Below are 174,893 nucleotides of genomic sequence, written 5' to 3'. Positions count from 1 at the left end.
GTTCGATGTATGGGCCCGGCTGCAAGTCGTGAGCCCGCACCTTCATCTATCGGGGAACAGCCACCTCCTGCGCTATCGCTGATCGAGGTAACTCGCTCCCGCCATTACCCCATGTTCCTTCATTTCAATCCGGCCGTCGACGTTGCTCATCCAATCGTCGTCGCGTGGATCGGCAGCAGCGCGGCGCCGACCGTCGCGGCGGTGCCTTCGAGTGTGGAAACCGAGATGCGCGGCGTCCGGCCCACATGGTCGCCGATCTTCATCGCGCCGAAGTCGATCCGCTCGACCAAGGCGGCCAGGATGCGGTTGGGGAGCGGGCTGGAAATGACGAACTCGCCCGGATCGATCCAGGCGAGGCCCCAGTTGACGATCGGCGCGATTTGGCCTGCGGCGCGAACGACCCACTGCGCGACGACATCCTCGAAGCCGAGCGTTACGGCATCGAAATCTAGCAGCGACCGGATCCCGCATCCCTCTGCGCGCAATGTCGCAAGCAGGTCCAACGTCGACGGCCGCGGTTCCTCGACCGGATACAGCATGCCGATCTCGCCTGCGCTGGCGGTGGCGCCGCGCAGGATGCGTCCGTCGACGATGACCCCTGCGCCGATCCCGTGGCCGAGCAGGATCACCACCGCGGTCGTGCAGCGCCGCATCAGCCCGCCGACATAATATTCCGCGAGCGCCGCCGCATTGGCGTCGTTCTCGATCCACACCTCGTGGCCGATCTGCTCTTCGAACAGGGCCTTCAGGTCGACGCCGCGCCATGCCGCCAGGCTGTCGACGGTCCAGCGCCGCGCGCCGTCCGGCGACAGCGCCGCGCCCGGTACGCCGACCCCCACCCCCAGCAGCCGCCGGCCGAGCAATCGGTTCGCGATCGCCAGCTCGTGCATTTCCGCCGTCACCCGCGCGGCGAACGCATAAGGATCGGGATCGTCGAACGGCCGTGACCGGTGCGCGATCACGCCCCCCGCATAATCCACCAGCGCGACCTCGATCAGCCCGCGATGCACCATCGCGCCCACCGCATAGCCCGCCGCCGGCGAGATTCGCAGCGGCACCGCCGGCCGGCCGGGCGTCGCAGCATCCGTGCCCGGCATTTCCTCGATCAGGCCATGCGCGAGCAGGTTTCCCGACAGGCGCGTCAGCTTCGACGCGCTCATCCCGAGTCCTATCGCCAGATCCTTCCGAGACCGCGCGCCGGAAGACCGCAGGACGCTCATGATCCGGCGTTCGTCGTCATCCAGCCGTATCCGCCATATCGCCATCGCCACCCCCTGCCGGCACGATCTAATCGATTTAATTTATTTCGTGAAATTAATTAAAATCGTAATATTCCGGGTCCAGCGGCGGCGCAACAAACAGGGTGGAACGATCAATGACCAAATACGGCTTGCGCACGGGTTGCGCGCTCGCAGCATTGTGCATCGCTTACGCGCCGGCCTTCGCGCAAACCGCGCCGGCGCCAACGGAACCCGCGCCGTCCGCACCCGCGACGCCGACGACCTCGACGGCAGACACCCCGGATGGGGCCGCCGCAGCCGCTCCTACCGAGACCGGTGCCGACATCATCGTCACCGGCTCCGCGCGCCAGCAGCGCCGGTTCGACGTCTCCTACGCGGTCAATTCGCTGAGCAACGCCGAGATCCAGCGGCTCGCCCCGCTCAACTTCGCTGACCTGCTCGGCAAGCTGCCCGGATTCGCGGTCGAGAACACCGGTGGCGAGGTCCAGAACATCGTCCGCCTGCGCGGGCTGCCCAGCGACGGCGGTCTCGTCACCTTCCAGCAGGACGGCCTGCCGCTGTTCCACGAGAATGACGGCAACTTCTTCCGCGGCGACAGCCTCAACCGCTTCGACCTGATGACGCAGCGCGTCGAGGTCGTGCGCGGCGGCCCCGCCCCGGTCTATGCCAGCTACGCTGCGGCGATCGTCAACAATATCACCGTGTCGGGCACCGACACCACGCGCGGCAAGGCGCAGGTCACGCTCGGCGATACCGGGCTGTACCGGCTCGACGGCTATCAGGCCGGCCCGATCGACGAATCGACCTACTACGCGATCGGCGGGTTCATCCGCCGCCACGACGGCTACCGCGACAACGGCTTCCCCAACGATCGCGGCGGCCAGATCCGCGCCAACATCAAGCACGACTTCGAGACCGGGTCGCTGCGCGTGTCGGCCAATTACCTGAACGACCACAACGTCTTCTATCTGCCGATCCCGACCGCCGACCCGCGCGATCCGTCCAAGTCGCTCAACCAGTATATCGACTTCTTCAGCGGCACGATGAACTCGCCTGCGCTGCGCAACGCGACCATCCGCTACCGCGAGGCCGACGGCACGACGCGCAACGTCGCCGCCGATCTCGGCAACGGCCGCCACACCGAGTTCGGCAATCTCGGGGTCCAGTACGACACCGACATCGACGGCTGGAAGATCGCGGCCAAGGGCGGCGTCAGCGTCGGTAAGCTGCATTTCAACGCGCTGTATTCGACCACCAACCCGTTCGACGCCAACACCTACGCCAATGCGACCAGCAACGGGATCGGCACCCCGACCAACCTCGACAACGCGCGCAAGGCGTTCGGCGCCGGCGTGGCCCGGCTCGGCTACGCGATCGCCGGCACCAACGGCGCCGAGGTCTACGACCCGAGCACAGCGTCCGGCCTGGTCGTCCCCGCGCAGTTCCGCGACGTCGTGTCGAAATTCTACTCGACGCAGGGCGACCTCAGCGTCACGCGCTCGATCGCGACCGGCTTCGGCACGCACGACCTGCGCGTCGGCGTCTATGGCAGCCTGTACGGCGAGACCAACGACGTCGCGTATCAGGACTATCTGCTCGAGGTTCGCGGCAAGCCGCGCACGCTCGACCTGATCGCCTATAACGCCGCCGGCCAGATGGTCGGTTCGGTCACCGACAACGGCGTGCTGAAATATGCGTCGACGCTCAACCGCGGCAACACCGACGCGTCGATGTACGCGCTCTACGCCAACGACACATGGGAAGTGCTGAAGGGCCTGACGATCGACGGCGGCATCCGCCACGAACGCTACAGCTTCAGTGGCTATGCGTTCGAGACGACCTCGGCCAATCTCGGCAACGCCGCGACGCTGTCCGACGACGGCGTGCGCGCATTCACCGGCAAGATCATCAATGCGAAGCTGAGCCCGGACATCACCAACTGGACCGCCGGGATCAACTACGACGTCACGCGTCACCTCGGCGCCTATGCTCGCGCCTCGCATCTCGAAACGCCGCCCTCGACCCAGGTCACCTATCAGATCAACCCGACGATCCTGACGCCCAAGGCGAACCAGTATGAGGTCGGGCTGAAGGCCGCATTCGGCCGGTCGTATCTGTACCTGATCGGCTTCTACACCCGTTACGATCCGCTCAACGCCTCGTTCGTCGCGCTTGATCCGGTCACCGGCCGCAACGACCAGTCGGTGCCGTTCATCGGCAAGGCCGCCATCAAGGGCGTCGAGATCGACGGCAATCTCGCGCTCCCCTATGGCTTTGCGATCACCGGCGCGCTGACCGTCAGCGAGCCGAAGTACAAGAGCCTGACCAACGCCAACGGCGCCAGCCCCGGCGATGTCGAGGGCAACCAGCTCGTCCGCGAACCGAAGATCTACGGCAATATCCGCCCCTCGGTCGACTTCGACGTCGCCGGCAACGCCGTGCAGATCTACGGACGCTATGAATATGTCGGCAAGCGCTATGTCGACTTCCTCAACAACACCGCGCTGCCGGCCTATGGGACGATCGGCGCGGGCATCACACTGACGCGCGATACGTGGCAGATGCAGGTCGTCGGCGACAATATCTTCAACGCGAAGGGCCTGACCGAGGGCAACACCCGCACCGACACCCTGGCCGGACAGGGCACGGCGGACGCGATCTACGGCCGTCCGATCTTCGGTCGCAACGTCCGGCTCGTGGTCAGCAAGTCCTGGTGACCGCCGCGCGCAGGGTTCGGATAGTGATGGCGGGGATGGCGCTGACGCTCGCGGCCGCCCCGCCGGTGTCGGCCGAGCGGCCGGCGGCCGCGGCGGTTAAGGATGCGGTCGTCGACGGTCTGTCGCTACAGCTGTTTCCGATGCTCGGCGGCGTCACGCGGTCGAGCGCCTGGACTCGCGCGCTCGACGCCGACCACGGGATGAAGACGCTGCAGCAGGCGCGCGCGGCGCGGATCGCCGCGTGCGGTACACCCGCCTGCACGATCGAGGCGACGATCTGGACCGACGAGGATCGCGCGACCTTCGCCTTCGTCCTGAGCCGCCTGGCCAAGACCAACGCCCTGCCCGTCCCGAAGGCCAATGCCGATCTGACAGCCGCGGCGGCGATCGACCAGGAACTGGAGGGGCTTAACGCCATTCTCCGTGTCTATGGTCTCGGGCTGCCGGGACGCTATTCCAAGATCGACGGGCCGATCTTCGCCGCCGGCACGCCGTTGTTCGCGGACAGCGTGAAGATCGCGATCGAGACCGCACGCGCCGCGTCCGATGCCACCCCCGAAACGCTCGCGGCAAGCATCGCGGTGGCGGTCGCGCTGCTCGATGCGAACGACGCGACCGCGGCGATCCGCTTCGATCCGCTCGACCAGCACGAGAATGCCGGCGCCCGCGCGGCCGCCGCGCGCACCGACTGGACCGCGTTCCGCTACGCCGCGCTCATCGTCCCGGGCGTCGGTCCCGAAGACGCCGCAACGATGCTCAGCCCGCGCGGCAAGCTCCACGTGCGGCTCGCCGCGGAGCGCTATCGCCAGGGTCTGGCGCCGTTCATCCTGGTGTCGGGCAGCGCGGTGCATCCGCGCGGCACGCGCTTCGTCGAGGCGGTCGAGATGCGCCGCGCGCTGATCGACCGGTACGGCATCCCGGCGGATCGCGTGATCCTCGAACCCTATGCCCGGCACACCACGACCAATCTGCGCAACGCGACCCGGCGGTTTGCCGCGCTCGGCATCCCGCTCGACCGGCCCGCACTGATCGTCACCGACGCCGAGCAGAGCGCCTATATCGAAGGCAAGGTCTTCGCTGACCGGAACGCGCACGAGCTCGGCTATCAGCCGGGAACCGTCGGACGTCGCCTGTCGGTCTATGACCTGGAGTTCCGCCCCTCGGCTCTGTCGCTGCGCCAGGACCCGCGGGACCCGCTCGACCCATGACCAGAGATCAGCACGCGGCGGTAGCCAGAAATACCACCCCGGCGGAGGCCGGGGCCCAATTGGGGGACGGCTGTGATCGAGTACGGCGCTCCGTTACGCGGACCATCCCAATTGGGCCCCGGCCTTCGCCGGGGTGGTGGCATGGGGGAAGCTACCCGCTCGCAGCGCTGCTTCTGACCGCAGCCACCCCCGCCACCGCGCAGGAAACACCCGCCGATCTGGTCGACCCGTTCGTCGGCACGCTTGCCGATTTCGGCCAGCTATCCCCCGCCGCGGTCGCGCCGTTCGGGATGGTTCAGCTCGGCCCCGATACCAGCCCCGCCAACCATGCGGGCTATGATCACGCCGCGACCACGCTGCTCGGCTTCTCGCACACCCGCGGCGTCGGCGTCGGCTGTGGCGGCGCGGGCGGCGACCTGATGATCTCGCTGCGCTACGCGGACCAGACCGGTCCCGCCCGGATCGATAAGTCCAGCGAGACCGCGCATCCCGGCACCTACCGCGTCCGCTATGACGGCGGCATTCTCGCCGAGATGGCGGCGACGCGCGGTGCGGGCGTGCTGCGCTTCACGCTGCCCCGCGCCGGCGCGGTCGATCTTCGGTTCGACCCCCGCCACAGCTATTCGAAGCGCCTTTCGGCCAGGTGGGCGAGCCTTTTCGGCGACGACCTGCGCGCCGATCTTGCCGCCGGCACGGTGTGCGACGCCGGCGCCTATCATCTCCACAGCGCCAGCCAGATCCGCGTCAACGGCCGCCCGGTCCACCAGCGCCTCGTTACCGGCGAAGGCGACCTCGCCACGCTGCGCCTCGTCGCGAAGGCGGGCGACGCGATCGAGATCCGCACCGGCCTGTCCACCGTCGACGGCGATGGCGCCGCCGCCACCCGCGATACCGAGATCGGCGATCGCCCCCTCGCCAAGATCGCAGCGGGCACGCGCGCGGCATGGAACGCCATCCTCGGCCGCGTCGTGCCGAGCGGCCCGCGCGACGACCGCGCGCTGTTCTACACCTCGCTCTACCGCGTGATGGAAACCCCGGTCGCGATCGACGATCCCGACCGTCGCCACCGCGACAAGAGCGGCGCGATCGAGACGTCCCCTGCCGGCGCGACGCGATACACCAACTGGTCGCTCTGGGACAATTACCGCACGCAGATGCCGCTGCTCGCGCTGCTGCAGCCCGAGCGCAGCAAGGCGATCGCGCAGTCGCTGGTCGCGCTCTACGCAGACGGCAAGCCGCAATGGTCGACGCCCGCCGAACCGTTCCTGACGGTCCGGACCGAACATGCCGGCATCGCCCTGCTCGACATGCATCGCAAGGGCATCGCCTTCGACGCGAACGCCGCGCTCGCGGGAATGGTCGCCGACAGCCCTACGCTCAAGCGCGGCACGCCCGACGAGCAGATCGAGGCCGCATACGACGACTGGGCGATTGCCGAACTCGCTCGCGATCTAGGCCGGACAGACATCGCGCGGACCTTCGCGGCAAAGGCGCGATCCTATCGCCCGATGTGGCGGTCGGTGTTCGAGACACCGGGCACGGACGGCGACGTCGTCAAGGCACGCGGGCTGTATCAGGGCACCTTGTGGCAATATCGCTGGGCGCCGATCTTCGACTTGGCCTGGATGGCCGAATCGGTGGGGCGCGACCGCTTCGTCGCGCAGCTCCGCCACTTCTTCGACGCCGGCCTGTTCAACATGACTAACGAGCCCGACATCCAGGTACCGTGGATGTTCGCCGCCTTGGGCGAGCCGCAGGCGACCGCCGATTTGGTCCGCACGATCCTGACCAAGCCGATCGCGCACCCCTATACCAACAGCGGCAAGCTGCCGGTGCCGTTCGTCGGGCGGAGCTTCGCGCTGTCGCCGCAGGGCTTTGCCGACGGGATGGACGACGATGCCGGCGGGATGACCGCATGGTACGTGTTCGCGACGCTGGGCCTGTATCCGCTGGTCCCCGGCGAGCCCTGGTACATGCTGACGACCCCGGCATTCGCGCGTGCGACGCTCGACCTCGGCAACGGCCGGCACCTGACGATTCGGCGCGACGGGCCCGCAGGCGGTGCGATCACCCAGGCGCGCCTGAACGGGAAACCCGTTGCGCAATTCCGACTAACCCATGCCGACCTGTTGCGCGGCGGCATACTGACGATCACGACGGTGCCGCGAACCGCGCGAAATGTCCCGCAATTGCAAGACATCGGGTCTAAGGCGCAGGCCGATGGAGCCCCCAGCCCCCGATAACCACGTCGCCCCCGTCCATCGGGGCCGGATGCTGGGCTATGCCAGCGGCAATTTCGGCAAGAACGTCCTCGCCTCGACGATGGACTTCTTCCTGCTGTTCATCCTGACCGAACGCTGGGGCGTAGCGCCCGCGGTCGCGGGGCTGGTCGTGATGATCGGGCTGGTCTGGGACGGGGTGTGCGATCCGCTGCTGGGCGCGCTGCTCGACCGCGCCGCGGACCGGAGCGCGGTCTATCGCCGCATGCTGTTCGCCGGCGCACCGATCGTGGGCGTGTTCTTCGCGATCTTCTTCATCGATCCCGGGTGGCGCGGCGGCGCTATCCTGACCTGGGCGATCGGCACCGTGCTGCTGTTCCGCACCGCCTATTCGGCCTGCGACGTCGCGCACAACGCGCTGATGATGCGCCTGACGCGGACGCCGGGCAGCGCCACGACGGTGTCCGGGCTGCGCTACATCTTCAGCTGCCTGGGCGCGCTGGCGGTGGCGCAGTTTGCCGGCGTTTTCGTCGCTCCATCACGCGGGGGCAGCACGGATCTCGTCGCCATCACCGGTCTTGCCGCGCTGGCCTATGTCGCCACGCTGTGGATTGCCGCCGCCTGCGCCCCGCGGTCGGCGCGCAGGCTGACCAACGAGTCGTCGCGCGCGTCGTGGGGCGGGATCGTCGCGAACCGCCCGCTGCTCTTTGTGCTGGCACTCGCCTTCGTCGAGGCGCTGACGCTCCCCGTTTTCGCGCGGTCCTTCGCCTATATCGGCAAGGGCGTGGTCGCGGACCCGGGCTGGACCGGCACCGCGCTGACGACGCTCGCGGTCGCGCAGCTCGTCGCGCTACCGGCCTGGATGGCGATCGCCCGACGTATCGAGCGGGGCCCTGTACTGACGCTGGCGTTGGTCATCCTTGCTCTCGGGCTTTCGATATTCGCGATCCAGCCCGTGCTCATGATACCGGGTATCGCTCTGTTCGGCATCGGCAATGCGGGCCTGCAGATGATGATCTGGGTACTGCTCGCCGACGCAGTCGACCACGGAGAAGCGCAAACCGGGTTCCGATGCGAAGGACTTCCCGTTGCGCTGCTGCTGCTGACCCTGAAGATCGGAGGCGGTTTGAGCGGCGCGCTGCTGGGTCGTGGTCTCGCCGCGATCGGCTGGACCGCCGGGCCTTCGATTGGATTGCATACGCAGCAAAATCTATTGGCAATGGCTTGGACCTCACCATTGATCGGCGTCTTTGCGTGCCTAGCGATCATGCTGGTCCTGGGACGTGGCAGTCCCTCACGGGACCGAACTGACCAGCCTGGCGATCCTATGTAGGGCGCAGGACCAGCAGATGGCATCGCACTCCATCGCTCCCGGCAAGCCGCAGCAGAACGGTAAGTCCAGAGCTTCAATGGCTATATGCTCAACCTTGCGCATTAGCCTCACCGCCTGCCGCCGGACGGACAGCCCCAACCAACGGGCATCTCCACGCTCGCCGCAACGGCGGAGTTTAGCGTCGCGACTGCGAGCACGCCGCCGAAGGCGAACTTGCGACGGAAGTGATAGCGACCGTTCTGCGCAGTAGATTACGTCTGACGTCCCACGGCTCACCTCCGATCGAGAGTGAAGCGGGCGCGACCTGTGTGTGAGATTCTATGTGCGCCGCTAAGTGAGAGCTAGTCCGCATTTCCGCCTCAAATTGGCGGTTTTCTGCGGTTTCAGGCGGTCAGTGGAGCGGGTGAAGGGAATCGAACCCTCGTCACTTGCTTGGGAAGCAAAAGCTCTACCATTGAGCTACACCCGCAGACCGGCGCCGCAGCACCGATCCGCGAGCCGATGCCACAGCTATCGCACCGCCGTCAACGGCCACGTCGCATCCGCGGCCACGGAACGTCCGGCCGCGTGCCGCGCTGTAGCGCACAGACCCTTCGAAGGAACCACCGATGACCGAAGCCCGGACCGCGACGCTGTACCGCATGGTGCTGCCCGACCACACCTGCCCGTTCGGCGTGCGCGCCAAACAGCTGCTGCAGGCGGAGGGCTTTACCGTCGACGATCAGATCCTGCGATCGCGCGACGAAGTCGACGCGTTCAAGGCCGAGCATGGCGTGGCGACGACGCCGCTGATCTTCATCGGCGACGAACAGATCGGCGGCAGCGACGATCTCGAACGGTATCTGGCGGCATCGTCACCCCGGGCCTGAGCCGGGGTCCCGCTTTCAGCGGTTAATAGATCCGACAGGGCGCAGGTCGACCCGGCACGACAGACCTACGAATTCCCCGCCAGCATCGCGAATCCCTCGTCGAGCATCTGCGCGACGCGTGCGTCGCGCGCGCGCACCGTGCGTTCGCCGAGCACTACCGCGATCAGCCGTCGCCCGCCGCGCCGCGCCGACGCCGCGAGGTTGAAACCCGCCTCGGCGGTGTAACCCGTCTTGATCCCGTCGGCGCCGGCGAAATTGCCGAGCAGATGGTTGTGGTTCTGCAGCCGCCGCGTCTTCCACTGGAAGCTGCGCGTGCCGAAATAGGCGTAGCGCAGCGGATGTTTGTCGAGCAGTGCCATCGCGAGAACCGCCATGTCCTTGGCAGTGGTGGTATTCGATCCGGGCAGCCCGGTGACGTTCTGGAACGCGGTCTCGCGCATCCCGAGCGTGCGCCCCTTGCGCGTCATCGTCCCGGCAAACTTGGCCTCGGTACCGCCGAGCTTCTCGGCCAGCGCCACCGCGACGTCGTTCGATGAATTCACCGCGATCGCGCGGATCGCATCGTCGACGCTGATGCTCGTCCCCGGCACCAACCCGAGCCGCGACGGCTGCTGGCTGGCGGCGTGGCGCGACACCGGCACGCGGTCGGTCAGCTTGAGCGTCCCGTCCTCGAGCGCGTCGAACGCCAGGAACAGGGTCATCATCTTGGTCAGCGATGCCGGCCGGCGGACCAGATTGGCGTCGCGCGCATACAGCACGCGCCCATCCTCCGCGTCGATCAGGATCGCCGAGACCGGCCGCGCTGCCTGCGGCGCGGACGCCGAAGCGGACACCGCTCCGGGCGCGGCAACGACGATCGCAATACACACGGCGACCCGACCCAGGACGCCACCGGTCACACGCATCACTTGTCTTCGGTCTCGTTCGCTGGGGGTTCGGTCGCCAGTTCGTCGCGGTTGGCGCGCGCGGTCATGCCCGTCGCGTCGGCGTCGTCGAGCATCTGTTCGTCGGGCGCGATCGCCGCGGCGGGCGGCGGCATGACGGCGTTGGCGGTCGCGACCGGTGCGGGTTCGACGGGCGCCGGTTCAGGCACGGGCGCGGGCGCTTCCTCGGCGACCGGCGCCGCCGGTTCCTCGGTCAGCGCGTTGTCAATCGGCGGCGCGGCGGGCTCCGACGAACAGCCGGCGAGTGCGCTGAGGGCGAGCAGCCCGGCGGCGACATGCGATATCGTCTTCATGGCTGGTCCTTACCGTGCAGCGAGCGTCTGGGCGGCCTGACGCGCGGTGCGCGCCTCGACCTTCGCGGCAAGCCTGCCGTCCCAATCATACGGATCGTCGCGGAAGTTCATCTGGCCGTTGCCGCTGGCGAACGCGGTCCAGTAGAGCAGGTACACCGACACCGGTTTGGCCAGCTTCGCGCGGACGGTCTGCCCCTTGGCGATCGTCGCCGCGACGGTCTCGGGCGTCCAGGTCGGATCGCCGGTGAACAGGATGTTGGCGAGCTCGCCCGGCTTTTCGAGCCGTACGCAACCATGGCTGGCAAGGCGATCGAAGCTCGCGAACTTCGCGCGGGAGGGCGTGTCGTGCAGATACACCGAATAGGGATTGGGGAAATCGAACTTGAAGCGGCCGAGCGCGCTCTGGTCCCCCGCCTGCTGCTGCAGCCGCGTGCCGTCGATCACCTTGAAACCCGAGCGCTTCAGATAGCCCGGGTTGCGCTTTTCCTTGGGCCATAGTTCGTTGGTCGCGATCGAGGTCGGCACGTTCCACGGCGGGTTGAGCACGATGCTGTGGATCGTCGATGACAGCATCGGGGTCTCGTGACCAGGCCGCCCGGTCACCGCGCGCATCGACTGGATCGGCCGATCGCCGTCGAACAGAGTCAGCACCGCCGCGGCGATGTTCACCTGGATGCGATTGGCCGGCATCTGCTGCGGCAGCCACCGCCACCGCTCCATGTTCGCCATGATCTGGCGCACGCGCGCCTCGGCCGGCACGTTGAGCGCGGCGAGCGTCTGCGTCGAGACGATCCCGCTGGGGTTGAGGCCATAGCGACGCTGCGCGCGACGCACCGCATCGACCAGCCCGACGTCATAGCTGTCGCCCTTCAGGCTGGTGTCGCGGTCCTCGATCGCCAGCCGCTTGCGGAGTGCGACGACACGCGCGCCGGTCGTGCCGATGTTCATGTCCGGACCGGCGGCGATCGTCGCCCACCCACCCGACGCGGCGATCGCGCGGTACCGCGACAACCCGGCCTTCAGACCGTCATAGCCCGCATAGGGGGGCGGCAGCGACGCGAACCACGCGGCGATCCGATCCGCGCGGACGGCCGCAACGAACGCTGGCAGGGGATCATAGGCTGCCGGGCGCAGGCCCCAATCCTCCTGGAAGTCCGCGGTTTCCAGCCGTCCGGCGTGTACCGCGCGCGCATGGTCGAGCGCCTGACGGATCAGTCGCGCGCCATCCGCGCTCGTGACCGGGGTCGGCGGCAGCGCGGCGAGCCCCTGCCCCGTGACGTCCGCCTCGAGCAACGTCGCGAGCTGCGTCGCCTGCGCGTCGGTCAGCCGTGGTAGAGCAAGCACGGGCGTCAGGATCGGTGTGCCCTGCGATGGCGTCAGGATCGGCGGATCGAGCGTCGGGCGCGCGAGCGGCGGCCGTACGCCCGGTGCCGGCGAAATCTGGGCCGCGTGCGCGCCGAAGGGAAGGGTCAGCGCTGCGACCCCGCTGGCCAGGATCCGCGTCGAAAAGATGATGTGCATGTCGCTCCTGTAGCGCGAATGATCGGTCGTTCGCACGATACACCTCGCTCTAGGCTGAACCGAACGCTTTCGCGACAGGGAATTGATCCGCCCGGTACGTGGTGGAAATCGCTGCGAATCCGCCCATATTGCAGGACTATCCGAGAGATCGCATGTCCATTCCGACGTCCCTGCAACCCGATCTATTCGCCGCCACCGATAGCCCGCCGGTGCCGGTGCGCGCGGCGATCGTCGACGCGGCCGAAGAAGCCGCGTTGATCGCGGCGATCGATGCGACCGACCCGGCGCCGTTCCGCTTCCAGCGCTGGATCGGCAAGCGACGGACGACCAGCTTCGGGTGGAGCTATGATTTCGAGCGTGGAACGATGGCGCGTGGCGCCCCGGTCCCCGATTTCCTGCTGCCGGTGCGGGCGCGTGCCGCGATGTTCGCCGGCCTGGCCGCGGACGCGCTCGAACAGGCGTTGCTGATCCGCTATGATCCAGGCGCGGGCATCGGCTGGCACCGCGATCGCCCGCAGTTCGATCACGTCGTCGGCATCTCGCTAGGCGCGCCCGCGACGCTCCGGATGCGTCGCCGCCGCGAGCGCGGGTTCGATCGCGCGACGCTGCCGCTGGAACCGCGCGCCGCCTACCACCTGACCGGCGAGGCGCGCCACGAGTGGGAACACAGCGTCGCGCCGATGGACGAGCCGCGCTGGTCAATCACCTTCCGAAGCCTCTCGGAACGGGGCCGGGCAGCGGCGACTGCTACTGCGTAACCCCCTCCCCCGTCATGCCGGACTTGTTCCGGCATCCATGGCGCGGCAAAATCGAGGAGTCTTGGTTTGCGGAACCATGGACCCCGGAACAAGTCCGGGGTGACGGCGCATATTTGAAACCCTTTAAATCCCCTCCGCGGCGACCGGATACCCCGCCGCCTCCAGCGCCCGCGTCAGATCCGCCAGACACGTATCGACCAGCGCCGCATCCGCGCTGCGCACGACGAAATTCGCCCCCGTCCGCCCCTCGCGGAAGAACGGGTAGCTGCCGATCGCCACGCCCGCGTGCGTCTTTTCGGCGTCGCGCAGCAGGTCCGCGACCTCGCTCTCCGCGACCCAACAGCCGATCGTCCTGGACACCACAGGGCGCCCGCCCTCCAGCGTGCCGGTCAGCGCGTCGAGCATCCCCGCGGTGATGTGCGGGACGCCCGCCATGATGAAGATGTTCTCGACATGGATCCCCGGCGCGCCCGACACCTTGTTGACGATCAGCCCCGCCCCCGCCGGCACCCGCGCCATCCGCGCCCGCGCCTCGGTCAGCCCGCCGCGCGTCGCATAATATTGCTCCAGAACCGCCATCGCCTGCGGATGGAACTCGACCGCGACGCCCAGCGCCGCGGCGATCGCATCGACGGTGATGTCGTCATGCGTCGGCCCGATTCCGCCGGTGGTGAACAGATAGTCGTTGCGCGCGCGCAAGCTGTTGACCGCCTCGACGATCGCCTCGGTCCGGTCCGACACCACGCGCACCTCGGCCAGGCGGATGCCCTGCACGTTCAGCCACAGCGCGATCTGCGCGACGTTCTTGTCCTGCGTGCGCCCCGACAGGATCTCGTCGCCGATCACGACGAGGGCGGCGGTCCAGATGCGTTCCCCGATGACGTCCTTGCTCATGCCGCGGGCATAGTCTCGCAAAACCCGCCGCGCCACGCTATATCCGCGATCATGACCGAATATGTGACCGTCACTTCAGACGCCCCCGACGCGCGCACCGGCGCGATCAAGCTCCACGGCCGCGCGGCGTTTGAGGGCATGCACAAGGCGGGGCGGCTCGCCGCCGAGACGCTCGACATGATCGTGCCGCACATGGTGCCCGGCGTGACGACCGCCGAGATCGACCGGCTGATCTACGACTTCATCGTCAGCCGCGGCGCCGTCCCCGCCACGCTCGGCTATCGCGGCTACACGCACAGCGTCTGCCTTTCGATCAACCATGTCGTCTGCCACGGTATCCCGTCGGAGAAGACGCTGAAGTCGGGCGACATCGTCAACGTCGACGTGACGCCTTTGCTCGACGGCTGGCACGGGGATTCGAGCCGGATGTACCTGGTCGGCGACGTCCCAATCAAGGCGCGCCGCCTGGTCGAGGTGACCTACGAATGCCTGATGCTCGGCATCGAACAGGCCAAGCCCGGCAACACGATGGGCGACGTCGCTAACGCGATCCAGCGCCATGCCGAAAAGCATCGTTACGGCGTGGTCCGCGATTTCTGCGGACACGGCGTCGGCCGCCTGTTCCACGACGCACCCGAGGTCGTCCATGTCGGCAAGCCCGGCACCGGCCCCGAGCTGAAGCCGGGCATGATCTTCACGATCGAACCGATGATCAACATCGGCCGTCCCGACGTGAAGCTGCTCGACGACGGCTGGACCGCGGTGACGCGCGACCGCTCGCTGTCGGCGCAGTTCGAACATTCGATCGGCATCACCGAAACCGGCTGCGAGATCTTCACGCTGTCCCCCGCCGGCTACACCCAACCGCCCTATATTTGAGCGCAAGCGGCGGGATGGCATCGAACGCCGCCGGGCGTAGAACGGCGACATGACGCATCCTCTCGACCGTGCGGTGTGGACCGCGCTCACCACCGATCGCGCCGACATGACGATCGGCACCGCGCGCGCCCGCCGGATCGATCCGTCGGTCGGCTTGTTCGTCGCCGCCGCGGATCGCAGCGCGCAGAGCATGGCAGACCTCGCCGCGCTGGTCGGTCCCGGCGAGACCGTCGGGATGATCGAAACCGACGCCTGGCCGCTGCCCGCTGGTCTCAAATCGACCGGCGTGCATCGCCTGGCGCAAATGACCGCGACCATGCCGGTCGCGCCGCCCGATTGTGCAGAGATCCTGCCGCTCGGCGATGCCGATGCCGCGGAAATGCTGGCGCTGGCGACGCTGACCAAGCCCGGCCCGTTCTTCGCGAACACCCACCGCCTCGGCGGGTATGTCGGAGTGCGTCGCGGCGGCGCGCTTGTCGCGATGGCGGGCACCCGGCTGGCCCTGCCCGGGTTCGTCGAGGTCAGCGCGGTCTGCACGCATCCCGACTTTCGCGGGCAGGGCTTTGGCGCGACTCTCATGCGGCATATCGTCGCCCGCATCCAGACGGGAGGCGATACCGCGTTCCTGACCAGCTATGTCAGCAACACCCGCGCGATCGCGCTATATGAAACCCTCGGCTTCCGGGTGCGCCGCGAGGTAACGTTCGCCACGCTGGAGCGTGTCTGAACCCACGAATTGGCAAACCGCGCCAATGATTAGCGCGTCAATTGCCCGACTGATTTTCGAAACCTTGCCGTTACAGTGACTTAGTACACTGGCACACCTCCTGCATTGCATCGTAGGCAGGCAGCAAGCCTGCTGAAATTGCAGGAGAAAATGCCATGTTGATGATCGCAGCACTGCTCGCCGCCGCCGCTGGAACGCCCGCCGTCGCTGGCGACTCCCCCGCCGCCAGTGTCACGGCACTCGCCCCCGCCTCCGCAGGTTCCAGTCCGCGCTACGTCGTCCGCTACGACGCCAAGCACGACCGCTATTGCGTCCGCGAACGCGGCGCGGGGCCGATCACCGGCAGTCGGCTGGTCCCCGAGCGATGCCAGAGCCGCGCCGACTGGGCTGCAGACGGCCTCACGATCGCGCGCAAGTAACACGACTGCCACGCCGGCGCCCGGGCAGAACCCCCGGGCGCTGACTCGCGATCCTTGCCCAGAGATACTGGCCTAGCCGCGCATGCCCCGCTAAAGCGCGCGCATGACCGCAATCACGCCCCAGATCGTCGCCGAACACGGCCTGTCCCCCGACGAATATGAGCGCGTCCTCGCCGCGCTGGGCCGCGAGCCCAATCTCGTCGAGCTCGGCATCTTCTCGGTGATGTGGTCCGAGCATTGCAGCTACAAATCGAGCCGCCTCCATCTGAAGAAGCTGCCCACCACCGGCCCGCAGGTCATCTGCGGCCCCGGTGAGAATGCCGGCGTCGTCGACATCGGTGACGGCCAGGCGGCGATCTTCAAGATGGAGAGCCACAACCACCCATCGTATATCGAGCCCTATCAGGGTGCAGCCACCGGCGTGGGCGGCATCCTGCGCGACGTCTTCACGATGGGCGCGCGGCCGATCGCGAACATGAACGCGTTGCGTTTCGGCTCCCCCGATCATCCCAAAATGCGCCACCTGATCGCGGGCGTCGTCCACGGCATCGGCGGCTACGGCAATTGCGTCGGCGTGCCGACCGTCGGCGGCGAGGTGAACTTCCACTCGGCCTATGACGGCAACATCCTGGTCAACGCGATGACCGTCGGGATCGCCGATCAGGACAAGATCTTCTATTCCGCCGCGAGCGGGCTCGGCAATTCGATCGTCTATGTCGGCTCGAAGACCGGCCGCGACGGCATCCACGGCGCGACGATGGCGAGCGCGGACTTCGGTGAGGATTCGGACGCCAAGCGTCCGACCGTGCAGGTCGGCGACCCGTTCACCGAGAAGCTGCTGATCGAGGCGTGCCTGGAACTGATGGCGACAGACATGATCGTCGCGATCCAGGACATGGGCGCCGCCGGCCTTACCTCCTCCGCGGTCGAGATGGCGTCGAAGGGCGGCGTCGGCATCGAGCTGATCATGGACGACGTGCCGCAGCGCGAGACCGGCATGACCCCCTACGAGATGATGCTGTCGGAAAGCCAGGAGCGCATGCTCATGGTGCTCAAGCCCGGCCGCGAGGCCGACGCCGAGGCGATCTTCCGCAAATGGGAGCTCGATTTCGCGGTGATCGGCCAGGTCACCGACACCGGCCGGATGATACTGAAGTTTAAGGGTGAGACCGTCTGCAACATCCCCCTCGGCCCGCTCGCCGACGAAGCGCCGCTGTACGATCGCCCGCACGTCCCCACTCCCGCCGCGGCGCCGCTGGACAACCTGCCCGAAACCACCGACATCGCCGCGGACCTGCTCACGCTGATGGGCTCGCCCGACATCGCAAGCCGCCGCTGGATCTGGGAGCAATACGACCACATGGTCGGCGCCGACACCGTCCAGCGCCCCGGCGGCGACGCCGCGGTGGTCCGTGTCCACGACACGCAAAAGGCGCTGGCGATCACCACCGACTGCACCCCGCGCTATTGCTTCGTCGACCCGGTTGAGGGCGGGAAACAGGCGGTGGCCGAGGCGTGGCGCAACCTGACCGCGGTCGGCGCGAGCCCGCTGGCGGTCACCAACTGCCTCAACTTCGCCAACCCGCAGCGCCCCGAGATCATGGGCCAGATCGTCGGCTGCCTCGACGGCATGAGCCAGGCGTGCATCGCGCTCGACTTCCCGATCGTGTCGGGCAATGTCAGCCTGTACAACGAGTCCAAGGCAACCGGCGGCGGCAGCGCGATCCTGCCGACCCCGGCGATCGGCGGCATCGGTCTGCTCGCGGACTGGCAGAAGAACATGACAATCGCGTTCAAGGATCCCGGCGACGTGATCATGGTCGTCGGCACGCGCGGCGGGCATCTCGGCCAGTCGCTCTGGCTGCGAGAATGCCTCGGGCGCGAAGGCGCCGACGCCGGCCCACCGCCACCGGTCGATCTCGCCGCCGAGCGCCGCACCGGCGACTTCATCCGCGCCGCGATCACCGACGGCAAGCTGAACGCGGTGCACGACGTGTCCGATGGCGGCGTCGCGGTGACTCTTGCCGAGATGGCGCTGGCCGGCAACATTGGCGCGATGATCAACCGCGCGCTGCCGTTCGACGCGCCGCGCTCGTTCTTCGCGGAGGATCAGGGCGTCTATGTTGTCACCGTCCATGACCATGCGCTGCTCGACTTCCTGACCGAAGCGCACGGCGCCGGCGTGCTCGCCGAACCGCTGGGCCGCACCGGTGGCACGCGGCTGATCTTCGAGCTGCCCGACGCGGATTTCGCGGTGACGCTCGATGACCTGCGCGCCGCGCATGAAGGCTTCTTCCCGAAGTTGATGGGTGCCGACGCCGCGCTCGCCTGATCCTGTCATGCGCGGCCGACGGACGGGCGATCGCAGACCATATTGCGAACCATCCGCAAAAGTGCTTGCGACTGGTTCGCATTAGCCCTACGTCTCTGATCAGAGCGAGGGAGCTTCCATGGTCGTCTGCGTTTGCAATGCCATACGAGAATCCGATGTCCGCAGCTGCGCGCGCGGTGGCTGCACCACCCCCTGCCAAGCGTTCCGGTCGCTCGGTCGCCAGCCCAAATGCGGCCAGTGCGCCTCGGTCGCGCGCGCGATCATCGCCGAGGAACGCGCGGCTGCGTAGCATTCGCAGCGACCGAAACCCCCAGAAATCCGCCATTTTCCAGTTGCCGCCGACCCGCCCGCGTCGTTAGGATGCGGGCAAAGGTACGGAGACAATGGCAATGCAGGGCGACCCCCAGGTTATCGAATATCTGAACGAGGCGCTCAAGAACGAGCTGACGGCGGTCAACCAATATTGGCTTCACTACCGGATGCTCGACCATTGGGGCGTCTACAAGCTCGCCCAATTCGAGCGTCACGAGTCGATCGACGAGATGAAGCACGCCGACATGCTGTCGGAGCGAATCCTGTTCCTCGACGGCCTGCCCAACTTCCAGCTGCTCGGCCGCCTGCGGATCGGCGAGACCGTCGAGGAAGTGCTGAAGTCCGACCTCGCGCTCGAGATCGAGGCGGTGACGCAGTTGAAGGACGCGGTCTCTTATTGCGAGGAGGTCAAGGATTACGTCAGCCGCGATCTGTTCGCGCACATCCTCGCCGGCGAGGAAGAGCATGTCGACACGCTGGAACGCCAGTTCGAGATGATCGCCCGCATGGGGATCCACAACTACATCCAGCTGAACTCGATCTCCGAGCACGACGCGCCGCCGTCGGGCGCGGCGCCCTACCGGAAGTAACGTATCTGGTTCCAGCGCCACGAAAACCCTCGTGGCGCTGGCCCCCGCACTGAAGTTCAGGTGACCGGATCAGACCATCCGCCGTCCGAACCCGCCCACGATCGGCCGCCGTTCGATCACCGGGTTTGATTCGCGTTCCAGCAGCGTCAGCGTTTCCCCGAACATCCCGCGCAGCCTGGCGACATGTTCCAGCGCCAGTTCGGGTGTGTCCTGCAGCTCGACACAATCGCGCGCGATATTCTCGATGGTCTCGGCTAGGTCGGCCAGCGGCTCGGCGCCGAACTGCCGCGCCTCGCCCTTCAGCGTATGCGCCGGAATCACCATCGCCGCGGCGTTGGCGTTGCGAAGCGCGGTCTCGATCGCCGAGACCGACTTGACTCCGTCCTCGCGGAAATAGCCGAGGATGCGGATGAAGCCGGCCCCCAACTCGTTTCGAGAGCGCGAGAACGTCGCCCAATCTACCAGCGTGCTTCCCTCGAACGACACTACAACCCTACTCCCGATCGGCGCGATGCCGTGAAGAACTCCGAGCCGTCCTATGCCGATTGCGTAAACACAGTGTTGCGATGTCCCTGTGCGGTCACGACAAAAGTTGATCCAAACTGATCTGCAATCGTCGCGATTGTCGCGTTTGCATGATCGGCGACGCGCGCGAGCTCGGCGGGCGCCTGCGGATCGTCGGCGCGAACCTCGACGATGGCGGCGCCCTCGCGCAGCGCCCGCGCCAGCTTCAGCGCCGGCCACGGGCATCGCATCCCGCGCGCGTCGATCCGGATCACCCGACGTACGTCACTTGTCGTGGTCGTACGGGTTCTTGGGCGCGCGGAACATCAGGCGGACGGGAACCGCGCCAAAGCCAAGGTCCTTGCGCATCGAATTGACCAGATAGCGTTCGTAGCTCGCCGGCAGCTGATCGACGCGCGTGCCGAAGATCACGAAGCTCGGCGGACGCGACTTGACCTGCGTGACGTAGCGCATCTTGATCCGCTTGCCGCCCGGCGCGGGTGGCGGAGTCGCCTCGATCGCGCGCTCGAACCAGCGGTTGAGCTCGCCGGTGCCGACCCGCTTCGACCACGCGTCACGGGTGTCGAAACACGCCTGCAGCAGCTGGTCGATGCCCTTGCCGGTCGCCCCCGACACGGTCATCACGGTGACGCCCTTCACCTGTGACAACCCGTCCTCAAGCGCCTTCTTGACACCGTTGAACAGCGACGAGGCGTTCTCGGCTACATCCCATTTGTTGAGCGCGATGACGAGCGCGCGGCCCTCCTGCAGCACCTTGTCGGCGATCCGCAGATCCTGCGATTCGAGTCCCAACGTCGCGTCGAGCAGCAGCACGACGACCTCGGCGAAGTCGACCGCGTGAAGCGCGTCTTCGACCGACATCTTCTCCAGCTTGTCCTGCACCTTGGCGCGCTTGCGCATGCCCGCGGTGTCGATCAGCCGCACCTTACGCGGCTCGCCGCCGGCCGGCTCCCAATCGTAGTCGACCGAGATCGAATCGCGCGTGATACCTGCCTCGGGGCCGGTGATCATCCGGTCCTCGCCGAGGATGCGGTTGACCAGCGTCGACTTGCCGGCGTTCGGGCGGCCGACGATCGCGAGCTTCAGCGGCCCTTCATATTCATTGTCGGGCTGTTCCTCGGGAACCTCGTCCTTGCCTTCGAGCAACGGCAGCAGCGCCTCGAACAGGTCGCCCAGCCCCTCGCCATGCTCGGCCGACACCTGCACCGGATCGCCGAAGCCGAGCGCGAGCGATTCCAGGATGCCCTGCTCGCCGGCGCGCCCCTCGGCCTTGTTCGCGACCAGCACCACCGGTACGTCGGCACCGCGCAGCCACCGCGCGATCTCTTCGTCGAGCGGCATCAGGCCCGAGCGCGAATCGAACAGGAACAGCGCGACGTCGGCCGACGCTACAGCGGCCTCGGTCTGCTGGCGCATCCGGCCCGGCAGCGTCTGCGCGTCATGGTCTTCGTAGCCGGCGGTATCGATGATGCGGAATTCCAGCCCGATCAGCGACGCATCGCCCTCGCGGCGATCACGCGTGACGCCGGGCCGGTCGTCGACCAGCGCGAGCTTCTTGCCGACGAGGCGGTTGAACAGGGTCGACTTGCCGACATTGGGGCGGCCGACGATCGCGACCACAGGAAGTTTGGACATCGCCCCCCTTAGCGCGGACGCGGCGCCACGTCACCCGCCCCTCTCCGTCCCCTCAGCCGGTTGTCCCGTCCTGCACGGCAGGCTAGTCGGGAGCATGCCCAGCCTCACCGACATCCACGAAGAATATGACTTCCTCGAAGCCGACGACCGCTACCGGCTATTGATCGATCTCGGCCGCGGGCTAGAGCCGATGCCCGACGCGCTGAAAACCGATGCGACCCTGGTTCGTGGCTGCTCGGCCTCGGTCTGGGTCTACCCGACCGCGACGCCCGACGGCACGCTGCACTTCCTCGCGGACTCCAATGCCGCGATCACCAAGGGGATCATCGCGCTGGTCCTCCTGACCGTGCAGGATCAGCCACCAGCGGATATCGCCGCAACCGATATCGCCACCGAGCTCGCGCCGTTCGACCTGGCCAAACAGCTGAGCTCGAACCGGACTCAGGGCATCCCCAACATGATCGCGCTGATCCGCGAGACCGCGCTTCGCTACGCCTGAACGCAAAACGGGGCGCCGGCTGATGCCGACGCCCCGTTTTACGAAAATCGGATAAGCCGAAGCCCGTCCGAAATCAGCCCTCGCCACCGAGCGACTGCTTGGCCGCGTCGAGCGCAGCCTTGCCGCCCTTGCGTGCGCCCTTTGGTGCGGTGTCCGCGGCCTTCTCGACCTTGGTGCCCGCCTTGCGGCCGAGGCCGATCGACTTGGCCATCGCGCGGCGCGCTTCCGAATAGGTCGCAGCGACCATCGGATAATCGGCCTTCAGGTTGAAGCGCTCACGATACTGTTCCGGCGTCAGGCCGTTGGTCGACAGATGACGACGCAGCGTCTTGTACGGCTTACCGTCGAGCATCGAAATGATGACGTCCGGCGACGCCAACGACTTGCGCGCCGAAACAGCAGGTTCGTAGCTCTGCGCCGGGGCCTGCTCGACGTCGTCTTCGCCACCGTTCGACAGTTTGGACACAGCGGCGTGCATCGACAGCAGGAACGCGGGGACATCGTCGGCCGAGGTGCGCGTATTAGGATTGGCGAGCCAAGCGGCAGTCAGTTCGGCAGCGAGTTCTACGGTATTGATTGTTTCGTTCACGTGATTTCCTTGAACGGTGGCACCCTGTCGAGGGGGCGACTACACCTAAGTATCCCAAAAGAACAGACGATAACGTCATGAAATTGCGCCGTTCGACTGTTACCGTATTGCCGTCACGCCGCGGCGACGCCGTCAACGCTGATCTGACCGTCGGGCAACACCGTCCCGACGACTCGAACCCGCTTCTCGACATGGTCGACGGGAACGCGCTGCAACTGCAAAAGATATAGCCCGCCGAGATCGCGTCGCAGCGCGAACGCGCCGCCGTGGCGTATCAGAGTCCCGCATTCCTCGATGCGCGCGCCGGTCACCGTCAGGCGACGTCCTCGACCTGGTCCAGATAGTCGCCATAGCCTTGCGCGATCATGTCCTCGCGCGCGACGAACCGCAGCGACGCGGAGTTGATGCAGTAGCGCAGGCCGCCACGGTCGCGCGGGCCATCGTCGAAGACATGGCCGAGATGACTGTCGCCGTGCGCCGAGCGCACTTCGATGCGGACCATCCCCAGGCTCGCGTCGCGCAGCTCGGCGACGTTGGCGGGCTCCAGCGGCTTGGTGAAGCTCGGCCAGCCACAGCCCGACTCGTACTTGTCCGACGACGCGAACAGCGGCTCGCCCGAGACGATGTCGACATAAATCCCCGCCGCCTTATTCTTCAACAGCGCGCCGGTACCCGGACGTTCGGTTCCACTCTTCTGCGTGACATAGAATTCTTCGGGCGACAGCTTGGCGATGGCTTCGTCGGTCTTCTGATAGATCGGCATGGGGTTCTCCTGATCCTGCGCTATTTGGGGTCGCGACGCAGTGCTCGCAACGGTACGACCGACAGGACCAACACCAGCATCACCGCGGCAATCGCACTGCCACCCAGAAAACGGACCCAACGCTCGCCCGAAACCGGCGCGCCGCAGCGGCACAGCGCCAGCATCAGAAGAACCACCGCAGCGACTCGCAGGCCGGCGATCGTCGCCGGCGCGGCGATGCCCAACTCGCGCCGGATCTTGTACGACGACGTCGCCAGCATCATCCAGCCGAAGAAGCTAATCGCGACGATCTCACCCATAGGCCACCGCCCGCATCCGCCGCGCGACCCGCGCTTCACGCCGTCGTCCTGCCAACCACGCACCGACCGCCAGCACCGCGGCGATCGCCAGCATCGCGATATCGAACGCCGCGAACAGCGTATCGCCGTCGACCAGCGAATGCGGCAGTCCGCGCGTCTTGGTGACGGCGTTGACCACCGGGATCGCGACGAACGCCGCCGCACCGATCGCGAACCCTTCAGGCCACGCCCGCCGCGCCGGCCGCGCGAGCTGCACCAGCGCCAACGCACCCCAAGTCCAGAACATCGCCGCTACTTCCATGTCCGCGCGCCCGACCATGTCGGCGGGGATCAGCCGGTTCGCCAGCAGATACGCGGCCATCGCCGTCGGCAACCCCGCAACGACGGCGATGTTCAGCCGCTCGACCAGCCGCAGCCCGAAGAACGGCACGGCATCGGGCTTGCGGCGCTTGGCGGTCCACAGCAGCAGCCCGGTGCCGACCATCACCGCTCCGGTCAGGCCCAGCACGAAATAGGTCCAGCGCAGCGCAGTCCCCGCGAACTGCGCGATGTGCAGACCCAGCATCACGCCGGCGGTCGCCAACGCCGGACCGCTGTCGCTCGATGCCTCGAGCACGCGCCCGGTGCTGCCCGAATAGGTCACCGACGGGCCGCGCGCGTTGAGCGATGCGCTGGGATGGCGATAAACGGTGACGGCTGCCGCCGAATCATTGGGGTTGCGCACGACAAGCCGAGTCGCCGGCGCTCCGAACCGCGCTTCGGCATTGGCGACTAACGGTCCGATATCGACCAGCGGTGCAGGTCGGCCCGTCGCGGCGCGATCCGCAGGGATCCCGAACGCAACCGCACCGAAATCTAGCGGCTTGGCGTAGTTCGCCATCACCGGCCACGGCATGTACATCGCCACCAGCGTGATCAGCCCGGTATAGGTGATCATCGCATGATAGGGCAGCGCCAGCACCGCCGAGACGTTGTGCGCGTCGAGCCAGCTGCGCTGCCCCTTGTTCCAGCGCAGCGTGAAGAAGTCCGCGAAGATCCGCTTGTGCGTGATTACGCCGGAGATGATGGCTGCCATCATAAACATTGCGCACAACCCGGCGAGCCAGCGGCCCCAGGGATAGGGCAGCTGCAACTGGAAATGGAACCGGTAGAAATGCTCGCCGCCTTGCGTCGCGCGGGCGCGCAATGGCTGCCCGGTCGCGGGATCGAGCACGATTTCGGCGGCGACCGCGGGAGTCTTCGACGCCGGGTTGCGCTGTTCATAGATCCGCGTCGCGCTGGTTCGGGCGTCGGGCAGGTAGACGAACCACTGCACGTCGTCCGCGCCGACCCGCTGCATATAGGACGCCGCGGTCTGCGCGGCGCGCGCGGTGGATACCGGCGCGGCGCGAAACTCGGGCTGCATCCACTGCGTAATCTCGGGGCGGAAGTAACTCGCCGTCCCGGTCAGGAACATCGCGAACAGGATCCAGCCCGCCAGCAGCCCGAGCCAGCCATGGATCCACGCCATGCTCTGCCGCAACGTGACCCTCACGGTCGCACCCCGAGCATATACGCGACGCTGCCCGCGACCAGCGCCGACCCCCACACCAACAACGCCACGCGTGCCAGCCGCCGCTCATGAAACGCCCATAGCGCCAGCCCGGCATAGACCGGGAACGACAGGATCATCGCCCAGCTCGTCGCTTCGGCGCGGTCGATCGGCAGCAGACGCGCGGCCAACGTCGCCAGCGCGGCCGCCGCTGCATACCCCCCGACCAGCGCGGTCGTGATCCGCGCACCCATGATGATGGCCACGCGACGGACACGAGGGCGATAGGATCTCCGGCGGACGGACTGCAGCGAAGGATGGTCGGCGTGCACGCGACCGCCCTAGCGGAACTTGCAAGTCAGTCGCAATAGCGAACTTGCCGCACCGCGTCGATGTGCCGAACATCGCCGTCCTACATGCCGGGTATCTGCGAGGCTCTGCCCGTTACCCGATTCGCTCTTTCCAATGGCTGGCACCCCGCATCGGATTCGACCCCCGCGTGCATGACCTTTGTGACCTTTCGCGATCGGTCCGCACCGCCCCTCGGCTCGTTTCATGGAACATCGTCGGTCCGCTACGGTCGATTATGATTGCGATACTTTGTATCATCCTGTCTTAGGACCGGATTGGCGCAGATGACGGAAGTGACAGGGACTTGATGCGATATCGTCATGCGCGGCAGCGTTCGTGAACGGGCCGCTTCTTATCCCGTTGGCGTTCGGCGTCGCGGCGAGTCTTGCGACCCTGTTCGGCGGCTTCCTAGCGCTGAAGCTCGCCGCGCGGATCACGCTGATCGCGGCGTTCACCGCGGGCATCGTGCTCGGCGTGTCGTTCTTCGACCTGATTCCCGAGGCGCTCGGGCTTGGCGCGGGGCTGTACGATGCGCGCACCGTGATCGGCTGCACCGCGCTCGGCTTCGGCGGCTATATGGTGCTCGACCGCGTGCTCGGCGCGAAGGGCGGCTATGAGGGCGAATGGCGCGCGCATCTGGCACCCGCCAGCCTGACGTTGCACAGCCTGCTGGATGGCATGGGCATCGGCCTCGCCTTCCAGATCTCGCCGCAGATCGGCTGGGTGATCGCGATCGCGGTTCTGACCCACGACATCGCCGACGGGGTCAACACCGTCAGCCTGTCGATGATGACCAGCCGCCGATCGACCGCGATCCGCTGGCTGATCGCGAATGGCTGCGCGCCGTTGATCGGCGTGATCCTGGGGTTGCTGGTGAGGGTGCCCGGCGCGATGCTGGCGCCGCTGCTCGCCGCGTTCGCCGGCGTCTTCCTGTATATCGGCGCATGCGAACTGGTGCCGCGCAGCCACCTCCGTGACCCGCGGCTCAGGACCACCCTCGCCAGCCTGGCGGGAATGGCCCTGATGCTCGCGGTCACGACCTGGGCGAAATAGACCCTATTCGTCGGCAGTCCCGGGCTCGGCCATTTTCCGATGCTGCTCGGCCAGCACGGCATTCGGTACGACGTTGGCGACGGCCGACTGGATCTTGTTCTTCCAGCCCGACACGATCGCCGCCCGGCCCGACATCACCGCATCCCAGCCATCCTTGGCGACGTCCGCCGGATCGCTCTTCTTGGGATCGGCACCGACCGAGGTGTCGAGCATGTGCGCGCGGTCGAAGAACTCGGTCTCGACCGGACCCGGCATCAGGTTGGTCAGCGTGACGCCGTCGGCATCCTTGATCTCGTTCTGCAGCGCGGCGACGAAGCTGTCGACGTAGCTCTTGGTGCCGTTGTAGACCGCCTGGAACGCGCCGGGGATGTACCCCGCGATCGATCCGGTCACGAGCACCTTGCCGTCGTTGCGCGCGACCATGGCCGGCAGCACCTTGTGCAACAGGTACGAGGTGCCGACGACGTTGGTGTCGATCACCTTGCGCCACTCGGCGGTGTCCTGGTCGAGGAACGCCTTGCCGAGCCCGCGGCCGGCATTGGCGCAGAGCAGGTCGATCTGGCGGCCACCGGCGGCGGCGAGCAGCTGGTCGACGCCTTCGAAGGTCGACAGATCGGCTTCGAGCGCCTGGACGTCGGTGCCGAACTGCTTGAAGTCCTGCGCGGCGGCCTGGATCAGCGGTTCGTCGGCGACGACGAGGATGTCGTAGCCGTTCTTGGCCGCGAGCGTGGCGAGTTCGAAGCCGATGCCGGTCGAAGCCCCGGTAATGATCGCGAATGTGTTGGCCATGGTAGATCTCTTTCTACTCCCCTCCCGCCTAGCGGGAGGGGTTGGGGGAGGGCATGTTGGTGACCAATGGTCGGGGGAGGACAGGCCCTCCCCCAGCCCCTCCCGCAAGCGGGAGGGGAGCAGGTCAGCTCAAGCCGGGCTTGAGCACGACCTTGGTCACCTCGTTCTGGTTGTCCTTGAACATCTTATAGCCCTTGGGGGCGTCCTCGAGGTCCATGCGGTGCGAGATCAGGAAGGTGGTGTCGATCTTGCCCTCCATGATCGCGTTGAGCAGTCCGGGCATGTAATGCTGGACATGCGTCTGCCCGGTCTTGAGCGTCAGCCCCTTCTCCATGAACGCACCGAGCGGGAACTTGTCGACAAAGCCGCCATAAACCGCGGGCATCGATACGCGGCCGCCCTTGCGGCAGGCGATGATCGCCTGGCGGATTGCGTGCGTACGGTCGGTGCCTAGGAAGGTCGACGCCTTGATCTGGTCCACCACGTTATCGAAGAAGAAGCCGTGCGCTTCCAGCCCGACGCTGTCGATCACCGCATCGGGGCCGATCCCGCCGGTCATCTCCATCAGCGCCTCGTACACCGCGGACTGTTCGAAGTTGATCGTCTCGGCACCAAACTTGCGCGCGAGTTCCAGCCGGTTGGGGAAGTGATCGATCGCAATGACGCGCTCGGCACCCATCAGGAACGCCGACTGCACCGCGAACAGCCCGACCGGACCGCAGCCCCAGACGGCGACGGTATCGCCGGGTTCGATCTGCGCATATTCCGCCGCCTGCCATCCGGTCGGCAGGATGTCGGACAGGAACAGCACCTTCTCGTCCTCGACCCCGTCGGGGATAACGATCGGGCCGAAGTCGCTGAACGGCACGCGAACATATTCGGCCTGGCCGCCGGCATAACCGCCGGTCATGTGGCTATAGCCGAACAGCCCCGACATCGGCTGGCCGTAGATGGTCTGCGCGATGTCCTGATTGTCCGCCGGCAGACCATTGTCGCACGCCGAATATTGATGCTTGCCGCAGTGGAAGCAGCTGCCGCACGCGATCGTGAATGGCACCACGACACGCTGCCCCTTCTTCAGCGTCGACTTCGCGCCGACCTCGACCACCTCACCCATGAACTCGTGGCCCAGGATGTCGCCTGCCTGCATCGTCGGGATATAGCCGTCATACAGGTGCAGGTCGGACCCGCAGATCGCGGTCGCGGTCACCTTGATGATGCAATCGCGCGAGTTGACGATCTCGGGATCATCGACCGTGTCGACGCGGACGTCGTGCTTGCCGTGCCATGCCAGTGCGCGCATCAGGCGAGCTCCTCTTCGCGTTGCTTGGGGTTCATCGCGGCGGTCGCGATCTCACCGGTTTCCATCAGTTGCTTGAAGCGTCGCAGGTCTCGGCGCGCCTGAATCGCAGGTTCGCGCTGGAACATCTTGGCGATCAGCTTGCCGACGACGCCGCCGGGCGGGTCGTACAGGATCGTCGCGGTCACCACGGTGCCGCGCGCGCCGGCGTCGCGAAAGTCCACCCGGCCGCTATTGTCGACATCCGCGCCGGGCTGCGACGCCCAGGCGATGTAGCGGTCCTGGACCTCATCGGTGACCAGCGCGTCCCATTCGTAGGTCAGCTTCGCCGGCCCCTTCACGACCCAGTGCGACCGCTTGTCGTCGAGCACGTCGATCCGCGCGACATTCTCCATGAAGGCGGGAAGGTTCGCGAAGTTGCGGAAATACGCGAAGAGCTCGCCGACAGGTTTGTTGATCGTCACCGATCGTCCGACGATGCTCTTGCCCTTCACGTCGGTGAACTCGTCCAGGACGATTGCGTGCGCGTCGCTACGCTTCGACGCGCTGATCGGCGCATCGTCGCGGGGATGGTCGTCGGCCATGAGGCTCTCCTGTCTGCGAAGTCCCCTCAACCCCGCCCGTCGCGCGAATGTTCCGGACTTTCGCGGCATGGCGAACGGATCGACCTCGCGCTTGTCATGTCATTGACAGCGTGACCCGCCGCGACCGCCGCGGTTGACAGCAAGACCCGCTAGCGGACCCCCGGTCCGCGCTCCTGGGCGACGATGCGGTTACACCGCGCTCAGACGACGCAGCGAGGATTGCCATGACCTACCAGACCGATATCGCTTCCACCGTGCAGCTTATCGCGCGCCAGTCCGGGACGTGGGACGGCATCGACGCGGAGGCGGTCGCGCGCATGCGGACCCAGAACCGGTTCCGGACCGGGCTCGACATCGCCCGCTACACCGCCGCGATCATGCGCCGCGACATGGCCGCCTATGATGCGGACCCAGCCAACTACACGCAGTCGCTCGGCTGCTGGCACGGGTTCATCGCGCAGCAAAAGATGATCAGCATCAAGAAGCATTTCGGGACGACCGAGCGGCGGTATCTGTACCTCTCAGGCTGGATGATAGCGGCATTGCGCAGCGAGTTCGGCCCCCTGCCCGACCAGTCTATGCACGAGAAAACCAGCGTCCCCGCGCTGATCGAAGAGCTTTATACCTTCCTTCGCCAAGCAGACGCGCGCGAGTTGGGGATGATGTTCCGCGAGCTCGACGCCGCACGCGCGGCTGGGAATGCGATCGAGGAACAGCGGCTGCTCAACGGCATCGAGAATTACCAGACGCACGTCGTACCGATCATCGCCGACATCGACGCCGGGTTCGGCAATGCCGAGGCGACCTATCTGCTGGCGCGGAAGATGATCGAGGCCGGTGCCTGCGCGTTGCAGATCGAGAACCAGGTGTCCGACGAGAAGCAGTGCGGGCATCAGGACGGCAAGGTCACCGTGCCGCACGAGGACTTCCTCGCGAAGGTTCGCGCCTGCCGTTATGCCTTTCTCGAACTCGGCGTCGAGGATGGGATCATCGTGACCCGCACCGACTCCCTGGGGGCAGGGCTCACCAAGCAGATCGCGGTGTCGAAGGCACCCGGCGACCTCGGCGACCAGTATAATTCCTATCTGGATTGCGAGGAGATCGATCCGGCGACGGCGCAGAACGGCGACGTCATCCTCAACCGCGACGGCAAGTTGCTGCGGCCCAAGCGCCTGCCATCGAACCTGTTTCAGTTCCGTGCCGGGACCGGTGAGGATCGCTGCGTGATGGACTGTATCGCCAGTCTGCAGAACGGCGCCGATCTGCTGTGGATCGAGACGGAGAAGCCGCATATCGAGCAGATCGCCAGCATGGTGGACCGCATCCGCCAGGTCGTGCCGAACGCCAAGCTCGTCTACAACAATTCGCCGAGCTTCAACTGGACGCTCAACTTCCGCCAGCAGGTGTTCGATGCCTGGGCGGCGGAGGGCAAGGATGTCACCGCCTATGATCGCGTGCGGTTGATGAGCGTCGACTATGACGGCACGCCGCTGGGCGACGAGGCGGACGAGCGGATCCGGACGTTCCAGGCGGATTCGGCGAAGCGCGCCGGGATCTTCCATCACCTGATCACGCTGCCGACCTATCACACCGCGGCGCTCAGCACCGACGCGCTGGCGAAGGCGTATTTCGGTGACGCCGGCATGCTCGGATACGTGAAGGGCGTGCAGCGCAAGGAGATCCGCGAGGGCATCGCCTGCGTGAAGCACCAGAACATGTCCGGCTCCGACATCGGCGACGACCACAAGGAGTATTTCGCCGGCGAGGCCGCGCTGAAGGCGGGCGGCGCGCACAACACGATGAACCAGTTCGCGGCGTGACGCCCGCGGCGCGGTTACCGGTGCGCGACCAGGTCTCGCACCGTCAGCGCGTTGCCGGTAGCCGCGCCCGACGCCGTGTTATCGAAGATGCACCACGCGTTGTCGTCGGCCGTCTCCGCAAGCGCCTTCAGGCGAGGCGTTTCATAAGCGGAATAGTAGATGCGCGGGGCCCCGTGCAGGCGGTGATACTGGAAGCCGTCCCAGCCGCCGGGGTGCTCGCCGCCCGCGACCAGCACAGGATCGGCAGCAACGCGGGCGACGTGATGTTCGGCTAGGCATTTGTCCGCGTGCTCCGCGAACCAACTGGCGTGCCGCGGCTCGCAGGCGATGCGGACCGTGCTGGGTAGGCGCTCGCGCAGGATGTCGAGGAAGTCGCCGACGACGGTGTGATCGTAGGCGAAGCTGGGCGGCAGTTGCAGCAGCAGGACGTCCAGCTTTCCGCCGAGTCCGGCTGTCTCGGCAAGGAAGGCCTCGAGAAGGTCCGCGCAGTCGACGAGCCGCGCGGTGTGTGAGATCGTCTTGGGAATCTTGACCGAGAAGCGGAAGTCGGGCGGCACGCTGGCCGCCCAGCGTTCATAGGTCGTGCGGCGGTGCGGGCGGTGGAACGATGAGTTGATCTCTACGGCCGAGAAGATCTGCGCGTAGCGTTCGAGGTGGGACCCGTCCGCGGGGAAGTCGCCGGCGAACGCGGTCGGGATCGACCAGCCCGCGGTTCCGATCCTTACTCCCACTCGATCGTGCCGGGGGGCTTCGACGTATAGTCGTAGGTCACCCGGTTGATGCCCTTCACCTCGTTGATGATCCGCGTCGCGACGCGGGGAAGGAAGTCGCCGGGGAACTGGAACGCCTCGGCGGTCATGCCGTCGGTCGAGGTGACCGCGCGCAGCGCCAGGACGTTGTCGTAGGTGCGGCCGTCGCCCATCACGCCGACGCTGCGGACCGGGAGCAGCACGGCGAACGCCTGCCAGATCGTGTCGTAGAGCCCGGCGTTGCGAATTTCCTCGAGGTAGATCGCGTCGGCCTTGCGGAGGATGTCGCAGCGTTCCTTGGTGACTTCGCCCGGGATGCGGATGGCGAGGCCGGGTCCGGGGAACGGGTGGCGGCCGACGAAGATCTCGGGGAGCCCGAGCTCGCGGCCGAGTACGCGGACCTCGTCCTTGAACAGCTCGCGCAGCGGCTCGACGAGCTTCATGTGCATGCGTTCGGGGAGCCCGCCGACATTGTGGTGGCTCTTGATCGTCACCGATGGTCCGCCGGTGAAGCTGACGCTCTCGATCACGTCGGGATAGAGCGTGCCCTGTGCGAGGAAATCGGCGCCGCCCAGCTTCTTGGCTTCGGCATCGAAGACGTCGATGAAGGTCTTGCCGATGAACTTGCGCTTGGCTTCGGGGTCAGTGATCCCGGCGAGGCCGGAGAGGAACAGTTCCTCGACGTTCACGTGGATGAGCGGGATGTTATAGGCGCCGCGGAACAGGCTGACGACCTGTTCGCTCTCGCCTGCCCGCATCAGGCCGTGGTCGACATAGACGCAGGTGAGCTGGTCGCCGATCGCTTCGTGGATCAGCACGGCCGCCACGGCCGAGTCGACGCCGCCGGACAAGCCGCAGATCACGCGACCCTTGCCGACCTGCGCACGGATCTCGGCGATCTTGGTGTCGCGGAACTCGGCCATCGTCCAGTCGCCGCTGAGGCCGCAGACATGGCGGGCGAAGTTGGCGATCAGCTTGGCGCCGTCGGGGGTGTGGACGACCTCGGGGTGGAACTGCACACCGTAGAAGCGCCGTGCCTCGTCGGCGACGATCGCGTAGGGCGCACCGACCGACGTTGCGACGGGGGTGAAGCCCGGCGGGATCGCATCGACCTTGTCGCCGTGGCTCATCCAGACCTGATGGCGTTCGCCCTCGGACCAGAGGCCGTCGAACAGCGCGCATGAGCTTTTGATGTCGATGAAGGCGCTGCCGAACTCGCCGCCATCGCCCGATACGATGACGTTGCCGCCGAGTTGTGCCGACATCAGTTGCTGGCCGTAGCAGATGCCAAGGATCGGGACGCCCGCTTCGAACAGGTGCTGCGGGGCGCGGGGCGACGTTTCTAGCGTTACCGACGCGGGACCACCCGATAGGATGATGCCCTTCGGCTGCATCCGCTCGAACGCTTCAGCGGCGGACTGGAAGGGGGCGACTTCGCTGTAGACTCCGGCTTCGCGGACGCGGCGCGCGATGAGCTGGGTGACCTGGCTGCCGAAATCGACGATGAGAATGCTGTCGGGATGCTCCATGTCGGGCGCATAGCCCGGTCGCTCCAACAACGAAAGAGGCCGCGCCTCCCGGTCGGGAAACGCGGCCTCGTATCGGCTCAACGCAAGCGGCGATTATGCCGCTTCGTTGTAATCCTCGTCCGACATTACCGGACCCGAATCCTGGCCCTTGGCCGAGACGTCGCGGTCGACGAACTCGATGATCGCCATCGGCGAGGCGTCCGACAGGCGGATACCGGCCTTGATCACGCGGGTGTAGCCGCCGTTGCGGTCGGCGTAGCGCGGGGCCAGCGTGTCGAACAGCTTGATCAGCTGTGCGTCGTCGAGGAGCTTGGCGTGCGCGAGACGACGGTTGGACAGGCCACCCTTCTTCGCGAGCGTGATCAGCTTCTCGATGTACGGGCGGAGTTCCTTCGCCTTGGCGACGGTGGTGGTGATCTGCTCGTGCTTGATGAGCGCAGCGCTCATGTTGCGGAAGAGAGCAAGACGGTGGGCCGAGGTCCGCTGAAGCTTACGGCCGCCTACGCGATGGCGCATGTGTCATTCCTTACGTTCGTTATGGGGCCGTGCGAGGTACCCCGTAGCTGGTGGGGACGGCAGCCCACCCGGATATCCGTCATCCCAGCGAAGGCTGGGATCTTCGTGGGGAGAGCGTCCGGCCCGAACCGAGAGACCCCAGCCTTCGCTGGGGTGACGGTCGGGGCCGGAAGCTGCTCAGCCCATGATTTCCTGTTCGAGCTTCTTGGCCATCTCTTCGATGTTCTCGGGCGGCCAGCCCGGGATTTCCATCCCGAGGCGGAGACCCATGCTCGAAAGGACTTCCTTGATCTCGTTGAGCGACTTGCGGCCGAAGTTCGGCGTGCGCAGCATCTCGGCTTCGGTCTTGCCGACCAGATCGCCGATATAGATGATGTTGTCGTTCTTGAGGCAGTTCGCCGAACGCACCGACAGCTCCAACTCGTCGACCTTCTTGAGAAGGTAACGGTTGATCTGCTGCGTGTCGCCTGCGGGCTCGGCACCACCGGCTGCGGGTGCAGCCTGGCCGATCGGCGCGGACGAACGGGTGACGCTCGAATCGTCGAAGTGGACGAACAGCGCGAGCTGGTCCTGGAGGATGCGACCGGCATAGCCGACCGCGTCTTCCGGGGTGATCGTGCCGTCGGTCTCGATCGTCAGCGTCAGCTTGTCGTAATCCAGGTCCTGTCCGACGCGGGTCGGGTCGACCTTGTACGAAACCTGACGTACCGGCGAGTAGAGCGCATCGACCGGGATCAGACCGATCGGCGCGTCGGCCGGGCGGTTTGCGGTCGCGGGCACGTAACCCTTACCGATGTCGGCGGTCAGCTCCATGTTGAGCGTCGCACCATCATCGAGATGGCAGATCACGAGATCCTTGTTCATGATCTCGATGTCGCCCGAGACGGCGATGTCGCCGGCCTTGACTTCACCCGGACCCGTTGCCGAGAGCTGGAGGCGCTTGGGCCCCTCGCCCTGCATGCGGATCGCGATCTGCTTCACGTTGAGGACGATGTCGGTCACGTCCTCGCGGACGCCGGCCAGGCTCGAGAACTCATGCAGCACGTTCTCGATCTTGATCGAGGTGACGGCCGCGCCCTGCAGCGACGAGAGCAGCACGCGGCGCAGCGCGTTGCCGAGCGTCAGGCCGAAGCCACGCTCCAAGGGCTCGGCAACGAAGGTCGCCTTGCGCTTGCTGTCGGAGCCGGCCTTCTTTTCCAGGCCGCTGGGCTTCTTGAGTTCCTGCCAGTTCTTTGCGTTGACAGACACTTGCTTCCCCTAATTTGGGGGCCGGCGAACAGGACGTCCACCGGCCGTAGAAATGGTCCGTGCAGCGCGATCAACCGCGCACGGAAAACGTCTGATCAGACGCGACGACGCTTCGAAGGACGAACGCCGTTGTGCGGGATCGACGTCACGTCGCGGATCGACGTGATCTGGAACCCGACCGCCTGAAGCGCGCGCAGTGCCGATTCGCGACCCGAGCCGGGGCCCTTGACCTCGACTTCGATCGTGCGGACGCCGTGCTCGGCGGCCTTCTTGCCAGCATCCTCGGCTGCGACCTGGGCCGCATACGGGGTCGACTTGCGCGAGCCCTTGAAGCCCATTGCGCCGGCCGACGACCACGAGATCGCGTTGCCCTGGGCATCGGTGATCGTGATCATGGTGTTGTTGAAGCTGGCGTTCACATGCGCGACGCCAGAGGTGATGTTCTTGCGCTCGCGCCGCTTAATGCGCTGAGGTTCGCGTGCCATGGGTTCGTTCCTGACCTATATCTTGGGTAACGCCGCGCTGCGATGAGGCGGCGGAAAAGTAAGCGCTGTGCGCTTACTTCTTCTTGCCGGCGATCGGCTTGGCCTTGCCCTTACGGGTGCGCGCATTGGTGTGCGTGCGCTGGCCGCGGACCGGCAGGCCCTTGCGGTGACGAAGACCACGATAGCAGGCGAGATCCATCAGACGCTTGATGTTCATCGACACCTGACGGCGGAGGTCACCCTCGACCGTGTAGTCGGCGTCGATCGCCTCACGGATGTGCAGCACTTCCTGGTCCGTCAGGTCCTGGACGCGCGCGGTGTCGGCGATACCGAGCTTCGCTGTGATTTCCTTGGCCTTGGTGGAACCGATGCCGTGGATATAAGTCAGCGCGATAACGACGCGCTTGTTGGTCGGGATGTTTACACCCGCGATACGTGCCATGAACTTGGTTCTCCTGCTCCACGGGTTTCGGCATGGCTGCACGACCCCCATCTCTTCGCGATGATCCGAAACGCACGATAGCGGCGAACGCAAACGAGCGTCGCCGGAAACCGGGCTTTCGGGAGGAACTCACCTAAGGGCGCGCAAACGCAGTGTCAAGCGGTCGGTTCCGACGGGGTCAAGCCGCAGGTTCCCGACGCGGCGCCTTCCGCCAGCGGTGCATGGCCACGACGAACCAGATCAGCTCGACCGCGCCGAACGGCCAGGCGCCCTGCAGGAAGCCATAGGCCGATCCGAGCAGGCAGCCAAGCGCGAAGCCGAGCTGCCACCAATGCGAGCGTGACTCGAGCATATAGCAGATCAGCATGAAGGTGACGGCGAACAGGCCGAAGGCGGTGAGTGCGTCCATAGCGTCGCTCTTGGCGGGAATGGGTGAGGCGGGCCAGCCCCTCGATTCCTTCCGGGTTGAGGAAGTTCACGGCACGCAGGCCCTCGATTGCGGTTTTTCCGCGAGTTTCCGCCCGCGCGCCGAGGCCCCGAATGTTGCGAATGTTGAGACGATATGCGTGTTTTGCGGGGTCCTCGGTCTCCTGGCTAAAGGCGAATCTGCGCGGCATTTTTCGAGGCTGTCATAAGCGGGGCGTGTAGGACAGGCCCGCTTTTGCCCCCCCCTCCTCGTCATGCCAGCGCAGGCTGGCATCTTACTGGGGCGGGCGGTGCACCTCCCAACCGGGAGACCCCAGCCTTCGCTGGGGTGACGGTTTCGGGGGATTTGGCGGGCAGCTCAAACCGGCAGCACGATCCTTGCGACCAGACCGGGGGCGTTGTCGGCGAGTTCGAACCGCCCCTCATGGAGGCGTGCGACCGCTTCGATCAACGCCATGCCGAGCCCGGCCCCCGGTGTGGATCGGGCACTGTCGAGGCGGCCGAAGCGTTTGAGGGCCTGGGCGCGGTCTGCCTCGGCGATGCCGGGGCCGCGATCCTCGACCTGGACGGCGATGCCGTCGGTGCGATGGCACAGGCGCAAGGTGACTTCGCCGCCCCCTGCCCCGTGGCGCAGCGCGTTGTCGATCAGGTTGGTGATCGACTGGATCATCAATTCGCGATGCAACTTCATGGCGGGCGGTCGGTCGTCGATCGCGACGGTGAAGACGAGACCGGCGTCCTCCGCGACGGGGGCGTAGAGTTCGGCGATCTCTTCGAGCAGGTCGGCGAGCGAGACCTGGACGAAGCGATCGCGCGAGACCGAGCCCGAGCGGCTGATCTCGATCACCATCGTCAGCATGCGCATGACGAGGTCGGTTTCGACGAGCAGCCCGCTGAGCGCGGCTTCGCGGGCTTCCGGGTCGGCGATCAGGACCGCCTGTTCGGTCTTGGTGCGCAGGCGCGCGAGCGGGGAGCGGAGGTCGTGCGCGAGGCTGTCGGTGACGATGCGGAGTTCGGCCATCACGCCTTCGAGCTTGCCGAGCATGACGTTGAGACGCGCGGCGAGGCGGTCGAAGGCGTCGCTGCCGTCGGTGACGACGATGACGCGGCGGGACAGATCACCCTCCCCCGCGGTTTCGATCACGCTGGCGATCGCGTCGAGCCGGCGGCCGACATAGCGGGCGAGGACCAGTCCGCCGAGCACGCCGAGCCCCAGCGACAACAGCACGGCCAGCGCGAGCGCACGTTCGATCGCGCGCTCTTCGGAAGCGATCAGATCGAGGTTGCGACCGGTGAGCAGCCAATCGCGGCCGATCGGATGCAGCGCATAGCCCGATTCGCGCGCCGACCAAGGTTCGTCACGGCCAAGCCGGGCGATGCGGAACTGCGTAGCGCGAAGCGGGACGGCGAGACGCTCCGGGGCGACCCCAGCCACGGTCCGCCCGTTCGCGTCGATCACCGCGAGGACCAGCGAGACGTCGCCCGGTACCACCGTGTTGTCGATCGCCTGACGGAGCGCGGCAAGGCCACCGCTGCGCCACACCGCGCGCAGCGATTCGGACTGTTCGGTGGTCTCAAGATGGATCGCGTCGATCGCGTCCGCGCTGGTGGTCTTCCAGACAAAACCCACCAGCGCGAGGTTGGAAACCAGCGCCAACGCTATCGACAGCAAGGCGATACGCGCCGTGACCGAGAGACGGATCACCCCTCTACGGCGAGTCGGTATCCTGCGCCGCGCACGGTGTGGAGGATGGGGGTGGGAAAGCCGTCCTCGAGCTTGCGGCGCAGGCGGCCGATATGCACGTCGACGACGTTCGAGCCTGGATCGAAGTGATAGTTCCAGATCTTCTCCAGCATCATCGTGCGGGTGACGACCTGGCCGGCGTGACGGGCGAGGAATTCGAGCAGGTTGAATTCGCGTGCGCCGAGCGGGATCGCGCGGCCGCCCCGCGAGACGGCACGCGCGAGCAGGTCGATCTCGAGATCCCCGACCGACAGGCGGGTCTTTTGCGGTTCGCTGGCAGCGCGGTCCGAGCGCCGGACGAGCGCCTCGACACGAGCCGAGAGCTCGGCGAACGAGAAGGGCTTGCACAGATAGTCGTCGGCGCCGGCCTTGAGGCCGTCCACGCGGTCGTCGACCGCCGCAAGCGCGGACAGGATCAAAACCGGCGTGGCGATGCCGGCGGCGCGGATCGCGCTGACCATCGACAGGCCGTCGAGGCCGGGCAACATCCGATCGGCGATGATAAGGTCGAAGATCCCCTCGCTAGCGAGGAACAGGCCGTCGCGGCCGTCGGCACAGGCCTCGATCGCGTGGCCGGCCTCGGACAACCCCTTGGCCAGATAGGCGGAGGTGGAGGCGTCGTCTTCGACGATCAGGATCTTGCGGCTCACGGCGTCATCGCTTTCACATGCCACCATATAGGAAAGGCCGGCGGAGAGAAGCCTCCCCGCCGGCCTCCACGGCACCCCCGGGAGTGACGGGTACCGATCTCTGGAAACTGTCATGCCTGCGTGGCGGGCACGACCTGACCCCTAGAGATCGAGGGCAGTCGGCGCGGTGACCGTGGGGTGACATTTTCGTCATGCGCCTATTCCGTCATCCCAGCGCAGGCCGGGATCTCGCGCGGCTGGCGGCGCGCAGGAGCTGCAAGAGACCCCAGCCTGCGCTGGGGTGACGAGAGGGCATCGGTGCCCCCGAATCCCGACGCTACTTCGTGTTCAGGATTGTCGCGATCGCGGCGCCCACATGCGCGATGTCCGCCATGCCGTCGACGCGGCGGACCAATCCGCGGGCTTCGTAGATCGGCAGGATCGGCGCGGTCTTGGCGCGGTATTCTTCCATGCGGGTGTGCACGGTTTCGGCGTTGTCGTCGGGCCGGCGCTTGAAATCGGTCGACGCGCAGACATCGCACACGCCGGCGACGGCGGGCTTCTTGAACCGGTCGTGGTAACCCGCGCCGCACTTGGCACAGGTGTAGCGACCGACGACCCGGTCGATGAGCGCGGCCTCGTCGACTTCGAGCTCGATGACGTAGTCGAGCGTGCGACCGCGGGCGGTCAGCAGCCCGTCGAGCGCCTCGGCCTGCGCCGCGGTGCGCGGATAGCCGTCGAAGATGACACCGCGGTCGGTGTCGCCCTGGTCGAGCCGCTCGCCGATGATACCGGAGACGATATCGTCCGAGACCAGACCGCCCGACGCCATGACCGATTTGGCCTGCAGCCCGACCGGCGTGCCCGCCGCCACCGCGGCGCGCAGCATGTCGCCGGTCGATAGCTGCACCATGCCGCGCGTCTCGACGAGCGTCGCGGCTTGCGTGCCCTTGCCCGCGCCCGGCGGCCCCAACAGGATGATATTCACGAAACGCACTCCCTCGTCCGTGCGGAGTCCAAATCGACCGGCCTGCGCATCAGCGCAGGCGGCCGCCCTTCAGCTTCGCCTTCTTTATCAGATCGCCATACTGGTGTGCCAGCAGGTGCGACTGGATCTGCGTAACCGTGTCCATCGTTACGTTGACCACGATCAACAGGCTAGTGCCGCCGAGGTAGAACGGGATCGACAGCGCGGTGACGAGGTATTCGGGCAACAGGCAGATGATCGTCAGATAGGCGGCACCGATCACAGTGATGCGCGTCAGCACGTAATCGAAATAATTCTCGGTATTCTTACCCGGGCGGATGCCGGGGATGAACCCGCCATTGCGCTTCAGATTGTCCGCGGTTTCCTCAGGATTGAAGACAACGGCGGTGTAGAAGAACGAGAAGAAGATGATGCCTGCGCCGTAGAGCAGCATGTACACCGGCGAGCCGTGCTGGAGGTACTGGTTGAGGGTGATGATGAAATCGCCCCACTTGCTCTGACCCGCGGCGTATTTGCCGGCGAACTGCGTGATCGTCAGCGGCATCAGCAGCAGCGACGAGGCGAAGATCGGGGGGATGACGCCCGCGGTGTTGATCTTCAGCGGCAGATGGCTGCGATCGGCCTGCATACCGCGCTGCGTCTGGCGCTTGGGATACTGGATCAGGATGCGACGCTGCGCGCGCTCCATGAAGCAGATGAAGAGGATCAGCAGCACGACCGCGACGACGATGCCGATCAGCTTGATCGGATCCAGGCTGCCCGAACGACCGCCTTCGAGCAGGTTGACGAGCGTGGTCGGCAGATGCGCGACGATGCCGGCCATGATGATCAGGCTGACGCCGTTACCGATGCCGCGGCTGGTGATCTGCTCGCCGAGCCACATCAGGAACATCGTGCCGCCGATCAGGCTGACCACCGCGGTCATGCGGAACAGCATGCCGGGTTCGATCACCGCCTGGACACCGGCGTTGGCGCCGAGCGTCTCGAGGCCGACGGCGATGAAATAGCCTTGTACGGCGGTCAGGCCGACGGTGCCGTAGCGGGTGTACTGGTTGAGGCGCTTGCGGCCCGATTCGCCGTCCTTCTTGATCGCGGCGAGCGTGGGGCTCAGCGAGGTCGCGAGCTGCACCACGATCGAGGCGGTGATGTACGGCATCACGCCGAGCGCGATCAGCGACATGCGGCTGAGCGAGCCACCCGAGAAGGTGTTGAAGAAGTCGAGCACGCCGCCCTGGGTCTGCTGACCCAGCACGCCGAGCGCGGTGGGATCGATGCCGGGCAGCGGCACGTAGCTGAGCAGGCGGAAGACGATCAGCGCACCGATCGTGAACCACAGCCGCTTCTTGAGGTCGGTGGCCTTTGCGAATTTCGAAAGGCTGATGCTTTGCGCCATCTGGTCGGCTGCGGATGCCATGCGTCAAGATATCCTGGACGGGTCTCGCGAAAGCGGGCTTTCGCGAGGGGGAAACAAAAACGGCGGGATGCGTTTAACCGCCCCCGCCGCTCATATAGGCGCCCGTGCGGGCTTGTCTAATGCCTGGCGGCAGAAGGTTGGCCTGCCGAACCACATTCCGTTCGTGCCGAGTAGGGGTCGAGCGACGTCGAGAACCCGTATCGAGGTACATGACCCAAGCGAGCCTATCCCTCGATACGCCATCTCGACAAGCTCGATGGCTACTCGGGACGAACGGTGTGGATACGAGCCCGCCACCCTCTTCCGTCACCCCGGACTTGGTCCGGGGCCCACTCGTCCGCGCGCTCAACGGTTCGTTGGAGTACGCGGCGCGGTGGATGCCGGACCAGGTCCGGCATGACGGAGAAGGTGAGGCTTACGCCTTGAACGACGCCTTGTGCGCCTGGCGCTCCTTGTACTTCACGCCCTTCTTGGCAGCAGCCTTGGTGGCGGGATCGATATATTCGATCACGTCGACCTTGCCGCCGGCCTTCTCGACCGCTTCGATCGCGCCCTTGGACGCGCCGTTGACGGTGAAGGTGAGGACCGTGGTCAGCTCGCCCTTGCCGAGCAGGCGGACGCCGTCCTTGCCGCCGCGTGCGAGGCCAGCGGCCTTCAGCGCGTCGTGGTCGAGCGTCGCGTTGGCTTCGATCTTGCCCGCGTCGACCGCGAGCTGGATCGCGCCCAGGTTCACCTCGGCAAAGTCCTTGCGGAAGATGTTGTTGAAGCCGCGCTTCGGCAGACGCATGTGGAGCGGCATCTGGCCGCCTTCGAAGCCGGCGATGCTGACGCCCTCGCGGCTCTTCTGGCCCTTCTGGCCGCGGCCTGCGGTCTTGCCCTTGCCCGAGCCGATGCCGCGTCCGACGCGCATCTTGGACTTACGGGCACCCTGGTTGTCGCGGAGTTCGTTGAGTTTCATGCTTTGCACTCGCTTTCGCTTTTGTCGCGCTGATGGAAAAGAAGAAGGGGGCCGTTAGCCCCCTTCCCCGCATTTGTCACTAGGTAGGAGGCGCTACGACCTCCCAACCCGTCATCCCCGCGCAGGCGGGGATCCATATCCTATACCGTCGCGATTAAACCGAGACCGTAGAGTATATGGGTTCCCGCTTCCGCGGGAATGACGGCGGTCTCGGGCTCAGCCCTCGACCGACACCATGTGCTGAACCTTGCGGATCATGCCGCGGACTTCAGGCGAATCCTGAAGCTCGCTGGTACGATGCATCTTGTTCAGACCGAGACCGATCAGCGTCGCGCGCTGGTCCTTCTCGCGGCGGATCGGCGAACCGATCTGCGTGATCTTGACGGTTGCCATCTGATCTTACTCCGTGATCGCGGCTGCGTCAGCCTCGGCGGTCTTCGACCCACCGTGGCCGAGCAGGTCGGCGATCTTCTTGCCACGACGCTGTGCGACGGCCTTGGGCGAGGTCTGCTCGCCAAGGGCCTCGAACGTGGCGCGGATCATGTTGTAGGGGTTCGACGTGCCGACCGACTTGGTCACCACATCCGCAACGCCCAGCGACTCGAACACGGCGCGCATCGGGCCACCGGCGATGATGCCGGTACCCTGGGGAGCCGAGCGGAGCGTCACGCGACCGGCACCGAAGTGACCATTGCCGTCGTGATGCAGCGTGCGACCGTCTTTCAGGGGAACGCGGACCATCTTCTTCTTGGCAGCAGCCGTCGCCTTCGAGATGGCTTCCGGCACTTCGCGTGCCTTGCCATGACCGAAGCCTGCACGGCCCTTGCCGTCGCCCACGACCACGAGTGCCGCGAAGCCGAAGCGCTTGCCGCCCTTCACCGTCTTGGACACGCGGTTGATGTGGACCAGCTTTTCGATCAGCTCTTCGCCGCCATCGTCCGAACCCGGACGACCGCCACGGTTGCCGCCGGGGCCACCGCGACCGCCGTCACGACCGCCGCGGTTGCCACCGGGGCCACCGCCACGATTGCCACCGGGGCCGCCGCGACCACCGCCGCCGCCACCGGGACGACCACGACCACCGCCGCCGCCACCCTGATAGCCGCCACCGCCCTGGCCGCCCTGTGCACCCTGAGCGCCCGCGTCCTGTGCGGTCGTCTCGGGAGCGATCACTGCGGCCGGGGCCGGCGTGTTGTTTTCGTCAGCCATGTCTTAGAACTCCAATCCGGCTTCGCGCGCGGCGTCGGCAAGAGCCTTCACGCGACCGTGGTAGAGGAAGCCGCCGCGATCGAACACGACCTGGGTCACGCCCGCTGCCTTGGCAGCCTCGGCAACGCGCTTGCCGACCGAAGTCGCCGCGTCGATGTTGGCGCCGGACGTGCCGCGCACGTCCTTTTCGAGCGTCGAGGCCGAAGCGACCGTCGTGCCCAGGGCATCGTCGATCACCTGCGCATAGATGTGCTTGCCCGAGCGATGCACGGACAGCCGAGGACGGCTGCCGGCACGTGCGCGGAGCGCGGTACGGTTGCGGCGGCGCCGCTTGGCGAAAAGAGAAAGTCCCTTGGTCATTACTTCTTCTTCCCTTCCTTGCGGAAGATGAACTCGCCGTCGTACTTGATGCCCTTGCCCTTGTACGGCTCGGGCTTGCGCCACTGACGAATCTCCGCGGCCAGCTGGCCAACCATCTGCTTGTCCGAACCCGAGATCTCGATCGTCGTGTTGTCCGGCGTCTTCACCTCGATGCCCTCGGGCACGTCGATGTTGACGTCGTGGCTGTAGCCGAGCTGCAACTTGAGGTTGCGACCCTGCGCAGCGGCACGATAGCCGACGCCGTTGATCAGGAGCTTCTTCGTGAAGCCATCCGACACACCGGTGATCAGGTTCTGCACGAGCGTACGCTGCATGCCCCAGAACGCGCGAGCGCGCTTGGTGTCGTTGGCCGGCTGCACCGAAATGCCGCCATCCTCGAGCGTGTAGCTGATCTCTTCGCGCAGCGGCATCATGAGGGTGCCCTTGGGGCCCTTCACGGTGAGCTGACGGCCTTCGATCGTGGGCGTGACGCCCGCCGGTACGGTGACCGGCTTCTTACCAATGCGGCTCATCAGAACACCTCTGCGAGGATTTCGCCGCCGACATTCTGCTCGCGTGCTTCGGCATCCGAGAGCACGCCGCGAGGCGTCGAGACGATGGTGATGCCGAGGCCGTTGCGGACGCGGGGAAGTTCCTGCGAGCCGGAATAGACACGGCGGCCGGGCTTCGAGACGCGTGCGACATGCTTGATCGCAGGCTGGCCCTCGAAATACTTCAGCTCGATGCGGATGCCCGCTGCGGGGCCCATCTGCTCGTCGCTATAGCCACGGATATAGCCTTCGCGCTGCAGAACGTCGAGCACGCGGACGCGCAGCTTCGACGCCGGCGAAAGGACGGAGTCCTTCTTCGCGCGCTGGCCATTGCGGATGCGGGTGAGCAGGTCACCCAGGGGATCGGTCACTGCCATGTTCTATCCTTACCAGCTCGACTTCGTGACGCCGGGGATCAGGCCCTTGTTGGCCAGATCGCGCAGCATGATCCGCGAAAGCCGGAACTTGCGGTAATAGGAACGCGAACGCCCAGTCAGCTCGCACCGGTTACGGATGCGGGTGGGGTTCGCGTTGCGCGGCAGAGCCGACATCTTGAGGCGGGCCATCAGGCGCTCGCCGTCATCGAGGGTCGTGTCCTTGGCCATCGCCTTCAGCGCCGCGAACTTCGGAGCATACTGCTTGACCAACGCCTTGCGACGCTCGTTCTTGTTGACTGAACTCAGTTTCGCCATCGACTTAAGTTCTTTCTTTCCTAGTGCCCCCGCCCCGGCCGAAGCCGGTGCGGGAGGGGATTGTTCAGGCTGCCTTCTTCTCGTCGGCAGCGTCGTCTTCGATCGGGAACGGGAAGCCGAACAGACGGAGCAGCTCGCGCGCCTCGTCGTCGGTCTTCGCCGTGGTGGTCACGATCACATCCATGCCGCGGACCTTGTCGACCCGGTCATAGCTGATTTCTGGGAACACAATCTGCTCCTTCAAACCGCAGGCGTAGTTGCCGCGGCCGTCGAAGCTCTTCGGGTTGAGCCCGCGGAAATCGCGGACGCGGGGAAGAGCGATCGTGATGAAACGGTCGAGGAATTCGTACATGCGCTCACGGCGAAGGGTGACCTTCACGCCGATCGGCATGCCCTCGCGCAGCTTGAACTGCGCGATCGACTTCTTCGCCTTGGTGACGACGGGTTTCTGGCCGGCGATCAGCTCCATTTCGGAAGCGGCCTGGTCGACCTTCTTCTTGTCCTGGGTCGCCTCGCCAACACCCATGTTCAGCACGATCTTGTCGAGCCGCGGGATTTCCATAACGTTCTTGTAGCCGAACTTCTCGGTCATCGCCTTGATGATCGTCTCGTCGTACAGCTTCCGCATACGCGGCGTGTAAACTACCTCAGCCACCGATCTTCTCCCCGGTCTTGACGGCCACGCGGACCTTCTTGCCGTCCTGCTCCTCGAAGCGGACGCGGGTCGGCTTGCCGTCGGCGGTCACGTGCGCGACCTTCGAAACGTGCATCGGTGCTTCCTTGCGGACCAGACCACCCTGCGGGTCGCCCTGGGTCGGCTTGGTGTGGCGCACGGCGATGTTCACGCCGGACACGACGACCTTGTCGGCCTTCGGCATCGACACGGTGACTTCGCCGGTCTTGCCCTTGTCCTTGCCGGACAGGACGATGACCTTGTCACCCTTCTTGATACGAGCGGACGCCATTACAGCACCTCCGGCGCAAGGCTGATGATCTTCATGTGCTTCTTGCCACGCAGTTCGCGAACGACTGGTCCGAAGATACGGGTGCCGATCGGCTCCTCGTTCTTGTTGACCAGCACCGCGGCGTTGCCATCGAAGCGGATGACCGTGCCGTCTGCGCGACGGATGTCCTTGGCGGTGCGGACGATGACGGCGCGGTGAACGTCGCCCTTCTTCACGCGGCCGCGCGGCTGCGCTTCCTTGATGGAGACGACGATGATGTCGCCGACACCTGCAACACGACGCTTGGAACCCCCAAGCACCTTGATGCACTGCACCCGCTTCGCGCCGCTGTTGTCAGCGACGTCGAGATTGGACTGCATCTGGATCATGGATCCGTATCCCTTCTCTCTTTGGGGCCGATACCGACCGGACCCCGCCTAAAAAATCACCCCGGCGCAGGAAACCCTGCACCGGGGGGAGCGGCCCTGTAGCCGCTCCGTCGATGGGACGCAAGCGCCCCGATATCACCCCGAACCCGTCACCCCAGCGTAGGCTGGGGTCTTTCGGTTCGGGCCACCTGCTCCACCTCACGAGATCCCAGCCTGCGCTGGGATGACGGAAGGTGGTGCAGGACGGTTCAGCCCTCGGCCGAAGCCCGCTCCGGCGTCGCGTGGGTGTTGACCCGCTCGATCACCTTCCAGGTCTTCAGCTTGGAGATCGGTGCGGTCTCTTCGATCCGCACGGTCTCGCCCTGCTTGAACTCGTTGCTCTCGTCATGAGCATGATACTTCTTCGAGCGACGGATGATCTTCCCGTAGAGCGGGTGCTTCACCTTACGCTCGACGTTCACGACCACCGTCTTGTCGCCCTTGTCGGACACGACCAGACCGGTCAGCACGCGCTTCGGCATGATACGTTCCTTACTTCGCGGCTTCAGCGCTGGTGCGCTGAGCCTGCAGGGTCTTGATGCGAGCGATGTCGCGGCGGACCTCACGAACACGGCTCGGCTTTTCGAGCTGGTTCGTCGCGGCCTGGAAGCGCAGGTTGAACTGCTCGCGCTTCAGTTCGCCAAGCGACTCCGACAGCTGGTCGTCGCTCTTGGCCTTCATGTCGTCGATACGAGCCATGATCTTACTCGCCTCCCAGATGCGAGGTGTCACCCAGACGGGCGACAACCTTTACCTTGATCGGCAGCTTCATGGCCGCCCGCTCGAACGCCTCCGCGGCGATCTTGCCCTCGACACCGTCGAGCTCGAACAGGATCCGACCCGGCTTCACGCGGGCGGCCCAGAATTCCGGCGCGCCCTTGCCCGAGCCCATGCGGACTTCGGCAGGCTTGCCCGAGACGGGGACGTCCGGGAAGATACGGATCCACAAACGCCCCTGGCGCTTGATGTGACGCGTGATCGCGCGGCGGGCCGCCTCGATCTGACGCGCGGTGATCCGCTCCGGCTCCATCGCCTTCAGCCCGTAGGAGCCGAAGTTGAGGGAGAAGCCGCTCTTTGCGTCGCCGGAAATCTTGCCCTTGAAGGCCTTCCGGAACTTGGTCTTTTTTGGTTGCAGCATGTCTGTTCCTGACCCTTAGCGACGATCGTCGCGCTGCGGACGCACGCCGGAGGTCTGAGCCTCCATCATGATCCGGTCATACGACGTGGGATCGTTGCCGAGGATCTCGCCCTTGAAGACCCAGACCTTGACGCCGCAAACGCCGTAGGACGTGTGCGCCGTGGCTTCGGCATAATCGATGTTCGCGCGCAGCGTGTGCAGCGGAACGCGGCCCTCACGATAGGATTCCGACCGTGCGATCTCGGCGCCGCCGAGACGACCGCCGCAACCGACGCGGATGCCTTCGGCACCGAGACGCATCGCCGACTGGACCGCACGCTTCATGGCGCGGCGGAAGGCGATACGACGCTCGAGCTGGTCGGCGATGCCCTGGGCGACCAGGCGCGCATCGACTTCCGGCTTGCGGATCTCGACGATGTTCAGCGAGACCGTCGACGACGTCATCTTGCCGATCGTCGAGCGCAGCTTCTCGATGTCCGCACCCTTCTTGCCGATGATCACGCCGGGGCGTGCGGCGAAGATCGAGATGCGCGCGAGCTTGGCCGGACGCTCGATCACGACCTTCGAGATCGCGGCCTGCGGCAGCGTCTTGAAGATGAACGCGCGGATCTTGAGATCCTCGAGCAGGAGACGACCATAGTCGGCGCCTTCGGCGTACCAGCGGCTGTCCCAGGTACGGTTGATCTGCAGACGCAGACCGATGGGATTGCTCTTCTGACCCATTATGCTTCTTCCTGCTCGCGCACGACAATGCGCAGACGGCTGAACGGCTTGAGAATGCGGGTCGACTTGCCGCGGCCGCGGGTCGCGAAGCGCTTCATCGTGATCGACTTGCCGACCGACGCCTCGGCGACGACGAGCGCGTCGACGTCGAGGTTGTGGTTGTTCTCCGCATTGGCGATCGCAGACGCGAGAACCTTGCGGGCCTCGACGGCCATGCCCTTGGTCGAGAAGGCGAGGATGTTCATCGCATCGCCGACCTTCTTGCCGCGGATGAGCGCGGCGACGAGGCCGAGCTTCTGCGCGGAACCGCGGATCTGCGTGCCGACCGAGAGCGCCTCGTTATCGGCGACGCGGCGGGGTGCTGCCTGCTTAGACATCAGCGCTTGCCCTTCTTGTCGGCGGCGTGACCCGGGAAGTAGCGCGTGGGCGCGAACTCACCGAGCTTCATGCCGACCATGTCTTCGTTGACCGAGACGGGGACGAACTTGCGGCCGTTATACACGTTGAACGTGAGGCCGACGAACGAGGGCAGGATCGTCGAGCGGCGCGACCAGGTCTTGATCGGCGCACGCGCGTTGGTGTCCTGGGCGGTTTCTGCCTTCTTGAGCAGATGAAGGTCCACGAAAGGACCCTTCCATACGGAACGAGCCATCGTTTAGCCCTTCTTCTTCGCGTGACGCGACCGGATGATCATCTTGTCGGTCGACTTGTTATGACGAGTGCGAGCACCCTTCGTCGGCTTGCCCCACGGCGTAACCGGATGACGGCCACCCGAGGTGCGGCCTTCACCACCGCCGTGCGGATGGTCGACCGGGTTCTTGGCGACGCCGCGCGTCAGCGGACGGATGCCCATCCAGCGCGAACGACCGGCCTTGCCCAGGTTCTGGTTCTGGTTGTCGGGGTTCGAGACCGCACCAACCGTCGCCATGCAATCGCTACGGATGTAGCGCTGCTCGCCCGAGTTCAGGCGGACCATGACCATGCCCTTGTCGCGACCGACGACCTGCACGTACGTGCCGGCCGAACGGGCGATCTGGCCACCCTTCATCGGCTTCATCTCCACGTTGTGGACGATGGTGCCGACCGGCATCTGACCGAGTTCCATGGCATTGCCAGGCTTCACGTCGGTCTTCTTGGCCGCGAGGACCTTGTCGCCGACGCCCAGACGCTGCGGCGCCAGGATGTAGGCGAGTTCCTCGTCCGGGTACTTGACCAGGGCGATGAACGCGGTGCGGTTGGGATCATATTCGATCCGCTCGACCGTGCCCTCGACGTCCCACTTGCGACGCTTGAAGTCGATATAGCGGTACTTCTGCTTGTGACCGCCGGCGATGCCGCGCGAGGTCACATGGCCCTTGTTGTTGCGACCGCCGGTCTTGTGCTTGCCTTCGGTCAGCGCCTTGACGGGCTTGCCCTTCCAGAGCGACGACTTGTCGACCAGGATGAGACCGCGGCGTGCCGGCGATGTCGGATTATAATGCTTGAGTGCCATGGCCTCAGATCCCCGTCGTCACGTCGATGGACTGACCGTCCTTCAACGTCACGATTGCCTTTTTCATGTCCGAGCGCGAATAGTTCGTGCCCTTCCACTTCTTGGTCTTGCCCTTCTGGACCAGCGTGTTGACGCCGACGACGTTGACGTCGAACAGCGCTTCCACAGCGGCCTTGATCTCGGGCTTCGTGGCGTCGTTGGACACCTTGAACACCACCGCGTTGTGCTCCGACAGAGTCGTCGTCTTCTCGGTGATGTGCGGCGCGAGGATAACGTCGTAGTGACGGTTATCGATCGTGCCGTTCTGCTTCTTAGCCATGGAAGCGCGCCTCCAGCTTTTCGACAGCGGCGCGGGTGAGCACCAGCGTGTCATGCTTCAGGATGTCGTAGACGTTGGCGCCGGCGGCCGGCATCACGTCCACTTCGAACAGGTTGCCGGCGGCGAACGCGAAGCTCGTCTCGACCATGTCGCCGTCGATCACCAGCGCGCGCTTGCCGAAGCCGAGCTTGGCGAGATCGCCGAGCAGGGTCTTCGTCTTGCCGCCTTCGACGACCAGGCTGTCCATGACGAACAGCGTGCCCGCCTTGGCATGGCTCGACAGCGCCATCTTCAGACCGAGTGCGCGAACCTTCTTGTTCAGGCCCGGGTTGAAGTCGCGGACGCGGGCGCCGTGCGCCTTACCACCACCGATGAACACCGGTGCGCGGCGATCGCCGTGACGGGCGGTACCGCCGCCCTTCTGGCGACCGAACTTCTTGCCGGTGCGCGCGACGTCTGCACGCTCGCGGGTGCCACGAGCCGTCTCGCGACGCTTCTCGAGCTGCCAGGTGACGACGCGGTGCAGGATGTCGGCGCGCGGATCGAGGCCGAAGACCTCGTCGTTGAGCTCGATGTCCGCCGTGTCGGTGCCGGCGAAGGATGAAATCTTGACCTTCACGTTCAGCCCTCCTGGCTATCGGCTGCGGGTGCGTCGGTCGTCTCGGCCGGCGTATCTGCTGCAGTGTTGCTGTTGGTGGTCTTGAGACCGGCGGGGAACGGTGCGTCGGCGTGGCGCGCGACCTTCACCGAGTCCTTGACGAAGAGCCAGCCGCCCTTGGAACCGGGAACCGAACCCTTGACGAACAGGAGACCGCGCTCGACGTCGGTCGATACGATCTCGAGGTTCTGCTGGGTGCGATACTTGTCGCCCATGTGGCCGGCCATCTTCTTGTTCTTGAAGACCTTGCCCGGATCCTGGCGCTGACCAGTCGAACCGAGCGAACGGTGCGAAACCGACACGCCGTGGGTCGCCCGCAGACCGCCGAAGCCCCAACGCTTCATGCCGCCCTGGAAGCCCTTACCCTGGGTCTTGCCCTGGATATCGACGATCTGGCCCGCGACATAATGGTCTGCCGAAATCTCGGCACCAACGTCGAGCAGGCCGTCTGCGTTCACGCGGAACTCATGGACGACAGCCTTGGGCTCCACTTCGGCCTTGCCGAAATGGCCGCGCTGCGGCTTTGCGACATTCTTCGACTTGGCGACACCTGCACCGAGCTGGACAGCGGTGTAGCCGTCACGATCCATTTCGCGAACGGAAATGACCTGATTGCCTTCGAGTGCCAGAACCGTGACCGGCACGTGCCGACCATCGTCCTGGAACAGGCGGGTCATCCCCATCTTCTTCGCGATCACGCCAGTACGCATGATCTTGTCCCTTCCTCGACAGAGGCCCCCGCAGGACGATTCCCCGGGGGCTTGCGGTGCCCGCCGCGACCGAAGCCGTGACAAAGCGCCAAATACGAAACGCCACCGAAGCGGATGCCTCGATGGTGCCCTTCCAGCCCGGAATATGCGATGCGAGCCCCCGTCCCGGGCTGGGATCCGGCGAACCGGACGAAACGGGAGACGCAGACCCGGTAGCAAGCCACCAGCGGTATCTCTTTTTCAGTCGGACGCCCGCCGAAGCCGGTTCCGAACTGGATTTCCGCCTCCGCGGAAACACGAACCCGGCGAGATGACCCGCCGGGGAAGCTGAGGCCCTTAGGCCAGCTTGATCTCTACGTCAACGCCGGCGGCGAGGTCGAGCTTCATCAGCGCGTCGACCGTCTGCGGCGTCGGCTGGACGATGTCGAGCATGCGCTTGTAGGTGCGGACCTCGAACTGCTCGCGCGACTTCTTGTCGACGTGGGGCCCACGCAGAACCGTGAACTTCTCGATGCGCGTGGGCAACGGGATGGGACCACGGATGAGCGCGCCGGTGCGGCGCGCGGTGTCGGCGATGTCGCCAGTGGCCTGATCGAGCACGCGGTGATCGAACGCCTTCAGACGAATGCGGATATTGCTGTCCATAGTCCCTACCGATGCGAAAGAGCGGGCCCGTTGCCGGGCACTTGCTGTGTGATGTTGAAAACCGAAGGCGGGCCTTACGGGAGGCGCGGGTGGATTGCAACCGGGGGTGGGTGATTTTCGCGCCGTCAGCAGACAGCGTCATTACGGCTCCATGTCGGGTCGTGTGTGTCAACTCAGCCGCAGCGCGCGATCAAGGTCCTGCCCGGGACCGATTATGCGATGCACGAACACACGATCGGGCAAAACCGAGTACAGGATGCCGTAGCCCCTCCACGACCGACGACGGATACCGTGTGCCTCGTACCGCGGCACCATAGGGAAGCCCCGCGGCACCTCGGCAAGTCGCATGGCTGTTTCGCGCAATTCCATGACGAAGGAAGCGGCGCGCGTCGGACTGTCGAGTGCAATGAAGAGGCCAATCCTCTTTAGGTCAGCGACGGCACGCGACGACAGGACCACCCTCATCCGCGGGGCTGGCCACCCGATAATTCGATCTCTGCAAGCACCTCGCTACACGCGAGGTCGAGCTCTACACCCCTGCCCGCGTTCATCTCGACCAAGCTGTCGGATATCGAGTCGTCCAGTTCACGGAGCCAGAGCGCTTCGTCCTCGATGCCGCGCTGGTCGCGCCGTACCAGATCGCGGAAATAGTCGCTGACGCTGTCGTATTGCCCGCCGTCGATCCGCTCCTGCACATAGTCGCGCATTGGGTCGGGCAGGGAAATGTTCATGGAAGCCATGGCGCGTTCTCCAATTTCACCATGGCAAAAAATACGATCGCGAGCAAGAATGCCGGCGCCTGAGATTGGACATGGCGGCTAATATCGAACCCAATAGGTATTTGGACAGAGCCTGCGCTTCAGTGACGAGGAATGTCGTCAAAAGGGGATCTGCCGGCCTAATAAGAAACTGCTTCAGATCGCTCCCAAGGAGCACTTCACGGCCGCAATCACGCCGAGAACGCAAAAAAGCCCGGCCTCTCTCGCGAGAAGCCGGGCTCTGTCGTTCTACGCCCGAAGGCGTGGAAGATTACTTGGAGATGCCGCTGACGACGCCTGCACCAACCGTACGGCCACCTTCGCGGATCGTGAAGCGCTGGCCCACGTCCATGGCGATCGGTGCGATCAGCTTGATGCCGAGTGCAACGTTGTCGCCGGGCATGACCATCTCGGTGCCCTCAGGCAGCTCGACGGTCCCGGTGACGTCCGTGGTCCGGAAGTAGAACTGCGGGCGGTAGTTGGCGAAGAACGGCGTGTGACGGCCACCCTCTTCCTTCGACAGCACGTAGACTTCCGACGCGAAGTCGGTGTGCGGCTTGATCGTGCCCGGCTTGCAGAGCACCTGGCCACGCTCGACTTCGTCGCGAGCGACGCCGCGGATCAGCGCGCCGACGTTGTCGCCAGCCTGGCCCTGGTCGAGCAGCTTGCGGAACATCTCGACGCCCGTGACCGTGGTCTTGCGGACGGTCGGGTGGATACCGACGATCTCGACTTCCTCGCCGACCTTGACGATGCCGGTCTCGACGCGACCGGTGACGACCGTGCCACGACCCGAGATCGAGAACACGTCCTCGATCGGCATCATGAACGGCTTGTCGAGCGGACGCTCGGGCTGCGGGATGTACTCGTCGACGGCGGCCATCAGCTTGATCACGGCTTCCTTGCCGATCTCAGGCAGCTTGTCCTGCAGCGCGGCGGTGGCCGAACCCTGGATGACGGGGATGTCGTCGCCCGGGAAGTCGTACGAGCTGAGCAGTTCGCGGATTTCCATCTCGACCAGCTCGAGGATCTCGGCGTCGTCGACCAGATCGACCTTGTTCATGAACACGACCATCGCGGGCACGCCGACCTGGCGTGCGAGCAGGATGTGCTCGCGGGTCTGCGGCATCGGGCCGTCGGTTGCCGACACGACGAGGATCGCGCCGTCCATCTGGGCAGCACCGGTGATCATGTTCTTCACATAATCGGCGTGGCCCGGGCAATCGACGTGCGCATAGTGACGGTTGGTCGTCTCGTACTCGACGTGTGCGGTCGAGATCGTGATGCCGCGCTCGCGCTCCTCGGGAGCCTTGTCGATGTTGGCGAAGTCCACGGCGGTGCCGCCGGTGGTCTCTGCCAGAACCTTCGTGATCGCCGCGGTCAGCGAGGTCTTACCATGATCGACGTGACCGATGGTGCCGATGTTCAGATGCGGCTTGTTCCGCTCAAATTTTGCCTTGGCCATGATTTCCTACCTTCTGATTCGTATTCCGGTGCCTCACCGGGAACCGCGCGAACGCGGCCCCATAGCGGCTCGATTTCGGTTGCGCCAGCCCCCTGCCCTAAGGACGGGCCGACGCGGAAGTAAATTCCGTATCGTCAGTCCACGGGCGATGCCCGAGTCTGGCCGGCCTTTCGGCGTCTCGGAGCCAAGTTTCCTTGGCTCCGTGCGCCTTAGGCCAACTTGGCCTTCACCTCGTCGGCGACGTTCTGCGGCACTTCGTCATAGTGCGAGAACTGCATCGAGTACTGCGCGCGGCCCTGGGTGAACGAGCGGAGCGCGTTCACATAGCCGAACATGTTCGCGAGCGGCACCATCGCCTCGACAGTCTGCGCGTTGCCGCGGCTGTCGGTGCCCTGGATCTGCCCACGACGGCTGTTGATGTCGCCGATGACGTCGCCCAGATAATCCTCCGGGGTGACGACCTCAACCTTCATCACCGGCTCGAGCAGCGTGATGCCCGACTTCTGTGCGACTTCGCGCATCGCGCCACGGGCACAGATTTCGAACGCCAGCGCCGACGAGTCGACGTCGTGATAGGCGCCGTCATACAGGATGATCTCGAAGTCGATGATCGGGAAGCCGACCAGCGAACCCGACGCGGCAGTCTCGCGGAAGCCCTTCTCGATCGCCGGCAGATATTCCTTCGGAATGTTGCCGCCCTTGATCTCGTCCTTGAAGATGATGCCCGAACCGCGCTCGCCAGGGGCGACCTTCACCTTCACGCGGCCGAACTGGCCGGTGCCGCCCGACTGCTTCTTGTGGGTGTAGTCGACGTCGACGGGCTTCTTCAGATACTCGCGATACGCCACCTGCGGCGCACCGACGTTCGCCTCGACCTTGAACTCACGCTTCATGCGGTCGACCAGAATTTCGAGATGGAGCTCGCCCATGCCCTTGATGATGGTCTGGCCGCTCTCGTTGTCCGACGACACGCGGAACGACGGGTCCTCGCGGGCGAGACGGTTGAGCGCGACGCCCATCTTCTCCTGGTCGGCCTTGGTCTTCGGCTCCACCGACAGCTCGATCACGGGCTCGGGGAATTCCATCCGCTCAAGGATGATCGGTGCGTTCATCGCGCAAAGCGTATCACCGGTCGTGGTGTCCTTCAGGCCCGCGAGAGCGACGATGTCACCCGCATAGGCGATCTGGATGTCCTCACGCTCGTTCGCATGCATCAGCAGCATGCGACCGACCTTTTCCTTCTTGTCCTTGACCGAGTTGGTGACCTGCGATGCGGTCTCCAGCTTGCCCGAATAGATGCGTGCGAAGGTCAGCGTGCCGACGAACGGATCGTTCATGATCTTGAACGCCAGCGCCGAGAACGGCACATCGTCCGACGACGGACGCTCATCGGCGGTGACGCCGTCGAGCTTCAGACCCTGGATCGCGGGAACGTCGAGCGGGCTCGGCAGATAGTCGACCACGGCGTCGAGCAGGGGCTGAACGCCCTTGTTCTTGAACGCCGAGCCGCAAACCACCGGCACGAATGCCATGTCGAGCGTACCCTTGCGGATCAGCTTCTTGAGGTCGGCCGTGCTCGGCTCGTTGCCCTCGAGATACGCCTCCATCAGGGCGTCGTCCTGCTCGACGGCCATTTCGATCAGTTCGCTGCGATACTTCGCCGCCTTGTCGGCGAGGTCCTCAGGAATGTCCTGATATTCGAACTTCGCGCCCAGGCTCTCTTCGAGCCAGATGATCGCGCGGTTCTCGACCAGATCGACCAGGCCCTTGAAGCCGCCTTCCATGCCGATCGGCAGATACAGCACCGCCGGACGCGCGCCGAGGCGCTCGATGATCGAATTGACGCAGAAATAGAAATCGGCGCCGGTGCGGTCGAGCTTGTTGATGAAGCACATCCGCGGAACCTTGTACTTGTCCGCCTGGCGCCACACCGTCTCGGACTGCGGCTCGACGCCGGCAACGCCGTCGAAGCACGCGACCGCGCCGTCGAGCACGCGCAACGAACGCTCGACTTCGATCGTGAAGTCGACGTGGCCCGGCGTGTCGATGATGTTGATCAGGTGCTCTTCACCCTTGCCTTCTTCGGCCCGCCATTTGCAGGTCGTCGCGGCGGACGTGATCGTGATCCCGCGCTCCTGCTCCTGCTCCATCCAATCCATCGTCGCGGTGCCTTCGTGCACTTCGCCGATCTTGTAGGACTTGCCGGTGTAATAGAGGATGCGCTCGGTCGTCGTCGTCTTACCGGCGTCGATGTGCGCCATGATGCCGATGTTGCGGTAACGGTCGAGCGGATGGCTGCGGGCCATGATCGTGCTTCCTTAAAGATATGGGGAGCCAGCAGAACCGGCTCCCCATGATATAGGCGTTATATAGTACGAGCGATAGGCCACCCGCACCGGGTCACCAGCGCAATGCCGGCAACACACCGCTGTTACCAGCGGTAGTGCGAGAAGGCGCGGTTGGCTTCGGCCATCCGGTGCGTGTCTTCGCGCTTCTTGACCGCGTTGCCGCGGTTGTTGGCGGCGTCCATCAGCTCGCCCGACAGCCGTGCGGCCATCGTGTTCTCGCTGCGGGCACGTGCCGCACCGATGAGCCAGCGAATGGCCAGTGCCTGGGCACGCTCGGGACGAACCTCGACAGGGACCTGGTAGGTCGCACCACCGACGCGGCGCGAACGGACTTCGATGCCCGGCTTTACGTTGGTCAGCGCGTCGTGGAACACGCCGATCGGATCGCGCTTGGCGCGCTGCTCGACGGTTTCGAAGGCACCGTAGACGATCAGCTCTGCGACGGACTTCTTGCCGTCGAGCATGACCGAATTCATGAACTTCGAGAGGACCTCATCACCGTATTTCGGATCGGGGAGGATGATACGCTTTTCTGGACGACGGCGACGTGCCATTTCAAATTCCTTCGTTCTTCAGCTGGTCCGGAACACGTCCGGGGCTTACTTTTTTGGATTCTGGATCCCGGCGGTTGGCCGGGATGATCGGGCTAAAGCCCGATCACTTAGGCCGCTTGGCGCCGTACTTAGAACGCGACTGACGCCGGTCCTTCACACCCTGTGTATCGAGCACGCCGCGCAGGACGTGGTAGCGCACACCGGGAAGATCGCGGACACGACCGCCACGGATCAGGACCACCGAGTGCTCCTGGAGATTGTGGCCCTCGCCCGGGATGTAGCTGATGACTTCGCGCTGGTTGGTCAGGCGAACCTTGGCCACCTTGCGCAGAGCCGAGTTCGGCTTCTTCGGGGTCGTCGTGTAGACGCGGGTGCAAACGCCGCGCTTCTGCGGGTTGGCTTCCATCGCAGGGACCTTGGACTTGGCCTTCTGCGGATCGCGGCCCTTGCGGACCAGCTGGTTAATCGTCGGCATTGAAGCCTTCACCTTTCAAATGGTTACTTTGCTGGAGCCATGGGCGCCTAGGAATACAAAAAGGACCATCGGGAGCGGTGACCGCCCCTCAGGCCCTGGAATGCATCCAGCAATGTTCAAGCATGTCCGGCGGGAACGGTCCCGTCGAGCAGGGTGCGCCTATACGCACGAGCGGTGCGATGGTCAACCGCGACGCGGCTGCGATGATCCCCTTCGGCACTTGCCCTGCCGGAAAACCGCGGGTAGGGGGCTGTGGCGCGGAGGAGTGTAGCTCAGTTGGTAGAGCATCGGTCTCCAAAACCGAGGGTCATGGGTTCGAGTCCCCTCACTCCTGCCACCGCGCCCTTCCCCTTCCCCATTCAAATCCGATCCATGTTCGCTTGATTCGCGCCGGCGATACCGCATGTTCGCGTCGACATGACGTGAACGGGGGGACGGGTTCATGCGGACGATGTGCAGCGGGCTCGCGCTCGCGACCATGCTGGCGGGGGCGCCGGCGGGGGCGCAGCAAGTTGCGGTACCGGCGGTAAGCGATGCACCCGGCGAGGAGATCGTGGTCACCGGATCGCGCATCCGCCGCGATCCGCTCGACCAGCCCTCCCCGGTCATCACCGTCGACGCCGAATCGATCCAGCGCACAGGGCTCTCCTCGGTCGCCGACGTGCTCCAGCGGCTGCCAAGTGCTGCCGGCGGGCTGAATTCGAAGGTCAACAATTCGGGCAATATCGGCAACCCGCCCGATGGCGGCGGGGTCGGTGCGGGATCGGCCGAGATCGACCTGCGCTACCTGACCGCGAAGCGTACTCTGGTGCTGGTCGACGGCTTGCGCTTCGTCAACGGCGCCTCGGCGAGCGGGATCCCGTCGACGGTGGACCTCAACACCATCCAGGTCGGGTCGATCGAGCGGATCGAGATCCTGCAGTCGGGCCAGTCGCCGCTCTACGGATCGGACGCGCTGTCGGGCGTCGTCAACATCATCACGAAGTCGGAACAGAGGGGGCTGAAAGCGTCGGCGCAGTTCGGCACGTTCCGTCAGGGCGACGGCCACACGCAGGACTATAATGTCAGCTACGGCGTGCAATCACCGGGCGGCAGCCCGCGCACCAGCGTGGTGTTCGGCGCGAGCTATGTGAAGCAGGAGAAGGTCAGCACGCGCGACCGGGCGATCTCGCAATTCCCCAACCCCGGGCAGACCAGCTGCACCGATCCGGTCGGCGGCTGTTCGAGCGCTACGGTCAACGGCTTCGTCCAGCTGGCTGGGCCCGCGCTGACGATCAAGACCGCGCCGATCCTGGGGCGGCCGCGCTACGACGCCGCGAACCCGACCGGACCGAACAGCGACTTCCGCCTGCTGACCGCGGCGGACCGGTTCAATTTCTCGCCGTACAATTATTTCCTGACGCCGTCCGAGCGCTACGGCTTCTTCGTCAGTGGCAAGCAGGAGCTGACCGATCGCGTGAACCTGCGCGCCAAACTCAACTATACGCGGCGCAATTCGCAGAACCAGGCGGCGTTCCTGCCGCTGTTCGTCGGGCCCGATGCCGGCAACGGCAATCTGCTCGACACGATCTCGATCGACGCGACCAACCCGTACAACCCGTTCGGCTTCACGTTGTCGGCGGGCGGTGCGGGCAATCCGCCGGCGAATTACTCGACGGTGCGGCGGCGGTTGGTGGAGGCCGGCCAGCGGACCTACACGCAGACGGTCGACACGATGACCGCGACCGCGACCCTGGACGGGTCGTTCGACGCGATCGGGCGCAAATTCTATTGGGACGTGAACGCGGTCCTGGGCTTCAACGATGCCAAGCAGCTGTTCACCGGCAACATCAACGCCGCACGGCTCGCGCAGGCGCTGGGGCCGGTGTCGCAGTGCACCGGGGACTGCGTGCCGTTCAACATCTTCGGCGGCGCGGGATCGGTCACTCCGGCGATGCTCGCCTATGTCGCGTTCGACGAGCGCGCGCGCAGTTCGCAGCGGCTGGAGGATTATACCGCCAATATCTCGGGCGAGCTGTTCGACCTGCCCGCGGGCGCGGTCGGGATCGCGGCGGGGTATGAACACCGCGTACAATATGGCCGGTTCGCGCCCGACCCGCTGATCACCGCAGGCCTGGGTGCCGACATCCCCGCGCAGCCCGCACGCGGCCTGTTCAATTCGGACGAGGCCTATGCCGAGCTGCGCGTGCCGTTGATCCACGACACGCCTTTGATCCACTCGCTCGAAGTCGGCGGCGCGGTGCGGCATGCGAACTATTCGACCAGCGGCAGCAACACCACCTATACCGCCAACGGACTGTGGAAGCCGGTGACCGACCTGCTGTTCCGTGCGTCCTATGCGCAAGGGTTTCGCGCGCCGAGCATCGGCGAGCTGTTCGGCGCCGCATCGCGATCCGATGCGCCGATCGACGATCCGTGTACCAACGTCGCGGGATCGCCGTACCAGACCAACCCCGCGGTGCGCGCGAACTGCACCGCGAACGGCGTGCCGGCGAACGGCAGCTATCAGGAGCCCAATGGCGGGCAGCTGGGCGTGCTGACCGGGGGCAACAACGCGCTGAAGCCCGAGACGTCGCGGACCTGGCTGTTCGGCGGGGTCTATGCGCCGGGCTGGGCGCAGGCCAGCGGCTTTGCCAGCCAGCTGAGCATTGAGGGCAATTACTACGACATCAAGGTGGACGACGCGATCGCGCCAGTCGATGCGCAGCTGACGCTCAGGCGGTGTGCGTTCAGCGCCGACGCGTTGTCGTGCGCGGCGATCACGCGGACGCCGAGCGGGCTGATCTCGCGAATAAACGCGCAGCTGCAGAACATCGGCGGGATCCGCACCCGCGGCGTCGACGTGACCGCGGTGTATCGCAGCCGGCGCGGCGCGGCCGGGGTGTTCGGGCTGTCGCTCAACGGCAATATCCTGCTGAAATATACCGAGACCTTCCCGGCGGAGAACGGCTTCACCACAACCGATTACCGCGGCACGACGCGCGGGTTCCCGGACCAGAGCTATCCGAAGTTCAAGGGGAACGCGGTGGTCGACTGGGATCTGGGGGCGGTGCGTGCGGCGTTCACCGGGCGCTATATCGCGCGGGTGAAGGAGGCGGACGGCAGCAAGCTCGGCAGCACCGTCTACGGCGACGTCCAGCTGGCGTTCTCGCCGGCGTGGATGGAGCACAAGCTGGCGCTGACGATCGGAGTGAACAATGTGTTCGACCAGGATCCGCCGACGTGCACGAGCTGCACGGGGCCGAATTACGATCCGACCACGTATGACGTGCCCGGGCAGTTTGGGTATGTTCGGTTGTCCTGGGGGTTGTGAGGGCGCGGGCGCGACTGGCGTTTGCCGACGGGAGGTGCCCGACCGCACTCCCCCTTCCCCCGTTCCGTCACCCCAGCGAAGGCTGGGGTCTCGTGCGACTGGCGTTGCGTGCATGCTGCGGGAGATCCCAGCCTTCGCTGCGATGACGGAACGGGGGATGACGGAGCCGGAGATGACGGGGCCGGAGATGACGGCGCGGGGGATGACGGACTGTGGCGATGCCGGAACCGCAGCGACGAATGCACGAAACGCAATCATGGTTGCGCTATCAACAATTGCGTTGCGGGGTGCTGCGATGCACAAAGACGACGCCTTTCAGGCATCCTCTCCTAAAAACTTTCACGGCCGGTCGCATGACCGGCCTTTTTTTTGGCGTGCGAAATCGGCGCCGGAAATCGGTCGGGAACGGCACGAAATCGGCCCCTACCCCCTGCCCTTGCTTTCGCCCGGTAGCAAAGCTATCTGCCGGGGCTTCCGATGGTCGGCCGGCACTGCCTCTGAAAGGCGATGCGGCTGGCCCTCCTTTTCCTCAACATGCGAGTGAAGAACATCGTGGCGAAGACGTCCCCACTCGAATTCATCCAGCAGGTCCGCACCGAAACGTCGAAGGTCACGTGGCCGACGCGGCGCGAGACGGTGATGACCGGCGTGATGGTCGTGATCATGACGACGATCCTCGCGGTGTTCTTCTTCGGCGTGGATTCGATCCTGCAGGCGATCGTCACCATGCTCCTGAAACTCGCTCAATAAGGTCCGCACATGGCGCGCTGGTACATCATTCACGCCTATTCGGGTTTCGAGGGCAAGGTTCGCGATTCGATCATGGCCGAGGCGACCCGCATGGGCCTCGAGCAGCTGGTCGAGCAGATCGAGGTTCCGACCGAGACGATCACCGAAGCCCGTCGCGGCAAGAAGATCGCGGTCGAGCGCAAGTTCATGCCGGGCTATGTGCTCGCGAAGCTGAACATGAACGACGACGTCTATCACCTGGTCAAGAACACGCCGAAGGTGACGGGTTTCCTGGGATCGATGGGCAAGCCCCAGGCGATCAGCGAGGCGGAAGCCGCGCGGATGCTGAATTCGAAGGAAGAGGCGGCCGCTGCGCCCAAGCAGAAGATCAAGGTTGATTACGAGATCGGCGATTCGGTCAAGGTGCTGGACGGTCCGTTCGCGAGCTTCACCGGGTTGGTCGAGGAACTCGATTTCGACAAGTCGAAGGTCAAGGTTTCGGTGTCGATCTTCGGTCGCGCCACGCCGGTCGAACTCGACTTCGAACAGGTCGAGCGGAGCAAGTAAGCCAAAGGCTTACTGCCCGCACGCGGCTAGCGCAGCTAGCCCGCGAGACGGGCGAACGCCGGCCGGCCTCGCTCTAGCGAGGTCCGACGACGCGGGATTTAGTCCCGCGTCGCGCCGCATCGAGTTACCTCCACACACCGATGGACGCCGGGACGAACGTCCGGCAGACTGAGCCCCGGCCCGCGGCAGTACGCGCGGCCGGGGGGACTCACCCATGACCGGATCGATCGCGGTTCTGACGGCAGCAGCAGCGACGTTCGTCGGTGCGCATCTGCTGTTGTCGCACCCCGCGCGCGCGCCGCTGGTCGGCCGCCTGGGTGAGAAGGGCTTTGCCGGGCTCTACACCGTCGTTGCGCTCGCGACGTTCGTCGCGACGGTGTCGGCCTACCGCGCGACGCCCGATACCGTGCCGCTATGGGCCGTCGGCGATGCGCTGTGGGCGGTATCGACACTGTTGATGCTGGTCGCGTCGATCCTGTTCCTCGGTTCGATGATCCGCAACCCGGCGATGACGCCGGGGACCGCCGCGACCGCGCCGGCGCGCGGCGTGTTCGCGGTAACGCGGCATCCGATGATGTGGGGCTTCGCACTGTGGGGCGTCGCGCATATCCTGATCTATCCGCTGGTCGCCAACATCGTGCTGTGCGGCGCGATCATCGCCCTGGCGCTGGTCGGCGCGGCGTTGCAGGACCGCAAGAAGGCGGCGCTCGATCCGCAGGGCTGGCCCGCCTGGCAGTCGCGGACGAGCTACCTCCCCTTCGCCGCGATCGCCGCGCGCCGCGCGCGGTTCGGCGGCTTCGGCCTGCACACGCTGGCGGGCGGCCTGGTGCTGTGGCTGGCCGCGACCTGGGCGCATATCCCGCTCGCCGGATGGGCGGCAGGTATCTGGCGGTGGGTGGGTTAGGGCGGCGGTGTTGAACAGGAAGATCGTCCGCTAACGCCCAATCCCGGTCATTAGAGGTTGCGTGATCGAACACCAGAGGCGGCCATTGGCACTTCCCGGCGATCCCCGTAGGCTGACGGCATGAGCGAAGTCATGGTCAACTTCATCGCCTTCAACGAGGCCCGAGACACTTGCCAGATGGTTCTCGTGGAAGGACCGTGGGACGGCGAAATAGAAGATCATCTGCGCAGCTTGCAGGATCGAATGTTCGGCTGCCTTAACGCCGCACTCGATGGTCACTTGGCCGCGCAGTTCCCCGAAGCCAAGGGTTTGAACGTCGTCATTCGTGTAGATTGCTACGACGTCCAACGCGACGAAGTGGAAGCCTTTTTCGGGCGATTTACGGATGGGGTAGCTACCATGTCGGACTACTCGACAACAGGGTCACCGTTTGTCCGTCAGTTTCTGTTCGAGGTTAGCTTCGACACGGTGGCCGATGCCTAACGCCCGCTTCGCCCTTTATTGGCCCGAAAGCTGCCCGTCGCCTAACCACCACTTTCAGACGTTCCCTCTGGCGGCTCAGTCGTCGGTCCTCGAGCGTTGCTTGCGCCAACCCGTGACCTGATCGAGCGCGGGGAGCGGTGGGCCTTCGGCGAACCACGGGCCCTTTCCCCTGGCCTGGCGGTCGGCTTCGGCAATTTCGAAAGCTTCGCGGGCGCGGTCCTGTTGCACGCGGTACATCACGGCCATTCGGTAGCTGTAGGCGTCCGAGGATTCGCCGCGGCGGCGCATGAGGTGGGTGGGGGGCGGCGTTCTCGAACGCCTGATTCGGGGTCAGCGGACGGGGCATGACTTGGGGGTCGCGCGGGTTTTCCTACATTGCAATCCCCCCTTTTGTCTCTGCGTCCTCTGCGCCTCTGCGCGAATAAGAAGGGTGGTTCACGCGAAGGCGCGAAGGGAAGAAGGTTTTGTTCGCGCGGAGGCGCGGAGGGCGCGGAGAGAAGAAGAAGGGCGGGTGTTGCCGCTGCGCGGGTTTTGGGCTATGCGCGCCGGCTTCCAACGCGACAGCTGTGGAATGCCTGTGGGAGAGCGCCCTGGTGCTCGTCTGAACCACTTACCTTGAGAAGAGAGACAATGGCTAAAAAGATTACCGGCTACATCAAGCTGCAGGTGCCGGCTGGCGACGCCAAGCCCGCACCGCCGATCGGGCCTGCGCTGGGTCAGCGCGGCGTCAACATCATGGAGTTCTGCAAGGCGTTCAACGCCGGCACGGGCGACCTGAAGAAGGGCATGCCGATCCCGACCGTCATCACGGTCTATGCGGATCGCTCGTTCTCGTTCGAGACCAAGACGCCGCCGGCATCCTACCTGATCAAGGAGGCCGCAGGCCTCAAGTCGGGGTCCAAGGAGCCCGGCAAGGTCGTCGCCGGCAAGATCACGCGCGCCCAGCTGAGCGAGATCGCGACGACGAAGATGAAGGACCTGAACGCCAACGACATCGACGCGGCGACGAAGATCATCGAGGGCTCCGCCCGCGCGATGGGCCTCGAAGTGGTGGAGGGCTGATATCATGACCAAGCTGACCAAGAAGCAGAAGACCATCACGATCGATCGTGAGAAGCTGCACATGATCGACGAGGCCATCGGCCTGGCGCGCTCGGGTGCGACGTCGAAGTTCGACGAGACGATCGAAGTCGCGCTGAACCTGGGCGTCGATCCGCGTCACGCCGACCAGATGGTCCGCGGCGTGGTGACGCTGCCCAAGGGCACCGGCAAGACCGTGCGCGTGGCGGTGTTCGCCCGTGGCGCCAAGGCCGACGAAGCGACCGCGGCTGGTGCCGATGTCGTCGGTGCCGAGGACCTGATGGAGACCATCCAGGGTGGCACGATCGATTTCGATCGCTGCATCGCGACCCCGGACATGATGGGCATCGTCGGTCGCCTCGGCAAGGTGCTGGGTCCCAAGGGCCTGATGCCGAACCCGAAGCTCGGCACGGTGACGATGAACGTCGCAGCCGCCGTCGAAGCGGCCAAGGGCGGCCAGATCGAGTACCGCGTCGAGAAGGCCGGAATCATCCATTCGGGCATCGGCAAGGCCTCGTTCCCGGCGGAAGACCTGCGCGCGAACTTCGACGCGCTGGTCGATGCGGTGGTCAAGGCCAAGCCGGCCGGCGCCAAGGGCAAGTATGTCCGCAAGGTTGCGATCTCGAGCACCATGGGTGCGGGGATCAAGGTCGATACGGCTGAGGTTGCTGGGGCGTGACCGCACGGGATTAGCGTCAGCTAATCCCGAGACGGTGGCGCCCGGCCGGTGCGGCTTCAGCCGCGACCGACGGGAACGGGATTTATTCCCGTTCCCGGGCTGACATGAAGAAGGGGCCGGGAGAGCGATCTCCCGGCCCTTTTTCGTTTGTCCTAGCAACAGGGCCCCCCGGCGGAGGCCGGGGCCCAATTGGGGGACGAGGGTAACGGAACGCAGTCCGTCGTCACTGAGGTTTCCCCATTGGGCCCCGGCCTTCGCCGGGGTGGTGTTGGGGGCTAGGCGTCCGCGTCCTCCGGGAAGTCCGCGCCGAGGCTCACCTCGCGGGCGGCGGTGATGGCATCGAGGCGTTCCTTCAGTTTGGCGGTGACGGCGTCGTAGCCGAACTTGCCGAGTACGAGGTGGCGCGGGGGCGTGTCGTGCTGGACCGCTGCGATGATCGCCTCGCCGGCGCGGACGGGGTCGCCAGCCTGGGTGCCGCTGATGTCCTTGGTGCCGGCCATCCGCGCCTTGGCGGTGTCGGCATAGGCGGGGATGGTGCTCGGCGTCTGCCTGAGCGAGCGGCCGGCCCAGTCGGTGCGGAACGGGCCGGGTTCGACGCAGGTTACGCCGATCCCGAGCGGGCCGACCTCAGCGAGCAGCGCGTCGGACCAGCCTTCGACGGCATGCTTCGACGCGGCGTAATAGCCTGAGCCTGGGAAGCCGATAAGCCCCGCGACCGAGGTGAAGTTGACGATGTTGCCGGCCCCCTGCGCGCGCATCACCGGCAGCACCGCGCGGGTCATCGCGAACAGGCCGAACACGTTGGTGTCGAACTGCGCGCGAATCTCGGCGTCGTCGCCTTCCTCGGCGGTCGCCTGATAGCCATAGCCGGCATTGTTCACGAGCACGTCGATGCGGCCGAACTTCGCGGTGGCCGCAGCGACGGCGGCATCGATCTGCGCCTGGTCGTTGACGTCGAGGTCGAGCGCGAGCGCGCGGTCTTCGAAGCCTTCGACGAGATCGGCGACCCGGTCCGCGCCGCGTGCGGTGACGACGGCGGTCCAGCCGCGGTCGAGCACGAGCCGCGCGAGATCGCGGCCGAAGCCGGTCGAGCAGCCGGTGATGAACCAGACGGGAGAAGCGGGAAGAGTCATGACGCGGCCTTTTCGATGGGGAGAGCAGGAGTTAGGGCGCGGCCGCCCCGCGGCAAGGCCCCTTGCCAGCGAAGGCTTTAACGCGGATCAACGGCGTGGGGGGCAGGCGATGGCACGGCGCGCGATAGGAGCGGTTGGCTTGGCGTTGGCGGCCGGCGCGATGGCGCAGGACGTGCCGGTCGATCCGCGCAAGGCGCCGCCCGAGATCGTCGTCGAAGGCGAACGACCCCATGTCGATGCCGGGGCGTGGACGATCCATAAATGGCCGTCGCGAACGGTCATCGTCAATTCCGGTAGTGCCGGACGAGGAGTTTCGACGACACCGGGCTGGACGGCCCGCACCTGTATCGCCGACGAGGCGCTGGATGACGCGATCGCCCGCCTGCTGGGTCGCGACAACGCCGTCACCCAGCCCGGATGCTCGCGGATGCGGATACGGATCGCCAAGGGTCGGTTGACGGGCCGCAAGGACTGCACGCGGATGATGGCGGTAGGCGGTGACCTAAGGCCCGCGGTCATGGCATCGGCAACCCGGTACACCGGCATTCTGGCACCGACCCGCATCGATGTCCGCCTGCACGCGCGAACGCAGGATAACGGCGAAGACGTCGCCGAGATGACCGGACGCCTCACCGCCGAGCGCACCGGAGCCTGCCCCGCCCCCGCCCCCACCCCCGCCGTGCCGGTCGCCGGACCGGCGGCGCGCGGCGCACCTGACGGCGGGTCTGCCGCGATCCGGGCGGTGTCGCCGTCTCCCGCGCCCAGCCTAGCCATTCCCGGCGAGGATAGACCGGCGAACGCCGCATCCGTCACCACCCCGATCGAGGCCCGTGCGCGCGTTGCGGCGGCGCAGGAATCGGCCGACGATATCGTCGTGGTGGCGCGGCGGTTGCGTAAGTTGCGGCTGCGCTATGCGAGTATCGGCCGGATCCTTTCGTCGTGCCGGCCGGAGATCTCGAGCGGCGACGCGCGGGTCGACCGGATCGGCTGCGCGATCGTGCGGGCCTGCGTGCGCGCTGGGTTCGGCGAGCGGGGGCCGGACATCGCGTGCTTCCGCCGGAAAGTGGATTCGCTGGCGCCCGATTGACTCGCGCGCCAATTCCGCTAAGGCGCTCCCTCGTTCGGCGGGCTTGCTCGCTCGAACTCCGTCCGAGACGGTAGGTGTGCAGGGTTTGCCTGCGCTTAATCTCCTACCTAGACGGGGAATGGAATTTCGTCGCCGTGTTCGCACGTCGGCTGTGTCGCTTGCCTGGCAAGCGCCTCTCCCATGCCCCATCGCCGAGACACCCCGGAAGCGTGGGATGTCCACGCCTCCGGTTAGTGACCGGGTGAACCGCCGCAGGGCGGAACACCCAAAACCGTGGAGAATGGCATGGATCGTGATCAAAAGACCGCGGCCGTCGCTGAGCTGAACCGCAATTTTTCCGAGGTCGGCGTCGTCGTTGTGACGCGCAACCTGGGAATGACCGTCGCACAGTCCACTGTGCTGCGGAACAAGATGCGCGACGCCGGCGCGACCTACAAGGTCTCGAAGAACAAGCTTGCCAAGATCGCGCTGGACGGCACCGACTATCTCTCGCTGGGCGACATGCTCACGGGTCCGGTCGGTCTGGCCAGCTCCATCGATCCCGTCGCGGCCGCCAAGGTGGTCGTCGATTTCGCGAAGACGAACGACAAGTTCGAAATCGTGGGTGGGGCGATGGGTGCGACGACCCTCGACGTCGACGGCGTGAAGGCGCTCGCGACACTGCCCTCGCTGGATGAACTGCGTGCCAAGATCCTCGGCCTCCTCGTTGCCCCGGCAACGAAGCTGGCGACGATCACGCAGGCTCCGGCAGCGCAGATCGCGCGCGTGCTTTCCGCCTACGCGGAGAAGGAAGACGCCTGATCTTGGGCACTTTCGTCAATTTTGAACTGATGGGGCGCATGCCCCGAGATGGAGACTACACATGGCAGACCTGAACGCACTGGTTGACCAGCTTTCGGCCCTCACCGTCCTCGAGGCCGCCGACCTTTCGAAGCTTCTCGAAGAGAAGTGGGGCGTTTCGGCCGCAGCAGCGGTCGCAGCAGCACCTGCAGCCGGCGGTGGCGCAGCCGCACCGGCCGCTGAAGAGCAGACCGAATTCGACGTCATCCTGACCGGCGACGGCGGGAAGAAGATCAACGTCATCAAGGAAGTCCGCGCGATCACCTCGCTCGGCCTGACCGAAGCCAAGACGCTGGTCGAGTCGGCTCCGAAGGCGATCAAGGAGGGCGTGTCGAAGGACGAGGCCGCCAAGATCAAGGCGCAGCTGGAAGCAGCCGGCGCGACCGTCGAGGTCAAGTAAGCCGCAGCGGGAGAGACGGTTTAGCGCGAGCTAAATCGCACTCCCCGCAAGGCCGGCCGGCGGCATTCATGCCGACCGACGAGACTTCGGCTTTGCCGAAGTCGGCCGCAGCTAAGAAAATGGGCGGCCGCAGCGATGCGGTCGCCCTTTTTCGTGCGTGCGTGCGGGCAGTACGCCGTTTCCCGCGACGGCGGAGGCCAGCAACCCCTAACGCTGCGTTCGGAACCCTGGGCTCCCGCTTTCGCGGGAGAACGGGGGGGTTTTCGTTCAGCATGGCTTCGCTATCGTCCGCCGGATGCGCCCTACCCTGCTCCGTCCGCTGCTCCTCCTTCCCCTGCTGCTCGCCGCCGCGTGTGCGGATGCGCAGTCGATCCACGACCGGATCTATCAGCCGCAGACGGCGCCGCTGAGCGTGGCGGGGCTGCCGCGCGGCGCCACGCTGGATCAGGTGCGCACCGCGGACGGGCTGTTGCTTCGCGGCGTCGAAGTGGCGGGCGCCGCGGACAAGCCGGTGCTGCTGGTGTTCCACGGCAATGCGAGCAGCGCGGACCGCAGCGTCGAATGGTTCGCGCCGCTGGTCGCGGAGGGCTATGGCGTCGTCGCGGCGGAGTATCGCGGCTATAGCGGCAACCCCGGGCGACCCGATGCCAAAAGCCTCGCGGCGGATGCGGACGCATTCTACGCGCGTGCCCGGGCGCTCGCCGGCACGCGGCGCGTCATCGTCGTCGGGCATAGCCTGGGCGGCGGGGTCGCGTTCGGGCTGGCGACGCGGCAGCGGCTCGATGCGCTGGTGACGGTCGGGACGTTCACACGGCTGCGCGCGATGGCGCCGAAGATCGCGCGGGCGTTCGTGCCCGACGACTATGACAATCTGGCCGCGGTGCCCACGCTGGACGAACCCTATTTCCTGATCCACGGGACCGCCGACGATGTCGTGCCTGCACAATTGGGCAACGCGCTGCACGTCGCGGCGGCGAAGGCGCACAAGGCGGGCGCTTCGTTCGTGATCGCAGGCGGCGGGCACCACCCCGATGCGGCGGTGATGGCGGCGATCGTCGATACGATCGCGGCGCGGGTAGCGGGGACGGCGGCCCCTGCCCTGCCGGCGAGCGTCAAAGTGTATCCGTTCGGCCAGTAACGACCGCGCACAAGACGCCCCCTCCCCGTCATCCCAGCGAGGGCTGGGATCTCTGGCGGATATGGCGGGACAGGAGCCGCCCGAGACCCCGGCCTTCGCTGGGGTGACGGTTTTTGGGGGGGCCTGCTCCCGGCCGGTCCTTACCGCTCGAACGCGGCCGCGTGCGGCCTGGCTGCGATGTCGGTGGACATTTTGGGCGGCGCGTCGAGCCAGAACGGCGCGAGCTTGGCGGAATCGACGCGTTCGATGCCGACCGCCCAGGCGCGCGTCGTCTGGCCGTCGGGATAGAGGCAATTCACCGCGACGATGGGCACGAACATCGGGCGGTTGGCCGCGGTCAGCGTCTGGATCGCGTCGCGCGGGGTGGCGGCGATCGCCTTGACGCTGCGCGTCTCCCCCGGCGCGAGCGCGAAGGGCGGAGTCGCGGGGCGGACGATCGGCGCGGCGGTGAGCGCAGCGAGATCGGCGTCGAGCCCCAGATGCGCGGTGAGCAAAGCGGCGCCGACGCGGATCCCCTCGGCCGGCGCGGCGCCGGTGTTGGTGACGAGCAGGTCGCATTCGACCACTGCGCTGAGCAGGTTGAGCCCGGCGCGACGCGGGCGCATATCGACCGAGAGGCGCGCGCGGGGGGCCTGCGGGACCGCCGGTTCGAGGAAGCGCGGCGCGGCAGGTGCGGCGACGATGGGTTCGGGTGCGAGTGCGGGAGCGGGTTCGGGCTGGGGTTCGGGTTCGGGTTCGGGTTCGGGTGTTGGCTCGATGTAATCGGGCTCGACATTTCGCTCGGGCACGTCCTTGCGGCGGCGGTTCAATGCCCACAGCGCGGCCAGCACGACGACGATGACTGCGGGGAGAAGCCAGATCGGCATCATCCGGCCGGTTTCAGGCGCCGCGAGCGTGGGTTCGGGTTGGGACTTGGGTAGTGACGCCGGCGCTGGCGTCGCGGCGACGGTGGGCGTTGCGAGCGGCGTCGGGGCGGGTGTCGGGACAGGCGCCGGGGTCGGAGCCGGCGTCGAACGGGGAACCGGCGTCGGCGCGGGCGTCGCGGCCGGACGCGTGGGGGTCTGCGCCGAGGGAGTCGGGCGGGTGGGACGCGGCGTCGCGGTCGCGCGGGGCGCCCGCGTGGCGGTCGGGGTCGGTGTCGGCGTGGGCGCCGCGCTCGGCAGGACGATGACCGGCGCCGGCGGCACCGGGACGGTCTGCGGCGCGAGGCTTTCAAGGCCGCGGGGCGGCAGCGGGGTGTCCTGCGTGGTCTGGGCCGCGGCGGGGCTCATCAGGCTGGCGGCCAGGACCGCGAAGGCGGCGGGCGCTGCAGCACGCCGGTCGATCGTCATCTTTGTATTCCCTCTGTGCCTTGCATGGCTCGCGGACGATGACCGTCGCGCCGCGGCAAGCCGTCTTGCGACGGGTCGGGGCGGGTTAGCGGTCAAGTCCTGGTTTTGCCAGCGCGCGCGCCAAGAAGGCGGGGTTCGAGGAAGGGTGTCGTTCACGCCTTGCGCCATTTGATCCAGAGATGCCGCGCCAGCATCGCGGGCGGCATGCGCAACGCGTGCGACCGGACATAGAAGACCAGCCGGGTCACCGGGCGGGTCGGGCACCCCCAGCCGTCGCGTGCGAGCAGCCGGCGAACATAGAACCGATCGCCTCCCGTCGCCGTCGCCCCGTCGAACACCGCCGCGACCAGCCGCAACGCGCGCGCCACCGCCTCGCTCAGCCCGTGATGCGCCGCCCGCGGCGCCAGCCCCTGCGTTCCGAACTCCTCCACCAGACAGCGGATGTCCCACAGGTTGCGCAAGCCCCCGGCGAGATCGCCATCGGCGAACAGGTGCGCGGCGGCATGGACGATCATGTCGTTCGCGCTCGGCACCGACAGCCCGTTGCCCAGCGCCACCGCGTCACCGAGCAACCCGGTCGCATCGGGCGTCGGCCGCGCGGTCAGCGGCAGGATGGTGTGGTGGACGTCGATCATCCGGTCGCGCTCGCGGTGGATCAGCGGCGGCAGCTCGTGCATCCAGCGCCGGTAATAAGCGTCGTCATAAGGATCGGGCTTTACCCACTCCCAACCGGCCGCGAGCAACGCCGCCTCGACCGCGTCGAGATCGCGCTGCGCGACGAGGATGTCGAGATCGCCGATCGACCGCCCCCGCCCCGCCAGCAGCCCGGCGGCGACGAACGCGGTGCCCTTCAGCAGCACCACCGGGCAGCCGAGCGGTGCCAGCGCGCGCCGCGCCATCTCGGCCTCCCAGAGCGCGGCGCGACGGCCGTACTCGGCGCCCGCCCGCGCGTCGGCAAGGATCCGCGCGACCGAGGCCGGCATCGCCAGCCCGTCGAGCCGTACGGCGAGCGTGCCGATCAGCTGCTCGGCGCGCGCCATCGCGATCAGCGCGGTCCAGCCCTGCGCATCCAGCGCCGCGGTCGTCGCGGGATCGGCGAGCGCGCGGGCAAGCAGGGTGGCATCGGTCCCGGAAGGTCTCAAAGCGCGTCCCACAGCGCCTCCACCTGCGCCACCGCGCGCGCGCCGTCGGGATAGTCGAGCGCGACCGACGGCACCGCGCGGATCAGCCCGGTCAGCGCGGCGAACCCCGCCTCGCCCAGCGCGACGTAGTTGGTCGAGGCCTGGGTCATCCGCACGAACGCCTCGGCGGGCGGGACAGGGCGCACCGCCGCCTCGAACCCGTAGCGCGGGAACAGCAGCAGCGCGGGGCGTGCCGGCACGTCCATCGCGGCGATCGCGCGCGCGTCGGGGACGATGTGGCGGATGTCGCCCTTGGGCGTGCCCGCCATCAGCGGCCCGAGCCGCGCATCGGGCCGCGCCGCGATCGCCGCGGCGATCCCTTCGTTCTTGAGGCTGATCAGCCGCGGGAAGGCGTGCACCAGCCCGGTGGCGGGATCGAGCAGCGCGAACTCGTCGCCCATGAACCGCCAGCCGCGCGCGGCGAGCAGGCTGGCGAGTGTCGACTTCCCCGCCCCCGAAATGCCCGTCATCAGCACGGCGCGCCCGTCGCGCTCGACCGCGGACGCGTGCAGCAACAGGTATCGCCGCCCGCCCAGCGCCAGCTGCAGGTTCATCGCCATCTCGGCGGCGAGCAGCCCTTGCGACAACGGCAGCGGCGCGGCTTCGGGCAGCATGTAATCCCCGCCGATCTCGACCGACGGACGCACGAACCGCCGCCATGGCCGCCGCGCGAACAGGCGGACGGTGAAGTCGGGCACGTCGGGCGTGGGATAGTCACGGTACAGCGTTTCGAGCGCGGCGATGGGCGCGCGCCAGTCGGATCCGACGCGGAACCCCACCGGGCCGATCCGGACCGCGAACGCGTGCCTCATGCGGTCGCGACAAGGCCTGCGACGACCAGCTCGTCGAGCCGCGCCGCCAACGCGTCGCGGTCGGCATCGGCCAGCGCATAGTCGGCGGACAACCGCGCGAGCAGCGCGTCGAGAGTCAGCCCGTCCTGCCCCAGTGCCTGCAAAATCTGCGGCGCGGGTTCGGTGAGAAGGTGCGTGATGCCGGAGGCGCGGTGGAAGACGGCGGTGAATGCGTCGAGGGGGGCGACGAGCATCGCCTCGGCAGGGGGGGCTCGGTAAATTATGACACCTTCCCCCTTCGTCATGCCGGACTAGTTCCGGCATCCATGGTGCCGCAAACTCTCCGGCCAATTGGTTTGCCGCACGATGGACCCCGGAACCAGTCCGGGGTGACGGAGCGTTTGACGCGCCGCCACCGTTTTTCTCAGCCGCGCGGCATCTGCAACGAGGCGAAACAGGTGAAGCCGCCCTGGCCGCGTTGCAGCCGGCGGATATAGTTCACATAGGCGCGGCTGCGTTCGGAATCGGTGCCGGGCAGCGTGTTGCCGCTGGCCAGCGCCCGGCGGACCTCTTCGCCCTTGAACGGCCGCGTCGCCGGTGGGAACGCGCCCCTGGTGCCCGACGGCACCACCTTGCCCTGCGCGTCGATGTAGCTGCCCGCGCGGCCGGGGTCGGGCACCGGGATCTCGCAGGTGAGCACCGACCCGGCGGTCTGCGCCAGCGCCGGCCGGATCGACACCACCGCGCTCGCGCTCACCGCGCCGAGCATCAGCATGCGCCGCGTCGGTACGGCGGCGCCTTCGCCCTGGTCGGATTCGGATCGCGGATCGTCGGTCATGCTGCCCCTGCTAGCGCCAAGCCCTTTCACAATCCTGAAGCGGTGACAAGCGGGCCCCGCCCCGCGTGCCGAAGCGGGACGGGCTGGCGCTGCGTGCACCAATTATCGTAAGGAGCGCGCAATGCTTTCCGGATTTGGCCTGCGCACCTTCTGGGCGATCGTCGTCGTCGTCGTCGCGGCGCTCGCCGTGTACGTGATCACCGAGGGAATCCAGGGCGCGATAGTCACGCTGGTCGGCGGGGTCGCGGCGGCGTTGGTGGCCGCGGGCACCGGCGACGACGACACCGAGGTCGACGCCATCCCGATCACCCCTACCCCGTCGATCCTCGACGAGGTGCTGGAAGCGATCGTCGAACCCGTGCTGCTGATCCGCGCGGGCCAGGTGTCGCTCGCCAACGCGGCCGCCCGCGCGCTGCTCGGCCAGCATATCGTCGGCGACGACGCCCGCGTCGCGATCCGCCACCCCGCCGCGGCGGCGCGCATCGCCGCGCCGCAACCCGCCGATCCTGAACGGCCGATCGAGCTGGTCGGTCTCGGCACGCGCGACCAGCGCTGGGAAATGCGCGTCGGCGAGGCCTCGGACGGGACCCGGATCGTCCATCTGATCGACCAGACCGGCAACTATGCCGCCGAGCGGATGCGCGTCGATTTCGTCGCCAATGCCAGCCACGAGCTGCGCACCCCGCTCGCCTCGATCCTCGGCTTCATCGAGACGCTGAGCGACGAGGCCGGCGAGGACCCCGCGGTCCGCACCCGTTTCCTCAAGGTGATGGACGACGAAGCGCGGCGGATGCTGCGGCTGATCGAGGACCTGATCTCGCTGAGCCGGATCGAGGCGGAGAAGTATCGCCTGCCCGACAACGCGGTCGATCTGACCCAGCTCGTCGCCGACGTTCGCGACGAGCTGGAGGACACCGCCGGCACCCGCGGCCGCGACCTGATCGAGGCGATCGACCCGGCGGTGCCGGCGGTATCGGGCGACCGCGTGCAGCTGTCGCAGATGCTCCACAACCTGATCGGCAACGCGCTCAAATATGGCCGCGCGGGCACGCCGGTGACGATCTCGCTGCGTCGCGACGATTCGGGGATGATCCGGCTGTCGGTGCGCGACGAGGGCGAAGGCATCGCCGCGGTGCACATCCCGCGGCTGACCGAACGTTTCTACCGCGCCGATTCCGGGCGCAGCCGCTCGGTCGGCGGCACCGGGCTGGGCCTCGCCATCGTCAAGCACATCGTCGAGCGGCATCGCGGCCGGCTCGACATCGTCAGCCAGGTCGGCATCGGCACCACGGTGATGGTGATCCTGCCCCCGCACGTCGCGCCATCGGGGACGCTGTCACAAAAGAGCAACGCAACTGTCACACAGACGCGGCTGTAGCGCGCTATCCGCCCGCTGGATCGGGGATGATGGTGCGACGCTGGGTTGGTCTTTTGGTGATGGTGACGGTCGGCGGGTGCGTCGACCAGGCGAACGGCGGCGGCGCCGGATCGCGTGACCAGATCACCGCGGTGGGGTCTTCGACGGTCTATCCGTTCACGACGATGATCGCCGAGCAACTGGTCGCCAACGACGCCGACGCGCGCGCGCCGGTGATCGAATCGACCGGCACCGGCGCGGGCATGAAGCTGTTCTGCGGCGGCGTGGGCGCCGCGCATCCCGATATCGAGGACGCGTCGCGCCGGATGAAGGCCAGCGAATATGCCGAATGTGCGAAGAACGGCGTCGGCCAGATCCTGGAGATCCAGGTCGGCATCGACGGCATCGCCTTTGCCGAGGCGAAGAACGGCGCGAAGATGTCGCTGACCCCGGTCGATCTCTACAAGGCGCTCGCGGCCAACCCCGGCGGCAGGCCCAACACCGCGCGGCTGTGGCGCGACGTCAACCCGGCGCTGCCCGCGCTGCCGATCCAGGTCTATGGCCCGCCCGCGACCAGCGGCACGCGCGATGCGCTCGCCGAGCTGATCCTGACCAAGGGATGCGAGGACTCCGACCCGTCCGCCGCCGCGCTCGCGAAATCCGATCCCGAGGCGCACAAGGCGCTGTGCACGCGCGTCCGTGAGGACGGCGTCTATGTCGATGCCGGCGAGAACGACAATCTGATCGTCCAGAAGCTGCAGTCGAACCCCAATGCGATCGGCGTGTTCGGCTATTCCTATCTCGAAGAGAATAAGGACGCGGTGAACGGGGTCACGATCTCCGGCGTCGCGCCGACTTATGCGACGATCGCGGACAATCGCTATCCGGGCTCGCGGCCGCTCTACATCTACGTGAAGAAGGCGCATCTGACCGCGATTCCGGGGTTACGGACGTTCCTGAAACTCTATGCCGCGAACTGGAGCGCGACCGGGCCGCTGGTGAAGCGCGGGCTGATCGCGGCGCCGGCGGATGTGCAGGCACGCTCGGCGGCGATCGTGGCGAACGAGACGGTGCTCGATCCGGCGGTGTTGCGTTGATGGCGCACCCGGCCCCCTTCGTCACCCCGGACTTGTTCCGGGGTCCATTGTGCGGCGTACGCCCCCGGCGGTTGGACATGCGGACCCATGGATGCCGGACCAAGTCCGGCATGACGAAGGTGCGTAACTGATGTCCCCCGTCGCCCTCCTGTTCCTCGTCCTCGGTCTCGGCCTGATCGGCTGGCTCACCGCGCGGGTCCGCGCCACGCGGTTCCGCAAGGCGACCACCGCGCGGTTCAGTTCGCTGCCCGCGCATCATGGCTGGTTCGTCGCGCTGTGGACGATCGTTCCGCCGCTGCTCTTCCTCGTCGTCTGGAGCCTGGTCGCGCCGGCCCTCGTCACCGATACCGTGCTCGCCACCCCGGCGGCGGTGCAGCTGCCCCCGCCCGGCTTCGACCGTGCGTCGATCCTGTCGGAGGCGCGCAGCCTGGCCGAAGGGCGCAGCTTCGGCGCGTTCCACGAGCTCGCGCGCACGCTGGCGCCGGCCTATGCCGCCGCGCAGTCGCGCTTCGACTGGATCGCCAGCGCGCTCGCGGTGCTGCTCGCCTTTGCCGGCGGCGCGTTCGCGTTCACCCGCGTCCGCCCCGGGTTCGGCGCGCGGACCCAGGTCGAACGCGTCGTCATGCTGCTGCTGCTCGGCGCCTCGCTGATCGCGATCCTGACGACGATCGGCATCGTCGCGTCGCTGCTGTACGAATCCGCGCGGTTCTTCTCGGTCGTACCGATCACCGACTTCCTGTTCGGCACGCATTGGAGCCCGCAGGTGATCGACGCGCGCGATCCCGGCGCATCGCTCGGCGCGGTGCCGCTGTTCTGGGGCACCTTCTTCATCGGCGCGGTGATCGCGATGATCGTCGCGATCCCGTTCGGGCTGATGAGCGCGATCTACCTGACGCAATATGCAGCACCCAACACCCGCAAATGGATGAAGCCGATCCTCGAGGTGCTCGCGGGCGTGCCGACCGTCGTCTACGGCTATTTCGCCGCGCTGACGGTGGCGCCGGCGGTCCGCGACTTCGCGGTGTGGATCGGGGTCAGCTGGGCGAGCTCGGAAAGCGCGCTCGCGGCGGGCCTCGTGATGGGGATCATGATCATCCCGTTCGTGTCGTCGATGGCCGATGACTCGATTGCCGCGGTCCCCTCGGCGATGCGCGACGGCAGCCTGGCGATGGGCGCGACCTCGTCCGAGACGATCCGCAAGGTGTTGCTGCCCGCCGCGCTGCCCGGCGTCGTCGGCGGCATCCTGCTCGCGGTCAGCCGCGCGATCGGCGAGACGATGATCGTCGTGATGGCGGCCAGCGGCGTCGCGACGATGACTCTCAACCCGTTCGCCAGCACCACCACCGTCACCAAGCAGATCGTCGACCTGCTGACCGGCGAGGCCGAGTTCGACAGCCCCAAGACGCTCGCCGCGTTCGCGCTGGGGCTCACGCTGTTCGTCGTCACCCTGCTCCTCAACATCGTCGCGCTGACGGTCGTGAAACGGTATCGCGAAGCTTATGAGTGACACGCTCGTCCCCCAGCTGCCGATGAGCGGCAAGGATCCGGCGGAGCGCGTGCCGACCGACTGGACGACCCGGTCGATGCAGACTCGCATCCGCCGCCGCTATGCGTCCGAACGCCGCTTCCGCCTGGCCGGGCTGGCGGCGGTCTGGCTGTCGGCGGGGTTCCTCGCCTTCCTGCTGATCTCGATGCTGATCCAGGGCGCGACGGGGTTCACCGAGACCCGGGTCGCGTTGCCGATCGACTTCGCCGCTGCCAAGCTGCCGGTCGAACCCGCACGGCTGCAGGGGCGCGGCGCCGATCTCGCGCTGGCGGCGGCCAACCTCGAAGGCGCGGTCGATTCGGCGGCGACCAAGGCGTTCGGCAAAGACGGCACCGCCCTGCTGTCCGATGGCGCGTGGCAGACGGTGCGCGACGCGATCAAGGCGGATCCGACCCTGCTCGGTCGCGCCTCGACCGTCGCCGTACCGGTCTCGAGCCCGATCGACATGGCCGCCAAGGGCGACGGCACACCCGCTGCCGAGGCCGTGCTCGCCCGGTTGAAGGCGCGCGGCGCGATCTCGACCGCGCTCAGCATGACCTTCCTGACGTCCGCCGATTCGACTGATGCGACCCGCGTCGGCATCTGGGGCGCGTTCAAGGGCTCGCTGCTGACCATGGCGGTGACCTTGCTGCTCGCCTTCCCGATCGGCGTGCTGTCGGCGCTGTATCTTGAGGAATATGCGACGCGGAACCGCTGGACCGACCTGATCGAGGTTTCGATCAACAACCTGGCTGCGGTGCCGTCGATCATCTTCGGGCTGCTCGGGCTGGCGGTGTTCCTCGGCACCTTCGGGATGCAGCGCTCGGCACCGATCGTCGGCGGGCTGACGCTCGCGCTGATGACGATGCCCGTCATCGTCATCGCCGGGCGCAACGCGATCAAGGCGGTGCCACCGTCGATCCGCGACGCCGCGCTCGGCATCGGCGCGTCGCCCGTGCAGGTGGTGTTCCACCATGTCCTGCCGCTCGCGCTGCCCGGCATCCTGACCGGCACGATCATCGGCATGGCGCGCGCGCTGGGCGAGACCGCGCCGTTGCTGATGATCGGCATGCGCGCGTTCATCGCCGCGCCCCCCTCGGGGCTCGACGATCCGGCGACCGTGCTGCCGGTGCAGATCTTCCTCTGGTCGGACCAGGTCAGCCGCGGCTTCGTCGAGAAGACGTCGGCGGCGATCATCGTCCTGCTCGTCTTCCTCCTCGCGATGAACGGCGTCGCGATCTACCTCCGCAACAAATTCGAGACACGCTGGTGACCAACAAGATGACCGCACGCGACGTCAGCGTGTTCTACGGCCAGAAGCGCGCGATCGACCATGTGTCGATCGACGTCGACATGGATCACGTCACCGCCTTTATCGGCCCGTCGGGCTGCGGCAAATCGACCTTCCTGCGCACGCTCAACCGCATGAACGACACCGTCGCCAGCGCCCGGGTCGAGGGCCGGATCGAGCTCGACGGCCATGACATCTACGCGCCGGATATGGACGTCGTGCAGTTGAGAGCGCGCGTGGGCATGGTGTTCCAGAAACCCAACCCGTTCCCGAAATCGATCTACGAGAACGTCGCCTATGGCCCGCGCATCCACGGGCTCGCCGGCACCAAGGCGGACCTCGACCGCATCGTCAAGAAGTCGCTGCGGCGTGCGGGGCTGTGGGACGAGGTCAAGGATCGCCTGACCGACAGCGGCACCGCGCTGTCGGGCGGCCAGCAGCAGCGGCTGTGCATCGCACGCGCGATCGCGGTCGATCCCGAAGTGATCCTGATGGACGAACCGTGTTCCGCGCTAGATCCGATCGCCACCGCCAAGATCGAGGAGCTGATCCACGAGCTGCGCGGCCGCTACGCGATGGTGATCGTCACGCACAACATGCAGCAGGCGGCGCGGGTCAGCCAGAAGACCGCGTTCTTCCACCTCGGCACGCTGGTGGAGTACGGCAACACGTCGGACATCTTCACCAACCCGCGCGAGGAACGCACCAAGGACTACATCACCGGTCGCTACGGCTGAGTGGAGGGACGATCATGAATACGCATACCGTGAAAGCCTTCGACAACGACATCGGCCAGCTGCGCGGGCTGATCTCGGAGATGGGCGGGCTCGCCGAAGAGGCGATCGCCAAGGCGATGCAGGCGCTGGTCCGCAACGATCTCGCGCTTGCCGCGCAGGTCCGCGCCGAGGACAAGAAGATCGACGCGATGCAGGCCGAGGTCGAGCGGCTCGCGGTCCAGATCATCGCGCTGCGCGCGCCGATGGCCGTGGACCTGCGCGAGGTCGTCGCCGCGTTGAAAATCGCCGGCGTGGTCGAGCGGATCGCCGATTACGCCAAGAACATCGCCAAGCGGCTGCCGATGATCGACGGCGAACACCGGATCGAACCGATCTCGATCCTGCCCGCGATGGGCCGGATGGCGAGCGAGATGGTCCGCGAAGTGCTCGACGCGTTTGCCGCGCGCGATGCCGAGGCGGCGGTGCGCGTCCGCGAAAGCGACAGCGCGCTCGACGATTTCTACGACAGCATCTTCCGCACGCTCGTCACCTACATGGTCGAGAACCCCAAGACGATCAGCCAGGTCGCGCATCTGCTGTTCGTCGCCAAGAACCTCGAACGGATCGGCGATCACGCGACCAACGTCGCCGAAATGGTCTATTTCGCCGCCACCGGCACCCAGATGACCGACCGCGATCGCGGCGAAACGCAGGAGCAATAACATGGCACGCGCACGCATGTTGCTGGTCGAGGACGACGCGGCGCTCGCCGAACTGTTGATCTGGCATTTCAAGCGCGAGGATTTCGAGATCGCGCACACCCCCGATGGCGAGGAAGCGCTGTTGCTCGCGCGCGAGAAGGTGCCCGACATCGTCCTGCTCGACTGGATGGTCGAGGGGATTTCGGGGATCGAGGTCTGCCGCCGGCTGCGCCGCGCGCCCGAGACGCAGAACGTCCCGATCATCATGCTCACCGCGCGTGGCGAAGAAGAGGACCGCGTCCGCGGGCTCGAGACCGGCGCCGACGATTATGTCACCAAGCCCTTCTCGCCACGCGAACTGGTCGCGCGCGTCGGCGCGGTGCTGCGCCGCGTCCGCCCGGCGCTGGCGGGCGAAGCGCTGAGCTATGCCGACATCGAGATGGACACGGTTGGTCACAAGGTCCGGCGCTCGGGCGAGGTCGTCGCCCTGGGGCCGACCGAATTCCGGCTGCTCAAGCATTTCCTCGAACATCCCGGCTGGGTGTTCTCGCGCGAGCGGCTGCTCGACGCGGTGTGGGGGCATGATTCGGATATCGAGGCGCGCACCGTCGACGTGCACATCCGGCGCCTGCGCAAGGCGATCAACGTCGGCGAGCGCCCCGACATCATCCGCACCGTGCGTTCGGCCGGATATTCGCTCGATACGGGGGGATAAGCCTCCCTTCCGCGACAGGGCGAATGGAATCGGATGCGAAACGAAGGACCCAAGCGCGCGTTAGTGCGTTCAGAACACGCGCTACCAAAATGGTGCACCCATTTTAGGAGATTCGTATGAAGACCATCCTTCTCGCCGCCGCCGCATTCCTCGCCACGCCGGTGGTCGCTCAGACCACCCCGGCGCCTGCCGACCCGGCGATGCAGACGGCACCTGCCGATCCGGCCGCGCAGGCTGCTCCTGCCGATCCGGCGATGCAGACCGCGCCCGCAGCGCCGGCCGATCCCGCGATGGCACCGGCTGCCGATCCCGCAGCACCGCCAGCCGCGCCGATGGCCCCGCCGGCCCCTGCTGCCGGTGGCGTGACCTTCGGTCAGCCGACGGTGACCCCGCCGACTCCGGCACCCGCGGAGTATCCGCTGTGCTCGAAGACGGTCAAGGACGGCTGCCGCAACCGCGGCGGCAAGTAAGCGTATCGCGCAAGCGGCCGTGACCCTGCCGCTTGCGCCGACCGCTTTACGTTATAGGGAAGGCGCTCCAATCATAAGAGAGGGGCGCCTTTTCCATGTCTGAGCACTTCGGATCGATCCGCTTCGACGGTCGGGTCGCGATCGTCACCGGCGCGGGCGGTGGCCTGGGCCGCGCTTATGCGATCGAACTGGCGCACCGCGGCGCCAAGGTGGTCGTCAACGATCTGGGCGCCAGCCGCGACGGCACCGGACATAGCGACGCCGCTTTGCGGGTCGTCGCCGAGATCGAAGCGGCCGGCGGGACCGCGATGGCCGACGGCGGCAGCGTCACCGATTACGACCAGATGGCCGCGATGGTCGCGCGCGCGACCGACGCCTGGGGCGGCGTCCACGTCCTGATCAACAATGCCGGCGTGCTGCGCGACAAGAGCTTCGCCAAGATGGAGCCCGCCGATTTCCGCTTCGTCGTCGACGTCCATCTGAACGGCTCCGCCAACGCAACCAAGGCGGTGTGGGAGACGATGCGCGCGCAGAATTACGGCCGCATCCTGATGACCGCGTCGTCGACCGGGCTGTACGGCAATTTCGGGCAGGCGAATTACGGCGCGGCCAAGCTAGGGCTCGCCGGGCTGACCAAGACGCTCGCGATCGAGGGCGCGAAGAACAACATCCGCGTCAACACGCTGGCCCCGACCGCGGGCACGCGGATGACGCAGGACATTTTTCCGGAGGAGGCGTTCAAGGCGTTCTCGCCCGACACGGTGGCGCCGGCGGCGGTCTATCTGGTGTCCGAGGACGCGCCGACCAACATGATCGTCGGCGCCGGCGCGGGTGTGTTCCAGGCGGCCTATGTGACGCTGACCCAAGGCGCGCACCTGACTGGCGACGACCTGTCGGCCGAAGGCGTCGCGGCGCACTGGGCGCAGATCACCGACCGCACCGACGAGATGGTCCCGCAATCGGGCGCCGAGCAGGCGATGAGCATCTTGCGGACGTTGCAGCGCGGGTAACTGCTCGAGCATGCACCTCTCCCCTCCCTGAAAGGGAGGGGCCGGGGGTGGGTCGGCATGGGGCGCGCGCTGCGGTTCCTCTCGAACCAACCCACCCCCAACCCCTCCCTTCCAGGGAGGGGAGCAAGTTCCGCGACGGCTGTATTGCCACCCCAATACACCAATGCTAGTCCTGTCGAAACAGGGGAACGGCCATGTACAGCGAGAGCGACATCGACAACGCGGTCACCGCGGGAGTCCTGACTCCCACGGTCGCGACCGCGTTCCGCAACCACGTCGCCGCGACGCGCGATACGCCCGCGGTCGATGAAGAGCATTTCCGGCTGCTGACCGGGTTCAACGACATCTTCGTCTCGATCGCGTTGGTCATCCTGCTGATGGCGGTCGGCCAGATCGGCGGCCGCATCGCACCCGGTATCGGCGGCGCAGCGATCGCCGCGGTGGCGTGGGGGCTCGCCGAATTCTTCACCGCGAAACGCCGGATGGCATTGCCGAGCATCCTGCTGCTGCTGGCGTTCGTGGGCGGCATCGCCGGCGCGGTCAGCCTGTTCGGGCGCGAACTCATCGGCCCTGACGGGTCCGAGCGCGTGCAGTCGCTGATCGCAGCGGTCGCCGCGATCGCCGCCGCTGCAGGCGCTTGGGCGCACTGGCGCAGGTTCAAGGTGCCGATCACGATCGCCGCGGGCGTCGCGGCGCTGGTCGGGCTGCTCTTCGCGCTTCTGCTCGCCGCGATCCCCAGCGCGAAGGAGGCGATATGGCCGCTGCTCGCGATCGCCGGGTTCGGCGTGTTCGCGCTGGCGATGCGCTGGGACCTCAGCGACCGCCAGCGGATCACGCGCCGCGCCGACGTCGCCTTCTGGCTGCACCTCGCCGCCGCGCCGATGATCGCGCATCCGATCTTCCAGCTGCTCGGCGTGTTCGGCAACGACATCGGGATCGGCACCGCGCTGGTCGTGCTCGCGCTGTACCTCGCCTTCGGGTTCATCGCGCTCGCGGTCGACCGCCGCGCGCTGCTGGTGTCGAGCCTCGCCTATGTCCTTTACGCGATGTACGCGCTGGTCCGCACCAGCGGTGCGGTCGAGCTGAGCGCGGCGATCACCGGACTGGTGATCGGATCGGCGTTGCTCAGCCTGTCGGCGTTCTGGCAGCCGATGCGGCGACGGGTGGTCGGCACGCTCGGCGATCTGGGGCAGCGGTTGCCGCCGGTGCAGCTGGCGACCGCCTAGTCGACCAGCTTCATCAGCCGGCGCTCGACCGGCGCCAGCACCGGGCCCAGTTCATGCCCGCGCTTGACGATCATGCCGCCCTCACCGACCAGCGCCCACATGCCCTGGCGGTTGCGTAGCGCGGGCCGCTTCTCGATCCGGAATTCGGGCCGTTCGGCGGCGCGGCGGAAACAGCCGAACACCGCGGCCTCGGCGCCGAGATCGATCGCATAGTCGCGCCAATGCCCGGCGGCGACCATCCGGCCGTAGAGGTCGAGGATCCGCGACAGTTCGGCGCGGTCGAACCCGACCTGCGTCGGCGCAGACCGGTTCGGGAATGGCGTAACGACCCCCATCAGGCGCGGTCGCGCTCCTGGGGTTCGGCAAGCAGCGCATCGAGCCGCTTGCGCATCGTTTCGAGCTCGCAGCGCATGATTTCCATCCGCTGCGTCGCGGGATCGAACGCTTCGCTGCACGGCGTACCGTAAGGCACGAACGGCGCAGCGGGGGCGATGCCGCCCTCGACCGTCGTCGCGCGTGCCGGGATGCCGACCACCGTCGTCCCCGCGGGCACGTCGCGCGTCACCACCGCGTTGGCGCCGACGCGCGAACGCGGCCCGAGCGTGATCGGGCCGAGCACCTGCGCGCCCGACCCGACGATCGCACCATCCATCAGCGTCGGGTGGCGCTTGCCGGTCACGCCATTGTCGGGGCTGGTGCCGCCCAACGTCACGCATTGGTAGATCGTCACGTCATTGCCGATCTCGGCGGTCTCGCCGATCACGACGAAGCCGTGGTCGATGAAGAAATTGCGTCCGATCGTCGCGCCCGGATGGATGTCGATCGCGGTCAGGAACCGCGACAGATGGTTGACGACGCGCGCCAGGAAAAAGAGCCGAGACAGGAACAGCCAGTGCGCGATCCGGTGAAAGCCGAGCGCCCAGACGCCGGGATACAGCAGGATTTCCGCCAGCGATCGTGGCGCCGGGTCGCGCGCGCGGATCGATTCGAGATAGGCTACCAACCGGCTCGCCATGCGCGCGTCCCCTTCGTGTGGTGACCATTTAGGGGATGGGCGAAGGAATTTCCAGCGCGGCACCCGTAACCCACTGCCGTTCCCCCGCGAAGGCGGGAGTCCAGGGTTACGGGCCGCAACGCTCATGACTCCTGGACTCCCGCCTTCGCGGGAGAACAGAAGCCTGGAGCAGCTCAGTTCACCGCTGCGTGAACCGTCGCGACCGCCTTGATCACCGCGCCGATCCGCACCGCGGTCTGGATCGCGTCGGCGGTGGCGCCAGCCTTTTTCAGGATCTGCTCATGGCTGTCGATGCACATGCCGCAGCCGTTCATCGCCGAGACGGCGAGGCTGAACAGCTCGAAATCGACCTTGTCGATGCCGGGCTGGCCGATCACGTTCATGCGCAGCTTGGCCGGCATGTTGCGATATTCCTGGTTCCCGGCGAGGTGCGTGAAGCGATAATAGACGTTGTTCATCGCCATCACCGCCGCCGCCGCGCGCGCCGCATTGGCCGCCTCGGGGCTGAGCTTGGGCACGCACTCGGCCTCGGCCGCATCGACCAGCGGCTTGTAGCCCGACGCGTGCGCGCAGGACAGGAACAGACCGTATTTGCGCTGGTCGGTGAGCTGCGGCTCACTTAGCAGCGACCCCACGTTGAGGCGGATATCCTTGGCGAAGTCCGGCAGCGTGCCGGCGAATTCCTTGAGCGACATGGTGGGTTCCTAAATCGAAGAAGCAGAAACACGTCACCCCAGCGAAGGCTGGGGTCTCTCCGTTACAGGGAGACCCCAGCCTTCGCTGGGGTGACGGAAAGACGTGGCGCGGGACCGATGCCCCGCGCCGATTGGGTTACGCCGCGAGCTGGAGGACGTCTTCGCCCTTGTTCCAGTTGCACGGGCACAGCTCGTCGGTCTGCAGCGCGTCGAGCACGCGGAGCGTCTCGGCGGGGTTGCGGCCGACGTTCAGGCCATTGACCTGGACCGCCTGGATGACGTTGTCCGGATCGATCGTGAAGGTCGCGCGGAACGCGACATGCTCGTTCTTGTCGAGGATGCCGAGCGCTTCGGCGAGCTTCGCGCCGTTGTCCGCCAGCCACGGGAAGTCGGCGGCGGCGAGGTCGGCGTCCGACTTGCGCCAGGCGAGGTGGACGTGCGCGGTATCGGTCGAAGCGCCGATGAACACCGCGTCGCGATCCTCGAAGTCGCCCTTCAGCTCGCTATAGCCGACGATCTCGGTCGGGCAGACGAAGGTGAAATCCTTGGGCCAGTAGAACAGCACCTTCCACTTGCCGGGATAGGCGGTGGTCAGGTCGAGCGTCTCGCCGGCCGGGAGCGCGCTGGTGCCCTGCTGGACGGGGATGGTCAGCGCGGGGAAGGTGTCGCCGATGGTCAGCATGGTGGGTCTACTGGAATGATGTCGTGCTCCAGGCATCCTCACGGTCGGCGGATAGAATCCGCTCGGCTGTTGTGCACTGCATATAGGCATTTGCGTTATCGATCCAATAGCCTATCTCTCGGTTAATGATCGAGCGAGGCGATTAATGGCGAGCTATCTCCCGACCCTGAAACAGCTGCAATATCTGGTCGCGCTGAAGGACCACGGCCATTTCGGCCGCGCGGCGGAGGCGTGTTTCGTGACCCAGTCGACGCTGTCCGCGGGGCTGCGCGAGCTGGAGACGCTGATCGACGTGGTGCTGGTCGAGCGCACCCGCCGGGTCGTCCGCTTCACCCCGCTCGGCGATCGGTTCGCCGACAAGGCGCGGCGCGTGCTGCGCGAGGCGGAGGAGCTGAGCGACATGGCGCGCGCCGCCGGGCGGCCGCTGTCGGGCGAAATGCGGCTGAGCGTGATCCCGACGATCGCGCCGTTCATGCTGCCGCGCATCCTGCCGCGGATCCGCGAACGCTACCCTGAGCTGCGGCTGTTCCTGCGCGAGGAGCCGACCGGTGCGGCGTGCGAAGGGTTGCACAATGGCCGGGCCGACTGCGTGCTGCTGGCGCTGCCCTATGCCTGCGGCGAGGTTGCGCACCAGACGCTGTTCGAAGACCGGCTGTTCCTCGCCTTCCCGAACGGCGAGATGCCCAACGCGCTGCCCGCGATCGCCGCCGCCGACATCGATGAGACGCGGCTGTTGCTGCTGGAGGACGGGCATTGCCTCAAGGATCATGCGCTCGCCGCGTGCAACCGGCCGGAGATCCGCGCCGAGGCGACGATGCTCGGCACCTCGCTGCACACCATCGTGCAGATGGTCGACAACGGCCTGGGCATCACCATCCTGCCCGAAATGGCGATCAACGCCGGCCTACTCGAAAACACCAAGATCACCGCGCGGCCGCTGGACGAGGTCAATGCGGTGCGCCGGATCGCGCTGGTCTGGCGGCGAGCCTCGCCGCGTGAGAAGGATTTCCAGCTGCTCGCAGAGCTGCTCGCCGAGGCTCAATAGGCAACCCCCCTTGGCAACCTTGCGCGTCGTTAACCGTATGGTATCCGACCCCGCCGCCCCCCACGCCCCTGCCGGAGAATGCGAATGTCGAACAAAACCCTGCTGATCGTCGCCAGCATGCTTGCCCTGGCGGCGTGCAGCCGCGGCAAGGGCGAGATCGAGACCGCCTCGTCGCCCGCGACCGAGACGTCCGGGCGCGACGCCCCCGGTCCGGTTGCTGCCAACCCCGCGGTCGGTGGCGCGCCGATGCTGGCCACGCGGACGATCGTCGCCAACGCCGCCGCGGCGCCGAACCTGTCGACCCTGGTCGCCGCGGTGAACGCCGCCGGGCTCGCGCCGACGTTGTCGGGGCCCGGTCCGTTCACCGTGTTCGCGCCAACCAACGACGCGTTCGGCCGCCTTGCGCCCGGCATGGTCGACACGCTGTTGAAGCCCGAGAATCGCGAGTCGCTGGTGAAGGTGCTCAATTATCACGTGGTTGCCGGCGCGATCACCGCCGAACAGCTGCGCGAGCGGATCATGACCGGCGGCGGTACTGCGACGCTGACCACGGTCGAGGGCGACCCGATCACCGCGACCCTTGTCGGCACGATCATCGCGCTGACCGACGTCAACGGCAACAAGAGCTATGTCGAAACCGCGGACGTGCGCCAGTCGAACGGGATCGTGCATGTGGTGAACGGCGTGATCGTGCCGAAGCTGGGGTAAGGTCGCGCTCCTTATGGTCCCCGGCGAAGGCCGGGGCCCAGTTGGAGAGGCTCCGGTAACGGCGGACCGCGTGTCGTTACCCATTTATCCCAACTGGGCCCCGGCCTTCGCCGGGGAACATCAGGTGATTATTCCGTGCGCCACTTTGCGGCGGCCGCCGCATCCGTCTCGCGCGCCTCGACCCACGTCGCCGCGTCGCCGCGCGTTTCGCGCTTCCAGAACGGGGCGTCGGTCTTCAGCCGGTCGATCAGATACGCGCACGCCTCCAGCGCCGCGCCGCGATGCGGCGCGGTCGCGGCGACGAAGACGATCCGCTCGCCCGGCCCCATCGGCCCGACGCGGTGCACGATCGTCGCGCCCAGCAGGTTCCAGCGCGCCACCGCGGTCTCGGCGACGGTCCGCAGCGCCGCCTCGGTCCCGCCGGGATAATGTTCGAGTTCCAGCGTCTCGACCCCGTCGTCGGCGCGTACCAGGCCGGTGAAGGTCGCGACCGCTCCAGTGCCTGTCGTCTCGGCCAGCGCGATCTCCGCCGCCAGGTCGATCGCCTCGCGCTGTACTGCGACCCGGATCACCCGCCGGTCACCGGCGGGAAGATCGCGATCTCGCGCGCGCCCGCGATCGGGGCGTCCAGCGCCACGAAATTCTGGTCGACCGCCGCGCGCAGCCGCCCGCGCTCGGCAAATGCCCTGGCGTGCGAATCGTCCTGCGCGGCGAGCCAGTCGACCAGTTCGGCCACCGTCGTAACCTCTGCGGGCGGATCGACGCGTTCCTCGGCGATCCCGACGCGCTCGCGCACCCAGGCGAAATAGAGCATCTGCAGCGCCATCGTCAGTCCATGTGCTTGAGGCCGACGCGCAGATAATCCCACCCCGTCAGCAAGGTGAGGACCGCGGCGCCCCAGAGCGCGAGCAGCCCGACCTGACCGATCCAGACCAGATCCGGCAGCGCGCCGCCGAGGATGATTCCGCCGAGCGCGACCAGCTGCAGAGTCGTCTTCCACTTGGCGAGCCGCGAGACCGGCACCGAGACCTGCACCTGCGCCAGGAACTCGCGCAGCCCCGACACCGCGATTTCGCGCAGCAGGATGATCAGCGCGGCGATCACGTGGATCCCGGCGATGTCGCGCGTACCGACCAGGATCAGCACGACCGCCGCGACCATGATCTTGTCGGCGATCGGATCGAGGAAGATGCCCAGCCGCGACACCGCGCCGTTCGCGCGCGCCAGATAGCCGTCGAAATAATCGGTGATGCCCATCAGGCAGTAGAGCGCGAACGCGATGCCGTAGCCGGCGGCCCAGCCGGGCCACCACAGGAATGCGACGAGCAAGGGCACCGCGAGGATCCGCGACAAGGTCAGCAGGTTGGGCAAGGTCCACACGCCCTCCCCCCTATACCGGTCGGCGCCGCCACGGAACCGGTTTAAGCGTTGGCGCACGGCGGGCGCTGCGGTAAGGCTGGTGCCGTCAATCCGCCACGATCGGGCCATTTCTCCTATGCTCAACGCCATGGGGTTGCTGAAGCAACGTCGCTTCCTGCCCCTGTTCACCACGCAGTTCCTCGGCGCGTTCAACGACAATCTGTTCAAGACCTCGATGGTCCTGTTCGCGACCTATGCGATCTTCAACGATCCGAAGGTGGAGGCGAACTTCAACGCGCTGGCGACGGGAATCTCGATCCTGCCGTTCTTCCTGCTGTCGGCGCTCGCGGGGCAATTGGCGGATAGTTTCGACAAGGCGCGGATCATTCGGATCGTGAAGACCGTCGAGATCGGCATCATGCTGCTCGGCGCCACGGGGCTGATGGTGGCACGCGCGGGGCATTCGACGATCGGCCTGTCGCTGATGCTCGGCGCCGTGTTGTGCCTGGGCGTGCATTCGACCTTCTTCGGCCCGATCAAATACGCGATCCTGCCGCAGCATCTGCGTCCCGACGAGGTGCTGGGCGGCACCGGGCTGGTCGAGGCCGGCACCTATCTCGCGATCCTGATGGGCACCGTGCTGGCCGGCTGGATCTCGATCGAGGGCGCCGCCGCCACCGTGATCGTGATCGCGATCGTCGGCTGGTTCGCCGGGCGCCACGTCCCGCCCGCCCCGCGCGAGGGGCCCCAGCTCAAGCTCGACTACAACCCCTTCACCGCATCGTGGCGACTGATCCGTGCGACCCTGCACATCCCGCGGCTGTTCCTGGCGATCTGCGCGATCAGCTTCTTCTGGACGATCGGATCGGTGCTGATCATCGTGTTCCCGCCGCTGGTGAAGAACGTGCTGACCGCCGACGAGCGAGTCGCGAGCTTCGTCATCGCGGTGTTCTCGGTCGGCGTCGCGATCGGCTCGGTCGTCATCAACTCGATGTTGAAGGGGCGCATCTCCGCCAAGTTCGCGCCCGCCTCGGTGATCGCGATGGGGGCGTTCGTGGTGCTGTTCTCGTTCATCGCACGCGCCTGGACGCAGGCGCCGGCGGGCACCTATTACGACTGGGCGGGCTTCATCGCGCAGCCGGGCGCCATCCCGCTGTTGCTGACGCTGCTGGCGATCGCGATCACGGGGGGCATGTTCGTCGTGCCGCTCTACGCCTTCCTGACGACGACCGTCGAAAAGGACCAGACCGCGCGTACCGTCGCGGCGAACAACGTCGTCAATGCCGGCGCGATGACGATCGGCGCGTTCGCGGTACTCGGCATCACCGCTATGGGCGTGACGCCCGAGGACATGCTGTTCCTGGTCGCGGCGATGTGCGTGGTCTCGGCGTGGATCGCGCACAAGCTCCACCGCGCCTGCGACTGATCGCGCCGGGCGCTGGCTTCAGAAGATGAAGCTGTAGAAGCAGGTGAAGAACGCCGCGAAGCTCAGCGCGAACAGCCGCCAGTCCTCGTCATCGCTGCGGCGCGCGGGTGCGACGCCCGGCGGCGGCAACGATCGGCGGAACGGGTGGCGCGCGGCTTCGGTGGTGAGGACGAGGCGTCTGGTCATAGCGAATAGTTAACGCGTCGTTTACGATTCCGGCAGTGCTGAGTTCGGACCGAGCTGTACGGAAATGGGACGATTGCGAGACGTGGTGCGCGGCCCGCGCGCGTCCGAAAACCGCGCACGCGTCATCATGGATCGGTGGCAACCAACCCGCCCAGGCTGTACCGTCGCGCATCACCGGCACGGAATTTCGACATCCAGCAGATTGGCGCACTTCCCTATATCGTCGACGCGGACGGCCGCACGCAGGTGATGCTGATCACGTCGCGCGACACCGGGCGCTGGGTGATCCCCAAGGGCAATCCGATCGCCGGGCTCGCCGCGCACGAGGCGGCGGCGCAGGAAGCCTATGAGGAGGCCGGCATCCGCGGCATCCCTTGCCCCAGCCCGGTCGGCAGCTTCGCCTATGCCAAGAAGCGCCGCACCGGCCGCTTCCGCGAGCGGATCGTGACCGTCTTCCCGCTCGCCTTCGTCGAACAGCTGGCGGAATGGCCCGAGCGGCATCAGCGCGAGACTCGCTGGTTTCCGCTTGATCGCGCGGCGGCGGCGGTGGATGAGCCCGGCCTGAAGGCGCTGATCATGGCTTTTCGCGAACCGCCTGTCCTGGCGCCGTTCGCGCAGCGTGTCCTACCGATCGTGCGCACGAGCGCCAAAAGGAGAATTCCGATGCTGGGCTGGTTCCAGTCTTTGATGCCCAAACAGGGCCGCTTCTTCGAATTGTTCGACGCGCATGCCGCAACGCTGGTCGCGGGCGCCGACGCGCTCGCGCGGCTGCTGCACGGCGAAGGCTCGATCGAGAGCCAGGTGGCCGAGATCGTCAAGCGCGAGCACGAGGCCGACGACATCATCCGCGAGGTCCTGCAGGACGTCCGCCGGGTGTTCGTGACGCCGTTCGACCGCAGCGCGATCACCGATCTGATCGGCGTGATGGACGACGCGATCGACCAGATGAACGGCACCGCCAACGCGATCCTGCTGTACGAAGTCACCGACTTCGCGCCCGAGATGCGCGACATGGCCGGGATCATCGTCGAGGCCGCGCGGCTCACCGCGGAGGCGATCCCGCTGCTCCGCTCGCTCGGGTCGAACGCCGGTCGTCTTCACGATCTCACAGCGCGGCTGATCCAGATCGAGGGCCATGCCGACGACATCCACGACGCCGGGATCAAGGCGCTGTTCCAGGCGTCGAAGGGCGGCGCCGACCCGATGGCGTTCATCGTCGGGCGCGAGATCTATGGCAGCCTGGAAAAGGTGGTCGACCGGTTCGAGGACGTCGCGAACGAAATCCAGGGGCTGGTGATCGATCATGCGTGAGGCGCGGCACGGCGGCACTCCCCTCCCTGGAAGGGAGGGGCGGGGGGTGGGTCGCCCCTCGCGCCGCGACCATTTGCGCCCGGCTTCCACCCACCCCCGCCCCCTCCCTTCCAGGGAGGGGAGTTCGGTCACCCCGGGATCGAGCGCATGATCCTTTCCCTCCCCCTCCTCGTCGCGCTGATCGGCATCGCGCTGATGTTCGATTTCCTCAACGGGCTCCACGACGCCGCGAACTCGATCGCGACCGTGGTCTCCACCCGCGTCCTGAAACCGCAATATGCCGTGCTGTGGGCCGCGTTCTTCAACTTCATCGCGTTCGCGGTGTTCGGCCTCCACGTCGCGCAGACTGTCGGCACCGGCATCGTCCAGGCGCAGGTGATCGACGCGCAAGTGATCTTCGCCGCGCTGATCGGCGCGATCGCGTGGAACGTCATCACCTGGGTGCTCGGCATCCCCAGCAGCAGCAGCCACGCGCTGATCGGCGGCCTGCTCGGCGCGGGCATCGCGAAGATCGGCGTCGGCGCGATCGTGTGGAGCGGCGTGATCAAGACCGTCGTCGCGATCTTCGCCTCGCCCGCGATCGGGCTGATGCTCGCGCTCGTGCTGGTCCTCGCGGTCGCCTGGACCAGCCTGAAACTCACCCCGATCGGCGTCGACAAGCGGTTCCGCAAGCTCCAGCTGATCTCGGCCGCGCTCTATTCACTTGGCCACGGTGGCAACGACGCGCAGAAGACGATGGGGATCATCGCGGTGCTGCTCTATTCGCAGGGCCTGCTCGGTGGCGAGTTCCACGTCCCGCTGTGGGTCGTGCTGTCGTGCCAGGCGGCGATGGCGCTCGGCACGCTGTCGGGCGGCTGGCGGATCGTCCACACCATGGGGTCGAAGATCACTCGCCTGACCCCGGCGCAGGGGTTCTGTGCCGAGACCGGCGGCGCGATCACGCTGTTCGCCGCGACCTTCTGGGGCATCCCGGTATCGTCGACGCACACCATCACCGGCGCGATCGTCGGCGTCGGGGCGGCGCGCCGGCTGTCGGCGGTGCGCTGGAACGTCGCCAGCAACATCATCATCGCCTGGACGCTGACTCTCCCCGCCGCCGCCTTGATCGGCGCATCAACCTATTGGTTCACAGGTTTATTTGTCTAAGACTTGGCACCCGCCCGAATAGACTTAAATTCGACCAGGATCGGGTCTAGTCTTCCGGTCTCGCGACTCGAACTTCGCGCGACGGGGAGGGGAAACCATGGCGACTTGGTCGATCCAGTTGTTCGGCGGCGGCACATTGTCGCTCACGGGCCACGGAGTCCTGGCGATGCCGGAGACATGGTGGTCGGTGATCGGCAGCCTGGTCGCCTCGCCCAACCGCCGCGCCACCCGCTCGAAGCTCGCCGCCGCTATCTGGCCCGAGAAGGACGAACTGGCCGCACGGCGCTGCCTTGCGACCACGCTGTGGCGGTTCAAGACGCGGATGCCCGGCGGCGCGTCGCCGATCCGCCCGAGCGGCGACTTCGTCGCGTTGGCGAGCGACACGCGATTGTGGATCGACGTGCTCGCCTTCGAACGCCGCGCCGCTGCGGCGGTCCACCACCCCGCCAGCCTGGCCGACGCCAGCGTTCGCGCCCGGCTCGCCCGCGCGCTCGCGCTCTATCGCGACGATTTTCTGCGCGAGCATGGCGGCGACGCCATCGCGCTCGAACGCGAACGGCTGCGCACGCTCCATCTCGACGCGACCTATGCGTTGGCGATGGCGGAATCGGCCGCGGCGAACTGGCCCGCGGCGCGGACTTCGCTGCAGCGGCTGGTATCGGCCGAACCGCTCCGCGAAGACGCGCAGCGCCTGCTGATGACGGCTCATGTCGAATGCGGCAATCAGGCGCTCGCGATCCAGCAATTCCATGCCTATGCCGCGTTGCTGGGCGCGGAGCTGGGGGTCGAACCGATGCCGGCCACGCTGGCGCTCGCGGCGCGCATCGGTGCGACCAGCGCGCCGGTGCGGATCGCCCCCGACACGCATGACGACATCGCGCTGCGCGCGACGATGCTGCGCGTGCGGCGCGATCTGATGCGCACGTTGCGCGTCGTCGATCAGGTGCTGGCGGCGCACAATAGACCCATCAATCCCCCGCTGTGACGGCACCGTGATCATCGTGTGATCCGCGCGTGATCGGTCCGGTTGCAAGGTGGTCCGGCGCGGAGTCGCGCGACTGGAGGGCGGCGTGAATGACCCAGGAGCGGGTGACAAGCCGGTGGAGCGCGGAACCGCGCCAGCATCGACCGTCGTGGTCCGCTGGTGGCGCGAAACGTCGCGATCCGGCAACGGCGACCGCGGTTGTTCCGACGGGACGACGCGGGGCACCGTCCGCGACCTCGACGGTCATACGCTCGGCGTGTTCGGCGAATTCGACGCGCTCGTCGCGCTGCTGCGCCGGCTCGTCTGCGACAGCCGCCATCCGCGGGGCTGAGCGATGAAGCAGCATCTCGTCGTCAAGTTGCGCGCGGGGCCTGTGCCGCGGATCGACGCGCCCGCCTGGCGGCGCTTCATCAACGACAAGTCGCGGGTGATCACCGCGTTCACCCCCCGCTTCGACGCGGTGATGCGCGAATCCTCGCTCGGCTTCTGGGTGACGCAGGAATATGAATTGCTCGCGCCCGGCGGCAGCGCGGACGAACGTGCGCACGGGCTTGAACGGACCTACCGCATCATCCTCCAGCAGGATGCCGAGCTGCCGGATACGCTGATCGCGCGCATCGCCGCTCTTCCCGAGGTCGAACAGGCCTTCCCGATCCGCGTGGCCGGCGCCGAGCTGCCCACCCAAGGGCTCGCGTCCCAGGCGTCGCGCGGGGGCGCCGGCGACCTGATCCAACTGCCTTATGCCAAGCTGATGACGCGCGGCCGGCGCGACGTGACCATTGCGGTGCTCGATACCGGGGTCGACATCAACCATCCCGAACTGCGCGACCGGGTCACCAAGCGGATGGATTTCGTCGATCTCAACGGGCTCGACACCAGCGATTTCGTGGGTGATTTTCTCGGGCTCGACGACGTGCCGCAAGACGAGGTCGGACACGGGACGCACGTCTCGGGAATCATCGCCGCACGCGGGCTCAAGATGGACGAGGGCGTCGCGCCCGACTGTTCGTTGATGGCGGTGCGCGTGCTCGCGACGATGGCGAGCCACGGTCGCAAGGTCGGCGCGGGGATCGTCGACAACATCAACGCCGGGATCAAATACGCGGTCGACAACGGCGCCGACGTCATCAACATGAGCCTCGGCATCCGCCACGCGGGCGGCGGCCTGCCGCACGAGGACGTGATCCGCTACGCGCTCGCCAAGGGCGTCACGGTGGTGGCGGCCAGCGGCAACGACGGCACGTCGGAGAAATATTATCCCGGCGCGCTCGATGGCGTCTGGGCGGTCGGCGCGACCGACGAGGATGGCGCGGTCGCCGGCTTCACCTCTTACGGCGCGCGGATCGGTCTCGTCGCGCCGGGCTCCCGGATTTACAGCGCGTTCGCCGATGGCGGCTATGCCACCGCATCGGGCACGTCGCAGGCGGCGCCCTTCGTCTCGGGCGCGGTCGGGCTGATGAAGTCGCTCGCGCGGCAGTTCGGCGCGCGGCTCAGCCATGCCGATCTGACCCGCATCTTCCGCCACAGCTGCGAGCGCAGCGATGGCCGGTTGCGCACCGAACGCGGCGGATACGGCGCGCTCAACCTCGCCGACGCGCTCAAATATCTCGCGCACGAACTCAACGGCCCGAGCTCCATGGCCCGATGATGAAGGACGTTCGATGAACAAGACCCTTCCCCTGACCGATCGCGCATCGGCGTTTCGCCTGCAACGGCTGTCGCTGATGGACGGCAGCTTCGCGACCGCGATCGACGCCGATGTCGACAGGCAGCTCGCGCGGCTCGACGACCTGCTCGGCAAACGCGTGATCCGCATCGAGGCGGACGAGAAGGACGACGAGGAAGGGTCGGGCAACGGCGCGGACACCGCGATCGCGGTCGGCGACGGCACGACGATCGATCGCCTGCTTGCGCGCCCGCTGTTGCCGTGGCGGCCCAAGGCGGAGGTGTTGCAACAGGGCTGGCCCAAGGACAGCCTGGCCGACTTCCTCGCCAAGGCGAAGGACGATCCGGCGCGGATCACCCTGTCGGATTATGTCGACGACCAGGACCCCGAACTCGCCGAGGTCAAATACGACGTCCAGGATCAGCTGACCGCGAGCCGCTGGCGGCTCGGCCCCAACACCCGGGCGGTGATCGACGGACGTGACCATATCCGCGACTATCTGATCGCGCGCGCTTGGCACGTCGCGCGGATCCGCGACGCCGAATCGATGGTCCATTACCTGCTGACCAACCGCGCCGGCGTGAAGGCCGTGATCGATTATGCCACGGTCAGCGCGGCGCGCGCGATCGTCGAGGCACGTAGGCTGAAGGTCCCCGACTATCACGAGGACGGCAAGGCGTTCAGCGAACGGATAAAGGCCAAGGCGCCGTCGTTCGCCAAGGCGGCGTTTGCGGGCGCGGTCGACGAGATCGCGCGCGACCTCATGTACAATGCCGAAGCCGGCAAGCTGATCGACGACGCCAATCTCGGTGTCATCCCCCCGCATATCCGGCTCAAGCTGGTCTCGCTGATCCAGACCTCGCCGGTCCCGATCACGGCAAGCAACGCCAAGTATTTTCTGCCGCATTTCATCAGCCTGGCCTATGATCAGGAGCCCGCTTTGGTCGCCGAGCCGGTCGAGGCGCCGGGCGAGGATCGCGGCTGGCGGGTGCAGTTCCAGGACAGCATCGACCAGGAGGTCGATGTCGACCGCGACGCGGTGCGCTACGCCGCGCAGCTGTTCCACGGGATGGTGCTCGGCGACGAGTTGCAGCTGTTCGATGCGGTCGATTATCTGATCCACAGCCGCATGGTCGTCGGCGGCGGGATGAGCGCGGCGGATCGCGCGGTGCGCGCCGACCTCAAGCTCTACGCGCTGTCGAACAAGTTCCGCGACCTGGCGGCGCCCGGCCAGCCGATCGAGGATCGCACGCGCGCGTCCGAACGGACGATGTTCGCGCGCGCGGTGTTCGATCAGGGTGACGGCGAGCTGATGGAGGGGATGGAGCGCAACGCCGAATTCCGCTCGCTGTGGCAGGTGCTGATGCTCGAAGCCGCGCGCTATCTCGATCGCGCGCAGGAAAGCTACAACCCCGACAGCTTCGTCTCGAAGCAGAACGTCATGCAGGCGGTCGAGGATCTGCAGTATAATCTGTCGACCTACTGCATCGGCTGGCCGCAGGTGGTCGCGCCGGTGGTCGATGCGGAGATCAACTTCGTGCTGACCCGGTTCATGCGCAACCCGGCGGTGGCGCGGCAGATCCTGCCCGCGGGCGGCAGCTGGAAACGGATCGTCGACAAGCTCAACGCCGAGCGGCCCAAGGATGCCAAGAAGCGCGCACCCCGCGCCGCCGCGCTGCTCTATGCCAAGGCGCGGCAGGGCATGGCGATCATCGAGGCGGTCGCCGATTACGACCCCGCGGCGTTCGAGGACGATCGCAGTTTCTCGGCGTTCATCAGCCTGGTCGACGGGTATATCACGACCGAGAGCAAGCTGGCGCCACGCCGCCGCGGGCGCGGATCGGACGAGGATATACCCGATGAGGGCCATGACGACCGGCCGCCGCCGCGGTCCGGGCACGAGAGCGGCGCCACTTACGACGAGGGCGACGGCGCGCATGGCGACCATGACAGCGCCACCGCCGCCGGCGGCTGGGACTTCTGACAGGCCAGGACGAGGAGGCGGAGACCATGCAAGCCTATGCCGAAGCGCCCAGCCGCGACCAGATGCGCGATATGGCGCGCGCACAAACGCGCGAAGTGCTGGCCGAAAGCCAGTCGTTCCTGGCGATGCCCGATCACGAAAAACGCATCGTCTACAACCAGATGGTCGACGACCACATCAACAAGCTGGCACGGCCCTTCGCGACCGACAGCGGCAAGCAGATGGGCTATAAGGGCTATGACCCGGGGTTCCAGGGCGACACCGCGGCGTTCAACGAACTCGTCGACTCGGTCGACTTCCCCGCCTTCGTCGCCGACCTGCTGAAGGCGGTGTTCGACGCCAATCTGAAGGTCATGAAGCAACAGACCGACAGCTTCATCAAGCTGATGAAGGAGGCCGCCAAGCCCGCCGCCGAATTCATCAAGAAAGTGAAGGACGACGACACCTTCGCCAAGCTCGCCGAGAATCGCTCGGACCAGTATAACGTCGTCACCGAGAAGAACGCCGACGGCTCGACCAAGCTCGCGCTGACCGACCCGACCGGCGAGAAGGTCGACATGGAGGATTCGGTCGTCAAGCGCGCGGTGCTCGACGCCAAGATCCAGATGGCGAAGGAACACCGCGCGGCGCTGCGCGAGATCATCCTGATGGGGGTCACGCGACTGGTGGTGCGCAAGGGCACGATCGACGCCAGCGTCGAATTCTCGATCAAGGCGACGCGCGCCTCGACCGCGCACCACGACGATCAGAACATCAACACCGTCAACGCGCAGTTCGATTACGACCCGCCGCTGTTCGGGCTGTTCGGCGGCCCGTCGGGCAGCGTCGCGGTCTCGAACACCAACATCCAGGTCAACACGTCGGACAAGAAGGCGACCGACGATCTGACCGCGGTGCTGAAAGGCGCGGTGAAGATCGAATTCGCCACCGACTATTTCAAGCTCGACAATTTCGCGACGATGTACGCGGATGGCGGCACCGCCGCGCTGAAGCCGGCGGCCGCGGCGCCCGCGTTGCCGGGCAAGTGAGCACGCGATGGCCCTCGCGCTGCTCGATCTCGTCGATACCGAAGACGAGCCCGCTGATTCGGCCAGGGACTCGGCGCGCTATCGGTTCGCGGTCGACACCGGCACCAACACCGAATTCGAGATCCGGATCGGCAGCGGGGTTGTCAGACGGGCGGGCGCCGACTTCGTCGAGCCGGTCAGTTTCGCGACGCCGCCGCGGCGAACCGATGGCAGTCCGATGGGGTCGGCGACCGAACTCGCGGTGGCAGTGGCGCCGGGCACCGACGCGGGCTTTGCGCAATTGTTCAGCTGGAAGGGCGGTCGTCGCGCGACCACCTTTTCCGACGTCGTCGAACTGCCGCGCCGGTTGCCGCCGCGCGGTCGCCCGCGCCCTGACGGCCGTGCGCCCCCCGATCGTGCCCCGCGTCGCGCCGTCGCGCGAACCGCCAGCCTGTCGGTCGATCCGGTGACCGCGCTCGCCCCCGCCGGTGTCCGCACGCTCTCGCGCCGCGACTTCGCGCACCCCAATGCGATCGGGTTCGACACCATCCTCGACGCGGTGCTCAAGATCGCGCAGCCGATCGTCGCCGAAGCGCTCAAATCGCCGCCCACGGGCGCCGCCGCCAGCGACCCCGGCGCGCCGGCCGGGATCGTCGCGCAATTGCTGCGGGCGGTGCTCGGCGCGCTGCCAGGCACGATCCCGGCCCCGCCGCAGGTCGCGGTGACGCACAGCCTCGACGACGCGCGCTTCGGCCCCGGTTTCCGGCGGCCCGAGGTCGCGCAGCCGTTCATCTTCGGGATCGACGACGCACTGATCGGCGCGGCGATCGGTCAGGTCGTGCAGATCCTGCCGCAGCTCGCCAACGCTGCCAACCAAAAGGCCAAGGACCGCCAGGCGGCGACCAACGCGCTGATGACCGAGGCGCTGAAGGGCATCAACCAGCGGCTGATGATGGATCGTATCGTCCAGGCGCAGCACGACGCGCAGGCTGCTGCCGCCGCCGGCCAGCCGACCGTCAGCCCGACCGACCTCGCCGCGCTCGCCGACCTTGCCGCCAAGCTACAGGCGGCGAGCGCAGCCGGAGGCGCCGCCGCGGCGCCGCTGTCGCTGGTCCGCTCACTCGATACGCCGCGGTCCATCGCCGCGCCGGCATCGCGCGCGATCCTGGAGCCGCTGACCGGCACGCCGCTCGGCTGGGCGGGTGGCACCGATCTGCTGTTCGCGCGCAAGGGCCGGATCGCGCTACGCTACCGCCTGACCGTCGGCGCGCCGGCACCGACGCGGCCGCTCGCACGCGCGATCCTGAAGATCGTCCTCGCCGACGAGCGTAACCCCGCGGTGCGCGTCGAGAAGGAGGTCCGGCTCAAGGATCTGCATCCCGGCGCCGAGATCGAGGGCGTGTTCGAGCCCGGCGAGCTCGCGCCGCTGCCCTCGGGCGCGCGACTGACCGCGACCGGCGCGCTCCGCTGGCCAGGCGCGCGCGGCACGCCGGTCGAGGCGCTGGGATCGAGCAAGATCGTGCTGGTCGGCCCCGCTTTCGTCGCAGGCGCACCGGACGAGACCGGGCCCGAACGCGAACCGGTCGATCTGCGGCGCTGGCGGCCGTTCTGGAACAAGCTGTGGGAGGCGCGCGCGGCGGGCGCCCGCGGCGCGCGCTGGAAGCTCGACGTCGCGCTGCGCTACACGGTTGCGATCGATGCCGATCAACGCAACGCGGTGATCGAACCGCGCGTCAAACCGCCCGCCGAGAAGCCCGAAAGCGCCTATGACCTGACCACCGGCCGGATGAAAGCGGGGGTCGAGCTCGGCGTGCCGCGCCTCATCGAACTGCGCCAGCTGTGGGACCTGCACGACGCCCCGCCCCCCGAACAGGTCGAGGCGCTGGGCGACCGTGCGTTCCTGCTCGGGCTGGGCGGCGACTTCACCGATCAGGTCGAACTGTCGGGGAAATCGTCCGAGCGCGGCATGGTGTGGGCGATTCCCGCGCTGCGGCTGTTCGCGGTGCCGCTGGCGCGGGTCACCGCGGCCGATGCGCAGGGCTGCGTCACCGCGGTCGAACCCGCCAAGATCGAGCTGCCGCTGCCGGTCGGCGTGCGGCTGATCGGGCTGCTCTCGTCATGAAGGACTCCGAGATGGACGACGACGACACCGAAGCCCCCGCCGAGCGCGAAGAGGCCGAATATGCGTTCGAGGGATATCGTATCGCCTTCAACCGCCGCGTCGCGCTGACCCCGCCCGCCGCCGCCGCGCCGGCGCTGGGATAGGCCATGGACCAGGCCTTCCGCCCGCTGTCGACGACCCTGCTCGATTTCGCCGGTCATTCGCCGGTGATCGGCAGCGAGCCGGGCCAGCGTCTGATGATGACCGGGCTCGAAATCGCCTCGCCGGTCCAGCTCGACGTGACGCGCGGCCCCGACGGGCGGCTGCGGATCGGCACCACCCCGCCGCTCTATCCGCTGATGACCACGGTCGGCCCGGTCTTCCACCGCCTGACGCTGCGCGCCGCGGTCGACGAGCGCGACGAAGACACCGCCGAGCCCGAGGAGGGCCACGATGGACTCTGAGGCGGGGGACACCGGCGTCACCAACGCCAGCTGGAAGCTCGAGGATTTCGTCGACTCGCTGGTCGTCGAGCTCGACAAGACGCGCGAGACGCTGGCGGTGAAGGCGCTCAACCGCCCGCTCAGCTACACCGTGCGCGAGCTCGCCTTGGATCTCAATATCTTCCCCGCCTATGACGGCGACGAGGTGACGTTCCTGACCGCTCAGCCCGGGCAACAAGGCGCGTCCAAGGTGACGATCCAGCTCGGCACGATCACCGACACGCAGGTGCGCGCGACCACCAAACCGCCCGCGGCCAAGGGCGAGGTGACGCTCGACCAGGCCGATCTCGACAAGACCACCAAGAAGAAGCTGCGCAAGATCGGGGTGACCAGCGCCGACGATCTGAAAACCATCGAACGCAAGAACGTCGATATCGAACAGGTCGACGACAGCATCGACTATCGCAAGCTCGCCAACCAGATCGAGAAGTCGAAGCGCGCCAAGGCACCCCCCGTCGTCCGTTCGGCGAGCCTGGAGGCCGATGCCGATGCGCGGCCGACGCTGGTGATCGCGGGCCGCCGGCTTGCGATCAACCCGCGCTTCGCCCCCGTCGCGGTGATCGATGGCGAGCTCGCCGACGTGGTGTCGAGTTCGCCCGACGAGATCCGCGTTCGCGTGGCCCACCCCGATCGATTCGCGCACGCGACCGAACTGGTGCTCACGGTCGATCCGTTCGCGGTGATGCGCCTCAACCTGCAGGATCGGAAGGATGCGCGATGAAGCAGCGAACCCGCCCGCAAAGCTATGACGAGCTGATCGCCGGTCGCTACGGCATTGGTCCTGCCAGCAAGACCGGCAACGGGCGCAAGGGGCCGCGCGACGTCGCCGAACTCTATGCGGGCCATTACGCGCAATGCGCGCCCAAGCCCGCCAAGCCCAAGGCGGCCGTCGAAACGCTATGGGTTTCGGCCGACGACGATCTGCGCCAGCGCTACCGCACAAAGGCGCGGATGTTCTCGGATGACATCGCGCCCGCCGCGCCGCAGCCGATCCCCAACGGCACGGTGACCCCGAGCCCGGTCTCCCCCGCCCCGCCGCCGAGCGAAGAGGATCGCGCACGCGAGGAGGAAAAGCTCGACCTGTTCGCCGAGCCTCTGCCCAACGGCGCCCCGCCGCCCGAACCGCAGCCGGTTCCGCCGCCCCATCAGTCGCCGCCTTATCAGTCGCCTCCGGCACCGCCGCCCGCGCCCCAACCGCTCGCCGCGGCGAAGAGCCTGACCGGCAGCAACGACTTTTTCATGGCAGACATGCAGTCGATCCTGACCGGGCAGAAGGCCTATGACGCGACGACCCGGACGATGGTGCCGCGATCCGAATTCCCGCATCCCGCCGAAGCGCGCAACGACTCGCCTGCCGCGCCAGCGTCGCAACCCGCGCCGCAGGTACCCGCCCCCGGCGCGGGGCACGAGATTTTCGAACGGATCGCGCAGAGCATGGAATATGCCGGCGCCTACGACCTCGGCTCGGTCGAAATCGAGAACCGCTTCGCGCAGTTCGACCGCGAGCGCGACGGCACCGCGCCCCCGACAGCACCCCCGACGACAGCGCCTGCCGCCGCGCCCGCGCCGTCCTACGGCGCAGCCGCGGCACCGGCCGTGGTGCTTCCACCGATCCCGCCAACGCCCGCGCCGCCACCGGTCGATGCGTTCCGCGACGACCTCCGCGACATGCTCGCCCGTCCGCAACCGGTTGCGCCGCCCGCGCCACCGCCGCCTGCGGACCCGATGGCCGCCGCGGCGCCGCATCACGATGACGAGGTCTTCTTTCCCGATCCCGATACGCTTAAGCCCGGCATGCTGGCGCCGCCACGGCCGCCGCTTGGCGCTCCCGCCGTCCCGGCCGCCGCAACCGCGCAGTCGCTCCCCGAGTCGAGCATCGCGCGGCCCTTTTACGGCTCGGGCGAGCATATGCGCGCGGGTCATGGCCTGTACGAAAAGCAGCTCGAGGTCGGGCCGCCGCCGGGACTGTTGCTGTCCTATGGCGATCTGATCGCGATGCCCGATCTCTACGCCTCGGTCGACGAGATGATGCAGCAGCCGCTCGCCAAGCTGCAGCGCGTCAAGGACCTGCTCGACAAGGATCTAGCCCAAGCGCTCGGCACCGCCGCGAAGGGCGCGACCGACGACGAATGGGAAGCCGCGACCGACCAACGTTATCTGAAGCTCGCCGCCGACAATTTCGCGCATTTTGCCCCGACGGTGCTGTTCGCCGGCAAGATCTATTCGACGCGGATCGCCAGCCCCAACGACCACAAAAGGCTGTGGGACCAGCATCACAAGCGCGCGATGGCCGCGGCGCGGACGCCCGAGGCGTTGCCGTGGCGCAACGCGTCCCCGCGGAACTGGCCGGTGACGATCAACGCGTTCGGCGACCATTATCTGACCGACGCGTTCGCCGGCGGCCACCTGTTCAACAAGGCCGAGGCGCTCAGCCTGTTCATGTCGAACTTCTACGCCAACGGGAAGCCGACGTCAGCCACCGAGACCTTCCTCAACCGGGTCGCGCATGTCGCCTGGCACGGCGACCTGCCCGCCAAGTTCGGCAAGCTCGAACCGGTCGCAGGGATCATCGGCGACCTCGGCCACCCCGACATCAATTCCCCGGGCATGTTCTACGAAGTGCTGAAGGGGATCGCGAAACAGGAACCGATGATGGTCGCCAATCTCGCGGTGAAGACCGTCCACGACAAGTACAATGCCGAGGGCATCGCCGTCGTCAACGGGTTCGGCGACGGCTGGACGCTGACCGGCGACGGGCATCTGACCGCCGCGACGCTCACCAAGATGCAGGCCGCGGTCGAGCAATCCGCCGCCGACATCGCCGATCCCGCGATCCAGCAGCCGGGGTTCAACCCCGACACCTTCTGCGCGCGGGTGTGGAAGCATGTGCCGCAACTCACGGCGCCATCGGCGGACGCGGTGCGCGCGACGCTGACCGCGTGGTTCACCCCCGGGTCCCCCGAACTGACCAGCGCCGCTGCGAAAGTGATCTACGACCAGACCGATTTCCTGATCAAGGAATTGAAGGCCCGCAACAAACTGCGCGACGCGACTTGAGGAGAGACGCCCATGCAACCCAACCGCTTCGTCGCGCACGCCGCGCGAACCCCGTCCCGATCGCGCGGCGTGTCGCAACCGATGGCGCGCGCGCAGAGTTGGGCGGCGCCGTTCACCGCGGAGCAGCGCGCGCTGGTCGTGCTGATCGAAAATGGCGGGATCGATCTCGAGCTCGGCACGCTCGTCGACATGATCGCCGACAGACTGCCCGCGGGCGGCGACATGGCGAAGGCGGCGCTGCGCCCGCTCGCCGGCGCGCTGCGCGAGAAGATCAGGGCGGCGACCGACACGCTGCTCGAATCGGCCGAACTCGCGCTCAACCGCTACAGTGCGGCGCGTCCCGACCAATATGACAGCGTCACCGTGCTGCGCGACGGCACCGCCACCTATGCAGAGCTGAAGACCAAGCTGATCGATCTGTCGCGCGCGCAGAAGATCGTCGACCTGATCATCCTGACGCATGGCGGGACCGGGACGATCTCGCTCAAGAACAACATCACCGCGCAGATGGTCCGCGACATGCGCACCGACTATGGCAAGCCGCTGCAGATCCGCAGCGTCTATATGATGAACTGCAAGGGATCGTCGCTCAACCAGGCCTGGCTCGACGCCGGCGCCAAGACCGCCTGCGGGACGATCGAGAACAATTATCTGCCCGAACCAACGACCTATTTCTTCTGGAAGAACTGGCGCGCCGGCCAGTCGTTCCAGGCGGCGTCCACCAACGCGTATCGCGCGACGATCAAGCTGATGAACGACGCGATCAACGGCTTTATCGGCGCGCTACCGGGGCTCGGTTCGCTGATCCCGACGATCGACGTCGCCACCTTCGACTTCGTCGCGCAGTCGGCGCCCGTGGTCTCGGGCCAGGGCAATCTGGTCGTCAGCTCGGACGATATCAGCTTCACGCAGAGTGTGTCGGGCAGCCTCGCCACCACCGTCGTGCCGCTCAGCCTGATCGGCAGCCAGGGCACCAGTCCAAGCGGCCAGCGGATCGCGACGATGGCGAGCTATGTCTACGAGAACGAAGATCGCTATGCGCGCCAGCAGAACCCGGTCGCGGTCGTCATCGCTGGGATCGAGATCGCCGACGCGCTTCAGATCGGGCTCGGCGCGGCGGCGATGGTGCAGGCGGGCGTATCGGGCTCGGCGGGCAGCTTCACGCTCAACTACGACCGCGCGCAGCGGCTGCTAACCAACGAAGCGCGCCAGGCTATGCCGGGGGCGAACCAGCCCAAGAGCAAATACACCACCACCTTGTTCAAAGTCGGCATGAAGGTGCGGCCGGTCGCCAACGCGGTCATCTCGATCACCTGGGAGGGCAACGCGTTCGGCGAGATCGGTACCGTCGTCATCGAACGCGATCTCGATTCGTCGAGCGACTGGTCCAAATCGGACTTCCGCATCACGATCTCGCGGCTGGAGCCGATCCCCGACAAGAGCGTGGATCCCCGCGCCTGGCCGCTCGTCTTCACCTATACCGGTTCCTATGATCCGGTCGGCAACGGCCAATGGGAGTTTTCAGGCGAGTTCGAGATCAACGCGTTCGGCACGCTACGCTTCAATCGCCACAAGGTCGTGTCGCGCGCGCTGTGGGACGGGCCGCTCGCGTCGGCCGAGGAGTATGTCGAGCGCGGGGCCACGATCATCAAACCGATCCCGACCATCCCCCCCGAACAGGTCAAATACCTGAAGGACAAGCTACCCTGAGGCTGGCTTGCGGCCCGGTAGATGTGCTGATCCCGTGTATCCCGCGGGCGAGACGATCTCGATCGCCTGCGAATAGAATGGTGGAGCCTAGCGGGATCGAACCGCTGACCTCCTGCATGCCATGCAGGCGCTCTCCCAGCTGAGCTAAGGCCCCATTCCTGTCAGGAAGCGCGTCCCTAACGGGGCGCTTCCCGGTTGGCAAGCGGTGCGTTCACACCGCCTGCCAAAAACGCGAAAAACTTAATGCTCGTCTTCGTCGGTGGGCGTTTCCACGCCCAGATCGTCGTCGCCGCCCAGATCGACCTCGTCGTCGGCCGACGGCTCTTCGTCCTCGCCGGTGATCGAGGCGATGTCTTCCTCTTCCTCGTCACCCTCGAGATCCGCATCGGGCTTCTTGGTGTCGGGCTTGGCCACCTCGAACGGCAGCGGCTGCTTCGACTTCAGGATCGGCTCGGGCTCCCACGCATAGCCGCATTCGATGCAGGTGACGGGGTCGGCCTTTTCGAGGTCGTAGAAACGCGTGGCGCATTTCGGGCACGAACGCTTCGTGCCCCATTCCGGCTTGATCATGCCGATAAACCTTTCGGATGGGTGTTCTGGATTTGCCCGAGAACATGCCCCGGCAAAGTGGGGCGCGCCTTGCCATAGCGCAAGCCGACTGTCAAAGACCCGCCCCCATGGCCCACCCCGCTCCCCAGCCCTTTGCCGTCCCGACTGCCGGCCCCCTGGCCGGCGCGCTCACCGTTCCCGGCGACAAGTCGATCAGCCACCGCGCGCTGATGTTCGCCAGCCTCGCGGTCGGCGAAAGCCGAATCACCGGCCTGCTGGAGGGCGAAGACGTTCTCGCCACCGCCGCCGCGATGCGCGCGATGGGGGCGCAGATCACGCCCGGCGACGATACCGTTTGGCGCGTCCGCGGCGTCGGCGTCGGCGGCCTTCGCCAGCCGAGCACCGCGCTCGAGATGGGCAATTCGGGCACCTCGACCCGGCTGCTGATGGGCCTGGTCGCCAGCCATCCGATCACCGCCACCTTCACCGGCGACGCCTCGCTCTCCGCCCGCCCGATGGGCCGCGTGATCGAGCCGCTCTCGCAGATGGGTGCCGACATCACCGCGTCCCCAGGAGGCCGCCTGCCGCTGATGGTCCGCGGAATCTGCCCCGCGGTGCCGATCACCTACACCCTCCCCGTCGCCTCCGCGCAGGTGAAGTCCGCGGTGCTGCTCGCCGGGCTCAACACGCCGGGAATCACGCGCGTGATCGAACCCGTCGCCACCCGCGATCACAGCGAGCGGATGCTCCGCGGCTTCGGCGCCGACCTGACCGTTGAAGAGACCAACGAAGGCCGCGTCATCTCGCTGGTCGGCGAACCCGAACTGAAGCCGCAGGACATCACCGTCCCCGGCGATCCGTCGTCGGCCGGCTTCTGGCTGGTCGCCGGGTCGATCGTCCCCGGTTCGGACATCGTCGTCCGCAACGTCGGGCTCAACCCGACGCGCACCGGCCTGCTCACCGCGCTCAGGATGATGGGCGCCGACATCACCGAGCTCGACCCGCGCACCGTCGGCGGCGAGCCGGTCGCCGACCTCCGCGTCCGCCACGCCGCGCTCACCGCGATCGACGTCCCCGCGACCCTCGCCCCCAGCATGATCGACGAATATCCCGTCCTGTTCGTCGCTGCCGCCTTCGCCACCGGCCGCACCACCGCGCGCGGCGCGCACGAGCTGCGCGTCAAGGAATCGGACCGGATCGCGACGATGGCCGCCGCGCTCGCCGCCTGCGGCGTCGCGTACGACGAGTTCGACGACGGCCTGGCGATTACCGGCACCGGTGGCGCCGCGATTCCGGGCGGCGCGACGATCGCCTCGAAGCTCGACCACCGGATCGCGATGAGCATGGTCGTCGCCGGGCTCCACGCCGCCGCGCCGGTGACGATCGACGATATCGCCCCGGTGGCGACCAGCTATCCCGCCTTCTTCGAAACACTCGTAGCGCTCACTGGGGGCTCGGAATGATCATCGCCGTCGACGGCCCCGCCGCCTCGGGCAAGGGCACCATCGCCCGCGCGCTCGCCAAGCATTACAAGCTGCCCTATCTCGACACCGGCCTGCTCTACCGCGCGGTCGGCCTCAGCGTGCAGCGGATGGCGCTCGACCCCGAGCAGGAGGCCGATGCGGTCGCCGCCTGCGATTTCGCCGATGCGATGCTCGACGATCCGGCGCTACGCGAGGACGAGACCGGCGTGCTCGCCTCGATCGTCTCGGCACACCCGCTGGTCCGCGCCGCCTTGTTCCAGCGCCAGCGCCGCTTCGCCAACCAGCCCGGCGGCGCAGTGCTCGACGGTCGCGACATCGGCACCGTGATCGCCCCCGAGGCCGACGCGAAACTGTTCGTGAAGGCGACCCCCAACATCCGCGCTCAGCGCCGCCACGCCGAGTTGCAGGCGCGCGGCAGCACGCTCAGCAAGGACCGCGTCCTCGCCGACATCCGCGCCCGCGACGCCCGCGACAGCAGCCGCTCGACCGCCCCGCTGGCGATGGCCGCCGACGCCGCATTGCTCGACACCAGCTTCCTGTCGATCGAAGCCAGCGTCCAGCGCGCGATCGCGCTGGTGGATGCGCGGACCAAGACCTAATCGGTTTTGGACGTAATTGCTTGGTTCGCATCGCTTTCCCGGATTGACGCCCCTCCCGATACTGCCATGATCCGCCAGCCTTTTCAGGCACAACAGGGAACGGGGGTTCAACGTGTTCAATAAAGTCGGCGCCATCATTGGCGCCCTGTCGGCATGCGTGTCGTCCACGGCAATCGCACAGGTTGCTGTCATGCCGGCGCCGCAGCAGGCCGTTATCGTCGGGGGGCAATCCGGCCAGGTGCTGCGCATCGGCACGCAGGTTCCAGTGCGTACCCGCACCGAACTGACCACGAAGAACAAGGCGCTGCGCGTCGGGCAGCGGTTCGAGGTCGAGACCGCAGAACCGGTCTCGCTCGACGGCCGCGTGGTGATCCCGGTCGGTACGCCCGGCGTCGGCGAAGTCACCAGCGTCCGCAACAAGGGCATGTGGGGCAAGTCCGGGCATTTCGACGTCCGGCTGCTGTTCCTGCGTGTCGGCGATCGCCAGATCCGGATCTCGGGCATCGCCGACGACAAGGGCAAGGCCGGCGGCGGCGGCGCGGCGGCGGTTTCCGCGCTCGTGTTCCTGCCGGCAGGCTTCTTCATGACCGGCACCAGCGCGCGACTGCCCGCCGGCACGGTCATCACAGCGTCGCTTGACGAGGACGTGCCGGTCGCGTTCGCCGGCGGCGCGGCACCCGCCCCGCTGATCGCCACGGCGGCGGCACCGGCGGTCGCCCCGGCCGCTCCCGTGGCAACTCCCGAACCGGCGAAGGCCGCGAAACCGAAATAACCCGTCATGCCGGACTGGTTCCGGCATCCATGGCGCCGCAGCCCCGACAAACGTTGGGTTGGGGTGCCATTCGACACCTGTTCTCCCCTCCCTGGAAGGGAGGGGTCGGGGGTGGGTGGGCTTGGGGCGACCGCGCCGGCCTTCCCGCAGCCAACCCACCCCCAGCCCCTCCCTTCCAGGGAGGGGAGCAAGACCGTCGCCACCTCACCGACCAGTCCGCGATGACGGCGCACAAAACGCTGTCCTACACGCCCCGTTCATGATCGAATGACTCATGGAATCGCCCGCCCCCTTCTCCGCAACGCTGCGCGCGCAACGGCGGCCCGCGAGCCCGGCCCCTCCCACCTCCGTCATCCCGACAAAGGCTGGAATCGCGCGCGGCAGGCGCGGAACACCCGTCTCGAGAGACCCAAGCCTTACTACCGCCGTCATCCCAGCGAAGGCTGGGATCTCCCGCGGTGAGCGCGGAACACCAGCCTCAAGAGACCCCAGCCTGCGCTGGGATGACGGATTATTGGGCGCCCCGCCGTGCAAACTGGGCGCGCCGCCGTCCGAGGCCGACGCGCGCACGGCGCCTCGATGTCGCCGACCCGACGCGATCACGGCGCCACCATGTCGCTTCAGTGTCGCGTCCCCGTTGCGTCACCGTCGCGTCCCCGTTGCATCACAGTCGCCCTATCGGCGCCTCCCCGCCGCCACACCCCCGCATCGGCCGCAAAAAGACCGCTATCGCCTCAACATTCTCAACATTCGTGCGGGGCCGGCGCGCGCCGCCGCGGCACCGGCACTCTCCCGGCACTCTCCCGGCACTCTCCCGGCACTCTCCTTGCCCCCGCCCCCCATTTCGGCTACATACACTCCGTCCGGCGAGCGTTGCTCGTGGAGGAAGGCGCGGAGGCTCGTTCTCACGCGCCCTTTTCGCATTTTCGCGAGCTGCCTCCATATCCCCACCCGGCGGACGCCGCGACGGCATTCGGTCGCCGCGGCAGCGAAGGCCAAGACCACCGGAGACAACCGGTTGGCCCGAAACAGACTAGGATTACTGAACTTTATGGCAACCCAGGTAATGCCGACCCGCGACGATTTCGCGGCGATGCTGAACGAAACGCTCGGCGACGCCGACAGCTTCGAAGGCCGCGTGGTGCATGGCACCGTGACCGGCATCGAGAACGACATGGCCGTCATCGACGTCGGTCTGAAGTCCGAAGGCCGCGTGCCGCTTCGCGAATTCGCAGCGCCGGGCCAGAAGGCAGACCTCAAGATCGGTGACGAAGTCGAAGTCTATGTCGACCGCGTCGAGAACGTCCACGGCGAAGCGATGCTGTCGCGCGACCGCGCCCGCCGCGAAGCCGCCTGGGACAAGCTGGAAACCGAATTCTCCAAGACCACCCGCGTCGAAGGCGTGATCTTCGGCCGCGTGAAGGGTGGCTTCACCGTCGACCTGAACGGCGCCGTCGCGTTCCTGCCGGGTTCGCAGGTCGACATCCGCCCGGTGCGCGACGTCACCCCGCTGATGGACATCCCCCAGCCCTTCCAGATCCTGAAGATGGACCGCAAGCGCGGCAACATCGTCGTGTCGCGTCGCGCGGTCCTCGAAGAGACCCGCGCCGAGCAGCGTTCGGGCCTGATCCTGTCGCTGGCTGAAGGCCAGATCATCGACGGCGTCGTCAAGAACATCACCGATTACGGTGCGTTCGTTGACCTCGGCGGCATCGACGGCCTGCTGCACGTCACCGATCTCAGCTACAAGCGCGTCGGTCACCCGTCGGAAGTCCTGAACATCGGCGACACCGTCAAGGTTCAGATCATCCGCATCAACAAGGACACCCAGCGCATCAGCCTCGGCATGAAGCAGCTGGAGAGCGATCCGTGGGATGGTGCATCGGCCAAGTATCCGATCGGCGCGAAGCTGACCGGCCGCGTGACCAACATCACCGAGTACGGCGCATTCGTCGAGCTGGAAGCGGGCATCGAAGGCCTGGTCCACGTGTCGGAAATGTCCTGGACCAAGAAGAACGTCCACCCGGGCAAGATCGTCTCGACCTCGCAGGAAGTCGACGTCATGGTCCTCGAGGTCGATTCCGAGAAGCGTCGCATCTCGCTCGGCCTCAAGCAGGCGCAGGCAAATCCGTGGGAGGCCTTCGCTGCCGCCCATCCGATCGGTTCGACCGTCGAGGGCGAAGTCAAGAACGCGACCGAATTCGGCCTGTTCATCGGTCTCGACAACGATGTCGACGGCATGGTCCACATGTCCGACATCGCCTGGGGTGTTTCGGGTGAAGACGCGCTCAACCTGCATCGCAAGGGTGAGACCGTCGAAGCCGTGGTGCTCGACATCGACGCCGAGAAGGAGCGTATCTCGCTCGGCATGAAGCAGCTCGAGCGTGGCGGGCCGTCGGCCGGCGGCATCGCAGCAGCAGGCGACAAGCTGAACAAGAACGCGATCGTCACCGTGACGGTCCTCGAAGTCCGCGACGCGGGCCTCGAAGTCCAGCAGGGCGACGATGGCGCGACCGGCTTCATCAAGCGCACGGATCTGGGTCGCGATCGCGACGAGCAGCGTCCGGAGCGGTTCCAGGTCGGCCAGAAGTTCGACGCGATGGTCACCGGTTTCGACCGGTCCAAGAAGCCGACCTTCTCGATCAAGGCGATGCAGATCTCCGAAGAGAAGCAGGCCGTGGCGCAGTACGGGTCGTCCGACTCGGGCGCGACGCTCGGCAACATCCTCGGCGAGGCGCTCAAGGCCCGCACCGAGGCGGACAAGAAGTAAGACTACCCGGCCGGCATGTCCCAGACATGCCGGCCTCGTTTTGGTTGTAGACGCACGCAGGAATGATGCTATCGCGGTCAGTATTGACCTAAATCAATATTTCCACTGGCGAAAATGGGCGGGGGCTCGAATGCGATGATCAGATCCGAATTGGTTCTCAAGATCGGCGAAGCGCATCCCGACCTGCAACCCAACGAGGTCGAGGCGATCGTCACGACCTTCTTCGACGAGATCAGCAAGCGCCTGGCCGCCGACGGCCGCGTCGAACTCCGTGGTTTCGGCGCTTTTTCCACCCGCGCTCGCGACGCCCGAACGGGCCGCAACCCCCGCACCGGCGAGATCGTCGCGGTCGACGCCAAGCGCGTCCCCTATTTCAAACCCGGCAAGGAAATGCGCGCCCGCCTCAACGTCGCTTGACGTGGCCCCGCCGCTCCGCTTGTTGCAGCACCAGTGCGGACGTGGCGAAACCGGTAGACGCAGGAGACTTAAAATCTCCCTCCCCTGGAGTGCGGGTTCGAGTCCCGCCGTCCGCACCATGGTTCGTTGAGCATGGATTGGCGGTGGCCCGTGGTACCGAAACGCGTTGTGCTAGCGCTGGGCGCCGTCACGCTGATCACCGGATGTGACCGTCGTCCCGATACCGGCGCCGTCGTCGTCAGCGCGATCGGCGGCACGCCGCGCCCCGCCGACCCCGGCCGCGGCCCGCTGGATACCCCGTCGCGCCTGCTGATCGATTCGACCGCCCAGGGGCTGGTCCGCTTCGACGCGGCCGGCCAGATCGAACCCGGCCTCGCCGAGCGCTGGATCGTCATCGACGATGGCACGCGCTACATCTTCCGCCTGCGCGAGGGCCAGTGGAGCGATGGCACGCGCGTCACCGCCGAACAGGTCGTCGCCATCCTCACCCGCCAGATCGCGCCGGATTCGCGCAACCCCCTCGCGGCGTTCCTCACAGCGATCGACGAGATCGTCGTCATGACCCCCCAGGTCATCGAGGTTCGGCTGGGGCGCCCCCGCCCCGACCTGCTCAAGCTGTTCGCGCAACCCGAGCTCGCGCTGCTGCGGCTTCGGCCCCTTGGCGGCAGCGGGCCGTTCCGCGTCGCGCGAAGCGGCAAGGCGCCGTTGCTGCGCCCCGCGTTCGACCCTGCGCAGGCCGATCCCGAAGACCAGCGCGAGACCAAGCCCGAAGACGATGTCCGCCTGATCGGCGAACGCGCCGCGCGGGCCATCGCACGCTTCGCCAACCGCGACTCCGATCTGGTCAGCGGCGGCAGCTTCGCCGACTGGCCGCTGCTCGCCACCGCCGACGTGCAACCCGCCAACATCCGCGTCGACCCCGCGGCCGGATTGTTCGGACTGGCGATCGTCAACCGCGACGGGTTCCTCGCCAGCCCCGCCAACCGTGCAGCGGTGGCGCAGGCGATCGATCGGACCGCGCTGACCGCGGCGATCGCCCCCAACTGGGCACCGGCGGACCGCATCCTGCCCGATATCCTCGATTCGGCGGCGCTACCGCAGGTGCCGCCCTGGACCCTGCTCACCCAGCCCGAGCGGCAGACCGCCGCCGCGCGCCAGGTCGCGCGCTGGACCGAAGGTGCCGTCCGCCTGCGGATCGCGCTTCCCGCCGGCCCCGGCGCGACGATCCTCTATGCGCACATCGCCGCGTCGCTGCGCCGCATCGGCCTCGCCGCCGACCGCGTCGGGTTGGACGACACGGCGGACCTGAAGCTCGTCGACGCGGTCGCGCCGTACGACAGCGGTCGATGGTATCTGGCCACCGCGTGCGTGCTGTGCAGCGACGCGGCGCAGGCGGCGCTGGATGCCGCCCGGCAAGCGCCCACCCTCCCCGCGCGCGCGCAACGGATCGCCGAAGCGGATGCCGCGATGAACGCCGACGTCGCCTTCATCCCGCTCGCGCGACCGCTGCGGTGGTCGCTGGTCGCGCGGCGGCTCGCGCAGTGGCAGCCGAACATCCGCGCGTGGCACCCGTTGAACCGGCTGCGCAACGACACCAACTGAAGGGGATGATCCAGCCCACATCCCCCCTCGGCTTCGGCCACCTGCCCATCGGTCGCGATCCGTTGTCGGTCCGTCGTCGCATCGAGGCGATGGAGCGCGTCATGGAGGGGCTGTTCGTCATCCCCGGTACCAACCGCAAGGTCGGCATGGACGTCGTCCTGGACCTCATCCCGATCGCCGGCAGCACGGTCGCGGCGGGGATCGGCGCATGGATGGCATGGGAAGCGCGCAATATCGGCATGTCGAAGACGCAGATCGCGCGAATGGCGAGCAATATCGGCATCGACTGGGCGTTCGGCATGATCCCTTGGGTTGGCGCGATCCCCGATCTTTTCTTCCGGTCCAACACGCGCAACCTGCGGATCATCCGCAAGCATCTCGATCGACACTATCCGGCGACAGTTACGGTCGACGCCTGATTACGCTTCCCTGTACTTCGGCTCTTGCTATACTGACGGCGCGGCACACGGGGAGCGCAACATGAGATATTCGACGTCCGTCATGATGGTCGCAGCGTCTGCGTTGTTATGTGCCTCCGCAGCCGCACAAGAAGCGTCCAAAGCCGAGGTGCCGCCCGCCAAAGAAAAGAAGACCTGTCGTTCCTTGATGCCGACGGGGTCGATCATGGCGACGCGCGTCTGCAATACCAAAGACGCCTGGAAACGCTTCGATGACTACACCGCAGAGGGGGCAGACCAGTTCCGGAACACCTATCGGATGACGACCACCGGTCAGAAGCCCAGTTGATCGGTCCTAGCGTCCGCCCCGCCAGATCTTGAGCGTTGCGGCAGGCGCCAGTCCGCCCTGATGCACCGGGCAACGCCGGTACCGGAATCGCCGGTCAAGGCAGATCCAAACCTCGTCGAGCCAACCTTGCTTGGTCGCGGTAACCCGCATCATCGTCGCGCCCAGCCCCGGGTTCGCCCGTGCCATGGCGGCGGCGAACCGCCCGGCGGTCAACGGCGTCCGCGACAGTGCGTCCATGTCGGGATAGCGCAGCCTAGCATAGAGCGCCCCCGATTGACCGAAGAACTTGGCAGGACGATAGCCAGGCATGCAGGTGCCGTGCTTGGCCCATTCATGCTGCATCAGCTGCGCCGACGGGGTCGCGCAAAGGTGCGCGCGGATTACCGGTTGCGGGACGATACCCGCGGCGCGGCAATATTGCGGCCACGTCTTGCCCACGCCGTCCGGCCACAGACCGTGCAACGTGAACCCGAACCGGTTGCCGCTGCCGCATTGCAGGCGTGATCCCGGCCGGTCGCCGTTGTCGCGGCAATATTGCGGGCCCCAGGTGACCGCCAGCGTATAGCCGCCGATCGGGATAGTGCGCGCCGGTTGCTCTGCGGAGGGCAGATCGGGGCGGACCAATAGCCCGCCGGCCGGGATGGAGCAGCTATAGGCCTGGGCCTGGGCAATGCCGGGCGCGAGAAACGCGATGCCGATGGCGGCGGTAACGGTACGGATCATGGCTCTTCCCCCTCAGGCAGCCGCAAAGTCGAGACCGATATCGGCCGCCGGTGCCGACTGCGTCAACCGGCCCACCGACACATAGGTCACGCCGGTTTCGGCGATCGCACGGATCGTGTCGAGACGGACCCCACCCGACGCCTCAGTCGGCACGCGTCCGCCGACCAGAGTCACCGCTTCGCGCAGCATGGGCGGCGCCATGTTGTCGAGCAGCAGGTGCGTCGCGCCCGCCGCCAGTGCCGGTTCGATCTGCTCGATACGGTCGACCTCGACGATGATTTGCGCGATCCGCGCGGCCTTGGCGCGCCGCACAGCTTCGCCCACGCCGCCGGCGACCGCGACATGGTTGTCCTTGATCATCGCCGCGTCCCACAGCCCCATCCGGTGATTCTGCGCGCCGCCCATCCGGGTCGCGTATTTCTCGAGGAGGCGAAGCCCGGGAATGGTCTTGCGCGTATCGAGCAGGATCGCCCCGGTGCCGCGGATCGCCTCGACATAACCGCGCGTCATCGTCGCGATACCCGACAAATGCTGGACCGTGTTGAGCGCGGATCGTTCGGCGGTGAGCATCGCGCGTGCTAGCCCTTCCAGTCGCAGAAGTTCGGTCCCTGCCGGCACCTGTTGCCCGTCCTCGACCAGCCGCTCGATACGGACGGCGGGGTCGAGCGTGCGGAAAAACGCCTCGGCCAGTTCCAGACCTGCGACCACGATCGGGTCGCGGCTGTCCATCACGCCGGTAAACCGCGCCTCCGCGGGGATCACTGCGGCCGAGGTGATGTCGCCGAGCGTCCCGAGATCCTCGCTGAGCGTGGCGGCGACGAAGGCGTCGATATTAAAGTCTTTCATGCGCATCACGTGCCACACAATGGGGAGCGCCGGACAGTCCTTTCCGCCGCTGCAGCCTGACGCGATACCGCTTCGGGTACCCGCAGCCTGCTACTGCAGTTCCGGTGCATCTGGCGTCGCGAGCACCCGGTCGAGCAACGCCAGCCTGATCGCAATGTCGTCATGGTACGAGACGGTCGGCGGCGTCAGCGACAGCGCCCGTGCCCAATAGGGCCGCGCGGTCTCCAGATCGCCCGTACGAACATAGGCCAGCCCTAGAAAGAACGGCGGTGCCGGATGACGCGGCGCTATCCGCATCGCCTGTTGGAATGCGAACAGCGCGGCGGGAGACACTTGATTGCCGTCATGCGCCGCCAGCGCCCCACCCAGACCGGTCCACAGCACCAGGCTCCGCGGCGCGACCCGAAGGCCGCCGAGCAGTACCTGCACCGCGGCACGCCGGTCGCCCGCGCGCGTCATCGCGTCCGCGGCAACCAGATAGGCGGCCGCCCCCGTGTAGCGTTCGAGCATGCGGTCGCGCAGGTCGGTCAACTCGCCATCCACCGGCGACGGCGCCAGCGCGGTGACGACGGGGTTCGCCGGCAGCGACGGCCGGCCCTGCAGCGCATAGCCCGCGCCGCCGAGCATTAGCGCCGCGCCGACCATCGTCCACAACAGCCGATCGACCTTCAGCAATGTGAGCAGGCCAAATGCCGCCGCACCGATCGCTGCAAGAGCAACCCAGCCCATCAGCGCGCCCTCCGGTGGAAGCTTGATCGCGCGATCCACGCGCCGACCGCGAGCAAGGCGATCGGTGCAAGCCATAGCGGCCACGTCAGGCCCGTCAGCGGCGGATCATAGGTGACGTAGTCGCCGTAGCGGGCGATCAGCCAGGCACGGACCGATTCGGGCTTCTCGCCGCCCTCGATCCGCTCGCGTACCAGCGCACGCATGTCGGCCGCCATGTCGGCGTCGCTGTCCGCGATCGACTGCCCCTGGCAGACGAGGCAGCGCAGCGTCTCCATGAGCGCCTTGGCCGACGCCTCCTTGGCGGGATCGGCAAGTTGCTTGTTCGCATAGGGAGCGGGCGGCGTCGAAGGCTGCGCGGACGCGATCCCCGACAGCAAAATGAAACCGATCGTCATCCCGGATTTGATCCGGGATCCATGACGCCGCGAACCCAGCGGCACGGCGGATGCTCGAACCAGTCCGGCATGAAGGGCGCGCGCAAACCTCATCGCGCGTCCTTCACGGCCTGCAGGATCGCCGCCACGTCGTCCGCCCGGATATCGCCGATATGCTGCTTCACCACGACCCCGCGCCCGTCGATCACGAACGTCTCGGGCACGCCAGACGAGCCGAGCGACAGCTGCACCGCGCTCTGCGCATCGCTGCCGATCCGCGCATAGGGATCGCCGTTGCGCTTCAGGAATGCCGCGACCGCCGTACCCGTGTCGCGCACCGCAAGTCCATCGATCGGCACGCCCAGCGCCTTCAACCGCATCAGCTGCGGCGCTTCCGCGATGCACGGCACGCACCAGCTCGCGAAGACGTTGAGCAAACGCGGCTGGCCCTGCCCGAACGTCGCGCTCGCCACTCCCGGCTTGTCCGCGACGATCGGCGGCAGGGCGAAGTGCGGCAGCGGCTTGCCGACCATGGCCGACTTGATCGTCTTGCTCGCCGGTCGGATCAGCCCGCTCGCGACCACCGCGAACAGCAGCGCAAAGATCGCCAGCGGTGCCCAGAGCGCGAACCGCTTCATGCCCACGATTCCCGCATCGCCGTGCGCCGCGCGCGCCGCGCGCGGCCGATCAGCGACAACAGCCCGCCGAACGCGATCAGCGCACCGCCGAGCCAGATCAGAGTCACCAGCGGCTTCCACCACAGCCGCAGTTGCCAGCGCCCCTGTGCGTCGGGCTGCCCGAGCACGGTGTAGAGCTGTCCGTCGAGCACGGTCAGGATCGCGCTTTCGTTGGTGTTGGTCGGCGGATTGGCGAAGAAGCGCAGCTGCGGATGCAGCACGCGCGTGGTGTCGCCGCGCGACGCGGTCAGCCTGGCTTCCAGCGCCGACCAGTTCTCACCGATCCGCGGCGATATGCCGTCGAGCGTCACGGTGTACGGGCCGACCCGCGCCGATTCGCCCGCACGCACCGCGACCAACGTTTCCTTGGTGAAGGCGCTGTCGGACGCCATGCCCGCCAGGCTGACCGCGATGCCCAGATGCGCGATCACCATGCCGTAGGTGAAAAGCGGCGTGCGGCGCAGGTTGCGCTTCCACAGCGGTGCCACGCTGGCAACCGCGAGACCCGCGGCGAGCGACAGCCCCGCCCAGGGTAAAACGCCCGGCCAGACGAACAGCAGCGCCACTGCCACGAGTATGGTGACCGCGATCGGCCCGGCAGCGCGGCGAACGACGGCGCGCGCATCGTCGTGACGCCAGCGCAGCAACGGCCCGACCGCCATCACCGCGACCAGTATCAAGGCGATCGGCCCCGCCGCCTTGTTGAAGAACGGCGGCCCCACCGACAGCTGCACACCGAAGCCCGCCGCGACGATCGGATACATCGTGCCGATCAGCACGATACCTAGGATCACCGAGAGCAACAGGTTGTTGGCGACCAGCCCGCCCTCGCGGCTGACCGGTTCGAACGTCGTACCCGCGCGCACCGTGCCCATCCGCGCCGCGAACAGTGCGAACGCACCGCCGATATAGATGGCGAGCAGCGCGAGGATGAACGCGCCACGCTCCGGGTCGACCGCGAAGGCGTGCACGCTGGTCAGGATTCCCGATCGGACCAGGAACGTCCCGATCATCGACATCGAAAACGCGACGACCGCCAGCATGACGGTCCAGGCGCGCAAGCCGTCGCGGGTCGCCAGCACCGTCACCGAATGCAGCAAGGCGGTGGCTGCGAGCCACGGCATCAGCGACGCGTTCTCGACCGGATCCCAGAACCACCAGCCACCCCAGCCCAGCTCGTAATAGGCCCAATAGGAGCCCGCGGTGATGCCGAGCGTCAGGAAAATCCAGGCGATCAGCACCCAGGGCCGCATCGCGCGCGCGAAGGCCGGGCCGACATCGCGCGTCACCAGCGCCCCGACGGCGAACGAGAAGGCGACCGACAGCCCGACATAGCCGGTGTAGAGCGTCGGCGGATGGAAGGCCAAGCCGGGGTCCTGCAGCAGCGGATTGAGCCCGATGCCATCGGCAGGCGCAGGGCTGATCCGCGCGAACGGGTTCGAGGAGAACAGCAGGAAAGCGTAGAAGCCGAGCGCGATCGCCGCCTGCGCGCCGAGAGTCGCGATCAGCGTGCGCTCGGGCAGCGACCGTTCGAGCAGCGCGACGGCGCCGCCCGCCAGCCCCAGGATCGTCACCCAGAGCAGCATCGAGCCCTCGTGATTGCCCCACGCGCCGGCGAACTTGTAGATCCACGGCTTGGCCGAATGGCTGTTCTCGACGACCAGCTTCACCGACATGTCGGAGTCGAGGAACACGCCGATCAGCAGCGCCATCGCCAGCAAAGCCAGCAGCCCCTGCACGATCGCGACCGGCCGCACCGCGGCGGTCACCTCGTCGCCGCCGCGCGCGACCGCGATCGCCGCCATCGCCAGTTGCAGCGCCGCCAAGGCGCCGGCGAACCACAGCGCCGCAAGTCCTGCTTCGGCCATCATTTCAGGGTTTTCGTCTCGTGCATCTTGCCCGCCATTTCAGGGGGCATGTATTTTTCGTCGTGCTTGGCCAGCAGGTTCGACGCAACGAAGCTGCCGTTCGACTGGAACGTCCCTTCGGCCACGACGCCCGATTTCTCGCGGAACAGGTCGGGGACGATCCCGGCGAACACGACCGGCGTGGTCGCCCTGCCGTCGGTGACGACGAAATGGACGGTGACGCCATCCGCAGCGCGCTTGACAGATCCGCCCTCGACCATGCCGCCCAACCGAACCGCACGGCCGAGCGGCAACCTGTCGCGACGCACGTCGGATGGCGCATAGAAGAATGCGGCCTGATCCTTCAGCGCCGATAGCGCGAGGAGGCCCGCGATCACGACCGCCGCCAGCGCGAGCAATGCCAAGGTAAGGCGTTGATGCTTAGCCTTCATCGTTCGGCGCGCCGCATGGCGAGATAACTCAGCAGCGCGAGCACCGCGCCGCCGCCCATGGTCAGCGCATAGGCGGCGGTGATGAAGGGCCAAGGGCTCATGCGGTCGCCATCCGGCGCATCCGCGCCTCTGCCTTCGACGTCGCCAGCATTGCACGCATCCGCATCAATACGATCGCCGCGAAGACGAGTGTGAACCCAACCAGCATGATCGGCAGCGGCCACAGGATCGAGCCCGCGATCGTAGAACTGCGCAACCCGATGCTCGGCCCCTGGTGCAGCGTGTTCCACCACACCACCGAATAGCGGATGATCGGCAGCAACACCGATCCCGCGATGCCGTAGATCGCCGGCACGCGCCCGTCCCCGCCCCGGTCCGCATCGGCACGCGCCAGCGCCATGTAACCGAGATAGACGAACACGAGCAGCAGCATCGACGTCAGCCGCCCGTCCCATTGCCACCACGTCCCCCAGGTCGGCCGGCCCCAGATCGAGCCGGTAACCAGGCAGATGATCGCGAACACCGCGCCGGGCATCGCGATCGCGCGCGCCGCGACGCTGGCCAGCGGATGCCGCCAGACGAGGAACGCGATGCTGGAAATGGCGATCCCGCTCCACCCGCCCATCCCAAGCCACGCGGCGGGAACATGGATGTAGAGGATCCGCACGGTCTCGCCCTGGAGATAGTCTGGCGGCGTCTGCGTCAGACCGGCCCAGCATCCAATCGCGACCAACAAGACCCCTGCCCAAAAGAGTACGGGTGTCAGCGGCCTGGCGATGGTCAGGAAGCGCGCGGGATTGGCAAAGGCGTGAAGCGTCGGCACTGGCACCGATCTTATGGACAAAAATGCGGGACGTCACGCGAGAGTTGCAGTGCTTCGTGTCCAAGTCCGTGGACCCCGGGAAAATCGAGGTCCACAGCTTTCGAACCGCTACCGGCCGATCAGTTTGCGCGCGATCGAATCGGCGACGTCGGAGGCGGGCTCACCCGTGCGGTCGCTCTCGTCCCACACCTGGACCAGCCGTTCAGGGATCCGCGCGATCCGCGCCTTCACCTCGGCCTCGTCGCCGTGGCCAAGATATTCGAGCCCGACATTGATGATGCCGCCCGCGTTGATGACATAGTCGGGCGCATAAAGGATGCCGCGCTCATGCACGCGGCGACCGTCCTCGCGGACGCTCAGCTGGTTGTTGGCACCGCCGGCGACGACCTTGGCCTTGAGCGCGCCGATCGACGCCTCGGTCAGGATCGCACCCAGCGCGTTCGGGCTGAAGATGTCGGCGTCGGTAGTCAGGATCGCCTCGGCCGCCACCGCCGTCGCGCCGAGTTCACCGGCCAGTGCCTGCGCACGACCCTCGTTGACGTCCGCCAGCGTCAGCACGGCGCCGTCAGCCGCGAGCAGCCGCGCAAGCCCGCCGCCGACCGAACCGACGCCCTGGATCGCGACGCGAACGCCCTTCATGTCGGTCGCGCCCAGCCCACGCTGCGCAGCAGCCTTGACGCCCAGATAGATGCCGAGCGCGGTGTACGGCCCGGGATCGCCGCCGGCGGCACCGCTCGCGACCGGCAGGCCGGAGACATAGCGCGTCTGGCTGGCGATCACCTTCATCCGCTCTTCGGACATGCCGACGTCCTCAGCGGTGACGTAGCGCCCGCCAAGCGAATCGACCGCGCGGCCGAACGCCTCGAGCTGCGCCGTCGTGATCGTGTCGCCGGGCTTGGCCGCAAGCACGACGCCCTTGCCGCCGCCGAGTTCGAGCCCAGCCATCGCGTTCTTGAAGCTCATGCCGCGCGAGAGGCGCAGCGCATCGGTGATCGCGCGGTCGCTGTCGGCATAATGCCAAAAGCGCGCGCCGCCCGCGGCAGGTCCAAGCGCGGTCGAATGCACCGCGATCACCGCCTGCAGGCCCGATGCCGGGTCCGTGAAGAGGTGGACGCCTTCGTGGTCGTCGAAGTCGGGGAAGCCCCAGCTGGTCATGGAATGCCCCGGAGAGAATCTGAGGAGAAAAGATGGGGCGACCGACGGGACTTGAACCCGCAACATCCGGCATCACAAGCCGACGCTCTAACCAATTGAACTACGATCGCCGCGAAGGCGCTGCCCCTAGCGGGGCGGTGGCCGTGCCGTCAAGGACTCAGAAGCGTCCTTCGATCGAAAGCCGGTATCCGCCGCCACCGGCGACGAAGCCCGCCGCCTCCAGCTTCGCAGCTGCCAGCGGGTCGGACGGGCGCAGCGACAGCGCGGCGCGGTAGCGGCCACCCGCGTCGATACGCAGCGTAATGCCTTCGGTGCCGGCCTGGCTGGTCAGCGGCAGCAGCAGGGCGTCACCCTCGCACCGGGCATTGCCCGCAACGGTCTGCGGCAGGACGATCCCGCCGACATCGCCGGCCAGCGTCGCACGGACCCGACCCTCGGCGCTCTCGCATCGGCCATCACGGAATTGCACGCTAACCGCGTCGAGATCGAGCGCCGAAACCGGCACCGGCGCGAACACACCGCCGGTGGCGATCGTCGCGGTCAAGTCGTCGATGCCGAGCGCATGCCGGCTGATACTCCCCGACCCTCGCAGCGTCCGCGCTGCCGATTCGGGTCCGGCGAGTACGATCTTCGCTCGTCCCAGCAGCAGCGGCCAAGGCGACAGGCGCGCATGCAGGTCGCCAAGCGCCAGATCGCCAAACCGTGTATCGCGCAACGTCGCGCCCCAGATCGTCCCACTGACGCTGCGCGCGGTAAACCCTTGCTGGCCAACGCCCGCCCAGCCGAGCGCGGCACGCATCGGCAGGAACACCACCAGTGCCACCACCAGCATCGCGCCGAACAACGCGGTGGGCGCGGTCCGCAACCGAATCCGCCTCATGCCGCACGCGCTTTCAGCACCAGCGATACGCCGACCGCCTTGTTGCCGTTATCCGTCATCGCCGCGGAGTCGACGAGGATGCCGATGCGTTCAAGCCGGGCCAACCACGCGACCAATGCCGCCGGCCGCGCCGACTGGATGGCGACGCGCACGTTCGCGCCGTCCTGATCGAGGCTGGCGAGCGTGAAGCCCGCCTGGTCCGCCTCGATGCGAACCACGTCGGCGAGCGTCCCTGTCAGCGGCTGCGGACGACCCCGCTGGATCGCCTTCAGCGCCGCGACCTGCGCCTGCGTTTCGCCGAGCCGCGTCACCGCATCGGCATGGCGTTCGCGCGCGCTCGACAGCCCATCGCCGACGGGGCGGATGATCGCGCCCCAGATCAGCGTCAGCACCGCCAGCGCCACCATCACCAGCAACAACTTCTTCTCGCGCGGCGCGCGGCCGTCGAACCAGGTTCGCAAGGCGGTCATCGTGCGGTCACCGTCAAATCCCCCGTCACGCGGCCTGCCGCCGCCTGGAACGTGCCCGCGCGCACCGTGAAGCCCGCCGATTCGATCGCACGCTTCAGGTCGGTCGCCAGCGCCTCGCGCTCCACCGCGACCGACAGCCGCAAATCGCCGTTCGCCTGGAAATCGAGCGCGGTCACTTCGGTACCGGGCGTCGCGCGGACCGCCGCGAACACCGCGGCGGTGGTCGCGCTGAACCCGAGCCCTGGGCCGCGCACGCGCGACAGCCGCTCGTCGAGCTGACGCGCCGCGTCGGTCACGGTTTCGCCGCGCGGCAGCCCGGTGCGTGCGATCGCATCCGCCTGCGCTTCGAGCGCATCCGCGCCGAAACTATATTTCGCGATCCGTACCAGCGAGATCGCCAGCGTCACAACAAGGATTAACAACGCCAGCCGCGCCAACCGCCGGATCAGCGGCCAATCGAGCGCGAACCGCCGCCGCCGCGCGAACGGCCCTTGCCGCAGGTCGAGCGCGGGCGCACCGGCCGCCGCCACCAGCGCGGCCAACACCGTATCGCGATCAAGCGGAACCGGCGCCACGCCACCGGTGATCAGCGGGGTCAGCATCGCGTCGTCGGCGAAACCGCTCGACGTGCCCCGGACAAGATCGATCCCTGCGATCGCGGCATGCGCATAGCCCTCGACCGGACGCGGCAGCAGCATCGGCGCGGGGACGACCGCGACCGGATCGATCCCGTCCGCCGCCAGTATCGCCAGCCAGTCGCGCATCTGTGCCGCGCCGACCACGCCGATCGGCCGATCCGCCGTCCCTTCGTCACCGACCGCGACATGAAGTTCGGCGAGCGGCGCAGCACTCGCCTCGGCGACCAGCAATCGCGCGGCGGCGGTCGCCTGCGCCGGGCTGCGCGACGGCAGCTCGGCCCAGTGGAGCGTGACGTCCTCGGCCGGCGCGACCGCGATCACGGGATCGTCGCCGACCGGCACCCCCTGCCCTTCGGAGGCGATCGCGGCGTCGACGACGCGCATCCAGCGATAGCCGGTCTCGCCGGCGGGAAGGAACAACAGCGTGGTCATGATGGCTCGCCCCATTGCCGCGATACGAGCCGCGCGGGAAGACGTGTCGCGTCGATCAAGGCACGTTCCTGCAATTGAGTCGTCCCCAGCGTCACATCGATATCCAGCGCGAACCATTTCGACACGACCGCGGTCTGGCCCTCGGCACCCGCATCGGTCGCGCCTTGCAGCGCTGCGCCCTTGAAGAATTCGGAGGTAGCGCCGTAGCCCTGCGGCGGTCGCTTGAGGATCAGTTGCCGCGCTCCCTCGACGGAGAGCGTATCGGGCAGTAGCATCGCGAACAGCGGCGCCTGTTCGGGCAACAGCGTGTTGACGTTGATCGGCGCCGGCTGCGCGATCGGCAGCGTGCAGATCCATGGCCGCAGCGTGGTATATATTTCCGGTGTCATCCCCGCGACCGCGCGCAATTCGCTCGGGTCGCTCATCAGCGTACCGGCGGTGCGATACCCGCCCTCGCGCCCAAGATACGCGCCGTCCTCCGCCCCCATCGCCTGCTGGTCCTGGTCGCTATCGATCCAGTCGGTCGCACCCGAGGCGATCTGTTCGGCGACTTGGGTGGGGACTTGCAACAGCCGCATCAGCCGCACGAACACCGGCCGCTGTTCGCCGCGGGTAACATAAGCCCCGGTCGACGTTCGCGAAACCAATCCGTTGAGGTTGAAGCAATTGCCGCCATCGCGCACCCGCGCGGTCGCAAAGCCGCCACCGGGCAGCGGCATGCCGAACGGGCGGTCGCTCCAGCCACCCGCCAGCGTCACGCGCTTGGGGTTCGCGCCGAGCATCGAGCCGATCCGGGTCACCGCCATCGTCTCGGCGGCATAGGCATAGGCACGCGCCTGCTCGCCCGCCGCGGCATTGCCCGCGAGCCGGGTCGACAGCCGCAATTTCTCGAGCGCAGCGCCTGCCATCACCGCGATGATCGCGACGAGCATCAGCACGGTGAGCAGCGCGGCACCGCGTTCGGCGGGGTCAACCGGTCGCACCGGGGGCATCCTCCGTCGGTACATAGCCCGAGCCGACCAGGAACAGCTGGCGGAACACCGTGCCGTCGTCGCGTTGCACGCGCAGTTCGAGCGCATCGGGCAGCGGCACGCCGCTCGCACCGTCCCAGCGGTCGCTCCAGGCGCCCGCGATCCGATAGCGCAGAGCCACCTGCCGGACGCGCGTCATCAGCACCGCAGGGGGCAGCGGTTGCGCGCCGTCGACCATCGGATAGGCGATCCGCTGCAACGTCGAATCCTGCACCTGATAGGCGACCTTCTGCAGGCTCGCGCGCGGCGCACCGTCGAGGTTGCTCCATCCTGCGCGGACGAAGCGCAGCATCGGCGCGGCACCTGATCCGCTCTGGCCGACGAACGCCGGCATCACCGTGCCCGCCTCGTCGCGCGCGCTGCGGTCCCGCGCCTGGGCGAGATCGGCCGACAGGATCGATACGGTCCGCGTCAGCGCCGTCATGTCGTCGAGCCGCGCGCCGGTGGTGCCCTGCGCGCGCACGCTGAACGACAGGATCGCGACCCCCGCCGCCGCGATCATCCCGAAGATCATCAGCGAGACCATCACTTCGACCAGCGTAAAACCGGCTTCGGACCGCTGCGGCGTCATGCCGCGCCCCGCGGCGGGCGGATCATCGTCAGCCGGCCGAGCACCGCGCCGCCGGGCGCCGCGACCGACACGTCGATCCGCAGCACGCCGGCATCGCCGACCGCGCTCACCTGCCGCGTCCAGGCCCAGGCGCGGCCGCCATTGGTCTCGACCCCGGCGATGCGGCCTGCAGTCGGCGGTTTGCCGCTGGTCACCGCGTCGATCGCCACATTGCGCGCGACCATCTGCGCGACGAGCGTATCGTCGAGGATCGACGCCCCCCGGATCGTCGCGCTTTCGAGCCGCACGAGCGCCATCGCCGCAAGGCTGAAGACGGCGAGCGCGACCATGATCTCGATGAGCGTGAAGCCGTGCTCCACCCTTCGGCGCGTGTTTAGCCCCGAGTGCCCCAAGAGCGCCGTCACCCCGGACGTGTTCCGGGGTCCATCGTTCCGCACAATCAGACCTGCCTGCTCACGCGGAACCATGGATGCCGGAACAAACCCGGCATGACGGGTGCGGGAAAGCTCACCCCGCATCGGCATGAACGCTGCCATCGGCATCGATGTTGACCACCGAGCCCACCCCATCGCGGTCCAGCCGGATCGCCGCCGGACGATCGGTCAGCCCGGTGGGATCGAACGTCACCCGAACCCGGCCGGACGCGTCGCCGATGCTCGCCTTGGTCCCCTCGCTCCAGCGTTCGACGCGCATCGGCTTCTCCGCGATCGGCACCCAGCCGCCCGCCAGCCGCCGGTCGAAGCCATAGCCGCCGCCAGTCACCCACACGCTGACCGGTCGCGCCTCGATGATCGCCGAATCATGCGCGGCGCGGACGCGCGCGGCGAACCGCACCGCCTCGTCCTGCACACGCCCGCGCGGGTCGGGCATCGCCCAGACCACCGCCGCCGAGGCGAGGCCGATGATCGTCACGACGACCATCAACTCTACCAGCGTAAAGCCACCCTCGCGGTTATTCCCAGCTGCCGATATCGGCATCGATCCCCTGCCCGCCTTCCTTGCCATCGGCGCCGAAGGTCCACACGTCCGCCTCACCATGCGTGCCGGGCGAGGCATAGAGATACGGACGACCCCAGGGATCGTCCGGCAGCTTCTTCAGATAGCCGCCACGCTGATAGCGTGACGGATCGGCTAGCCCGGCCGGTGCGGAAACCAGCGCGTTCAGCCCCTGCGAGGTGTTGGGGAAGCTCATGTTCTGCAGCTTGTACAGCTCGAGCCCACCCTCGATCTGTGCGATGTCGGCCTTGGCCTTCTGGATTCGCGCAGTGTCGCCCGAGGGCAGCACGTTGAGCGCGACGATGGTCGCGAGCAGGCCGATGATAACGATGACGACCATCAGCTCGACGAGCGTGAAGCCTGCTTCGCGGCGGCGTTTCTTGTCTTCGGGACGCATGAACAACCTCATTGGCCTGCCAGCGTGTTGAGCTGGAGGATCGGGAGCAAAATGGATAGCACGATCGTCGCGACGATGCCGCCCATCACGACGATGATCAGCGGTTCGAGCAGCGACAGCGCGGTCGCGGTGAAGCGGTCGAATTCTCGTTCGAGATAGTCGGCGGCGCGTTCCAGCATCTCGTCGAGCCGCCCCGCCGCTTCGCCGCTGGCGGCGAGATAGGTGAGCAAAGGCGGGAAGACGCCCGCGCGGCGCATCGCCGCGGACAGGCTGCCGCCGCCGCGGATCGCCTCGACGATCTGGTCCGATGCGAGCCGCAGCCGGCGGTTGTGGATCGTGCTGGCGGTGAGGTTCAGGCCGTCGAGGAGCGGCAGGCGGCTCGCGACCATCGTCCCCAGCGTGCGCGCCATCCGCGCGGCGTGGAGATCGCGTAGCAGCCGGCCGAGCAACGGGATGCGGAGCAGCCAGCTGTCGAACGCGAGCCGCAGATCGGGGTTCTTCAGCGCCTGCCAGCCGCCGAGCCCGGCGACGACGACGACCAGCAGCATCACCCACCAATAGCCGACGAGGAACGCCGAGAACGCCATGACCATGCGGGTGAGGAAGGGCAGTTGCTGGCCGACCGTGTCGAACTGTTCGACGACCTGTGGCACCACGAACATCATCAGCGCGGTGACGACGCCCAGCGCGACGAGCGCGAGGATCGAGGGGTAGGCGAGCGCGGTGATCAGCTTCCCGCGGATTTCCGCCTGGCGTTCGAGCAGCGCAGCCAGCCGGTCGAGGATCGTCGGCAGCGAGCCCGAGCTCTCACCCGCCGCGACCATCGCGCGGTAGAGCGGCGGGAAGCTCTTCGGCTCGCGCGCCATGGCGTCGGCCAGGCGGCGGCCTTCGACGACGCCGGCATGCACCGCAGCGACGATCCCGCGGACGCTCTCCTGCTCGGTCTGGCGGGTGATCGTGCGCAGGCTTTCCTCGAGCGGCGAGACGCGGTTGAGCGTCGCGAGCTGGCGCGTGAAGAGCGTCAGGTTCTTGCCCGACATCTTGGGCTTGCCGAGCTGGAGGCCGAACAGCGGACGGCCTGCCGAAGCCTGCGGCGGCGCGCCGGGGGCTAGCTTGACGACGTACAGCTTGCGCGCGTCGAGCGCCGCGCGGGCAACATCGATGTCGGACGCGGCGATATGGCCGCGCTTCTCGGCGCCGCGGGTGTCGATCGCGAGATAATCGAAGTCAGCCATGCATTCCTCCCCGGCACGGGGAGGGGAACCGCCGCGTAGCGGGGGTGGAGGGGGCGTGCGGCAAGCGGGGCGCTCGCGGAGAGCCCCCTCCACCAGCTGCGCTGGTCCCCCTCCCCGTGCCGGGGAGGATATTACGCATCCTCGACCTCGGTCGTATCGCGCCGCGACACGCGCACCGCCTCTTCCGCCGTCGTCTGCCCGGACAGCACCAGCTCCCGCGCGGACTGTGCCAGGTTCGGCGTCCGTGCGAACGCATGCGCGGTGATCGCGCCCTCGTCGCCGTCGCTGTTGATCAGCCGCCGGATCGTATCGTCGATCCGCACCGCCTCGAAAACGCCGATTCGCCCCTTGAAGCCGGTCTGCCCGCACTCGTCACAGCCTTGCGCGACATAGACCACCGAATCGCCGGGAATGCCCAGCAGTGGCGCGACCGTCTCCGACGCCGGCACCGCGCGCCGACAGGTCGGGCACAGCCGCCGCACCAGCCGCTGCGCGATTACCGCGCGCAGCGTCGAGGCGAGCAGGAAGCTCTCGACCTTCATGTCGCGCATGCGCGTGATCGCGCCGATCGCGTCGTTGGTGTGGACCGTCGACAGCACGAGATGCCCGGTCAGCGACGCCTGCACCGCGATCTCGGCGGTCTCGCGGTCGCGGATTTCGCCGACCATGACGACGTCGGGATCCTGGCGCAGGATCGCGCGCAGGCCGGCCGCGAAGGTCAAGCCGACCTTCGGGTTCACCTGCGTCTGGCCGACGCCGTCGACCGCGTACTCGACCGGGTCCTCGACGGTCAGGATGTTACGGCTGCCATCGTTGAGCAGGCGCAGCGCCGCGTAGAGACTCGTGGTCTTGCCCGAGCCGGTCGGCCCGGTGACGAGGATAATCCCGTTGGGCTCGGCGAGCGATTCGCGCAGCAGCGCGAACAGTGCCGGCGGCAGGCCAAGCGCCTCCAGCGTGATCCCGGCATTCTCCTTGTCGAGGATACGCAGCACGACGCGCTCGCCCGCGCGGCTCGGCAGGGTGGAGACGCGGACGTCGAGCAGCTTGCCGCCCAGCGTGAGGCCCATGCGACCGTCCTGCGGCACGCGGCGCTCGGCGATGTCGAGCCGTGCCATCACCTTGATTCGGCTGACGACGACGGGCGCGACGTTGGCGGGCATCCGCAGCGTCTCGCGGAGCACGCCATCGATCCGCATCCGGATGACAAGGCCCGACTCGTACGGCTCGATATGGATGTCCGACACGCCGTTGCGCGCGGCGTCGGCGATGATGCCGTTGATCAGGCGGATCGCGGGCGCGTCGTCGGCGGTGTCGAGCAGATCCTCCGCGGTCGGCATGTCGCCTGCGAGCAGGTCGAGCTCGTCGCCCATCCCCACCGCGGCGAGCGCGTTGGCCTGGCCGTCCATCGCATAGACGTTGGAGAGCAGGCGATCAAAGGCGGGCGCGTCGACCATGCCGATCGCGAACGGGCGGCCGAGATAGCGGCGGAGTTCGAGCAGGACTTTGGGGTCCGCGCCTTCGCGCATCGCGATGGCGAGGTGGGAATCGGTTTCGGTGTGGTCGACGACCACGCCGAATTTGCGTGCGAAGGCATAGGGGATCGTGAGCTGCGGGAGGGGTTCAACGACGACGTCCGTCGTTCCCCGGCGCAGGCCAGGGTCCAATCGGGAAACGTCAGTTGTAAAGTCGCCAGCTTCACCCAATTGGGCCCCGGCCTCCGCCGGGGGGGTGACCAACTCGAACGCGGTCCCTTCGCGAATGATCATCGTACCTCGCCCCAAGCCGTTCTCCCGCGAAGGCGGGAGTCCAGGGTTACGGAGGACAGCGCTGGCGACTCCTGGACTCCCGCCTTCGCGGGAGAACGGTGAAGGACGAGAACAATCATCATCGCTTCGCCGGCCGGAACACGGTCGTGGTCGACCGCACCGGCACCGCGACCCGCGGATCCTCGATATTACCCGGGATCGGCGCGCTGGGGATCGGCGGCGCGGCGCCCATGTAATCGCGGACCAGCTGGTCGATCGACGGCTCCTGCCCCGGATCCTGCAACCCCTGCTGCAGGCGCACATAGCCATAGCGCTGCTCGGTCAGCCGCCGGCTGTCCTCCGCGGTGCGCAGGATCGTCGGGCGGATGAAGATCATCAGGTTGGTCTTCGCGCGCTGCTTCGCCTTCGAGGTGAACAGATGGCCGAGCACGGGCAGGTCGCCGAGCAACGGAATCTTCTCGATCGTCCGCCGCTCGTTATCGTCGAGCAGCCCCGAAATCACCGCGATCTGGCCGTCGTCGACGGTCCGCACCGTCTCGACCTCGCGCTTGTTGAGGATCAAGTCGCTGTTATCACTGGAAACCGGTCCGGCGATCGAGCTGACCTCCAGGCGCAGGTTGAGCTTCACCGTGCCGCTGGAATTGACCTGCGGGCGCACGGTCAGCTCGATGCCGACATTCTGGCGCTGCGTGGTCTGGAACGCATTGTCGAAATTGTTCGATAGCGCGCGGCCGGTGGTGATCGGGATTTCCTGCCCGACCAGGCTGTGGGCCTCCTGGTTGTCGAGCGTGACGAGGTGCGGGACCTGCAGCAGGTTCGACTGGCTGTCGCTCTTCACCGCGTTGATGATCGCGCCGAAGAAGGTGCTGCCGATCTTGCCGCCAAACCCGCCGAACCCGCCGCTGGCCGCCAGGATCGACGCGATCGCCGATTGCTGCAGAGTATCGGCAGCGCTGCTGGTGTTCTTGGTGGTGGTGGTGCTGCCGTCGGTGTTGGTGGTCGTCGTGCTCGACGTGTTGAGCTGAGTCGCGCCGATCGCGCCGGCGATCTGCAGGATGTTGGGCGCGGAATTGGAGAAGGTCGATGCCCCGAACGCCCCGCCGCTTGGATCGCCAACGATAAACTGCGCGCCGAGCGTCTTTGCGGTCGTATCGGAAACCTCCGCAACGATCGCCTCGACCAGCACCTGTTCACGGCGCGTGTCGAGCTGACGCACGACTTCCGCCAGCTGCCGCTGAATCTCGGCGGGCGCGGCGATGACGATCGCGTTGGCGCCGGTGAAACGCGTGACGACCGCAGCGGTCTTGCCGCCTGCGGTGGTGAGAGCAGGCTGGCCAGTGCCAGAGCCGCCGCCGGATGCGACGGGGGTGGGCTGGCTGATCTGCTGCTGCGGGCTGCCCTGCGAGCCCGAACTGCCGTTGGTGCTGCTCGACCCGAAATTCGTGCGCGACAGCGCCTGGGTGGTGGGCTGGGTCGGGGTCTGGCCGACGAGCTCCTGCAACACCGGCAGCAATTGCTCGGCATCGGCGTTCTCGAGGAACACGACCTTGATCTCGGTGCCGTTGCGCGCTTTCTGGTCGAGGTCGATCGCGACCTGCGCGAGGCGCGCGACGGTCGCGGAGTCGCCGCGGAGCGCCACTGCGTTCGATCCCTCGACCGCGACGACAGACGCCGTCGGGCCACCTCCGGCTGCACCGGCGGCACCGCCCTGCCCTGCCGGTCCGCTGCCGATCAGGCCCTGCAACGCGGTCGCGATCTCCTTGGCGCTGGCGTTCTTCAGCGCGATCACGCGCGTGCTGGCATTGTCGGTGTCGATCCGGCGCAGCACTTCGCGGACGCGGCGGATATTGTCGGCGAAATCGACGATCACCAAGCTGTTGCCGCCGCGGTTCGCGCTGACCGATCCCTGTGCGCTGACCAGGGGCCGGACCGTGTCCACCGCGCTTGTCGCGTCGATCGAGCGAAGCCGGACGATCTCGGTCACATAGCTGTTCCTCGCCGCGCCGCGCACGCCGATCCGGCTCGGCTGCGACGCGGCGTTGTCGAGCGGCTGGATCCGGAACGCACCGTTCGAGGTCGGCACCGCGACCAGCCCGTTCGAGCGCAACGTCGACAGGAATATCTCGAAATATTCGGATCGCGACAGTGGACGATCGGTGACCACCGTCACCTTGCCCGATACGCGGTTGTCGATGATGAACGTGCGCCCCGTCACCTTCGCAGCATCGGCGATGAACGCGCGGATATCGGCGTCGCGGACGTTGAGCGTGGTCTGTGCCTGCGCGGTGGCGGCGATCGCGACGACCGCGAGGGAAGCGAGATATGGTTTCATTGGGGCGGTGCGATCGTGATGGCGAGCGTCAGCGTATCCTGGCCGCGCTCGAGGGTGATGGGGACGTTGCCGCCCCCTGCAAAATCCTTGGCGATACGGTCAAGATCGCCGGGCCCCGAAACCGGGCGCCCGCCGAGCGACGTGATCACGTCGCCCTCCTTGAGACCCGCCGCGCGAAACGCGTTGCCGGTGCCCTGCGGCCGGACGGTCAGACCGCTGATCCGGCCTGCGTCGATGCGGGGGATAAAGCCGATGTCCTGACGGAGCTGGGCGACCTGGACGCCGGCCGCGGCTGGCGCGCCGCCTGCAGCCGGTGGCGTCACCGGAGTCACGGGCGTAACCGCACCCGACTGGTCGAGGAACAGGTCCTCGTCGGCACCGCCGCGCTCGATCGTGACATGATCGAACGCCACCGATTTCAGGCGCACGCCGGGCTGAATCTCGGCACCGACCGCCACGCTCTGCTGGATGCCGTCGGCCCCTGCGATGATCGCCGAGCCGCCGCCCATCGCCTCGTCGATCCGCGTGCCGAACAGCGTGAGCTGCAGCGCGGTGACGGTGGCGGGCTGCGCCGCGCCACCGCCGAGGCGGAAGAACGGGTCGAAGCTGCCGAGGATATCCGCGCCCGCGACCACCGGTGCGGCGGGGCGCCAGTCGCCGAGCGGCGTCACCGGCGTCGCCAGCACCCACACGAACCGCGCGCACTGCACCGCTAGCGCCGCCATCAGCGCCAGTTCGGCCAAGGAATAGACATTCACGACGGGCATCCGCCGCAAGATACGGCGCGCCCGGGCATCCAGCTTCAAACGCATGTGGTTCCGTCCCGCATCCCTGCCGGTAGGCATGCCATGTTACACCGCAGCGTCAAAGTCCTGTCATATTTGCGTGTGGGGCCCGTGCTTGGCAAAAGCGCGGGATGACCGATCTTCTTTCTGCCGCTTCGGGTCTCGACCCGGCGCCAATCGTCGCACGATTGAGCGTGCCCGGCGTCCAGCGCGTGCCGAGCCCCAAGCTCGACCTGTTCATCCGCCGCGACTTCCTGCCGCCCGACCTGTGCGCGGCGTTGATCGAACGGATCGACGCGGTGCGACGCCCCTCGACGATCTCCGATTCGAACGGTGACGCGGCGTACCGGACCAGCGAGACCGGCGATCTCGATGCCACCGACCCGGTCGTCCTCGACGTCGAGGCGCGGATCGCGGCGCTGACCGGCCTCGCCGGTGCACACGGCGAACCGCTGCAGGGGCAGCGCTATGCGGTCGGGCAGGAGTTCAAAGGCCATACCGATTATTTCGAGCCTACCGGCGTTGATTACGACCGCTATTGCTCGGTCGCGGGGAACCGGACCTGGACCGTCATGGTCTATCTCAACACGCCAGAGGCGGGCGGCGCGACGCGGTTCAAGGCGATCGACAAGATCGTGCCACCGGAGGCCGGCAAGCTGCTCGCGTGGAACAACCGGCGGCCGGACGGCACGCTGAACCCCGCGACGCTCCATCACGGCATGAAGGTGCGAAGCGGGGTCAAGTACGTGATCACGAAATGGTTTCGCGAGCGGGTCTGGGCGTAAGCTGTTCCCCGGCTTTCGCCGGGGTCAAGATTGTCAGAACGTCACGCTCGCGCCCAGCGTGAACACGCGGCCGAGCTTGTAGCGGTTGATGTCGACTTCGTTGCCGTTGCTGAACGTCTGATATTCGCGGTAGCCGGTCCCGGTCAGGTTGCGGCCCTCGAACTTCACCTCGATCTGCTTGTCCATCACCTTGATCCCCTGGCGCGCGACGACGTCGAAGCGGATACCGGGCTTTTCGATCAGATCAGGCAGACGAATGCCGCCGCCGCCGCCGACCGGGCCGCGGTTGGTCACGCGGTCGCTCGCATAGTTGAACAACAGCGTCAGCTGCGACAGGCTCGACTTATCCTCGATCCCGAGCTGCAGGTTCACCAGATGGTCCGACTGGCCGACCAGCGGGGCGCCGTCCTGGAACAGCACGTTGGCGGGGGTCAACTGCGCCTGCGATCCCGACTGGATCGGCCCGGCAATAAGCTGGTTGCCCGCACTGATCGCGGAATGGGTGTAGGTGTAGTTCGCGATCAGCACGAGCCGGCGCGTCGCGAGCCAGTCGGGCCCCAGCATGTCGAGATTGATGTATTTCTGGAATTCGGTCTCGCCGCCGTACAGCTTGGCCTGCGGCGCGTTGGCGAAGCCGGTCTGCAGACGATCAGCGTTCGGGAAGAACGCAACCGCCTCTATCGGATTCTCAATCCGCTTGTAGAAGCCGGCCAGGCTGATCCGCTGGTCCTTTGCGAAATACCATTCGGTCCGCGCCTCGGCGTTATAGAGCTGCGAGTCCTTCAGATACGCGTTGCCGGTGAACAGGCGATCCGAATCGAAGTCCTGGTACAGCTGCGGTGCGAGCTCGCGGAACTGCGGGCGGGCCAGCGTCTTCGAGAAGTGCAGGCGCGCCTGCAGGTCCTCGGCGAAATTCCAGGTGACCGTCACCGCCGGCAGGAAATAGTCGTTGTTTAACCGCGTGCCGGCGAGCGTAGCGCCCGCATTGACGCGCTCGTCCGCCGTTTCGTAGCGAACCCCGACGGTGGCCCGCAGACCGTCGAGGATCTCGCCCTCGACCTGGCCATAGGCGCCGTGAACCTTCAGCGACGCGTCGTAGAGCGCAGCACCCTGATCCGATGAGGTGTTGCGCAAGTAGATACCGTTGGTCTGGATGCTATAGTCGGACAGCAGGTAATCGGGGCGCAGCTGTGCCACCACCGGCGACAGCGCCGAGTTGTTCGCGCCGGCATATTGGAAGGTGAAGCGGCTCGAATCGCGCGACGTGTCGTTATAGGCATAGCCCACCGACACGGCGAACGGACGGTCCGACGGCGCATTCCAGGTCAGGTTGGCCTGACCCGACCAGAGCTCCTCGCTCAACTCGCTGAACGCGACCGACGCGCTCTGCAGCCCGACCAGGTTGTTGACATAGTCCTTGACCGTCGGATCATATTCATAGGTGAACTGCCGCTCATAGGGTGAGTTGCGCTCGGTCTTGGCATAGCTACCGCGCGTATCGAACGCGAAATTGCCGAACTTGAACTCGCCAACCAGCTGCGTGTCGATCAGCTGGCGTTCGAACCAGCTGGTGTTCTGCGTGATGAACGCGGGCACACCGTACGACGACGGGATACCGGTATTCGACGTGTCGCCGACGCTCAACCGGCCCTGCTTGACCGTGTCGTGAATGTACAAATTGGTCCAGCGGATCTTGTTCTCGCCGAATTCCGCGCCGAAGCCGAGCAAACCGTTCACCAGCGCGCGGTTGTCGGTCAGCACGGTCTGGAAATCGCTGATCAAGCCGCCGTTCGGATCGTCGGTCAGCTGCTGGCGCGTATCGCGGGTACGCCACGTGTTGCTGATACCTGCGGCGGCTATGACGCCGACACGCGTGCTGCCGATATCGACCGACGTGCCAAAGCTTGCCTCACCGGACAGATTGGCCGGCAGTTGGTTGTTGCGCTGGAGCAGCGTCGTCTGCGCATTCGACAGGCTGGTGACTTGCGCCGAGGTCGGCGAGGTGCCGTTCGTACCGGCGGCCTTGATGAAACCGGGGACCTTCCGCTCGCCGCTGTCGAAACCGAACTCGTCATACTTGCCGCCGTCATAGACGTAGCCGAGTTCGCTGGTCGTCACGGTGTCCGCGCCGACCGACCCACCGACCTGCAGGAACGTCTCTTCGGGAACGGCCTTGGTCGTCAGATTGATGACCCCGCCGCCGAACTCGCCGGGATAGTTGACCGAATAGCTCTTCTGCACGAGCGCCGACGCGATAACGTTGGTCGGGAAGATGTCGAGCGGCACAACGCGACGCAGCGGCTCCGGACTTGGCAGCGGCGAACCGTTGAGCAGCGACGACGAATAGCGATCGCCGAGGCCGCGGACATAGACGAAGCCGTTGCCGACCACGGACAAGCCAGTCACGCGCTGCAGCGCGCCCGCGATGTCGCCTTCGCCGGTACGGGCGATGTCTTCGGTTGAAAGTACGCTCACCACTTCGGGCGTCGCGCGGACGACATCGGGGATGTTGCGGCCGACGACGACGATGTCGTCCATGTCGCCACTGCTGCCCGGGGTCGAGATGTCGACCTGATCCCGCTGCTCGGATGCCTGCTGCGCGGGGTCAGCCGGTGTCCCGGCCTGCGGCGAGACGACACTGCCCGCAGGAGCGGACCCGCCACCCGCCGGTGCGGATTGCGCCAGCGCAGCGGCGGGTACGAGCGTCGTCGTCGCAAGGAGGACGGAGACGAGAACGGAAGACTTCATGGCTGCCCCGGCAACAAGAGGATCGTTTAGTATCGATGTGGCGCGGACGACCCCCGTCGCCCGCGCCCCACCGTCGTCAGTCAGGTCAGGTCGTCGGCAGCGCGGTGCAGGCCGAGCTGGTCGTCCCGAAGTTCGCGCGGTTCGAGTTGCAGGTCCAACCGCGATACCAGGTGTCGGTCGTGCCGTTGACCGCACCGATATAGGTTGTGTTGACCAGGAACGACGAGCCCGCGGGGTTCAGCGTGGACGCGTTGAACGCGGTCGTGGTGGTGGCCACGCCGGCGGGCAGGAAGGTGCCCGTGACCGCCGAACCGACCGCGGCCGCCTCGGTGTTGTTGCTGCCAGCGCGGAAGATCGCCTGCTGCTCGGCGGCGGTGACCGTCACACCGTTGACGGCGGTCTCCGAATAGGGCGTCGGGCAGCTAAACACGACTGAGTTGAAGATGGGGGGACCCTTATCTTCAAGCGCCGCATTGGCAGGGCGGATCGTGGTCTTGCCGCCGGCGTCGGCGCCGGCGATGATGTTCAGGCACGCCGCGGTTGCGCTGCTGACGATGCCGTTGACGAAGGTCGCGTCGGCACCGCCGCGCAGGCGGATCGCCGCGTTGGTCGCGGTCGAGGTATGGATGAAGGTGAAGTTCGCGAGGTTGTACGACTGGCGCGGCAGCGCGTCTTCGTTGTTGTTCGAGTCGATCTCGGTCGAATAATTGTCGCCGGTGGTGTTGGTCGGCTTCTGGATCGCCAGCACGAACTGGACAAAACCCTGCCAGCCGACATCGGTATCCAGGCCGTCATCGTCCGCGCCGGTGAAGGCAAGATAGCGCAGGTTGGTGCGACCGCCGAAGATCTCGATGCCGTCGTCCGAGCTGTTGTGGATCTGGACGTGGTCGATCGTCGTACCCGATCCGGTGCCGCCGAGCGTCAGGCCCTGCAGCTCGTTGTTCGGGCTGATGACCGTGCCCGAGTAGCGGATCTGGACGTACCGAACCGTGCCGCTGCTGTCGGTCGGCGTCGCGCCGCCGTACAGTGCGGTACTGGTGCCCTCGACGACGTTCTCGCACGCGGCGGAACCGCCGGCGACGGTCGCGTTGCAGTTCGAGACCGGTGCGCGGCCAGCGAGGATGATGCCGCCCCACAGACCCTGCGACTCGTCGGTCACGCCGCCGCTCAGGTTGGCCTGCGCGGTGAAGATGATCGGCTGAGTCTCGGTGCCCTCGGCGAACAGCTTCGAACCACGGTTGACGACTAGGAAGTCGTTGTCGGCGTTGGTGGTGTTCGCATAGATCAGCGAGCCTGCGGCGATCGTCAGCTGCGACGCGATGCCGCCCGGCGCGGAGCCCGCACCGCCGATGTCGACGCCGACGTCGACGCGGCCATTGATCTCATAAGCGACGCCCGCAACCTTCGGCAGCGACAGCGCGGTCGAAATGACCGACGGCAGACGGCACGAACGGTAGCTGCCGAGGATGCCGACGTCGGTGGTGCCGGTCGGGCACGACGCGGCGGGCGTGCCGGCGGTCGGGGTCGGCGTGGGGCTCGGCGTTGGGCTCGGCGTCGGCGTACCCGGAACGACGATGACGCCCTCACCCGGCGACGCTACGCTGTCTGCGCCGTCGCAGCCCGAAAGCGCGAGTGCTGCGGTGCCAGTCAGCAGGACGAGGCTGAGGCGCTTGAAGCTGGTCATAGGAACTCCCGGGTCGGATCGTTGATTGGATGGATCGACTCAGGCTCCCCCCTGCCGATCTCCCCACGGCGGGTAGGCGTCGTTCATGACGCCTCAATGTGATTTCAATGACGGTTTCGGGACCAAAACGTTACGCTTTCGTGACGGTGGACCGCGGCGCCCACAGCGCGTAAAGGAGCGGCTTCCGATCTTGCGTCCATTGCTTTAAGGCGCGCGTAAACGCGTCCGCGTTTCGGCATGGATGCAAATCTAACCGACTTTCATCACGGGACTAATCGACGACAATGGCTTTCAAAGATCCCAGTTTCCAGGACCGTACCAACAGCGCGGCTCAGGCCAAGCAGAAGGCGCTCGAAGCGCTGCGCGCCAAGCCGCCGGTCGACGAGGCGGCGGTCGCGGAGCGCCTGGCCGCGCGCGAAGCCAAGGAACTCGCCGAGCGCGCCAAGAACGCCGCCAAACGTCAGGCCGAGGCCGATGCCAAGGCAGCGAAGAAGGCCGAAGCCGAGGCCGCAAAGGCCAAGGCACTTGCCGCCGCGCAGGTTACCGTGATGAGCGAAGCCGACAAGAAGGCCGCGCGCGACGCGAAGTACGCGGCGCGGAAAAACAAGAAGAAGTAAGCGAAGTACGCGACACAGCGCCCACTCCGGCGAAGGCCGGGGTGGGCGCGCGGAACGACTCCGCATCATCTGACTTTGGTCAGGATGACGACGTAGAGGGCGACGGCGCCTCGCCGGCTTCCCAACCACCACCCAACGCCTTGAACAGCGCCGCCGTCAGCTGGCGCAATTGCGCGTCGCTGGCAACCAGTTGCTCGCGTGCCGACAGCACCTGCGTCTGCGCGTTCAGAACCGCATCCTGCGCGATGAACCCGGTGCGATACTGCGACTCGGTGGACTGCGCGCTACTCTCCGCGTCGACCACTGCGCGCTGCAGCGCGGCGTTGCGACGACGCTCGGCGGCGATCTGCGTCAGCGGGTCCTCGACGTCGCGCAGCGCCTGCAGCACGGTGGCGCGGTAGCGCTGATACGCCTGTTCGCGGTCCTCCTCGCGGATCTTGACGGTCGACTTGCGCCGACCCCAGTCGAGCAGCGGGAACTGCGCGGCGCCGGTGCCGGTCAGCTGCAGGCTGTCGCCTTCGAACAGCGAACCCAGCGACGTCGAAATGAGCTGCGCCACGCCCGTCAGCGTGAACCGCGGGTACAGATCGGCGGTCGCGACACCGATATCGGCGGTAGCGGCGGCGAGATCGCGCTCGGCCGCGCGGATGTCTGGCCGCCGGCGCAGCAGATCGGACGGCAGACCCGCCGGGATCGCCGGGACCGCGAGCGGCGCGGTCGGCGGCGCGGCAAGCTCGGCCATCAACGTGGCCGGCGCCTCGCCCAGCAGGATCGCCAGCGCGTGCATCCGCACCGCGACGTCGGCGCGGATCGGCTCGACGCGCGCCTCGGTCGCGGTGATCGAGCCGCGCTGACGTGTCACGTCGATCGCGGGCACCAGTCCAACCTTGGCGATGTTCCCCGCGATCTGCAGCGCGCGACGGTCGCGGACCAGTTCCTGTTCGATCGTCGCCAGCTGCACCTGATCGAGCCGAAGCGCGAAATAGGCCTGGGCGACTTCTGCAGCCAAGGTCACTGCCGCATCCCGCTTCGACCAGGTTGCCGCTTCGGTCCGCGCGCGCGCGGCCTCGGTGCTGCGGCGAACGCCGCCGAACAAGTCGAGCTCCCAGCTCGCGTCGAAACCCGCGGCATAGGTGGTGATGCCGCTGCCGGGCAGCGCGATCCCAGTGCTCGTCCCATCCGTGCCACCACCAGTGTCGCCACCACCGAACGCACGTGCGAGCGACGACAGGCCGGCATTCTTGCTGAAGGCGACATGGCTGACATTGCTGGTCGCGTTGACGTTGGGAAGTCCTCGCGAGCGTGCCGATATCTCCTGCAGCCGCGCCTGGCGGACGCGTGACGCGGCGATGGCGATGTCGGGATTGCCCTTCAACGCGCGCTCGACGAGGCCGTCGAGCTGCGGGTCGCCGAACGCCGACCACCAGCGCGCCGGGTCGACGGTCGCGCCGGGCACGCCCTGCGGCCCAACGAATGCGGGCGGCACGGGCAGTTCGGGCGCGACATAGTTCGGGCCGACGGTACAGCCCGCGAGCAGCGAGGACGCCAGCAAGGCGGTGAGAAGACGACGCATCAATGGGCTCCTGGGGGCGGGGCGGCGCCGGTTTTGCCCGAGCGCATGAACAGGACGAGCGGGGCGACGACGAGTACGACGATCATCATCGACCGGAACACGTCGAGGAAACCGAGCATCGCCGCCTGGCGCTGGACCTGGCTGTAGAGGACGGCGAGCGGCGTGGTGGAATCGCCCTGCCCGCCGAACGCCTGTCCGGCCTTCGCCATCCAGTCGTTGTAGTTGGGATCGAGCGGGCTGAGCGTCTGGACGAGTTCGGTCTGGTGGCGCTGGATCCCGCTGGCCAGATGCGTCTGCGCGAACGAGATGCCGATCGTACCGCCAAGGTTGCGCGCGACGTTGAGCAGGCTCGACGCCTGGGCCGTCTGAGTCTGCTTCAGCCCGACATAGGCGATCGCGTTGATCGGCACGAACAGGAACGGCAGCGCCGCCGCCTGGAATAGCCGCGCGAACGCCGCATCGGAAAAGGCGATGTCGGCGGTCAGGTGGCTCATGTTCCACAGCGCGAACGCCTGGACCAGAAGCGCGGGGAACAGCAGCAGCCGGACGTCGACGATCCCACTCAGGCGCCCGGCGAACGGCACCGCGATCAGCGTGGCCACCCCGCCCGCAGTCAACGCGAGACCCGCGTCGAGTGAACTGTAACCGAGCACCTGCTGCAGCATCTGTGGGATCAGCTGCGTCGTGCCGAACAGGATCATGCCGGTGACACCCATCACGCCGATCGTCAGCGCGAAGTTGCGGTTCTTCAACAGCTTCAGGTCGATCACCGGGTCCTTGTGGTTGAGTTCCCAGATGACGAGGCTGACCAGCGATACCGCCGCCACGATTGCCGCCATGACGATGAAGCCGCTCGCGAACCAATCCTCACGCTCGCCGCGGTCGAACACCAGCTCGAGGAAGCCGAGGCCGAGCACGACGAGGATGACGCCGATGTAATCGATCCGCAGCCCGTGCTTGAACCGCTCGTCGCGGTCGATCTTCACCTGTTCGGGCTCGTCGACGAAGGTCTTAACCGCGAACCATGCGGCGATGCCGACGGGGACGTTGATCAGGAACACCCAATGCCAGCTGGAATATTCGACGATGTAGCCGCCCAGCGTCGGCCCGAGCACGGGTCCCACGACGACGACGATCGCGAACGCGGCGAACGCCATGCCGCGTTGTCGTGGCGGGAAGGTGTCGGCGAGGATCGACTGCTCGACGGGTGCAAGGCCGCCACCGCCGATGCCTTGCAGCACGCGCGCGACCACCAGGGTCCCGATGTTGGGGGCCAGTCCGCACAACAGCGACGCGAAGGTGAACAGCGCGATCGACAGCAGGAAATAGCGCTTCCGCCCGATCGCATCGCTCAGCCAGCCCGAGATTGGGATGATGATCGCGTTGGCGACGAGATAGCTCGTCAGCACCCAGGTCGCCTGGTCGCTGCTGATCGACAGCCCGCCCGAGATATGGTCGAGCGCGACGTTGGCGATCGAGGTGTCGAGCACCTCCATGAACGTCGGGATCGAGATGATCGCGACGATCAACCACGGGCTGTGTTTGCCCGCGGCGGACCGCGACGGGCTCCACACCGGTGCGGCGGCGGCCGCGGCCATGCTCAGCGGACCTTGACGGTCGGGACCACCGACATGCCGGGGCCGATCGGATAGCGCCGCGGATCAGGCGCGTTCTTGGTGTCGAACACGATACGCACGGGCACGCGCTGCACCACCTTCACATAGTTGCCGGTGGCGTTCTGCGGCGGCAGCAGGGCGAACGCTTGCCCCGCACCGCGCTGGACCGAATCAACGTGACCGCGGAACTCGACATCGGGATAGGCGTCGACATGGATAGTGACCGGCTGGCCGACCTTCATCCGCGTGAGCTGGGTTTCCTTGAAATTGGCGGTGACCCACATCGTGTCGGGAACGATCGCCATCAGCTGCGAACCCGGCGCGACATAGGATCCGACATTGACCTGGCGATTGACGACCTGGCCCGCGACGGGTGCGGTCAGCCGCAGGTCGCCGATCGCGACATTGGCCTGCGCAACCTGCGCGCGGCGGGCGTCGATCACCGAACGCGCGGCACCGATCTGGCGACGCGCGACGGTGACCTGCGCCGCGGCTGTGTCGACCTGCTCACGAGCGGCGGCGGCATCCGCAGCGGTCTGGCGCGCGGTGCTGCGGGCCTGATCGAGCTGTTGCCCGGCGACCGCATTGGGATCGAGCCGCAGCAGCGCCTCGTAGCGCGCCAGATCCTGCCGGGCCTTCACCGCAGCGGCGAGCGGCACGCGAGCCTGGGCTGCCGCCTGTTGCTGCGACGCGAGCGCGGCGGTGACCTGCGCCTCCGCCTGGGTAAGCTGCGCACGCGACTGGTCTTCGTTGGCCTGCGCCTCGGCGACCTGCGCGTCGCGACCCGACGCCTTGATCACCGCGAGCAGCTGGCCCGCCTCGACATGACGGTTGTCGACATCAGCGACCTGTACCAGCACGCCAGCGACCTGCGGCGCGAGGCGGACGATATGCGTGTCGACGAACGCGTTGTCGGTCGATTCATATTGCCGCGCGTTGAGCCAATAGAGCACGCCGCCGATCACGGCGCCGCCGACGACGACGATCAGAATGATCCAGAACAGCGGCTTCTTGAAGATCGAGGGTTTGCCACCCTGATCCTCGTCCTCCGCCTGGTCGGACCCGCCGTCCTGGTCGTCGCGCGCTGTATCGGCGCCCGGCTTTTCCGGACCGCGGATCTTGTTGGACGTATCGTCGTCGCCCGTCTTGCCCTCGTTGGGCTCGTGATCGGTATCGTAGGTCATGCTGGTCCCCGCATCGAATCGAGAATGGCGTCTATGTTGGCGTCGATCCGCGCCTTGATCTGCGCGATGTCGTCGGCGTCGAGTGCATCGCGATCGAGCAGCCGCAGGCAGGTCGCGCGGTTGGCGCGCAGTGCGAGCACCTGGCCCATCAAGGTGATCGTGGTAATCTTGGCGGCGCGCATGTCGGTGCCCGTCGCGACCCGGACGAGTTCGGCCAGCGTGCGGACCAATTGCCCCATCACACCGCCATAGATGCGATCGAACGCCGCGCTGGGCCGCATCTGCTCGCGCATGACGAACAACGTCCAGTCCCCGCTCGCGTCGGTCGCCATCTTGTCGATCAATCGCCCGAGGATACGATGGATCCACGTCCGCGCCGTATCGGGATCATCGGTCATCGCGTCGTCGAACGGCAGCGATTCGGTCATCATCGCCGCCATCAGCTCAGCGATGCGATCCGCCGCGGCCAGGTAAAGCCCTTCCTTGCCGCCATAATGATAGGTGATCGACGACATCGCGGTCTTCGCCGCAGCGGCAATGCTGCGCGTGCTCGCACCGTCCAGCCCCTTGGAGCCGAATTCGCGAATCGCGATGTCAAGGAGGCGAGCATGAGCCATGCGGGCGCATTAGTTCGATCGAACGAATTAATATAATGACAAGTTCGTCATCTTCGTTGCAGTGCGGCAACTAAAGGAGTCCGCACCAGAACCAGAAAGGCCCCCGGTCCATGCGAACCGAGGGCCTGAATACTGGTGGGCGCGACAGGGATTGAACCTGTGACCCCACCCGTGTGAAGGGTGTGCTCTACCGCTGAGCTACGCGCCCCGAAACCGGGAAGCGGGCCTTTAGGCGGGTACCGTTCGCCTGTCCAGCCCTATCGGCCGATCAGTTGACCGAGTCCTTGAGCCCCTTGCCCGCCTTGAACTTGGGCTGAGTCGAGGCCTTGATCGTCATCGGCTCGCCGGTGCGCGGGTTGCGCCCGGTCGAGGCCTTGCGCTTCGAGATCGAGAAGGTGCCGAACCCGACCAGGCGGACTTCGTCGCCCTTCTTGAGCGAGGTGGAGATCGCATCGAACACCGCCTCGACTGCCTTGGACGCGTCACCCTTCGCAAGACCCGACGTGTCGGCCACCGTTGCGATCAACTCCTGCTTGTTCATCAAAATCCCCCGGAATGTCTCGATCCAACGGCCATGGACTCGCGGCCGGATCAGTCGTCCAGTAATGCAACGCCCCCGCCCCCTGTCAAACGAAACTGGCTATTTGGACGTCGTGCGGTGGCGGAAATCGGCCGATGTTGCCCCGGGTTACTTAACTCGACGGCAGGAGGTCGGTGCCGGGTCAGCGCTCGCGGCGCAGGATGATGTAGAGCGCGCCCTGTCCGCCATGCCGGGGGTGCGCGCCGCGGACCGCTGCGATCGCGTCGGCGTGCCGCGATCCGGCCAGCCAGTCCGCCACCGCGGCGCGGATCGCGCCGCGCGCATGCGGGCGCTCGCTCTCGGGCCGAGGCGGCTTGCCCGTCACCAACAGCAGAACGCGGTCGCCGCGCGCGATCGCCCGCCCCAGCCCGGTGTCGAGCATCGCATGCGCCGAGGCCAGCGTATGGCCATGCAGGTCGATCGAACTGTCCGGGATCACCGCCCCGCGCACCAGCTTCTTGTCCCAACCGCCGTCGAGCGTACTCTGGGTGATCGGTTTGGGCAGCACCCGCGCGGCCGGCTTGGCCGCCATCCTCACTGGCATGCGCACGACGGGCTTCACGCCGTGCAGCGGCGCGGGCGGCGGCGGGATCGTCTTGCCGACCGGCGCCGGCTTTTCGGGGATGTGTGCGACGCCACTCACCGCGCGCATCGGGCGCACGGTGGCCATCACCTTCGCCCAGAGCTGGGCTTCGTCAGGGTTGAGGGGTCGGCCCGCCATATCGCGCTCCATTCAAGCGCGCGACCGTGCCGATCGGCAAGAGCAGAAACGCCGTCCCGCGGCCGGCCATGCCGCCGGCAGTCGCCTCGGCCGCAGCCCCCGCACCCCAGAAGGTATCGAAGCGATTGCTTCCCTTAATCGCGCCGCCGGTGTCCTGCGCCACCCACAGTCCGCTGGCATCCTGACGGTCTAGCGATAGGAACACGGGCGCACCCAGCGGCACGAATTTGACATCGGCCGCGGCACTCACCTGGCCCGTGACCGGTAGGCCGAGCGCACCCAGCGGTGCGCCCTCCAACTCACGGAAGAACACGAAACTGCGGTTCTCGCGCATGATCGCCTGGCCCTCGACCGGATGGTCGTGCAGCCATGCAACGATGCCCTGCATCGAGGTCTGGCCCGGCTGCAACAGTCCGCGTGACTTCATCAGCGCGCCGATGCCGGTATAGTCGCGGCCGTTCTGCGTCGCATACCCGATGCGGAGGATCTCGCCGTCGGGCAGCCGCAGCCGGCCCGACCCCTGGATCTGCAGGAAGAACAATTCCACCGGGTCGCGTGCCCAGGCGAGGATCGGCGCCTTGCCCGACAATGCGCCCTGCTCGATCGCGGTACGGTCGTAATAGGGCACGAAATTGCTGCCCTGCACTCGCCCGCGGATCTTCTTGCCCTTGAGACTGGTGGAGAACGCGCCGAGATCGACGTCGATCAGATCGTCGGGGCGACCATAGACCGGGGCCTCGTAGCCCGAACGCCGGGTCAGCGATCCGGCGATCTCGGGCTCGTAATAGCCGGTCGCGAACGCCTTGCCGTCGCCGACCTGCACCGCCTCAAGCGACTGCGCGAAGAACGCCCGGGCGCCGCCGCGCGGTACGGACGCCGCGGCAGCACAGGCGGGTTGCCAATCGGCGCCGCGCGTCAGGCCCGACGTATCGGCGCGGCGTTGAAGCGCCGGGCAACTTGTGACGAATGCAGCGAGCGCGGCATCGGCCTGAACATCGCTGATCGGCAAGCTCGCGATCGCGGGCCCGGGCAGCACGCCCGCCGCCGCCGCATTGGCCGGCTCGCCCGCTGGCACCACCGGCGCCGCGAGCATCGGCACCGCGCCGACGATCCGCGCTGGCGCTTGGATACCACGAATGTTGGGCGACGCGCCGGTGTCGCGCGTCGGATGCACACGCACGGGTTCGGTCGGCCGTTCGTCTGATCGATCGGGCGGTGGCGCGATCCCGGTGCGCGGTGGCGCAACCCCGCCGACGCACGCGCTCAGCAACAGGCCGAGCGCCACTCCTCCCAGTTTGCGCATCACGCCTCGTCGGTGTCCGCGAGCTTCCAGTTCGGATCGTTGCTCTTGAGAGTCCGCGCGAACGTCCAGGCGTCGTGCGTTTGGACCGCGTCAGTCATCGACCCGGCGATGACATTGCCTTCGCTGTCGCGCGTGATCGCGGCGATGTCGGCGTCGAAGCGCACCGTTATCCGCGCATCGCGGCCGGACACGCCAGCGTCGGCGATCATCGCGCGCTCGATCGTTACCAGACGGTTGTCGAGCACCTCGCCGGCGGCGTTGCGCGCGGCGATCGCCTCGACGAACGCAGAGCGGACGTCGTCCTCGGCGAGTTCGGCAAGCGTCTGTTCGTCGCCGTTCCAAAACGCTTCCAGCACCATGCGGTACGCTGCCTGCGCGCCCTCCAGGAACTGACTGATGTCGAACCCAGCTTCGCTGGCGACGATCGCGCGCAGGCCCTGTTCCGCACGCGGCTCGATATTGCGGTTGGCGATCTCGCGTACCTCGGAGACGGGCGCGATCGAGCGCGGCACCGTGATCGCAGCTGGCCGCTCTTCGGCCGTCCGCGGCAAGGGCTGTTCATGCCCTGTACGCTTGCCGAGAACGCTGTAGAGCCGCATCGCCAAAAAGCCTGCAACCATCGCGAGAAGAACTACGTAAAACAACCGTGCCTCCGATCTTCAGGCCAACATAGGCCATGCGGGGCCCGATTCAAAGCGGCGCCCGTTGAAACGCTCGGCACGCACTGCTAGCGATCCCCGCACCGGACCCGAACGCGCGAGCCCTCCGCTTCGGTCCTTAGCTTTTCAAAGGACAGGATGACATGGACGACCAGGACAACGGCGCAATTGCCGCCGACAGCGCGCTCGCCAATGGCGAGGACACCACCCCCGCCGCCGGCCTGATCTCGCAGTACATCAAGGACCTGTCGTTCGAGAATCCGAACGCACCCGCGGTCTATCAGAACCAGACCCCGCCGGCGATCGACGTCCAGTTCAACATCGGTGCAGCGCAGGTCGGCGACGAAGTGCACGAAGTCGTGCTGAAGATCGACGTCCGTGCCGAGACCGAGGGCCAGGTCGCGTTCATCGTCGACCTTTCGTATGCCGGGCTGTTCGGGCTGCGCAACATCCCCGCCGAGCATGTCCAGCCGTTCCTGCTGGGCGAAGCGCCGCGCCTCCTCTTCCCGTTCGCGCGCCGCGTGCTCAGCGACGCGGTCCGCGACGGCGGCTTCCCGCCGCTGCTGCTCGAGCCGATCGATTTCGCTCAGTTGTATCTGCAGCAGGCCGAACAGGGCGTGCAGCCGAACGTGGGCGATTTCGGGCAGGCGTGATCGCCGGTCCGGACTGACACATGAACCTTACCAAAGCCCTGGGATCGGTCGGCGGGCTGACGCTTGCCAGCCGCATCCTGGGGCTGTTTCGTGACGCGCTGTTCGCGCGGTTCGTCGGCGCAGGTTTTGCGTCCGACGCCTATCTGATCGCGTTCCGGCTGCCGAACATGTTCCGCGCGTTGTTCGCGGAAGGTGCGTTCAGCGCGGCGTTCATCCCGATGTTCAACCGCAAAGTCGGCGACAAGGACGGGCGCGGCCTTCCCGACGGGGTCGCGTTTGCCGAAGATGCGCTGTCGGTGTTGCTGCCGACGCTGATCGTGATGACCGCGCTGCTCGAACTGGCAGCGTGGCCGGTCACGTGGCTGCTGACCTTCGGGTTCAACGGCGCGTCCGCCGAACGCTTCGCGTTCGTCGTGCACATGTCGCGGCTGATGCTGCCCTATCTGTTGCTGATCAGCCTCGTCTCGCTGCTCGGCGGCATCCTCAATTCGCTGCATAGATTCTGGGTCAACGCCGCCGCGCCGATCCTGCTCAACGCGACGCTGATCGCGGCGCTGCTGCTGTTCCACGCGCATGAGCCGTTGGTGACCGCGCGCAACCAGGCGATCGCGGTGACGGTGTCGGGCGCGCTGCAGTTGCTCTGGCTGATCTATGCATGCCGAACCTCGGGCATCCGACTGCGGCTCAAGCGGCCGCAACTCAATCCCGACGTCAAGAAGCTGATGAGCCTGATCTGGCCCGCCGCCGCCGGCGCGGGCGCGGTGCAGATCAACCTCGTCGTCTCGACCGCGCTGGCGGCTGCTTTGCTGCCCGCCGGATCGGTGTCGTACATCTATTTCGCCGACCGGCTGAACCAGTTGCCGCTCGGCCTGATCGGAATCGGTCTCGGCACCGTGCTGCTGCCCACGATCTCGCGCCAGCTCGGCCGCGGCGAGGATGCGCAGGCGATGGACACGCAGAACCGCGGGATGGAGCTCGCGCTGTTCCTGACGCTGCCCGCGACGGTCGCGCTGATCGTCTGCGGCATGCCGATCGTCGGCGCGCTGTTCGAGCACGGCAAATTCTCGGCGCAGGACAGCCTGTTCACCGCGCAGGCGCTCGCCGCCTTCTCGATCGGGCTTCCCTCGTACATCCTCGTGAAGGTCCTGACGCCGGGCTATTATGCCCGCTCCGACACGCGGACGCCGGTGCGGTATGCGACGATGTCGATGGGCATAAACCTCGTGCTCAACCTCATACTGATCAAGCCGCTCGGGCATATGGGCCCGCCGCTGGCCACCGCGATCGCCAGCACGGTCAACGTCGCCTTGCTGTACCGCACGCTGGTGCGCCGGAAGCACTTTACCGCGGATGCGCGTCTGGTCCGGCGGACCTGGCGGCTTGTCGTTGCCGCGCTGATCATGGGCGTGGTGATGTTCTTCCTCAACCATCTGTTCCAGCCGTTCGTGACCGGCAGCAACCTGCAGCGCTGGGGCGCGATGGTCGTGCTGGTGACCACCGGCGGCGTGGTCTATGGGCTCGCGACGCTCGCCACCGGCGCGTTCCGGCTGGGCGACATCGCCACCCTTCTGCGTCGTTCCAAATAGGTTTTTCGTCATGCGCGTGCTTTCCGGGATCAAGCCCACCGGCAACCTCCACCTCGGCAATTATCTCGGTGCCGTGAAACAGTGGGTGAGCATGCAGGACGATGTCGTCGCCCAAGGCGGCGAGGCGATGTTCTTCATCGCCGATCTGCACGCGCCGACCGAATGGATCGCGCCCGCCGAGCTCGCCAGCCACACGATCGAGGTCGCCGCGACGATGATCGCGGCCGGGATCGATCCGGCGAAATCGATCCTGTTCAACCAGGCGCGCGTGCCGGCGCATAGCGAACTGGCCTGGCTGTTGAACACTGTCGCGCGCGTCGGCTGGCTGAACCGCATGACTCAGTTCAAGGACAAGGCGGGCAAGAACCGCGAAGGCGCCAGCGTCGGGCTGTACGATTATCCGGTGCTGATGGCCGCCGACGTGCTGCTGTACAACGCCACCCACGTGCCGGTCGGCGAGGACCAGAAACAGCATCTGGAGCTCGCGCGCGACATCGCGACCAAGTTCAACAACGACTATGCCACCGACCTGTTCACGCTGCCCGAGCCGCTGATCAGCAAGGCTGCGCCGCGGATCATGTCGTTGCGCGACGCGGGCGCGAAAATGTCGAAGTCGAACCCGTCCGAGCAGTCGGTGGTCAAGCTGATCGACAGCGACGACACCATCGCCGACAAATTCCGCAAGGCCAAGACCGACCCCGACGTCCTGCCTGCAACCGCTGAGGAACTCGGCGACCGTGCCGAGGCGCGCAACCTGCTGACGATCTACGCGGCGCTGGCCGATACGAGCATCGACGCCGTGCTCGCCGATTTCGGCGGCAAGGGGTTCGGGGTGTTCAAGCCGGCATTGGCCGATCTCGCGGTCGCCAAGCTAGGCCCGATCCGCAACGAACTGGTCCGCTTGCTCGACGACCGCGCGGCGGTGTCGGCGATCCTCAGCGCCGGCGCGAAAACGGCTAGGGGCTTGGCCGCGCCGACGTTGAAGGCGGCACAGGACGCGATGGGCCTGCAGGTCTGAGTCGGACTGATCCTCCCCCGCCCAGGGGGAGGACTATGGGGCACGTTACCCTTCGAGTTCGCGCATCAATACCCGCACCGCGGCGTCGATGTCGCGGTCCGAATCGCGCAGCTCCTCGATCCGGCGGACCGCATGGATCACCGTCGAATGGTCGCGACCGCCGAATTTGCGACCGATTTCGGGCAGCGACCGGGTCGTCAGCCGCTTGGCCAGATACATCGCGATCTGCCGCGGCCGTGCGACCGCACGCGCGCGGCGGGCGGAGATCAGGTCGAGCGGCTTCAGCTCGAAATGTGCGGAAACGAGCTTCTGGATCTCGTCGATCGTCACCCGCTTCTGCGCGCCGCGCAGCACGTCGCCCAACGTCGCGACCGCAAAGTCGAGGTCGATGCTGTCGCCGGTCAGCTGCGCGTAGGCGACGACGCGGTTGAGCGCCCCTTCGAGCTCGCGGATGTTCGCATGGATGCGGCTGGCGAGCAGGTCGAGCACGTCGAGCGGCACGCGCATGTCGGGCAGATCGGTCAGTTTCCGATCGAGGATCGCCCGGCGCAGCGCCAGATCGGGAGCCTTGATGTCGGCGACCAGCCCGACCGCCATCCGGCTGACGATCCGCGCCTCGACACCTTCGAGCGCCTGCGGGCAGCGGTCTGCCGAGATCACCAGGCGTTTGCCCGCCGCCATGATCTCGTTGACCGTGTGGAAGAACTCTTCCTGCGTCGCGTCCTTGCCGGCGATGAACTGCAGATCGTCGATCAGCAGCAGGTCCGCGCCACGCAACCGCTGTTTGAACGCATGCGTGTCGCGGGCGCGCATCGCCGCCACGAAATCGTACATGAATCGCTCGGCTGACATGCACAGCACGATCGCCTGCGGGTTCGCGGCGAGAAACGCATGACCGATTGCATGCATCAGATGCGTCTTGCCCTGCCCCGTACCGCTGTGGAGGAACAGCGGCGAGAAGCGCACGGGCCCCGGTTCGGCCAGCACCCTGGCGGCGTTGAACGCGACCTTGTTCGAGGCGTCGACGACAAACCGGGCGAAGGTGTAGCGCGGGTCGAGCGGCGGCCGTTCGGCGGCGGGTTGCGTCGTCGTAGCGGCGGCGACCACGGGCACAGCCGGCGCGGGCCTAAGCGACGGATCGACGCCGAACGTTCGCGCTGGGGCCACAACAGGCACAGGACCGGCGGGCGCCGCCGCGGGAACCAGGGCAAGCGCGACCGGCGCCGGACCCGCCACACGCGTTTCGATCTGCACGCTGCGGACGTGCGGCAGAATTTGCCTGAATTCGAGAGTCAGTCGGTCCGCATAATGGTTGCGCACCCAGTTGGTCATGAACGCGGACGGCAACGCCAGACGAATCGTGTCGCCATCGCTGTCGGGCACCAGCTCGATCGGTTTCAGCCATTGATCGAACAGCCGCGCGCCGGCGGATTCGCGGAGCGACGTACGCACGCGGGACCAAGCCTGTTCAGCCTCCTCCGCTCGCGTCTTTTGCCCCGGCCAACTCGTCACACGCACACCTTCCCGAGCCCGCGCAACACATGCGCAGACGGCTGAATTCCAACAGGCAAAATCCCCCCACGGCCGCCGCAAGGCAGCCTGGTCCCTTCGCCCAGTTCCAATGACGCGACCGTGATTCACCGTCGCTGCTGGGTGCAGTTATGAAGCGATCGGCGAGTGTAGCAAGGCCTGCGGCTGTCAGATTTTTGAAATAAAATGGGTTGACGCGAACAAGCCGCGGAAATGCGTCGGAATTTTTATAAGTTCCTCAGTTAACGCATTTTTCTTGATTTTCGCGGGGAAGACGGTTCCCGCCACATCGCTCGAATCGTGGAGAATCCTCGGATTCCCGACATCGCAGTCGAGCCCTTCGCCGACGCAAAAAACCCGCCGGAGAGGACTCCGGCGGGCGATCCGCGTACCAATTATGACTGGACTCAGGCGAGTCCGGTCACGGCCTTGGTCAGGCGTGCGAACTTGCGGCTCGCGGTGTTCTTGTGCAGCACGCCCTTGGCGACGCCGCGCTGCAGCTCGGGCTGTGCCTGCGCAAGCGCTGCGGTGGCAGCACCCTTGTCGCCCGATGCCAGTGCCGCTTCGACCTTCTTGATGAAGGTACGGATGCGGCCGACTCGGTTGCCGTTCACTTCCGCGCGACGGTCGTTGCGACGGATACGCTTTTTCGCCTGCGGCGTGTTCGCCATGAAGCCCTCGTGGATGCTGGAATGATAAAAAGGGGCGCCGGATTGCTCCTACGCCCTCTCGAAGACGGAGCCCCTAGTCAGTTCCCCTCGAAACGTCAACCGCGTTGGCAGCGTGGGCACCAGAAGGTCGAGCGGCCATTCTCGGTCCGTCGCCTCACCAGCCCGCCACACTCGCACGGCAGACCTTCGCGGCCATAGACGCGCCATTGCTTCGAGAAATAGCCGAGCTCGCCGTCCGGCCGCGCATAATCCTTGAGCGTCGAGCCCCCGGCAAGAATCGCGGCGGTCAGCACGCTACGGATCGCGTCGACGAGTCGCTCGAGTCGGAACAGCGATATCCGCCCCGCCGCGCGGCTCGGCGCGATTCGGGCGAGGTGCAGCGCCTCGCAGACATAGATGTTGCCAAGGCCCGCGACGATCCGCTGGTCGAGCAGCATCGCCTTGATGGACGCGCCCCGGCCGCTCAGCGCCTCGAGCAGATAGGCAGCGGTCAGGTCGGGCCCGAGCGGCTCCGGGCCCGTCACCAGGAATGGGGGGTAATTGGCGATGTCGGCGGTCGACCAGAGATCGAGAAAGCCGAATCGCCGGGGATCGTTGAGCGCGACGACCCGCCCCGCCTCGGTCTCGATCAGCAGATGGTCGTGCGGCAGGATCTCGCTCGGATCGACCCGCCACCGTCCCGACATGCCGAGATGGAAGACGAGCGTGTCGCCGCGATCGGTGTCGAGCAGGCCATATTTGGCGCGCCGCCACAACCGCGCGACCACCGCACCGGTCATCCGCTGACGCAGGTCGACAGGAATCGCTTTCCGGAGATCAGCACGACGCGGCTCGACCCGCGTCAGGCGCTGGCCGAGCAACACGGGCTCAAGCCCGCGGACGGTGGTTTCGACTTCGGGGAGCTCTGGCACGCGAAACAGCTAGGTTGCGTTTGCCCGCGCCACAAGGCGGGGCTAGAGCGCTGGGCATGACCGAGCCCAGCGCGACCGCCCCCGCCGCCCCCGCCCCCGCCATCGTATCCTTCGGCTACGAAGACATTCCCGCCGCCGAGAAGACCGCGCGCGTCGGCGGCGTCTTCTCGAACGTTGCCAGCAAATACGACCTGATGAACGACGCGATGTCGGGCGGCATGCACCGGTTGTGGAAGGATCGGTTCGTGCGCCGCGTGAAACCGCGCGAGGGCGAGCAGATCCTCGACATGGCGGGTGGCACCGGCGACATCGCGTTCCGGATGGAGCCGTCGGGCGCGTCGATCACCGTGGCCGACATCAACCCGCAGATGCTCGAAGTCGGCATGGAACGCGCGCAGAAGCGCGGGATCGACGGCCTGGTCTGGACCGAGGCGAATGCCGAAACGCTGACCTTCCCCGATAAATTCTTCGACGCCTATACGATCGCGTTCGGCATCCGGAACGTCACCGATATCCCCAAGGCGCTACGCGAGGCCCACCGCGTGCTGCGCCGTGGCGGGCGGTTCTACTGCCTCGAATTCTCCACGACCCAGTGGCCGGGGTTCGCCGAGGTCTATGACGCCTATTCGCACAAGATGGTGCCGAAGCTCGGCCAGCTGCTGGCGCAGGACGCCGACAGCTATCGCTACCTGATCGAATCGATCCGCCGCTTCCCACGCATGCCGCAGTTCAAGGCGATGATCGCCGAGGCCGGCTTCGTGCAGACCAAGGTCGAGCCGCTACTGGGCGGGCTGGTCGCGATCCACAGCGGGTGGAAGATCTGATGTTCACGCAACGCCGCGAAGGCGCGACGATGGTCCGAGCGCAGCACCTCCGGGTCTCCGCGCCTCCGCGTGAAAACCCTTCTTCTCTTCGTGCCTTCGCGCCTTTGCGTGAACCACTCTTCAACTGCCAGTGACAGCTTCCACAACTCACGTCTGGCGCTTGCTCAAATGGGGCCGCATCCTCGCGCGCCACGGTGCATTGACGGGGATCGAGCGTGATCCGAACACCCCCGCCCCGGTCCGCCGGCTGGCCCGAATCGCCCGGTTCGGCGCGCGGGTGCCGAAGGTCCCGCGCTACGCCGATGCGTTCCAGGCGATCGGCCCCGCGGCGATCAAGCTCGGCCAGACGCTCGCGACGCGCCCCGACCTGGTCGGCGAGGTCGCCGCGCACGACCTGCTGCGGCTGCAGGACCAACTCTCACCGGTCCCCTATGCGACGATCGAGGCGGCGATGCTCGCGAGCTTCGGCCGCCCGCTCGAGGACCTGTACAGCCATATCGAGCCCGTCCCCGTCGGCGCTGCGTCGATCGCGCAGGTCCACCGTGCTGTCACCACCGACGGCCGGCAGGTCGCGGTCAAGGTTCTGCGTCCCGGCGTCGAGGCCGATTTCGCCCGCGCGATCGACACCTATAGCTGGGCTGCCGCCCAGCTTGAGGCGCTCAGCCCCGAGGCCGCGCGGCTGCGCCCGCGCCTGACGATCGAGACGTTCAAGCGCTGGACGTTGCGCGAACTCAATTTCCGGCGCGAGGCGGCATCGGCATCCGAACTCGCCGAGAACATGACCGCCGAATCGGACTTCATGGTGCCCGAGATCGACTGGGCGCGGTCGACCGCCAAGGTCATGACGATCGAGTGGATCAACGGCATCAAGCTGTCGGACCGCGCAGCGCTCGTCGCTGCAGGATACGACTTGCCCGCGCTTGCCCAATTGTTGGTCCGCGCGTTCCTGCGCCAGGCGATCGCCGACGGCTTCTTCCACGCCGACATGCATCAGGGAAACCTGTTCGCGCTGCCCGGCAACCGCATCGCCGCGATCGATTTCGGCATCATGGGCCGGATCGACCGGCGCGCGCGCGTGTGGCTCGCCGAGATCCTCTACGGCCTGATCACCGGCAACTATAAGCGGGTCGCCGAAATCCATTTCGAAGCAGGCTATGTGCCCGCGCATCACGACGTCGGCGAATTCGCCACCGCCTTGCGGGCGGTGGGCGAACCGATGCGCGGGTTGCCGGTCAAGGACATGTCGATCGGCATGTTGCTCGACAGCCTGTTCTCGATCACCCGCGATTTCGACATGGTGACGCAGCCGCATCTGCTGTTGCTGCAAAAGACGATGGTGATGGTCGAGGGCGTGGCGACCAGCCTCGATCCCGACATCAACCTGTGGAACACCGCCGAGCCGTTCGTCCGCGACTGGATCCGCGGCGAATTGGGCCCCGAAGCCGCGCTGGCGGACCGGCTGGTCGAGGATTTCCGGCTGCTCACCCGCCTGCCCGACCTGGTCCGCCGGATCGAGGCGCATTATCCCGCACCGGGCGGCGAGCCCCCCGCCCCGCCGCTGCGCGCAATCGAGATCGTCCGGATTGGCGGCGGCTGGCGCTATGCGGTCGTCGCGCTGGTGACGGCCGTGATCTGCGTAGCCGCGACCTGGTTCCTGCTGCGGTGACACGATGCGCCGCGCGCTGACGCCGCTGTGGTTGGCGATGCCGTCGCGCGCCGCCGGGCTATCGCAAAGGGCGGCTCGGCTTGGCCTTGTGGTGCTGACGGTGCTCCTGCTCGCCTTGCTTACCGCGGTGCGGCAGTCGGCCGGCCAGACAGATACCGGATTCTATGCGGGCATCGTCGACGGCGTCCGGCACGGTGGCAATTATTATGCGGTGACCGCCGATACGTTGCGCGGCGCCGACTATCCGCTGCGGCCGATGCTGGCGTTCGCGATGCCGACGCTGGCGGTGGTCGAAGGCAGCTTGCCGCCGATCCTCGTCCGAATCCTGCTGTACGCGCTGGTCCTCGCCGTCGCTGCGGCCTGGCACGCACGGCTCAAGGCGGCACTAGTGGGGCCGGTCGCGCGCGGAATCGCCACGGCGCTTCTGGTGCTGACTCTGCTGCCGCTCCTGCGGCCGTCGCTGATCGCGGTGCCCGAGACCTGGGCCGGGCTGTTTGTCGCGCTGTCGCTCGCGGTTCGCCGTCATGGCGCGTGGCTTGATGCCGTCGCGTTCGGCTTGGCCGCCGCGCTCCTTCGTGAGACTGCGGTGCTCTATTTGCTGCTGATGGCGGTGTTCGCGCTCGGCGAAGGGGCGCGGCGCGAGGCGATTGGCTGGGCCGCGGCGATCCTGGTGTTTGTCGTCGCGTTCGGCGCGCATGCGCATGCGGTCGCCGAGGTGGTCCGGTCGCTCGATAGCGCAGCCGATCCGATCACCGCCGGCGGTATCGGACTGTTCATCCGAACCGCGGCAGGCGCGACGATACTGACGCTGGTGCCCCTATGGCTCGCAGCGCCGATGGTCGGATTGGCGCTGTTCGGCTGGGCGATGTGGCGCGATGCCACCGGCCTTCGCGTGCTCGCGCTGTTCGTGCTGATGGCGGCGGTCATCGGGGTGTTCGGACGGGAGGACACGCCGCACTGGGCGCTGATGATCGCGCCGCTGTTGCTTCCGGGTCTCGTGTTCGCGATCGACGGCGCGAGAGACCTGATCAGCGCCGCGCGCGACGGGCGACGGATTACCGTAACGCGGATCGTGCGCTAGAAGGCGCTGATGAAGCGTATCCTCCTGATCGTCGGCGGCGGCATTGCCGCCTACAAAGCCGCCGAACTCATCCGTCTGCTGAAGAAGCGCGGGCACGCGGTTCGCTGCGTCCTCACCGAATCCGCGCATCACTTCGTCACGCCGATGACCCTCGCCGCGCTGAGCGAGGATAAGGTCTACACGACGTTGTGGGACCTGAAGGACGAAGCCGAGATGGGTCATATCCAGCTCAGCCGCGAAGCCGACCTGATCGTCGTCGTGCCCGCCACCGCCGATTTGCTCGCGCGGATGGCCGCGGGGCTCGCGAACGATCTCGCCACGACCGTACTGCTCGCGACCGACAAGCCCGTGCTCGCCGCCCCCGCGATGAACGTCCGGATGTGGAGCCATGTCGCCACCGTTCGCAACGTCGCCCAACTCCGCGCCGATGGTGTCACCCTCATGGAGCCCGACGAAGGCCCGATGGCGTGCGGCGAGTTCGGCGCCGGGCGGCTTCCGCAACCCGAGGCGATCGCCGACGCCATCGAGGCCATGCTCGGCGCCTCCCCGCCCCGCCTCGCCGGCAAGCACGTCCTCGTCACCGCCGGTCCGACGCACGAGCCGATCGACCCGGTGCGCTATCTCGCCAACCGTTCGTCGGGCCGACAGGGCTTCGCGATCGCCGAGGCGCTTGCCCGACTCGGCGCGCGGGTGACGCTCGTCGCCGGTCCCGTCGCATTGGCCACGCCGCCGGGCGTCGATCGTATCGACGTCGAAACCGCGCGACAGATGGCCGACGCGGTTTCGCGTGCGCTTCCCGCCGACGCCGCAGTGATGGTCGCCGCGGTCGCCGATTGGCACGTCGTCGCCGCCGCGCAGAAGATGAAGAAGGGGAGCGGCACCCCGGTGCTAACGCTCGCCGAGAACCCCGATATCCTCGCGACACTCGCGCAAGCGCATGACCGGCCCGCGCTGGTCGTCGGGTTCGCCGCCGAGACCGAACGCGTGATCGAACACGCGGTCGCCAAGCGTGCGCGCAAGCAAGCCGACTGGATCGTCGCCAACGACGTATCGGGCGACGTGATGGGCGGCGCGGCGAACACCGTCCATCTCGTGACCGCGGCGGGCGTCGAGAGCTGGGAGCGGTTGCCCAAGCAGGTCGTCGCCGCAAAGCTGGCGGAGCGTATCGCCGATGCGCTACAAGGTGGCGCATGATCCGCATCCAGTTTAAGCGCCTGCCGCACGGCGAAGGTCTCGCTCTGCCGGCCCATGCCAGCGACGGCGCGGCCGGGCTGGACATCGTCGCGGCCGAGGCGCTGACGCTCGCGCCCGGTGCGCGCGCTGCGGTGGCCACCGGTTTTGCGATCGCGATTCCCGAAGGACATGAGGTGCAGGTCCGGCCGCGTTCGGGCCTCGCGCTCAAGCACGGCGTGACCTGTCTCAACACGCCCGGGACGATCGACAGCGACTATCGCGGCGAAGTGAAGATCATCCTCGTCAACCTAGGTCAGGACGCGTTCGAAATCGCGCGCGGCGACCGCATCGCGCAGCTCGTCCCCGCCGCGGTGCTGCGTGCGACGCTCGCTCTCGTGACCGAGCTCGACGATACCGCGCGCGGCGCCGATGGGTTCGGATCGACCGGGCGATGATCGCCGCGCTGTTTCTCCTCGCGCAACTGGCGCCACCGGTCGCCGTCCCGACCCAGTCAACCAGCGCTGCGCAGATCGCGCCGCAGGATTGGAGCACATTGCCGATCCTGCGCCTTCGCCGCCCCGCATCCTCGTCCGACCTGTCCGCACGCGACCTATCCGCGTTCGTGCGTGCCGAGGTTGCTGCGGGCCGCTGCGCCGCCGCGACGTCATCGATCCAAGGTTGGTCGCTCACGATCGACCTTGCCGTGCTGGCGACGCCCGCGGGGCGCGTGCGCCGGGTCACGCCGCGCGCGATCCACTGCCCGACCGTCGAGCAATATGCCGCCGGGCTCGTGCTCGGCAGCGCACGTGACAATGTCGATGTCCGCGGCGCGCTGACGGACACCTGGTACCGCACGAACATGACGTTCGCGTGGAGCCAGTGACGCTGTCGGACGACGAACTGGCACGCTATGCGCGGCATATCGTGTTGAAGGAGTTCGGCGGTGCAGGCCAGACGCGGCTGAAGGCTGCCTCGGTCGCGATCGTGGGGGCCGGCGGGATCGGATCGCCAGCGATCCAGTATCTTGCCGCTGCCGGGGTCGGCCGCATGGTGCTGATCGACGACGACCAGGTCGAGCTTTCCAACCTCCAGCGCCAGACGATCTTCACCACCGCCGACACGGGCAGAGCGAAGGTCGACGCCGCTGCCACCGCCGCTGCGCGGATCAACCCGCACGTCACGGTCGAACCACACCGCATTCGGCTGGACCGCGACACCGTCACGGGGATGCTACAGGGCGTCGACGTCGTTCTCGACGGTTGCGACAATTTCGCCACGCGCTTCATCGTCGCCGATGCCGCGCACGCGTTGCAAATCCCGTTGGTGTCCGCGGCCGTCGGCCAGTTCGAGGGCCAGCTCGGGGTCTATCGCGGCTGGGAAACGGACAAGCCGTGCTATCGGTGCTTTGTCGGCGAATCGCCCGAACGCGCTGAAGCCAGCTGCGCAGAGGACGGCATCCTTGGCCCGGTCACCGGCGTGCTCGGTAGTCTCGCAGCGCTTGAGGTGCTCCGGGCGATCGCGCCATTCGGCGACGATCCTGCCGGTAAACTGCTGATCGTCGATCTGCTCGCCCTGCGCTTCCGCACGATCCGCCTGCCCAAGGACATCGGATGTGCGGCTTGTGGTGTGGCCAACGCGCCGTAGCGGGGCCCGGCGCGGTACGGACCACGTTCAACGCGCGAGCAGGTCTTCCATGAACGCGCGCACCACGCTTCCGATGTCGTCGCGTTCGAGCGCGATCGCGAGGTTGGCCTGAATGTATCCCGCCTTGTCGCCGCAATCGTAGCGCTGGCCATCGAAGGTGAAGCCGTGGAACGGCTGACGGCCGATCAGTTGGGCCATCGCGTCAGTCAGCTGGATTTCGCCGCCGGCACCCTTTTCCTGGTTTTCCAGGATCCGCATCACTTCTGGCTGCAGGATATACCGGCCGGGAATCATCAGGTTCGACGGCGCGGTGCCGCGCTTGGGCTTTTCGACGAGCGCGGTGACCTCGGTCAGACGACCATCGATCGCCCCCGGCGAGATGATCCCGTATTTGTCGGTTTCCGAATCGCTAACCTCGAGCGCGCCGATCACGTTGCCGCCGACCTGATTATACGCCTCGACCATCTGCTTCATGAAGCCGGGCTGCCCGACCATGAGTTCATCGGGCAGAAGCACTGCGAACGGCTCGTCGCCGACGATTTCGCGCGCGCACCATACCGCGTGACCGAGCCCGAGCGGTTCCTGCTGACGGATATAGACGGGCGAGCCCGGCTTCATGCGGATACCGTGGATGGGATCGAGCGACTTGCCGCGTGCGCGCATCGTGTCTTCGAGTTCGTAGGAGATGTCGAAATGGTCTTCGAGCGAGCCCTTGTTGCGGCCGGTCACGAAGATGATCTGCTCGATCCCGGCTTCCAGCGCTTCCTCAACCGCATACTGGATCAACGGCTTGTCCACGACCGTCAGCATTTCCTTCGGCATCGCCTTGGTCGCGGGCAGGAAGCGAGTGCCGAGACCGGCGACCGGAAACACGGCCTTGCGCAGCGGCTTGATCGGCATCGGTTACTCCTGGGAAAAATATCGCATATCAGTATCGTGCCCCTACGTGATCCGCAATTCGGTGCTGCAGCGCACTAGGTTAGGGCGTCTTTAAGCGACCACGCGTAAGAACGATTGTATGAAAATCCTGGTCATCTTCGGCACGCGCCCCGAAGCCATCAAACTCTTCCCGGTCGTCCGCGCGCTCTCGACCACAGCGGGGCTCGTCGTCGCACAGGCGTAGCGGCGCAACATGGTGGGGTGCTCGACTAAGTTCTCGCAATCGCCGATCTGGTTCCCGACATCGATCTCGATATCATGGAGCCTGGCCAGACGCTCGACCGGCCGACCGCGCGGCTGCTGACGGGGTTGTGCGAAGTAATGGAAGCGGATCACCCCGACATGGTCGTCGTGCTCCGCGATGGCGGGGGACGCTTGCCGCCCGTGTTCCGCTCACTTCCGCTGGAGGAGTGGACAGGCAAGGTGGTGCTCGACACGCGTGGAATCTTGTCGGACCAGCGGCGCGCTACCGCGGGCGAAGCGCTGCGCCTTGCGAACTGAACGCATAGCGTTCCGCAAGGCACGGCATCAATCACGTGCTATCGCAGGGGCACATCGCGCGTGGCGAGGATTGCCGGCACGATTGGACGCTTGGGCGTTGCCGCGATTTCGCGCGCGACGGCTTCCAGCACCTCCGCGCGCGCCTTGGACGACGCGTGCGTGCGACTGCGGAACAGGCCTCCGTCGATGTCGCCGCCCTTCTCACGCCAAAAGGTCGGTGCCGCCATCGGATCATAGCCCGCATTGGCGAGCAGGTAGACACCAAGCCGGTCGGCATCATTCTCGGTCTCGCGGATCAGACGCCCGTTACGCCCGAGTTCGGCGAGCAGCCCCCGATTGATCTTCGCCGCATCGAGCCGGGCGCGGTGCCGCAGGATGTTGTGCGCGAGTTCATGCGCGACGATCACCGCGATCTCAGCATCGTCATATCCCTCGAAGAAGCCCTCGCCGATCTGGACGATCGCACCGTCGGCGCTCGCGCCCAATCCGCTTCCCAGCAGGATTTCGAAGCGCGAGCGACAGCCCGGGATCGGCGTTACCGACACGTCGCGCCCACGTCCGTCGCGGAGCAGCGAGAGCGCGATGGGCGCGCGCGGCGACCGGCCGGTGATCAGCGCTTCAGCCGTATCGCGATCGGCAGGACCATCACCTTTCATCGCCGCGAGGCTCGGCTGGGCGCGGCCGTCGATCGCCGCGATCGAATCGCCACCCTGGATCCCCGCACGCGCCGCGGGTCCGCCGGCGACGACGCCCTCGACCCCGACGACCGATTCGAACCCGAACACAGCCGTCGCGTTAGCGCGCGAATCCGCGCCATATTGCGACAGTGCGTGGATCGGCATGCCGAGCTCGGGCTGCAATCGGTCGCACAGCGCGGCGTTGGCGGTCGTCAATCGGTAGGCGATCGTCGCCAGACGCAGATCGGCGGTACGCAGCGCTTCGAAGAACGCACGCGGCGGGACTTCCTCCTTCGGCACGGGTGCAGCACCGAGGAGGAGGACTGGCAACAGACGGACAAACATGGACATGCGCGCCGCATAGCCGGTATCAGGGCATGCGTCAGCCCGGACCGCGCGTTGCAGAACGCCACGTTTCGCAGTATCCGGCCCCCTCCCCAGATAGTCCAGCCTCATGATTTCCAAGCTTTTCTCGTCCCGTCGTCGTCCCGCAGAGCTCGTGCCCGCGATTCCTGCCGGGCAACGCGTGTATGCCGTCGGTGACATCCACGGCTGTGCCGACATGCTCGACGATTTGCTCGGTCAAATCGAAGCCGACGATGCGGCGCGCGATCCCGCGGAAACGACCATCATCTTCCTCGGCGACCTTGTCGACCGCGGGCCGGCGTCGGCCGCGGTGATCGACCGGCTCATCGCGCTCGCCGATGCCCGTCCGCGCGTCCGGTTTCTTCTCGGCAATCACGAAGAGATTTTCCTGGGGGCGTTGGACGGCGAATCGAAGGCGCTGCGGTTGTTCTGTCGCATCGGGGGTCGCGAAACCTTGCTTAGCTACGGCATGGATGCGGTGGAATATGAGCGGCTAGATTACGACGAACTGGTGGCGCGAATGGGCGAGCTCGTGCCCGCCGCGCACCGTGCGTTCTTCGAGCGGTTCGAAGATATGATCGTCATCGGCGACTATGCCTTTGTGCACGCCGGCGTCCGACCCGACACCGCGCTCGAGGCACAGCGCGGCAGCGATCTGCGTTGGATCCGCGATCCGTTCCTCGACCATCGCACACCGCTTGAGAAGATGGTCGTGCATGGCCACACGATTACCGAGAAGATCGAGACGCGTCCGCACCGGATCGGTATCGATACCGGTGCCTACACCACGGGACGTTTAACGGCCCTGGCCCTCGAAGGGGCACAGCTATGGCATCTTGAAACGACCATCGATCCGATCGTCGCATAAATGCACCGGCGGATGATATTTGTCTTTTCCTGCTACGTCCTGGCGTTATAGTCTTGAACCGTGGTGCGTGTTGCACTGCCGCAACAGTATGGAACACTTCCAAACTGAGCGAGTTACATCGGTTGCCTCGTAACGGGTTTCGTGCCAGTGCGTCAGGCGACGAGCACAATGGGAGTTTTAACATGCGTCTTGGGAAGTATCTCTTGACCGCAGCAGCAGCCACGATGGCAGTTGCTCCGGCCGTGGCAGCACCTGCCAACTCGGCAGCCAGCCTGTCGGTTTCGAAGTCGGTCCGCGTTGGCGCGGTTTCGGCCAAGAAGAACAACGCCGCTGGCGGCGGCATCATCGTTGCGGTTCTCGCAGCGGCAGCCGTTGTTGCGGGCATCGTTATCGTTGCTGACAGCGATGACAACTCGGACAGCAACTAAGCTTTTCGCTTAGGAACTGGGAAATAGCGGCCTTCGGGCCGCTATTTTTTTGTCCGCAACAGATGGGTATCGGGACAGATGGCCCTGCGGCGGCCGCATCCGGTCAGACATTGCGCGATATTGAGCTGACGCGCTGAACTTGTTCAGTGCGAACTGAGTCTGCGGCGCTGGTGGCGGACGCAGGCGACGAGCCAGACCGCCTGATATGTCGACGGCCCAAAGACGATCGTCCTTGCCCCCGCGCGCCGCCTTCCCCTTAGGTTGGCCGGCGCACGAATCCCCGTTCCCTAGCTTGTAATTCTTGATGCCGCGGCGACGATGCTTCTCGGCGCGGTGCCGGGCAGTTATCCTGGCGCAATCGCTGTCGCGGCGCATGGAAGCGCCGAGAATGGAAAGAGCGAGCGTTTTGCGCGTCGGTGTGCCCATGAACCGGCAAAGCCAAGCCGCAGCGTTCTTCGCCACAGATTTGTTCTCAGCTACCGCCTCGATTGCTTCCGACTTGAGAGCATCGCGCTTTAGGCATCACAGATTCTATCCGTTTCCGCCCCTTTGCGGTTGACAGGACCGCCCCTCTTGCCTAGCTCCCCGGCTTCTCCCGGCGAGCCTCGGCGCGTGGGGTACATGTATTTGGAAAGTGACAAGAGCCATGTTCGCAGTCGTGCGCACGGGCGGCAAGCAGTATCGCGTCGCCGCCGGAGATAAGATCGTCGTCGAGAAGATCGAGGGCGATGCAGGTGCGTCGGTGACGCTGGGTGACGTGCTGCTCGCGGGCGAAGGCTCGGAGCTGCGTTCGGTCGAAGGTTTCACCGTCGCCGCAGAGATCATCGCGCAGGCGAAGGCGGACAAGGTCATCGTCTTCAAGAAGCGTCGCCGTCACAATTATCGCCGCAAGAACGGCCATCGCCAGCAGCACACGATCCTGAAGATCCTGTCGGTTGGCGGCGAGACCGCAAAGGCCCAGACCCAGAGCACCGCGGCTGACGCCCCGGCCGCTCAGGCATAAGGAGTAGCTTCAGATGGCACATAAGAAAGCAGGCGGCTCTTCGCGCAACGGTCGCGATTCGGCCGGTCGTCGCCTCGGCGTCAAGAAGTTCGGCGGGCAGGAATGCGTTGCCGGCAACATCCTCGTGCGCCAGCGCGGGACCAAATTCTATCCGGGCACCAATGTCGGCATCGGCACGGACCACACGCTGTTCGCGCTGGTCGACGGCCGCGTGCTGTTCAGCAAGGGCAAGCTCGGTCGTAAATTCTGTTCGGTCGAGATGCCGGCGAACGACGCCGACGTTGCGATTGCAGCCGAATAACATCGGGTAACCAGCCGGGTTGCCCACCAGGGTGATCCGGGGTCTGCGAGAGCGGACCAGCCAAACAAGGGAGCCGGGTCACCTCGGCTCCCTTTTTTATTGCTCCCTCCCCTTGGTCTGTCGCCGTCCCGTCATCCCGACGTGGCAAGGGCGCAGCCGACGACGCGAGAGGAAGAGAGCAATGTTCGCGCGCACCAAGAGACTGACGCTCAGGCCCGGCTGGCCCGAGGACGCGCCCGCGCTCGCGCAGGCGATCGCGCATGAGCGCGTCGCAACGATGCTGGCCCGGGTGCCATGGCCCTATGACGTTGCCGATGCGGAGGCATTTCTGTCGCTGCCCCGCGGCCCGCATCAGCCACGCTTCCTGATCGAGGCGATGGACGGCGATACGCCGCGACTCGTCGGCGGTATCGAACTGATGCGCGACGGCGATTCCCATGAGCTCGGCTATTGGCTGACCCCCGATGCCTGGGGCCGCGGCTATGCGACCGAGGCCGGACGCGCGATGCTGCATATCGCGCGCCACGCGCTGGGCCTGCGCAAGCTCGTCGCGCGCCACGCGCTCGACAATCCGGCGTCGGCCAAGGTGCTGCGCAAGCTCGGCTTTCGCGAAGTCGGGCGGGGGGCGTTGCACAGCGTCGGGCGCGGCGGCGACATCCCGTGCGCAGTGCTGGAATGCGCGCTGGACCGGGATGACGACCGACCGCCGATGCAAATCGCGGCGTGACGTATTCCTGGACCTGCTTCCCGTCATCCTGACAAAATCGGGGTGACGGGATAGGACTGTAGGGCGAGGCGGAGCGCCTCCACCGCAAGGCTGGCGAAATTCGCGCATTTCGCTATGGGACGGCGATGCATTTTCTAGACCAGGCCAAGATCTACGTACGTTCGGGCGAGGGCGGCCCCGGCGCCGTCAGTTTCCGGCGCGAGAAGTTCATCGAATATGGCGGCCCCGACGGCGGTAATGGCGGCAAGGGCGGCGACATCATCTTCGAAGCCATCGCCGGCCTCAACACGCTGATCGACTTTCGCTACACCCAGCATTTCCGCGCGCAGCGTGGCCATGGCGGATCGGGATCGAACCGCACCGGCGGCGGGGGCGACGACCTGATCATCCGCGTTCCGGTCGGCACGCAGGTGCTGTCCGAGGACAAGGAGCAGGTGCTGCTCGACTTCACCAAGGCGGGGCAGCGCGAGGTATTCTTCCGCGGCGGCGACGGCGGGCGCGGTAACGCCAGCTACAAGACGTCCACGAACCGCACCCCGCGCCAGCACGGCACGGGCTGGCCGTTCGAGGAAGCGTGGGTGTGGCTGCGGTTGAAGCTGCTCGCCGATGCGGGTCTGGTCGGACTGCCCAATGCGGGCAAGTCGACCTTCATCAACCAAGTGTCGAACGCGCAGGCCAAGGTCGGCGAATATGCCTTCACCACCACGCGCCCGCAGCTGGGCGTGGTGCGGCACAAGCAGCGTGAGTTCGTGATCGCCGATATTCCCGGCCTGATCGCGGGCGCCGCCGAGGGCGCGGGGATCGGCGACCGGTTCCTCGGGCATATCGAACGGTGCCGGGTGCTGCTGCATCTGGTCGATGCGAACGACAAGGATGTCGCCGAATCCTACCGCGTGGTGCGCGACGAGCTCGAGAATTACGGCGCGGGGCTGACCGACAAGAAGGTCGTCGTCGCGCTCAACAAGATCGACATGCTCGATGCCGAGCTGATCGCGGCGCTGTCGGCGGAACTGGCCGAGGCCAGCGGCGCCCCGGTGATGGCGTTGTCCGGCGCGAGCGGCGCGGGCGTCGATGCGGTGCTCGACACGCTGATCGAGGCGATCGGGCCAGCCGCGGACGCGTCGCCCGACACCGATGCGGGCGAAGAAGAAATCCAGTGGTCGCCGGTGTAGCGCCGTCGTCACCCCGGACTTGGTCCGGGGTCCACCGTGCCGCCTATCCCGAGGCTTCGGCTCCTCCCGCGCGGTGGATGCCGGAACAGGTCCGGCATGACGGAACGTTTCGGCGGTGATCTTCCCCCCCGCCAGCTGTGCGCGGCTGATCGTCAAGGTCGGGTCGGCGTTGCTCGTCGATCCCGATGGCGGCGTGCGGCGCGACTGGCTTGCGAGCCTGGTCGCCGATATCGGTGCGCGGGCGCAGGCGGGGCAGCAGGTCGCGGTCGTGTCGTCGGGCGCGATCGCGCTCGGGGCGCGGCGGCTGGGTCTGGCGAAGGGCGGGCGGGCGAGCCTGGAGGATGCGCAGGCGGCCGCCGCGACCGGACAGATCGCACTGTCGCAGACCTGGGCGGAGCTGCTCGGCGCGCAGGGGCTCAACGCGGCACAGATGCTGGTCACGCTCGATGACCTCGAGGATCGTCGGCGTTATCTGAACGCGGCTGCAACGCTCAACCGGCTGCTGGCGTTGCGGGTGGTGCCGGTGATCAACGAGAATGACAGCGTCGCGACCGAGGAAATCCGGTTCGGCGACAATGACCGGCTCGCGGCGCGCGTGGCGCAGGCGGCCGGCGCACAGGGGGTATTGCTGTTGTCCGACGTAGACGGGCTGTACGACGCCAACCCGACGAGCAACCCCGACGCACGTCACATTCCGCACGTCGCGCGAATCGATACGGGCATTGCGGAGATGGCTGATGGCGGATCGGGCTCCGGCATGGGATCGGGCGGGATGGCGTCGAAGATCGCTGCGGCGCGGATCGCGACGGGTGCGGGCATTCCGCTGGCGATCGCGTCGGGGCGGATCGCGAATCCGTTGTCGACTCCTGCCCGCCACACGCTGTTCGCCGCCGAACGGACGGCGACGGCGCGGAAAGCGTGGCTTGCCGGCGGATTGACCGCCAAGGGCGCGATCCATGTCGATGCCGGCGCAGCGCAGGCGCTGGCCAAGGGCGGCAGCCTGCTCGCTGCGGGTGCGACGCAGATTGCGGGGGGATTCGTGCGGGGTGATCTGGTCACGATCGAAGGCCCTGCGGGGACGATCGCGCGCGGCCTTGCCGAATATGACGCTGCGGATGTCGGCCGGCTGCTCGGCCGGCGCAGCGAGGAGCATGCCGACCTGCTGGGTTATGCGCCCCGCTCGGCTTTGGTGCACCGCAACCATCTGGCGCTGCTGTGATCCTGGCCATCACCGGCGGCACCGGGTTCGTCGGCAGCCACCTGATCGATCACGCGCTGGAGAGCGGTCACACCATCCGCGCGCTGGCGCGCAAGCCGCAGGCGCCGCGAACCGGTGTGACCTGGATCGAGGGTGCACTCGATCGGCCGATCAGTCTCGGCAAGCTGGTTGCAGGCGCCGACGCGGTGATCCATGTCGCAGGCGTGGTCAGCGCGGACCGACGCGGCTTCGTCGAAGGCAATGTCGCGGGGACCGAGGGCATCGTCGCCGCCACCAAGGCGGCCGGCATCCGGCGGTTCGTCGCGGTCTCTTCGCTTGCGGCCCGCGAACCCGAGCTGTCGGACTATGGCTGGTCGAAGGCGCAGGCCGACGAGCGCACGAGGCTGTCCGGGCTGGACTGGACGATCGTCCGGCCGCCGGCGATCTTCGGGCCGCGCGACACCGAAATCCTCGAACTGTTCCGGATGGCAAAGCACAGGTTCGTGCCCTTGCCCCCCGCCGGTGGCCGCATGTCGGCGCTCTATGTCGAGGACCTGACCGCGCTGCTGCTGCTGCTGGCGGAAGACGCCACGATGATCGGCCGCATCATCGAGCCCGACGATGGCATGGCCACGGGATGGGACCACCGCGATTTCATCCGGGCGATCGGGATGGCGATGGGCGTTCCGGTGACGCCGCTCCCGCTGCCGCCCGCGGTGCTGAAGGCGGTGTCGTTCGTCGACCGTGCGGTACGGCGACGCAAGGCGCGGCTGACGGCGGACCGGGTCCGCTATTTCTGCCATCCCGATTGGGTCTCGCACAGCAGGCCGCCCACGTCGCTGTGGCAGGCCGCGGTGCCGACCCCGGATGCACTCGCGATCACGGCCGCATGGTATCGCGCGGCGGGGCTGCTATAGCGCCGAAAAGCCGCCGCATTTGCCTGTCAGGACATGCGCGACACCCGGAAGGACCATGATGAGCGACCGCCAGCAGATCTACGACATCGTCGCCGCGCAGATCGAACCGTTCAACAAGAAGGGCGTGGCGCTGAGCGATGCCACGACCTTCCAGGGCGATCTGGAATGGGACAGCCTGACCGTGATGGATTTCGTCGCCGCGATCGAGGACGAATTCGACATCATCATCACGATGAACATGCAGGCGGAGATCGAAACCGTCGGGCAGTTGGTCGACGCGGTTGCGAAGCTGAAGGCGTAACAATTTCCCTTCGTGCCGAGTAGAGACCGAGCGAAGTCGAGGGCTCGTATCGAGGTAGATGTCCTTCGATACACCATCTCGACATGCTCGATGGCTACTCGGAACGAACGGCAGAGGATGAGACCATGACCGAAGCCGCCGCCACCGCACACGCCCTTCCCCTCGATCCGCCGACGGTCGCGCCCGAACGCGACCTGATGTCGAAATTCGACGGCCTGATCGCCGAGCGCGAGGCGCTGGTGAATTCCGGTGTGCGCAACCCGTTCACGATCGTGATGGACGAGGTGAAGTCGCCGACCCAGGCGGTAATACGCGGCAAGGAGACGATCCTGCTCGGTACCTATAATTACATGGGCATGACGTTCGATCCGGACGTGATCCAGGCCGGCAAGCAGGCGCTCGACGCGTTCGGGTCGGGCACCAACGGCAGCCGGATGCTCAACGGCACGTTCCACGACCATATCGATGTCGAGCAGGCGTTGCGCGACTTCTACGACATGACCGGGGCGATCGTGTTCTCGACCGGGTACATGGCCAATCTCGGCATCATCTCGACGCTCGCCGGCAAGGGCGAATACGTCATCCTCGACGCCGATAGCCACGCGTCGATCTATGACGGCTGCAAGCAGGGCAATGCCGAGATCGTCCGGTTCCGCCACAACGACGTCAACGACCTCGACAAGCGCCTCGGCCGCCTGCCCGCTGAGGCCGGCAAGCTGGTGGTGCTGGAGGGCGTCTATTCGATGCTCGGCGACATCGCGCCGCTGAAGGAGATGGTCGCGGTCGCCAAGAAGCATTGCTGCATGGTGCTGGTCGACGAAGCCCATTCGATGGGCTTTTTCGGCCCCAACGGCCGCGGCGTGTACGAGGAGATGGGCCTCACCGACGATGTCGATTTCGTCGTCGGCACGTTTTCGAAGTCGGTCGGCACGGTCGGCGGGTTCGTGGTGTCGAACCATCCGAAATTCGAGATGGTCCGCTTCGCCTGCCGTCCGTACATCTTCACCGCGTCGCTGCCGCCGTCGGTGGTTGCGACCGCCGCGACCTCGATCCGCAAGCTGATGACCGCGCACGACAAGCGCGCGCAGCTCTGGAAGAACGCGCGCGCGATGCACGCGGGGTTGAAGGCGATGGGCTATGCGCTCGGCACCGACGCCCCCGATTCGGCGATCATCGCGGTGATCCTGCGCGACCAGGAGCAGGCGATCGCGATCTGGCAGGTGCTGTTGGAGGGCGGCCTGTACGTCAACATGGCGCGCCCGCCCGCGACGCCCGCCGGCACCTATCTGCTACGCTGCTCGCTGTGCGCCGAACATACCGACGAACAGGTCGCGACGATCCTTGCCATGTTCCAGGCGGCGGGGCGCGCGGTCGGCGTGATCGGCTGACTTTCGCGCTATCGTGCGATGCGATACGATCCCGGCGTGACGCAAGACGAGGCCGACACCGCTGCGCCTGGGGGGGGAGCAACCTGGCGAATCATCACGCTCGTCGTGATGGGGCTATTGGGCGCGGCGGTGCTCGTCGCGCTGATCGTCACGCTGGGCAGCGCCAACCGCCAACGTGACCGCGCCTTGACGCTGCAGGCGCACAGCTACGACGTGATGATCCTCGCGCGCACGCTCTCGGGAACCGTCGCGCGCTCGGAGGCGTCGCTCGGTCGCTACGTCATCAGCGGGGACAAGCAACTGGGCCGGCTGTATTTCGACGAGTGGGTGCTGGCCGGCACGCAGATCGACCGGCTGGGGAAGCTGACCTTCGACAATCGCGAGCAACGCGGAGAAATCCGCGCGTTGCACGCCGTCTATGAAGCGCGCGGGCGCGAATTGTCGCTGACCGCGCTCAGCACCAATTACGGCAAGAACCAGCAGGCCTATGCGCGCTTTTATCACGCCGGCACCGCGCCGACGCTCGCGCAGATCAACACCACGCTGGACCGGCTGATCGCGCGCGAACGGACGATCCTCGATTCGCGGACTGCCGCGGCGCTGTCGTCGGTCGAGCGATCGAGCCGCGTCGCGCGGATTCTGGTCGTGTTCGGCGTGCTGATCGTGCTGGGCGCGATCCTGCTCGGCTGGTTCACAATCCGCGCAGTCGGCGAGCGCGCCACCGCGCAGGCCGATGCCGAACTGGAACGCGAACGCGCGACAGAGTTGAGCGCGGCGGTCGAACGCGCGACCACCGAGCTGCGAGTCCAGGAAACCAAGATCCGCCAGATCCAGAAGATGGAGGCGGTCGGCCAGTTGACCGGCGGTATCGCGCATGATTTCAACAATATGCTCGCGGTTGTGCTCGGCGGGCTCGAACTCGCGCGACGCTGCGTCGCGACCGATCCCAAGACCGCACAACGCCATATCGACAGCGCGAGCGAGGGCGCCAATCGCGCCGCCGCGCTGACCCGCCGCCTGCTCGCGTTCAGCCGCGAGGATTCGCTGAAGTCGGAAACCATCGCGATCGGCGCGCTGGTGGCGGGCATGTCGGACCTGCTGGACCGCACGCTTGGCGATTCGATCATGATCGTGTCGCGTGACGAGTCCGCGGCGGGCTGCGTGCGCGGCGACCGCGTGCAACTTGAAAATGCGGTGCTCAACCTCGCGGTCAACGCGCGCGACGCGATGAACGGGCGTGGCATCCTGACGATCGCGACGGGCGCCGTGGCTCTGTCGGCGCACGAGATCGGCGAATGTGCCGCGGGCGACTATGTCACGCTCGCGGTCGGCGACACCGGCGCCGGGATGACGCCCGAGATCGCCGAGCGCGTGTTCGAGCCCTTCTTCACGACCAAGGAGGCCGGCAAGGGCACCGGCCTGGGGCTTAGCCAGATCTTCGGCCTGGTCCGCCAGTTGCACGGCGAGATCGCGATCGACTCCACGCCCGGCATCGGCACGACGGTCACTTTGTATCTGCCGCGCGATGCCACCGTCGCACCCGCGCCCGCGATCGTCGAGACTCCGGAGGTCGCCAGCGCGCTCCCGGGGGCGCTGACGATCCTGGTGGTCGAGGACGACCCGCGCGTGCTGACCGCCACGACCGGTGCGCTGGAGGAATTGGGGCATGTCGCGATTCCCTGCGACGATCCGCTCGCGGCACCGGCGATCCTTGCCGCGCATCCGGGTATCGATCTGATCATCTCCGACGTGCTGATGCCGCGCCAGACCGGGCCGGAAATGATCGCCGCGCTGGCGCCGCTATACCCGCAGATCGCGGTGCTGTTCGTGACCGGCTATGCGGGCGAGGCCAATGCGCGGGAATTCGGCGGGCGCGAGGTGCTACGCAAGCCCTTCACCCTGAACGGTCTCGAACGCGCGGTGGCGACCGCGATGACCACCGAGCGACCGTCCTCGGAACGCCAGATCGCGGCCGAATGAGCGACGTTATAGCGCGTGACGCCCTGCCCCGCCCCGCCTATACCGCCCCGATCCTGCCTCCTGAGCCTTCTCCATGAAATCCATCGACCGTTACATGGCCCGGCTGATCGCGGTGCCGCTGTTCGCGACCCTGCTGATCGCCGTCATGCTGTTCGTGCTCGACCGGATGCTCGGGCTGTTCAACTTCGTCGCGACTCAGGGCGGCCCGATCAGCGTGGTGTGGCGGATGCTCGCCAACCTGCTGCCCGAATATTTGGGGCTCGGGATCCCGATCGGGTTGCTCCTCGGCATCTTGCTCGCGTTCCGACGGCTCGCGACCTCGTCCGAGCTCGACGTGCTGCGGGGTGTCGGCATGAGCTACACCCGGCTGCTGCGCGTGCCGTACATGTACACGATCGCGCTGGC

General features: G+C 66.9%; 192 protein-coding genes and 6 tRNA genes (1 of these 198 running past the window's edge). 87 read left to right on the top strand and 111 right to left on the bottom strand.

The annotated features are described in order from the left end of the window. Positions 1 to 146 precede the first annotated feature (146 nt). Positions 147 to 1,160 (bottom strand): ROK family protein, encoded by a 1,014-nt coding sequence (locus tag U1701_RS11655; protein WP_332782722.1) that lies wholly within the window; start codon positions 1,158 to 1,160, stop codon positions 147 to 149. Between the two features lie 215 nt (positions 1,161 to 1,375). On the opposite strand from U1701_RS11655, the gene U1701_RS11650 reads away from it, so the two are divergent. From U1701_RS11650 to U1701_RS11635, 4 genes are read left to right on the top strand one after another with little or no spacing between them, the layout of a single operon-like run. Beyond that, positions 1,376 to 3,958 carry a TonB-dependent receptor gene (locus tag U1701_RS11650; protein ID WP_332782721.1) on the top strand — a complete coding sequence of 861 codons (2,583 nt, stop codon included), beginning with the start codon at positions 1,376 to 1,378 and terminating at the stop codon, positions 3,956 to 3,958. Between the two features lie 35 nt (positions 3,959 to 3,993). Further along, positions 3,994 to 5,166 (top strand): YdcF family protein, encoded by a 1,173-nt coding sequence (locus U1701_RS11645; protein ID WP_332782720.1) that lies wholly within the window; start codon positions 3,994 to 3,996, stop codon positions 5,164 to 5,166. Beyond that, positions 5,163 to 7,409 carry a glycoside hydrolase domain-containing protein gene (locus U1701_RS11640; protein ID WP_332782719.1) on the top strand — a complete coding sequence of 749 codons (2,247 nt, stop codon included), beginning with the start codon at positions 5,163 to 5,165 and terminating at the stop codon, positions 7,407 to 7,409. The genes U1701_RS11645 and U1701_RS11640 overlap by 4 nt, the downstream gene beginning before the upstream one ends. Next, on the top strand, positions 7,345 to 8,718 hold the full coding sequence (locus tag U1701_RS11635) for an MFS transporter (protein WP_332782718.1): 1,374 nt from the start codon (positions 7,345 to 7,347) through the stop codon (positions 8,716 to 8,718). The genes U1701_RS11640 and U1701_RS11635 overlap by 65 nt, the downstream gene beginning before the upstream one ends. A gap of 395 nt (positions 8,719 to 9,113) precedes the next feature. Here U1701_RS11635 and U1701_RS11630 read toward each other — a convergent pair. Further along, a tRNA-Gly gene (locus tag U1701_RS11630) sits at positions 9,114 to 9,187 on the bottom strand. 139 nt (positions 9,188 to 9,326) lie between these two features. Between U1701_RS11630 and U1701_RS11625 the strand changes: the two genes are divergently transcribed. After that, positions 9,327 to 9,587: a glutaredoxin domain-containing protein gene (locus tag U1701_RS11625; RefSeq protein ID WP_332782717.1), complete on the top strand. Its 261-nt coding sequence runs from the start codon at positions 9,327 to 9,329 to the stop codon at positions 9,585 to 9,587. A 65-nt stretch (positions 9,588 to 9,652) separates the two neighbouring features. Here the strand turns inward: U1701_RS11625 and U1701_RS11620 are convergent, their stop codons facing one another. Genes U1701_RS11620 through U1701_RS11610 form a run of 3 tightly spaced genes read right to left on the bottom strand, consistent with a single transcriptional unit; the run spans position 9,653 to position 12,345 of the window. Continuing rightward, positions 9,653 to 10,456, bottom strand: a complete 804-nt coding sequence (locus tag U1701_RS11620) for a D-alanyl-D-alanine carboxypeptidase family protein (RefSeq protein WP_332782716.1) — start codon at positions 10,454 to 10,456, stop codon at positions 9,653 to 9,655. A 35-nt stretch (positions 10,457 to 10,491) separates the two neighbouring features. Then, the gene (locus U1701_RS11615; protein WP_332782715.1) at positions 10,492 to 10,824 is read right to left on the bottom strand and encodes a hypothetical protein; all 333 of its coding nucleotides are present in this window, start codon (positions 10,822 to 10,824) and stop codon (positions 10,492 to 10,494) included. A 9-nt stretch (positions 10,825 to 10,833) separates the two neighbouring features. Further along, entirely contained in the window at positions 10,834 to 12,345 is a 1,512-nt protein-coding gene (locus U1701_RS11610; protein ID WP_332782714.1) for a L,D-transpeptidase family protein, read from the bottom strand. 152 nt (positions 12,346 to 12,497) lie between these two features. Between U1701_RS11610 and U1701_RS11605 the strand changes: the two genes are divergently transcribed. Beyond that, positions 12,498 to 13,103 (top strand): alpha-ketoglutarate-dependent dioxygenase AlkB, encoded by a 606-nt coding sequence (locus U1701_RS11605; protein WP_332782713.1) that lies wholly within the window; start codon positions 12,498 to 12,500, stop codon positions 13,101 to 13,103. A 123-nt stretch (positions 13,104 to 13,226) separates the two neighbouring features. Here U1701_RS11605 and U1701_RS11600 read toward each other — a convergent pair whose 3' ends face one another. Continuing rightward, positions 13,227 to 13,997: a competence/damage-inducible protein A gene (locus tag U1701_RS11600; protein WP_332782712.1), complete on the bottom strand. Its 771-nt coding sequence runs from the start codon at positions 13,995 to 13,997 to the stop codon at positions 13,227 to 13,229. A 51-nt stretch (positions 13,998 to 14,048) separates the two neighbouring features. Here U1701_RS11600 and map point away from each other — a divergent pair, with 51 nt between their 5' ends. The 6 genes from map to bfr all read left to right on the top strand — a co-directional run bounded on the left by map (position 14,049) and on the right by bfr (position 19,256). Continuing rightward, positions 14,049 to 14,876, top strand: coding sequence for a type I methionyl aminopeptidase (gene map / locus U1701_RS11595; RefSeq protein ID WP_332782711.1), 828 nt, complete (start codon positions 14,049 to 14,051; stop codon positions 14,874 to 14,876). A gap of 49 nt (positions 14,877 to 14,925) precedes the next feature. Continuing rightward, complete coding sequence (locus U1701_RS11590; protein ID WP_332782710.1) at positions 14,926 to 15,603, top strand: GNAT family N-acetyltransferase; 678 nt, start codon at positions 14,926 to 14,928, stop codon at positions 15,601 to 15,603. Positions 15,604 to 15,758: 155 nt separating this feature from the next. Continuing rightward, positions 15,759 to 16,022 (top strand): hypothetical protein, encoded by a 264-nt coding sequence (locus tag U1701_RS11585; protein WP_332782709.1) that lies wholly within the window; start codon positions 15,759 to 15,761, stop codon positions 16,020 to 16,022. 103 nt (positions 16,023 to 16,125) lie between these two features. After that, a complete protein-coding gene (gene purL, locus U1701_RS11580) occupies positions 16,126 to 18,354 on the top strand; it encodes a phosphoribosylformylglycinamidine synthase subunit PurL (protein WP_332782708.1) in 2,229 nt (742 codons plus the stop codon). 118 nt (positions 18,355 to 18,472) lie between these two features. Next, positions 18,473 to 18,643: a (2Fe-2S)-binding protein gene (locus tag U1701_RS11575; RefSeq protein ID WP_332782707.1), complete on the top strand. Its 171-nt coding sequence runs from the start codon at positions 18,473 to 18,475 to the stop codon at positions 18,641 to 18,643. 100 nt (positions 18,644 to 18,743) lie between these two features. Continuing rightward, entirely contained in the window at positions 18,744 to 19,256 is a 513-nt protein-coding gene (gene bfr, locus U1701_RS11570) for a bacterioferritin (protein WP_332782706.1), read from the top strand. 69 nt (positions 19,257 to 19,325) lie between these two features. Here the strand turns inward: bfr and U1701_RS11565 are convergent, their stop codons facing one another. The 3 genes from U1701_RS11565 to der are packed head-to-tail and all read right to left on the bottom strand — an operon-like array spanning position 19,326 to position 21,416. Beyond that, positions 19,326 to 19,742, bottom strand: a complete 417-nt coding sequence (locus U1701_RS11565) for an Hpt domain-containing protein (protein WP_332782705.1) — start codon at positions 19,740 to 19,742, stop codon at positions 19,326 to 19,328. A gap of 50 nt (positions 19,743 to 19,792) precedes the next feature. After that, on the bottom strand, positions 19,793 to 20,035 hold the full coding sequence (locus tag U1701_RS11560; protein WP_332782704.1) for a sulfurtransferase TusA family protein: 243 nt from the start codon (positions 20,033 to 20,035) through the stop codon (positions 19,793 to 19,795). A 10-nt stretch (positions 20,036 to 20,045) separates the two neighbouring features. Continuing rightward, entirely contained in the window at positions 20,046 to 21,416 is a 1,371-nt protein-coding gene (gene der, locus U1701_RS11555) for a ribosome biogenesis GTPase Der (protein ID WP_332782703.1), read from the bottom strand. A gap of 94 nt (positions 21,417 to 21,510) precedes the next feature. Here der and U1701_RS11550 point away from each other — a divergent pair, with 94 nt between their 5' ends. After that, on the top strand, positions 21,511 to 21,915 hold the full coding sequence (locus tag U1701_RS11550; protein ID WP_332782702.1) for a SufE family protein: 405 nt from the start codon (positions 21,511 to 21,513) through the stop codon (positions 21,913 to 21,915). Between the two features lie 73 nt (positions 21,916 to 21,988). Here the strand turns inward: U1701_RS11550 and U1701_RS11545 are convergent, their stop codons facing one another. From U1701_RS11545 to U1701_RS11520, 6 genes are all read right to left on the bottom strand, one after another. Beyond that, complete coding sequence (locus tag U1701_RS11545; RefSeq protein WP_332782701.1) at positions 21,989 to 22,504, bottom strand: Ros/MucR family transcriptional regulator; 516 nt, start codon at positions 22,502 to 22,504, stop codon at positions 21,989 to 21,991. Positions 22,505 to 22,617: 113 nt separating this feature from the next. Continuing rightward, complete coding sequence (locus U1701_RS11540; RefSeq protein WP_332782737.1) at positions 22,618 to 22,821, bottom strand: DUF5818 domain-containing protein; 204 nt, start codon at positions 22,819 to 22,821, stop codon at positions 22,618 to 22,620. Next, positions 22,818 to 23,267 carry a peptide-methionine (R)-S-oxide reductase MsrB gene (gene msrB / locus U1701_RS11535; RefSeq protein ID WP_332782700.1) on the bottom strand — a complete coding sequence of 150 codons (450 nt, stop codon included), beginning with the start codon at positions 23,265 to 23,267 and terminating at the stop codon, positions 22,818 to 22,820. The genes U1701_RS11540 and msrB overlap by 4 nt, the downstream gene beginning before the upstream one ends. A 20-nt stretch (positions 23,268 to 23,287) precedes the next feature. Continuing rightward, entirely contained in the window at positions 23,288 to 23,566 is a 279-nt protein-coding gene (locus U1701_RS11530) for a hypothetical protein (RefSeq protein WP_332782699.1), read from the bottom strand. Then, positions 23,559 to 25,100 (bottom strand): PepSY-associated TM helix domain-containing protein, encoded by a 1,542-nt coding sequence (locus tag U1701_RS11525; protein WP_332782698.1) that lies wholly within the window; start codon positions 25,098 to 25,100, stop codon positions 23,559 to 23,561. The genes U1701_RS11530 and U1701_RS11525 overlap by 8 nt, the downstream gene beginning before the upstream one ends. Beyond that, complete coding sequence (locus U1701_RS11520) at positions 25,097 to 25,363, bottom strand: iron transporter (RefSeq protein ID WP_332782697.1); 267 nt, start codon at positions 25,361 to 25,363, stop codon at positions 25,097 to 25,099. The genes U1701_RS11525 and U1701_RS11520 overlap by 4 nt, the downstream gene beginning before the upstream one ends. 421 nt (positions 25,364 to 25,784) lie before the next feature. Between U1701_RS11520 and U1701_RS11515 the strand changes: the two genes are divergently transcribed. Continuing rightward, positions 25,785 to 26,501: a ZIP family metal transporter gene (locus tag U1701_RS11515; protein WP_332782696.1), complete on the top strand. Its 717-nt coding sequence runs from the start codon at positions 25,785 to 25,787 to the stop codon at positions 26,499 to 26,501. A 3-nt stretch (positions 26,502 to 26,504) separates the two neighbouring features. Here U1701_RS11515 and U1701_RS11510 read toward each other — a convergent pair whose 3' ends face one another. The 3 genes from U1701_RS11510 to U1701_RS11500 all read right to left on the bottom strand — a co-directional run bounded on the left by U1701_RS11510 (position 26,505) and on the right by U1701_RS11500 (position 29,174). After that, entirely contained in the window at positions 26,505 to 27,290 is a 786-nt protein-coding gene (locus U1701_RS11510; RefSeq protein ID WP_332782695.1) for an SDR family NAD(P)-dependent oxidoreductase, read from the bottom strand. Positions 27,291 to 27,414: 124 nt separating this feature from the next. Further along, positions 27,415 to 28,593: a zinc-dependent alcohol dehydrogenase gene (locus U1701_RS11505; RefSeq protein WP_332782694.1), complete on the bottom strand. Its 1,179-nt coding sequence runs from the start codon at positions 28,591 to 28,593 to the stop codon at positions 27,415 to 27,417. After that, positions 28,593 to 29,174: an SRPBCC family protein gene (locus U1701_RS11500; protein WP_332782693.1), complete on the bottom strand. Its 582-nt coding sequence runs from the start codon at positions 29,172 to 29,174 to the stop codon at positions 28,593 to 28,595. The genes U1701_RS11505 and U1701_RS11500 overlap by 1 nt, the downstream gene beginning before the upstream one ends. A 224-nt stretch (positions 29,175 to 29,398) precedes the next feature. On the opposite strand from U1701_RS11500, the gene U1701_RS11495 reads away from it, so the two are divergent. After that, on the top strand, positions 29,399 to 30,994 hold the full coding sequence (locus tag U1701_RS11495) for an isocitrate lyase (RefSeq protein ID WP_332782692.1): 1,596 nt from the start codon (positions 29,399 to 29,401) through the stop codon (positions 30,992 to 30,994). Between the two features lie 14 nt (positions 30,995 to 31,008). Here U1701_RS11495 and U1701_RS11490 read toward each other — a convergent pair whose 3' ends face one another. The 38 genes from U1701_RS11490 to rpsL form a co-directional block, all read right to left on the bottom strand. Beyond that, positions 31,009 to 31,725, bottom strand: a complete 717-nt coding sequence (locus tag U1701_RS11490; protein ID WP_332782691.1) for a DUF72 domain-containing protein — start codon at positions 31,723 to 31,725, stop codon at positions 31,009 to 31,011. Next, positions 31,716 to 33,272, bottom strand: coding sequence for a glutamine-hydrolyzing GMP synthase (guaA, locus tag U1701_RS11485; RefSeq protein ID WP_332782690.1), 1,557 nt, complete (start codon positions 33,270 to 33,272; stop codon positions 31,716 to 31,718). Before guaA ends, U1701_RS11490 begins: the two co-directional genes overlap by 10 nt. 93 nt (positions 33,273 to 33,365) lie before the next feature. Then, positions 33,366 to 33,788: a 50S ribosomal protein L17 gene (gene rplQ, locus U1701_RS11480; RefSeq protein ID WP_332782689.1), complete on the bottom strand. Its 423-nt coding sequence runs from the start codon at positions 33,786 to 33,788 to the stop codon at positions 33,366 to 33,368. Between the two features lie 177 nt (positions 33,789 to 33,965). Then, positions 33,966 to 35,036: a DNA-directed RNA polymerase subunit alpha gene (locus tag U1701_RS11475; protein ID WP_147082664.1), complete on the bottom strand. Its 1,071-nt coding sequence runs from the start codon at positions 35,034 to 35,036 to the stop codon at positions 33,966 to 33,968. A gap of 95 nt (positions 35,037 to 35,131) precedes the next feature. Next, positions 35,132 to 35,521 (bottom strand): 30S ribosomal protein S11, encoded by a 390-nt coding sequence (gene rpsK / locus U1701_RS11470; RefSeq protein WP_031395237.1) that lies wholly within the window; start codon positions 35,519 to 35,521, stop codon positions 35,132 to 35,134. 73 nt (positions 35,522 to 35,594) lie between these two features. Beyond that, complete coding sequence (gene rpsM / locus U1701_RS11465; protein ID WP_332782688.1) at positions 35,595 to 35,963, bottom strand: 30S ribosomal protein S13; 369 nt, start codon at positions 35,961 to 35,963, stop codon at positions 35,595 to 35,597. Positions 35,964 to 36,141: 178 nt separating this feature from the next. Next, positions 36,142 to 36,372, bottom strand: coding sequence for a hypothetical protein (locus U1701_RS11460; protein WP_332782687.1), 231 nt, complete (start codon positions 36,370 to 36,372; stop codon positions 36,142 to 36,144). A gap of 375 nt (positions 36,373 to 36,747) precedes the next feature. Then, positions 36,748 to 38,094 carry a sensor histidine kinase gene (locus U1701_RS11455; protein WP_332782686.1) on the bottom strand — a complete coding sequence of 449 codons (1,347 nt, stop codon included), beginning with the start codon at positions 38,092 to 38,094 and terminating at the stop codon, positions 36,748 to 36,750. After that, complete coding sequence (locus U1701_RS11450; protein ID WP_332782685.1) at positions 38,091 to 38,783, bottom strand: winged helix-turn-helix domain-containing protein; 693 nt, start codon at positions 38,781 to 38,783, stop codon at positions 38,091 to 38,093. The genes U1701_RS11455 and U1701_RS11450 overlap by 4 nt, the downstream gene beginning before the upstream one ends. Positions 38,784 to 39,099: 316 nt before the next feature. Continuing rightward, a complete protein-coding gene (locus U1701_RS11445; protein WP_332782684.1) occupies positions 39,100 to 39,750 on the bottom strand; it encodes an adenylate kinase in 651 nt (216 codons plus the stop codon). A 49-nt stretch (positions 39,751 to 39,799) separates the two neighbouring features. Beyond that, positions 39,800 to 41,164: a preprotein translocase subunit SecY gene (gene secY, locus U1701_RS11440; protein WP_332782683.1), complete on the bottom strand. Its 1,365-nt coding sequence runs from the start codon at positions 41,162 to 41,164 to the stop codon at positions 39,800 to 39,802. A gap of 415 nt (positions 41,165 to 41,579) precedes the next feature. Next, positions 41,580 to 42,122, bottom strand: a complete 543-nt coding sequence (gene rplO / locus U1701_RS11435) for a 50S ribosomal protein L15 (protein WP_332782682.1) — start codon at positions 42,120 to 42,122, stop codon at positions 41,580 to 41,582. Between the two features lie 216 nt (positions 42,123 to 42,338). Next, complete coding sequence (rpmD, locus tag U1701_RS11430; RefSeq protein ID WP_332782681.1) at positions 42,339 to 42,515, bottom strand: 50S ribosomal protein L30; 177 nt, start codon at positions 42,513 to 42,515, stop codon at positions 42,339 to 42,341. 6 nt (positions 42,516 to 42,521) lie between these two features. Further along, positions 42,522 to 43,331 (bottom strand): 30S ribosomal protein S5, encoded by an 810-nt coding sequence (rpsE, locus tag U1701_RS11425; RefSeq protein ID WP_332782680.1) that lies wholly within the window; start codon positions 43,329 to 43,331, stop codon positions 42,522 to 42,524. A gap of 3 nt (positions 43,332 to 43,334) precedes the next feature. Further along, the gene (rplR, locus tag U1701_RS11420; protein ID WP_332782679.1) at positions 43,335 to 43,691 is read right to left on the bottom strand and encodes a 50S ribosomal protein L18; all 357 of its coding nucleotides are present in this window, start codon (positions 43,689 to 43,691) and stop codon (positions 43,335 to 43,337) included. Continuing rightward, entirely contained in the window at positions 43,691 to 44,224 is a 534-nt protein-coding gene (gene rplF / locus U1701_RS11415; RefSeq protein WP_332782678.1) for a 50S ribosomal protein L6, read from the bottom strand. The genes rplR and rplF overlap by 1 nt, the downstream gene beginning before the upstream one ends. Next, positions 44,224 to 44,619, bottom strand: coding sequence for a 30S ribosomal protein S8 (gene rpsH / locus U1701_RS11410; protein ID WP_147082689.1), 396 nt, complete (start codon positions 44,617 to 44,619; stop codon positions 44,224 to 44,226). The genes rplF and rpsH overlap by 1 nt, the downstream gene beginning before the upstream one ends. 9 nt (positions 44,620 to 44,628) lie before the next feature. Continuing rightward, a complete protein-coding gene (gene rpsN, locus U1701_RS11405) occupies positions 44,629 to 44,934 on the bottom strand; it encodes a 30S ribosomal protein S14 (protein ID WP_332782677.1) in 306 nt (101 codons plus the stop codon). A 64-nt stretch (positions 44,935 to 44,998) separates the two neighbouring features. Next, positions 44,999 to 45,562, bottom strand: coding sequence for a 50S ribosomal protein L5 (rplE, locus tag U1701_RS11400; RefSeq protein ID WP_443026040.1), 564 nt, complete (start codon positions 45,560 to 45,562; stop codon positions 44,999 to 45,001). A gap of 19 nt (positions 45,563 to 45,581) precedes the next feature. After that, the gene (gene rplX / locus U1701_RS11395; protein WP_332782675.1) at positions 45,582 to 45,899 is read right to left on the bottom strand and encodes a 50S ribosomal protein L24; all 318 of its coding nucleotides are present in this window, start codon (positions 45,897 to 45,899) and stop codon (positions 45,582 to 45,584) included. Then, on the bottom strand, positions 45,899 to 46,267 hold the full coding sequence (gene rplN / locus U1701_RS11390; RefSeq protein ID WP_031393755.1) for a 50S ribosomal protein L14: 369 nt from the start codon (positions 46,265 to 46,267) through the stop codon (positions 45,899 to 45,901). The genes rplX and rplN overlap by 1 nt, the downstream gene beginning before the upstream one ends. 248 nt (positions 46,268 to 46,515) lie before the next feature. Next, positions 46,516 to 46,788 (bottom strand): 30S ribosomal protein S17, encoded by a 273-nt coding sequence (rpsQ, locus tag U1701_RS11385; protein ID WP_031393756.1) that lies wholly within the window; start codon positions 46,786 to 46,788, stop codon positions 46,516 to 46,518. 10 nt (positions 46,789 to 46,798) lie between these two features. Beyond that, positions 46,799 to 47,005, bottom strand: a complete 207-nt coding sequence (rpmC, locus tag U1701_RS11380) for a 50S ribosomal protein L29 (RefSeq protein ID WP_332782674.1) — start codon at positions 47,003 to 47,005, stop codon at positions 46,799 to 46,801. 4 nt (positions 47,006 to 47,009) lie between these two features. Continuing rightward, on the bottom strand, positions 47,010 to 47,444 hold the full coding sequence (gene rplP / locus U1701_RS11375; protein WP_147082699.1) for a 50S ribosomal protein L16: 435 nt from the start codon (positions 47,442 to 47,444) through the stop codon (positions 47,010 to 47,012). A 15-nt stretch (positions 47,445 to 47,459) separates the two neighbouring features. Beyond that, positions 47,460 to 48,167: a 30S ribosomal protein S3 gene (gene rpsC / locus U1701_RS11370; RefSeq protein WP_332782673.1), complete on the bottom strand. Its 708-nt coding sequence runs from the start codon at positions 48,165 to 48,167 to the stop codon at positions 47,460 to 47,462. Next, positions 48,167 to 48,544, bottom strand: coding sequence for a 50S ribosomal protein L22 (rplV, locus tag U1701_RS11365; RefSeq protein ID WP_332782672.1), 378 nt, complete (start codon positions 48,542 to 48,544; stop codon positions 48,167 to 48,169). The genes rpsC and rplV overlap by 1 nt, the downstream gene beginning before the upstream one ends. Then, on the bottom strand, positions 48,544 to 48,819 hold the full coding sequence (rpsS, locus tag U1701_RS11360) for a 30S ribosomal protein S19 (protein ID WP_332782671.1): 276 nt from the start codon (positions 48,817 to 48,819) through the stop codon (positions 48,544 to 48,546). The genes rplV and rpsS overlap by 1 nt, the downstream gene beginning before the upstream one ends. 3 nt (positions 48,820 to 48,822) lie before the next feature. Then, a complete protein-coding gene (rplB, locus tag U1701_RS11355) occupies positions 48,823 to 49,659 on the bottom strand; it encodes a 50S ribosomal protein L2 (RefSeq protein WP_332782670.1) in 837 nt (278 codons plus the stop codon). A 4-nt stretch (positions 49,660 to 49,663) separates the two neighbouring features. Continuing rightward, a complete protein-coding gene (locus U1701_RS11350) occupies positions 49,664 to 49,978 on the bottom strand; it encodes a 50S ribosomal protein L23 (protein ID WP_332782669.1) in 315 nt (104 codons plus the stop codon). Further along, positions 49,971 to 50,597, bottom strand: a complete 627-nt coding sequence (rplD, locus tag U1701_RS11345; RefSeq protein WP_332782668.1) for a 50S ribosomal protein L4 — start codon at positions 50,595 to 50,597, stop codon at positions 49,971 to 49,973. The genes U1701_RS11350 and rplD overlap by 8 nt, the downstream gene beginning before the upstream one ends. Positions 50,598 to 50,599: 2 nt before the next feature. Further along, the gene (gene rplC, locus U1701_RS11340) at positions 50,600 to 51,346 is read right to left on the bottom strand and encodes a 50S ribosomal protein L3 (RefSeq protein WP_332782667.1); all 747 of its coding nucleotides are present in this window, start codon (positions 51,344 to 51,346) and stop codon (positions 50,600 to 50,602) included. Positions 51,347 to 51,682: 336 nt separating this feature from the next. After that, positions 51,683 to 51,991, bottom strand: coding sequence for a 30S ribosomal protein S10 (rpsJ, locus tag U1701_RS11335; protein WP_147082712.1), 309 nt, complete (start codon positions 51,989 to 51,991; stop codon positions 51,683 to 51,685). A gap of 168 nt (positions 51,992 to 52,159) precedes the next feature. Continuing rightward, positions 52,160 to 52,456 (bottom strand): type II toxin-antitoxin system RelE/ParE family toxin, encoded by a 297-nt coding sequence (locus tag U1701_RS18730; protein ID WP_443026038.1) that lies wholly within the window; start codon positions 52,454 to 52,456, stop codon positions 52,160 to 52,162. Next, a complete protein-coding gene (locus U1701_RS11330) occupies positions 52,453 to 52,731 on the bottom strand; it encodes a ribbon-helix-helix domain-containing protein (protein WP_332782666.1) in 279 nt (92 codons plus the stop codon). Before U1701_RS11330 ends, U1701_RS18730 begins: the two co-directional genes overlap by 4 nt. A gap of 289 nt (positions 52,732 to 53,020) precedes the next feature. Continuing rightward, complete coding sequence (tuf, locus tag U1701_RS11325; RefSeq protein WP_332782665.1) at positions 53,021 to 54,214, bottom strand: elongation factor Tu; 1,194 nt, start codon at positions 54,212 to 54,214, stop codon at positions 53,021 to 53,023. A 209-nt stretch (positions 54,215 to 54,423) separates the two neighbouring features. Next, positions 54,424 to 56,520, bottom strand: a complete 2,097-nt coding sequence (gene fusA / locus U1701_RS11320) for an elongation factor G (protein ID WP_332782664.1) — start codon at positions 56,518 to 56,520, stop codon at positions 54,424 to 54,426. Between the two features lie 125 nt (positions 56,521 to 56,645). Next, complete coding sequence (rpsG, locus tag U1701_RS11315) at positions 56,646 to 57,116, bottom strand: 30S ribosomal protein S7 (RefSeq protein ID WP_147082716.1); 471 nt, start codon at positions 57,114 to 57,116, stop codon at positions 56,646 to 56,648. Positions 57,117 to 57,219: 103 nt separating this feature from the next. Further along, the gene (gene rpsL / locus U1701_RS11310; protein ID WP_010164594.1) at positions 57,220 to 57,591 is read right to left on the bottom strand and encodes a 30S ribosomal protein S12; all 372 of its coding nucleotides are present in this window, start codon (positions 57,589 to 57,591) and stop codon (positions 57,220 to 57,222) included. Between the two features lie 261 nt (positions 57,592 to 57,852). Here rpsL and U1701_RS11305 point away from each other — a divergent pair. The 6 genes from U1701_RS11305 to U1701_RS11280 all read left to right on the top strand — a co-directional run bounded on the left by U1701_RS11305 (position 57,853) and on the right by U1701_RS11280 (position 63,587). Further along, a tRNA-Trp gene (locus tag U1701_RS11305) sits at positions 57,853 to 57,928 on the top strand. A 105-nt stretch (positions 57,929 to 58,033) separates the two neighbouring features. Then, positions 58,034 to 60,904: a TonB-dependent receptor domain-containing protein gene (locus tag U1701_RS11300; protein ID WP_332782663.1), complete on the top strand. Its 2,871-nt coding sequence runs from the start codon at positions 58,034 to 58,036 to the stop codon at positions 60,902 to 60,904. A gap of 552 nt (positions 60,905 to 61,456) precedes the next feature. After that, on the top strand, positions 61,457 to 61,654 hold the full coding sequence (gene secE / locus U1701_RS11295) for a preprotein translocase subunit SecE (RefSeq protein WP_147082719.1): 198 nt from the start codon (positions 61,457 to 61,459) through the stop codon (positions 61,652 to 61,654). A gap of 9 nt (positions 61,655 to 61,663) precedes the next feature. After that, positions 61,664 to 62,200, top strand: a complete 537-nt coding sequence (nusG, locus tag U1701_RS11290; RefSeq protein ID WP_332782662.1) for a transcription termination/antitermination protein NusG — start codon at positions 61,664 to 61,666, stop codon at positions 62,198 to 62,200. 214 nt (positions 62,201 to 62,414) lie between these two features. Then, entirely contained in the window at positions 62,415 to 63,104 is a 690-nt protein-coding gene (locus U1701_RS11285) for an NnrU family protein (RefSeq protein WP_332782661.1), read from the top strand. 120 nt (positions 63,105 to 63,224) lie between these two features. After that, positions 63,225 to 63,587, top strand: a complete 363-nt coding sequence (locus tag U1701_RS11280; protein ID WP_332782660.1) for a hypothetical protein — start codon at positions 63,225 to 63,227, stop codon at positions 63,585 to 63,587. A 75-nt stretch (positions 63,588 to 63,662) separates the two neighbouring features. On the opposite strand, the gene U1701_RS11275 is transcribed toward U1701_RS11280, so the two are convergent. Next, positions 63,663 to 63,833 (bottom strand): hypothetical protein, encoded by a 171-nt coding sequence (locus tag U1701_RS11275; protein ID WP_332782659.1) that lies wholly within the window; start codon positions 63,831 to 63,833, stop codon positions 63,663 to 63,665. Positions 63,834 to 64,217: 384 nt separating this feature from the next. On the opposite strand from U1701_RS11275, the gene rplK reads away from it, so the two are divergent. Both rplK and rplA read left to right on the top strand, forming a co-directional pair. Then, positions 64,218 to 64,649 carry a 50S ribosomal protein L11 gene (rplK, locus tag U1701_RS11270; RefSeq protein WP_332782658.1) on the top strand — a complete coding sequence of 144 codons (432 nt, stop codon included), beginning with the start codon at positions 64,218 to 64,220 and terminating at the stop codon, positions 64,647 to 64,649. 4 nt (positions 64,650 to 64,653) lie between these two features. Further along, the gene (gene rplA / locus U1701_RS11265) at positions 64,654 to 65,346 is read left to right on the top strand and encodes a 50S ribosomal protein L1 (RefSeq protein WP_332782657.1); all 693 of its coding nucleotides are present in this window, start codon (positions 64,654 to 64,656) and stop codon (positions 65,344 to 65,346) included. Positions 65,347 to 65,621: 275 nt separating this feature from the next. Here the strand turns inward: rplA and U1701_RS11260 are convergent, their stop codons facing one another. Beyond that, a complete protein-coding gene (locus U1701_RS11260) occupies positions 65,622 to 66,479 on the bottom strand; it encodes an oxidoreductase (protein WP_332782656.1) in 858 nt (285 codons plus the stop codon). Positions 66,480 to 66,618: 139 nt separating this feature from the next. Between U1701_RS11260 and U1701_RS11255 the strand changes: the two genes are divergently transcribed. The 4 genes from U1701_RS11255 (at position 66,619) to U1701_RS11240 (ending at position 69,944) form a co-directional block, all read left to right on the top strand. Beyond that, entirely contained in the window at positions 66,619 to 67,566 is a 948-nt protein-coding gene (locus U1701_RS11255) for a hypothetical protein (protein WP_332782655.1), read from the top strand. A 285-nt stretch (positions 67,567 to 67,851) separates the two neighbouring features. Then, the gene (gene rplJ / locus U1701_RS11250; RefSeq protein WP_332782736.1) at positions 67,852 to 68,367 is read left to right on the top strand and encodes a 50S ribosomal protein L10; all 516 of its coding nucleotides are present in this window, start codon (positions 67,852 to 67,854) and stop codon (positions 68,365 to 68,367) included. A 61-nt stretch (positions 68,368 to 68,428) separates the two neighbouring features. Then, positions 68,429 to 68,806: a 50S ribosomal protein L7/L12 gene (gene rplL / locus U1701_RS11245; protein ID WP_010407636.1), complete on the top strand. Its 378-nt coding sequence runs from the start codon at positions 68,429 to 68,431 to the stop codon at positions 68,804 to 68,806. Positions 68,807 to 69,101: 295 nt separating this feature from the next. Further along, positions 69,102 to 69,944, top strand: coding sequence for an alpha/beta hydrolase (locus U1701_RS11240; protein ID WP_332782654.1), 843 nt, complete (start codon positions 69,102 to 69,104; stop codon positions 69,942 to 69,944). Between the two features lie 140 nt (positions 69,945 to 70,084). On the opposite strand, the gene U1701_RS11235 is transcribed toward U1701_RS11240, so the two are convergent. From U1701_RS11235 to U1701_RS11215, 5 genes are all read right to left on the bottom strand, one after another. Beyond that, on the bottom strand, positions 70,085 to 71,275 hold the full coding sequence (locus U1701_RS11235; protein WP_332782653.1) for a hypothetical protein: 1,191 nt from the start codon (positions 71,273 to 71,275) through the stop codon (positions 70,085 to 70,087). A 152-nt stretch (positions 71,276 to 71,427) separates the two neighbouring features. Then, positions 71,428 to 72,429 (bottom strand): nucleotidyltransferase domain-containing protein, encoded by a 1,002-nt coding sequence (locus U1701_RS11230; RefSeq protein WP_443026037.1) that lies wholly within the window; start codon positions 72,427 to 72,429, stop codon positions 71,428 to 71,430. Beyond that, complete coding sequence (locus tag U1701_RS11225) at positions 72,414 to 73,268, bottom strand: HprK-related kinase A (RefSeq protein ID WP_332782651.1); 855 nt, start codon at positions 73,266 to 73,268, stop codon at positions 72,414 to 72,416. The genes U1701_RS11230 and U1701_RS11225 overlap by 16 nt, the downstream gene beginning before the upstream one ends. Beyond that, positions 73,265 to 73,552 carry an HPr-rel-A system PqqD family peptide chaperone gene (locus U1701_RS11220; protein WP_332782650.1) on the bottom strand — a complete coding sequence of 96 codons (288 nt, stop codon included), beginning with the start codon at positions 73,550 to 73,552 and terminating at the stop codon, positions 73,265 to 73,267. The genes U1701_RS11225 and U1701_RS11220 overlap by 4 nt, the downstream gene beginning before the upstream one ends. Before the next feature lie 119 nt (positions 73,553 to 73,671). Then, positions 73,672 to 74,085: a hypothetical protein gene (locus tag U1701_RS11215; protein ID WP_332782649.1), complete on the bottom strand. Its 414-nt coding sequence runs from the start codon at positions 74,083 to 74,085 to the stop codon at positions 73,672 to 73,674. 121 nt (positions 74,086 to 74,206) lie between these two features. Between U1701_RS11215 and U1701_RS11210 the strand changes: the two genes are divergently transcribed. From U1701_RS11210 to U1701_RS11165, 10 genes are all read left to right on the top strand, one after another. Beyond that, positions 74,207 to 75,463 carry a sensor histidine kinase gene (locus U1701_RS11210; protein WP_332782648.1) on the top strand — a complete coding sequence of 419 codons (1,257 nt, stop codon included), beginning with the start codon at positions 74,207 to 74,209 and terminating at the stop codon, positions 75,461 to 75,463. 29 nt (positions 75,464 to 75,492) lie between these two features. Next, positions 75,493 to 76,539 (top strand): substrate-binding domain-containing protein, encoded by a 1,047-nt coding sequence (locus U1701_RS11205; protein WP_332782647.1) that lies wholly within the window; start codon positions 75,493 to 75,495, stop codon positions 76,537 to 76,539. Positions 76,540 to 76,669: 130 nt separating this feature from the next. Next, positions 76,670 to 78,046, top strand: a complete 1,377-nt coding sequence (gene pstC / locus U1701_RS11200; RefSeq protein ID WP_332782646.1) for a phosphate ABC transporter permease subunit PstC — start codon at positions 76,670 to 76,672, stop codon at positions 78,044 to 78,046. After that, entirely contained in the window at positions 78,039 to 79,337 is a 1,299-nt protein-coding gene (gene pstA, locus U1701_RS11195; protein WP_332782645.1) for a phosphate ABC transporter permease PstA, read from the top strand. The genes pstC and pstA overlap by 8 nt, the downstream gene beginning before the upstream one ends. Positions 79,338 to 79,345: 8 nt before the next feature. Continuing rightward, complete coding sequence (gene pstB / locus U1701_RS11190) at positions 79,346 to 80,092, top strand: phosphate ABC transporter ATP-binding protein PstB (protein WP_332782735.1); 747 nt, start codon at positions 79,346 to 79,348, stop codon at positions 80,090 to 80,092. Positions 80,093 to 80,106: 14 nt separating this feature from the next. Then, positions 80,107 to 80,793: a phosphate signaling complex protein PhoU gene (gene phoU, locus U1701_RS11185; protein WP_332782644.1), complete on the top strand. Its 687-nt coding sequence runs from the start codon at positions 80,107 to 80,109 to the stop codon at positions 80,791 to 80,793. A gap of 1 nt (position 80,794) precedes the next feature. After that, positions 80,795 to 81,487, top strand: a complete 693-nt coding sequence (phoB, locus tag U1701_RS11180) for a phosphate regulon transcriptional regulator PhoB (RefSeq protein WP_332782643.1) — start codon at positions 80,795 to 80,797, stop codon at positions 81,485 to 81,487. 116 nt (positions 81,488 to 81,603) lie between these two features. Beyond that, positions 81,604 to 81,957 carry a hypothetical protein gene (locus tag U1701_RS11175; RefSeq protein ID WP_332782642.1) on the top strand — a complete coding sequence of 118 codons (354 nt, stop codon included), beginning with the start codon at positions 81,604 to 81,606 and terminating at the stop codon, positions 81,955 to 81,957. 95 nt (positions 81,958 to 82,052) lie between these two features. Then, positions 82,053 to 82,967 (top strand): SDR family NAD(P)-dependent oxidoreductase, encoded by a 915-nt coding sequence (locus U1701_RS11170; RefSeq protein ID WP_332782641.1) that lies wholly within the window; start codon positions 82,053 to 82,055, stop codon positions 82,965 to 82,967. Positions 82,968 to 83,161: 194 nt separating this feature from the next. Continuing rightward, a complete protein-coding gene (locus U1701_RS11165; protein WP_332782640.1) occupies positions 83,162 to 84,193 on the top strand; it encodes a hypothetical protein in 1,032 nt (343 codons plus the stop codon). Here the strand turns inward: U1701_RS11165 and U1701_RS11160 are convergent. From U1701_RS11160 to U1701_RS11145, 4 genes are all read right to left on the bottom strand, one after another. Then, a complete protein-coding gene (locus tag U1701_RS11160) occupies positions 84,190 to 84,528 on the bottom strand; it encodes a DUF2794 domain-containing protein (protein WP_332782639.1) in 339 nt (112 codons plus the stop codon). The genes U1701_RS11165 and U1701_RS11160 overlap by 4 nt on opposite strands. Beyond that, complete coding sequence (gene epsC / locus U1701_RS11155) at positions 84,528 to 85,208, bottom strand: serine O-acetyltransferase EpsC (RefSeq protein WP_332782638.1); 681 nt, start codon at positions 85,206 to 85,208, stop codon at positions 84,528 to 84,530. Before epsC ends, U1701_RS11160 begins: the two co-directional genes overlap by 1 nt. A 173-nt stretch (positions 85,209 to 85,381) precedes the next feature. Further along, positions 85,382 to 85,903 (bottom strand): alkylhydroperoxidase, AhpD family, encoded by a 522-nt coding sequence (ahpD, locus tag U1701_RS11150; protein WP_332782637.1) that lies wholly within the window; start codon positions 85,901 to 85,903, stop codon positions 85,382 to 85,384. 136 nt (positions 85,904 to 86,039) lie between these two features. Further along, positions 86,040 to 86,585: a peroxiredoxin gene (locus U1701_RS11145; RefSeq protein ID WP_332782636.1), complete on the bottom strand. Its 546-nt coding sequence runs from the start codon at positions 86,583 to 86,585 to the stop codon at positions 86,040 to 86,042. A gap of 145 nt (positions 86,586 to 86,730) precedes the next feature. Between U1701_RS11145 and U1701_RS11140 the strand changes: the two genes are divergently transcribed. Together U1701_RS11140 and U1701_RS11135 are read left to right on the top strand one after the other, a co-directional pair. Next, positions 86,731 to 87,630 (top strand): hydrogen peroxide-inducible genes activator, encoded by a 900-nt coding sequence (locus U1701_RS11140; protein ID WP_332782635.1) that lies wholly within the window; start codon positions 86,731 to 86,733, stop codon positions 87,628 to 87,630. Positions 87,631 to 87,714: 84 nt separating this feature from the next. Next, positions 87,715 to 88,338 carry a fasciclin domain-containing protein gene (locus U1701_RS11135; protein WP_332782634.1) on the top strand — a complete coding sequence of 208 codons (624 nt, stop codon included), beginning with the start codon at positions 87,715 to 87,717 and terminating at the stop codon, positions 88,336 to 88,338. 128 nt (positions 88,339 to 88,466) lie between these two features. Here the strand turns inward: U1701_RS11135 and U1701_RS11130 are convergent, their stop codons facing one another. The 3 genes from U1701_RS11130 to pgsA are packed head-to-tail and all read right to left on the bottom strand — an operon-like array spanning position 88,467 to position 89,718. Then, positions 88,467 to 88,910, bottom strand: a complete 444-nt coding sequence (locus tag U1701_RS11130) for a molybdenum cofactor biosynthesis protein MoaE (RefSeq protein ID WP_332782633.1) — start codon at positions 88,908 to 88,910, stop codon at positions 88,467 to 88,469. Beyond that, a complete protein-coding gene (gene moaD / locus U1701_RS11125) occupies positions 88,907 to 89,164 on the bottom strand; it encodes a molybdopterin converting factor subunit 1 (RefSeq protein ID WP_332782632.1) in 258 nt (85 codons plus the stop codon). Before moaD ends, U1701_RS11130 begins: the two co-directional genes overlap by 4 nt. Before the next feature lie 2 nt (positions 89,165 to 89,166). Beyond that, positions 89,167 to 89,718 carry a CDP-diacylglycerol--glycerol-3-phosphate 3-phosphatidyltransferase gene (gene pgsA, locus U1701_RS11120; RefSeq protein WP_332782631.1) on the bottom strand — a complete coding sequence of 184 codons (552 nt, stop codon included), beginning with the start codon at positions 89,716 to 89,718 and terminating at the stop codon, positions 89,167 to 89,169. Between the two features lie 115 nt (positions 89,719 to 89,833). On the opposite strand from pgsA, the gene U1701_RS11115 reads away from it, so the two are divergent. Further along, a complete protein-coding gene (locus U1701_RS11115) occupies positions 89,834 to 91,123 on the top strand; it encodes an MFS transporter (protein ID WP_332782630.1) in 1,290 nt (429 codons plus the stop codon). 18 nt (positions 91,124 to 91,141) lie between these two features. On the opposite strand, the gene U1701_RS11110 is transcribed toward U1701_RS11115, so the two are convergent. Then, positions 91,142 to 91,309 (bottom strand): hypothetical protein, encoded by a 168-nt coding sequence (locus U1701_RS11110; protein WP_332782629.1) that lies wholly within the window; start codon positions 91,307 to 91,309, stop codon positions 91,142 to 91,144. Positions 91,310 to 91,501: 192 nt separating this feature from the next. Between U1701_RS11110 and U1701_RS11105 the strand changes: the two genes are divergently transcribed. The 13 genes from U1701_RS11105 (at position 91,502) to U1701_RS11045 (ending at position 106,779) form a co-directional block, all read left to right on the top strand. Continuing rightward, the gene (locus U1701_RS11105) at positions 91,502 to 92,620 is read left to right on the top strand and encodes a DUF47 family protein (protein ID WP_332782734.1); all 1,119 of its coding nucleotides are present in this window, start codon (positions 91,502 to 91,504) and stop codon (positions 92,618 to 92,620) included. A gap of 147 nt (positions 92,621 to 92,767) precedes the next feature. Next, positions 92,768 to 93,766 carry an inorganic phosphate transporter gene (locus U1701_RS11100; protein ID WP_332782628.1) on the top strand — a complete coding sequence of 333 codons (999 nt, stop codon included), beginning with the start codon at positions 92,768 to 92,770 and terminating at the stop codon, positions 93,764 to 93,766. 97 nt (positions 93,767 to 93,863) lie between these two features. Then, on the top strand, positions 93,864 to 94,751 hold the full coding sequence (locus U1701_RS11095; RefSeq protein ID WP_332782627.1) for an AfsR/SARP family transcriptional regulator: 888 nt from the start codon (positions 93,864 to 93,866) through the stop codon (positions 94,749 to 94,751). An 85-nt stretch (positions 94,752 to 94,836) separates the two neighbouring features. Further along, positions 94,837 to 95,082: a hypothetical protein gene (locus U1701_RS11090; protein ID WP_332782626.1), complete on the top strand. Its 246-nt coding sequence runs from the start codon at positions 94,837 to 94,839 to the stop codon at positions 95,080 to 95,082. A 3-nt stretch (positions 95,083 to 95,085) separates the two neighbouring features. After that, entirely contained in the window at positions 95,086 to 96,399 is a 1,314-nt protein-coding gene (locus U1701_RS11085; protein WP_332782625.1) for a S8 family peptidase, read from the top strand. 13 nt (positions 96,400 to 96,412) lie between these two features. Beyond that, a complete protein-coding gene (locus U1701_RS11080) occupies positions 96,413 to 98,401 on the top strand; it encodes a hypothetical protein (protein WP_332782624.1) in 1,989 nt (662 codons plus the stop codon). Positions 98,402 to 98,427: 26 nt separating this feature from the next. After that, positions 98,428 to 99,429: a hypothetical protein gene (locus U1701_RS11075; protein ID WP_332782623.1), complete on the top strand. Its 1,002-nt coding sequence runs from the start codon at positions 98,428 to 98,430 to the stop codon at positions 99,427 to 99,429. Positions 99,430 to 99,436: 7 nt separating this feature from the next. Beyond that, positions 99,437 to 101,530, top strand: a complete 2,094-nt coding sequence (locus U1701_RS11070; RefSeq protein WP_332782622.1) for a hypothetical protein — start codon at positions 99,437 to 99,439, stop codon at positions 101,528 to 101,530. Positions 101,531 to 101,541: 11 nt separating this feature from the next. Then, positions 101,542 to 101,673 carry a hypothetical protein gene (locus U1701_RS11065; RefSeq protein ID WP_332782621.1) on the top strand — a complete coding sequence of 44 codons (132 nt, stop codon included), beginning with the start codon at positions 101,542 to 101,544 and terminating at the stop codon, positions 101,671 to 101,673. A gap of 3 nt (positions 101,674 to 101,676) precedes the next feature. Beyond that, positions 101,677 to 101,973 carry a hypothetical protein gene (locus U1701_RS11060; protein ID WP_332782620.1) on the top strand — a complete coding sequence of 99 codons (297 nt, stop codon included), beginning with the start codon at positions 101,677 to 101,679 and terminating at the stop codon, positions 101,971 to 101,973. After that, positions 101,963 to 102,733: a hypothetical protein gene (locus tag U1701_RS11055; protein ID WP_332782619.1), complete on the top strand. Its 771-nt coding sequence runs from the start codon at positions 101,963 to 101,965 to the stop codon at positions 102,731 to 102,733. The genes U1701_RS11060 and U1701_RS11055 overlap by 11 nt, the downstream gene beginning before the upstream one ends. Continuing rightward, complete coding sequence (locus tag U1701_RS11050; RefSeq protein ID WP_332782618.1) at positions 102,730 to 105,069, top strand: hypothetical protein; 2,340 nt, start codon at positions 102,730 to 102,732, stop codon at positions 105,067 to 105,069. Before U1701_RS11055 ends, U1701_RS11050 begins: the two co-directional genes overlap by 4 nt. A gap of 12 nt (positions 105,070 to 105,081) precedes the next feature. Beyond that, positions 105,082 to 106,779 (top strand): hypothetical protein, encoded by a 1,698-nt coding sequence (locus U1701_RS11045; protein WP_332782616.1) that lies wholly within the window; start codon positions 105,082 to 105,084, stop codon positions 106,777 to 106,779. Positions 106,780 to 106,857: 78 nt separating this feature from the next. On the opposite strand, the gene U1701_RS11040 is transcribed toward U1701_RS11045, so the two are convergent. Together U1701_RS11040 and U1701_RS11035 are read right to left on the bottom strand one after the other, a co-directional pair. Then, positions 106,858 to 106,933, bottom strand: a tRNA-Ala gene (locus tag U1701_RS11040). Between the two features lie 86 nt (positions 106,934 to 107,019). Further along, positions 107,020 to 107,349 carry a TIGR02300 family protein gene (locus U1701_RS11035; protein WP_332782615.1) on the bottom strand — a complete coding sequence of 110 codons (330 nt, stop codon included), beginning with the start codon at positions 107,347 to 107,349 and terminating at the stop codon, positions 107,020 to 107,022. 107 nt (positions 107,350 to 107,456) lie between these two features. Here U1701_RS11035 and aroA point away from each other — a divergent pair, with 107 nt between their 5' ends. The 9 genes from aroA to U1701_RS10990 all read left to right on the top strand — a co-directional run bounded on the left by aroA (position 107,457) and on the right by U1701_RS10990 (position 115,719). Next, entirely contained in the window at positions 107,457 to 108,791 is a 1,335-nt protein-coding gene (gene aroA, locus U1701_RS11030) for a 3-phosphoshikimate 1-carboxyvinyltransferase (protein WP_332782614.1), read from the top strand. After that, a complete protein-coding gene (gene cmk, locus U1701_RS11025; protein ID WP_332782613.1) occupies positions 108,788 to 109,411 on the top strand; it encodes a (d)CMP kinase in 624 nt (207 codons plus the stop codon). Before aroA ends, cmk begins: the two co-directional genes overlap by 4 nt. 190 nt (positions 109,412 to 109,601) lie before the next feature. Then, the gene (locus U1701_RS11020) at positions 109,602 to 110,183 is read left to right on the top strand and encodes a hypothetical protein (RefSeq protein ID WP_332782612.1); all 582 of its coding nucleotides are present in this window, start codon (positions 109,602 to 109,604) and stop codon (positions 110,181 to 110,183) included. Between the two features lie 1,051 nt (positions 110,184 to 111,234). After that, positions 111,235 to 112,953, top strand: coding sequence for a 30S ribosomal protein S1 (gene rpsA / locus U1701_RS11015; protein ID WP_332782611.1), 1,719 nt, complete (start codon positions 111,235 to 111,237; stop codon positions 112,951 to 112,953). A 135-nt stretch (positions 112,954 to 113,088) separates the two neighbouring features. Next, complete coding sequence (locus tag U1701_RS11010; RefSeq protein ID WP_332782610.1) at positions 113,089 to 113,370, top strand: integration host factor subunit beta; 282 nt, start codon at positions 113,089 to 113,091, stop codon at positions 113,368 to 113,370. 35 nt (positions 113,371 to 113,405) lie between these two features. After that, positions 113,406 to 113,489 (top strand) — tRNA-Leu (locus U1701_RS11005). 31 nt (positions 113,490 to 113,520) lie between these two features. Then, positions 113,521 to 114,972, top strand: a complete 1,452-nt coding sequence (locus U1701_RS11000) for an ABC transporter substrate-binding protein (protein ID WP_332782609.1) — start codon at positions 113,521 to 113,523, stop codon at positions 114,970 to 114,972. Positions 114,973 to 114,977: 5 nt separating this feature from the next. Further along, positions 114,978 to 115,391, top strand: coding sequence for a DUF4112 domain-containing protein (locus U1701_RS10995; RefSeq protein WP_332782608.1), 414 nt, complete (start codon positions 114,978 to 114,980; stop codon positions 115,389 to 115,391). A 61-nt stretch (positions 115,392 to 115,452) separates the two neighbouring features. Beyond that, positions 115,453 to 115,719: a hypothetical protein gene (locus U1701_RS10990; protein WP_332782607.1), complete on the top strand. Its 267-nt coding sequence runs from the start codon at positions 115,453 to 115,455 to the stop codon at positions 115,717 to 115,719. A 6-nt stretch (positions 115,720 to 115,725) separates the two neighbouring features. Here U1701_RS10990 and U1701_RS10985 read toward each other — a convergent pair whose 3' ends face one another. From U1701_RS10985 to U1701_RS10880, 22 genes are all read right to left on the bottom strand, one after another. Continuing rightward, positions 115,726 to 116,442, bottom strand: a complete 717-nt coding sequence (locus tag U1701_RS10985) for a ribonuclease T2 family protein (RefSeq protein WP_332782606.1) — start codon at positions 116,440 to 116,442, stop codon at positions 115,726 to 115,728. Positions 116,443 to 116,454: 12 nt separating this feature from the next. Continuing rightward, positions 116,455 to 117,288, bottom strand: a complete 834-nt coding sequence (nadC, locus tag U1701_RS10980; RefSeq protein ID WP_443026035.1) for a carboxylating nicotinate-nucleotide diphosphorylase — start codon at positions 117,286 to 117,288, stop codon at positions 116,455 to 116,457. Between the two features lie 90 nt (positions 117,289 to 117,378). After that, the gene (locus U1701_RS10975; RefSeq protein WP_332782605.1) at positions 117,379 to 118,017 is read right to left on the bottom strand and encodes a tetratricopeptide repeat protein; all 639 of its coding nucleotides are present in this window, start codon (positions 118,015 to 118,017) and stop codon (positions 117,379 to 117,381) included. Then, complete coding sequence (locus U1701_RS10970) at positions 118,017 to 118,412, bottom strand: cytochrome c-type biogenesis protein (RefSeq protein ID WP_332782604.1); 396 nt, start codon at positions 118,410 to 118,412, stop codon at positions 118,017 to 118,019. The genes U1701_RS10975 and U1701_RS10970 overlap by 1 nt, the downstream gene beginning before the upstream one ends. An 89-nt stretch (positions 118,413 to 118,501) precedes the next feature. Next, positions 118,502 to 119,029, bottom strand: a complete 528-nt coding sequence (locus tag U1701_RS10965) for a redoxin family protein (RefSeq protein ID WP_332782603.1) — start codon at positions 119,027 to 119,029, stop codon at positions 118,502 to 118,504. Next, positions 119,026 to 120,939 (bottom strand): heme lyase CcmF/NrfE family subunit, encoded by a 1,914-nt coding sequence (locus U1701_RS10960; protein ID WP_332782602.1) that lies wholly within the window; start codon positions 120,937 to 120,939, stop codon positions 119,026 to 119,028. Before U1701_RS10960 ends, U1701_RS10965 begins: the two co-directional genes overlap by 4 nt. Beyond that, positions 120,936 to 121,367, bottom strand: a complete 432-nt coding sequence (gene ccmE / locus U1701_RS10955) for a cytochrome c maturation protein CcmE (RefSeq protein ID WP_332782601.1) — start codon at positions 121,365 to 121,367, stop codon at positions 120,936 to 120,938. The genes U1701_RS10960 and ccmE overlap by 4 nt, the downstream gene beginning before the upstream one ends. Positions 121,368 to 121,464: 97 nt before the next feature. Further along, the gene (gene ccmC / locus U1701_RS10950; protein ID WP_332782600.1) at positions 121,465 to 122,190 is read right to left on the bottom strand and encodes a heme ABC transporter permease CcmC; all 726 of its coding nucleotides are present in this window, start codon (positions 122,188 to 122,190) and stop codon (positions 121,465 to 121,467) included. A gap of 108 nt (positions 122,191 to 122,298) precedes the next feature. Further along, complete coding sequence (locus U1701_RS10945; protein WP_332782599.1) at positions 122,299 to 123,345, bottom strand: Leu/Phe/Val dehydrogenase; 1,047 nt, start codon at positions 123,343 to 123,345, stop codon at positions 122,299 to 122,301. A 33-nt stretch (positions 123,346 to 123,378) separates the two neighbouring features. After that, positions 123,379 to 123,455: transfer RNA gene (locus tag U1701_RS10940), tRNA-His, on the bottom strand. A gap of 47 nt (positions 123,456 to 123,502) precedes the next feature. Then, entirely contained in the window at positions 123,503 to 124,225 is a 723-nt protein-coding gene (gene gspN, locus U1701_RS10935; protein ID WP_332782598.1) for a type II secretion system protein N, read from the bottom strand. Then, positions 124,222 to 124,695 (bottom strand): type II secretion system protein M, encoded by a 474-nt coding sequence (locus U1701_RS10930; RefSeq protein ID WP_332782597.1) that lies wholly within the window; start codon positions 124,693 to 124,695, stop codon positions 124,222 to 124,224. Before U1701_RS10930 ends, gspN begins: the two co-directional genes overlap by 4 nt. Further along, positions 124,692 to 125,765: a type II secretion system protein GspL gene (gspL, locus tag U1701_RS10925; RefSeq protein WP_332782596.1), complete on the bottom strand. Its 1,074-nt coding sequence runs from the start codon at positions 125,763 to 125,765 to the stop codon at positions 124,692 to 124,694. The genes U1701_RS10930 and gspL overlap by 4 nt, the downstream gene beginning before the upstream one ends. Further along, positions 125,762 to 126,757, bottom strand: coding sequence for a type II secretion system minor pseudopilin GspK (gene gspK / locus U1701_RS10920; RefSeq protein WP_332782595.1), 996 nt, complete (start codon positions 126,755 to 126,757; stop codon positions 125,762 to 125,764). Before gspK ends, gspL begins: the two co-directional genes overlap by 4 nt. Beyond that, positions 126,735 to 127,367: a type II secretion system minor pseudopilin GspJ gene (gspJ, locus tag U1701_RS10915; protein ID WP_332782594.1), complete on the bottom strand. Its 633-nt coding sequence runs from the start codon at positions 127,365 to 127,367 to the stop codon at positions 126,735 to 126,737. The genes gspK and gspJ overlap by 23 nt, the downstream gene beginning before the upstream one ends. Beyond that, a complete protein-coding gene (gspI, locus tag U1701_RS10910; protein WP_332782593.1) occupies positions 127,364 to 127,771 on the bottom strand; it encodes a type II secretion system minor pseudopilin GspI in 408 nt (135 codons plus the stop codon). The genes gspJ and gspI overlap by 4 nt, the downstream gene beginning before the upstream one ends. A 103-nt stretch (positions 127,772 to 127,874) precedes the next feature. Next, complete coding sequence (locus tag U1701_RS10905; RefSeq protein ID WP_332782592.1) at positions 127,875 to 128,345, bottom strand: GspH/FimT family pseudopilin; 471 nt, start codon at positions 128,343 to 128,345, stop codon at positions 127,875 to 127,877. Further along, positions 128,320 to 128,760: a type II secretion system major pseudopilin GspG gene (gene gspG, locus U1701_RS10900; protein WP_332782591.1), complete on the bottom strand. Its 441-nt coding sequence runs from the start codon at positions 128,758 to 128,760 to the stop codon at positions 128,320 to 128,322. The genes U1701_RS10905 and gspG overlap by 26 nt, the downstream gene beginning before the upstream one ends. 8 nt (positions 128,761 to 128,768) lie before the next feature. Further along, a complete protein-coding gene (gene gspF / locus U1701_RS10895; RefSeq protein ID WP_332782590.1) occupies positions 128,769 to 129,995 on the bottom strand; it encodes a type II secretion system inner membrane protein GspF in 1,227 nt (408 codons plus the stop codon). A gap of 131 nt (positions 129,996 to 130,126) precedes the next feature. Next, a complete protein-coding gene (locus U1701_RS10890; protein WP_332782589.1) occupies positions 130,127 to 131,761 on the bottom strand; it encodes a GspE/PulE family protein in 1,635 nt (544 codons plus the stop codon). Positions 131,762 to 131,879: 118 nt separating this feature from the next. After that, positions 131,880 to 134,093: a type II secretion system secretin GspD gene (gene gspD / locus U1701_RS10885; protein ID WP_332782588.1), complete on the bottom strand. Its 2,214-nt coding sequence runs from the start codon at positions 134,091 to 134,093 to the stop codon at positions 131,880 to 131,882. Beyond that, positions 134,090 to 134,860, bottom strand: coding sequence for a type II secretion system protein N (locus tag U1701_RS10880; RefSeq protein WP_332782587.1), 771 nt, complete (start codon positions 134,858 to 134,860; stop codon positions 134,090 to 134,092). Before U1701_RS10880 ends, gspD begins: the two co-directional genes overlap by 4 nt. Before the next feature lie 149 nt (positions 134,861 to 135,009). Between U1701_RS10880 and U1701_RS10875 the strand changes: the two genes are divergently transcribed. Beyond that, positions 135,010 to 135,663: a prolyl hydroxylase family protein gene (locus U1701_RS10875; RefSeq protein WP_332782586.1), complete on the top strand. Its 654-nt coding sequence runs from the start codon at positions 135,010 to 135,012 to the stop codon at positions 135,661 to 135,663. Positions 135,664 to 135,696: 33 nt separating this feature from the next. On the opposite strand, the gene U1701_RS10870 is transcribed toward U1701_RS10875, so the two are convergent. After that, positions 135,697 to 138,411: a TonB-dependent receptor domain-containing protein gene (locus tag U1701_RS10870; protein ID WP_332782585.1), complete on the bottom strand. Its 2,715-nt coding sequence runs from the start codon at positions 138,409 to 138,411 to the stop codon at positions 135,697 to 135,699. Positions 138,412 to 138,496: 85 nt separating this feature from the next. After that, positions 138,497 to 140,095 carry a beta-helix domain-containing protein gene (locus U1701_RS10865; RefSeq protein WP_332782584.1) on the bottom strand — a complete coding sequence of 533 codons (1,599 nt, stop codon included), beginning with the start codon at positions 140,093 to 140,095 and terminating at the stop codon, positions 138,497 to 138,499. Positions 140,096 to 140,379: 284 nt separating this feature from the next. On the opposite strand from U1701_RS10865, the gene U1701_RS10860 reads away from it, so the two are divergent. Further along, positions 140,380 to 140,712, top strand: a complete 333-nt coding sequence (locus tag U1701_RS10860; protein WP_332782583.1) for a DUF6481 family protein — start codon at positions 140,380 to 140,382, stop codon at positions 140,710 to 140,712. A gap of 79 nt (positions 140,713 to 140,791) precedes the next feature. On the opposite strand, the gene U1701_RS10855 is transcribed toward U1701_RS10860, so the two are convergent. The 9 genes from U1701_RS10855 to U1701_RS10815 all read right to left on the bottom strand — a co-directional run bounded on the left by U1701_RS10855 (position 140,792) and on the right by U1701_RS10815 (position 148,950). Next, complete coding sequence (locus U1701_RS10855; RefSeq protein ID WP_332782582.1) at positions 140,792 to 142,285, bottom strand: efflux transporter outer membrane subunit; 1,494 nt, start codon at positions 142,283 to 142,285, stop codon at positions 140,792 to 140,794. Beyond that, the gene (locus U1701_RS10850) at positions 142,285 to 143,883 is read right to left on the bottom strand and encodes a DHA2 family efflux MFS transporter permease subunit (protein WP_332782581.1); all 1,599 of its coding nucleotides are present in this window, start codon (positions 143,881 to 143,883) and stop codon (positions 142,285 to 142,287) included. Before U1701_RS10850 ends, U1701_RS10855 begins: the two co-directional genes overlap by 1 nt. A gap of 2 nt (positions 143,884 to 143,885) precedes the next feature. Further along, positions 143,886 to 145,085: an HlyD family secretion protein gene (locus U1701_RS10845; protein WP_332782580.1), complete on the bottom strand. Its 1,200-nt coding sequence runs from the start codon at positions 145,083 to 145,085 to the stop codon at positions 143,886 to 143,888. Further along, a complete protein-coding gene (locus U1701_RS10840; RefSeq protein ID WP_332782579.1) occupies positions 145,082 to 145,702 on the bottom strand; it encodes a CerR family C-terminal domain-containing protein in 621 nt (206 codons plus the stop codon). The genes U1701_RS10845 and U1701_RS10840 overlap by 4 nt, the downstream gene beginning before the upstream one ends. Before the next feature lie 133 nt (positions 145,703 to 145,835). Beyond that, positions 145,836 to 145,910: transfer RNA gene (locus tag U1701_RS10835), tRNA-Val, on the bottom strand. Between the two features lie 60 nt (positions 145,911 to 145,970). After that, a complete protein-coding gene (locus U1701_RS10830) occupies positions 145,971 to 146,243 on the bottom strand; it encodes an HU family DNA-binding protein (RefSeq protein ID WP_332782578.1) in 273 nt (90 codons plus the stop codon). 181 nt (positions 146,244 to 146,424) lie between these two features. Next, positions 146,425 to 147,003 carry a Smr/MutS family protein gene (locus tag U1701_RS10825; RefSeq protein ID WP_332782577.1) on the bottom strand — a complete coding sequence of 193 codons (579 nt, stop codon included), beginning with the start codon at positions 147,001 to 147,003 and terminating at the stop codon, positions 146,425 to 146,427. Then, positions 146,978 to 148,306, bottom strand: a complete 1,329-nt coding sequence (gene mltA / locus U1701_RS10820; protein WP_443026033.1) for a murein transglycosylase A — start codon at positions 148,304 to 148,306, stop codon at positions 146,978 to 146,980. The genes U1701_RS10825 and mltA overlap by 26 nt, the downstream gene beginning before the upstream one ends. Continuing rightward, positions 148,306 to 148,950, bottom strand: a complete 645-nt coding sequence (locus tag U1701_RS10815) for a Tim44/TimA family putative adaptor protein (protein ID WP_332782576.1) — start codon at positions 148,948 to 148,950, stop codon at positions 148,306 to 148,308. Before U1701_RS10815 ends, mltA begins: the two co-directional genes overlap by 1 nt. A 158-nt stretch (positions 148,951 to 149,108) precedes the next feature. On the opposite strand from U1701_RS10815, the gene secB reads away from it, so the two are divergent. Genes secB through trpS form a run of 3 tightly spaced genes read left to right on the top strand, consistent with a single transcriptional unit; the run spans position 149,109 to position 152,222 of the window. Next, on the top strand, positions 149,109 to 149,618 hold the full coding sequence (secB, locus tag U1701_RS10810) for a protein-export chaperone SecB (protein WP_332782575.1): 510 nt from the start codon (positions 149,109 to 149,111) through the stop codon (positions 149,616 to 149,618). 20 nt (positions 149,619 to 149,638) lie between these two features. Beyond that, positions 149,639 to 151,204, top strand: coding sequence for a murein biosynthesis integral membrane protein MurJ (gene murJ / locus U1701_RS10805; protein ID WP_332782574.1), 1,566 nt, complete (start codon positions 149,639 to 149,641; stop codon positions 151,202 to 151,204). Positions 151,205 to 151,214: 10 nt separating this feature from the next. Further along, positions 151,215 to 152,222 (top strand): tryptophan--tRNA ligase, encoded by a 1,008-nt coding sequence (gene trpS, locus U1701_RS10800; RefSeq protein ID WP_332782573.1) that lies wholly within the window; start codon positions 151,215 to 151,217, stop codon positions 152,220 to 152,222. A 45-nt stretch (positions 152,223 to 152,267) separates the two neighbouring features. Here the strand turns inward: trpS and dnaA are convergent, their stop codons facing one another. The 3 genes from dnaA to mutM form a co-directional block, all read right to left on the bottom strand. Continuing rightward, a complete protein-coding gene (gene dnaA, locus U1701_RS10795) occupies positions 152,268 to 153,734 on the bottom strand; it encodes a chromosomal replication initiator protein DnaA (protein WP_332782572.1) in 1,467 nt (488 codons plus the stop codon). A gap of 425 nt (positions 153,735 to 154,159) precedes the next feature. Further along, positions 154,160 to 154,423 carry a 30S ribosomal protein S20 gene (gene rpsT, locus U1701_RS10790; RefSeq protein WP_332782571.1) on the bottom strand — a complete coding sequence of 88 codons (264 nt, stop codon included), beginning with the start codon at positions 154,421 to 154,423 and terminating at the stop codon, positions 154,160 to 154,162. Between the two features lie 95 nt (positions 154,424 to 154,518). After that, complete coding sequence (gene mutM / locus U1701_RS10785) at positions 154,519 to 155,334, bottom strand: bifunctional DNA-formamidopyrimidine glycosylase/DNA-(apurinic or apyrimidinic site) lyase (RefSeq protein WP_332782570.1); 816 nt, start codon at positions 155,332 to 155,334, stop codon at positions 154,519 to 154,521. A gap of 56 nt (positions 155,335 to 155,390) precedes the next feature. On the opposite strand from mutM, the gene U1701_RS10780 reads away from it, so the two are divergent. The 7 genes from U1701_RS10780 (at position 155,391) to U1701_RS10750 (ending at position 161,722) form a co-directional block, all read left to right on the top strand. Further along, on the top strand, positions 155,391 to 156,158 hold the full coding sequence (locus tag U1701_RS10780) for a class I SAM-dependent methyltransferase (protein ID WP_332782569.1): 768 nt from the start codon (positions 155,391 to 155,393) through the stop codon (positions 156,156 to 156,158). Positions 156,159 to 156,288: 130 nt separating this feature from the next. After that, positions 156,289 to 157,824 carry a 2-polyprenylphenol 6-hydroxylase gene (ubiB, locus tag U1701_RS10775; protein ID WP_332782568.1) on the top strand — a complete coding sequence of 512 codons (1,536 nt, stop codon included), beginning with the start codon at positions 156,289 to 156,291 and terminating at the stop codon, positions 157,822 to 157,824. A gap of 4 nt (positions 157,825 to 157,828) precedes the next feature. Further along, positions 157,829 to 158,905: a hypothetical protein gene (locus tag U1701_RS10770; RefSeq protein ID WP_332782567.1), complete on the top strand. Its 1,077-nt coding sequence runs from the start codon at positions 157,829 to 157,831 to the stop codon at positions 158,903 to 158,905. Between the two features lie 9 nt (positions 158,906 to 158,914). Next, entirely contained in the window at positions 158,915 to 160,099 is a 1,185-nt protein-coding gene (coaBC, locus tag U1701_RS10765; RefSeq protein ID WP_332782566.1) for a bifunctional phosphopantothenoylcysteine decarboxylase/phosphopantothenate--cysteine ligase CoaBC, read from the top strand. Further along, positions 160,096 to 160,533, top strand: coding sequence for a dUTP diphosphatase (dut, locus tag U1701_RS10760; protein WP_332782565.1), 438 nt, complete (start codon positions 160,096 to 160,098; stop codon positions 160,531 to 160,533). The genes coaBC and dut overlap by 4 nt, the downstream gene beginning before the upstream one ends. Continuing rightward, on the top strand, positions 160,530 to 160,961 hold the full coding sequence (locus U1701_RS10755) for a hypothetical protein (RefSeq protein ID WP_332782564.1): 432 nt from the start codon (positions 160,530 to 160,532) through the stop codon (positions 160,959 to 160,961). Before dut ends, U1701_RS10755 begins: the two co-directional genes overlap by 4 nt. Further along, positions 160,958 to 161,722: a HesA/MoeB/ThiF family protein gene (locus U1701_RS10750; protein WP_332782731.1), complete on the top strand. Its 765-nt coding sequence runs from the start codon at positions 160,958 to 160,960 to the stop codon at positions 161,720 to 161,722. Before U1701_RS10755 ends, U1701_RS10750 begins: the two co-directional genes overlap by 4 nt. A 27-nt stretch (positions 161,723 to 161,749) precedes the next feature. Here the strand turns inward: U1701_RS10750 and galU are convergent, their stop codons facing one another. After that, positions 161,750 to 162,622 (bottom strand): UTP--glucose-1-phosphate uridylyltransferase GalU, encoded by an 873-nt coding sequence (galU, locus tag U1701_RS10745; RefSeq protein ID WP_332782563.1) that lies wholly within the window; start codon positions 162,620 to 162,622, stop codon positions 161,750 to 161,752. 297 nt (positions 162,623 to 162,919) lie between these two features. On the opposite strand from galU, the gene U1701_RS10740 reads away from it, so the two are divergent. Continuing rightward, on the top strand, positions 162,920 to 163,162 hold the full coding sequence (locus U1701_RS10740; protein ID WP_332782562.1) for a hypothetical protein: 243 nt from the start codon (positions 162,920 to 162,922) through the stop codon (positions 163,160 to 163,162). Between the two features lie 38 nt (positions 163,163 to 163,200). Here the strand turns inward: U1701_RS10740 and U1701_RS10735 are convergent, their stop codons facing one another. After that, positions 163,201 to 164,190, bottom strand: a complete 990-nt coding sequence (locus tag U1701_RS10735) for a M48 family metallopeptidase (protein WP_332782561.1) — start codon at positions 164,188 to 164,190, stop codon at positions 163,201 to 163,203. 103 nt (positions 164,191 to 164,293) lie between these two features. Between U1701_RS10735 and U1701_RS10730 the strand changes: the two genes are divergently transcribed. From U1701_RS10730 to lptF, 12 genes are all read left to right on the top strand, one after another. Then, on the top strand, positions 164,294 to 165,073 hold the full coding sequence (locus tag U1701_RS10730) for a metallophosphoesterase family protein (protein ID WP_332782560.1): 780 nt from the start codon (positions 164,294 to 164,296) through the stop codon (positions 165,071 to 165,073). A gap of 182 nt (positions 165,074 to 165,255) precedes the next feature. Continuing rightward, positions 165,256 to 165,501 (top strand): hypothetical protein, encoded by a 246-nt coding sequence (locus U1701_RS10725; RefSeq protein WP_332782559.1) that lies wholly within the window; start codon positions 165,256 to 165,258, stop codon positions 165,499 to 165,501. 646 nt (positions 165,502 to 166,147) lie between these two features. Further along, positions 166,148 to 166,504 (top strand): 50S ribosomal protein L21, encoded by a 357-nt coding sequence (rplU, locus tag U1701_RS10720; RefSeq protein WP_332782558.1) that lies wholly within the window; start codon positions 166,148 to 166,150, stop codon positions 166,502 to 166,504. Positions 166,505 to 166,517: 13 nt separating this feature from the next. Beyond that, positions 166,518 to 166,805, top strand: a complete 288-nt coding sequence (gene rpmA / locus U1701_RS10715; RefSeq protein ID WP_332782557.1) for a 50S ribosomal protein L27 — start codon at positions 166,518 to 166,520, stop codon at positions 166,803 to 166,805. 181 nt (positions 166,806 to 166,986) lie between these two features. Then, entirely contained in the window at positions 166,987 to 167,532 is a 546-nt protein-coding gene (locus tag U1701_RS10710; RefSeq protein ID WP_332782556.1) for a GNAT family N-acetyltransferase, read from the top strand. A gap of 125 nt (positions 167,533 to 167,657) precedes the next feature. Further along, positions 167,658 to 168,704: a GTPase ObgE gene (obgE, locus tag U1701_RS10705; RefSeq protein WP_332782555.1), complete on the top strand. Its 1,047-nt coding sequence runs from the start codon at positions 167,658 to 167,660 to the stop codon at positions 168,702 to 168,704. A 115-nt stretch (positions 168,705 to 168,819) separates the two neighbouring features. Continuing rightward, entirely contained in the window at positions 168,820 to 169,923 is a 1,104-nt protein-coding gene (proB, locus tag U1701_RS10700; RefSeq protein WP_332782554.1) for a glutamate 5-kinase, read from the top strand. Continuing rightward, positions 169,920 to 170,819 (top strand): NAD-dependent epimerase/dehydratase family protein, encoded by a 900-nt coding sequence (locus tag U1701_RS10695; protein WP_332782553.1) that lies wholly within the window; start codon positions 169,920 to 169,922, stop codon positions 170,817 to 170,819. The genes proB and U1701_RS10695 overlap by 4 nt, the downstream gene beginning before the upstream one ends. Before the next feature lie 58 nt (positions 170,820 to 170,877). Beyond that, entirely contained in the window at positions 170,878 to 171,120 is a 243-nt protein-coding gene (locus tag U1701_RS10690; protein WP_332782552.1) for an acyl carrier protein, read from the top strand. A 125-nt stretch (positions 171,121 to 171,245) separates the two neighbouring features. After that, positions 171,246 to 172,508, top strand: coding sequence for a serine palmitoyltransferase (gene spt / locus U1701_RS10685; RefSeq protein ID WP_332782551.1), 1,263 nt, complete (start codon positions 171,246 to 171,248; stop codon positions 172,506 to 172,508). Between the two features lie 18 nt (positions 172,509 to 172,526). After that, the gene (locus U1701_RS10680) at positions 172,527 to 174,488 is read left to right on the top strand and encodes an ATP-binding protein (RefSeq protein WP_332782550.1); all 1,962 of its coding nucleotides are present in this window, start codon (positions 172,527 to 172,529) and stop codon (positions 174,486 to 174,488) included. 73 nt (positions 174,489 to 174,561) lie between these two features. Continuing rightward, a protein-coding gene (gene lptF, locus U1701_RS10675) for an LPS export ABC transporter permease LptF (protein WP_332782549.1) crosses the window boundary here: on the top strand, positions 174,562 to 174,893 show its beginning. Its footprint extends 874 nt past the window's final position; 332 of the gene's 1,206 nt are visible here — the first part of the coding sequence; the start codon lies at positions 174,562 to 174,564; the stop codon falls past the right edge of the window.

It is taken from the genome of Sphingomonas rhamnosi (genome assembly GCF_036663615.1).
Classification (GTDB): Bacteria; Pseudomonadota; Alphaproteobacteria; order Sphingomonadales; family Sphingomonadaceae; genus Sphingomonas.
This window is presented reverse-complemented; position numbering and strand designations above follow the sequence as displayed.

What these genes read in the sequence shown, in the direction of transcription:
- rplQ (WP_332782689.1), bottom strand. Translation starts at nt 33,788, where the DNA reads ATGCGCCATCGCGTAGGCGGCCGTAAGCTTCAGCGGACCTCGGCCCAC.
- U1701_RS10870 (WP_332782585.1), bottom strand. Translation starts at nt 138,411, where the DNA reads ATGAAGTCTTCCGTTCTCGTCTCCGTCCTCCTTGCGACGACGACGCTC.
- U1701_RS11135 (WP_332782634.1), top strand. Translation starts at nt 87,715, where the DNA reads ATGTCGAACAAAACCCTGCTGATCGTCGCCAGCATGCTTGCCCTGGCG.
- U1701_RS10735 (WP_332782561.1), bottom strand. Translation starts at nt 164,190, where the DNA reads ATGTCCATGTTTGTCCGTCTGTTGCCAGTCCTCCTCCTCGGTGCTGCA.
- U1701_RS11635 (WP_332782718.1), top strand. Translation starts at nt 7,345, where the DNA reads ATGTCCCGCAATTGCAAGACATCGGGTCTAAGGCGCAGGCCGATGGAG.
- dut (WP_332782565.1), top strand. Translation starts at nt 160,096, where the DNA reads ATGATCCGCATCCAGTTTAAGCGCCTGCCGCACGGCGAAGGTCTCGCT.
- U1701_RS11235 (WP_332782653.1), bottom strand. Translation starts at nt 71,275, where the DNA reads ATGACGATCGACCGGCGTGCTGCAGCGCCCGCCGCCTTCGCGGTCCTG.
- U1701_RS10770 (WP_332782567.1), top strand. Translation starts at nt 157,829, where the DNA reads ATGCGCCGCGCGCTGACGCCGCTGTGGTTGGCGATGCCGTCGCGCGCC.
- U1701_RS11165 (WP_332782640.1), top strand. Translation starts at nt 83,162, where the DNA reads ATGTACAGCGAGAGCGACATCGACAACGCGGTCACCGCGGGAGTCCTG.
- rplE (WP_443026040.1), bottom strand. Translation starts at nt 45,562, where the DNA reads ATGCGGAAGCTGTACGACGAGACGATCATCAAGGCGATGACCGAGAAG.
- der (WP_332782703.1), bottom strand. Translation starts at nt 21,416, where the DNA reads ATGTCCAAACTTCCTGTGGTCGCGATCGTCGGCCGCCCCAATGTCGGC.
- U1701_RS11160 (WP_332782639.1), bottom strand. Translation starts at nt 84,528, where the DNA reads ATGGGGGTCGTTACGCCATTCCCGAACCGGTCTGCGCCGACGCAGGTC.
- rpsL (WP_010164594.1), bottom strand. Translation starts at nt 57,591, where the DNA reads ATGCCGACGATTAACCAGCTGGTCCGCAAGGGCCGCGATCCGCAGAAG.
- U1701_RS11280 (WP_332782660.1), top strand. Translation starts at nt 63,225, where the DNA reads ATGAGCGAAGTCATGGTCAACTTCATCGCCTTCAACGAGGCCCGAGAC.
- tuf (WP_332782665.1), bottom strand. Translation starts at nt 54,214, where the DNA reads ATGGCCAAGGCAAAATTTGAGCGGAACAAGCCGCATCTGAACATCGGC.
- phoU (WP_332782644.1), top strand. Translation starts at nt 80,107, where the DNA reads ATGAATACGCATACCGTGAAAGCCTTCGACAACGACATCGGCCAGCTG.
- U1701_RS11510 (WP_332782695.1), bottom strand. Translation starts at nt 27,290, where the DNA reads ATGGCCAACACATTCGCGATCATTACCGGGGCTTCGACCGGCATCGGC.
- rplF (WP_332782678.1), bottom strand. Translation starts at nt 44,224, where the DNA reads ATGAGCCGCATTGGTAAGAAGCCGGTCACCGTACCGGCGGGCGTCACG.
- U1701_RS11585 (WP_332782709.1), top strand. Translation starts at nt 15,759, where the DNA reads ATGTTGATGATCGCAGCACTGCTCGCCGCCGCCGCTGGAACGCCCGCC.
- U1701_RS11115 (WP_332782630.1), top strand. Translation starts at nt 89,834, where the DNA reads ATGCTCAACGCCATGGGGTTGCTGAAGCAACGTCGCTTCCTGCCCCTG.
- U1701_RS11055 (WP_332782619.1), top strand. Translation starts at nt 101,963, where the DNA reads ATGGACTCTGAGGCGGGGGACACCGGCGTCACCAACGCCAGCTGGAAG.
- U1701_RS11065 (WP_332782621.1), top strand. Translation starts at nt 101,542, where the DNA reads ATGGACGACGACGACACCGAAGCCCCCGCCGAGCGCGAAGAGGCCGAA.
- rplK (WP_332782658.1), top strand. Translation starts at nt 64,218, where the DNA reads ATGGCTAAAAAGATTACCGGCTACATCAAGCTGCAGGTGCCGGCTGGC.
- rplR (WP_332782679.1), bottom strand. Translation starts at nt 43,691, where the DNA reads ATGACCAAGGGACTTTCTCTTTTCGCCAAGCGGCGCCGCCGCAACCGT.
- U1701_RS10780 (WP_332782569.1), top strand. Translation starts at nt 155,391, where the DNA reads ATGACCGAGCCCAGCGCGACCGCCCCCGCCGCCCCCGCCCCCGCCATC.
- U1701_RS11615 (WP_332782715.1), bottom strand. Translation starts at nt 10,824, where the DNA reads ATGAAGACGATATCGCATGTCGCCGCCGGGCTGCTCGCCCTCAGCGCA.
- rplO (WP_332782682.1), bottom strand. Translation starts at nt 42,122, where the DNA reads ATGAAACTCAACGAACTCCGCGACAACCAGGGTGCCCGTAAGTCCAAG.
- epsC (WP_332782638.1), bottom strand. Translation starts at nt 85,208, where the DNA reads ATGGCGAGCCGGTTGGTAGCCTATCTCGAATCGATCCGCGCGCGCGAC.
- rplC (WP_332782667.1), bottom strand. Translation starts at nt 51,346, where the DNA reads ATGCGTACTGGCGTGATCGCGAAGAAGATGGGGATGACCCGCCTGTTC.
- U1701_RS11575 (WP_332782707.1), top strand. Translation starts at nt 18,473, where the DNA reads ATGGTCGTCTGCGTTTGCAATGCCATACGAGAATCCGATGTCCGCAGC.
- U1701_RS10850 (WP_332782581.1), bottom strand. Translation starts at nt 143,883, where the DNA reads ATGGCCGCGGCCGCCGCCGCACCGGTGTGGAGCCCGTCGCGGTCCGCC.
- U1701_RS11140 (WP_332782635.1), top strand. Translation starts at nt 86,731, where the DNA reads ATGGCGAGCTATCTCCCGACCCTGAAACAGCTGCAATATCTGGTCGCG.
- U1701_RS11010 (WP_332782610.1), top strand. Translation starts at nt 113,089, where the DNA reads ATGATCAGATCCGAATTGGTTCTCAAGATCGGCGAAGCGCATCCCGAC.
- rpmC (WP_332782674.1), bottom strand. Translation starts at nt 47,005, where the DNA reads ATGGCTCGTATCGACGACATGAAGGCCAAGAGCGACGACCAGCTGTCG.
- U1701_RS10680 (WP_332782550.1), top strand. Translation starts at nt 172,527, where the DNA reads ATGCGATACGATCCCGGCGTGACGCAAGACGAGGCCGACACCGCTGCG.
- rpsA (WP_332782611.1), top strand. Translation starts at nt 111,235, where the DNA reads ATGGCAACCCAGGTAATGCCGACCCGCGACGATTTCGCGGCGATGCTG.
- moaD (WP_332782632.1), bottom strand. Translation starts at nt 89,164, where the DNA reads ATGGCGCTGCAGATGCTCTATTTCGCCTGGGTGCGCGAGCGCGTCGGG.
- rpsK (WP_031395237.1), bottom strand. Translation starts at nt 35,521, where the DNA reads ATGGCACGCGAACCTCAGCGCATTAAGCGGCGCGAGCGCAAGAACATC.
- U1701_RS10725 (WP_332782559.1), top strand. Translation starts at nt 165,256, where the DNA reads ATGCGTCTTGGGAAGTATCTCTTGACCGCAGCAGCAGCCACGATGGCA.
- U1701_RS11035 (WP_332782615.1), bottom strand. Translation starts at nt 107,349, where the DNA reads ATGATCAAGCCGGAATGGGGCACGAAGCGTTCGTGCCCGAAATGCGCC.
- U1701_RS11070 (WP_332782622.1), top strand. Translation starts at nt 99,437, where the DNA reads ATGGCCCTCGCGCTGCTCGATCTCGTCGATACCGAAGACGAGCCCGCT.
- U1701_RS10930 (WP_332782597.1), bottom strand. Translation starts at nt 124,695, where the DNA reads ATGACCGCCTTGCGAACCTGGTTCGACGGCCGCGCGCCGCGCGAGAAG.
- U1701_RS10710 (WP_332782556.1), top strand. Translation starts at nt 166,987, where the DNA reads ATGTTCGCGCGCACCAAGAGACTGACGCTCAGGCCCGGCTGGCCCGAG.
- rplA (WP_332782657.1), top strand. Translation starts at nt 64,654, where the DNA reads ATGACCAAGCTGACCAAGAAGCAGAAGACCATCACGATCGATCGTGAG.
- galU (WP_332782563.1), bottom strand. Translation starts at nt 162,622, where the DNA reads ATGCCGATCAAGCCGCTGCGCAAGGCCGTGTTTCCGGTCGCCGGTCTC.
- rpmA (WP_332782557.1), top strand. Translation starts at nt 166,518, where the DNA reads ATGGCACATAAGAAAGCAGGCGGCTCTTCGCGCAACGGTCGCGATTCG.
- rpsH (WP_147082689.1), bottom strand. Translation starts at nt 44,619, where the DNA reads ATGGCAGTGACCGATCCCCTGGGTGACCTGCTCACCCGCATCCGCAAT.
- U1701_RS10740 (WP_332782562.1), top strand. Translation starts at nt 162,920, where the DNA reads ATGGAGCCTGGCCAGACGCTCGACCGGCCGACCGCGCGGCTGCTGACG.
- cmk (WP_332782613.1), top strand. Translation starts at nt 108,788, where the DNA reads ATGATCATCGCCGTCGACGGCCCCGCCGCCTCGGGCAAGGGCACCATC.
- U1701_RS11550 (WP_332782702.1), top strand. Translation starts at nt 21,511, where the DNA reads ATGCCCAGCCTCACCGACATCCACGAAGAATATGACTTCCTCGAAGCC.
- U1701_RS10945 (WP_332782599.1), bottom strand. Translation starts at nt 123,345, where the DNA reads ATGACCAGCTGGGGCTTCCCCGACTTCGACGACCACGAAGGCGTCCAC.
- coaBC (WP_332782566.1), top strand. Translation starts at nt 158,915, where the DNA reads ATGAAGCGTATCCTCCTGATCGTCGGCGGCGGCATTGCCGCCTACAAA.
- nusG (WP_332782662.1), top strand. Translation starts at nt 61,664, where the DNA reads ATGGCGCGCTGGTACATCATTCACGCCTATTCGGGTTTCGAGGGCAAG.
- U1701_RS10995 (WP_332782608.1), top strand. Translation starts at nt 114,978, where the DNA reads ATGATCCAGCCCACATCCCCCCTCGGCTTCGGCCACCTGCCCATCGGT.
- U1701_RS11170 (WP_332782641.1), top strand. Translation starts at nt 82,053, where the DNA reads ATGTCTGAGCACTTCGGATCGATCCGCTTCGACGGTCGGGTCGCGATC.
- U1701_RS18730 (WP_443026038.1), bottom strand. Translation starts at nt 52,456, where the DNA reads ATGAGGGTGGTCCTGTCGTCGCGTGCCGTCGCTGACCTAAAGAGGATT.
- U1701_RS11100 (WP_332782628.1), top strand. Translation starts at nt 92,768, where the DNA reads ATGATCCTTTCCCTCCCCCTCCTCGTCGCGCTGATCGGCATCGCGCTG.
- U1701_RS10730 (WP_332782560.1), top strand. Translation starts at nt 164,294, where the DNA reads ATGATTTCCAAGCTTTTCTCGTCCCGTCGTCGTCCCGCAGAGCTCGTG.
- rplN (WP_031393755.1), bottom strand. Translation starts at nt 46,267, where the DNA reads ATGATCCAGATGCAGTCCAATCTCGACGTCGCTGACAACAGCGGCGCG.
- rpsG (WP_147082716.1), bottom strand. Translation starts at nt 57,116, where the DNA reads ATGGCACGTCGCCGTCGTCCAGAAAAGCGTATCATCCTCCCCGATCCG.
- U1701_RS10840 (WP_332782579.1), bottom strand. Translation starts at nt 145,702, where the DNA reads ATGGCTCATGCTCGCCTCCTTGACATCGCGATTCGCGAATTCGGCTCC.
- rplU (WP_332782558.1), top strand. Translation starts at nt 166,148, where the DNA reads ATGTTCGCAGTCGTGCGCACGGGCGGCAAGCAGTATCGCGTCGCCGCC.
- rplJ (WP_332782736.1), top strand. Translation starts at nt 67,852, where the DNA reads ATGGATCGTGATCAAAAGACCGCGGCCGTCGCTGAGCTGAACCGCAAT.
- U1701_RS11220 (WP_332782650.1), bottom strand. Translation starts at nt 73,552, where the DNA reads ATGACGAAGGGGGAAGGTGTCATAATTTACCGAGCCCCCCCTGCCGAG.
- U1701_RS10985 (WP_332782606.1), bottom strand. Translation starts at nt 116,442, where the DNA reads ATGATCCGTACCGTTACCGCCGCCATCGGCATCGCGTTTCTCGCGCCC.
- U1701_RS11240 (WP_332782654.1), top strand. Translation starts at nt 69,102, where the DNA reads ATGCGCCCTACCCTGCTCCGTCCGCTGCTCCTCCTTCCCCTGCTGCTC.
- U1701_RS11225 (WP_332782651.1), bottom strand. Translation starts at nt 73,268, where the DNA reads ATGAGGCACGCGTTCGCGGTCCGGATCGGCCCGGTGGGGTTCCGCGTC.
- U1701_RS10965 (WP_332782603.1), bottom strand. Translation starts at nt 119,029, where the DNA reads ATGAAGCGGTTCGCGCTCTGGGCACCGCTGGCGATCTTTGCGCTGCTG.
- U1701_RS10830 (WP_332782578.1), bottom strand. Translation starts at nt 146,243, where the DNA reads ATGAACAAGCAGGAGTTGATCGCAACGGTGGCCGACACGTCGGGTCTT.
- U1701_RS11050 (WP_332782618.1), top strand. Translation starts at nt 102,730, where the DNA reads ATGAAGCAGCGAACCCGCCCGCAAAGCTATGACGAGCTGATCGCCGGT.
- U1701_RS11495 (WP_332782692.1), top strand. Translation starts at nt 29,399, where the DNA reads ATGACCTACCAGACCGATATCGCTTCCACCGTGCAGCTTATCGCGCGC.
- purL (WP_332782708.1), top strand. Translation starts at nt 16,126, where the DNA reads ATGACCGCAATCACGCCCCAGATCGTCGCCGAACACGGCCTGTCCCCC.
- guaA (WP_332782690.1), bottom strand. Translation starts at nt 33,272, where the DNA reads ATGGAGCATCCCGACAGCATTCTCATCGTCGATTTCGGCAGCCAGGTC.
- bfr (WP_332782706.1), top strand. Translation starts at nt 18,744, where the DNA reads ATGCAGGGCGACCCCCAGGTTATCGAATATCTGAACGAGGCGCTCAAG.
- U1701_RS11625 (WP_332782717.1), top strand. Translation starts at nt 9,327, where the DNA reads ATGACCGAAGCCCGGACCGCGACGCTGTACCGCATGGTGCTGCCCGAC.
- rpsN (WP_332782677.1), bottom strand. Translation starts at nt 44,934, where the DNA reads ATGGCGAAACTGAGTTCAGTCAACAAGAACGAGCGTCGCAAGGCGTTG.
- U1701_RS11175 (WP_332782642.1), top strand. Translation starts at nt 81,604, where the DNA reads ATGAAGACCATCCTTCTCGCCGCCGCCGCATTCCTCGCCACGCCGGTG.
- U1701_RS11650 (WP_332782721.1), top strand. Translation starts at nt 1,376, where the DNA reads ATGACCAAATACGGCTTGCGCACGGGTTGCGCGCTCGCAGCATTGTGC.
- U1701_RS11215 (WP_332782649.1), bottom strand. Translation starts at nt 74,085, where the DNA reads ATGACCGACGATCCGCGATCCGAATCCGACCAGGGCGAAGGCGCCGCC.
- U1701_RS11600 (WP_332782712.1), bottom strand. Translation starts at nt 13,997, where the DNA reads ATGAGCAAGGACGTCATCGGGGAACGCATCTGGACCGCCGCCCTCGTC.
- murJ (WP_332782574.1), top strand. Translation starts at nt 149,639, where the DNA reads ATGAACCTTACCAAAGCCCTGGGATCGGTCGGCGGGCTGACGCTTGCC.
- mltA (WP_443026033.1), bottom strand. Translation starts at nt 148,306, where the DNA reads ATGCGCAAACTGGGAGGAGTGGCGCTCGGCCTGTTGCTGAGCGCGTGC.
- U1701_RS11205 (WP_332782647.1), top strand. Translation starts at nt 75,493, where the DNA reads ATGGTGCGACGCTGGGTTGGTCTTTTGGTGATGGTGACGGTCGGCGGG.
- rpsT (WP_332782571.1), bottom strand. Translation starts at nt 154,423, where the DNA reads ATGGCGAACACGCCGCAGGCGAAAAAGCGTATCCGTCGCAACGACCGT.
- rpsQ (WP_031393756.1), bottom strand. Translation starts at nt 46,788, where the DNA reads ATGCCGAAGCGCGTGCTGACCGGTCTGGTCGTGTCCGACAAGGGCGAC.
- U1701_RS11605 (WP_332782713.1), top strand. Translation starts at nt 12,498, where the DNA reads ATGTCCATTCCGACGTCCCTGCAACCCGATCTATTCGCCGCCACCGAT.
- U1701_RS10755 (WP_332782564.1), top strand. Translation starts at nt 160,530, where the DNA reads ATGATCGCCGCGCTGTTTCTCCTCGCGCAACTGGCGCCACCGGTCGCC.
- U1701_RS10905 (WP_332782592.1), bottom strand. Translation starts at nt 128,345, where the DNA reads ATGCCGATATCGGCAGCTGGGAATAACCGCGAGGGTGGCTTTACGCTG.
- U1701_RS10845 (WP_332782580.1), bottom strand. Translation starts at nt 145,085, where the DNA reads ATGACCTACGATACCGATCACGAGCCCAACGAGGGCAAGACGGGCGAC.
- U1701_RS11260 (WP_332782656.1), bottom strand. Translation starts at nt 66,479, where the DNA reads ATGACTCTTCCCGCTTCTCCCGTCTGGTTCATCACCGGCTGCTCGACC.
- rplV (WP_332782672.1), bottom strand. Translation starts at nt 48,544, where the DNA reads ATGTCTAAGCAGGCAGCACCCCGCCGCGTCGCCGATAACGAGGCGCTC.
- secB (WP_332782575.1), top strand. Translation starts at nt 149,109, where the DNA reads ATGGACGACCAGGACAACGGCGCAATTGCCGCCGACAGCGCGCTCGCC.
- secY (WP_332782683.1), bottom strand. Translation starts at nt 41,164, where the DNA reads ATGGCATCCGCAGCCGACCAGATGGCGCAAAGCATCAGCCTTTCGAAA.
- nadC (WP_443026035.1), bottom strand. Translation starts at nt 117,288, where the DNA reads ATGAAAGACTTTAATATCGACGCCTTCGTCGCCGCCACGCTCAGCGAG.
- U1701_RS11640 (WP_332782719.1), top strand. Translation starts at nt 5,163, where the DNA reads ATGACCAGAGATCAGCACGCGGCGGTAGCCAGAAATACCACCCCGGCG.
- gspD (WP_332782588.1), bottom strand. Translation starts at nt 134,093, where the DNA reads ATGAAACCATATCTCGCTTCCCTCGCGGTCGTCGCGATCGCCGCCACC.
- msrB (WP_332782700.1), bottom strand. Translation starts at nt 23,267, where the DNA reads ATGCCGATCTATCAGAAGACCGACGAAGCCATCGCCAAGCTGTCGCCC.
- U1701_RS10990 (WP_332782607.1), top strand. Translation starts at nt 115,453, where the DNA reads ATGAGATATTCGACGTCCGTCATGATGGTCGCAGCGTCTGCGTTGTTA.
- rplL (WP_010407636.1), top strand. Translation starts at nt 68,429, where the DNA reads ATGGCAGACCTGAACGCACTGGTTGACCAGCTTTCGGCCCTCACCGTC.
- U1701_RS11500 (WP_332782693.1), bottom strand. Translation starts at nt 29,174, where the DNA reads ATGGCCGACGACCATCCCCGCGACGATGCGCCGATCAGCGCGTCGAAG.
- U1701_RS11645 (WP_332782720.1), top strand. Translation starts at nt 3,994, where the DNA reads ATGGCGCTGACGCTCGCGGCCGCCCCGCCGGTGTCGGCCGAGCGGCCG.
- U1701_RS11350 (WP_332782669.1), bottom strand. Translation starts at nt 49,978, where the DNA reads ATGGCTAAGAAGCAGAACGGCACGATCGATAACCGTCACTACGACGTT.
- rpsC (WP_332782673.1), bottom strand. Translation starts at nt 48,167, where the DNA reads ATGGGTCAGAAGAGCAATCCCATCGGTCTGCGTCTGCAGATCAACCGT.
- gspG (WP_332782591.1), bottom strand. Translation starts at nt 128,760, where the DNA reads ATGCGTCCCGAAGACAAGAAACGCCGCCGCGAAGCAGGCTTCACGCTC.
- U1701_RS11330 (WP_332782666.1), bottom strand. Translation starts at nt 52,731, where the DNA reads ATGGCTTCCATGAACATTTCCCTGCCCGACCCAATGCGCGACTATGTG.
- U1701_RS11045 (WP_332782616.1), top strand. Translation starts at nt 105,082, where the DNA reads ATGCAACCCAACCGCTTCGTCGCGCACGCCGCGCGAACCCCGTCCCGA.
- U1701_RS10855 (WP_332782582.1), bottom strand. Translation starts at nt 142,285, where the DNA reads ATGCGTCGTCTTCTCACCGCCTTGCTGGCGTCCTCGCTGCTCGCGGGC.
- U1701_RS11095 (WP_332782627.1), top strand. Translation starts at nt 93,864, where the DNA reads ATGGCGACTTGGTCGATCCAGTTGTTCGGCGGCGGCACATTGTCGCTC.
- gspJ (WP_332782594.1), bottom strand. Translation starts at nt 127,367, where the DNA reads ATGACGCCGCAGCGGTCCGAAGCCGGTTTTACGCTGGTCGAAGTGATG.
- trpS (WP_332782573.1), top strand. Translation starts at nt 151,215, where the DNA reads ATGCGCGTGCTTTCCGGGATCAAGCCCACCGGCAACCTCCACCTCGGC.
- rpsS (WP_332782671.1), bottom strand. Translation starts at nt 48,819, where the DNA reads ATGGCTCGTTCCGTATGGAAGGGTCCTTTCGTGGACCTTCATCTGCTC.
- rpsJ (WP_147082712.1), bottom strand. Translation starts at nt 51,991, where the DNA reads ATGGACAGCAATATCCGCATTCGTCTGAAGGCGTTCGATCACCGCGTG.
- obgE (WP_332782555.1), top strand. Translation starts at nt 167,658, where the DNA reads ATGCATTTTCTAGACCAGGCCAAGATCTACGTACGTTCGGGCGAGGGC.
- U1701_RS10970 (WP_332782604.1), bottom strand. Translation starts at nt 118,412, where the DNA reads ATGACGATCGGTTTCATTTTGCTGTCGGGGATCGCGTCCGCGCAGCCT.
- rplB (WP_332782670.1), bottom strand. Translation starts at nt 49,659, where the DNA reads ATGGCACTCAAGCATTATAATCCGACATCGCCGGCACGCCGCGGTCTC.
- U1701_RS10825 (WP_332782577.1), bottom strand. Translation starts at nt 147,003, where the DNA reads ATGGCGGGCCGACCCCTCAACCCTGACGAAGCCCAGCTCTGGGCGAAG.
- U1701_RS11085 (WP_332782625.1), top strand. Translation starts at nt 95,086, where the DNA reads ATGAAGCAGCATCTCGTCGTCAAGTTGCGCGCGGGGCCTGTGCCGCGG.
- U1701_RS10860 (WP_332782583.1), top strand. Translation starts at nt 140,380, where the DNA reads ATGGCTTTCAAAGATCCCAGTTTCCAGGACCGTACCAACAGCGCGGCT.
- U1701_RS11505 (WP_332782694.1), bottom strand. Translation starts at nt 28,593, where the DNA reads ATGCGCGCACTGGCATGGCACGGCAAGCACGACGTCCGCGTCGACACG.
- U1701_RS11075 (WP_332782623.1), top strand. Translation starts at nt 98,428, where the DNA reads ATGCAAGCCTATGCCGAAGCGCCCAGCCGCGACCAGATGCGCGATATG.
- spt (WP_332782551.1), top strand. Translation starts at nt 171,246, where the DNA reads ATGACCGAAGCCGCCGCCACCGCACACGCCCTTCCCCTCGATCCGCCG.
- ccmE (WP_332782601.1), bottom strand. Translation starts at nt 121,367, where the DNA reads ATGAAGGCTAAGCATCAACGCCTTACCTTGGCATTGCTCGCGCTGGCG.
- U1701_RS10865 (WP_332782584.1), bottom strand. Translation starts at nt 140,095, where the DNA reads ATGACCAGCTTCAAGCGCCTCAGCCTCGTCCTGCTGACTGGCACCGCA.
- map (WP_332782711.1), top strand. Translation starts at nt 14,049, where the DNA reads ATGACCGAATATGTGACCGTCACTTCAGACGCCCCCGACGCGCGCACC.
- U1701_RS11610 (WP_332782714.1), bottom strand. Translation starts at nt 12,345, where the DNA reads ATGCACATCATCTTTTCGACGCGGATCCTGGCCAGCGGGGTCGCAGCG.
- U1701_RS11060 (WP_332782620.1), top strand. Translation starts at nt 101,677, where the DNA reads ATGGACCAGGCCTTCCGCCCGCTGTCGACGACCCTGCTCGATTTCGCC.
- U1701_RS11590 (WP_332782710.1), top strand. Translation starts at nt 14,926, where the DNA reads ATGACGCATCCTCTCGACCGTGCGGTGTGGACCGCGCTCACCACCGAT.
- U1701_RS10975 (WP_332782605.1), bottom strand. Translation starts at nt 118,017, where the DNA reads ATGGGCTGGGTTGCTCTTGCAGCGATCGGTGCGGCGGCATTTGGCCTG.
- U1701_RS10875 (WP_332782586.1), top strand. Translation starts at nt 135,010, where the DNA reads ATGACCGATCTTCTTTCTGCCGCTTCGGGTCTCGACCCGGCGCCAATC.
- rplP (WP_147082699.1), bottom strand. Translation starts at nt 47,444, where the DNA reads ATGCTGCAACCAAAAAAGACCAAGTTCCGGAAGGCCTTCAAGGGCAAG.
- pstA (WP_332782645.1), top strand. Translation starts at nt 78,039, where the DNA reads ATGAGTGACACGCTCGTCCCCCAGCTGCCGATGAGCGGCAAGGATCCG.
- U1701_RS11285 (WP_332782661.1), top strand. Translation starts at nt 62,415, where the DNA reads ATGACCGGATCGATCGCGGTTCTGACGGCAGCAGCAGCGACGTTCGTC.
- U1701_RS10880 (WP_332782587.1), bottom strand. Translation starts at nt 134,860, where the DNA reads ATGCCCGTCGTGAATGTCTATTCCTTGGCCGAACTGGCGCTGATGGCG.
- U1701_RS11020 (WP_332782612.1), top strand. Translation starts at nt 109,602, where the DNA reads ATGCCGGCGCCGCAGCAGGCCGTTATCGTCGGGGGGCAATCCGGCCAG.
- U1701_RS11300 (WP_332782663.1), top strand. Translation starts at nt 58,034, where the DNA reads ATGCGGACGATGTGCAGCGGGCTCGCGCTCGCGACCATGCTGGCGGGG.
- gspF (WP_332782590.1), bottom strand. Translation starts at nt 129,995, where the DNA reads ATGGCTGACTTCGATTATCTCGCGATCGACACCCGCGGCGCCGAGAAG.
- U1701_RS11460 (WP_332782687.1), bottom strand. Translation starts at nt 36,372, where the DNA reads ATGGACGCACTCACCGCCTTCGGCCTGTTCGCCGTCACCTTCATGCTG.
- gspN (WP_332782598.1), bottom strand. Translation starts at nt 124,225, where the DNA reads ATGAGGCGGATTCGGTTGCGGACCGCGCCCACCGCGTTGTTCGGCGCG.
- U1701_RS11110 (WP_332782629.1), bottom strand. Translation starts at nt 91,309, where the DNA reads ATGACCAGACGCCTCGTCCTCACCACCGAAGCCGCGCGCCACCCGTTC.
- U1701_RS10890 (WP_332782589.1), bottom strand. Translation starts at nt 131,761, where the DNA reads ATGATCATTCGCGAAGGGACCGCGTTCGAGTTGGTCACCCCCCCGGCG.
- ahpD (WP_332782637.1), bottom strand. Translation starts at nt 85,903, where the DNA reads ATGTCGCTCAAGGAATTCGCCGGCACGCTGCCGGACTTCGCCAAGGAT.
- phoB (WP_332782643.1), top strand. Translation starts at nt 80,795, where the DNA reads ATGGCACGCGCACGCATGTTGCTGGTCGAGGACGACGCGGCGCTCGCC.
- U1701_RS11655 (WP_332782722.1), bottom strand. Translation starts at nt 1,160, where the DNA reads ATGAGCGCGTCGAAGCTGACGCGCCTGTCGGGAAACCTGCTCGCGCAT.
- U1701_RS10960 (WP_332782602.1), bottom strand. Translation starts at nt 120,939, where the DNA reads ATGATGGCCGAAGCAGGACTTGCGGCGCTGTGGTTCGCCGGCGCCTTG.
- pstC (WP_332782646.1), top strand. Translation starts at nt 76,670, where the DNA reads ATGTCCCCCGTCGCCCTCCTGTTCCTCGTCCTCGGTCTCGGCCTGATC.
- U1701_RS11080 (WP_332782624.1), top strand. Translation starts at nt 96,413, where the DNA reads ATGAACAAGACCCTTCCCCTGACCGATCGCGCATCGGCGTTTCGCCTG.
- U1701_RS11275 (WP_332782659.1), bottom strand. Translation starts at nt 63,833, where the DNA reads ATGGCCGTGATGTACCGCGTGCAACAGGACCGCGCCCGCGAAGCTTTC.
- rpsM (WP_332782688.1), bottom strand. Translation starts at nt 35,963, where the DNA reads ATGGCACGTATCGCGGGTGTAAACATCCCGACCAACAAGCGCGTCGTT.
- U1701_RS10690 (WP_332782552.1), top strand. Translation starts at nt 170,878, where the DNA reads ATGAGCGACCGCCAGCAGATCTACGACATCGTCGCCGCGCAGATCGAA.
- rplX (WP_332782675.1), bottom strand. Translation starts at nt 45,899, where the DNA reads ATGGCGTCCGCTCGTATCAAGAAGGGTGACAAGGTCATCGTCCTGTCC.
- U1701_RS11145 (WP_332782636.1), bottom strand. Translation starts at nt 86,585, where the DNA reads ATGCTGACCATCGGCGACACCTTCCCCGCGCTGACCATCCCCGTCCAG.
- U1701_RS11530 (WP_332782699.1), bottom strand. Translation starts at nt 23,566, where the DNA reads ATGGGTGAGATCGTCGCGATTAGCTTCTTCGGCTGGATGATGCTGGCG.
- rpsE (WP_332782680.1), bottom strand. Translation starts at nt 43,331, where the DNA reads ATGGCTGACGAAAACAACACGCCGGCCCCGGCCGCAGTGATCGCTCCC.
- gspL (WP_332782596.1), bottom strand. Translation starts at nt 125,765, where the DNA reads ATGACCACGCTGTTGTTCCTTCCCGCCGGCGAGACCGGCTATCGCTGG.
- fusA (WP_332782664.1), bottom strand. Translation starts at nt 56,520, where the DNA reads ATGGCCCGCAGCCATCCGCTCGACCGTTACCGCAACATCGGCATCATG.
- rpmD (WP_332782681.1), bottom strand. Translation starts at nt 42,515, where the DNA reads ATGGCAACCGTCAAGATCACGCAGATCGGTTCGCCGATCCGCCGCGAG.
- U1701_RS11210 (WP_332782648.1), top strand. Translation starts at nt 74,207, where the DNA reads ATGCTTTCCGGATTTGGCCTGCGCACCTTCTGGGCGATCGTCGTCGTC.
- pstB (WP_332782735.1), top strand. Translation starts at nt 79,346, where the DNA reads ATGACCGCACGCGACGTCAGCGTGTTCTACGGCCAGAAGCGCGCGATC.
- aroA (WP_332782614.1), top strand. Translation starts at nt 107,457, where the DNA reads ATGGCCCACCCCGCTCCCCAGCCCTTTGCCGTCCCGACTGCCGGCCCC.
- gspK (WP_332782595.1), bottom strand. Translation starts at nt 126,757, where the DNA reads ATGCCCCCGGTGCGACCGGTTGACCCCGCCGAACGCGGTGCCGCGCTG.